Origin of the sequence: Paenibacillus sp. UNC499MF (assembly GCF_900107975.1) — a bacterium.
Lineage (GTDB): Bacteria > Bacillota > Bacilli > Paenibacillales > NBRC-103111 > Paenibacillus_F.
Genome location: NZ_FNVF01000001.1, coordinates 294,323 through 525,008 on the forward strand (window position 1 = coordinate 294,323; position 230,686 = coordinate 525,008).

General features: G+C 54.3%; 211 protein-coding genes, 4 tRNA genes, 1 other RNA gene and 2 other annotated features (1 of these 218 only partly in view). Of the genes, 177 read left to right on the forward strand and 39 right to left on the reverse strand.

The genetic code is table 11. The features are described 5' to 3' along the window. Positions 1-306 precede the first annotated feature (306 nt). The 19 genes from yqfC to rnpB all read left to right on the forward strand — a co-directional run bounded on the left by yqfC (position 307) and on the right by rnpB (position 17,696). Entirely contained in the window at positions 307-585 is a 279-nt protein-coding gene (gene yqfC, locus C4S74_RS01260; RefSeq protein ID WP_042230050.1) for a sporulation protein YqfC, read from the forward strand. 25 nt (positions 586-610) lie between these two features. Beyond that, positions 611-1,801, forward strand: a complete 1,191-nt coding sequence (gene yqfD, locus C4S74_RS01265; protein ID WP_103993560.1) for a sporulation protein YqfD — start codon at positions 611-613, stop codon at positions 1,799-1,801. 6 nt (positions 1,802-1,807) lie between these two features. Then, positions 1,808-2,779, forward strand: a complete 972-nt coding sequence (locus C4S74_RS01270) for a PhoH family protein (protein ID WP_042230044.1) — start codon at positions 1,808-1,810, stop codon at positions 2,777-2,779. Between the two features lie 42 nt (positions 2,780-2,821). Next, positions 2,822-5,038, forward strand: coding sequence for an HD family phosphohydrolase (locus C4S74_RS01275; protein WP_103993561.1), 2,217 nt, complete (start codon positions 2,822-2,824; stop codon positions 5,036-5,038). A gap of 33 nt (positions 5,039-5,071) precedes the next feature. After that, positions 5,072-5,602, forward strand: coding sequence for an rRNA maturation RNase YbeY (gene ybeY / locus C4S74_RS01280; protein WP_103993562.1), 531 nt, complete (start codon positions 5,072-5,074; stop codon positions 5,600-5,602). Beyond that, positions 5,599-6,300, forward strand: a complete 702-nt coding sequence (locus C4S74_RS01285) for a diacylglycerol kinase family protein (protein WP_103993563.1) — start codon at positions 5,599-5,601, stop codon at positions 6,298-6,300. Before ybeY ends, C4S74_RS01285 begins: the two co-directional genes overlap by 4 nt. Positions 6,301-6,361: 61 nt before the next feature. Further along, complete coding sequence (locus tag C4S74_RS01290; RefSeq protein WP_103993564.1) at positions 6,362-6,766, forward strand: cytidine deaminase; 405 nt, start codon at positions 6,362-6,364, stop codon at positions 6,764-6,766. A gap of 17 nt (positions 6,767-6,783) precedes the next feature. Then, on the forward strand, positions 6,784-7,683 hold the full coding sequence (gene era, locus C4S74_RS01295) for a GTPase Era (protein WP_103993565.1): 900 nt from the start codon (positions 6,784-6,786) through the stop codon (positions 7,681-7,683). Between the two features lie 110 nt (positions 7,684-7,793). Continuing rightward, on the forward strand, positions 7,794-7,940 hold the full coding sequence (locus C4S74_RS01300; protein WP_103993566.1) for a YqzL family protein: 147 nt from the start codon (positions 7,794-7,796) through the stop codon (positions 7,938-7,940). Between the two features lie 49 nt (positions 7,941-7,989). Continuing rightward, positions 7,990-8,736 (forward strand): DNA repair protein RecO, encoded by a 747-nt coding sequence (recO, locus tag C4S74_RS01305; RefSeq protein ID WP_103993567.1) that lies wholly within the window; start codon positions 7,990-7,992, stop codon positions 8,734-8,736. Between the two features lie 227 nt (positions 8,737-8,963). Next, complete coding sequence (locus C4S74_RS01310) at positions 8,964-9,785, forward strand: pyruvate, water dikinase regulatory protein (RefSeq protein ID WP_103993568.1); 822 nt, start codon at positions 8,964-8,966, stop codon at positions 9,783-9,785. Between the two features lie 109 nt (positions 9,786-9,894). Then, positions 9,895-10,338, forward strand: a complete 444-nt coding sequence (locus C4S74_RS01315; RefSeq protein WP_103993569.1) for a YaiI/YqxD family protein — start codon at positions 9,895-9,897, stop codon at positions 10,336-10,338. 61 nt (positions 10,339-10,399) lie between these two features. Beyond that, positions 10,400-12,226, forward strand: coding sequence for a DNA primase (gene dnaG / locus C4S74_RS01320; RefSeq protein WP_103993570.1), 1,827 nt, complete (start codon positions 10,400-10,402; stop codon positions 12,224-12,226). Between the two features lie 39 nt (positions 12,227-12,265). Next, the gene (rpoD, locus tag C4S74_RS01325; RefSeq protein WP_009671652.1) at positions 12,266-13,390 is read left to right on the forward strand and encodes an RNA polymerase sigma factor RpoD; all 1,125 of its coding nucleotides are present in this window, start codon (positions 12,266-12,268) and stop codon (positions 13,388-13,390) included. A 59-nt stretch (positions 13,391-13,449) separates the two neighbouring features. Then, a complete protein-coding gene (locus tag C4S74_RS01330) occupies positions 13,450-14,436 on the forward strand; it encodes an alpha/beta hydrolase (RefSeq protein WP_103993571.1) in 987 nt (328 codons plus the stop codon). An 82-nt stretch (positions 14,437-14,518) separates the two neighbouring features. Then, positions 14,519-15,346, forward strand: coding sequence for a hypothetical protein (locus C4S74_RS01335; RefSeq protein WP_103993572.1), 828 nt, complete (start codon positions 14,519-14,521; stop codon positions 15,344-15,346). Between the two features lie 3 nt (positions 15,347-15,349). Next, a complete protein-coding gene (locus tag C4S74_RS01340; RefSeq protein WP_103993573.1) occupies positions 15,350-16,108 on the forward strand; it encodes a tRNA (adenine(22)-N(1))-methyltransferase TrmK in 759 nt (252 codons plus the stop codon). Continuing rightward, entirely contained in the window at positions 16,084-17,199 is a 1,116-nt protein-coding gene (locus tag C4S74_RS01345) for a Nif3-like dinuclear metal center hexameric protein (protein ID WP_103993574.1), read from the forward strand. The genes C4S74_RS01340 and C4S74_RS01345 overlap by 25 nt, the downstream gene beginning before the upstream one ends. A gap of 81 nt (positions 17,200-17,280) precedes the next feature. Continuing rightward, positions 17,281-17,696: RNase P RNA component class A (gene rnpB, locus C4S74_RS01350), an RNA gene on the forward strand. 534 nt (positions 17,697-18,230) lie between these two features. On the opposite strand, the gene C4S74_RS01355 is transcribed toward rnpB, so the two are convergent. Beyond that, on the reverse strand, positions 18,231-20,321 hold the full coding sequence (locus C4S74_RS01355; protein WP_258042349.1) for a S8 family peptidase: 2,091 nt from the start codon (positions 20,319-20,321) through the stop codon (positions 18,231-18,233). Positions 20,322-20,513: 192 nt separating this feature from the next. Between C4S74_RS01355 and C4S74_RS01360 the strand changes: the two genes are divergently transcribed. The 9 genes from C4S74_RS01360 (at position 20,514) to C4S74_RS01400 (ending at position 28,047) form a co-directional block, all read left to right on the forward strand. After that, complete coding sequence (locus C4S74_RS01360; protein WP_103993575.1) at positions 20,514-21,014, forward strand: YpuI family protein; 501 nt, start codon at positions 20,514-20,516, stop codon at positions 21,012-21,014. Positions 21,015-21,164: 150 nt separating this feature from the next. Further along, on the forward strand, positions 21,165-21,374 hold the full coding sequence (locus C4S74_RS01365) for a DUF1540 domain-containing protein (RefSeq protein ID WP_016423477.1): 210 nt from the start codon (positions 21,165-21,167) through the stop codon (positions 21,372-21,374). Positions 21,375-21,419: 45 nt separating this feature from the next. Then, positions 21,420-21,854 carry a hypothetical protein gene (locus C4S74_RS01370; RefSeq protein WP_103993576.1) on the forward strand — a complete coding sequence of 145 codons (435 nt, stop codon included), beginning with the start codon at positions 21,420-21,422 and terminating at the stop codon, positions 21,852-21,854. Between the two features lie 138 nt (positions 21,855-21,992). Further along, a complete protein-coding gene (locus C4S74_RS01375) occupies positions 21,993-22,916 on the forward strand; it encodes an ABC transporter ATP-binding protein (protein WP_103993577.1) in 924 nt (307 codons plus the stop codon). Continuing rightward, on the forward strand, positions 22,913-23,686 hold the full coding sequence (locus tag C4S74_RS01380) for an ABC transporter permease (protein ID WP_103993578.1): 774 nt from the start codon (positions 22,913-22,915) through the stop codon (positions 23,684-23,686). Before C4S74_RS01375 ends, C4S74_RS01380 begins: the two co-directional genes overlap by 4 nt. A gap of 125 nt (positions 23,687-23,811) precedes the next feature. After that, positions 23,812-24,597: a lytic transglycosylase domain-containing protein gene (locus tag C4S74_RS27180; RefSeq protein WP_103993579.1), complete on the forward strand. Its 786-nt coding sequence runs from the start codon at positions 23,812-23,814 to the stop codon at positions 24,595-24,597. Between the two features lie 233 nt (positions 24,598-24,830). Then, entirely contained in the window at positions 24,831-25,997 is a 1,167-nt protein-coding gene (locus tag C4S74_RS01390) for a cysteine desulfurase family protein (RefSeq protein WP_103993580.1), read from the forward strand. A 2-nt stretch (positions 25,998-25,999) separates the two neighbouring features. Then, on the forward strand, positions 26,000-27,217 hold the full coding sequence (gene thiI / locus C4S74_RS01395) for a tRNA uracil 4-sulfurtransferase ThiI (protein ID WP_103993581.1): 1,218 nt from the start codon (positions 26,000-26,002) through the stop codon (positions 27,215-27,217). A gap of 158 nt (positions 27,218-27,375) precedes the next feature. Beyond that, positions 27,376-28,047, forward strand: coding sequence for a TerC family protein (locus C4S74_RS01400; RefSeq protein ID WP_103993582.1), 672 nt, complete (start codon positions 27,376-27,378; stop codon positions 28,045-28,047). A 472-nt stretch (positions 28,048-28,519) separates the two neighbouring features. On the opposite strand, the gene C4S74_RS01405 is transcribed toward C4S74_RS01400, so the two are convergent. Beyond that, positions 28,520-29,725: an MFS transporter gene (locus C4S74_RS01405; protein WP_103993583.1), complete on the reverse strand. Its 1,206-nt coding sequence runs from the start codon at positions 29,723-29,725 to the stop codon at positions 28,520-28,522. A 162-nt stretch (positions 29,726-29,887) separates the two neighbouring features. Here C4S74_RS01405 and C4S74_RS01410 point away from each other — a divergent pair, with 162 nt between their 5' ends. The 10 genes from C4S74_RS01410 (at position 29,888) to C4S74_RS01455 (ending at position 40,599) form a co-directional block, all read left to right on the forward strand. Further along, complete coding sequence (locus C4S74_RS01410) at positions 29,888-31,621, forward strand: alkaline phosphatase (RefSeq protein WP_103993584.1); 1,734 nt, start codon at positions 29,888-29,890, stop codon at positions 31,619-31,621. A gap of 83 nt (positions 31,622-31,704) precedes the next feature. Then, positions 31,705-32,481 carry an ABC transporter ATP-binding protein gene (locus C4S74_RS01415; protein ID WP_103993585.1) on the forward strand — a complete coding sequence of 259 codons (777 nt, stop codon included), beginning with the start codon at positions 31,705-31,707 and terminating at the stop codon, positions 32,479-32,481. Next, positions 32,478-33,764 carry an ABC transporter permease gene (locus tag C4S74_RS01420; RefSeq protein ID WP_103993586.1) on the forward strand — a complete coding sequence of 429 codons (1,287 nt, stop codon included), beginning with the start codon at positions 32,478-32,480 and terminating at the stop codon, positions 33,762-33,764. The genes C4S74_RS01415 and C4S74_RS01420 overlap by 4 nt, the downstream gene beginning before the upstream one ends. Positions 33,765-33,913: 149 nt before the next feature. Beyond that, positions 33,914-34,759 carry a hypothetical protein gene (locus tag C4S74_RS01425; RefSeq protein WP_103993587.1) on the forward strand — a complete coding sequence of 282 codons (846 nt, stop codon included), beginning with the start codon at positions 33,914-33,916 and terminating at the stop codon, positions 34,757-34,759. A gap of 230 nt (positions 34,760-34,989) precedes the next feature. After that, positions 34,990-35,475: a hypothetical protein gene (locus C4S74_RS01430; RefSeq protein WP_103993588.1), complete on the forward strand. Its 486-nt coding sequence runs from the start codon at positions 34,990-34,992 to the stop codon at positions 35,473-35,475. Between the two features lie 353 nt (positions 35,476-35,828). Then, complete coding sequence (gene typA, locus C4S74_RS01435) at positions 35,829-37,670, forward strand: translational GTPase TypA (RefSeq protein ID WP_103993589.1); 1,842 nt, start codon at positions 35,829-35,831, stop codon at positions 37,668-37,670. Positions 37,671-37,776: 106 nt separating this feature from the next. Continuing rightward, positions 37,777-38,073 (forward strand): YlaH-like family protein, encoded by a 297-nt coding sequence (locus C4S74_RS01440; protein WP_103993590.1) that lies wholly within the window; start codon positions 37,777-37,779, stop codon positions 38,071-38,073. Positions 38,074-38,123: 50 nt separating this feature from the next. Further along, positions 38,124-38,399, forward strand: a complete 276-nt coding sequence (locus tag C4S74_RS01445) for a hypothetical protein (RefSeq protein WP_103993591.1) — start codon at positions 38,124-38,126, stop codon at positions 38,397-38,399. Positions 38,400-38,608: 209 nt separating this feature from the next. Then, positions 38,609-39,061 carry a pyridoxamine 5'-phosphate oxidase family protein gene (locus C4S74_RS01450; RefSeq protein WP_103993592.1) on the forward strand — a complete coding sequence of 151 codons (453 nt, stop codon included), beginning with the start codon at positions 38,609-38,611 and terminating at the stop codon, positions 39,059-39,061. Positions 39,062-39,267: 206 nt separating this feature from the next. Continuing rightward, positions 39,268-40,599 carry a PhoH family protein gene (locus tag C4S74_RS01455; protein WP_103993593.1) on the forward strand — a complete coding sequence of 444 codons (1,332 nt, stop codon included), beginning with the start codon at positions 39,268-39,270 and terminating at the stop codon, positions 40,597-40,599. A 79-nt stretch (positions 40,600-40,678) separates the two neighbouring features. On the opposite strand, the gene C4S74_RS01460 is transcribed toward C4S74_RS01455, so the two are convergent. The 3 genes from C4S74_RS01460 to C4S74_RS01470 form a co-directional block, all read right to left on the reverse strand. Next, positions 40,679-41,263, reverse strand: a complete 585-nt coding sequence (locus C4S74_RS01460) for a hypothetical protein (RefSeq protein WP_258042350.1) — start codon at positions 41,261-41,263, stop codon at positions 40,679-40,681. 75 nt (positions 41,264-41,338) lie between these two features. After that, positions 41,339-42,433: a hypothetical protein gene (locus C4S74_RS01465; RefSeq protein ID WP_103993594.1), complete on the reverse strand. Its 1,095-nt coding sequence runs from the start codon at positions 42,431-42,433 to the stop codon at positions 41,339-41,341. 94 nt (positions 42,434-42,527) lie between these two features. After that, a complete protein-coding gene (locus C4S74_RS01470; RefSeq protein ID WP_103993595.1) occupies positions 42,528-43,523 on the reverse strand; it encodes a hypothetical protein in 996 nt (331 codons plus the stop codon). 91 nt (positions 43,524-43,614) lie between these two features. Here C4S74_RS01470 and C4S74_RS01475 point away from each other — a divergent pair, with 91 nt between their 5' ends. After that, positions 43,615-44,781 (forward strand): class I SAM-dependent methyltransferase, encoded by a 1,167-nt coding sequence (locus C4S74_RS01475; protein WP_103993596.1) that lies wholly within the window; start codon positions 43,615-43,617, stop codon positions 44,779-44,781. Between the two features lie 186 nt (positions 44,782-44,967). Here C4S74_RS01475 and C4S74_RS01480 read toward each other — a convergent pair whose 3' ends face one another. Beyond that, positions 44,968-45,198 (reverse strand): DUF2626 domain-containing protein, encoded by a 231-nt coding sequence (locus tag C4S74_RS01480; protein ID WP_009671348.1) that lies wholly within the window; start codon positions 45,196-45,198, stop codon positions 44,968-44,970. Positions 45,199-45,576: 378 nt separating this feature from the next. On the opposite strand from C4S74_RS01480, the gene C4S74_RS01485 reads away from it, so the two are divergent. From C4S74_RS01485 to C4S74_RS01520, 8 genes are all read left to right on the forward strand, one after another. After that, the gene (locus C4S74_RS01485; protein ID WP_103993597.1) at positions 45,577-46,224 is read left to right on the forward strand and encodes an RsfA family transcriptional regulator; all 648 of its coding nucleotides are present in this window, start codon (positions 45,577-45,579) and stop codon (positions 46,222-46,224) included. 162 nt (positions 46,225-46,386) lie between these two features. Then, entirely contained in the window at positions 46,387-47,349 is a 963-nt protein-coding gene (locus tag C4S74_RS01490; RefSeq protein ID WP_103993598.1) for a ketopantoate reductase family protein, read from the forward strand. After that, on the forward strand, positions 47,349-47,750 hold the full coding sequence (locus tag C4S74_RS01495) for a DUF3397 domain-containing protein (protein WP_103993599.1): 402 nt from the start codon (positions 47,349-47,351) through the stop codon (positions 47,748-47,750). The genes C4S74_RS01490 and C4S74_RS01495 overlap by 1 nt, the downstream gene beginning before the upstream one ends. Before the next feature lie 419 nt (positions 47,751-48,169). Further along, on the forward strand, positions 48,170-49,846 hold the full coding sequence (locus C4S74_RS01500) for a peptide ABC transporter substrate-binding protein (protein WP_103993600.1): 1,677 nt from the start codon (positions 48,170-48,172) through the stop codon (positions 49,844-49,846). A 105-nt stretch (positions 49,847-49,951) separates the two neighbouring features. Further along, complete coding sequence (locus C4S74_RS01505; protein ID WP_103993601.1) at positions 49,952-50,884, forward strand: ABC transporter permease; 933 nt, start codon at positions 49,952-49,954, stop codon at positions 50,882-50,884. Positions 50,885-50,887: 3 nt separating this feature from the next. After that, entirely contained in the window at positions 50,888-51,823 is a 936-nt protein-coding gene (locus C4S74_RS01510) for an ABC transporter permease (protein ID WP_103993602.1), read from the forward strand. Between the two features lie 14 nt (positions 51,824-51,837). Next, positions 51,838-52,884, forward strand: a complete 1,047-nt coding sequence (locus C4S74_RS01515; RefSeq protein WP_103993603.1) for an ABC transporter ATP-binding protein — start codon at positions 51,838-51,840, stop codon at positions 52,882-52,884. Then, positions 52,877-53,833: an ABC transporter ATP-binding protein gene (locus tag C4S74_RS01520; protein WP_103993604.1), complete on the forward strand. Its 957-nt coding sequence runs from the start codon at positions 52,877-52,879 to the stop codon at positions 53,831-53,833. Before C4S74_RS01515 ends, C4S74_RS01520 begins: the two co-directional genes overlap by 8 nt. A gap of 238 nt (positions 53,834-54,071) precedes the next feature. Here C4S74_RS01520 and C4S74_RS01525 read toward each other — a convergent pair whose 3' ends face one another. Further along, positions 54,072-55,361: an MFS transporter gene (locus C4S74_RS01525; protein ID WP_103993605.1), complete on the reverse strand. Its 1,290-nt coding sequence runs from the start codon at positions 55,359-55,361 to the stop codon at positions 54,072-54,074. A 268-nt stretch (positions 55,362-55,629) separates the two neighbouring features. Here C4S74_RS01525 and bshC point away from each other — a divergent pair, with 268 nt between their 5' ends. The 3 genes from bshC (at position 55,630) to C4S74_RS01540 (ending at position 59,897) form a co-directional block, all read left to right on the forward strand. Then, complete coding sequence (gene bshC, locus C4S74_RS01530; RefSeq protein ID WP_103993606.1) at positions 55,630-57,264, forward strand: bacillithiol biosynthesis cysteine-adding enzyme BshC; 1,635 nt, start codon at positions 55,630-55,632, stop codon at positions 57,262-57,264. Positions 57,265-57,315: 51 nt separating this feature from the next. Further along, on the forward strand, positions 57,316-58,578 hold the full coding sequence (locus tag C4S74_RS01535; RefSeq protein ID WP_103993607.1) for an adenosylhomocysteinase: 1,263 nt from the start codon (positions 57,316-57,318) through the stop codon (positions 58,576-58,578). A 200-nt stretch (positions 58,579-58,778) separates the two neighbouring features. Further along, a complete protein-coding gene (locus tag C4S74_RS01540) occupies positions 58,779-59,897 on the forward strand; it encodes a DUF4349 domain-containing protein (protein WP_103993608.1) in 1,119 nt (372 codons plus the stop codon). A 160-nt stretch (positions 59,898-60,057) separates the two neighbouring features. Here C4S74_RS01540 and C4S74_RS01545 read toward each other — a convergent pair whose 3' ends face one another. Beyond that, entirely contained in the window at positions 60,058-60,573 is a 516-nt protein-coding gene (locus C4S74_RS01545; protein WP_103993609.1) for a hypothetical protein, read from the reverse strand. Positions 60,574-60,819: 246 nt separating this feature from the next. Here C4S74_RS01545 and mraZ point away from each other — a divergent pair, with 246 nt between their 5' ends. The 28 genes from mraZ (at position 60,820) to C4S74_RS01685 (ending at position 92,464) form a co-directional block, all read left to right on the forward strand. Next, positions 60,820-61,257 carry a division/cell wall cluster transcriptional repressor MraZ gene (mraZ, locus tag C4S74_RS01550; RefSeq protein ID WP_009671842.1) on the forward strand — a complete coding sequence of 146 codons (438 nt, stop codon included), beginning with the start codon at positions 60,820-60,822 and terminating at the stop codon, positions 61,255-61,257. 44 nt (positions 61,258-61,301) lie between these two features. Next, positions 61,302-62,252, forward strand: coding sequence for a 16S rRNA (cytosine(1402)-N(4))-methyltransferase RsmH (gene rsmH, locus C4S74_RS01555; RefSeq protein WP_103993610.1), 951 nt, complete (start codon positions 61,302-61,304; stop codon positions 62,250-62,252). Positions 62,253-62,265: 13 nt separating this feature from the next. After that, positions 62,266-62,688 (forward strand): cell division protein FtsL, encoded by a 423-nt coding sequence (ftsL, locus tag C4S74_RS01560; RefSeq protein ID WP_103993611.1) that lies wholly within the window; start codon positions 62,266-62,268, stop codon positions 62,686-62,688. A 131-nt stretch (positions 62,689-62,819) separates the two neighbouring features. Then, on the forward strand, positions 62,820-65,057 hold the full coding sequence (locus tag C4S74_RS01565) for a penicillin-binding transpeptidase domain-containing protein (protein WP_258042351.1): 2,238 nt from the start codon (positions 62,820-62,822) through the stop codon (positions 65,055-65,057). 85 nt (positions 65,058-65,142) lie between these two features. Further along, positions 65,143-67,095 carry a stage V sporulation protein D gene (locus C4S74_RS01570; protein ID WP_103993613.1) on the forward strand — a complete coding sequence of 651 codons (1,953 nt, stop codon included), beginning with the start codon at positions 65,143-65,145 and terminating at the stop codon, positions 67,093-67,095. Positions 67,096-67,195: 100 nt separating this feature from the next. Beyond that, positions 67,196-68,683 (forward strand): UDP-N-acetylmuramoyl-L-alanyl-D-glutamate--2,6-diaminopimelate ligase, encoded by a 1,488-nt coding sequence (locus tag C4S74_RS01575; RefSeq protein ID WP_103993614.1) that lies wholly within the window; start codon positions 67,196-67,198, stop codon positions 68,681-68,683. Positions 68,684-68,733: 50 nt separating this feature from the next. Further along, positions 68,734-70,104 (forward strand): UDP-N-acetylmuramoyl-tripeptide--D-alanyl-D-alanine ligase, encoded by a 1,371-nt coding sequence (gene murF / locus C4S74_RS01580; protein WP_374755389.1) that lies wholly within the window; start codon positions 68,734-68,736, stop codon positions 70,102-70,104. A gap of 175 nt (positions 70,105-70,279) precedes the next feature. Further along, positions 70,280-71,242 carry a phospho-N-acetylmuramoyl-pentapeptide-transferase gene (gene mraY, locus C4S74_RS01585; protein WP_103993616.1) on the forward strand — a complete coding sequence of 321 codons (963 nt, stop codon included), beginning with the start codon at positions 70,280-70,282 and terminating at the stop codon, positions 71,240-71,242. A gap of 3 nt (positions 71,243-71,245) precedes the next feature. Further along, complete coding sequence (gene murD / locus C4S74_RS01590) at positions 71,246-72,634, forward strand: UDP-N-acetylmuramoyl-L-alanine--D-glutamate ligase (protein ID WP_103993617.1); 1,389 nt, start codon at positions 71,246-71,248, stop codon at positions 72,632-72,634. 108 nt (positions 72,635-72,742) lie between these two features. Next, a complete protein-coding gene (gene spoVE / locus C4S74_RS01595; protein WP_103993618.1) occupies positions 72,743-73,840 on the forward strand; it encodes a stage V sporulation protein E in 1,098 nt (365 codons plus the stop codon). Between the two features lie 5 nt (positions 73,841-73,845). After that, positions 73,846-74,976, forward strand: coding sequence for an undecaprenyldiphospho-muramoylpentapeptide beta-N-acetylglucosaminyltransferase (murG, locus tag C4S74_RS01600; RefSeq protein ID WP_103993619.1), 1,131 nt, complete (start codon positions 73,846-73,848; stop codon positions 74,974-74,976). Between the two features lie 213 nt (positions 74,977-75,189). Further along, entirely contained in the window at positions 75,190-76,095 is a 906-nt protein-coding gene (gene murB / locus C4S74_RS01605) for a UDP-N-acetylmuramate dehydrogenase (RefSeq protein WP_103993620.1), read from the forward strand. A 15-nt stretch (positions 76,096-76,110) separates the two neighbouring features. After that, positions 76,111-77,397, forward strand: coding sequence for a UDP-N-acetylglucosamine 1-carboxyvinyltransferase (gene murA, locus C4S74_RS01610; RefSeq protein ID WP_103993621.1), 1,287 nt, complete (start codon positions 76,111-76,113; stop codon positions 77,395-77,397). Positions 77,398-77,481: 84 nt separating this feature from the next. Next, complete coding sequence (locus tag C4S74_RS01615) at positions 77,482-78,426, forward strand: cell division protein FtsQ/DivIB (protein WP_103993622.1); 945 nt, start codon at positions 77,482-77,484, stop codon at positions 78,424-78,426. A 383-nt stretch (positions 78,427-78,809) separates the two neighbouring features. Next, entirely contained in the window at positions 78,810-80,063 is a 1,254-nt protein-coding gene (gene ftsA / locus C4S74_RS01620; RefSeq protein WP_009671845.1) for a cell division protein FtsA, read from the forward strand. A 227-nt stretch (positions 80,064-80,290) separates the two neighbouring features. Beyond that, positions 80,291-81,433, forward strand: a complete 1,143-nt coding sequence (gene ftsZ, locus C4S74_RS01625) for a cell division protein FtsZ (RefSeq protein WP_103993623.1) — start codon at positions 80,291-80,293, stop codon at positions 81,431-81,433. Between the two features lie 204 nt (positions 81,434-81,637). After that, the gene (spoIIGA, locus tag C4S74_RS01630) at positions 81,638-82,561 is read left to right on the forward strand and encodes a sigma-E processing peptidase SpoIIGA (protein ID WP_103993624.1); all 924 of its coding nucleotides are present in this window, start codon (positions 81,638-81,640) and stop codon (positions 82,559-82,561) included. Positions 82,562-82,590: 29 nt separating this feature from the next. Continuing rightward, positions 82,591-83,313, forward strand: coding sequence for an RNA polymerase sporulation sigma factor SigE (gene sigE / locus C4S74_RS01635; protein ID WP_009671796.1), 723 nt, complete (start codon positions 82,591-82,593; stop codon positions 83,311-83,313). Positions 83,314-83,583: 270 nt separating this feature from the next. Beyond that, the gene (sigG, locus tag C4S74_RS01640; protein WP_103993625.1) at positions 83,584-84,366 is read left to right on the forward strand and encodes an RNA polymerase sporulation sigma factor SigG; all 783 of its coding nucleotides are present in this window, start codon (positions 83,584-83,586) and stop codon (positions 84,364-84,366) included. A gap of 189 nt (positions 84,367-84,555) precedes the next feature. After that, positions 84,556-84,852: a YlmC/YmxH family sporulation protein gene (locus tag C4S74_RS01645; protein ID WP_103993626.1), complete on the forward strand. Its 297-nt coding sequence runs from the start codon at positions 84,556-84,558 to the stop codon at positions 84,850-84,852. 188 nt (positions 84,853-85,040) lie between these two features. Next, the gene (pgeF, locus tag C4S74_RS01650; RefSeq protein WP_103993627.1) at positions 85,041-85,895 is read left to right on the forward strand and encodes a peptidoglycan editing factor PgeF; all 855 of its coding nucleotides are present in this window, start codon (positions 85,041-85,043) and stop codon (positions 85,893-85,895) included. Between the two features lie 49 nt (positions 85,896-85,944). Next, positions 85,945-86,628 (forward strand): YggS family pyridoxal phosphate-dependent enzyme, encoded by a 684-nt coding sequence (locus tag C4S74_RS01655; RefSeq protein ID WP_103993628.1) that lies wholly within the window; start codon positions 85,945-85,947, stop codon positions 86,626-86,628. A gap of 36 nt (positions 86,629-86,664) precedes the next feature. Continuing rightward, positions 86,665-87,090 (forward strand): cell division protein SepF, encoded by a 426-nt coding sequence (locus C4S74_RS01660; protein WP_009671786.1) that lies wholly within the window; start codon positions 86,665-86,667, stop codon positions 87,088-87,090. 30 nt (positions 87,091-87,120) lie between these two features. Next, positions 87,121-87,396, forward strand: a complete 276-nt coding sequence (locus C4S74_RS01665) for a YggT family protein (RefSeq protein WP_042232483.1) — start codon at positions 87,121-87,123, stop codon at positions 87,394-87,396. Further along, complete coding sequence (locus C4S74_RS01670) at positions 87,396-88,175, forward strand: RNA-binding protein (protein ID WP_103993629.1); 780 nt, start codon at positions 87,396-87,398, stop codon at positions 88,173-88,175. The genes C4S74_RS01665 and C4S74_RS01670 overlap by 1 nt, the downstream gene beginning before the upstream one ends. Positions 88,176-88,284: 109 nt before the next feature. Then, a complete protein-coding gene (locus C4S74_RS01675) occupies positions 88,285-88,770 on the forward strand; it encodes a DivIVA domain-containing protein (RefSeq protein ID WP_103993630.1) in 486 nt (161 codons plus the stop codon). A gap of 70 nt (positions 88,771-88,840) precedes the next feature. After that, positions 88,841-89,120: a binding site (T-box leader), on the forward strand. Positions 89,121-89,207: 87 nt separating this feature from the next. Then, entirely contained in the window at positions 89,208-91,970 is a 2,763-nt protein-coding gene (gene ileS, locus C4S74_RS01680; RefSeq protein ID WP_103993631.1) for an isoleucine--tRNA ligase, read from the forward strand. Between the two features lie 68 nt (positions 91,971-92,038). Continuing rightward, positions 92,039-92,464 carry a DUF5665 domain-containing protein gene (locus C4S74_RS01685; protein ID WP_103993632.1) on the forward strand — a complete coding sequence of 142 codons (426 nt, stop codon included), beginning with the start codon at positions 92,039-92,041 and terminating at the stop codon, positions 92,462-92,464. Between the two features lie 89 nt (positions 92,465-92,553). Here the strand turns inward: C4S74_RS01685 and C4S74_RS01690 are convergent, their stop codons facing one another. Beyond that, positions 92,554-93,291, reverse strand: a complete 738-nt coding sequence (locus C4S74_RS01690) for a TraR/DksA C4-type zinc finger protein (protein WP_103993633.1) — start codon at positions 93,289-93,291, stop codon at positions 92,554-92,556. A gap of 143 nt (positions 93,292-93,434) precedes the next feature. On the opposite strand from C4S74_RS01690, the gene lspA reads away from it, so the two are divergent. From lspA to C4S74_RS01705, 3 genes are all read left to right on the forward strand, one after another. After that, positions 93,435-93,932: a signal peptidase II gene (gene lspA / locus C4S74_RS01695; protein ID WP_103993634.1), complete on the forward strand. Its 498-nt coding sequence runs from the start codon at positions 93,435-93,437 to the stop codon at positions 93,930-93,932. Then, positions 93,929-94,894 carry an RluA family pseudouridine synthase gene (locus C4S74_RS01700; protein ID WP_103993635.1) on the forward strand — a complete coding sequence of 322 codons (966 nt, stop codon included), beginning with the start codon at positions 93,929-93,931 and terminating at the stop codon, positions 94,892-94,894. Before lspA ends, C4S74_RS01700 begins: the two co-directional genes overlap by 4 nt. Before the next feature lie 75 nt (positions 94,895-94,969). Then, complete coding sequence (locus tag C4S74_RS01705) at positions 94,970-96,133, forward strand: aminotransferase A (protein ID WP_103993636.1); 1,164 nt, start codon at positions 94,970-94,972, stop codon at positions 96,131-96,133. Positions 96,134-96,212: 79 nt separating this feature from the next. On the opposite strand, the gene C4S74_RS01710 is transcribed toward C4S74_RS01705, so the two are convergent. Beyond that, positions 96,213-97,469, reverse strand: coding sequence for an N-acetyldiaminopimelate deacetylase (locus C4S74_RS01710; protein ID WP_103993637.1), 1,257 nt, complete (start codon positions 97,467-97,469; stop codon positions 96,213-96,215). 178 nt (positions 97,470-97,647) lie between these two features. Next, a complete protein-coding gene (gene dapD, locus C4S74_RS01715) occupies positions 97,648-98,358 on the reverse strand; it encodes a 2,3,4,5-tetrahydropyridine-2,6-dicarboxylate N-acetyltransferase (RefSeq protein ID WP_103993638.1) in 711 nt (236 codons plus the stop codon). Positions 98,359-98,780: 422 nt separating this feature from the next. Between dapD and pyrR the strand changes: the two genes are divergently transcribed. The 7 genes from pyrR to pyrE all read left to right on the forward strand — a co-directional run bounded on the left by pyrR (position 98,781) and on the right by pyrE (position 107,619). After that, the gene (gene pyrR, locus C4S74_RS01720) at positions 98,781-99,332 is read left to right on the forward strand and encodes a bifunctional pyr operon transcriptional regulator/uracil phosphoribosyltransferase PyrR (RefSeq protein WP_103993639.1); all 552 of its coding nucleotides are present in this window, start codon (positions 98,781-98,783) and stop codon (positions 99,330-99,332) included. Next, complete coding sequence (locus C4S74_RS01725) at positions 99,329-100,240, forward strand: aspartate carbamoyltransferase catalytic subunit (protein ID WP_103993640.1); 912 nt, start codon at positions 99,329-99,331, stop codon at positions 100,238-100,240. Before pyrR ends, C4S74_RS01725 begins: the two co-directional genes overlap by 4 nt. A gap of 126 nt (positions 100,241-100,366) precedes the next feature. Further along, a complete protein-coding gene (locus C4S74_RS01730; protein WP_103993641.1) occupies positions 100,367-101,659 on the forward strand; it encodes a dihydroorotase in 1,293 nt (430 codons plus the stop codon). A 35-nt stretch (positions 101,660-101,694) separates the two neighbouring features. Beyond that, the gene (carA, locus tag C4S74_RS01735; RefSeq protein WP_103993642.1) at positions 101,695-102,873 is read left to right on the forward strand and encodes a glutamine-hydrolyzing carbamoyl-phosphate synthase small subunit; all 1,179 of its coding nucleotides are present in this window, start codon (positions 101,695-101,697) and stop codon (positions 102,871-102,873) included. Then, entirely contained in the window at positions 102,860-106,069 is a 3,210-nt protein-coding gene (gene carB, locus C4S74_RS01740) for a carbamoyl-phosphate synthase large subunit (RefSeq protein WP_103993643.1), read from the forward strand. Before carA ends, carB begins: the two co-directional genes overlap by 14 nt. A gap of 158 nt (positions 106,070-106,227) precedes the next feature. Next, positions 106,228-106,926, forward strand: a complete 699-nt coding sequence (pyrF, locus tag C4S74_RS01745; RefSeq protein ID WP_181024306.1) for an orotidine-5'-phosphate decarboxylase — start codon at positions 106,228-106,230, stop codon at positions 106,924-106,926. A gap of 51 nt (positions 106,927-106,977) precedes the next feature. Then, positions 106,978-107,619, forward strand: coding sequence for an orotate phosphoribosyltransferase (gene pyrE / locus C4S74_RS01750; RefSeq protein WP_103993645.1), 642 nt, complete (start codon positions 106,978-106,980; stop codon positions 107,617-107,619). A 480-nt stretch (positions 107,620-108,099) separates the two neighbouring features. Here pyrE and C4S74_RS01755 read toward each other — a convergent pair whose 3' ends face one another. Then, entirely contained in the window at positions 108,100-108,606 is a 507-nt protein-coding gene (locus C4S74_RS01755) for a GNAT family N-acetyltransferase (protein WP_103993646.1), read from the reverse strand. A gap of 67 nt (positions 108,607-108,673) precedes the next feature. Continuing rightward, positions 108,674-110,044 (reverse strand): dipeptidase, encoded by a 1,371-nt coding sequence (locus tag C4S74_RS01760; protein ID WP_103993647.1) that lies wholly within the window; start codon positions 110,042-110,044, stop codon positions 108,674-108,676. A 260-nt stretch (positions 110,045-110,304) separates the two neighbouring features. Here C4S74_RS01760 and C4S74_RS01765 point away from each other — a divergent pair, with 260 nt between their 5' ends. The 4 genes from C4S74_RS01765 to C4S74_RS01780 all read left to right on the forward strand — a co-directional run bounded on the left by C4S74_RS01765 (position 110,305) and on the right by C4S74_RS01780 (position 118,975). Beyond that, the gene (locus C4S74_RS01765; RefSeq protein WP_103993648.1) at positions 110,305-112,437 is read left to right on the forward strand and encodes a hypothetical protein; all 2,133 of its coding nucleotides are present in this window, start codon (positions 110,305-110,307) and stop codon (positions 112,435-112,437) included. A 271-nt stretch (positions 112,438-112,708) separates the two neighbouring features. Beyond that, complete coding sequence (locus tag C4S74_RS01770) at positions 112,709-115,816, forward strand: efflux RND transporter permease subunit (RefSeq protein WP_103993649.1); 3,108 nt, start codon at positions 112,709-112,711, stop codon at positions 115,814-115,816. 31 nt (positions 115,817-115,847) lie between these two features. Continuing rightward, a complete protein-coding gene (locus tag C4S74_RS01775; protein ID WP_103993650.1) occupies positions 115,848-117,116 on the forward strand; it encodes an efflux RND transporter periplasmic adaptor subunit in 1,269 nt (422 codons plus the stop codon). A gap of 26 nt (positions 117,117-117,142) precedes the next feature. Further along, a complete protein-coding gene (locus C4S74_RS01780) occupies positions 117,143-118,975 on the forward strand; it encodes a hypothetical protein (protein WP_103993651.1) in 1,833 nt (610 codons plus the stop codon). A 117-nt stretch (positions 118,976-119,092) separates the two neighbouring features. Here the strand turns inward: C4S74_RS01780 and C4S74_RS01785 are convergent, their stop codons facing one another. After that, positions 119,093-119,605, reverse strand: coding sequence for a 2'-5' RNA ligase family protein (locus C4S74_RS01785; RefSeq protein ID WP_103993652.1), 513 nt, complete (start codon positions 119,603-119,605; stop codon positions 119,093-119,095). Positions 119,606-119,769: 164 nt separating this feature from the next. Here C4S74_RS01785 and C4S74_RS01790 point away from each other — a divergent pair, with 164 nt between their 5' ends. The 6 genes from C4S74_RS01790 (at position 119,770) to C4S74_RS01815 (ending at position 122,154) form a co-directional block, all read left to right on the forward strand. After that, positions 119,770-120,300: a phosphatidylglycerophosphatase A gene (locus tag C4S74_RS01790; protein WP_103993653.1), complete on the forward strand. Its 531-nt coding sequence runs from the start codon at positions 119,770-119,772 to the stop codon at positions 120,298-120,300. Between the two features lie 128 nt (positions 120,301-120,428). After that, positions 120,429-120,596 (forward strand): hypothetical protein, encoded by a 168-nt coding sequence (locus tag C4S74_RS26350; RefSeq protein ID WP_009671780.1) that lies wholly within the window; start codon positions 120,429-120,431, stop codon positions 120,594-120,596. Between the two features lie 73 nt (positions 120,597-120,669). Then, a tRNA-Met gene (locus C4S74_RS01795) sits at positions 120,670-120,746 on the forward strand. Positions 120,747-120,877: 131 nt separating this feature from the next. Beyond that, positions 120,878-120,951 (forward strand) — tRNA-Ile (locus C4S74_RS01805). Between the two features lie 6 nt (positions 120,952-120,957). Continuing rightward, positions 120,958-121,043 (forward strand) — tRNA-Leu (locus tag C4S74_RS01810). 169 nt (positions 121,044-121,212) lie between these two features. Further along, complete coding sequence (locus tag C4S74_RS01815; RefSeq protein WP_103993654.1) at positions 121,213-122,154, forward strand: alpha/beta hydrolase; 942 nt, start codon at positions 121,213-121,215, stop codon at positions 122,152-122,154. Positions 122,155-122,258: 104 nt separating this feature from the next. Here the strand turns inward: C4S74_RS01815 and C4S74_RS01820 are convergent. Then, positions 122,259-122,331, reverse strand: a tRNA-Val gene (locus tag C4S74_RS01820). 213 nt (positions 122,332-122,544) lie between these two features. Next, positions 122,545-122,724, reverse strand: a complete 180-nt coding sequence (locus tag C4S74_RS01825; RefSeq protein ID WP_103993655.1) for a hypothetical protein — start codon at positions 122,722-122,724, stop codon at positions 122,545-122,547. Positions 122,725-123,926: 1,202 nt separating this feature from the next. Between C4S74_RS01825 and C4S74_RS01840 the strand changes: the two genes are divergently transcribed. Beyond that, positions 123,927-124,127: a DUF4177 domain-containing protein gene (locus C4S74_RS01840; protein ID WP_103993657.1), complete on the forward strand. Its 201-nt coding sequence runs from the start codon at positions 123,927-123,929 to the stop codon at positions 124,125-124,127. Between the two features lie 105 nt (positions 124,128-124,232). On the opposite strand, the gene C4S74_RS01845 is transcribed toward C4S74_RS01840, so the two are convergent. Continuing rightward, positions 124,233-124,424: a hypothetical protein gene (locus C4S74_RS01845; RefSeq protein ID WP_103993658.1), complete on the reverse strand. Its 192-nt coding sequence runs from the start codon at positions 124,422-124,424 to the stop codon at positions 124,233-124,235. A 211-nt stretch (positions 124,425-124,635) separates the two neighbouring features. On the opposite strand from C4S74_RS01845, the gene C4S74_RS01850 reads away from it, so the two are divergent. The 6 genes from C4S74_RS01850 to C4S74_RS01875 all read left to right on the forward strand — a co-directional run bounded on the left by C4S74_RS01850 (position 124,636) and on the right by C4S74_RS01875 (position 129,166). Continuing rightward, positions 124,636-124,872, forward strand: coding sequence for a hypothetical protein (locus tag C4S74_RS01850; protein WP_103993659.1), 237 nt, complete (start codon positions 124,636-124,638; stop codon positions 124,870-124,872). Positions 124,873-125,080: 208 nt separating this feature from the next. Further along, entirely contained in the window at positions 125,081-125,467 is a 387-nt protein-coding gene (locus C4S74_RS01855; RefSeq protein WP_103993660.1) for a VOC family protein, read from the forward strand. 281 nt (positions 125,468-125,748) lie between these two features. Then, positions 125,749-127,239: a glycerol kinase GlpK gene (glpK, locus tag C4S74_RS01860; protein WP_103993661.1), complete on the forward strand. Its 1,491-nt coding sequence runs from the start codon at positions 125,749-125,751 to the stop codon at positions 127,237-127,239. 243 nt (positions 127,240-127,482) lie between these two features. Next, positions 127,483-128,124 carry a superoxide dismutase family protein gene (locus C4S74_RS01865; protein ID WP_103993662.1) on the forward strand — a complete coding sequence of 214 codons (642 nt, stop codon included), beginning with the start codon at positions 127,483-127,485 and terminating at the stop codon, positions 128,122-128,124. Between the two features lie 29 nt (positions 128,125-128,153). Next, positions 128,154-128,792 carry a hypothetical protein gene (locus C4S74_RS01870; RefSeq protein WP_103993663.1) on the forward strand — a complete coding sequence of 213 codons (639 nt, stop codon included), beginning with the start codon at positions 128,154-128,156 and terminating at the stop codon, positions 128,790-128,792. Between the two features lie 191 nt (positions 128,793-128,983). Beyond that, complete coding sequence (locus tag C4S74_RS01875; protein ID WP_103993664.1) at positions 128,984-129,166, forward strand: hypothetical protein; 183 nt, start codon at positions 128,984-128,986, stop codon at positions 129,164-129,166. Between the two features lie 150 nt (positions 129,167-129,316). On the opposite strand, the gene C4S74_RS01880 is transcribed toward C4S74_RS01875, so the two are convergent. Continuing rightward, entirely contained in the window at positions 129,317-129,730 is a 414-nt protein-coding gene (locus tag C4S74_RS01880; RefSeq protein WP_009671848.1) for a CBS domain-containing protein, read from the reverse strand. Positions 129,731-129,953: 223 nt separating this feature from the next. Here C4S74_RS01880 and C4S74_RS01885 point away from each other — a divergent pair, with 223 nt between their 5' ends. Next, positions 129,954-130,391, forward strand: a complete 438-nt coding sequence (locus tag C4S74_RS01885; RefSeq protein ID WP_103993665.1) for a GNAT family N-acetyltransferase — start codon at positions 129,954-129,956, stop codon at positions 130,389-130,391. A gap of 3 nt (positions 130,392-130,394) precedes the next feature. On the opposite strand, the gene C4S74_RS01890 is transcribed toward C4S74_RS01885, so the two are convergent. Together C4S74_RS01890 and C4S74_RS01895 are read right to left on the reverse strand one after the other, a co-directional pair. Further along, positions 130,395-132,026 carry an ATP-binding protein gene (locus tag C4S74_RS01890; protein ID WP_103993666.1) on the reverse strand — a complete coding sequence of 544 codons (1,632 nt, stop codon included), beginning with the start codon at positions 132,024-132,026 and terminating at the stop codon, positions 130,395-130,397. A gap of 164 nt (positions 132,027-132,190) precedes the next feature. Further along, on the reverse strand, positions 132,191-132,934 hold the full coding sequence (locus C4S74_RS01895; RefSeq protein WP_103993667.1) for an MBL fold metallo-hydrolase: 744 nt from the start codon (positions 132,932-132,934) through the stop codon (positions 132,191-132,193). A 199-nt stretch (positions 132,935-133,133) separates the two neighbouring features. Here C4S74_RS01895 and C4S74_RS01900 point away from each other — a divergent pair, with 199 nt between their 5' ends. Then, entirely contained in the window at positions 133,134-133,601 is a 468-nt protein-coding gene (locus tag C4S74_RS01900; protein WP_103993668.1) for a CcdC family protein, read from the forward strand. Positions 133,602-133,632: 31 nt separating this feature from the next. Here C4S74_RS01900 and C4S74_RS01905 read toward each other — a convergent pair whose 3' ends face one another. Next, on the reverse strand, positions 133,633-133,806 hold the full coding sequence (locus tag C4S74_RS01905; protein ID WP_103993669.1) for an aspartyl-phosphate phosphatase Spo0E family protein: 174 nt from the start codon (positions 133,804-133,806) through the stop codon (positions 133,633-133,635). A gap of 74 nt (positions 133,807-133,880) precedes the next feature. Here C4S74_RS01905 and C4S74_RS01910 point away from each other — a divergent pair, with 74 nt between their 5' ends. Further along, positions 133,881-134,846, forward strand: coding sequence for an alpha/beta hydrolase (locus tag C4S74_RS01910; RefSeq protein WP_258042352.1), 966 nt, complete (start codon positions 133,881-133,883; stop codon positions 134,844-134,846). Between the two features lie 155 nt (positions 134,847-135,001). After that, complete coding sequence (locus C4S74_RS01915; RefSeq protein WP_103993671.1) at positions 135,002-135,319, forward strand: DUF1292 domain-containing protein; 318 nt, start codon at positions 135,002-135,004, stop codon at positions 135,317-135,319. Between the two features lie 101 nt (positions 135,320-135,420). Here the strand turns inward: C4S74_RS01915 and C4S74_RS01920 are convergent, their stop codons facing one another. Further along, positions 135,421-135,840: a DUF1885 family protein gene (locus C4S74_RS01920; protein WP_103993672.1), complete on the reverse strand. Its 420-nt coding sequence runs from the start codon at positions 135,838-135,840 to the stop codon at positions 135,421-135,423. 83 nt (positions 135,841-135,923) lie between these two features. Beyond that, positions 135,924-137,393: an aminotransferase class I/II-fold pyridoxal phosphate-dependent enzyme gene (locus C4S74_RS01925; RefSeq protein ID WP_103993673.1), complete on the reverse strand. Its 1,470-nt coding sequence runs from the start codon at positions 137,391-137,393 to the stop codon at positions 135,924-135,926. A gap of 182 nt (positions 137,394-137,575) precedes the next feature. On the opposite strand from C4S74_RS01925, the gene C4S74_RS01930 reads away from it, so the two are divergent. Further along, positions 137,576-138,934, forward strand: a complete 1,359-nt coding sequence (locus C4S74_RS01930) for an MFS transporter (RefSeq protein ID WP_103993674.1) — start codon at positions 137,576-137,578, stop codon at positions 138,932-138,934. A 343-nt stretch (positions 138,935-139,277) separates the two neighbouring features. Then, positions 139,278-140,330 carry a right-handed parallel beta-helix repeat-containing protein gene (locus tag C4S74_RS01935; RefSeq protein ID WP_103993675.1) on the forward strand — a complete coding sequence of 351 codons (1,053 nt, stop codon included), beginning with the start codon at positions 139,278-139,280 and terminating at the stop codon, positions 140,328-140,330. A gap of 100 nt (positions 140,331-140,430) precedes the next feature. Here the strand turns inward: C4S74_RS01935 and C4S74_RS01940 are convergent, their stop codons facing one another. Together C4S74_RS01940 and C4S74_RS01945 are read right to left on the reverse strand one after the other, a co-directional pair. After that, the gene (locus C4S74_RS01940; protein ID WP_103993676.1) at positions 140,431-141,156 is read right to left on the reverse strand and encodes a hypothetical protein; all 726 of its coding nucleotides are present in this window, start codon (positions 141,154-141,156) and stop codon (positions 140,431-140,433) included. Between the two features lie 152 nt (positions 141,157-141,308). Beyond that, on the reverse strand, positions 141,309-141,959 hold the full coding sequence (locus C4S74_RS01945; protein WP_103993677.1) for a YktB family protein: 651 nt from the start codon (positions 141,957-141,959) through the stop codon (positions 141,309-141,311). Positions 141,960-142,115: 156 nt separating this feature from the next. Here C4S74_RS01945 and C4S74_RS01950 point away from each other — a divergent pair, with 156 nt between their 5' ends. After that, positions 142,116-142,955: a stalk domain-containing protein gene (locus tag C4S74_RS01950; protein ID WP_103993678.1), complete on the forward strand. Its 840-nt coding sequence runs from the start codon at positions 142,116-142,118 to the stop codon at positions 142,953-142,955. 31 nt (positions 142,956-142,986) lie between these two features. Here C4S74_RS01950 and C4S74_RS01955 read toward each other — a convergent pair whose 3' ends face one another. Next, positions 142,987-143,646: a response regulator transcription factor gene (locus tag C4S74_RS01955; protein WP_103993679.1), complete on the reverse strand. Its 660-nt coding sequence runs from the start codon at positions 143,644-143,646 to the stop codon at positions 142,987-142,989. Positions 143,647-143,665: 19 nt separating this feature from the next. Next, on the reverse strand, positions 143,666-144,913 hold the full coding sequence (locus C4S74_RS01960; RefSeq protein ID WP_146065471.1) for a sensor histidine kinase: 1,248 nt from the start codon (positions 144,911-144,913) through the stop codon (positions 143,666-143,668). 97 nt (positions 144,914-145,010) lie between these two features. On the opposite strand from C4S74_RS01960, the gene C4S74_RS01965 reads away from it, so the two are divergent. The 15 genes from C4S74_RS01965 (at position 145,011) to gndA (ending at position 161,876) form a co-directional block, all read left to right on the forward strand. Beyond that, positions 145,011-145,946, forward strand: a complete 936-nt coding sequence (locus tag C4S74_RS01965; RefSeq protein WP_103993681.1) for an ABC transporter ATP-binding protein — start codon at positions 145,011-145,013, stop codon at positions 145,944-145,946. Between the two features lie 12 nt (positions 145,947-145,958). Further along, a complete protein-coding gene (locus C4S74_RS26905) occupies positions 145,959-147,137 on the forward strand; it encodes an ABC transporter permease (protein WP_103993682.1) in 1,179 nt (392 codons plus the stop codon). Further along, on the forward strand, positions 147,130-148,284 hold the full coding sequence (locus tag C4S74_RS01975; RefSeq protein ID WP_103993683.1) for an ABC transporter permease: 1,155 nt from the start codon (positions 147,130-147,132) through the stop codon (positions 148,282-148,284). The genes C4S74_RS26905 and C4S74_RS01975 overlap by 8 nt, the downstream gene beginning before the upstream one ends. A gap of 237 nt (positions 148,285-148,521) precedes the next feature. Continuing rightward, positions 148,522-149,118, forward strand: a complete 597-nt coding sequence (locus tag C4S74_RS01980; RefSeq protein ID WP_103993684.1) for a hypothetical protein — start codon at positions 148,522-148,524, stop codon at positions 149,116-149,118. Between the two features lie 194 nt (positions 149,119-149,312). Then, entirely contained in the window at positions 149,313-150,812 is a 1,500-nt protein-coding gene (locus C4S74_RS01985; RefSeq protein ID WP_103994251.1) for a serine/threonine-protein kinase, read from the forward strand. Between the two features lie 16 nt (positions 150,813-150,828). Next, entirely contained in the window at positions 150,829-151,914 is a 1,086-nt protein-coding gene (locus tag C4S74_RS01990; RefSeq protein WP_103993685.1) for an SAF domain-containing protein, read from the forward strand. Between the two features lie 31 nt (positions 151,915-151,945). Further along, entirely contained in the window at positions 151,946-152,653 is a 708-nt protein-coding gene (locus C4S74_RS01995; RefSeq protein ID WP_103993686.1) for a hypothetical protein, read from the forward strand. Further along, a complete protein-coding gene (locus C4S74_RS02000) occupies positions 152,650-153,483 on the forward strand; it encodes a hypothetical protein (RefSeq protein WP_103993687.1) in 834 nt (277 codons plus the stop codon). The genes C4S74_RS01995 and C4S74_RS02000 overlap by 4 nt, the downstream gene beginning before the upstream one ends. 6 nt (positions 153,484-153,489) lie before the next feature. Beyond that, complete coding sequence (locus C4S74_RS02005; protein WP_103993688.1) at positions 153,490-155,400, forward strand: ATPase, T2SS/T4P/T4SS family; 1,911 nt, start codon at positions 153,490-153,492, stop codon at positions 155,398-155,400. Then, positions 155,387-157,468, forward strand: coding sequence for a hypothetical protein (locus C4S74_RS02010; RefSeq protein ID WP_103993689.1), 2,082 nt, complete (start codon positions 155,387-155,389; stop codon positions 157,466-157,468). Before C4S74_RS02005 ends, C4S74_RS02010 begins: the two co-directional genes overlap by 14 nt. A 21-nt stretch (positions 157,469-157,489) precedes the next feature. Then, complete coding sequence (locus C4S74_RS02015) at positions 157,490-157,969, forward strand: ABC transporter permease (protein WP_103993690.1); 480 nt, start codon at positions 157,490-157,492, stop codon at positions 157,967-157,969. Positions 157,970-157,977: 8 nt separating this feature from the next. Further along, positions 157,978-158,364 (forward strand): hypothetical protein, encoded by a 387-nt coding sequence (locus C4S74_RS02020; RefSeq protein ID WP_103993691.1) that lies wholly within the window; start codon positions 157,978-157,980, stop codon positions 158,362-158,364. A 28-nt stretch (positions 158,365-158,392) separates the two neighbouring features. Further along, a complete protein-coding gene (locus tag C4S74_RS02025) occupies positions 158,393-158,932 on the forward strand; it encodes a hypothetical protein (RefSeq protein WP_103993692.1) in 540 nt (179 codons plus the stop codon). Continuing rightward, positions 158,919-159,902 carry a hypothetical protein gene (locus C4S74_RS02030; protein WP_103993693.1) on the forward strand — a complete coding sequence of 328 codons (984 nt, stop codon included), beginning with the start codon at positions 158,919-158,921 and terminating at the stop codon, positions 159,900-159,902. The genes C4S74_RS02025 and C4S74_RS02030 overlap by 14 nt, the downstream gene beginning before the upstream one ends. Before the next feature lie 561 nt (positions 159,903-160,463). Beyond that, positions 160,464-161,876, forward strand: a complete 1,413-nt coding sequence (gene gndA / locus C4S74_RS02035; RefSeq protein ID WP_103993694.1) for an NADP-dependent phosphogluconate dehydrogenase — start codon at positions 160,464-160,466, stop codon at positions 161,874-161,876. 94 nt (positions 161,877-161,970) lie between these two features. Here gndA and C4S74_RS02040 read toward each other — a convergent pair whose 3' ends face one another. Continuing rightward, positions 161,971-162,312 (reverse strand): hypothetical protein, encoded by a 342-nt coding sequence (locus C4S74_RS02040; RefSeq protein WP_308458001.1) that lies wholly within the window; start codon positions 162,310-162,312, stop codon positions 161,971-161,973. Between the two features lie 186 nt (positions 162,313-162,498). Between C4S74_RS02040 and C4S74_RS02045 the strand changes: the two genes are divergently transcribed. Continuing rightward, positions 162,499-163,047, forward strand: a complete 549-nt coding sequence (locus tag C4S74_RS02045; RefSeq protein ID WP_103993696.1) for a shikimate kinase — start codon at positions 162,499-162,501, stop codon at positions 163,045-163,047. Positions 163,048-163,071: 24 nt separating this feature from the next. Here the strand turns inward: C4S74_RS02045 and C4S74_RS02050 are convergent, their stop codons facing one another. Continuing rightward, complete coding sequence (locus tag C4S74_RS02050; RefSeq protein ID WP_103993697.1) at positions 163,072-163,365, reverse strand: rhodanese-like domain-containing protein; 294 nt, start codon at positions 163,363-163,365, stop codon at positions 163,072-163,074. A gap of 131 nt (positions 163,366-163,496) precedes the next feature. On the opposite strand from C4S74_RS02050, the gene crcB reads away from it, so the two are divergent. The 12 genes from crcB (at position 163,497) to C4S74_RS02110 (ending at position 174,782) form a co-directional block, all read left to right on the forward strand. Further along, on the forward strand, positions 163,497-163,874 hold the full coding sequence (gene crcB / locus C4S74_RS02055) for a fluoride efflux transporter CrcB (protein WP_103993698.1): 378 nt from the start codon (positions 163,497-163,499) through the stop codon (positions 163,872-163,874). After that, positions 163,871-164,230 (forward strand): CrcB family protein, encoded by a 360-nt coding sequence (locus C4S74_RS02060; RefSeq protein WP_103993699.1) that lies wholly within the window; start codon positions 163,871-163,873, stop codon positions 164,228-164,230. Before crcB ends, C4S74_RS02060 begins: the two co-directional genes overlap by 4 nt. 64 nt (positions 164,231-164,294) lie before the next feature. Next, entirely contained in the window at positions 164,295-165,593 is a 1,299-nt protein-coding gene (gene aroA, locus C4S74_RS02065) for a 3-phosphoshikimate 1-carboxyvinyltransferase (protein WP_181024307.1), read from the forward strand. 34 nt (positions 165,594-165,627) lie between these two features. Beyond that, on the forward strand, positions 165,628-166,419 hold the full coding sequence (locus tag C4S74_RS02070) for a C39 family peptidase (RefSeq protein ID WP_103993701.1): 792 nt from the start codon (positions 165,628-165,630) through the stop codon (positions 166,417-166,419). A 51-nt stretch (positions 166,420-166,470) separates the two neighbouring features. Next, positions 166,471-166,896: a CoA-binding protein gene (locus C4S74_RS02075; protein ID WP_103993702.1), complete on the forward strand. Its 426-nt coding sequence runs from the start codon at positions 166,471-166,473 to the stop codon at positions 166,894-166,896. Positions 166,897-167,089: 193 nt separating this feature from the next. After that, positions 167,090-167,845, forward strand: a complete 756-nt coding sequence (locus tag C4S74_RS02080) for a hypothetical protein (protein ID WP_103993703.1) — start codon at positions 167,090-167,092, stop codon at positions 167,843-167,845. 134 nt (positions 167,846-167,979) lie between these two features. Further along, on the forward strand, positions 167,980-169,872 hold the full coding sequence (locus C4S74_RS02085; protein ID WP_103993704.1) for a glucose PTS transporter subunit IIA: 1,893 nt from the start codon (positions 167,980-167,982) through the stop codon (positions 169,870-169,872). Further along, positions 169,865-171,595, forward strand: coding sequence for a phosphoenolpyruvate--protein phosphotransferase (gene ptsP, locus C4S74_RS02090; RefSeq protein ID WP_103993705.1), 1,731 nt, complete (start codon positions 169,865-169,867; stop codon positions 171,593-171,595). Before C4S74_RS02085 ends, ptsP begins: the two co-directional genes overlap by 8 nt. 31 nt (positions 171,596-171,626) lie before the next feature. Further along, positions 171,627-172,172, forward strand: a complete 546-nt coding sequence (locus C4S74_RS02095; protein WP_103993706.1) for a type 1 glutamine amidotransferase domain-containing protein — start codon at positions 171,627-171,629, stop codon at positions 172,170-172,172. A 166-nt stretch (positions 172,173-172,338) separates the two neighbouring features. Further along, positions 172,339-172,785 carry a hypothetical protein gene (locus tag C4S74_RS02100; protein ID WP_103993707.1) on the forward strand — a complete coding sequence of 149 codons (447 nt, stop codon included), beginning with the start codon at positions 172,339-172,341 and terminating at the stop codon, positions 172,783-172,785. A 239-nt stretch (positions 172,786-173,024) separates the two neighbouring features. After that, positions 173,025-174,044, forward strand: coding sequence for a catabolite control protein A (gene ccpA / locus C4S74_RS02105; protein WP_103993708.1), 1,020 nt, complete (start codon positions 173,025-173,027; stop codon positions 174,042-174,044). A 39-nt stretch (positions 174,045-174,083) separates the two neighbouring features. Next, positions 174,084-174,782, forward strand: a complete 699-nt coding sequence (locus C4S74_RS02110) for a 5'-methylthioadenosine/adenosylhomocysteine nucleosidase (RefSeq protein WP_103993709.1) — start codon at positions 174,084-174,086, stop codon at positions 174,780-174,782. Between the two features lie 223 nt (positions 174,783-175,005). On the opposite strand, the gene C4S74_RS02115 is transcribed toward C4S74_RS02110, so the two are convergent. Then, entirely contained in the window at positions 175,006-176,184 is a 1,179-nt protein-coding gene (locus C4S74_RS02115; RefSeq protein WP_103993710.1) for an acetoin utilization protein AcuC, read from the reverse strand. A gap of 36 nt (positions 176,185-176,220) precedes the next feature. Continuing rightward, entirely contained in the window at positions 176,221-176,859 is a 639-nt protein-coding gene (locus tag C4S74_RS02120) for a GNAT family N-acetyltransferase (protein WP_103993711.1), read from the reverse strand. A gap of 206 nt (positions 176,860-177,065) precedes the next feature. Here C4S74_RS02120 and acsA point away from each other — a divergent pair, with 206 nt between their 5' ends. Beyond that, a complete protein-coding gene (gene acsA, locus C4S74_RS02125) occupies positions 177,066-178,790 on the forward strand; it encodes an acetate--CoA ligase (protein WP_103993712.1) in 1,725 nt (574 codons plus the stop codon). 190 nt (positions 178,791-178,980) lie between these two features. Here acsA and C4S74_RS02130 read toward each other — a convergent pair whose 3' ends face one another. Next, on the reverse strand, positions 178,981-182,073 hold the full coding sequence (locus tag C4S74_RS02130) for a transglycosylase domain-containing protein (protein ID WP_103993713.1): 3,093 nt from the start codon (positions 182,071-182,073) through the stop codon (positions 178,981-178,983). Between the two features lie 145 nt (positions 182,074-182,218). Continuing rightward, positions 182,219-182,534 (forward strand) — a binding site (T-box leader). Between the two features lie 60 nt (positions 182,535-182,594). Here C4S74_RS02130 and tyrS point away from each other — a divergent pair. Next, a complete protein-coding gene (gene tyrS, locus C4S74_RS02135) occupies positions 182,595-183,860 on the forward strand; it encodes a tyrosine--tRNA ligase (RefSeq protein WP_374755383.1) in 1,266 nt (421 codons plus the stop codon). Between the two features lie 94 nt (positions 183,861-183,954). Here tyrS and rpsD read toward each other — a convergent pair whose 3' ends face one another. Continuing rightward, positions 183,955-184,560 (reverse strand): 30S ribosomal protein S4, encoded by a 606-nt coding sequence (gene rpsD / locus C4S74_RS02140; protein ID WP_103993715.1) that lies wholly within the window; start codon positions 184,558-184,560, stop codon positions 183,955-183,957. 317 nt (positions 184,561-184,877) lie between these two features. Between rpsD and C4S74_RS02145 the strand changes: the two genes are divergently transcribed. The 5 genes from C4S74_RS02145 (at position 184,878) to C4S74_RS02165 (ending at position 189,736) form a co-directional block, all read left to right on the forward strand. Beyond that, positions 184,878-186,893 (forward strand): sensor domain-containing diguanylate cyclase, encoded by a 2,016-nt coding sequence (locus C4S74_RS02145; protein ID WP_103993716.1) that lies wholly within the window; start codon positions 184,878-184,880, stop codon positions 186,891-186,893. Positions 186,894-187,083: 190 nt separating this feature from the next. Beyond that, positions 187,084-187,788, forward strand: coding sequence for a TVP38/TMEM64 family protein (locus C4S74_RS02150; RefSeq protein ID WP_103993717.1), 705 nt, complete (start codon positions 187,084-187,086; stop codon positions 187,786-187,788). A 49-nt stretch (positions 187,789-187,837) separates the two neighbouring features. Beyond that, positions 187,838-188,953 (forward strand): aminopeptidase, encoded by a 1,116-nt coding sequence (locus C4S74_RS02155; protein WP_103993718.1) that lies wholly within the window; start codon positions 187,838-187,840, stop codon positions 188,951-188,953. A gap of 103 nt (positions 188,954-189,056) precedes the next feature. After that, the gene (locus C4S74_RS02160) at positions 189,057-189,305 is read left to right on the forward strand and encodes an HPr family phosphocarrier protein (protein WP_103993719.1); all 249 of its coding nucleotides are present in this window, start codon (positions 189,057-189,059) and stop codon (positions 189,303-189,305) included. Positions 189,306-189,451: 146 nt separating this feature from the next. Beyond that, on the forward strand, positions 189,452-189,736 hold the full coding sequence (locus C4S74_RS02165; RefSeq protein ID WP_042232658.1) for a YlaN family protein: 285 nt from the start codon (positions 189,452-189,454) through the stop codon (positions 189,734-189,736). 64 nt (positions 189,737-189,800) lie between these two features. On the opposite strand, the gene cax is transcribed toward C4S74_RS02165, so the two are convergent. Continuing rightward, positions 189,801-190,844 carry a calcium/proton exchanger gene (gene cax, locus C4S74_RS02170; RefSeq protein WP_103993720.1) on the reverse strand — a complete coding sequence of 348 codons (1,044 nt, stop codon included), beginning with the start codon at positions 190,842-190,844 and terminating at the stop codon, positions 189,801-189,803. Between the two features lie 197 nt (positions 190,845-191,041). Between cax and C4S74_RS02175 the strand changes: the two genes are divergently transcribed. Further along, positions 191,042-191,428 (forward strand): Asp23/Gls24 family envelope stress response protein, encoded by a 387-nt coding sequence (locus tag C4S74_RS02175; RefSeq protein WP_103993721.1) that lies wholly within the window; start codon positions 191,042-191,044, stop codon positions 191,426-191,428. Positions 191,429-191,532: 104 nt separating this feature from the next. Here C4S74_RS02175 and ftsW read toward each other — a convergent pair whose 3' ends face one another. Continuing rightward, positions 191,533-192,714, reverse strand: coding sequence for a putative lipid II flippase FtsW (ftsW, locus tag C4S74_RS02180; protein ID WP_103993722.1), 1,182 nt, complete (start codon positions 192,712-192,714; stop codon positions 191,533-191,535). A 12-nt stretch (positions 192,715-192,726) separates the two neighbouring features. Beyond that, on the reverse strand, positions 192,727-193,071 hold the full coding sequence (locus C4S74_RS02185) for a YugN family protein (RefSeq protein ID WP_103993723.1): 345 nt from the start codon (positions 193,069-193,071) through the stop codon (positions 192,727-192,729). 136 nt (positions 193,072-193,207) lie between these two features. On the opposite strand from C4S74_RS02185, the gene C4S74_RS02190 reads away from it, so the two are divergent. Further along, positions 193,208-194,446: a M20 family metallopeptidase gene (locus C4S74_RS02190; RefSeq protein WP_103993724.1), complete on the forward strand. Its 1,239-nt coding sequence runs from the start codon at positions 193,208-193,210 to the stop codon at positions 194,444-194,446. Between the two features lie 50 nt (positions 194,447-194,496). Further along, a complete protein-coding gene (locus C4S74_RS02195; protein WP_103993725.1) occupies positions 194,497-194,931 on the forward strand; it encodes a CBS domain-containing protein in 435 nt (144 codons plus the stop codon). Positions 194,932-195,001: 70 nt separating this feature from the next. On the opposite strand, the gene C4S74_RS02200 is transcribed toward C4S74_RS02195, so the two are convergent. Next, entirely contained in the window at positions 195,002-195,772 is a 771-nt protein-coding gene (locus C4S74_RS02200; RefSeq protein ID WP_103993726.1) for a thermonuclease family protein, read from the reverse strand. A 172-nt stretch (positions 195,773-195,944) separates the two neighbouring features. Here C4S74_RS02200 and C4S74_RS02205 point away from each other — a divergent pair, with 172 nt between their 5' ends. From C4S74_RS02205 to C4S74_RS02215, 3 genes are all read left to right on the forward strand, one after another. Beyond that, entirely contained in the window at positions 195,945-197,642 is a 1,698-nt protein-coding gene (locus C4S74_RS02205) for a DNA repair helicase XPB (RefSeq protein ID WP_103993727.1), read from the forward strand. After that, a complete protein-coding gene (locus tag C4S74_RS02210; RefSeq protein ID WP_103993728.1) occupies positions 197,617-199,656 on the forward strand; it encodes a helicase-associated domain-containing protein in 2,040 nt (679 codons plus the stop codon). Before C4S74_RS02205 ends, C4S74_RS02210 begins: the two co-directional genes overlap by 26 nt. 218 nt (positions 199,657-199,874) lie before the next feature. After that, positions 199,875-200,327: a YlbF family regulator gene (locus C4S74_RS02215; protein ID WP_103993729.1), complete on the forward strand. Its 453-nt coding sequence runs from the start codon at positions 199,875-199,877 to the stop codon at positions 200,325-200,327. Positions 200,328-200,487: 160 nt separating this feature from the next. Here C4S74_RS02215 and C4S74_RS02220 read toward each other — a convergent pair whose 3' ends face one another. Beyond that, on the reverse strand, positions 200,488-201,498 hold the full coding sequence (locus C4S74_RS02220) for an asparaginase (protein WP_103993730.1): 1,011 nt from the start codon (positions 201,496-201,498) through the stop codon (positions 200,488-200,490). 71 nt (positions 201,499-201,569) lie between these two features. On the opposite strand from C4S74_RS02220, the gene C4S74_RS02225 reads away from it, so the two are divergent. The 7 genes from C4S74_RS02225 to C4S74_RS02255 all read left to right on the forward strand — a co-directional run bounded on the left by C4S74_RS02225 (position 201,570) and on the right by C4S74_RS02255 (position 207,723). Beyond that, complete coding sequence (locus C4S74_RS02225) at positions 201,570-201,833, forward strand: YlbG family protein (RefSeq protein ID WP_103993731.1); 264 nt, start codon at positions 201,570-201,572, stop codon at positions 201,831-201,833. Between the two features lie 290 nt (positions 201,834-202,123). Beyond that, positions 202,124-202,561: a hypothetical protein gene (locus C4S74_RS02230; RefSeq protein ID WP_103993732.1), complete on the forward strand. Its 438-nt coding sequence runs from the start codon at positions 202,124-202,126 to the stop codon at positions 202,559-202,561. Between the two features lie 115 nt (positions 202,562-202,676). Beyond that, complete coding sequence (locus C4S74_RS02235) at positions 202,677-203,588, forward strand: selenium metabolism-associated LysR family transcriptional regulator (protein ID WP_103994252.1); 912 nt, start codon at positions 202,677-202,679, stop codon at positions 203,586-203,588. Positions 203,589-203,659: 71 nt separating this feature from the next. Further along, the gene (locus C4S74_RS02240) at positions 203,660-204,517 is read left to right on the forward strand and encodes a PHP domain-containing protein (protein WP_103993733.1); all 858 of its coding nucleotides are present in this window, start codon (positions 203,660-203,662) and stop codon (positions 204,515-204,517) included. Further along, positions 204,504-205,385: a UTP--glucose-1-phosphate uridylyltransferase GalU gene (gene galU, locus C4S74_RS02245; protein ID WP_103993734.1), complete on the forward strand. Its 882-nt coding sequence runs from the start codon at positions 204,504-204,506 to the stop codon at positions 205,383-205,385. Before C4S74_RS02240 ends, galU begins: the two co-directional genes overlap by 14 nt. Positions 205,386-205,400: 15 nt before the next feature. After that, positions 205,401-206,717, forward strand: a complete 1,317-nt coding sequence (locus C4S74_RS02250; protein WP_103993735.1) for a UDP-glucose/GDP-mannose dehydrogenase family protein — start codon at positions 205,401-205,403, stop codon at positions 206,715-206,717. A gap of 73 nt (positions 206,718-206,790) precedes the next feature. Next, positions 206,791-207,723, forward strand: coding sequence for a B12-binding domain-containing protein (locus C4S74_RS02255; protein ID WP_103993736.1), 933 nt, complete (start codon positions 206,791-206,793; stop codon positions 207,721-207,723). A 153-nt stretch (positions 207,724-207,876) separates the two neighbouring features. Here the strand turns inward: C4S74_RS02255 and C4S74_RS02260 are convergent, their stop codons facing one another. Then, on the reverse strand, positions 207,877-209,634 hold the full coding sequence (locus C4S74_RS02260; RefSeq protein WP_103993737.1) for an NFACT family protein: 1,758 nt from the start codon (positions 209,632-209,634) through the stop codon (positions 207,877-207,879). A gap of 174 nt (positions 209,635-209,808) precedes the next feature. On the opposite strand from C4S74_RS02260, the gene C4S74_RS02265 reads away from it, so the two are divergent. From C4S74_RS02265 to rpe, 17 genes are all read left to right on the forward strand, one after another. Beyond that, positions 209,809-212,589, forward strand: a complete 2,781-nt coding sequence (locus C4S74_RS02265; protein ID WP_103993738.1) for a calcium-translocating P-type ATPase, SERCA-type — start codon at positions 209,809-209,811, stop codon at positions 212,587-212,589. Positions 212,590-212,750: 161 nt separating this feature from the next. Continuing rightward, entirely contained in the window at positions 212,751-213,587 is an 837-nt protein-coding gene (gene dapF / locus C4S74_RS02270) for a diaminopimelate epimerase (RefSeq protein WP_103993739.1), read from the forward strand. Positions 213,588-213,696: 109 nt separating this feature from the next. Then, positions 213,697-215,589: a bifunctional homocysteine S-methyltransferase/methylenetetrahydrofolate reductase gene (locus C4S74_RS02275; RefSeq protein ID WP_103993740.1), complete on the forward strand. Its 1,893-nt coding sequence runs from the start codon at positions 213,697-213,699 to the stop codon at positions 215,587-215,589. Positions 215,590-215,621: 32 nt separating this feature from the next. Next, positions 215,622-216,506: a YicC/YloC family endoribonuclease gene (locus tag C4S74_RS02280; RefSeq protein WP_103993741.1), complete on the forward strand. Its 885-nt coding sequence runs from the start codon at positions 215,622-215,624 to the stop codon at positions 216,504-216,506. Between the two features lie 31 nt (positions 216,507-216,537). Continuing rightward, positions 216,538-216,798, forward strand: coding sequence for an extracellular matrix/biofilm regulator RemA (gene remA, locus C4S74_RS02285; RefSeq protein ID WP_009672664.1), 261 nt, complete (start codon positions 216,538-216,540; stop codon positions 216,796-216,798). Continuing rightward, positions 216,788-217,420, forward strand: a complete 633-nt coding sequence (gmk, locus tag C4S74_RS02290; protein WP_103994253.1) for a guanylate kinase — start codon at positions 216,788-216,790, stop codon at positions 217,418-217,420. The genes remA and gmk overlap by 11 nt, the downstream gene beginning before the upstream one ends. 9 nt (positions 217,421-217,429) lie before the next feature. Continuing rightward, entirely contained in the window at positions 217,430-217,645 is a 216-nt protein-coding gene (gene rpoZ / locus C4S74_RS02295; RefSeq protein ID WP_103993742.1) for a DNA-directed RNA polymerase subunit omega, read from the forward strand. A 163-nt stretch (positions 217,646-217,808) separates the two neighbouring features. Then, positions 217,809-219,086, forward strand: coding sequence for a bifunctional phosphopantothenoylcysteine decarboxylase/phosphopantothenate--cysteine ligase CoaBC (gene coaBC, locus C4S74_RS02300; protein ID WP_103993743.1), 1,278 nt, complete (start codon positions 217,809-217,811; stop codon positions 219,084-219,086). After that, positions 219,071-221,662 (forward strand): primosomal protein N', encoded by a 2,592-nt coding sequence (priA, locus tag C4S74_RS02305; RefSeq protein ID WP_103993744.1) that lies wholly within the window; start codon positions 219,071-219,073, stop codon positions 221,660-221,662. The genes coaBC and priA overlap by 16 nt, the downstream gene beginning before the upstream one ends. A 165-nt stretch (positions 221,663-221,827) precedes the next feature. Beyond that, positions 221,828-222,310, forward strand: coding sequence for a peptide deformylase (def, locus tag C4S74_RS02310; RefSeq protein WP_103993745.1), 483 nt, complete (start codon positions 221,828-221,830; stop codon positions 222,308-222,310). A gap of 2 nt (positions 222,311-222,312) precedes the next feature. Continuing rightward, positions 222,313-223,272 (forward strand): methionyl-tRNA formyltransferase, encoded by a 960-nt coding sequence (gene fmt, locus C4S74_RS02315; protein WP_103993746.1) that lies wholly within the window; start codon positions 222,313-222,315, stop codon positions 223,270-223,272. A gap of 141 nt (positions 223,273-223,413) precedes the next feature. Next, positions 223,414-224,898 carry a 16S rRNA (cytosine(967)-C(5))-methyltransferase RsmB gene (gene rsmB / locus C4S74_RS02320; protein ID WP_103993747.1) on the forward strand — a complete coding sequence of 495 codons (1,485 nt, stop codon included), beginning with the start codon at positions 223,414-223,416 and terminating at the stop codon, positions 224,896-224,898. Between the two features lie 259 nt (positions 224,899-225,157). Beyond that, positions 225,158-226,225 carry a 23S rRNA (adenine(2503)-C(2))-methyltransferase RlmN gene (gene rlmN / locus C4S74_RS02325; protein ID WP_103993748.1) on the forward strand — a complete coding sequence of 356 codons (1,068 nt, stop codon included), beginning with the start codon at positions 225,158-225,160 and terminating at the stop codon, positions 226,223-226,225. 15 nt (positions 226,226-226,240) lie between these two features. After that, positions 226,241-227,002 (forward strand): Stp1/IreP family PP2C-type Ser/Thr phosphatase, encoded by a 762-nt coding sequence (locus C4S74_RS02330; protein WP_103993749.1) that lies wholly within the window; start codon positions 226,241-226,243, stop codon positions 227,000-227,002. Beyond that, positions 226,999-229,146, forward strand: a complete 2,148-nt coding sequence (gene pknB / locus C4S74_RS02335) for a Stk1 family PASTA domain-containing Ser/Thr kinase (RefSeq protein WP_103993750.1) — start codon at positions 226,999-227,001, stop codon at positions 229,144-229,146. The genes C4S74_RS02330 and pknB overlap by 4 nt, the downstream gene beginning before the upstream one ends. A 39-nt stretch (positions 229,147-229,185) precedes the next feature. After that, positions 229,186-230,175, forward strand: a complete 990-nt coding sequence (gene rsgA, locus C4S74_RS02340) for a ribosome small subunit-dependent GTPase A (RefSeq protein WP_103993751.1) — start codon at positions 229,186-229,188, stop codon at positions 230,173-230,175. Position 230,176: 1 nt separating this feature from the next. Next, positions 230,177-230,686: the 5' portion of a ribulose-phosphate 3-epimerase gene (gene rpe / locus C4S74_RS02345; RefSeq protein ID WP_103993752.1), read on the forward strand. The gene runs 153 nt beyond the window's last position; the window shows 510 of its 663 coding nt (coding positions 1-510); it begins with the start codon at positions 230,177-230,179; the stop codon falls past the right edge of the window.

Consider the following 230,686-nt stretch of genomic DNA (forward strand, 5'->3'; position numbering starts at 1 on the left):
CGCAAAGCCCGTAGAATGCCTGCAGAGGCGTTTTGCGGGCTTTTCCAATATTATACTCACGGCAAGGGTCGGCGCCTCCCGGAGGCATTTGGGAGCGTCCTGCGCTTGTGGTCGCTTTTGGGCCCCCTTTTATTGAATCTCCGCTACGCAATAACTCCGCCGCTCCGCTTTGACAGGGACGAATCTCCGCTCATAAACCCGGTTCGGCCTGCATAGATTGGAAAAAGCAGCGTCTGAAACAAGAAGCGCCTGAATTTCGCCTGCGTGCTGAAAGCATGGGGCAAAGGCTGGGAGGGACGAGAGAGAATGCGCCGGCTCACGCAAAAGTGGAAGCAAATGACTGCTAATATGCTCGACCTTCCGCAGGATGTCGTACAAGATATTCCCCGGATCACGATGATCGGCAACGTCCAGCTTTACGTGGAGAATCACTGCGGCGTTTTGCATTTTTCCAGTGAGATGCTGCGGCTGCAGCTTACACGGGGGAAGCTTGAGGTAAGCGGTAAGGAATTGGTGATCCGCGCCATTTTAACGGAAGAAGTGCTTATCGAAGGAATTATCGCGGATATCAGATATATGCCATAACGGGTCCGGAAAGGGGAGTTTCGGCATGCAATCGGCGGTGTTAAAGTGGATACAGGGATATGTGAAGATCGAAGTGAAGGGCGAGAGGGCGGCAGAGTTTATCAACCGTGCACTTTCCAAAGGGTTTTCGTTATGGGACATACGGGTGTCGGGAGACAGGCTGGTCGAGCTCTGCCTGCCTTGCCGGGATGCGCTGCGTCTCCGGCCGCTCTTGAAAGAGACAGGCTGCCGCATGCACCCGTTGAAGCGCGAAGGGCTCCCTTTCGCAGTCCGGAAAGTGGCCAAGCGTAAAACTTTTTTGGCCGGCGGCGTTGTTTTTATCGCTTCCCTGTTCATTTTGTCTTCTTTCGTATGGTCGATCAAAGTGGAAGGCAACGTGAAAATCGGGACCCAGGCTATTCTGGATGCGGCCCGTAAAGAAGGTTTGTATCTTCATCAATGGAAATACCGGATGGGCGACTCCGAAAAGCTTTCGTTCGGCCTGCAGACTCATCTGCCCGGCACATCTTGGGTCGGAGTGGAGATTAAGGGAACTCAGGTGACGATCAAAATCGTCGAAGCGGACAAGCCGGAAGAAAAACCGCTCGTCAGCCCCCGTAATCTTGTGGCGTCCAAACACGCCGTCGTGACGGAGATCCAGGCGAAAAGAGGCCGTCCGCTTGTCCAGCCCAATGCCTATGTCCGCAAAGGGGACGTGCTTATTTCGGGTACGCTCGGCGATGAGGCGAATCAGAAAATTGTCGTAGCGGACGGATATGTGAAAGGTATGGTCTGGTACACCTCGAAAATCGAGGTGCCGATGACCCAGACGTACGAGACGTATACGGGTGATTCGAAAACGCGGAATTATATCGTGTTCGGCTCCAAAGGAGTCCAGGTAAGCGGCTACGGGAAGCTTCCGTTCGAGCATTATCAGACGATTCCGGAACAGAAAACGCTCCAGTGGCGTTCTTTTAAGCTGCCGGTGAGCTGGCTCAGCGAGAAGCTGATGGCCTCGGAAACGGTCGAGCGGAAACTGGACCCCGCCGAAGCGAAAGCCGTAGGTTTGGAGCGGGCCCGGGCCGATCTTATAAGCGAAGCGGGGAAGGATGCGCGCATCGTAACCGAAAAAATTTTGCATGAAAAATCAGAGAATGGTAAAGTTTATATGGAAGTGCATTTTGAAGTGGAAGAATTTATCATGGAAGAGCAACCTATCGTACAGCAAGGAGAATGAGGCCTTTTGGGAGAAAACGCTAAAACTATTAAAGTAGCACTTGCAGATACTTCGGTAGCGCAGGCCGTATTCGGTCCGCAGGACCGCTTTCTGCATCTGATCGAGCAGGAAACGAACGCGCGTATTTTTACCCGGGACGCGGAGCTTACGATTCAGGGAGATGCGGAGGAAGTCCGCAAGCTGGAACATTTATTCGAGGTACTGCTGGAGCTGGTCCGCAACCAGTATCCGCTTTCGGAACGCGATGTGCTGTATGCCGTCGAGCTTGCCAAGCAAATGAAAGCGGATCAACTGCTGGAGCTTTTCAAAGGGGAGATTACGACTACCCACAAAGGAAAGCCCATCCGCGTTAAAACGATCGGACAAAAACAGTACGTCTCCACCATACAGAAGAAAGACATCGTGTTTGGAATCGGACCGGCAGGTACGGGAAAAACGTACTTGGCGGTTGTTCTTGCCGTTACGGCTTTGAAGGAAGGCAAGGTCAAGCGGATCGTGCTGACCCGGCCCGCGGTGGAAGCGGGAGAAAGCCTGGGCTTCCTGCCGGGAGACCTCCAGGAAAAGGTTGACCCCTATTTACGTCCGTTGTATGATGCTCTTAACGATGTTCTGGGGCCCGAGCAGGTCGTGAAATCGCTGGAGCGGGGGCTTATCGAGATCGCTCCGCTCGCCTATATGCGCGGCCGTACGCTCGACGATTCTTTCATCATTTTGGATGAAGCGCAGAATACGACCCCGGAACAAATGAAAATGTTTCTGACCCGTCTCGGATTCGGTTCCAAAATGGTTGTAACGGGTGACGTGACGCAGATCGACCTTCCCCGCGGCAAAACTTCGGGCCTGATCGAGGCGCAGCGCATTCTGAACGGCATTGAAGAAATCGGGTTCATTACTTTTGCGGAGCAGGATGTCGTCCGTCATTCCTTAGTTCAAAGAATCATCGTCGCTTATAATGAGGACTCGCTAATATCGGGTTGAGTTACGGGGAACGAAGAGGCAAGAGAGGGATGACCTTCCATCATGAAAAAAGAAATTGCCGTACAAGACAGGCAAGCCAATACGAAGCTAAGCGGCTGGAAAACGAGTTTTCCGGTTCGCTTGCTTCTGCTTTTCGCACTTATGCTCATTTTCTATGTCGCGTTGTTTTCCAGGCTGATTCCCCAGACGTTCGACATCAAACTGGGCGCGGTTGCGGAAAAGAACATTTACGCCCCTTTTCAGATTGAAAACTCGGTGGCGACCGAGAAGGCGAAGGAAGATGCGGCCAAGAAACTGCAGCCTGTCTATAAGATCGCCAATTTGCGGAACGAAACCATGATCGATGCGATTTACGACCGGATTCTGCAGATCAATGCGGATCCCGACGTAAAGTTCGAAGATAAGGTAAGCGTCTATCGGACCGTGATTCCGGCTATTATTGCGGATACGGAGAAGATGGCGATCCGTACGATAGCCGAAAGCAATTTCGGCAACGAAGCGCTAACCGACGAAATCAATTCGAAAGTCAGCGACCAGAAGTACCGGATTCCGGAAGAAATCTACTACAAATTTCCGCGTTTAACCAAGGAAGATGTAGCTGCGATGGCCCCCATTACCCGGGAAATTGTTTCCAAGCTGATGAATGACCAAATCTCGGACGCCCAAACGGCCCGCGCGAAAGTGGCGGAGCTTGTCAATTCATCCGATCTGTCCAAAAATACGCTGCGCGAACTCGTTCAGGAGATTGCCCGGGTCGTTATTACGCCGAACAAATTTTTGGATCAGAAAGCGACGGACGATGCGAGAGGCGAAGTCCGCGAGAACGTCAAACCCGTTTACATCAATCAAGGGGATATTATCGTCAGCGAAGGCGATGTCATTACCGATGAAATTTATAAACGCTTGAAAGCGGCCGAACTCCTTAAAGAGAAAGCGAACTATTGGCCGCACTTCGGCCTCGTGCTGCTTGTGCTGCTGTTCGTTGCGATGATCTATCTGTTCGTGCGGCAGAGTACGCTTCCGATTAGGACGAACAACTCTCAGCTTCTGATGTTCGTGCTTATTATCGCGATCAACATGATCGGCATGAAAGTGGTGGCGCTTGGGCAAAATCCGGAATATCCGTTCATCGGATATCTGGCTCCGGCGGCTGTGGGCAGCATGCTGATCACGATCCTGCTGAATTCCCAGCTCGCTTTTATCGCCAGCGTCCTGTTCAGCATTATGTCCAGCATTATTTTCAACATGCACGGGACTCAGCTTTTCGATTACCGGTACGGGCTCGTTACACTTGTTACGTGTTTCGCTTCGGTTTTCGTTATCCAGAAGGCCAGCCAGCGCTCGTCCATTCTGAAAGCGGGCATTCTTATCTCGTTTATCGGAATGATTACGATCGTTTCGGTGATGCTTCTCGATAACTTGACCCGCCAGGATATGCTTTATTCGCTGTCTTTTTCAGCGGCCAGCGGTATTTTGACCGCCGTGTTTGTAATCGGGCTCCTGCCCTTTTTCGAGACGGCGTTCGGGATCTTATCCCCGCTCAAGCTCGTGGAGCTTTCGAATCCGAACCATCCGCTGCTTCGCAAGCTGCTGACGGAGACACCCGGGACGTACCACCACAGCATTATGGTTGGCAATCTCGCGGAATCCGCGGCCGAATCCATCGGAGCGGACGGTCTGCTGTGCCGGGTCGGTTCTTACTACCATGACATCGGAAAAACGAAGCGGCCGAGCTATTTTATCGAAAATCAGACGAATATCGAAAATCCGCACGACCGGATCGATCCCGCGCTGAGCAAAAGCATTATTACCGCCCATGCCCGCGACGGGGTAGAGATGCTGAGAGAATATAACATTCCGAAGCCGATCCGCGATATCGCGGAGCAGCACCACGGAACGACGCTGCTCACGTTCTTTTATCACAAAGCGAGGAAGCTGGCCGAGGAAGAAGGCCGTGAAGTGCGCGAGGAAGATTTCCGTTACGAAGGACCCAAAGCGCAGTGCAAGGAAACGGCGGTTGTCGGAATTGCCGATTGCGTGGAAGCGGCGGTCCGGTCCCTGCGCAATCCGACCATAGAGCAGATCGATACGATGGTCCGCAAAATCATCAAATCCCGTCTGGATGACGGCCAATTTAACGATTGCGATCTGACGCTGAAAGAGCTGGACACCATCGCGAAGACGCTGAACGAATCTCTGCTGGGCATTTTTCACTCCCGGATCGAATATCCGAGCGAGCTTCCCGCCAAAGCGAAATAACCATATGACCTATACATCTAGGAGGAATTAAACGTGGCCCTGATTTTAGCCTGGAACGATGAGCAGGACATCCTGCCGATCTCTCCCAAATTCGCCGAGAAGCTGGAAGAACTGCTGAAGCTTGCGGGGGAAGAGGAAGGCGTCGAGGACGGGGAAGTCGCCCTGACGTTTGTAGACGACGAGACGATTCACGAGCTGAATCGTACGTACCGGAACATCGACCGTCCTACGGACGTACTGTCTTTTGCGATGCTGGAGCAGGGAGAGGACGAGCCCGCTATTCTCTACGGCGAGGAAGAGCCGGATGAAGATACGGCCGGGGACGATGCCGGCGCCGACGAAGAAGAAGGCTTTGAGGAGCCGCTCGGCGACATCGTCATCTCGGTTCCGCGGGCCGCTGCGCAGGCCGAAGAATACGGCCATTCCGTGGAGCGGGAGCTCGGATTTTTATTCGTTCACGGCTTCCTGCATCTGATCGGATACGATCACGACAACGAGGAGGCCGAACGGGAGATGTTCGCGAAGCAGGAAAAGATCCTGCAGAAAGCGGGGCTTACCCGTTGAGTTCCTTTCAGCGTTTTTTGCGGGGCTTCCGCTTCGCATATGAAGGAATTAAATATGCTTTTGATACTCAGCGCAACATGAAATTTCATTTCGTTGTTGCCTTTCTTGTATTTCTGGCCGCCGTAATTTTGGGACTGCCGCACTGGGACGTTCTTTTCCTGCTGCTGGCAGTCGTTCTTGTCATCATGACCGAACTCATTAACACGGCGGTGGAAAAGGCAGTGGATCTGGCGATGCCCGATCTGCACCCGCTGGCGAAAATCGCGAAGGACACGGCGGCCGGGGCCGTTCTCGTGGCTGCCCTCTTCGCGGTCGTCGTCGGCATGGTGGTGTTTTACGGCCCTGTGGACCGTATGCTCCGCAAGGCGCAGGAGGCGGCATCCGCGAACATGCCGGGCATGATCTGGACGCTTATCGCGCTCGTCGCTCTTGTCACGATCGTAATCGAGACAAGGTTCAGCGACCGCGGCAAGTTGGTCCGGCCCAGCCTGCTTTCGGCGGTTCTGACGGCTCTTGCGACGCTGATCGCCGTGATCGCCGGCCAGACGATCGTGACGCTGCTCTCCGGCACGCTTGCCGCGCTTGCCCTGATGGTTCTGGCCGAGCGGAAGCACCGGGCGCTGCCGTCCCTGCTGCTCGGTTCCGTTATCGGGGTCGCCGTCACTCTTCTGGCCTGGCTCTGGAGAGGCTGGGGGTAGATGCTTGGCCAGCCTGTATGAATACTTTTTTTGAGGGTAAACCGAAAGGAAGAGATGCCTTATGAAACCGGAAGAACTGCTGGAACATGCGCGGCAGGCACGCCTGAAAGCGTATATCCCCTACTCGCATTTCGGGGTGGGAGCCGCTCTGCTGGATCAAGACGGTCACGTCCATCACGGCTGCAATATCGAAAATGCGGCTTACGGGCCGACGAACTGCGCCGAACGCACCGCGGTTTTCCGTGCCGTCGCCGACGGGCACAAACCGGGCTCCTTCCAATCGATGGCGGTTATCGGCGATACGGAAGGTCCGATTTCACCATGCGGGGTATGCAGGCAGGTTCTGATCGAACTTTGCGGACCGGACATGCCCGTTATTTTAGGTAACTTAAACGGTGACTATACGATAACGACCACGGGTGAACTGCTGCCCGGAGCATTTACGTCAAAAGATTTGCAGTCTTAGGAGGAACTAATTACAGCATGAACAAAGAAAAATTCAAATCCGGATTCGTTTCGATTATCGGACGGCCGAACGTAGGGAAATCCACCCTGATGAACCAGGTTATCGGGCAGAAGATCGCGATTATGTCCGATAAGCCGCAGACCACGCGCAACAAAATTCACGGCGTTTATACGACCGACAATTCTCAGATTGTTTTCCTGGACACGCCGGGTATTCATAAACCGTCATCCAAGCTGGGCGATTATATGATGAAAGTCGCGCACAGCACTTTAGGCGAAGTGGATGCCATTCTTTTTCTTGCCGACGTATCGGAAGGAATCGGCGGCGGAGACCGCTATATCATCGAACAGCTGAAGAACGTTAAAACGCCGGTCATTCTCGTTTTGAACAAAATCGATCAGGTGCATCCGGAACAATTGTTCCCGATCATTACAACCTATAAAGATTTGTACGAATTCGCGGAAATCGTTCCGGTCTCGGCTCTGCTCGGCAACAACGTAAATACGATGCTGGAGCAGGTTGTAAAATATTTGCCGGAAGGTCCGCAGTACTATCCCGCGGATCAAATCACCGATCATCCCGAACAGTTCGTTTGCGCGGAGCTTGTCCGCGAGAAAATCCTTCATATGACAAGGGAAGAAATTCCTCACTCCATCGCGGTAGCGATCGAGGATATGAAGGTTGAAAAAAACGGGGTGGTTCATATTTCAGCCGTTATTTACGTAGAGCGCGATTCGCAGAAAGGCATTATTATCGGCAAGCAAGGCTCGCTGCTGAAAGAAATCGGCAAGCAGGCAAGACATGATATCGAAGCGCTGCTCGGCTCCAAAACGTTTCTCGAATTGTGGGTAAAAGTCAAAAAGGACTGGCGCAATCAGGAACGCGTACTGCGGGACCTGGGCTTCCGAAACGAGTAACCGCGGGGCTTTCCCCACCGTTCCATTAATTGCCTGACATAGTCTGCTTCAACGGGTACATCCTAAGGGTAATCATCAACACGAACATCTTACGGAGAGGATGATCCAGAGTGAGAGATTTTACCTGGCACTATTTTTGGTCGACGGGGGAAGTGGACGCTTACCTGCTGTACAAAGATTTGGCGTCTGATCCCGAACTTGCAGGAGAAGAGCTGATGGAGCAAGAGCAGGAGGCCGTGCATTCGTTTGAAGCCTGAGAACGCCTGGAGACTGATCCGGCGTTTCCGGAAAGGAAGCGCATGAGAGATGCTGCACCGGGTGCAAGGGATTGTTCTCCGTAGCGTCGATTACGGGGAAGGGAACAAAATCATTACGATTTATACCCGTGAACTGGGCAAAGTGGGGGTGATCGCGCGCGGAGTGAAGAAGGTGAAAAGCCGGCTCGGCGCCGTCACCCAGTTGTTCACGTACGGGGACTACGTTTTTTATAGACAGGGAAAGCTCGGAACGTTGAATCACGGGGAGATCATAGAGCCCCATCACAAATTGAGAGAAGATCTTTATAAATCTGCGTACGCCTCTTACCTGGTTGAAATGGTTGACCGGATGCTGGGAGAGGAGGATCGCAGTTTATTCTTGTTCGATCAATTGGAAGCGGGACTCATGGCCATCGAGCAGGAGAAGGACATGCAGATCGTCGCGCACGTTTTCGAGCTCAAGATGCTTGCGGCCGCCGGGTATACGCCTATTCTCGATAAATGCGCCTCGTGCGGGCGGACGGAGGAACTTTCCGCTTTCAGCGCTGCCGCGGGAGGCGCAATGTGCAGCCGCTGCAAGCATCTCGATCCTTATGCGGCCGCCGTGACGGAAAGCACGCTGAAGCTTATGCGGCTGCTGCAGCAGGTTGATCTTGCCCGGATCGGCAATGTTAACGTAAAGCCTTCTACCAAATCCCAGCTGAAGCACAGCATGAGGCTGTATATGGATGCCCACGTGGATGTCCGCTGGAAAGCCAGAAGCTTTTTGGATCAGATGGATAAGTACAATATTTAACCCGTCACGTTTGACAAATGTAAGCGGGTTCCTTATAGTAAGTGATTGGAAGCAGTACTGGTACGGATAATGGAAGAACAGAGTACAACATTTGTTGCCGTGGTGATAAACCGCCTGGGACCTTAGGGTCTTACGTGCGGCCGCTTTGATTTTCGAAGCTACCACGGTCCTTTTGTCTTCGTTTCCGCTTAGATATTCCCGAAAAGGTACAGGGAGGAACAACATTTATGAATCCTTCAAACAATCCGGTTATCGTGTACGTGGTATCGGATGCGATCGGAGAGACGGGAGAATCGGTCGTCAATGCCGTCGCGCTTCAGTTTTACCCTGCCCCGATTGTGATCGAACGGGTTCCTTTCGTGCATGATACGGAGGAGATCGACCGCCTGCTCGCCAAAGTCGCCCGTCAGCAGGGGATCATCGCCTTTACCCTGGTCATTCCCGAGCTTCGCGATTATTTGACCCAGAAAGCGGAACAAGCCGGATTCGCTTACGTCGATCTGCTGGGACCGCTCATTCAGACTTTCGAAAAAGCGTTTAACCGCAAGGCCCGTCATCAGCCGGGCGGCAACCATCCTCTGGATGAAGATTATTTTAAAAAGATGGAGGCCATCGAATTCGCAGTCAAATACGACGACGGTCGCGATTTCAGCGGGATCGTCAAGGCGGATATCGTTCTCGTCGGCGTGTCACGAACATCGAAAACTCCGCTTTCCATGTATCTGGCGCACAAAAAATACAAAGTCGCCAACGTTCCCCTCGTACCGGAAATGCAGCCGCCCGACGTTCTTTTCAAAGTGCCCAAAAACAAGGTGATCGGCCTGCTCATAGACCCGGATAAGCTCAACGCGATCCGCCGGGAAAGGCTGCGCACTCTCGGACTCGCGTCCAATGCAACTTATGCCAAAACGGAACGTATTAAACAAGAGCTGGAGTTCGCGGGAACCGTGCTTTCCAGGATCGGATGCCACGTCATCGACGTATCCAACCGTGCCGTCGAAGAAACGGCCAGCCTGGTTCTCGAACAAATCCGGCGTAATCCTCATTAATCCTGATCATGCAGGATTTTTCGCGTGATGAGCGTATATACTAGTACAGCAGGACTATTAGCAGGTATCGGGGGCTTTATTCATCCAACATTCATCCTTTCAAATTGTTGTGGATGCGGATGCGTGCCCGGTTAAGCCCGAGATCATCCGGGCGGCCGCACAATATTCGGTCCACGTGCTGATGGTGGCTTCGTTCGACCACCGGCTGAAGGAGCAGGAAGGGATCGAGGTGATCCAAGTCGACCGTTCGGACCAGTCCGTCGATTTGTTTATCGCCAATCATATCCGGCGCGGAGATATCCTGGTTACGCAGGATTTCGGTCTGGCCGCCATCGGTTTGGGCAAAGGGGCGGTGTGCCTCTCGAACCGCGGGCAGGAATACACCGACCGGACGATTGATTTTCTTCTTGACCGGCGTCATACACAAGGCAAGCTGCGCCGTGGAGGCAAGCATTCCAAAGGACCGAAGCCCTTCACGGACGAGGACCGCGAATTTTTTCTACACGGTTTGACAAAAGTTTTACTTCGTTTGCAGGAGAATAGGCCTGTTTAGCGAATACGTATAGTTGTTTACCGCACAAGAAGCTTTTTTATAAGGATTGAAGGTGGGGGAAATGGGTTACGGACGCATTCCGGATGAAGTGATCGAAGCTGTTCTGCAGCGTCATGACATTGCCGATGTGATAGGAAAGTACGTCCATTTGACCAAACAGGGCCACTACCTGAAGGGGCTTTGTCCGTTTCACTCGGAAAAATCGCCTTCGTTTACGGTTACGCCCGAGAAACAGATTTATCACTGCTTCGGATGCGGAGCGGGGGGCAACATGTTCCAGTTTCTCCGGGAAATCGAAGGCTACACGTTTGCTGAAGCCGTCCGGCATCTGGCGGAGGAAGCGGATATTCCCGTTACTTGGGAAGAGTCTTTATCCGCGGACAATCCGCAGCAGAAGGACCGGTCCAAAATGCTGGAGGCCAATGAGAAAGCGGCCAAACTGTACTGTTATATTCTAATGAATACCGATCAAGGCAAAAACGCACTCGATTATGTGCGCAACCGGCAGATGTCGGATAAATTGATCGACGCTTTTCAGATCGGATATGCTCCCGCCATGTGGGATACGCTTGTACAGCAGCTTCAGAAGGCGGGCTACGATCTTCCGCTGATGGAACGGGGAGGGCTTGTATCGGCCCGTTCCGAGGGAGACGGTTATATCGACAAGTTCAGGGACAGAGTGATTTTCCCGATCTGGGACGCGCAGGGCAAAGTTATTGCCTTCGGTGGCCGGGCACTCGGGGATGTGCAGCCTAAGTACTTGAACAGTCCTGAAACGATGCTCTTCAACAAAAGCCGTGTGCTGTATAATTTTCACCAGGCACGTCCGCAAATCCGGAAAACGAATACCATGGTATTGTTTGAAGGCTATATGGATGTGGTAAAAGCTTGGGAAGCCGGGGTGAGAAACGGTGTCGGTACGATGGGTACCGCGCTGACCCCCGAGCATGCGGAACTGATCCGGCGCAACGCCGGACGGGTCGTGATCTGTTACGACGGAGATTCGGCCGGACAGAATGCGGCTTACAAGGCAATCCCCCTGCTTGAACAGGCAGGCTGCGAAGTGAAAGTAGCCATGCTTCCGGATGCCAAAGATCCGGATGAATACATTACCGCATACGGCTCCGAGAGATTTGTACGGGAGATCATTGATTACGCCGTACCCTCGATCAAATACAGGCTGCACTACATTCGCCGGCATTTCCGTTTGCAGGAGGAAGGCGATCGGATACGCTACCAGCAAACGGCTTTGAAGATGATTGCGGACTTGAGCTCGATCGAACGAGAGCATTATTTGAAACAGCTCTCCAGTGAGTTTGAGACCTCTTACGAGTCGCTCAAACAAGATCTGGCCAACCTCCGGATGAAATCGGAAAAAAACCGGACACTCAGGGATAATATCGACGTTCCGTGGAATAATGGTAGGCATAATAGGAAAGAAACGCCAAAAGCGCCGCTTTATCCGGCTTATCATAACGCGGAACGGCAGCTTCTAGCCGTCATGATGCACGATCGGGATGTCACCGCCTACGTAGAAGAACGGTTAGGCGACGAATTTAACGTGGATGCTCATGCCGTTCTGGCGGCTTATTTATATGCTTTTTATGCCCAAAACTCCACACCGAGCGTGAGCCGTTACATGGCAATGATTCAGGACGACAAACTGGAAAATCTGGCGAGTTCCATCGCAATGATGGGAGCGCACCACGGTGTGAACGAAGTCGTCATCGACGACTACATCAAAGAAATCAAAAAATATCCGAAGCAGCAGGAAATATCGAGAAAAAAAGAAGAAATGATCCGCGCGGAACGCTCAGGAGATCCTTTGCGGGCTGCGCAAATTCTTAGTGAAATTATTGCCCTAGAGAAACAGCTTAAACTTTCGTAACGCAGGTTCCGGATAATCTAGGGAGGAGGGAGTTGGATTATGGCGAACGATCAACATACTGAGATCGAAACCGAGTTGACCCTTGAGCAGGTAAAGGAGCAGCTTATCGAGTTAGGCAAGAAGCGTTCCTCGCTCACTTATAAAGACATCACAGAACGGCTGGCTCCTTATGATCAAGATCCGGAACAGATTGACGAGTTTTTCGAACAATTGTCCGAAATGGGAATTGACGTGGGGAACGAGTCCGATGAGGACGAGGGAAGAATGCGTCCGGAGGGCGACCAGGAGAACGATGAATTCAGCTTTGAAGATGATCTGACTCTCCCGCCGGGCATTAAGATCAATGACCCGGTGCGGATGTACCTGAAAGAGATCGGCCGTGTTCCGCTTCTTTCGGCAGAGAACGAAGTGGATTTGGCGAAAAGAATCGAGCAGGGCGACGAGGAAGCGAAACGCCGTCTGGCCGAAGCGAACCTCCGTCTCGTGGTCAGCATCGCCAAACGCTACGTCGGACGGGGCATGCTGTTCCTGGATCTGATCCAGGAAGGCAACATGGGTCTGATCAAAGCGGTGGAGAAATTCGATCACACCAAAGGGTATAAGTTCAGTACGTACGCTACCTGGTGGATTCGCCAAGCCATTACGCGCGCTATTGCCGACCAGGCGAGAACGATCCGTATCCCGGTTCATATGGTGGAAACCATCAACAAGCTGATCCGGGTATCCCGCCAGCTGCTGCAGGAACTGGGACGCGAACCGACGCCGGAAGAGATCGCGAAGGAAATGGAACTGAGCACGGATAAAGTCCGCGAAATCATGAAGATCGCGCAGGAACCGGTATCCCTGGAAACTCCGATCGGTGAAGAAGACGATTCCCATCTGGGCGACTTTATTGAAGATCAGGAAGCGCTGGCACCGGCGGATGCGGCGGCTTACGAGCTTCTTAAAGAACAGCTTGAAGATGTTCTAGATACGCTGACCGAGCGTGAAGAAAACGTGCTTCGTCTTCGCTTCGGTCTGGATGACGGGCGTACCCGGACTCTCGAAGAAGTGGGCAAAGTTTTCGGGGTTACCCGTGAACGGATTCGTCAGATCGAAGCCAAAGCGCTTCGTAAGCTGAGGCACCCGAGCCGCAGCAAACGTTTAAAAGATTTTCTTGAATAGAATCCGAATGCCCGCCTCCGGCGGGTTTCTTTTTTTCAAAAGGAAGGAGGAAGGTTGAGATGTCAAAGACCCTGTTGATCAGTTTGTGCATACTTGCGGTTCTTGCTGTGGCTTTGACAGCGGCAGCCTTCTATATGTTCGGGCTGGGGATACGCCGGAGCAGCAAGGAATTTCTGCAGAACAGTCCCGACCTCGCGGGTCATATGGAAGAAATCGCCGTAGACCCTTCGCCGGCTTCGGCGGATAACTGGCTTGCCGGCCAGACGCTGGAGCAGGTATCCATTCAATCGGCGGACGGCCTGCGTCTGAACGGCTGGTACCTGGAGGCCGGGCGGCCTTCCCGCGTTACGGCTCTGCTGGCGCACGGATATTCCGGCCAGGGCAGGGACATGGCCAGCTTCGCTCAAATTCACCACGAGCTCGGCTACAACGTGCTGATGCCGGACAACCGGGGGCACGGACAGAGCGAAGGGGAGTATATCGGCTTCGGCTGGACGGACCGGCTGGATTATGTCAACTGGGTGCGCTATATTCTTCAGCGGAGCGGCGAGGATGCCCGGATTCTTCTCCACGGCGTATCCATGGGCGGCGCGACAGTTCTCATGGCAGGCGGCGAAAGACTGCCGGAACAGGTGAAAGGAATCATCGCGGATTGCTCCTATACGTCCGTCAAAGACATTCTGAGCTATCAGCTCAAAAGAATGTTCAAGCTTCCCGCGTTTCCGCTGATTCCCCTGACCAGCCTGATCTGCAAAATAAAGGCGGGCTATTTCTTCGGAGAAGCTTCGGCGCTTAAGCAGGTCAAGCGTACGGAAAAGCCGATTCTTTTTATTCATGGAGAAGCGGATACGTTCGTTCCGTTTTTTATGGTTCACGGCTTATACAAGGCGGCTCCCGCGGGCAAAGATTTGTTCATGGTGCCCCGGGCGGGACACGGGCTCGCTTTTATGACGGACAAGGACGGCTACCGGAGCAGGGTGACCGAATTCGCCAAGCAATGCCTGGAAGAAAAGCAAAAGGTCCTGCAGACACGGTCTGAAGCTTAAATCCGCAAATGCAGGAACATCGGATTTCCTTCTCAAATTCGGAAGGCCGCGAACCGATAAAGTTGTTGGGAAGGTGAAGCTCATGGATGACGAGAAACGAACGGCTATTATTAAAGAAATCGAGCACTGGCGGAGATCTAAGCTTCTACCCGCACAGTACTGCGACTTTCTGCTCAATTTGTATATGGAAACGGGTGCGGACCATTCCAGAAGGGTTTTGGGCATATCGACCAAATCCATCCGGGGAAGCCACTGGAAATTCTGGGCCGCAGCCGTCGTGCTCATCATTGTTTTATCATTAACTCTACTTAATTTTAACTCTTTTGGAATTTCTTTGCAAATTGGCGTTTCCGCCGTATTTGTTGTATCTTGGTATATAATCGGCTTCCGGCAAAAAGAAGAGCAGCCATTCAGGGCGCAGCTTTCAACGGGCATCGCTTCGGCGTCCCTGATCGGTTTCGGTGTCTGGATTCTTTACGGAAACGGCCTCACTTCGCAGTTGTATTTGGGGTCCTTCGTGGCACTCTGCGGCCTCATTTGGCTGGTTGTCGGCCTTCTGGGGCGCACACCGCTGCTTCAATACTGCGGATGGCTGGCGCTGCTTATCACTTACGGGTTCGTATTAAGCCAGCGTCTGGAGCCCGCTACCTGGTACAAGCTCCAGCTTGCCTGGCTCCCGCTTTCTTTTATCCTCATGTGGATCGGCTGGCTGATTCAGCACCGCTGGAAGAAACCCGGACTGGTTCTTCTGCTTGCGGGTGCGACCGTATGGATCGCGCCGGAGCTGTTCGGATTGGCCTGGGGCACCTCGGCCCAGCAGATGCTCCAGCTTTCGCTGGCCGGCAAGGTGGCGGCGGCGGGAATCGCGCTGTTTGCCTATCGTAAAAATTGGACGGAATGGGTTGCATAAAATATGGTGAAATTGTCTCAACGTTTATTGGAAATTGCGAAAAAAGTCCCTCAAGGGGCAAAACTTGCGGATATCGGATCCGATCATGCCCTGCTGCCGACCTATCTGGTGCAGCAGGGTACTGTTCCGTCTGCGGTCGCAGGCGAAGTCAACCGCGGTCCGGCGGAAGCGGCGCAGCGGCAGGTCCGCGACGCCAACCTGAGCGGGCGGATCGAGGTACGTCTCGGAGACGGACTCTCCGTGCTGCAGCCGGGCGAGGTTGATGCGGTGACCATCGCCGGGATGGGCGGAGCTTTGATCGCGTCCATTCTCGATGCGGGCGAAGACAAGCTTGCTGGCGTATCCACGCTGATTCTGCAGCCGAACGTAGGCGAGGATATTGTGCGCTGGTGGCTGCGCAGTCACGGCTGGCACCTGGCCGGCGAGACCATCCTGGAGGAGGACGGCAAAATTTATGAAATTTTGACGGCCGTCCGGATGAAGCCGGAGGATGAGGGCGATGCCGCGTTATATGCGGACCGCATTGTTCACGGACTCACGCTGTCCGGAGACAAACTCTTGCAGATGGGGCCCTACTTGGTTCAAGATCCCCCGGCGGTCTGGTTTGCGAAGTGGGAATACGAACTCGATAAACTGGCTATGATCCGCAGACAGCTCGACCGTTCGGTTACCGGAAACGTGGAAGAAAAACGGGCCGCGCTGGAGACGGAAATCTCGCGCATCAAGGAGGTTCTGGAATGTTTGCGAAAGGACAAACCGTAATTCAATTGTTCGAAAAGCTGGCGCCGAAGCACTACGCGGTGCCTGACGATAAAATCGGCCTGCAGCTCGGTACGCTGCAGAAGGAAATCAAGAAGATCCTCGTCGCGCTGGACGTGACCGATGAGGTTGTGGAGGAAGCGGTCCGGACGGGCGCGGATCTGATCATCGCGCATCATGCGATCATTTTCAGACCTTTGGCCCACCTGCAGACGGATACACCGGCCGGCCGGCTGTACGAGAAGCTCATCAAGAACGATATCGCGGTCTACATCGCGCATACGAATCTGGATGTGGCGGAAGGAGGCATCAACGACCTGATGGCCGAAGCTCTCGGCTTGAAGGACTTGGTGCCTCTGGACGAGGTTCATACGGAGAAGCTCAGCAAGCTGGTCGTCTTCGTGCCGGAAAGCCATCACGAGAAGGTGCTGCAGGCGCTGTTCCAGGCCGGAGCGGGCTGGATCGGGGACTACAGCCACTGCTCGTTCAACATTCCCGGCACAGGGACGTTTATGCCCCGCGAGGGCACGAAGCCCTTCCTGGGCGAGCAGGGCAAGCTGGAGCGCGCGGATGAGGTGCGCGTGGAGACGATTGTGCCCGCAAGCATTCAGCGGGCGGTTGTACAGGCGCTGCTGAAGGCGCATCCGTACGAAGAGGTCGCTTACGACCTCTACCCGATGGACCTTAAAGGCCGCACGTTCGGCCTTGGACGCGCCGGCAAGCTGCCGGTGCCTCTTACGCTGCGCGAGCTTGTCGCGGCCGCGAAGGAAGCCTTCGACGTGCCGATGGTGCGGGTCGTCGGCGATCTAGACCGCACCGTCCGGAAGGCGGCGGTGCTTGGAGGCTCCGGCGGCCGGTATGTGCGGGGCGCGATGTTTGCGGGAGCCGATGTCCTCGTGACCGGGGACATCGACTACCACACCGCGCACGACGCGCTGGCCGCCGGCATGTGCCTGATCGACGTGGGGCACAATGTCGAGAAAATCATGAAGCGCGCGGTGGCGGATTACATGAACCGCGCGCTTGCCGAAAAGAAATACGAAACGGTTGCCGCGGCATCGGAACCGAGTACGGAACCGTTCCAGTTTGTCTAAAAAAACGTGAATTGGCTGCTTTCCCAGTCATTCGTTGTTGAATTCGGCGCCGATAACCTGTATACTAGCAAATGTTCTCGGAAAGTTTGACAGACAATCGCTGGCGGTGCTTGCATCGCGAGAGGAAAGTCCGGGCTCCATAGGGCAGGGTGCTGGATAACGTCCAGTCAGCGCGAGCTGAAGGATAGTGCCACAGAAATGGACCGCCGATGGCGTCGCAAGACGCACAGGCAAGGGTGGAACCGTGGTGTAAGAGACCACGAGGGGTACTGGTGACTTTACCCCTGGTAAACCCCACTTGGAGCAAGACCTAATGGGACGCGGTCTGCAGGCTTTGCCTGACAGACAGCCTTAGCCCGAGGCGCGTCCGGGTTGGTCGCTTGAGCTGTATAGCAATGTATGGCCTAGATAGATGATTGTCACTTCAATGGTGGGAGGGTATCGTAGCCCGCTGCACCACCGGAAGTACAGAACCCGGCTTACGGCAAGCTTTCCATCCTTACGACATCGAAAAACCGCCCGTTATCTTCGGATAACGAGGCGGTTTTTGAGTTGTGCGCAGAGGCGCGTATTTATTTGAAACTCCGCCGTACGTTAAAAGACGGCGGAGTTTTTTTATTTCCGAACGTTTGTTATCCTTGTGCCGCTGCCTGCATCCGGGCTGAATGTATTCGTTTCGAGCTGCCGGCTGGAGGGTACGGGTACAGTTGCGGTAGTCGGGGTGTGTGAGGGGCCGTTTGTTAGCTTTGTGCTGGCTGCCTGCATCCGGGCTGAATGTATTCGTTTCGAACTGCCGGCAGCGAAGCTGAGAGTACAGTTGCGGTAGCCCGAATATGTGTGGGGCCGTTTGTTATCCCCGAGCTGGCTGGCTGCCCCTGGTCGAATGTCCCGAGTGGAGATGCCAGCTGCAAATGTTGCGGATGCCGTTCGCATGTGGTCGTTAAACCGCCGTCATCGGGCGCCTGACACCGCAAGCTGGAAGCTGCGCGTGATGCGAAGTCAAATCCGGATTGAATGTACCCGCTGAATGGTTAAGGGGCTGCGGGCACCGGTGCCGCCCCCGGAAGGCCGGCCTGTGCGGGTCCGCGGCCAAGTGCAGCCTCAACCGCTTTGTCCACATTGATAAGGCCGAACCCGAAGAAAGTGTCGCGGCCCTTGTCGCCGATATCCGAGGCCGTCTGGCGCATCAGTTCCATCACCTCAGTATTCTTGAGGGACGGATTCGCAGAACGGAGCAGGGCCGCCAGCGCCGTCACGTGCGGACAGGCCATGGAAGTGCCCGAAAGCGCCGCATATTGATTCTGCGGATAAGTGCTGGCGATGCTGACACCCGGAGCGGCCACGTCGATATAATCGCCGTAGTTTGAGAAAGAGGCGCGCTCGTTGCCGGAATCCGTGGCGGCGACCGCAAACACTTCGGGATAAGCCGCCGGATAGCCCGGACGTTCGGTGTTGTCGTTGCCGCTGGCGGCGATCAGCACCACGTCGCGGTCGTAGGCGTATTTGATGGCATCGTGCAGGAAATCCGAACTGGCGTAGTTGCCCAGACTGAGGTTAATCACCTTGGCGCCGTGGTCGGTGGCCCAGATGATTCCCTGCGCGACGGCATACGTGCTGCCCACTCCGCTGCTGTCGAGAGCTTTGACCGGCATAATTTTGTTATACCAGGTCATACCGGCTACTCCCAATCCGTTGTTAACCTGCGCGCCGATAATTCCGGCTACGTGGGTGCCGTGGCCGACATCGTCCATCGGCTGCGCGGCGGGATCGAGCACGTTGTAGCCCTCCACGAGCTGGCCCTTAAGGTCCTCGTGATTGACGTCGGCTCCCGTATCCACAATCGCGACCGTAACATCTTGAGTGCCCTTGTTAAAATTCCAGCCCCTCAGCGTATTCGTGATCGGAAGATTCCATTGATATTTGTTGAAAAGGACGTCGTTGGGAATGACGTCCGGCTGCGCGGCCGCCTGCTCTTCTGCTTCTGAACGCTGCGTTCCGGAATTGCCGCTGCGGCTGCCGGGCCACCAGTCAAAAAACCAGTTTAGCGGTTTGACGCCGCGGGACAGGTCATTCGTTTCATAAATATAATGCGGCTCCACAAAGCGCACATCCTGACGCTTACGGAAATAATCCATGAGCTGCCGGGCTTCAAGGCTCCGGGCGGTGATGATATACGTATTGCCGATGAGCTTTACCTTGGTGGCGCCGATCTCGGTCCGGATCCGGGAGAGCTCGGCATCACGCAGAGGGCGGTTAAACTGGACGACAACGTCGTGACGTTCGTAATGACTGGTGCCTTCATGATCCTCGGGGTGGGTAACGCGCTTGCTGCGGAGCGTGCCGGTATCCACACTTTCGATTTTCCAGCGGTTTTTATCGGAATGGAAAGACTGCAGGCGGAGATTTTTACGCTGATGATTGGAAACCTCCTGCAAAATATGCTGGCGTACGACGGCGACGACGGAGCTTTTCTTGTCGGGAGCGGGCACGTTCAGCACAAAATAGGGCTTATCGGCTGCCGTGAAATTAGGCGACTGATAAGCGTTTCCTTGCGCGGCCGCCTTTTTTGCCTCTTCGATAAAAGGCTGCGCGATCTTGGCAAGCTCTCGGGATAGCTTGCCGGAGACGATTTCCCCGGATGAAGCGGAACCGGGAGTCTCAAGGGCGCCGGTAGTACCGCTGCCGCCGGATGTACCCGAACCGGTCTTGGTGGAGCTGCCGGAACTTCCTGCGGCACCCGCACTATGACCGGACGGAACCGATGTCGCTCCGGGGGAGGCAGGTGTGCCGGCAGAAGAGGAAATGCCGCTGCCGGCTTTTGCGGGAACCCAATTCAGCATAATGATATGCTCGTGCTTACTCTGCATCTCACGCATCGTTTCTTTGATCTTCTTGGGATCGGCTTGGTTCAGGGAGGCGTACATCCGGTTAACATGGAGAAGACACTGGTTCCGGCACAATTGGTCGGTCACGGCGACATCCTGCTCCACAACCGCTTGTTTATATTTCAACTCGGCTTCCGGCTGTACGTGACGGGCTTCGGGTTTCGTCTGGCAGGCGCTCGTTACGACAAGCAGGCTGCCGAGGATCATGCCGCCTAAGGCGGCAGTAGGGCGTCGCATGGGTCGGAGGCCTCCTTTCCTTCGTCTGGACTACATAAAAGTAGGGTGGGAAAGGGGCGCTTTTTTTATACCGGAGCCGGACATTTCCCCTCAAGAATCGGGTACCTTTTCCAGAGAAAGTGTGATACTATATGGATGGGCTGAGCCGGGTGCGAGTTCCCGCTCTGTTAACTAGAGGAGGTCATAACCGTAATGGCAATGGATAATGTTAAGAAGGCGTGCGAGACAACGAGAAAGAAACTGAAGGAAGCGGCGGACCGTATCGAGTCGTTTCTGAACACCTACTCTCTTCCGCAGTTGAATGCAGAGTCCGATTCCGAAATGGAAGAGTTTTACCGCGGCTATTTGCAGGATACTCGTCACCTGCTTGTTTTCTGCGAAGTGGGTTACGAGAAGCTGGGAGTCAGCTTGCGCAGACCGACCTTCAATGTGGACTTTACCGAAAAAGTGCTGTATGAAGTGTACCACAATTGTATCAGCCCTTTCTTTTACCCGAAGAACGAGTGCTACTCCGAAGACGGCCGTTACGCCTATACCGGACAGGATGCCATTCGTTTCCGCAAAAAACCGAATCGTGAAGTGCGCGATCTGACGATTGAATTGTCCAAAATTTTCGAAGAGCTCCGCGAAGAACTGTCCTACTATGAAAATGACTACATTACCCAGCGCCGCATGCAGGGCGAACGGGTTTAAAATAAGAGAAATGAAGCCTCCGTACGCGGGGGCTTTTTTGTTTGCGTCTTGATTGAAGCCAAAGTCCGGCTCCAGCTGTCAGGTTGTGACAGGACTCCCCGCGGATATCCGCACAGCCTTCGTGAGACCCTATGCTTGGGGGTGATCGATATGCCAGAAGTCAAATGCGCCGTTTCGAACTGTGCCTACTGGGGACAAGGGAACAACTGCCGCGCGGACATCATTATGATCGAAGTGGACGAGCATGCGAATGCCGATCTGTCTTCCGAATTTGCCGGTGAAGAATTTGATACGCGTCATAAGGACCAAGCTGCGGACCGTGCCAATACGTGCTGCCATACGTTCAAAGAGAAGAAGTAACCCGCACCCGGAATTCCTCAGCACAACAAGAGGAGGTCTTCACGTATGACCCACCACAAGAGCCACAAGAGCCACAAGAGCCATAAGAAGCACGAGCACACGCAGGAACATTCTCAAAAACTTGACGAGGCCGAAGCGAACTCAGCTGCGGTTCCGGAGCAAGCCGGTGGCTCGGACCGTGAGGAATATGCGGGCGAGCTGGCTCCCGGGCTGGGGGGGCGTTCTGTAGAAGACGCAGGCGCCCGCAGCAGGGAGGAAGCCGACTCGGATTCGTGGGTAAGCGCCCGTACGCTCGGAATGATGGCGCTCGTGTCATCCGTTCTTTCTTTTTTCCTGCTGCCGTTTGTGCTGGGACCCCTCGGGGCGATTCTCGGTTACATGGCGTTTGCCGACGGAAGCAGGAAGGCCGGGGGCTGGGCGATGGCGATCGGACTGATCAGTTTTTTCTCCAATTTATTTTTCGTGCCGTTTGTGATCTAGGAAACGGCGAGAAAGGGCCTCCGGGCCCTTTTTCCGTGCGGTCATATAAATGAAAGGGCGGACCCAATTAGACGAAACCCCTTTAAACCGTTATAATTTGCTCAGACATGTTAGTACTGGATAGGATTGGAGGAGCAAATGGAAACCGAACAAGCTATGGAACTGGTAGGCGTATCGAAAACGATAGGCGGAAAGCCGATTATCAAGGACTTGTCCTTCTCCGTCCGTCGGGGGGAGATCTGCGGATTTCTGGGACCGAACGGCTCCGGCAAAACGACGACGATCCGCATGATGGTCGGCTTGATGTCGATGACCGCGGGTGAAATCCGGATAGCGGGATTTCCCGTCAAAACGCAGCGTTCCGAGGCGCTTGCCCATGTGGGCGCCATTGTCGAAAATCCCGAGCTGTACCCGTATATGTCCGGCTATAAAAATCTCGTCCACTTTGCCCGGATGGCGGCTGAACGCATACCGGCGGGACGGATGGAGGAAATCGTAGAGCTGGTCGGGCTAACCGATGCGATTCACGACAAAGTCAAAACGTACTCGCTCGGCATGAGGCAGAGGCTTGGAATCGCCCAGGCCCTTCTTCACCGGCCGACGGTGCTTATTCTGGACGAACCGACCAACGGTCTCGATCCCGCCGGTATACGGGAGCTGCGCGACTATTTGCGGAACCTGGCCAAGACGGAATCGATTGCGATTCTCATCTCTTCCCATCTTCTGGCCGAGGTCGAGCTGATCTGCGACCGCGCCCTGATCATTCAGGAGGGACGCCTTGTCGGCGAGCGCATCGTTCGGGGCGGTACGACCTCGGAGGACGAGCTGGTGCTGGTCGAATTCGAACTGAAGGGAATCGAGGCCGGCGAGCATACGGCGGGGGAATACGGGCTGCTGAGGCGCGAAAACGGACTGTATACCGCCAATTTGTCCAAATCGGCGATTCCGCAGGTCGTGGCACGGCTTGTCGCGCAGGGGATAGACGTGTACCAGGTGGCCATCCGCAAGCCGACGCTTGAAGATACCTTCCTCCAGCTGACGAAAGGAGAGGACACCCGATGAAATTCCTTTCGCTCGTACAAAATGAAATCATGAAAATCACAAGCAAAAAATCGACTTGGATTTTCTATATTTTTCTGCTGCTCCTCAGTCTGTTTGTCGGTCTTCCCATTAAGCTGTGGATTACCGGCTATTCGGAAGGCCACAATTACATAAGCTTTGCCGGCACCGTTTTTATGGTCTGCTCGCTGTTTGTTACCTTGTTTGCCCTCGTACTCGGGGCGCAGACGGTGACGGAAGAGTATAAGGACGGAACGATCAAGCAGCTCCTGATTCGCCCCGCGAGCAGGACGGCCGTTCTGCTGTCGAAGTATACGGCCTGTGTGATTATGGTGCTTATCGCTTACGCGGTTCTTTTTGTGAGCTCCGTAGCGGTCGGGGCCGCCTTGTTCGGGACGGCCGAGCTGCCTAACGAGCATTTTGTCGTACTGTCCAGCTCGTACTGGTATTCGCTGCCGGACATGCTCTTTATGTTCACGCTCGCTTTCTTTATCGCGACGGTGTTCCGCAGCAGCGCGCTGGCGATTACGGTGGCCATTGTCATGAATCTGGCGGGTTCGGCTTTTGCGGCCCTGCAGTACAATTGGGCCCGGTATTTGATTTTCAACAATACGAACTGGAAAATCTATGATCCGAATCCCCTTGTCAACCAAGGTACGCCGCCACCTTTCCCCGGAATGACCTTCGGATTTTCGCTGACGATCTATGTACTGCATCTGGTCGTTCTCCTGGGCATTACGATCCTGGTGTTCCGGAAAAGAGACGTGGCCTGAGGGAATAATCCCGGTTGCTGGAGCAGGATTTTTGGTGAATTTGGCAAAAAGGGTTCAAAACGGGCTCTTTTGTGCCGATATAAGGTTTATAATTTGCTTATGGGCTTACAAACGGGGATGAGAATATGGCATCAATTGATCCGCGATTAATGAAAGAGCTTTTAAAACTGGAGATGCTGAACAAATCGACGCTGTTTTCCGGCGCCGGCGGAGGAGTGTCCGGTGCCTCCGAACCGGGCGAGGAGTTCAGCTCGCTGCTCAACACGCTTCTCATGGAGCAAAGCGGCCTGTCCGCAGAGCCGTCCGGGGAGGACGGCCTCGGCATTCTGCCGCTGGAGGCGCTGCAGGGCGCGTGGACGGGCTCCGCAGGCGCGGTTCCCGCTGCCGCCGGCACGGGCTTAAGCGTTCAGCGGCAGACGAAGGCGCTCCGTTCCTATGAAACGGCCGCTGGAGCCGTACAAGCTTCCCTGCCCGCTTCCGCGCGCGAAGCGGCTTATGACGCTTACATCGTCCAAGCAAGCGAGCGTACGGGCGTAGATCCCGCCCTGATTAAAGCGGTGATCCGCCAGGAGTCTTCTTTTAACCCGAACACGGTTTCGAGAGCGGGAGCCAAGGGGCTTATGCAGTTAATGGACGGTACGGCAAACGGGCTGGGCGTCACGAACGCTTTCGATCCGCAGCAGAATATCCAGGGCGGAGCGCAGTACTTGTCCTACCAGCTTAAGCGTTTCGACGGAAATGTCGGCGTCGCTCTGGCGGCGTACAACGCGGGACCCGGACGGGTCAACAAGCTGGGCATCAAAAACGATTTCGATTTACTAGAGAAAATGCATCTGCTGCCGAACGAAACCCAGCAGTATGTGAAAAAGGTTATGAATGCCAAGGAACGGTACGACCGGGAGTTCACTTAAGTCTGAATAAACAATTGCAAAGAAGCGGTTTCTCCGGCGTGGAGATGCCGCTTCTTTCGTTTTTCGGCAGGTTAGGGTAGGTGCGGAAGCGATCTTGCAAAAGGCAGCCGGCTTGCTTTGAAGATAGAGGCGGCTTGTGTTCGGGATAGTTTTGCGATTTAATGAGGAATATGCACGTGACAGGCACAGTACTTTAACGCGATCTTTTTTTCAATAAGAAAGGACAGAGATACATGCTTTATTTGGATAACGCGGCAACGACCCAGCCTTACAAGGAAGTGGCACAGACGGTTGCGGACGTCATGCTCCAGCATTTCGGTAACCCGTCTTCGATTCATAAATTCGGCCTGGACGCCGAGAAACTGGTTAGAAAGAGCCGTGAGGTGATTGCTTCCGTTCTTAAGGCGCGTCCGGAAGAAATCATTTTTACGTCGGGCGGTACGGAGAGCAGCAATCTGGCCATCAAAGGTGCGGCATACCGCTACCGCAGCCGGGGCCGTCATCTGATCACGACGGCGGTCGAACACGCTTCCGTGAAGGAGGCTTTCCGTCAACTGCAGGCGGAGGGCTTTGAAGTGACGATTCTTCCCGTAGACGAAACGGGTCAAGTCCGTGTGGATGACGTTAAAGCTGCCGTCACCGGGGAAACCATTCTCGTCAGCGTGATGCATGTGAACAACGAGATGGGACGGATACAGCCCATCGGAGAGATCGGCAAGTGGCTGCGCGAGAAGCAGACCGTGCTGTTCCATGTGGACGCCGTACAGGGAGTGGGCAAACTGCCTTTTTCTCCGGATGAGCTGGGCATCGACCTGATGAGCGCTTCGGCTCATAAGTTCAAAGGCCCCAAAGGGGCCGGCTTCCTCTATAAGCGGACGGGCATCGACCTTCAGGCGCAGCTTGCCGGCGGAGGCCAGGAGCAGGGAATGCGCTCAGGCACCGAGAACGTGCCCCTAATCGTCGGAATGGCCAAAGCGCTTCGGATGGCTACCGATAATCTGGAAGAAGACATCCGGCGTAAGCGGGCCTTTCGCGCCATTGCGGTCGAAGGCATTATCGGGCTTCCCGAGCTGGCTCTGACAGGCTCCCGCGATGAGGAAGACATGGCGCCTCATATCGTTCATTTTTGTTACCCGGGCATGAATTCCGAAGTTGTCGTACATGCTTTGGAGCAGCGCGGCATATATATATCAACGAAGTCGGCTTGTTCTTCGGGAGAGCCTGAACCGAGCAAAGTGCTGCTTTCCATGGGGCTTGACCGGGCGCATGCTTCAAGCGGCCTGCGGGTGAGCTGGACCGAAGAGCATACGGAAGCGGATGCCCGCCGGTTCGTGGAAGCGCTCCGCGGCGTAATCGCAGATCTCGTTCCGGTGTCCGTGCGGACGAAAGGGGGACGCTGATTATGATGTCCCCTTTGAAGCCCGATCTGCTGCTTGTCCGTTTCGGGGAAATGATGCTGAAAGGTAAAAACCGCTCGCGGTTTGAAAAAAAGGTCGTGAGCCAGCTCCGCGGCGTTCTTGCACCTTTTACGCAGGTCAAGCTGGTCACCGAATACGGCCGGGTGTATATCCGGCTCTCCGATGCGTCCGCCGAAGATGTCGGCAAAGCCGTCTCGAAAGTGTTCGGTATTGAAACGTACAGTCCCGTGTACACGGCTCCATCCGACAGCGAAGCGATTCAGGCGGTGGCGGTCGCGCTCATGAAGAAAGTCGTGAAGCGTCCCCAGACGTTTAAAGTGGAAGTAAAGCGCGTGGATAAAAGCTTTCCGTTCGATACCCCGGAAATGAACCGGATCGTCGGCGGCGCCGTGCTCCGGGCTTGTCCGGAGCTCAGCGTAGATGTGCGCAGCCCCGAAACGACTCTCCGGGTGGAGCTTCGGGAGAAAGGGGCGCTGCTGTTCGTGGAGACCTTCGAGGGAGCGGGCGGTTACCCGCTCGGCACGAACGGCAAAGCCGTGCTCCTGCTCTCCGGCGGGATCGACAGCCCGGTCGCGGGCTGGCAGGCGATGCGCCGGGGGCTTGAGCTGGAAGCTGTGCATTTCCACAGCTTCCCGTACACGAGCGAGCGGGCCAAGGAGAAGGTGATCCAGCTGGCCCGCAAGCTGTCCGCGTACAGCGGCGGAAGCATCAAGCTGCACCTCGTGTCTTTCACCGAGGTGCAGACGTCGATTTATGCCGCGTACAAGGACAATCTGCTCGTCACCATTCTCCGCCGCGCCATGTACCGCATCGCGGAGACGATTGCGGAGCGGGAGAAGGCGCTGGCGCTGGTGACGGGAGAAAGCCTCGGGCAGGTGGCGAGCCAGACGCTGCCGAGCTTGAACGCGATCGGCCGGGCCGTATCGCTTCCTGTCCTGCAGCCTTTGATTGCCACGGACAAGAAGGATATTATCCGCATGGCCGAGCAGATCGATACGTATACGTTATCGATTCAGCCTTATGAAGACTGCTGCACGCTGTTCCTTCCGCCGTCGCCGAGCACAAACCCGAACCTCCGGGTCATCGAGGCGATCGAAAGAGGCTTTCCGCAGCTGGATGAATGGATTCTGCGGGCTGCGCTGGAGGCGGAAACCGTCATCGTGACTCCCGAGGATGGAGCGGAGGAAGACGCCTACTTCTGACTCTTTCTTCCGCGGTCGGGAGATGAGAAGGCGGGCGGGGCCGGCACAGTGAGGCGCGGGGGCTGAAGGCAATGGGAAACGGCCGGGCAGCTTTAGGTTCTAAGCTTCAGCGGCTTTGACCGTACGAATGGAGCCGGAAGCGGAAGGAGAGAAGCGGTGTGCTCGAACAGCTTGGACTGTTTCTGCAAATCATGCTGATCAACATCGTACTCAGCGGAGACAATGCCGTCGTCATCGCGATGGCTAGCAAAAACCTGCCGGCCGCGCAGCGCCGACAGGCCGTATGGTGGGGGGCTTTCGGGGCGATCGCCTTGCGGCTGATACTGACCATTATTGCCGTAGGCGTCCTGAAAATCCCCTTTATCCAGGCGGCAGGCTCGGTATTCCTGCTCTGGATAGCGGTGAAGCTGCTGCTGGACAACAACGCCGATTCATCCGTCCAGCAGGCAGGCACGCTGTCAAAGGCGGTATGGACGATCATCGCGGCCGATTTTGTTATGAGTCTGGATAACGTTCTGGCGATAGCCGCCGCTGCCGGTAACAACTTGACTATCCTGATTCTGGGGATCGGCCTGAGCATTCCCATCATCATTTGGGGAAGCGCCGTCGTCGTCGAGCTGCTGGAGAAAATGCCGGTGCTCATTTATATGGGAGCCGCCGTTCTGGGCTTTACCGCAGGAGAAATGTTTCTCAGCGATGCGAAGCTGAGCGGCTGGCTTCTCGGAGAATGGCCGCATTGGCCGGTTCCGTGGCTGGGGGCCGTTCTGGTCGTTGCCGCCGGTCTGGTGAAAAAATGGCTCTTTCCGCCGAAAAGAAAAACGGTGTTCTGACGGGGGTTTCGCGTTCCGGCTTGCTGTACAGGCGTGTAGACGGAATCTGATTATTCAAAAGGCCGGTCCTTCGGGGCCGGTCTTTTCATGCGGGATGCGATAAGGTAAGAAATACACAGTTGATAATGGTTCATATTTCATGCTTACAAGGACATGCATATATAAGCCGGATGTCTTCGCTCAATAGGCGCCACGCTATATAGCTGCAAGAGCCTGATACCGGCCGTTTAAACCGACTCGCGCAATAAAAACCGCCGTTACTCCGGGAGTAATGGCGGTTTTTATTTGGGTCAGATTTATTTGGCACACCCGCCGCCTGCATCTGCTGCGGCGTCAGCTTGCGGCGGATATAGTGCATGGGAGCGCATGGGTTTGATGCACGGCATGTGAATCCGCATTGTTCGCCGGAAGTCCGCACCGGATTGCAAGGTTTTCCGCTGCACGTCGTGCGCCCGGTTTGCCGGGGCCACGGCTAAGCTGCGTTAAGCTGCGCGCTTTTGCGCCGGTTTTGCAGCAGATAGGCGCTGTAAATGACGAGCAGCAGCACGATGAGCAGCACGGACCAGCGGTATGCGGCCCCGTAGCTGCCGACCAGGGAAGCGAAGGCGCCGAGCAGCATCGAGCCGGTCCCGATGCCCAGATCGTTGGCGGAGTAGAAGGTCCCGTTGGCCGCTCCCCTTCTGGACGGCTCCGTCCGGTCGATCGTCCACGCGAGCAGCGCCGGCTGGACGGAGCCGAAGCCCGCTCCGAAAACAGCGGCGGCCGCAGCCAGAGACGCGGCGGAATGAGCGTAGGAGAGCAGCCATAATCCCGCGCCGGTAAAGAAGGCGCCCGGATACAGCACCCACGCCGGCCCTTTGCGGTCATAGACGAGCCCCGTCAGCGGACGGGTGATGAGCAGCATGACCGCATTGCAGACGAAGAACCAGCCGACGTTGCCGATCCCGGCTTCCTTCCCGAACAGGGTAAGAAACGTGACGATGCCGCCGTAGCAGACGGCCGTGAAAAACAGCAGAAGGGACGGAAGCAGCGCCCCCGGCTCGATCAGCCCCTTGCGAAACTCGCGCCATGAAAAGGGGACGGAAGCGGATCGGTTGTTCCGCCCCGGACGAATCAGCAAGGAGAGCAGCAAAGCCGAGAAAGCGAGGACGGTGGAGAAAATAAACAAGGGGTGAAAGCCATACTCCGCGGCGATCCACAAGCCTGTCAATGGGGCAAGGGCCATCGCCATCGTATTGGATAGGCCGTATATGCCCATTCCTTCACCCCGGCGCTCGGAAGGGATAATATCCGAAATCACCGTCCCGAGCGAAGTGGTCGAAATTCCCCAGCCGATTCCGTGAATAAACCGGAGTGCCAGCAGCATGGCTACAACGGCGGCCGCCGAATAGCCGAGCACGGCAAGCCCGCACAAAGCGAGCCCCGCCGAGAGCACATGCTTTCTGCCGATGGTATCCAGCGCTTTTCCCGCAAACGGGCGTGTCAGCAGTGAGGCGACGGTGAAGGTACCCATAGCCAATCCGATCTGGGTTTGTCCGCCGCCGATTCCCGCCGCATACAGCGGAATGGTCGGTATAAGCAGCTGAAAACTGAAAAATAAAAGCAGGTTCGAAAGGGAGGTTACCGCAAAGTCTCGGGTCCAGAGCGGTTTTTTCCCGGTATTTCTTTTCGCAGTCATCTCCGTTCTCCTGTCCTACTGGTTACCGGTAGTATCCCCTTTTTACATCGGCTTAATAGTATCTCCTTAATTTAACAAACTTGCGCGCTTTCTTTTAACTGTCCGAAATAGTAAAGCCGTACGATAAAACTTGTTGGGAACTTAAAGTCGGAGGGGATTCTTTTGAAAAAGATCATTCATCGTTCCGTTATTGCCGGAACGGCAATCGCACTTCTTCCACTCACGCTGGCAAGCGGTGCTCTGGCTGCAGGCACACCGGATGCCTCGAAAGATCAGAAGGCGTTATCCAAGAACGTGATCGTGCTGATCGGCGACGGAATGGGACCGGCCCAGGTGTCGGCCGGACGTACGTTTTCCAAACATAAGCTGGGCAAAGATCATCTGGAGCTCGACTCCTACTACGTCGGACAAGCCACTACATATGCGGACCGCGGGGAAGACGGCGGAACCATCGTGTCCGGTGAAGTGACCGATTCGGCTTCGGCCGGAACGGCTTTCGCAACGGGCAACAAAACATACAACGCCGCGATCAGCGTCTCGAACGAAGACGTGTCCAAGCCGTTCGCTTCCGTAATCGAAGCCTCCGAGCTCGCCGGCAAAGCGACGGGACTCGTCACGACGGCCCGTATCACTCACGCCACACCGGCCGTGTACGCTTCGCACGTGCGCAACCGCGACAACGAGAGCGCCATCGCGTCCCAGTATTTGAACGACGGCGATGTGGACGTGCTTTTCGGCGGCGGCAAGCAATTTTTCCTGAGCAAGGACGAGAAAGGCAAACGGACGGATAAAACGATCATTCCTGATTTCGAAAAGGAAGGCTACAAAGTCGTGTACGACAAGCAGGGGCTGGCATCGCTGGACGGCAAAACCGGCAAGGCGCTCGGCCTGTTCGGAAGCTCCCACGTGGATTATGTGCTTGACCGTACGAATACCGTGCCTAATCTCGCGGAAATGACCAGTAAAGCGATTGACATTCTTTCCTCAAACCCGAAGGGCTTTACGATGATGGTAGAGGGCGGACGCATCGACCATGCGGGACATGCGAACGATCTGCCGTCCGTTGTGCAGGAGATGCTGGATTTCGACGCAGCCGTTAAAGTCGCCGTGGAATTTGCGAAAAAAGACGGCAACACGTCCGTCGTCGTTACGGCGGATCACGAAACCGGTGGCCTGTCGCTTTCCCGCGACAATATTTACGAGATCAACGTGGACGCTTGGGACGATCAGCAAAAATCGTCGGAACTGATCGGCGGAGAACTCAAAAACGCCAAAACCGTCGAAGACGTAAAAGCGCTCGTAGCCAAATATACCGGCCACACGGATCTGACCGACGACGAAGCGAAATTCATTCTCGCCGGAGACGGCTCTTCATACAAACAGGAAGGCGCATTTAACGCCGTCATGTCCAAGCGCTACCTTGTAGGCTGGTCCGGACACGGTCACTCCGCCGTCGACGTAGGCGTATGGGCTTACGGACCGATCGCCGAGAAGGTAAAAGGCCAGATCGACAACACCGACATCGCGCGTGCCGTGGCTTCCGTGGCGGGCATCGATCTTAAAGCGGCGACAGACAAGCTGCAAAGCGAATACGCCTATCCGAAATTCAAGGTGACCCGCGAGGGCGCGGTTCTTTATCCGGCGAGAGCGCTGGCTGAAACGCTGGGTGCCGAAGTGAAATGGAACGGGGATGCGCGCGAAGTCGTCCTGAGCGCGGGGGGCACCAGCCTTTCCGTAAATATCGATACGCAGGCAGCGGCCTTGAACGGCCAGGCAAGCGGCTTTAAAGCGAACATCGATAACAATGTCCTGTATCTCCCGCTGGAAGCATTCAACAAGCTTACGGGCAAAAACTTGACATGGGACGCGCTCTCCGAGCGGATCAAGCTGAAATAATCGGCCGGACGGAGCAGTACCGGCAACATCCGACGGACAGGGGCATGAGGCTCCTGTCCGTTTTCATTGGAGGCTGACACGAGATGATTAAGCTTACAGGCGTTAAAAAATCGTTCCGGCTGCCCGGTGAAGGCAAGCTTCCCATCCTATCCGTTCCGGAATGGGAGGTCGGTGAAGGCGGGCAGCTTGCTTTGACCGGTCCGAGCGGCAGCGGCAAAAGTACCCTGCTCCATCTGCTTTGCGGCGTACTCGCCCCGGACGAGGGAGAGATAACCGTCGATGGTGTGCCGCTGCATGCCCAATCCCAGGCCCAGCGCGACAGATTCCGTTCCGAGAAGGTGGGGATCATCTTTCAGGACTTCCACCTCATGGCCTCGCTGACGGCCAGGCAGAACGTGGAGCTGGCCCTGCCGGTGAGCATGGCGAAATCGCGCAGGCGGGAACTCGCGGCGCAGTGGTTTGAACGCGTCGGACTGGCCGACCGGATGAACCATCTTCCCGGCCAGTTGTCCCGCGGGCAGCAGCAAAGGGTCGCGATGATCCGGGCCTTGATCCGCAGTCCGAAAATCGTGCTGGCCGATGAGCCAACGGGAAGTCTGGACCGGGAAACGGCCGAGGACGTGATGCGGCTGCTCCTTGAGCTCACCGCGTCCGAAAACGCGACGCTGCTGGTCGTGACGCATGATCTGGAACTGGCGGCCGGCTTTCGGACAAGGACGCACATCGGGGAGCTCAACGAGTGGTACGCGCCGAAGGAAGCGGTCCGTCCGGCAGACGGGCCCGGACGGAATCCCGCTTTGCCGGCTGAAACGGCCGAAGCGAGGCAGGTTCCCGGCTGGAAAGGGGAAAAGCTGGGATGAGTGTTTTTCAGGTTATTTGGCGCAATGCGCTTCACCGTAAAACGTTGTCGGTCCTGACGATGCTTTCCGTCGCCCTGACGGCCGCTTTGCTGCTCTTCGTACTGATGTGGAACGAGGGCGTGGAGAAAGGCGCCGAGAAAGGATATGGTCCTTTCGAGCTTACGATGGGTGCGGAGGGGAGCAAGACCCAGCTTGCGATGAGCACCTATTATCACATCGGGGCGCCAACAGGGAATATTCCGAATGCCTTGTACGAAGAGGTGAAAAAAGAACCCGAAGCGGAAGAAGTGTTCGCCGTAACGACGGGCGATAATTTGAACGGTTATCCCATCGTCGGCGTTGATGCGAGGTATTTCGCCGTCCGCTACGGCGATAAACAGCTCGCTTCGGGAAGCTTGTACGGCGGGCTCGGCGAAGCGGTTATCGGCTCGCATGCGGCCCGTACGCTCGGCCTGAAAGTGGGAGACACCTTTAAGGGCGGGCACGGCCTCGTCCATTCCGCCGAAGAAGCGGGAGAGCATGCGGGAGAGCACCATGAGGAAGAGAGCGGCTCGCATGCGGACGAAAGCCATGAAGGCGAACATGCGGGCGGGCAAGGAGGACATGACGAGCATGAAGGGCATGAAGCTTTCATGTACAAAGTTGTCGGCATCCTGCCGCCTCTGCATTCGCCCGATGACCGTGCCGTGTTCACGACATTGGACTACGCCTGGGCGGTCCACGGGGAAGCGGCGCAGCAGGATCGCGAAGTGACGGCGCTTATGGTGAAGCCGAAGTCGCTTCTCGGCGCCCAGTCGCTCAAAAATAAATACGACGCGATGACCGGCCTTCAGGCCATGTATACCGGAAAGGCTGTCGCGGATGTCGTGAATGTCGTGGATAAAGGCACCCAGGTCGTCCAGATCGTTACGTACCTGTGCGTTCTTCTGGCCGCCTTGACCCTGCTATTGTCTTTGCTGGCAGCCGCAAGTGAACGCCGCAAAGATGTCGCTCTGCTGCGTCTGATCGGGAAGCCGGGACGCTATGTGTGGACGGCGCTTGTCGGCGAAGGCGTTTTTCTGACCGCGGGAGGTCTGCTTGCCGGCCTTTTGCTCGGTCACAGCGCAGGGGCGGCAGGGAGCTCCCTGCTGTTCGATTTCGCCGGCATTCAGATCGATCCGTGGTCGCTTGCACCCGGGGAGCTCATTCTGGCGGGAGGAGCCGTCCTGCTCGGCATAGGAGCGTCCGCGATTCCGGCCTGGCAGGTTTACCGGGTGGACCCGTTGCATTTGTTCCGTTCCTGATTCGAGCAAGCGACCGCAGGCGATCCTGATCGTAAAACCGTAAAACCGTAAAACCGTAAAGCCGTAAAGCCGTAAATCCATAAATTCATAAATCTAAATCCATAAATCCGGACAGCAATCCCATTCATTTATGTAGGAGGAGATTCATAGTGAACTATACCCGCACGCTCTTGACGATTCTCGCCGCCGCGCTCCTGACATCCGCCTGCGGCAAGGAAGAGGCGTCCAAGTCTGCCGCGCAGACGTTCGGCTCCGCTTCGGCCGCGCAGACGCCGGCCCCGTCCGCCACGGCTTCTCCCGCCGCAGCCGCGGGAAGCGCCGCACCGGACGCGACGCCCGCTCCGGGCGGCGCAGGCGCTCCGGGCGGACTGCCGCCTTCCGCCGGCAATGCCGGCGTAGGGCCCGCGGCGTCCGTAGCGCCCGCCACGGCGCCGCGGCAGAGCCCCGCGCCGGGCGCGGCAGCCCCGTCCGGCGCCGTACCGCCGTCCGCGGCCCCTTCCGGCGGAGCGTCCGCCGGAACCGCTCCTGCGGCAAGCGCGCCGCCGCAGAAGAACGCTTCCGCCGGTACCGGCGCCGCGGACAAGACCCCGGCCGCAGCGAAGCCGTCGGCGGCTCCGGCCAAATCTTCGTCCCCCGTGCTGAAGTGGACGGAGTTCTTCGACGACGAGAAGCAGGCGACGCCGTCGGATAAATTTTGGGATCTCAACGGCAAAAACGTGGAGATCCGGGGATTTATGGGTGAAGTCCTGTCCTTCGACAAGCACTGGTTCCTGCTTATTCCGGCTCCGGGAGCGGAATGTCCTTTTGACAACGGCGACGAGACTTACTGGAACAAGATTATGATCGTATTCGTGCCGAAGGAGACGAAGCTGCGCTACACGTCAGGGCCCCTCAAAATCAAGGGAAGACTCGACGTCGGCATCAAAGTCGACGAGTCCGGCTACAAGACGATGTTCCGTCTCTACGACGCTTCTTTCGAATCGATAAAAGAATAGCTTATCTCTATTTTCTCCGCGAGGATTGGCTCTAGCCAGCATTACCCGTTTGCGATAAACTGGAAATAAAAAGCGTGTCGATACCGGGCGGAATTGCCGCTCCACGCGGCGCTGCGGGGCCGGATGCCGCACTTTCCGGAACGGAGACGGCGGACGAAGGCCTCTCCGGGCCGGGCATTCCGCAGCTTCGTTATCCGCCAAGGTGTCGTCCGAATACAGGGGGATCGCAGATGTCGAACAAACCGTTATCTATGGGAATCATTCTTGTCGGGGTAGCTTTGGTGCTGCTGCTCGGAAAAATCGGCGTTTTCACGTTCATCGGGGCGCTCCTGTGGCCGCTTGTGGTTCTTGTGCTGCCCGGACTCGTGCTGCACGCCCTCGTCTTCAATCGGACACTGCCGCCCGCTGCGGTCTTTCCTGGCGGCGTTCTCGTTACGTACGGCATTCTCTTTTTCTTGTGCAGCCTGTTCGGCTGGGGGCTTATGTCTATCCTGTGGCCGGGTTTTATTTTCGGCATCGCGGTGGGGCTTTATGAACTCGTTTATTTCGAAAAAGGCCGGGATAACGGGTTGCGGACGATTGCCGTCGGGCTGGCGCTCGTCTCCGTTGTGCTGCTGCTCTTCAACCTGGTGTTTACGGTGAGCATCTACGTGTTTATCGTGCTCCTGCTGGCGGCCGGCGCCGTACTGATCATATCGGGCAAAAGAATCTGGTAACGTGTAAAAAGTGTGGAAACCGGAGGAGAAATACCTCTTTTACTGCCGAAAAACCTTGCTTTTACAAGTTCTATCGCGTATAATCGGAACGTTGTAGCGTCGGAATGCATCCGGCGCTTATTTTGAAGCAGAACCCGGTCAGGCGTCTCTACGGTTTTCGCAGCCGTCCCGGCAGACCGTCCGGTTTACAAAGCTGTCAAAGCAGTCCAAGACAGGCATGTTCCCCGGAACGGCCGAAGCTTCGGCTTACGGCTTTCCGCGTCACATACGGTACCACAACGTTTATGTCAAGCATCATGGCTTTGCCCATTCAATAAAAGCGCGCTGCGCCCAAGGAGAGAGGACCTACCTTTATGTTTCCCAGAGAGAAAATCCGCAACATCGCGATCATTGCCCACGTTGACCACGGTAAAACCACGCTAGTCGATAAGCTGCTCCAGCAATCCGGTACATTCCGCGAGAACGAAGCCGTTCAGGAACGCGCCATGGACTCCGGCGATTTGGAACGGGAACGCGGCATCACCATTCTTGCCAAAAACACGGCCATTAACTATAAAGACCACTTGATCAACATCATGGATACTCCAGGACACGCCGATTTCGGCGGCGAAGTGGAACGGATTATGAAAATGGTTGACGGTGTGCTTCTGGTCGTCGACGCTTTCGAAGGAACGATGCCGCAGACGAAGTTCGTGCTCCGCAAAGCACTTGAGCAGAACCTGACTCCTGTTGTCGTCGTGAACAAAATCGACCGTCCGAACGCTCGTCCGCTCGAAGTTATCGATGAAGTGCTGGATCTGTTCATCGAACTCGGGGCCAATGACGATCAGCTGGAATTCCCGGTTGTTTACGCATCCGCCCTTCAGGGCACGTCCAGCCTTGAGGCAGACTCTCAAGGCGAGAACATGCTGGCTCTGTACGAAACGATCGTCAGCCACATCCCGCATCCGACCGAAAGCGTGGACGAGCCTCTTCAATTCCTCGTCACCCTGATGGACTTCAACGAATATCTGGGCAGAATCGGGATCGGCCGTGTGAACCGCGGTATTATCAAGCAGGGTCAGTCCGTAGCCGTTATGACCCGCGAAGGCGGCATGAAGCAGGCTCGTATCGAGAAGCTGTTCGGTTTCCAAGGCTTGAAGCGTGTGGAAATCGAGCAGGCCGGCGCCGGCGACATTATCGCGATCTCCGGTATTAAGGACATCAACATCGGCGAGACGATTGCCGATCCGGCCAACCCGGAAGCACTGCCGGTTCTGAAAATCGACGAGCCTACGCTGCAGATGACGTTCATCGTCAACAACAGTCCTTTCGCGGGCCGCGAAGGCAAATGGGTGACATCCCGCAAGCTTCGCGAGCGTCTGTTCAACGAGCTGGAAACGGACGTTTCCCTGCGCGTGGAAGAAACCGACAGCCCGGATATGTTTATCGTATCGGGACGCGGCGAGCTTCACCTCGGTATTCTTATCGAGAATATGCGCCGTGAAGGCTTCGAGCTTCAAGTTTCCAAGCCGGAAGTCATCATCCGTCAAATCGACGGCCAGAAAATGGAGCCGATCGAGCGTCTTCTGATCGACGTGCCGGAAGACAGCATGGGCGCCGTTATGGAAAGCCTCGGAACGCGCAAAGCCGAAATGGTGAACATGGTGAACCACGGCAACGGCAACGTCCGTCTGGAGTTCCTGATCCCGGCCCGCGGCCTGATCGGTTACCGGACGAACTTCCTGACCTTGACACGCGGCTACGGCATCATGAACCATGCTTTCGACAGCTACGGCCCTTATGCCGGCGCAGGTGTCGGCGGCCGTCACGAAGGCGTACTCGTTTCCATGGAGAACGGTGTGGCCACCACTTACGGCCTGATGTCGATCGAAGACCGCGGTACGCTTTTCGTAACGCCGGCTACCGAAGTGTACGAAGGCATGATCGTCGGCGAGCATACGCGCGATAACGATATCGTCGTTAACATTTGTAAAGAAAAGCAGCTTAACAACATCCGTTCCGCAGGGAAAGACGATACCGTTAAGCTGAAAGTTCCGAGAATTTATTCTTTGGAGCAGGCTCTCGAATATTTGAACGATGATGAGTATTGCGAAATCACTCCGAAATCGATCCGTCTTCGCAAGAAGATTTTGAACAAGAACGAGCGTGAACGCGCGGAGAAGCAGCGCAAAACCGCTGACGCCAACGCGTAAACCAACTGAATCCATCTTTTCACCCACGAAGGGAAATAAGCGGGAATTTGTGTTCCTTCGCCTTATTTCCCTTCTTTTTTAACTATACAAAGGGGGTTGCAGCGTAATGTACCAATGGTTTGCCGAAAATTTTTGGCTGACGTGCCTCATTATTTTCATCATGATGTCCTTCGTGTATAACAAGGTTTTCCGTACACGCAGGCTGCCGGTTTTGAAAGCGCTGATCGTTTACGTCTTGCTTGCGCTGGGTTCGTTTATGCTTACGTTTTTTCAGGTGCTCGGACCGCAAATTCCGATTGTTCCTTCGCTCGCCGTAGCGATTTTACTTATGGTGATTCTGAGGATCCGTTATTTTGTCGAAGGACGGCGTAAAAAGAAAGACTCCGGACAAACGGGCCGGTAACGGGGACAAGGGAATCCAAAATATGAATCTAAACCGGGGGGCCGAGAACGATGACGCTTCAGGACGCTCTGTTCAACTGGCTGCAGATCCGCATTGTGGCCGAGGCGAGACCTCTTGACGAGGCGGCGCGCAAAACAGCCGACTTTTTCGAAGAGATTTTGCGGGAAGATCATGGTGTAAGCGAATTTGAGAAAACGGAGGCGGATGAGTTTCGTCTTCGGATCGATTATGTGCGGGAGGGTGAGAAGCAGTCTGCCTTCTTCGACCGTGAGCATGCCCGGCGCCTGTTGGCCGATATCGATTCCAACCCCAAGTATAACGAATAGCGGTATTTTCGCGTCCGGATAGACAAGGGTGACATATCTTCCTTGTGAAGACGAATACAATGGTTGTATCTGTCGCTAAAGGAGTGTGAATCCGTATCTGACCGCTGCTGTACATAGCGTGAAGCTTTTTCCATGTGATATACTGAAATCAGGCGGGCCTTGGTTCGCTAACAGCACTTATTTAAAATGATGCAGGAGGCGCTGCAGACATGGCGGAAGAAATTACAGCTCTCTCGGAACAACTGATTGCGGAATTTCAAAAGGAAAAGCTCGTCCTGCTGCATACGATCGACTCGGAAACGGGAGCGCCTACGGCCAATGCCATTTCGTGGGTATATGCGCCGGATTCGGGGAGAATACGCTTTGCTGTTGACAAGCGTTCCCGTCTGATTGCCAACTTGGAGAAAAACCCGTCGGCTACCGTTACGATGATTGCCGCGGGAACCGTACACGCTATTTACGCGGAAGCCGCGCCTGTGGCCGAAGTTCTTGAAGGGGTTCCTTTCAAGCTGGCCTGCTATGATCTGAATATCCGCGCCGTCCGCGACGCGATGTTCTACGGTGCCCGTATTTCCGTAGACCCTGAATTCGAGAAAACTTATGACAAACGCGCAGCCGACAAGCTGGACGGACAAGTATTTGAAGCGATGAAAAAAGCCTAGGCACTTTTGTGCCCGGGCTTTTTGTCACTTTGGCGCTTTGTCTGAAAATGCCGCTTTCTGTGGAATCGGGGAATGCGGTGAGCTGAACAAGAACCGGAAGCCGCCCGGAATCGATCCGCGGAAAGGGAGTACACCTGTAGCTTTTCCCCCGGGGCCGTATCGTGGCAACCCCGTAAACATTACAGATTCGGGAGGGAATTTCGGGAATGAAAAAAATTTTCGTGCTCGATACCAACGTACTGCTGCAGGATCCGAACGCGATGTTTTCTTTTGAAGATAACGAGGTTATCATTCCGGCCGTCGTGCTGGAAGAAATCGATTCCAAGAAGCGCAATGCCGACGAAATCGGGCGCAACGCCCGGATGGTCTCGAGACTGCTGGACGCGATGCGGGCACGGGGGCGGCTGCATGACGGAATTACGCTCGACAGCGGAGGCAGCCTGAAAGTGGAGCTGAATCATAAGAGCTTCAATAAAATGCAGGAAGTCTTCGCCGAGGTGACGAACGATAACCGGATTATAGCGGTGGCGCTTAATTACCGGACGGAGGAACAGACGAAATCCGAGCCGCGGCCCATCATTCTGGTCAGCAAGGATACGCTTGTCCGTATCAAGGCGGATGTGCTCGGTTTGACCGCGCAGGACTACTTGAGCGACCGTGTCGTGTCCGACCACGAAATGTATGCGGGCGCCACGACGCTTCATGTTCATCCGTCCGTCATTGACGAGTTTTACTCGTTCCGGTTTCTGAGCGTGCCCGCACTTAATCTGGGCTACCGGCTGAACCCGCACGAATTCGTCATTCTCCGGGACGAACTGGGCACGTCGAAATCAGCGCTGCTCAAAACGTCGTCCGACGGCAAAAAGCTGGAGCCGCTTTTCTTATCCAACGAGCCGGTATGGGGAATCGCCGCACGCAACGCTCAGCAGCGGATGGCCCTGGAGCTGCTTCTGAACGACGACATATCTTTCGTCACTCTTTCGGGGAAGGCCGGCACCGGCAAAACGCTGCTGACGCTGGCGGCTGGACTGCTCAAAGTGGAAGACGAGCGTAAATACAAAAAATTGACGATCGCGCGTCCGGTTGTTCCCATGGGGAAAGACATCGGCTACCTGCCGGGTGAGAAAGACGAGAAACTCCGGCCCTGGATGCAGCCGATTTACGACAACCTGGAATTTCTCTTCGATACGAAAAAAGCGGGCGATATCGAGAAAATACTCGCCGGGCTAGGCAGTATTCAGGTAGAAGCTTTGACGTATATCCGCGGACGCTCGATTCCCGGACAGTTCATTATTATCGATGAGGCGCAGAATCTTTCGAAGCACGAAGTGAAAACGATCGTATCGCGGGTGGGAGAAGGCAGCAAAATCGTTCTGCTGGGAGATCCCGGTCAGATCGATCATCCTTACCTGGACGCGGCAAGCAACGGTTTGACCTACGCGGTCGAGAGGTTCAAGCAGGAAGAAATCAGCGGACACGTGACACTGGAAAAAGGCGAGCGCTCCCATCTCGCCCAACTGGCGGCGGATCTGCTGTAGCGCGCGAAAAGCGGCGGGCATAGAGCCCTGCCGCTTTTTTGCTGTGCCTGCCGGAAGTTTCGGGTACGGCATTCATTATTCAAGAGATGATAAAATCTACCGTACAGCCGTAAGCGCGGGCGGTCCGGTCCATCAGTTCGTCATGCTGGCGGTCGACCGCGAAGTGAAGACCGTCCGCTTCGTGAAACCGGGCGATCACGTATTCGTCCATCTGCCGCTGAGCCGGCTCCGGTTCCGCTTCGGATGCGGTTTTCATGGGAGAATCCGGATCTTGTACAGCGCCTGTTCCAAGGCGGAAGACAGCGATGCCGGGTTCGTATAAGTAAAGGTGCCCGGCTCCGCTTTCAAAACCGTAATCCGAAAAATGCCCCGTCCGTTCCGTATGGGGAGGAAGCAGCACGAGATTCATCGGCTCGGCTTCATAACCGTGCCGGCTGACGAGCTCCTGCGCTTGTTTTAGCTCCTCCTCGCGGTTAAAAATAAAGATTTCTTTATCCTGATCGAACAGTTCGACAGTTTCCTTAAGCTCGGGATAAAACGGAGCGGAGACGGCCGCTGATCCGTCTTGGCCGAGATCCACGATAAGAGCAGGCTTAAGCTGCATAATCAATTCCTCGCTTTCGTATCCGGCGTATTTACATTCACCCCATGAAGACCCCTTCATCACACGCACCTCATCAGCCTTAAGGGACTAAATACTTGCCCTGCAAAGCGGGCTGTCACGCCGGACGGGACCGGCTTACCAGTTCAGCCCGAGCTTAATGGCCAAAAGCCCGTCCTCCAGCGTGATATGCTCCACGGAGACGAAGGAGAATAGCTTCTTGGGATAAATACGCAGATTAAATTCCTTTTCCAGTGACTTACCCGTTGTATCGGGCAGTTTAAACCCGTTAAACACTAATTCCTGCACGCGGAAGGCGATGACGGGCTGATCGCCGTCTTTTTCCATTTCGTAGGTACCTTTGATGGAGACATCCATATCGTCCTTGGTGCCGAAGGCCATAATACCGTCCGGCTTGAACTGGAACGTAAGGTCGTCGAACTTGCCGTCTTTGCTGCGCAGGAATGCGTTAAGCTGATGATCGGTCATCTGAAATTTGCCGCCGCCTTGTTCCAGGGTTAGATGGCTGTCTTTGCCCCCGGGTGTGAGCAGTTCCGGGAAATAATCCATCACGCCGGCCAGTGAACGGAAATAAGTACGGAACAAAGGCAGTCCTTCCTGTTCCCAGCGCCCGTTGAGCTCCTGGATCAGAGCGAGTATAAGTTCGCTTCTTCCGCTGGCGTCAAGTTCCCGGTTCAGTTCGGACTGGAGCGCGAGAATCCGCTCTTTTTGCTTGAGGTAATTTTCTTTGGTTTTCTGCAGATCGGTGCGTTGATTCGCCAGTTTCGTTTTCATGGTGCCCAGCTCGCGGTAGGCATCCTGATGAGCCGTGAGCGAACGGTGATCATGATCGAGAATGATGTCCAGATACTCGTACGTTTTGAGGAGATCCGGCAGCGAACGGACCGACAGCAGGACCGACCAGAGCGATTCGCGCTCTCCGGCATAGTAGGAGCGGATGACCTTGCCCGCTCTTTTTTTCGCATCTTTCACGACGACTTCCTGGGCGGCGATCTTTTTCTCTGTTTCGGTCAGCTGATCGCCGAGCGTTACGTCTTCCTCCGCAAGGCGGGCGATTTCACGGTCGATTTCATGGACCGTCAGCCCTTTCTGCAAGAGCGCTTCGGTCTCTTTCTTTTCCGCTTCCGTATATTCCGCACGCACCGGATGATAGAGAAGACTTGTCCCGAGCAGAAGGGTACAGATGGTGAGGGAAAATTTTTTCAAAATCATGTGCCGACCCCTTTAGTTCCGAAATTATCCCATTTTATGAGGATGGGTTCAAAAAAATACTTACCTCCCGCTGGCGGAAAGTAAGCAGCATGCTCTATTGTTCGCCGCCGCTGACAAGACGCTTCAGAACTTCATCGACAGACTTTGTCTGCCGGGGCAGGGGCTTGCGGAATTCGGGCACCCGGTTCACGGCGTCGAAAGTCTGATGGAAAGAGAAAGTCTGGGCGGATGCGGAGGATTTATTCCCTTTGGGACCGGTAAACTTAAAGTCCATTTCGAGCTTGCGCAGAAATCCTTCCTTGTCGACAACGACCGTCCATTTTCCGGGAGCGGACAATTTAAACGAGCTTGCCGAGCGCCGGAATTGTGCGGCCTGAGTTTCGGTAATCAGTCCGTTTGATTTCAGAACTTCCAGCATGCGGGGCAGCTTCTCCTGAAGCTTCTTGTTCCAGGCGCCGGCGCTCATGCGGGTCACGGAGGCGGTATACGACCGGGCATCCGAACCGTCTGCCAGCCTGACTTCCCCGTCAGTTTCAAACCAGGCTTCGTCGGCCCCTTCCTGCAGGAGCTTGGACAAATCGGAAGAAAGCCGGGAAAGGCGTTCCGGCACGGGAGGAGCCGAAGGTTTCGAATCCGGGCCGGATTTGTTCCCTGCGGAAGCCGGAGATTCGGGCGGCAGCCCCAGAGTGGTCACGAAATATTCGTTCTCCGGGTTGAGAAGTGGCATATGAAAAAACAATTTGTTATCTTGGAAAAGAAGAGGAACGGTAAGTTCGGCCGAACCGCTGCGTGAAGCTGCTTTGAGATCGGATTCCCACCGGATCGGATTCAGGGAAGCGGCGCCTTTCCATTCCAGCCTGCTGTCTTTGAGAAAAGAGAAAAGCTGCCCGGACAGAGTGGACGAATCCCCTTCCGCAAGCCCGTCCAGGTGAAGATCGGCCCCGCCTTCGAAAGCGAAGGCGTTCATCTCCGCCTGCTTGTGCAGGGCGCCTTTGACGGCAGCCTTGGCGGCTTCGCGGTCCGAACAGCCGGAAATGAGAACGGCGGGAATGGCGGCGGCTATAGAAAGTGAAATGAGTGCTTTGAACATGCAGGAAATCCCCTTCCTTTTCTACCTTTTCTATTATATCTATTCAGGTTCTATTTGTCTTTATCCCTACAATTTTCCTGGAGGCGAGAAAATGAGCGGATTTAGCGGGCATAGGGGCATTCCTTCGGGAACCGGAGAAACTGCGGGGGATGCCGGACATCCGGAAATCGTCGCGATGTTGAAAAGAAAAATAGAAGAAGAGGGACCTCTTCCTTTTCGGGACTATATGACGATCTGTCTGTATCACCCGGAATTCGGCTATTACCGCCGCGAAGAGCCCAAAATCGGACGCGAGGGCGATTTTTACACGAGCTCCAACCTGGGGAGCTTCATGGGCGAGATCATCGCCAGCGAGCTCCTGGCTTATGCCGGGGACAGGCCGTCCGGCGGGTCCGTCGAATTCGTCGAATTCGGCGGAGGCACGGGCCGTCTAGCCCGGCACGTGCTGGACGCGCTGCGCAGCCGCAGCCCGGAGCGCTACGCGTCCGTTTCGATCACGTCGATCGAATCGAGCGCGTACCACCGCGCTCTGCAGCGGGAGACGCTGCGGGAGCATGCGGACCGCCTCCGGTTCCTGACGGAGGCGGAGTGGCTTGCCGAGCCGGCCGGGGGCGGCGTGTTCGCCGTCGCCAACGAGCTGGCGGACGCGATGCCGGTGCACCGCGTCCGCTGCCGGGCCGGCCGGCTCGAGCTCGGTGCGGTCGGATGGGACGACCGCACCGGCTTTACCGAGCGGTGGCTGCCGCTCGGAGAAGACCACCCGGCCGCGCTGCATCTCGGCCGCGAGGGCATCCGCCTGGCCGGCGGGCAGCAGGCGGAAGTGAATCCGGGTGCGGGGGAGTGGATCACCCGCGCCGCGGGGCGCATCGGCAGCGGACGGCTGCTGATGATAGACTACGGCGATACCGCCGGAGAACTCTATGCGTCCCACCGGATGAACGGGACGCTGATGTGCTACCGGCGGCATATCGCCGATGACAATCCTTACGCCGCCGCGGGGCGCAAGGATATAACCGCGCACGTCGATTTCACGGCGTGCATGCGTGCGGCCCGGGCGGCGGGATGGACCGTCGCCCGGTACGAGACGCAGCGCGAGTTCCTCGTGCGCGGCGGCATTCTCGGCCGGCTCGTGGAACATGCCGGCCGGGATCCGTTCAGCCCGGAAGCGAGGGCGAACCGGGCGATCCGGCAGCTGCTCGTCAGCGACGGGATGAGTGAGCTGTTCAAGGTGCTGACGCTCCGGCGTGAAGAAGGCTGAATCCGCGCTTGATGTCCGCGGATGCCGGTTCTTAAGCAGAGGCCCGTAATGTACGCACAAACAAGCTTAGTTCAGGAAGCGGGAAACGGTCAGCGGAATGGACGACATGCCTCCGTGTCCAACGAAAAAAAGGTGATCCGCGAGTTCAATCGCGAATCACCTTTTTTGCTCAAGCGCCGTATGTAATTAGAGCGGCATTTTGAACACGGACCAGTACGTGAATCCGGTAAACGAAATAACCATATAGCCCCAGAACAATACAATGTATGTACGTTCCGACAGCTTCAGATAGCCAAGTAGTACGAATACGACGGTTTGAAAAAAGAACAGCATGGACATGGGATACATTTCTCCCGCCAGACTCATCAGGGCGATCACCAGAGTCCAGAAACCCAGAACTCGGAACATGCGATCCATGAAAAACTTCCCCCTCTCCTACCACGATGCGAAATAATCTAATCTTCATTATACCCAGCAGACCCTATAGTGTAAACATCCAATCGTCCACCTTTGTTAAAAAGTTGTGACAAGCATTGCCAGTTCGGGAGAAATCTCCCGTGGTTGTCTCTTAACCGGTCTTCTTTTTAGGTATGAGTGTCATAAAAAATGGAAATACCAAATAGTATCAAATAGATTCTATGAAATCTGCCAGGGGCATAGAGATATTACGAGCGGAGCCGTTCACGGATAAATCTCCTGCCCGGCTTATGAACGGTCCGGCCGATTGGGCATGGAAGTCGAATGCGCGGTAGGACGTGATCTATTTTGGACAATAGGTTAGGAGGATTGTAAAACATGACGGCAATCAGGCAGGATGCTTGGAGCGATGAAGATGATTTGATGCTCGCGGAGGTAACGCTGCGCCATATCCGGGAGGGCAGCACTCAACTGGCCGCGTTTGAAGAAGTGGGGGAGCGTATCGGGCGGACGGCCGCGGCATGCGGGTTCCGGTGGAACAGCTTCGTACGCAAAAAATACGAGGCCGCCATTTCCATTGCGAAATCCCAGCGGCAGAAAAGAGCGCAGCAGAAAAAGCATGCGGCCGTTTCTACTATTTCCGGGGGAGCTTCGCTGGCCGTTCTGGACGTTCTGGACCCGTCGGGCCGCGAAGTAACGGAAGAGGCTCTTTCCATTGATGCGGTAATCCGGTTCCTGCGGCAGTGGAAGCAGACCTATCAGGATCTGATGCGCCATATCAAACAGATGGAGCGCTCTTTGAACGACAAGGAAGAGGAGCTCTCCAAATACCGCAGAGAGAACGAGCAGCTCAATAAGCAGGTCAATGAAGTTGAAACCGATTACCGGGTTGTCAACGATGATTATAAGGCACTTATCCAAATTATGGACCGTGCCCGGAAAATGGCTTTTTTAGTAGAAGAAGAGGAAGAGAGCAAGCCGAGGTTCAAGATGGACGCAAACGGCAATTTAGAAAGAATAGATTAAAAATCTTCCTGGGAATCCTTCCGGTTTACTGCCCGGGGGGATTATTTTTTTTGAAGCGCCAAGAAGGATTCCGCCGCCCTTGCGGTGAATGGCTGAAAAACGGCGAATCATGCAGACAGGAATAAGGAGCGGAATGCAAAATAAGATGAAGGAGTGGGAGCCATGCGGATAGAAGTCATCGGAGGCGGCTCGCTGGGACTGCTGTTTGCGGCCAAACTGGCGGCAGCCGGCTGCCGGGTGAAGCTGGTTACGAGGAGCAGGGAACAGGCGGAAGCCGTGAACAAGAAAGGAATCCGTGTGGAAGGCCGGACGGAGTTGACGGCTGAAGTTCCCGCAATCGCTTTTGGCGATGCCGTGAACGGTCTGGATTCCGCGGTTGAATCCCAGGCGCGGCTTATTCTCCTCGCGGTAAAACAGACGGCTTTGACGGAAGAATTGGCTTCTTATCTGATCTCTTCCATGGAGAATGGCGCGGCGCTTGTTTCGCTGCAGAACGGGATCGGCCACTGGGAGAAGCTCGACAGCGAGAAAGCCCGTCCCTTCATGATCCAGGCTGTGACCACGGAGGGGGCAAGACGTTTGTCGCATTCGGAAGTGGCGCATACGGGCCGCGGCTGGATACGGATCGGGCGTATTCATGCGGAGGATACGGAACCGTATACGGAGAAGACTCCGCAGCTGGATTTAAAAACGGTTGGAGATTGTTTGAAGCAAGCAGGATTTGACGTTTGTGTGTCGAAGAGTATAGAGCGCCATATATGGAGCAAGCTTTTGATCAATGCGGTGATCAATCCGCTGACGGCTCTGCTCCGGATTCCTAACGGGAAGCTGCCTGAGACTTCGGACTCACTGCTGCTGATGAGGAGGCTCTTCGAGGAAGGAAGGGATCTGGCGCTTACACAGCACGTAACGGTTGAAGAATCTTTATGGGACGAAATCCTGGAAGTTTGCCGGAAGACAGCTGTCAACCGATCTTCGATGCTGCAGGATATTGCGGCGGGCAGGACGACGGAAATTGAGGCGATCACGGGTAGTCTGCTTGGTATAGCCGGGCGGACCGGGATGCTCATGCCCACTCATGAAACCGTATACCGGCTGATTAAAGCTGCGGAGCAAAGTGGGTGATGATGGGATTGGATTCATTCATAGACGGATTGTCCAGCGTATATGCGGTACTCGCTATGCTCCCTTTTCTTTCCTTTGTACTGATATGGATAATCGTATATATTGTAACCAAAGAAAAGAAAAAATCCACCCGGATTACTATGGATCTCACGACCTTCCTGCTGCTGGGCTCCGTCGCATCGTTGTGGAATTCTTTGTTCTCCAGCTCGTTCGGATTATGGTTTCTTCTGCTGGTCATTCTCATCGTTTTCGGACTTATAGGCGGATACCAGAATGACAGGAAAGGGAAGCTGGAACTGGGGAAATCGCTGCGCGTCGTGTGGCGGCTCAGTTTTATGGGACTTTCTCTTCTGTATGTCATGTTTATGGTGGTACGCATGGGGACGGCTGTTCTCGGATAGCGGTCTCCCTTTTGCCGACATGAATTGACCGCAGTTCAACTAATTGCCGAATTAACGCTCTAAAGCAGTGCTGGCGCAGGTTAGGCGCGGTTCTGAAGTCTCAAATACTCGAACCTATGTAGAAAATTACAAGTAGATTTTATTGACCTTTGGTTGTATAATAGGTAATTAGTAACAGTTTAGCCTTTACAGCATTTTAACATTTTTGCAAGAGAAAGTTCTTTTTCATAAAAAGATTCTGGACTTCCTGACAAACTGTGTTATAAAATGTAACATGTAAGGGCGAAAGGCCGATATTGTCGCTTTAGCTCGGAGAAGTGCCTTAATTAGGGGAAGCGGTGTCATTGGAAAATTCAAAATTTTCCGTCAAACACCTTTAACCATAAGATTTATTATTCAAAGGGAGGAATAATTACCGTATGAAAGCTAAAAAGTGGGTTTCCACTGCGGTTGCACTGACGCTGGTCGGCAGCATCGCAGCAGGTTGTGGCAGTGACGACAAGGCAGCAACGGGGGATAACGGCGGTACAGACAAAGCAAATGCCGCTAAGCAAGAACTTCGCATTAACTTCAATGCTGAGCCACCGGTTCTCGACAGCTCCAAAGGTACTACAAATGCAGCGTTTACAATGCTGAACGCACTCAATGAAGGTCTCTACCGTCTCGATAAAGACGGCAAACCGCAGCCTGGACTTGCAGCTGCCAAACCGGAAATTTCCAAAGACGGCCTCGTTTACACCATTAAGCTTCGTGATGCGAAATGGGCCGACGGCCAGCCGGTTAAAGCAAGCGACTTTGTTTATTCCTTCCAACGTACTCTCGATCCGAGCACTAAAGCGCAATACAACTTCATGACTGCCTGGATTAAAGGCGGAAACGACGTCATTAAAGCTAAGCCTGAAGAAGTTGAAGCTAAGAAAAAAGCTCTGGGCGTAAAAGCGGTTGACGAGAAAACACTTGAAATTACACTGGAAAAGCCGGTTACCTTCTTCGAAGATCTCCTTGCTTTCCCGATCTTCTTCCCGCAACGTGAAGATCTCGTTACCAAAAACGGTGAAAAATACGGCGGCGACGCTGACAAAATTATCGGTGCAGGTCCGTTCGTTCTTAAACAATGGAACCACGACCAAAACCTCGTGTTCGAGAAAAACCCGAACTACTGGGATGCTGCCAACGTAAAACTGGAGAAACTGACGGTTAACATCGTAACGGACTCCAACAGCTCCTTGAACCTGTATGAAACCGAAGAAACAGACGTAACGAACTTGAGCAGCGACCAGTTCAAAGCGAAATCCGAGACAGACAAAGAAAACATCAAAGTGAAGAACGAATTGACTTCGATGTACTTTATGTACAATCAGAAGAACAAAGTTCTGGCCAACAAAAACATCCGTAAAGCTCTGACGCTTGCTGTTGACCGTGACGCTTACGTTAAGACGCTGGCCAACAACGGTACTGCAGCGGCAAGAGGTCTTGTAGCCGACGGTACTCAAGACGGCAACAAGAACGAATTCCGTAAAACAGCCGGCGACACGCTTCCGAAAGCAGATCCGGCCAAAGCGAAAGAATACCTGGCAGCAGGTCTGAAAGAGCTCGGCATCGACAAACTGCCTGAACTGAAGCTTCTCGGCGACGAGCAGGGCTCCGGTAAGAAATCCATCGAATTCCTGATGGGCGAGTGGGAGAAAAACCTCGGCTACAAAGCAGTCGGCGAGCCTGTTCCGCACAAACTGCGTGTAGAACGTCAAAACAAAGGCGATTACGATATCGTTCTTGCACTTTGGGGCGCTGATTACAACGATCCGATGACTTTCCTCGACATGTGGGTAACGGGCAGCGAGTTCAACAACGTTTACTACAGCAACCCTGCCTATGACGAGAAAATCAAAGCCGCTGACAAAGAAGCAGATCCGGCTAAACGTTCTCAGTTGCTGGTAGACGCAGAGAAAATCCTGATGGAAGATATGGCTGTAGGTCCTGTCTATTCCCGTAAAGTTCCTTACCTCGTGCGCAACACGGTACAAGGTCTGATCCTGCCGAACTACGGTATGGAGTGGGATGTTAAAGGGGTAACAATCACGGAAGCGAAGAAGTAATTCTTCACCTTCCTCAGCTAGCTTAATAAGCAGCTAAAGTCAGAAGGGGACGCACCTCGCGGGACGTCCCCTTCCGGCTTCATTTTTCCAAAAGGAGGACCCTATGTGTTCAGATATATCCTACAGCGGCTGTTCTATGCCATCATTACACTTTGGCTCGTCATCACGGTCACCTTCGTTCTGATGAAGCTGCTTCCGGGCGATCCGTTCGGAGAAGCTGTACTGAAGATGTCCAAAGAAAACTATCAGATTCTGCTAGCACAATACGGGCTCGATAAGCCGCAATGGCAGCAGTACCTGCTTTACCTGAAACATGTTATACAAGGCGATTTGGGGGTATCCTTCCAATTCCCGGCGCGTGATGTGACAAGCATGATCAGTTCGGGTTTCAAACCGTCTTTTGAGCTGGGCATTTACTCCATTTGTGTCGCACTCGTGTTCGGTTTGCTGCTCGGTATTATCGCCGCGCTCAACCATAACAAATGGCAGGACCGCACGGCTATCTTCATCGCTGTTGTCGGTGTGTCCATTCCATCGTTCGTTCTTGGACCGCTTCTTGCTTACTATGTCGGCAACAAGCTGGGCTGGCTGCCCGCTGCATTGTGGAAAGGTCCTTCCTACAAAGTTTTACCGACCCTGGCGCTATCGTTCGGTACGCTTGCCAACGTGGCCAGAATGATGCGTACGTCCATGCTGGACGTATTGAATCAGGATTATATCAAAACTGCGAAAGCAAAAGGTTTGGCGAGTCACACGGTTGTATGGCGTCACACGATTCGTAATGCCATCATGCCGGTTGTCACCATTATCGGACCGGTTTTTGCGGGATTGATTACCGGTACGCTTGTTGTGGAACAGGTTTTCTCCGTTCCGGGATTAGGTAAGCAATTGGTTAATGCGATCTACTCTAATGACTATACCGTTATTTCCGGTATGACCATTTTCTACTCTGCGATTCTAATTATCGTAATTCTTATTACCGACATCCTCTACGGTTACATTGACCCGAGAATTCGTCTGGGGAAAGGCGGGAAGTAAACTATGCAAAATCCAGGACAATCGACTGTAAACGCATCCGGTAAATTTGCGCCCTTGATTAAGGACGAACATTTACAGGAGCAAATCGTCCGCCCGTCGCTGACCTACTGGAAGGATGCTTGGCGTCGACTCAAGAAAAATCGACTGGCTATGGCCGGCTTGTTCATACTCATTCTTCTGACTCTCGTTTCGATCGTGGCTCCATTCCTGTCGCAATTTGAGTATAGTGCGACGAATCCGTCCATCGCCAACCAGAAGCCGAATTCCGTACACTGGTTCGGTACCGACGATCTGGGCCGCGATTTGTGGACACGCGTATGGTGGGGAACCCGTATTTCCCTGTTTATCGGAATTGTGGCGGCTGTCATTGACTTGATCGTCGGTGTTATCTACGGCGGTATTTCCGGTTACTATGGCGGCAAAGTCGATTCCGTTATGCAGCGCTTTATCGAAATTATTTATTCCATTCCGTTCCTGCTGATCGCCATTCTGCTTATGATGGTGCTTAAGCCGGGCATTACGTCCATTATTATCGCTTATTCGATTACGGGCTGGGTACCGATGGCGCGGCTTGTCCGCGGTCAAGTTCTTCAGCTCAAGGAACAGGAATACGTTCTGGCTTCCCGCACACTGGGCGCCAACACGGGCCGGATTATTCTGCGCCACCTGATTCCGAATGCGCTTGGTATTATCGTGGTTCAAATCACGTTCGTAGTTCCTTCGGCGATATTCGCGGAAGCCTTCCTGGGCTTCATCGGTATCGGTATCCGTCCGCCGCTCGCGTCGCTCGGATCCCTTCTGTCGGACGGAGCGGCTTCCATGCGTTACTATCCGTTCCGCCTGCTGTTCCCGACAGCTGTATTCAGTCTTATTCTGCTAAGCTTCAACGTGCTCGGTGACGGTCTTCGTGACGCGCTCGATCCGAAGATGCGTAAGTAAAGGGAGGGAGTACCTTGAGTAAGCCCAAAGAAAATATTTTGGAAGTAAAGGATTTGAAGGTCTCCTTTAACACCTACGCAGGTGAAGTTCAGGCGGTTCGCGGTGTCACATTCGATCTTAGAAAAGGCGAAGTGCTTGCAATCGTAGGGGAATCCGGCTGCGGTAAATCCGTGACCTCCCAAACGCTCATGCGTCTGATTCCTTCACCTCCCGGCGTTATTAAAGGAGGCTCCATCCTTTTTGACGGTAAAAAAGGCAAGGTGGATATCACCAAGCTTTCCAATAAACAAATGGAATCCGTTCGCGGTTCCGAAATGGGTATGATTTTCCAGGATCCGATGACGTCGCTCAACCCGACCATGACCGTGGGCAGACAGATCAGCGAAAGCTTGATCAAGCACCAGGGCATGACCAAAGAGCAGGCGCGTCAGCGTTCGATGGAACTTCTCCGCCTCGTCGGTCTCTCCAACGTGGAAGGCCGTATCAAGCAGTACCCGCACGAATTTTCGGGCGGTATGCGTCAGCGGGTTATGATCGCCATCGCGCTGGCCTGCAACCCGAAACTACTTATCGCGGATGAGCCTACAACGGCTCTGGACGTTACCGTCCAGGCCCAGATCATCGATCTGATGAGAGAATTGTCCATCAAAACAGGTTCCTCCATCATCCTGATTACGCATGACCTCGGGGTCGTGGCCGAAATGGCTGAACGCGTGGTCGTAATGTACGCGGGTAAAATCGTGGAAAAAGGAACCGTAGACGAGATTTTCTACGATCCGAGACATCCTTACACATGGGGACTTCTGAAATCCGTTCCTCGTCTCGATACACGGGCGGATGAAGAATTGGTCCCGATTCCGGGAACCCCGCCGGACTTGTTCGCTCCGCCGAAAGGCTGTGCGTTCGCGGCACGCTGTCCTTACGCGATGAAAGTATGCGTGGAGGAAGATCCGGAACATACCCAGCTTTCGGCCGAGCACAGCGCAGCCTGCTGGCTGCTCCATCCGGATGCGCCTAAAGTCGAGCGTCCCGTTGAAGTAGGAGGGAAGCAGCATGTCTGATCAAACGATCTTATCCATACGTAATATGAAGAAGCACTTCGATCTCGGCCAGGGCAAAATCCTGAAAGCGGTCGATAACTTCTCAATCGATATCAATCGCGGCGAAACTTTCGGTCTGGTCGGTGAATCCGGCTGCGGTAAATCCACGGCAGGACGCACCATTATCCGCCTTTACGAGGCGACGGACGGTGAAGTTATTTTTAACGGCGAGAACGTTCATAAACTGAGCGGCCGTAAAATGCGCGATTTTCACCGGAACATGCAAATGGTGTTCCAGGATCCGTATGCCTCGCTTAACCCGAGAATGACGGTCGGCAACATCATCGCGGAAGGCCTCGACATCCACGGTGTCGCTTCCGGCAGCAAACGCCGCGAGCGCGTAATCGAGCTGCTGGATGCGGTAGGTCTCAACGCGGAGCACGCCAGCCGCTTCCCGCACGAATTTTCAGGCGGTCAGCGTCAGCGTATCGGGATTGCCCGCGCGCTGGCAATCGAACCGCAGTTCATTATTGCGGACGAGCCGATTTCCGCACTCGACGTATCGGTGCAGGCTCAAGTCGTCAACCTGTTCAAGAAGCTGCAAAAGGACCGGGGACTGACTTACCTGTTCATCGCGCATGACCTTGCGATGGTGAAGCATATTTCCGATCGTATCGGCGTTATGTACCTGGGGAATCTGGTGGAAGTCACCACTTCCAAAGAGCTTTATGCGAACCCGCTTCACCCGTACACCGAATCTCTGCTCTCCGCGATTCCGATTCCGGATCCGGAAATCGAGCGCAGGCGCGAACGCATCATCCTGAAAGGCGAGGTTCCGAGCCCGTTGAATCCGCCTAGCGGTTGTCCTTTCCGGACCCGCTGCCCTAAAGCGATGGATCAATGCGCAGTCACGATGCCTCCGATGAAAGAAGTGGAACCTGGGCATTTCGTGGCCTGCCACTTGTACTAACCGTTAATCGCTGCAGCATAGAACCGCCCGTCCGCTCTCCAATCCAGGAGAGGCCGACGGGCGGTTTTTTGTGCTGCGTTGTGCTTAAAGTTAGCAAGAACGGAGTTACTTATGGTGCTGCGACGTGTCCTTGGCAAACGAGATGGTCGGTTTTTGTTATGCTGCTGCCTTACCTATGGGCCAGCACGCCGGGCTTTCTTGACGTGCTGCAGCCTCTGCCAATGGTTAACGTAAAACCTTAACCCGATACGGACGCCGCCTCGCGTACAGCTTTTTCTTGTGTTTCTTTCGAAAGTGTCTCTTCTTCGGCAGCCTGCTTCGGAAGCATGATGGTGTAGAAGGCGGCCACGACCAGCATAATAAGACCCAGTACAATATAAATCCAGTCCAGCGAAACGAACCTCGGGTAGAACAAGGCGATAAGTCCGAGCGCCAGAGACTGTGCTCCCATCATCAGCGGATCGATCCACGCGTTCACCCTTCCCATCATTTTGCCGTCCACAATTTGCGGCATCCAGCCGCCGATCGCTATATTGGCAGGTGCAATTAAAATTCCCATAAGGAGGAAGCCGAGTATAAACAGCCAGACGTCAGTGATATAATTGCCTACGATCACCATAAGTCCGCTGGAGACGACGCTGCCTATGATCATGACGTGCGGCTTTATTTTTTTGGCCAAAATCGCCCCGAGCGCGCTGCCGGCCAGCACCCCGACGCCCAGGCAAATGGAATAGAGCGAAGCGAATTTTTCATACTCGCCGGTTGCGAGTTTATATTTCAGTGTGAACAAGGGAAGGACGGCAAAGCCTCCGTTAACGAAACCGAAAAGAATAAATCCGGTAATCATGGACAGTAGAAGAGGCTTTCTCCAGATGTACCGCATGCCTTCGGCAAAATCTACCCAAACGGTTTTAACGCTCATATCCCGCCATTTTCCCGGTCCGTTAGGCTGCTCTACCTTCTCTTCAAAGCTGCAGGAACGGATAAGGAGAGCCGAGAGGATAAAACCCAATCCGTCGATTACGACGGCCCCTTCTACTCCGATCCAGTGATACGCCAAAGCGCCGAGGGCCGTTCCGAAGAGCATGAACAAGCCGAACACCGTCTGGTTGAGACCGGCAGCCTGCATATACTGGTCCTTGGATAAGATGCCCTGCACAAGGCCGATTTCGGCCGGGGCGAAAAATTTCGCGACCGCGCCGCGAAGGAACAGGATCAGGAACGTGAGCGGCAAAACTTCCAAAAAAAGCGACAGGAAGAGAAGGGCGGTCAGTCCGATTCGGATATAATTGGAATATAAGCAAATGGACTTCCGGTTCATCCGGTCGGCCGCGACTCCGACGATAAAGAACACGAACAAGGTCGGCAGGGAATACATCATCTCCGCCAGCGTCATATAGAAGGGCTGGGAGCTGAAGCGGTCGAGCAGGAAGAAGGCAAACGCCATATTTCCGATCATGGTGCCGAGCTGCGAGAAAAAGCTGGCGGTGAACAGTTTGACAAACATACGGTTTTGGAACACGTTCATAAGTATCGATCCTTTCTTTTTCGCGCGCTATGTTCTTTATTCATAATAGAAGATATTGGAAGATTAGAAAAGAGGCGCGCGAATGAACCTTTGCTGCAGCCTGAGTCGGTAAGGTTTGTAGGTCCGCAGACCGAGAAGAGGGACAGCCTTTTTAGTACCTGATATAAAAAAATTAGCAACTTCCATTTTGACGTCAAGGTCATTGCCGTGTACAATCAATTAAGAGTAAAAATCCGACAGTGGTTACGGGGGAGGCGGCTGCAGAGAGATGCCGTGGAAAGCTTATCAATGGAAGAAGAGCCAACCTTTAACCGAGGATTACATCCATCATTTCGACCGTGTGTCGGCATTGTTTGATTATAATCCATGGGACAAAGGAAGTTTGCGCCGCCGCGCCGAAGCTGTCCGCCATACGGAAGCGAACCGGGCGGACCGGAAGCGTCTGGCAGAGGTGCTGATTGAATATAACCGCCGCATCGGCAACCGGGAGAAGGCGCTGAATGCGGCTGCAGGTCTGGCCGAGGAAAATTCACTTGCCGTAGTGGGGGGCCAGCAGGCCGGCTTGTTCGGAGGGCCGCTGCTTGTCATCTACAAAGCGGTCACCGTTCTTATCGCCGCCAGGCAAGCTCAGGCGGAACTGGGCACGCCGGTCGTACCGGTATTCTGGATTGCCGGAGAGGATCACGACTTCGACGAGGTCGACCACATCCAGGTGCAGCGTCCCGAACTGGACGTACATAAACTATCGATCCGCCGTCCGTGGAATCTCCGCACATCCGTCAGCCGCTGGCAGGCGGATGAGCAGACATGGGCGGAAGCGCTCCGCGCGCTGGATGTGTCGCTGCCGGACAGCCCGCACAAGACGGAGCTGCTGAGCCGGCTGCGCTCGTCTATGAACGGCCTGAGCACGCTCAGCGACACGTTCGCCGGCTGGATGGCCGCCCTGTTCGGCGACAGCGGGCTTGTCCTCCTCGATGCGGACGATCCCGCCCTGCGCAAGCTTGAGGCGCCGATGTTCACGCGTCTCGTCGGCGGCAACGAGCATCTCGCGGCCGCCCTGATGCGCGGCCGCCGGGAGCTTGAGGCGCTCGGCTATACGCCTCAAGTAGACGTGACCGACGAACAGTCGCATCTGTTCGTCATCGATCCGAGCGGCGAGCGGATCCTGCTGCAGCGCAGCGGGGAAGGCTTCGCCGACAAGAAAGACCTGCGCGCCTACAGCAGGGAAGAGCTGCTGGCCCTCGCGGAGACGGAGCCGGAACGCCTCAGCAACGGCGTTCTTTCCCGCCCGCTCATGCAGGAGTTCCTGCTTCCGGTGCTGGGCACCGTGCTCGGTCCCGCGGAGGTGGCCTACTGGGCGATGACGCGGGAAGCGTTCGCGCTGCACGGCATGACGATGCCGATCGTCCTGCCGCGGCTGGAGTTCACGCTCGTCGAGGATGCCGTCACGAAATGGATGGACCGGTACGACCTGTCCATGGATGACGTTACGGCGGGTATAGACGAGCGCAGAGAGGCCTGGCTTCGCGCGCAGAGTCCGTTCCCTGTCCGGGAACGCTTCGAAGAAGCGCGCGGGCGCGTGAAAGAGGTTTACACTCCTCTCGTGGACTCGCTTGCCGCAATCGAAGCGGGAATGCCGGAGCTGGGGCATACCAACCTCGATAAAATTGTTCGTCAGATCGATTATCTGGAACGCAAGGCGGAACAGGCGCTTGCCCGCCGGCACGATACGGCTTTATCCCAGTGGAAACGCATTGAGCTTGCTCTGATGCCGCTGGGTAAACCGCAGGAGCGGGTATATAACGTATGCGCTTATTTGAACCGGTACGGGGACACATGGCTCCAGGAGCTGCTTGAAGCGGATTTGCCGATGGACGGGGGCCACTACCTGGTTTATATTTAACTAGACAGCCTATATAATAGAAGATTTTAGCAATCGAGGAGGAATAGTTGGATGAACGCAGTAGAACGCAGCATCGTGGCGGATCAATCCCTGGCGCCCGAAGGGCATTTAAAAATCGATTGGGTTAAGGCGCATATGCCGGTACTAAACCGTATCCGCGAGCAGTTCGAGAAAGAACAGCCGTTTCGCGGCCTTAAAGTAGCCATTTCTCTTCACCTGGAAGCTAAAACCGCTTATCTGGCGAAAGTCGTTCAAGCGGGTGGAGCGGAAGTGACGATTACGGGAAGTAACCCGCTATCCACGCAGGACGACGTCTGCGCTGCTTTGGCGGAAGACGGCATTACCGTATTCGCCAAGTATAATCCGGACCCGCAGGAATACAAAGAGCTCATGATCAAAACGCTCGAAACGAAGCCGGACCTGATCATTGACGACGGCGGCGATCTGGTGACCATCCTTCACTCGGAGCGCAGAGACTTGCTTGAAGGGGTACGCGGCGGGGCCGAAGAAACGACGACCGGCATTCTGCGTCTGAAGGCGCTCGACAAGGAAGGCCGTCTGGAGTTCCCGATGGTGGCCGTTAACGATGCGTTCTGCAAGTACTTGTTCGACAACCGTTACGGAACCGGACAGTCCGTTTTCGACGGAATCAACCGCACGACCAACCTGGTAGTCGCCGGCAAAACCGTGGTCGTGGTCGGCTACGGCTGGTGCGGCAAAGGCGTCGCGATGCGCGCCAAAGGTCTGGGCGCTCAAGTGGTCGTTACCGAGATTGACGCGATTAAAGCGGTTGAGGCCTATATGGACGGATTTACGGTTCTTCCGATGTCCGAAGCGGCTAAAATCGGAGACTATTTCGTGACGGTAACGGGCAACCGCGATGTGATCCGAGGCGAACATTTCGAAGTGATGAAGGACGGGGCGATTTTGTCCAACGCCGGTCATTTCGATGTGGAGGTCAACAAACCCGAGCTGGCCGCCCAGTCTTCTTCCGTGCGTACGGTACGCCGTAACATCGAAGAATACCAGCTCAAAGACGGACGCAAAATCTACCTCCTGGCGGAAGGACGTCTCGTTAACCTAGCGGCGGGAGACGGTCATCCGGCGGAAATTATGGATATGACCTTCGCGCTTCAGGCGTTGTCGCTCAAGTACGTGAACGACCGTTACGGAGCGATCGGCAAAACTGTCGTGAATGTGCCTTATGAGCTTGACGAGCAGGTTGCTCGTTATAAGCTTGAGTCGCTCGGCATTTCCATCGACCGCCTTTCCGACGAGCAGAAGGCTTATCTGCAAAGCTGGCAGGAGCATTGATCTCTTGAATTGTTATGAAAAGCTTCTTGTTACCGGTACCTTAACCGGAAGCAAGAGGCTTTTTTTGTGGATTTTGTGCGGCAAACGGCTGAAAATGCAGCAAAACAAATACAAAATTTACCTTTCTGTTTGCAACATCCCGGATCAGAATGCGTCAAAAGAAATGAAATAGAAAAATATGGATAACCATAGGGGGTCTTATGACAAATAATTATCCGGCAGGTGGAAGGAAGCGGAACAGGGTCAGGGACGGCAAAACGGACAGCTTTAGGGTAGCGAGGGGATTGATCGCGGCACTGCTCATAGGTGCGAGCTTGACGGGATGCAGCTCTGCGGATAAGTTGGTTTCGACGGCCGATCAGAAATCGGGAGCCTCTGCAGCAACTTCCGCGAACACGGAATTAATGAAGAAAGAAGGCACGGCCAAGCAAGCCGACGGAAATACCGTTTCCCCGGCACCAGCCGCCGTTAATCCATCCATAACTCCGGCAGCCGCGGACGGATTTGACCGCAAGGTAATCTACAAGGGAAATCTCACAGCCGAAGTAGAGGACTACTCCAAAGCGCAGAAGGCTCTGCGTGAGCTGGTCACTGCGAGCGGCGCGTATATCCTGCAGTTCACCGAAGACAATACGTCTTCCGAAATAGGGGGTACGTTTACCATCAAAGTGGCGGCGGGAGGTTTCTCTTCCCTTCTCGACGGAATCGAGAAAATCAGCCCTACCCGGCAGAGAAACATAACGGGTCAGGACGTGACGGAGGAGTACGTGGACCTGACTTCCCGGCTTAAAGCGAAAAAGGTCGTGGAGTCCCGGCTGCTGGCTTTTATGGAGAAGGCGACGAAGTCCGACGAGCTGCTCGCCTTTTCGGCGGAGCTTGGCAAAGTCCAGGAAGAGATTGAACGGATCCAGGGGCGGATGCGTTTTCTGGATCAGAACGTGGAATATTCGACTGTAGAGCTGAAGCTGGTTCAGCCGAAAGAAGGCTCTCTTTTAAAAGGGAGCGGAACGCCTTTCGGAAAGCAGATCGGAAGTACATTTATGAATAGCAGTAAAATAATGTTTACTGTATTGAAAGCATCTCTTATTTTTCTCGCTGCACTCTTGCCTGTTGCTGTTGTGGCTTTACTTTTGGGATTGCCAGTTTATAAAATAATATTGAAAAGAAAAAAGCGAACTGGTTTCTTCAAACAGAAGAATCTATCTATAGAACTTGACGATAAGCAGACGGATAAAGCTATAAATTCGGAACAACAATCAGACAAAGTTAACAGTAGTCCATTAACAAATGAAAACGATGAAGCCATAGAAGAAAAGTGAAATTCAGGAGCATACGAAGACAGTTATGGCGAGCATTAAATATTTACAATTGCTTTTTGATTAAATAATTAAAAGTGGTTGTACAGGTAAACTTCCTGCACAACCACTTTTAATTATTTAATTCATATTAACGAAAGATATTGTTGGATGGTAGATATTATTAATTTAAAACAACAAATTCCTCCGTTTCCCAGTCCCCAAGCCAAGTATCCCAGTCGCCGTAGGCATATATTTTTAAACGAACCATAAATGTACCCTGGCTGTATTTGCTAACGATATTATCAATATCAACTTTATATTGACCGGTGGAGGAAGAAGCAAAGGTTCCGCTAGTTGACCAAACTTGTACCCAACTATCTGAACCAGTTTTCTTGCCAAGCACTAGCTCGTAGTATGTTGCTCCTGGACTTGATTTTTCAGCAGTAATTCCTATGTACGAATCACTTGCGGGATAAGTAGCGGTTCGATCTGTATAAACCCTTGCAGTAACCCCATTCTTTGTCTGCCAACCGGAACTTGCAGTGGGTGTAACTAAGTCAGCATTGATTTTACTCACTTCTGAATTGCTAGTAGCTATGTTTACTTCGTATGGTATTTTTTCGTCGCTATGAGCTGAAACGAGTGAGGGTATGGCTAATGTCACAATACTGCTTGCTAGAATGATGAATGATTTCAATTTTTACTTACCTCCCAATATTTACTAAATAAAACATAATATTATAGTTGATTCTTGTCAATGTTTTTCTTACCGGTGATTTAAATTATGCTTGATATTGTTTTTACAGCCGACTTATCCACAAAATGAGAAAAATTAATTTTAACCGATTTATGCTTCTGAGAAGGATTTTACGTGTAAATGAAGAAGTAAACATACTGAAGTGGAGAAAAGTGGTGCAAAGTGGGGCGAAAGGGGTGAGGGTCAATGTTTATGGGGGAATACCAGCATAACATTGACGAGAAGGGCCGGCTTATTATACCGGCTAAATTTCGCGAAGCCCTCGGAGTATCCTTTGTCGTCACCCGCGGTTTGGACCAATGTTTGTTTGTGTACCCTAAGTCTGAGTGGAGCGTTCTTGAACAGAAGCTGAAAGCACTGCCGCTTATGAAAGCCGATGCGCGCGCTTTTACGCGTTTTTTCTTTTCGGGGGCCACGGAAAGCGAGCTGGACAAGCAGGGAAGGGTCAATATTCCGAACAACCTGGTGGAGCATGCCAAACTCGAGAAAGACTGCGTGGTGCTCGGCGTTTCCAATCGAGTCGAGATTTGGAGCAAGTCGGTTTGGGAAAGCTATTTTGAGCAGTCGGAACAGTCTTTTAACGAAATTGCCGAGAAACTGGTTGATTTCGATTTTGACTTATAACATCACGAGTAAGCTCTGCGAGTTACTTAGGGAGGGAATTGGGTTTGTTTCATCACATCACCGTTTTGAAAGAAGAAGCAGTAGACGGTCTACACATACAACCTGACGGCGTATACGTGGATTGTACGCTGGGAGGGGCGGGGCACAGTTCCTTAATCGCCTCCAGACTGGGACCCGATGGTCTTCTGATAGCTCTGGATCAGGACGATGCGGCACTTGCGAACGCCGAGCATACACTCGCGCCCTACCGGGACCGGGTCAAAATTGTCAAAACGAATTTTCGCCGGATTGAAGAAGTGCTCCGGGATGAGCCGAGAGCATTCCGTGACGGGGCTCCGCAGGTGAACGGAATTTTGTTTGACCTTGGAGTCTCCTCGCCTCAGCTCGATGAGGCGGAAAGAGGGTTCAGTTACCACCAGGAAGCCGAATTGGATATGCGCATGGACCGCAGTTCGGAGCTTACCGCCAAGATCATCGTCAACGAGTGGCCGGAAGCTGAGATCGCCCGCATCTTGTTCGTATACGGGGAAGAGAAATTTTCCCGCCGTATAGCGGGCGCGATTGTACGAGCCAGGGCCGCCGGCCCGATCGAAACGACAAGCCAGCTCGTCGAGCTCATCAAGGAAGGCATCCCCGCAGCCGCGCGGAGAACCGGCGGGCACCCCGCCAAACGAAGCTTCCAGGCTTTGCGGATTGCCGTCAACGACGAGCTGGGGGCTTTCGAGGACGCGCTGCATCAGTCGGTGCGCTGCCTGGCTCCCGGCGGACGGATATCCGTCATTACGTTCCATTCGCTTGAGGATCGTATATGTAAACAAATTTTTAGCAGCTATGTGGGTCGGTGCACCTGCCCTCCGGATTTCCCTATGTGCGTATGCGGAAACACCGGCGTGGTGAAGCTTGTGAACCGGAAGCCGATTACAGCAGGTTCTGCTGAACTCGAACACAATACCAGAGCCAGATCAGCCAAATTACGAATCGCAGAAAAGCTGTAATCAGGAGGAATTTATGCCGGGATATATCCAAGGAAATTTAGCCGAAAAGTCGACAGCAACCAGTCAACGCGTGACCGTACGGGAAACGAAGAAAGTGATTGTCAAAAACAAGCCGCTGCCTGTTGGAGAGAAGCTCCTGTATTTGCTTCTGGTTATAGTCTGTGTGCTCGTTGCGACGGGCATCGTATGGCGCTACACAACCATCTATCAGATCAACAGCGAAATTAAGACGGCGAAGACAGATATCACAACGCTCAAAGCGGAGAACGATGCCAACCAGCAGGAAGTTCAGAAGCTGAAGGACCCGGAAAGACTTGAAGCCATCGCGAAAGAAAAAGGGCTCAAGCCTGCCGGTGACGATCAGGTCAGACAGGTGACGCCTGGCTCGGGTCAAGCCTCCATAGATAAGAAAAGTTCCGTCGCGGCGGGTCGCTAGCGGACAGGTAATTTCGATTTGAGGTGGGGACGTACATGGTCAAGAAAATGAAAATGCGCTCACTACTAATTGGAGGGGTTTTTACCCTTCTTTTTATTGTTTTTTTAGGCCGGATTTTATGGATCCAGGGAGTGAGCGCGAGCAAACTTCTTAACGAAGCGGAGAAAAGGTGGGAAACGGACAGAGTCGTACCGGCCGAGAGGGGCAAGATTCTTGACCGGGAAGGCCGGATTCTGGCCGAGGAGGTTCCGGCCTATTCGGTTTCGCTGAATCCGAAAGTAATCTACCTGACAGGTCTCGCGGACGATATAACGGCCGGACTGACGGAAATTTTGAAAGACAACTCGGATTCTCCCGACCTGTCCGACAAAATCAAAGGCTTGGCTACGAAAAAAAGAGCGGTAGACCCCGCGGCTGCTCAATCAAGTACAACGAATGCGGCCGGGGATGACAAGAAAGACAACAAGAAAGACGCGAAAAAAGAGCCGAAGCCCGAGGATGCGTATCTTGTTAATGTCGAGGTCAATAACGAAGGCAAAAACATCGACAAAGCGAAGGCCGATCAGGTGCAGCAACTCGTCAAGACGCTCCAGCAGAAACTGAATGATAAAGATAAAAAGAAATACGGGACGCAGGCCGATGTGGGGATTTATCTGACGACCGGGAAGAAGCGTTATTACCCGGGCAATTCTTTGGCCGCGCACATCCTCGGGTATACAAACCGTGAAGGCAAAGCGAGCATGGGCATCGAAGCGCAGCTGGACGACCAGCTCAAAGGAACACCGGGCTCGCTCAGCTACAACAGCGATAAGAACGGTGTCGAGCTCGTTCAAAGCAAATCCGTTTATGTGCCTCCCGTTAACGGGAATCACGTTAAGCTGACGATCGACAAAAACATCCAATATTATATGGAGAACGCTCTCTCTAAAGTTATGGATCAATGGCATCCGAAAGGCCTGATGGCGATTGCGGCCGATCCGAAGACGATGGAAATTTTGGGGATGGCCAGTTACCCGAATTACAACCCGAATGAATTTTGGAAGGGCGGAGACCAGACCAATCACAACGTTCAGTCCCAGTACGAGCCGGGTTCCACGTTTAAGCTGGTAACACTGGCGGCTACGGTGGAGGAGGGGATTTTTGATCCGGAAGCTAAATTTAAATCGGGATCCGTACAAGTTCCCGGCCGAAAACCGGTTTATGATCACAACAGAATCGGATGGGGGCCTATTAAGTACATAGAGGGGCTGAAAAGGTCCAGTAACGTTGCTTTTGTCAATTTGGGCTATAAAATGCTTGGCGTCGAGCGTTTGAAGGATTATATAGACCGGTTCGGTTTCGGCAAAAAAACAAATATCGATTTGTACGGCGAAGTTGCCGGACAGACGAACCTTGCCTATGAAGTCGACTATGCGGCGGCCACGTACGGACAAGCATTGACGGCAACGGCCATTCAGGAAGCGGCCGCGTATGGAGCGATCGCAAACGGCGGCAAGCTGATGTGGCCGCATGTCGTGAAGGAAATTATCGACCCGAAGACCCAGCAGCCTATCCAGAAAATAGAGCCTAAAGTCGTCGGGCAGCCGGTCAGCGCAGCGACGGCTAAAAAAGTGGGCGAATATCTGGAACAGGTCGTAGCGGATCAGGTTGTGGGGACCGGTAAAGACGCCTACATCGAAGGCTACCGGATCGCAGGGAAAACCGGTACCGCCAATAAGGTTATCCCCGGGCAGAAAGGCTATGCGGCCAACAAGTGGGTCATTTCCTTTGCCGGCTTTGCGCCGGTCGAAGATCCGCAGTTCGTTCTTATCATTATCGCCGACGAGCCGGAGCTTGGAAATAACTACCTGCTCGGCCACTATGTGGCGGCTCCGGCTTTCAAAGAAATCATGCAGAACTCGCTCCGCTACTTGCGGATCCCGTCCAGCAAGCAGCAGGCGCAGGTCACGCCGGTTCAAACGTCCACGCAGAAGGCGCTGGACTTCGGCAATATGACGGCCGCCCAGGCGAAAGCCGCGGCGGAACGCGCCGGAGTGGACATCGAAACCGTAGGCCAGGGGGCCAAGGTTGTAGCCCAGTACCCGAAAGCCGGCACCGAGATCGGTCCTTACCAGCGGGTATACCTTGCCATGCAGGCGCCCGCGGAGATCGCGGTACCGGATATGAAGGGCAAGGCGCTGCGGGACGCGCTCGAGCTTTGCGCGCTGCTCGGCATCCGCACCGCCAGCACCGGCGAAGGCTACGTAGTCTCCCAGGCTTTGCAGGGCGAGGGCACGGAACGCGTGCTTACGCTGCAGCTTCAGCCTCTGGGGGGAGAAGTCCTAACGCCGCCGGAAGAGAAGCAGGCCGTCCCGGAAAAGTCCGAATAAGTCGGACGTGCCTGTTCTATCCCCTGCTTGTTCGGAATAGTCATGAGAAGAACGGTCATGACTTGTCTGGAAGGGGAGCGTATCCATGCGAGTGTCCAGCTTTACCGTGCGGCGCCGGTTGTTCGCCGCACTCATTTTGGGAACGGTCTTGTTCGCCGCTCTGATCATCCGGCTGGCGTACGTACAGCTGTGGCTCGGCCCCGGCTTGTCGGCCAAAGCGGAGGATTCCTGGCGGAGGGAGATTCCCTTTGCGGCCAACCGCGGCGAGATATGGGACCGAAACGGGGAGAAACTGGCGTATAACATCAGCACGCCGTCCGTAATGGCCATCCCGGTCCAGCTTAAAGATCCGAATGCAACGGCGGCCAAGCTTGCGGAAGTTTTACAGGCACCCGTCGATTCGATTTACAAGCAGATTACGAAGCGGGAGCGCATCAACGAGATCAAGCCCGCCGGACGGAAAATTACGCTGGAGAAAGCGCAGGAGATTAAAGCGCTGAACCTGCCCGGTATCGTGGTAGCGGGGGATAACCGCCGTTATTATCCGTTCGGCAGTCTCGCGGCGCATATTCTCGGTTTCACGGGAACGTACAATCAGGGACTGACGGGTGTGGAGAGCAAGTATGATAAGCTTCTCACCGGTATCAAAGGCAATGTTTCTTATCTGGCAGATGCTGCCAATCGCAAAATGCCGGGTTCCACCGAACAGTATAGTGAGCCGAAAGACGGTCTGAACCTGCAGTTGACGATCGACCAGCATTTGCAGGCGGTGCTTGAGCGGGAGCTGGACCAGGCTATGGTGAAATACCAGCCGAAGCATGCCATCGCCATCATGATGGATCCGAACAACGGCGAGATTCTCGCGATGGGCAGCCGGCCGACTTACGAGCCCGGAAACTTCGCGGAATACCCGGTCGAGACATATAACCGGAATCTTCCGATCTGGATGACGTACGAGCCCGGCTCGACTTTCAAAATCATTACGCTGGCCGCCGCGCTGGAGGAGAAGAAAGTCGATCTGAAAAACGAAAGATTCCATGATCCGGGCGCCATCGAAGTCGGCGGAGCGCGGCTGCGCTGCTGGAAACGGGGCGGACACGGAAGCGAATCGTTCCTGGAAGTTGTGGAAAATTCCTGCAACCCCGGTTTTGTCGTGCTGGGACAGCGCCTGGGAAAAGAAACACTGTTCGACTATATCAAGCGTTTCGGCTTCGGAAGAAAAACCGGAATCGACCTCGGCGGAGAAGAGAACGGAATTATGTTCAGACCTTCTCAGGTGGGGCCGGTCGAGCTTGCGACGACAGCTTTCGGACAGGGCGTCTCCGTAACGCCGATTCAGCAGATTTCAGCCGTTTCGGCGGCGATTAACGGGGGTAAGTTATTCAAGCCGCATGTCGCCAAATCATGGATCGAGCCCGAAACGGGGCGTGTGATAGAAACGGTCAAACCGGAGCTGGTGGATACCGTAATCTCGGAAGCGACGTCGAAGCAGGTCCGCGAGGCGCTGGAAAGCGTCGTGGCGAAAGGAACCGGCGGCAATGCGTTCATCGACGGCTACCGGGTCGGCGGCAAAACAGGGACGGCCCAGAAAGTCGTGAACGGCCGCTATTCGCCGAATGAGCATATCGTGTCTTTTATCGGATTCGCTCCGGCCGACAACCCGAAGGTGGTTGTTTATGCCGCTGTCGACGATCCCCAGGGCATCCAGTTCGGCGGCCTGATCGCAGCGCCGCTGGTCAAAAGCATCATGCAGGATGCGCTCCGGTATATGAAAGTGGAGCCGGACAAAAACCAGCTGGCCAAAAAATATAAATATGGCGAAACGCCGATTGTAGAAGTGCCCGATCTGGTGGGAGCCACCGTTCAGGATATCTACGAAGACCTGAATTCCGACTTCCTGATTGCCAAGTCCGGCACGGGAAATACGGTGATCAGCCAGGCGCCGAAGCCGGGGACGAGAGTAGACCGGGGTTCAACAATTCGTGTATACTTATCTAATCCGCCGGAAGGCGCTATGGACAAAAAAGAGGGGCGCTGATTGTTTCGGCGCTTCTTTCTTGTCAGGCTTTTGTCCATACTGATAGAAAGAACACATAGAATAGCAAATGAAACGTGCCAATGGTGGGAGGCGATTTGACATGAAGCTGAAGGAATTGGCTTCTCAGCTTTTAATTTGTCAACTCATAGGTGAAGAGACAACAGAAATATCAGGCATCGCTACCGATTCCCGTCAAGTACGCCCCGGTGATTTATTCGTCTGTGTGCCCGGATTCGTATCCGACGGCCACGACTTCGCTCCGAAGGCGGTAGATCTCGGGGCGTCAGCGCTTGTGACGGAACGGAAACTGGACCTTGATGTTCCGCAGTTGATCGTTAAGGATGCCAGATACGCGATGTCGGTTTTGTCGGCCTGCGTGTACGGGTATCCGAGCCGGAAGATGAAAGTGATCGGCATCACGGGGACGAACGGCAAAACGACGACAAGTTTTCTGGTCGAGCATATATTACGGGACCAGGGCTTCCGGACGGGGCTCATGGGAACGATTTCCGCCAAGATCGGTTCGGAGTTTATCCCGATGGAACGCACGACGATGGAAGCTTCCGATCTGCAGCGCACCTTCGGGCTTATGGCGGACGAAGGCACCGACTACTGTGTCATGGAAGTGTCTTCCCATGCGCTTGATCTGGGCCGGGTCAAAGGCGTCCGTTTCCGCGGAGCCGTTTTTACAAATTTGACGCAGGATCATCTGGATTATCACGAAACGATGGATAAATATGAGGCGGCCAAAGGACTTCTGTTCTCACGCATGGGGAACGAGTTTACAGGGGACGCCGGAGATAAACAGTATGCGGTGTTAAACGCGGATGACCCTTCGGCGGAGCGTCTGGCCAAGTTGACCGCGGCCGAAGTCATTACATACGGAGTTAACCGGGATTGCGACGTCAGAGCATCCAACATACGCATTACGGCCAAAGGAACGGAATTCGATGTGGTTTCCTTTGCGGGAACGGAGCCGATGCGCATGAAGCTCGTAGGCTTGTTTAACGTCTATAATGCGCTGGCAGCCATTTCCGTATCCCTTGCCGAAGGACTTTCTCTGTCCCAAATCCGGGAAAGCCTCGGCACGATGCCGGGAGTGGACGGGCGCATGGAGATTGTCGATGAAGGCCAGGAGTTTCTCGTCCTGGTGGATTACGCGCACACGCCCGACGGTCTCCGGAACGCGCTCGGTTCCATACGCGAATTCGCCCAGGGGCGGATCAGATGCGTATTCGGATGCGGGGGTGACCGTGACCGGACGAAGCGTCCTCTCATGGGAAAAGTGACGGGGGAACTTAGCGACGACGTGTATGTCACCTCGGACAATCCGCGGACGGAAGATCCCGGCGCGATCCTGCTCGACATCGTTCCCGGGCTGGTCGAAGCGGGCCTGGACGAGAGCCGTTACAAGCTTCTTGTCGACAGACCGGAAGCGATCCAAAAGGCTATTGAAGAGGCAGGCCCTCACGATGTAGTATTGATAGCGGGAAAAGGACATGAAACCTACCAGGATATCGCCGGGGTCAAGCACGATTTCGATGACAGGCTGATAGCCCGTGCCGCCTTAAGGAGGTTACATTCATGAAAAAGCTTCCTTTAACGGCTATAGCCGAGCTGGCAGGCGCGAAGCTTCTGATGCCGCGGGGTACGGAGAACGGCGCCGGCGGGATCTTGATTGACGCGGTATCCACAGATACGCGTACGATCGCGCCCGGAAGCCTGTTCGTTCCGCTCGTCGGAGAACGCTTCGACGGGCACGAATTCGCGACGGATGCCGCCGCCAAAGGCGCTTCGGCCGCATTGTGGCTGGAAAGCCGGCAGGAAGGCCGCCCCGAAGGACTGCCGCTTCTTCTGGTAGACGATACGCTTTCCGCCCTGCAGAAGCTTGCGCACGCGTACCGGAAAACCTTGAACGTTAAAGTGGTCGGCATTACCGGCAGCAACGGCAAAACAACGACGAAAGATATGATGGGGGCTGTCCTCGGTACGGTATACAACGTACACAGAACCAAAGGCAACTTGAACAATCACATCGGACTGCCGCTGACGCTTCTCCAGCTTGACGGCACGACGGAAGTGGCCGTGGTCGAAATGGGCATGAGCGGGCGCGGAGAAATCGAGCTGCTCTCCGAAATCGCCGAGCCGGATATCGCGGTCATTACGATGATCGGGGACGCTCATCTGCTGCAGCTCGGGTCCCGCGAGGAGATTGCCCGCGCCAAGACGGAAATTCTCAGCGGCCTCAAAGACGGCGGCACCTATGTGTTCCACGGGGATGAGCCGCTTCTGCCGCTCGTGCTTCCGGAAATGAAGCAGCCCGCACGTTTAAGCCAGATCCGTTTCGGACGCGGTCATACGAACGATTTGTACCCGACTTTTATCCAAATGGACGGGGAGGGCACCCATTTCTCGATCAATCCGCGCGGTTCGGAAAGCGACAAGGATGCGCAGAAGTACTATATTCCGCTTCTTGGCGAACATAATGTCGACAACGCGCTGGCGGCTATCGCCGTCGGCACCGTACTGGGAGTTCCCGATGCGGACATACGCAGAGGGCTGGCCGGCATGCAGATGACCGGCATGAGAATCGAGAAACTTCTTACCCCCGGCGGAGTGACCGTACTCAATGATGCTTACAACGCTTCCCCAAGCTCCATGAAGGCGTCCATCCGGCTCGTCGAGCAGTTGGAAGGATATCCGCGCAAGTATGTGGTCCTTGCCGATATGCTGGAGCTGGGCGAGGATGAGGTCCGGTATCACCGGGAGATCGGCTCCCTTTTGTCGCCCGGCGCTTTGGCAGGCGTATATGCTTACGGGCCGCTCGGCAGGCAGATCGCGGAAGCCGCGCAAGAATCGTTCGGCCCGGATCGTGTCCGCTGGTTTGAAGATAAAGCGGAATTAATCGCCGAGCTCCAGGCCGCATTAATACCGGGGGATCTTCTTCTCATTAAAGGGTCCCGCGGGATGAAGCTGGAGGAAGTGGCGGAGGCGCTTCTCGCAAAATAGGCGGAGGCGCCGCAACCTGGCGGCGTCTGCCGCCGTCAGAGAAGCAGAAGAGCAAACTCATCCGGCATGGACCGGCAGCTGCTGAATCGGCAGGCTTAACCGCTTGCCGTCTCTATACCCGAATCGAAACACGGAGCAGCTTTCCGGCAGGAGAGCTTGTAGGAGGATATCAAACGTGGAGTTAAAAGTGATCTTATTCACGATGGGAGTCGCATTTCTGCTCGCTCTTATCATGGGCCCTCTGTTCATTCCGCTTCTTCGGAGACTGAAGTTCGGACAGACCATTCGTACGGAAGGCCCGCAAAGCCATCAGAAAAAACAAGGAACGCCGACCATGGGGGGCATTATCATCCTGATCGCGCTCGCGATTGCGGCGCTCCGGTTTGCCGACAGCAACACCGAGCTTTGGATTTTGCTGATCGCCTCGCTTGGATACGGACTCGTCGGTTTTCTCGATGACTATATCAAAATTGTGTTCAAGCGCTCTCTCGGCCTTACGGCCAAGCAGAAGCTCATCGGCCAGCTGGTCGTATCCGCGGTCGTCTGCGTGCTGCTTGTTACGTCCGGTCACAGCACATCTTTGTTCGTACCCGTGCTGGACGTCTCCTTCGACACTGGCTGGCTGTATTTCCCTCTGATGACGATCCTGATGCTCGGAGCATCCAATGCGGTCAATTTTACGGACGGCCTTGACGGGCTGCTTGCGGGTACGAGCGCGATTGCGTTCGGCGCTTTTACGATCATCGCGATGAACAATACTCAACCGGAAGCGGCTATCTTTTCCGCGGCCATGGTGGGCGGCGTTCTCGGATTTCTTGTGTTCAATGCGCACCCGGCAAAAGTATTTATGGGCGATACCGGTTCGCTGGGAATCGGCGGGGGGCTGGTAGCCGTAGCGATCATGACCAAAGCGGAGCTTCTGCTTGCGGTTATCGGCGGCGTTTTTCTGATTGAGATCTTATCGGTTGTCATCCAGGTTATTTCCTTTAAAACGACAGGCAAACGCGTCTTTAGAATGAGCCCGATTCACCATCACTTTGAACTGGTCGGCTGGTCCGAGTGGCGGGTTGTCACCACTTTCTGGGCAGCAGGTCTTGTTTTGGCGGCACTGGGACTATACATGAATGAGGTGTTGTAGCAAATGAAGCATCCGAGTGAGTACCGGGGGAAGAAAGTGGTCGTACTCGGCCTGGCCCGCAGCGGGGTTGCGGCGGCCAAGTTTTTTCATGAAATGGGAGCGGACGTAACGGTCAATGACCGGAAAACGCGTGATACGAGTCCCGAGGCCGACGAACTGGAAGCCTTGGGAATTTCTGTTGTCTGCGGGGGGCATCCGCCTGAACTGGTGGGAGAGGACACGGCCCTTATCGTCAAAAATCCCGGCATTCCTTACGGGGCGCCGCCGGTCGTCCAGGCTGCCGAGCACGGAATCGAAGTGGTAACGGAAGTGGAAGTGGCCTACCATATCTGCTCGGCGCCGATGATCGGGATTACGGGGAGCAACGGCAAAACCACCACCACGACGATGGTCGGCCTGATGCTGGAGCGGGGGAAGCTGAACCCTATCGTAGCGGGTAACATCGGCCGGGCTTTGACGGAAGCGGCGGCGGAAGCGAAACCGTCCGATTGGATGGTCGTGGAGCTGAGCAGCTTCCAGCTTAAAGGCACGCGGGAGTTCCGGCCGAAAATCGCCTGCCTGCTCAATATATACGAAACTCATCTGGACTATCACGGCTCCATGGAAGACTATGTAGCCTCGAAAGCCAAGCTGTTTGCGAATCAGAAGCAGGATGATGTTGCGGTGCTGAACGCCGATGTCGAGGTATGCAGGAAGCTGGCCGGTGAAGTATCTTCGAAAGTCCTTTTGTTTTCCACGCAGCGCGAGCTGGACAAAGGGGTTTACCTTTCCGGGGACGGCGTGCTGACTTACCGGGATGCAGAGGGCGGTACATACCCGATTTTACCTGCCAAAGAGCTGGGCATTCGCGGTTCTCACAACATCGAGAATGCCCTTGCGGCATCCGCCGTCGCTTTAAGCGTAGGGGCGCCGGTCGAGGCGATCGCCGATGTCCTGCGGACTTTCCGCGGCGTGGAACACCGCCTCGAATTCGTTGGAGAATTCGGCGGCGCCGCCTACTACAACGATTCGAAGGCGACGAATCCCGCCGCTACGACGAAAACCGTCGAATCGTTCGACCGGAGCGTCATACTGATCGCCGGCGGTTTGGACCGCGGATCGGACTACAAAGAAATGATTCCGCTGCTGGCATCGCGCGTGAAAGCCGTCGTAACCCTCGGCGAAACGCGCGAGAAAATAAACCGTGCTGCCCGAGAAGCCGGATTGACCGCCATCGAAACGGTCGATACTGCTAACAGCACGGAAGCGATGGACGAAGCCGTTCGGGCGGCGAGCAAGCTGGCAGGGGAGGGAGACATCGTTCTGCTCTCTCCGGCATGCGCCAGCTGGGATATGTTTGCTTCTTACGAAGAACGGGGACGCATGTTTAAGGAGTCCGTGCATAATCTGTAAGGAACGGGTAGTCAAGCCTTCTTCGTCCGCTTCCGGATTGCGGCAGCGTCAGTCAGCCTAGTTTCAGGCTACAGGCACCCGATATTCTTATTCGTAAGAGGTGTCTCTATGGCTAAAGCGCGTTCCGCTCCGGATGTATGGATTCTGGTTTCGACTCTGCTGATTTTGACGATCGGCGTAATTATGGTGTACAGTGCCAGCGGAGTGCTGGCCTTCCGTGAATTTGGCGACTGGTTTTATTATTTGAAAAGGCAGCTGCTGTTCGCCGTGCTCGGTATCGTGGCCATGTTTTTTACGATGAACACGGACTACTGGGTCTGGAAAAAGTACGCGAAGGTCGGCCTGCTCATTTGTTTCGGCCTTCTGCTGGCGGTTCTGATTCCGGGAATAGGCGTGGTCCGCGGCGGCGCCCGGAGCTGGCTCGGAATCGGGTCGTTCGGGATTCAGCCTTCCGAATTTATGAAAATCGGCATGATTGTTTTTCTGGCCAAGCTGTTGTCCGACAGACAGTCCCAGATCACCCTGTTTACGAAAGGGCTGCTTCCGCCTCTGGGGCTGGTGGGACTTGCCTTCGGATTGATCATGCTGCAGCCGGATCTTGGCACCGGGGCGGTTCTGGTCGGCGCTTCCCTGCTGGTGATCTATACGGCAGGGGCCCGTATTCTTCATTTATCTTATCTTGCCATGGCTGGCGTCGCGGGCTTCGTCGGTCTGATTATCGCGGCCCCTTACCGGCTGCAGCGGATCACGGCCTTTATGGACCCGTGGTCCGATCCGCTGGGAGCGGGCTATCAGTCCATCCAGTCGCTATACGCGATCGGACCGGGCGGGCTGGCCGGACTGGGGCTCGGAATGAGCAGGCAGAAGTACAGCTACCTGCCCGAGCCCCAGACGGACTTTATTTTCTCGATCATCGCCGAGGAACTCGGTTTTATCGGCGGTGCGGCCGTCCTGATCCTGTTCACGATTCTCGTGTGGAGAGGCATGCGTACGGCTATTACAGCACCCGACACGTTCGGCAGTCTTGTTGCCGTCGGCATTGTGGGTATGATCGCCGTGCAGGTGATTATCAATATCGGCGTCGTGATCGGAATGTTTCCCGTTACGGGGATAACCCTGCCGCTTATCAGCGCCGGGGGCTCGTCTCTTACTCTGATGCTGACGTCGATCGGCGTGCTGCTCAACATATCCCGCTATTCGAGGTGAAACGAATGCGTATCGTATTCAGCGGGGGAGGAACCGGCGGTCATGTTTACCCGGCTTTGGCCATTGGGGAACAATGCCTGCAGGACCACCCCGATTCGAAATTTTTATACATCGGCACAAGCTCCGGCCTGGAGCGCGACATTGTCGCGCGTTCCGGGCTGGATATGCCTTTTGAAGCCGTAGAAATTACAGGGTTCCGTCGCAAGCTGGCGTCTCTGGACAACGTTAAAACCGTGCTGCGCTTTCTGCGCGGTGTGGGCCGTGCCAAAAGCCTGCTCCGGGAATTCAAACCCGATGCGGTGGTAGGCACGGGCGGATATGTTTGCGGTCCGGTACTCTATGCGGCCGCCAAGCTGGGCATTCCTACGCTCGTGCATGAGCAGAATGCCATCGCTGGACTTACGAACCGCTTTCTGAGCCGCTACGTGTCGACGGTAGCCGTCAGCTTCCGGGGGACGGAAGGAATCTTCCCCCAGGCCAAAAGAGTCGTCTACACGGGCAATCCGCGCGCCACGTCCATGGTGAATGCGGACGCGGCCCGGGGCTTCTCCTCGCTCGGATTGCCGCCGGACGCCAGGCTCGTTGTCGTTGTGGGAGGGAGCCGGGGAGCCAAAGCCATTAACGACGCGATGGTCGAACTGGCTCCGCTCGTCCATGAACTGCCCGGTGTGCGGTTCGTATTCGGAACGGGTCAGCCTTATTTCGAATCGACCGCACAGCGGATTCAGGAAGCGGCAGGTTCGATTCCGGACAATCTTCAAGTGCTGCCGTACATTCATAACATGCCGGAGGTTTTGGCGGCGTCCAAGCTTGTCGTAAACCGTGCCGGAGCGTCTACTATGGCGGAGATTACCGCCCTTGGGATTCCTTCCATATTAATTCCGTCGCCGAACGTGACGAACAATCATCAGGAGCACAATGCCCGTTCTCTTTCCGACGAGGGAGGCTCCGTAACGCTGCTTGAGAAAGATTTAAGCGGCAGGGTCCTTTTCGATCAAATTAACAAAATTATGGAAGATTCCGTCCGTTGGGAACATATGGCGAAGCAGTCGGCAAGGATGGGCCAGCGGGATTCCGCCGCGCTTGTCTTCCGGGAGCTTGAACGTATTGCATCCGCTGGTCAACGGCGGCCCTAGAAGGCTGCACGATCAAGCTTTTGCAGCGAACCGGATGGGCCATTGTCACACTCTATCCGATTTAACATAAACTACACTATAACCGTGGCAGACACCTAAGGCAAAGCCGCCCGAACCGACTCCCGCTCTTGCCGGTAACGTACGTATAACCGGGAACCGAAGAATCCGGGTAAGGGGCTTTACAACCTTGAGTTCTGTGAAGGAGGTTTTCCCATGCACCAGTTAATTTCAGACTTGCAAGCGGCTCAGGTGGGTGAGGTCCTGAAGAACGAGAAGCTGGCACCGTACACAACCTGGAAAATCGGCGGTCCTGCCGATCTGCTCGTTATTCCGCAGGATAAACAGAAGCTGGTTGAGACGATCCGGCTGCTCGGGCAGCACAAAGTTCCCTGGACTGTAATCGGACGCGGCTCCAACCTGCTCGTGGGGGATAAGGGGATCCGGGGCGTTGTTATCAAATTAAGCCGGGCTCTGGAGACGCTGCGTTTCGACGGCAGCACCGTCTATGCGGGAGGAGCCTACTCGTTTATCAAGTTATCCGTCATGACCGGCAAGGAAGGGTTAACGGGACTCGAATTCGCCGGAGGTATTCCGGGATCGGTGGGAGGCGCCGTTTACATGAACGCGGGGGCTCATGGTTCTGATGTGTCACGCATTCTTAAACAGGCCGAAGTGCTGCTGGACACAGGGGAGTTGATCACCATGCAGAACAGCGATCTGCAGTTTGCTTACCGGCATTCGGTGCTGCATACACTGCCAGGCATCGTAACGGAAGCGGTCTTCGAACTGCAGCCGGGCGACCGGAAGGAGATCGCGGGCGCGATGGCGGCGTACAAGGACCGCCGGCTCAGAACGCAGCCGCTGCAACTTGCCGTCGCAGGCAGCGTGTTCCGCAATCCGCCGGGCAATCATGCCGCCAGGCTGATCGAAGAGGCGGGCTTGAAGGGCACGCGGGTGGGCGGTGCGGAGATTTCTCCGCTGCATGCCAATTTCATTGTGAATACCGGAAATGCATCGGCCGAGGATGTTCTGGCCCTCATTGCTTTGGCGCAGAAGACCGTGCGGGAGAAATCCGGTGTGGAGCTGCAGCCTGAGGTACTGGTGATGGGCGAGAGGTAATTCGGAGGTGAGACATTGGAGAAGTTGGTAATCGAAGGTGGCATTCCCCTCTCGGGAGCCGTACGGATCCAAGGTGCCAAAAATGCGGCGCTTCCTATTCTTGCAGCCAGCATAATGGCGTCTGGAACCCACACGCTGCGCAATGTCCCGAAGCTGCTCGACATTGAAGTCATGCTCGGCATACTCCGTTCCCTGGGGTGCAGCGCCGAGCATAAAGAAGACACGGTTGTGGTGGACACAACCAGTTTGAACAGCACGCACGTTCCGGAAGAACTGATGAAGCAGATGCGTTCGTCCATCTTTCTGATGGGTCCGCTGCTTTCGCGCTTCGGAACCGTCCAGGTTTATCAGCCCGGCGGCTGTGCGATCGGCGAACGCAAAATCGATCTCCATCTGAGAGGATTGCAGGCGCTCGGGGTTACGATCGAGGAATCCGGCAGCACGATTATTTGCACTGCCGAGGATCTGAAAGGCGCCGATATCACGCTTGATTTTCCGAGCGTGGGGGCCACCGAGAACATCATGATGGCGGCCGTTCTGGCCGACGGGATTACAACCATCTCCAACGCCGCACGGGAGCCTGAAATCCAGGATCTCCAAAACTTCCTGAATGAGATGGGGGCGGACATTATCGGTGCGGGGACCGATACTATAACTATACGTGGCGTCCGCTCTTTACATGCCTGCACGTACCGGATCATACCGGACCGGATCGTCGCCGGTACCTTCATGGTGGCGGCCGCCGCCACGAAGGGAAGCGTAACGCTGGAAGGAGTATGCCCCCAGCATCTGAATGCCGCCATTCACGTGCTGAGACGCGCAGGTGTTCAAATTACGGTGCACGATGATATAATAAACGTGCACGCTCCGGCTCGGCCGCGTGCGGTCGAGCGTATCGTAACCGCGCCGCATCCGTCTTTTCCGACAGACTTGCAGTCGCAGGTTATGGTACTCCTTTCCCTAGCAGATGGAATCAGTATAATGAAAGAAACCATTTTCGAGAGCCGGTTCAAGCATGTGGATGAACTCACCCGGATGGGAGCGGACATTCGCGTGGATTTCAACTCGGCGTTTATACGCGGTGTACCGAGGCTCTACGGGGCTACGGTCGAGGCTACCGATCTCCGGGCCGGTGCCGCCCTTGTCATAGCGGGGCTTGCCGCGCACGGCACTACCGTCGTGGAGCAAATCCACCATGTCGACAGAGGGTACGACCGGATCGAAGAAATGCTCACCCGGCTGGGTGCCCGCATTCGGCGACTGGCGCCCGTACCGGACGAAGCGCCGGTTACCGGTGAATAATGCAGTGCCTCTAGTCCCTTCCTGCCAACAGGAGGGGATAAGAGGATTTTACACGTTCACAAGGCTATGCAATAGGAAGCGGGGGTGTCAGGCTTGCCAGAAGAGAATAAAGTTCCGGTGCTGCCGAACCCTAAACCGAGAAGGACACGCGCCAACCGGAAGCTGCTTACGCTCTTGTTTCTGTTTTTCGTAACGATTCTCGCCGTACTCTTTTTTCGTTCGTCCTTAAGCCGGGTCAGTGAAATCAAGATCCAAGGCAACGAGCTGCTTTCTTCCGAGGAAATCGGACAAGCCGCCGCCGTCCGGAACGGCGATCATTTTTTTGCGGTCGGGTCAGAGAGCGTACGCGCGAGGGTTGCCGCACTCCGTATGGTTCAGTCCGTTGAAGTTTCCAAGCGTTTTCCCGGACAAATTAACATCGTGGTGCATGAGTATCCGCGCGTAGCGTTCCAGTTCGGCGCGGACGGCGTGAAGCAGGCGGTACTCGCCGACGGCTCCGCCGTGCCCGTCGCCAAAGAGGATATGCCGGTGGACAAGCCCATTTTGACCGGCTGGACTGAGAACGATCCTAACCGGATCGCTCTTTGCAAAGCCCTGGCATCCATTCCTTCCGGGTATTTATCGGACATTTCGGAGATACGCCCCGACCCGTCGGAAGCCTACAAGGACAAGATCAAGATGTATACCCGTACCAAGTTCGAAGTCGTGACGACGGTCGGTTATCTTCCGAACAAAATTATGAACTTGTCCGCTTACATCACGAGCATGCAGGGAAGCGAAGTGAATTCCGGTATTCTGGTGCTGCTGGAAACAGACGATCACATGCCGCTGGATACGGGTTCCGCCGGTAACAAGGGCAAGACCGGTACGGCCTCGACCAAAAAGCCCGAACCCACTATGAAGCCGGACGGAAGCGTAAAACCGACTTCCACGCCCAAGAAGAATACGTCCGGGAAGACCGACACGGGCGGCAAGGGGGACGGCAGCGACGCCGTAAACACCCCGAAGGGATCGCCTGCTCCCGAGTAGGTGAATCCCGCCTGACAGACCTTCTTATTTAAAGGAAGGGATTGGTAACAGGCATCCTTGCGCCCTGCAATCTATGAATTTTTTAAGGGAGGAATCGATAGGGTAGCGCACTGCTTTTCAAACGGCCCAAAACCGAACGAAAGGCGCGTCATTCATGAATTTTTCAGGGATTTCTCAGGAAAATATTACTATCCAGCCTATTAAATTAGTGTTAGAATTGATTTTATGGTATTCTATTTTTACCCGGTCTAGAACCAAAAATAGAGGAATTACAGCATTCACAAAAAAAATGTAGAAATAAAGAGGGAAACCAGCCGTCATGTTGAATAAGTAGAAAGCAGACGGGCTGTGCCCTGATTTCATTTAACAGGAGGTGCCAAAGCTTGAGCAACAATGACATCATTGTTAGTTTAGACATCGGTACATCCAAAGTTCGTGCTATTATTGGGGAAGTCGTAAACGGAACCATTAATATAATAGGGGTAGGATCAGCCGACTCGGAAGGCATCCGCAAAGGTGCCATCGTTGATATCGACCAGACCGTTCAATCGATCCGATCCGCGATCGATCATGCCGAACGCATGGTGGGCATACAAATTTCTGATGTTTACGTCGGGATAACGGGAAACCATATCGCTCTTCAGGACAGCCACGGGGTTGTGGCGGTATCCAATGAAGACCGCGAAATCGGCGAAGAAGATATCGAACGGGTTATACAAGCGGCTAGAGTCATAGCGCTGCCTCCTGAGCGCGAAATTATCGGAGTAGTACCTAACCAATACTTAGTGGACGGCCAGGAAGGCATACACGAACCAAGAGGGATGATCGGGGTCAGGCTTGAAGTCGAATCCACGATTATTACCGGAGCCAAAACAGGCATACATAACCTGCTTCGCGTTGTTGAGAAATCCGGACTGAAGGTGGCAGGACTTATATTAATGTCACTGGCCTCCGGACAGCTTGCGCTTTCCAAGGACGAGAAATCGATAGGAACCGTATTGGTCGATATCGGAGCAGGTTCGACTACGATTGCCGTTTTCGATCAAGGCAATCTTGTCGCAACATCGACGCTGCCTATCGGCGGCGATTTCATTACCAACGACATATCCATCGGGCTCCGCACCCAAATGGACATTGCGGAAAAAATCAAGCTTAAATACGGCTGCGCGACGATTCAAGATTCCGCGCCGGATCAGGTGTTTAAAGTGAACCGGATCGGCAGCCAGGTGGACAAGGAATTTTCCCAGGTCGATCTGGCGAATATCATTGAACCCCGTGTTCAGGAAATTTTCCATCTGATCCGCGCAGAAGCCAGCCGGTTAGGATACAGCGACCCCGCCGGAGGTTACGTCCTCACGGGAGGCACCGTGTCCCTGCCGGGGACTCTTGTCATTGCACAGGAAGAGCTGGCTGCTCCCGTACGTATCGCAGTGCCCGATTATATCGGAGTACGCGACCCGGCTTACACAAGCGGAGTGGGGATCATCCAGTTTGTTTGCAAGTTTTTGCGTAACCGTCCGGTTACGGCGCCCAAGAAGCAAACGGCCAACAAACCTGCCAGTGTCAAAACACCCCAGACTGAAGCGAGCCCTGGCTGGTTCGATAAAGTCAAAAATTTCCTTAAGGAATTTATCTGACGGGAAAAGCTCTGCTGTTTCTGAAAGCATCTTTCCCGGTTATGGATACAAGTGTCCCGCCGCCGGCTCTGCAATCCGCAGCCGGTGGAGGGGGCACACGCACAGACACGCTTCGAAAACGCGTTTCATGCTTTGTGCGAGATCTTACGATTACCGTGCCGACAGGCACGTTACCCATTTTGAGCGTACAGCTCACGGAAAGTTAAGTTAGGGGGACATTGACTGCTATGTTTGAATTTGATCTGGATATGGAACAATTGGCCCAGATAAAAGTCATCGGTGTGGGCGGCGGCGGCAGTAATGCAGTTAACCGGATGATCGAGAATGGAGTGCAGGGTGTCGAATTCATTACGGTGAACACCGATGCACAGGCACTTCATCTGGCCAAATCGGAGCATAAGCTCCAAATCGGTGATAAATTAACGCGCGGCTTGGGAGCCGGCGCCAACCCCGATGTGGGGAAGAAAGCCGCTGAAGAATCACGCGATTTAATTATGAACACGCTCAAAGGCGCCGATATGGTCTTCGTAACGGCAGGCATGGGCGGCGGAACCGGCACGGGCGCCGCTCCCGTAATCGCGGAAATCGCGAAAGAATGCGGCGCGCTGACGGTAGGTGTCGTCACCCGCCCGTTCACATTCGAAGGCCGCAAACGTGCCGCTCAGGCTGAGCAGGGCATCGCGGCGCTCAAAGAAAAAGTGGACACGCTTATCGTTATTCCGAACGACCGTCTCCTTGAGATCGTAGACAAGAAGACGCCTATGTTGGAAGCGTTCCGCGAAGCGGATAACGTTCTTCGTCAAGGGGTGCAGGGGATTTCCGACCTGATCGCCGTACCGGGTCTTATCAACCTGGACTTTGCCGACGTAAAAACCATTATGACCGAGCGTGGTTCGGCTCTTATGGGTATCGGTATCGCGACAGGCGAGAATCGTGCCGCCGAAGCCGCCAAGAAGGCCATCATGAGCCCACTGCTTGAAACCTCTATCGAGGGTGCTCGCGGCGTTTTGATGAACATCACGGGCGGTACAAATCTTAGCCTCTATGAAGTGAACGAAGCCGCAGATATCGTGGCATCGGCCTCCGACATTGAGGTGAACATGATTTTCGGTGCGGTAATCAACGAGAATCTCAAAGAAGAGATTATGGTAACCGTTATTGCTACCGGGTTCCAGGACAAGCCGCAGCAGCAGCAGCCTCCTCAACCGCAGAACCGCCGTCAAGGCGGCGTACAACCGCCGCCGCAGCAGGAGACTCCGGCTGAAACTCAGCAGCGCGTGAACAATCTGCGGCCGTTCGGCGGACAACCGGGAGACCTGGAAGTACCGACGTTCCTGCGCAACCGCGGGCGTAACAATCTCGACAAATAATTCCCTTACGGGAATGGCATAGGTGGAGAGCAGCAAGCCGAGCCCTCCCGGAAAAGCCGTCACAACTGACCTAAGGTCAGTTGTGACGGCTTTTTCTTTTCCCCCACTATGCGACAAAAATAGTTGGCGGACTCCGGCACGTTTAGACAGACTTTGAATTCGTCTTTTAATATACTAATCTCATCCGCTTGGGGGTGAGGAAAATTGGTCGTATACGCGGATCTGATTTTCCTGATGAACGTCGTCATGGATGCCGCCGTTTTACTGGTAACCGCGCGGACGCGGCGATTGCCCTTTAAACCTTGGAAACTGGCGATATCCTCTGTGCTGGGCGGATCTTATGTGCTGCTCATGTTCATACCTTCCTTGTCGTTCTTGTTTACTTTTGCGGCGAAGATCCTTATGTCACTTTGTATGGTATGGCTGGCTTTCGGTTACGGCAGTTTGCAGCGCTTTATGCGCAACGCGGGAACCTTCTATGTGGTGAACTTTGTGGCGGCGGGAGGCGTTTTCGGCCTGAATTACGTGTTTCAAACATCGGGAGATGTGATGAACGGGATTTCGTTCAGCCAGACGGGTGCGGCAAGGTTCAGTATCCGGATCGAGACTTGGGCGGTTATCGTGGTGGGAGCCGGATCTATGGTGCTGCACAGACTGGTAATGGCGGGAGTAAAGAAGAAGGAAGAGCTGGCCGTACATTTGGCGGAAGTAAGCGTAATTGTGGACGGTACGGATTTCCGGTGTACAGGCTTGATCGATACGGGCAATCAGCTCTACGATCCCCTGACGCGGACCCCGGTGATGGTCATGGAGGCTTCGCAGCTCTCGAGTATGCTGCCGGAATCGTGGCTCAAACGAATCCGTGCAGCCGAGGTGGAACAAATTATTACGGCGATAGGAACGGAAGAAGACTTTGTATGGCAGGACCGTCTGCGGCTGGTGCCTTATCGGGGAGTAAACCGGAATACACAGTTCATGCTGGCGATAAAACCCGACAAGGTAATCATCACGTACAGCAGCGGTCAAGTGGAAACGACGAAAGTACTGGTTGGACTGGACGGAGGACAACTCTCCGGAGACGGGGCATATCATGCCATTATTCATCCGACGCTGGTTGCTGCCGGCTAAAGAAAGGTTATGAGTGGGAGGAAGCGGTTATGCGGGTCAAATGGAAATTGCAGATGCTAATTTTTTATTACAAGATTCTTATCTTTTTCGGACTGAAAGGCGAAGAAATTTATTACATAGGAGGAAGTGAAGCACTGCCTCCTCCGCTGACGCGGGAAGAAGAAGAATATTTGCTTGGAAAACTGCCCTCGGGGGACGCGGCTATCCGTGCCATGCTGATTGAACGCAACCTCCGGCTGGTTGTCTATATAGCCCGCAAATTTGAAAATACGGGCATCAACATCGAGGATCTGGTTTCCATAGGAGCGATCGGTCTCATTAAAGCGGTGAATACGTTCGATCCCGAGAAAAAAATCAAGCTGGCGACCTATGCGTCACGCTGTATCGAGAACGAAATTTTGATGTATCTGCGCCGGAACAGCAAAATACGGACGGAAGTATCGTTCGACGAACCGCTGAATATCGATTGGGACGGAAACGAGCTGCTGCTGTCCGACGTGCTGGGTACCGAGAACGATACCATCTACCGCAACATCGAGGAGCAGGTGGACCGCAAGCTGCTGCATAAAGCGCTCGATAAGCTGACGGAGCGGGAGCGGACGATCATGGAACTCCGTTTCGGTCTCCAGGACGGCGAAGAGAAGACGCAGAAGGACGTCGCGGATCAGCTAGGCATTTCCCAGTCTTATATTTCCCGGCTGGAAAAGCGGATCATCAAGCGGCTGCGTAAAGAATTTAACAAAATGGTTTAAGTCAAAGCCTATCACACGTGTGGTAGGCTTTTTTTGTGCGGATCTTTCGTGAAAAATTAAGGTGCCACGGATAATCGCGGCGATTGGAAGACGAATCTGTCCTTTTTAAAAAAAATATCGGAAATTGAAAGCGAATACGAGCCAACAGCGGCAGGAGAGAGCAAGCACCCGGGCACTTGTCAAGAGGAGGAGAGCGCTCTTCAAGGCGCATAAAAACACCGGTCGCGGAGATAATTAACAGTAATGTTTCTCCTTGGGAGGTAAATCACCGTGACCCGAAATAAAGTCGAAATTTGTGGTGTCGATACCGCCAAACTTCCTGTTCTGACGAATGTGGAAATGCGTGAACTGTTCACCAATCTGCAGACCAAGAACGACCGATCCGCAAGAGAGAAACTGGTCAATGGCAACCTGAGACTGGTACTCAGCGTGATTCAGCGTTTCAACAACCGCGGCGAGTTCGTCGACGACCTTTTTCAAGTAGGCTGCATCGGCCTGATGAAAGCGATCGATAACTTCGATCTGGGCCAGAACGTGAAGTTTTCAACATATGCGGTGCCGATGATCATCGGAGAAATACGCAGATACCTGCGGGATAACAATCCGATTCGAGTCTCCCGCTCTTTACGGGATATTGCTTACAAAGCGCTTCAGGTCCGCGACAGCTTAACGAACAAAAATTCACGCGAGCCGACGATTTACGAAATTTCCGAAGTGCTTAACGTGCCCAAAGAAGATGTTGTATTCGCGCTTGACGCGATTCAGGATCCCGTTTCCCTGTTTGAACCGATTTATCATGACGGCGGGGACCCGATCTATGTAATGGATCAGATCAGCGATGAACGCAACAAAGACATGTCATGGATTGAAGGAATCGCTTTGCGGGAAGCGATGAGAAAACTCGGCACCCGTGAAAAGATGATTTTGTCCATGCGCTTTTTCGAAGGGAAAACCCAGATGGAAGTCGCCGATGAAATCGGAATTTCTCAGGCGCAGGTTTCAAGGCTGGAAAAATCGGCAATCACCCAGATGCAGAAACATGTCAAAAGCTGAATAGTTTCCCGCCCGCCGCATTTATTTGCACGCACATCAATCGAAAGCCCGGATTCCGGGCTTTTTGTTATGCCTTCATTCCCGCTTAGACCACATAAGGGGCTTTTCTTGGTTTAGCAGGACATTTTGGCCCGGACCCTCATATACTAGAATAAACGGGCGAATAACCTGAAAGCGTGGGGTAAGCAGATGAAAATATCCGACTTTCAAACGAAAGACGTTATCAATATTGTGGACGGCAAAAAACTGGGTCAGATCAGCGACTTGGAGCTTGAGCTCCGCCAGGGCAGGATCGATTCCATTGTCGTTCCGAACAGCAGCAAATTTTTCGGTTTGTTCGGAGGAGGAACGGACCTTATTATTCCCTGGAAAAATATCGTCAAAATCGGGGCCGATGTCGTTCTGGTCAAACTGGATGAAGCCAAAACCTACCGGGCCGTTGAAGAGAGCGATTCCGTTGATTACAACCGCAGCTCCCGCGGGTAATAAAAGAAGATCTGAAGAAGCATAGACACGCGTTGGAGCGCTTCGTTAGACGAAGCAGAAGCTGGAAAACGAAGCGTCCCTTACGTGTGAGCACGGAACCGCCAATTTTTGTCGTCTTATGTCCGGTATGGTAAACTTGAACAAGCATAAAAGGCCGCTGTAGGCCGGGGATACGGAGGGGACAAGCAGTGGAACCGTTTGTACACGAGAAATCAAATTCCGGTGAACCGGAGCTTTTTATATTGGAAAGGCTTCAGAAACGTTTTCCGTTCGTTCAGGCCGGATTTACATCGCGACACGGGGGAGTGAGCTCGGCTCCGTTCGATTCGCTTAATCTGGGCCTGCACGTGAACGATGCGGACGAAGATGTGATCGAGAACCGGAGGAGACTGGCCGCAGCGCTCGGAGTCCCCTTTGAAGCGCTCACGTTTGGTGAGCAGGTGCACGGCAAAGAGGCGGCGGTCATCGGGAAGGGGCAGAGGGGAAGCGGACGAATGTCTCGCGCCGAAGCGATTCAGCACAGGGACGCCTTCATAACCGCCGAGAAGGGGATTATGCTCTGCGCTCTGTACGCGGACTGCGTTCCGCTTTATTTGATCGATCCGGTGAACCGGGTCGTAGCAATCGCTCACGCCGGCTGGAAGGGAACGGTCCTCAATATCGGCGCGGCCGCACTCGCTTCCATGGTCCGTTCCTTCGGAAGCAGGCCGGAAGACGTCCATGCCGTTATCGGCCCATCCATCGGCGTCTGCTGTTATGAAGTGGACAATTATGTCGCGGGCCGTGTTTACGAGAGTCATTTGGATACCGGTATTTCCAAAAAACAGACGGAAAGTGTCGTTATCCCTCGTAAAGAGGGCAAATATCAGTTGAATTTGCGGGAATGCAACCGACAATTTCTAGAGAAAGCAGGAATTTTGTCGTCGCATATAGAAGTAACTGAGTTATGTACGAGCTGTTCGACCGATTTATTCTTTTCCCATCGTAAAGAAGGGGGCTCAACCGGTCGTATGGCAGCCTGGATCGGTCTCAGAAACGACTGATCGGGCTTCGTCCACATATAGACAGCATGGAGGGAGTGAACCGCTGCTGATGAATTTGCAGGCGCGTATTGAAGATGTGCACCACCGCATTGAGGCGGCTTGCCGGCGGTCCGGCCGCAGCCCTGAAGACATAAACGTGATCGCGGTTACGAAATATGTATCTCTGGAAGCCACGCGCGAAGCTCTTGACCATGGGTTAACACAAGTGGGAGAGAACCGCTGGCAGGATGCCAAAGAGAAATGGGAAGCTCTCGGAGAACGGGGAGACTGGCATTTTATCGGGCATTTGCAAACGAACAAGGTGAAGGACATCATAGGTAAATTCGCGTATATCCATTCTCTGGATCGAGTCTCGCTTGCCAAAGAGCTGGAAAAAGAGGCCGCCAAGCGGGATCTTTCCGTCAAATGTTTTATACAAGTGAACGTTTCCGGTGAAGAATCCAAATACGGACTGCCTCCGGAAGAACTGGAATCATTCGCGAAAGCTTTAGGTCAATACCCGCATCTTGAGATCGTCGGTTTGATGACGATGGCCCCGCTGGAAGCCGAAGCGGAAGCGACCCGGCCCGTATTCAGGAAGCTTCGCGAGCTGAGGGACGAGCTCAACGCGAAGCATATTCTGCCGGAACCCGTGCGGCATTTGTCCATGGGCATGTCGGGAGATTTTGAAGTGGCGATCGAAGAGGGCGCAACTTGGGTGCGTTTAGGTACCGTACTTGTCGGAAAGTCTTGAATCAATACCATCTTTTCCACAGAGGAGGAGCGTCGGATGGGCGTTATGAATAAATTCATGAATTTTATCGGACTGCAGGAAGAAGAAGAGGTTGTAGAACGGGAAAGAATTGTGGAAACTCCGGAAGAACCTGAAACCCCGGTGCAGGAACAACGTACGAAACAGAGTAAAAATAACATTGTGAGCATTCATTCGCAGAAAAACAGCCGCGTTGTGCTTCATGAGCCTCATTCTTTCGACGATTCCCAGGAGATTGCGGATCATCTGCGTTCCCGCAGAACCGTCGTCGTAAATTTGCAGCGGGTTCGTCCCGAACAAGCGGTAAGAATTTTCGATTTCCTGAACGGGACCGTTTACGCGCTGAACGGATCGATCTCCAAGATCGGGCCGAATATTTTCTTGTGCGCCCCGGATTCCGTAGAAATTCAGGGATCGATCTCGGATTTTCTGCATGAAGCTTAGCATTGGACAAAAAGGTTGAGGTGAAAGCGGTTGGTCATGAACATTTACGGGTTAATCGATACATTGGCCCAAATTTACTTTTATATGATTTTCGGTTACGTGCTGCTTTCCTGGTTTCCGAATGCACGTGAGAGCTTTATCGGCGAACTGCTGGCGAAACTCGTTGAGCCATATCTGAGCGCATTCCGCCGCTTTATCCCGCCGATCGGCCCGCTTGATATTTCTCCGATCGTTGCCATGGGGGTATTCTGGCTCGTCGTCGCAGGCCTCAAGGTTGTGGTCGGCTACATTGTGGGGATATTCTAGTGGCTAAAGAAATCTACGGGCATTTCCATCCCGATGAACATGCTTTCGTGGACCGGGCCCAAGAATGGGTCGAGAACGCCGCTCATCACAAAGTGAAACGGACGGACTTTCTCGATCCCCGGCAAGCTTTTATCCTTCGTACGCTGGTCAACCGCAACCCCGACGTAAACTGCCGCCTGGATGGCGGGTACCCGGAGGCCGAACGGCAGAGGGCGATTCTGGGACCGGACTACCTCGATCTTACCGGCGAAGACATGGGACTGAGAGTGCTGTCCGTAGAATCCGGCGACAGCAAGTTCCAGTCGCTTAGTCACGGCGATTATATGGGAGCGATTCTGGGGCTCGGCATGAAAAGGGACAAGGTGGGGGATATTAACGTATCCGGACAGGGCTGCCATTTCGTCGTGGCGGAAGAAGCGGCCGACTACCTTCATCTCAATCTCAGCCAAGTGCATCGCGTCCATGTGACGACGGAAATTTTACCGATCGACCGGCTGAGGCCGTCTGCAGTCAAACTGGAGGAAATGACGCTTTCCGTGGCTTCCCTCCGTCTGGACGGAATTGTAAGCGATGTATTCAAATTAAGCCGGGCCAAGGCTCTCATTCCGATCGGAGCCGGCAAATGCAAAGTGAACTGGAAGCCCGAAGAGAATCCGAGCGTCCCCCTGCAGGAAGGCGACGTCGTTTCTTTGCAGGGCTTCGGGCGTTTTCGTGTCCTGGAAATAGAAGGAGTGACGAAGAAAGGCAGAACGCGCATGAAAGTGGGCAAATACGTTTAACCTATTTTTAAGTGCGAGGAATAAAGGATTTTTCGCTTTTCTGTCGAAATTCTATTTCTTAACGGAACCGTACAAACTCTCCACCGGTTAACATTCTAGGAGGTGCACCATGCCCTTAACACCACTCGATATACATAACAAAGAATTTGCGCGCTCTTTCCGGGGCTATGACGAAGATGACGTGAACGAGTTTCTGGACCAGGTCATCAAAGACTATGAGGCCGTTATCCGTGAAAACAAAGAGCTGCAAAACCAAATTCTGGCGCTCCAGGAACGGCTGGATCACTTTTCCAATATTGAAGAAACGTTGAGCAAAACGATTATTGTCGCGCAGGAAGCCGCCGACGATGTGAAGAACAACGCGAAGAAAGAAGCGCAGCTCGTCCTCAAAGAAGCCGAGAAGAACGCCGACCGGATCATTAACGAGTCGTTGACGCGTTCCCGCAAAATTTCGATGGAGACCGAAGAGCTCAAAAAGCAGGCCAGCATTTACCGGACACGCTTCCGCACTCTGCTTGAAGCGCAGCTGGAGCTTCTTCAGGACGAAGCCTGGAAGACGCTCGATCACGATAAGGTGCTTGAACTCGAGAAGTAGACGTTCAACACGGCCGGGCTTCATTGACTACCGGACCCGGATTCGATATACTTCGGGTAACTGAATCTTTCGTAAAGCGATGACTGGGCCAAGTAGTCCGTACAGCAGTGTCAGCGAGTTAGGGTGGGTGTGAGCCTAATCTCTGCAGCGGACGAAAATCCCCCAGGAGCGTCTCTTGAAAAGCGAAGTAGGGAGCATCGGGTAATTCCGTTATCGATTCGTCGAGTGAGACTGACAACCGGTCGTCATTTCTTCCATGCGGAAACTTTGTCTCTGCAGGCGGGCGATGACAACGGGGCCGGAACGGTCTAACAAGGGTGGTACCGCGAGCTTAACTTCTCGTCCCTTTTGGGATGGAGAAGTTTTTTTGCATTTTAGAGAGCAAGGGAATTTGTCCCGGAAGGGATCAGCGTACTAAGACTAGGGAGTGAATGGATTTGGATTACGGAAAAACATTGCAGCTGCTCAAAACTGAATTTCCGATGAGAGGCAACCTGCCCCAGGCGGAGCCTAAAATGCAGGCGCATTGGGAAGAAAACGACATTTATGCGAAAGTACAGGAAAGCCGCAAAGGGCGGGAGAAATTCATTTTGCACGACGGTCCTCCGTATGCCAACGGGGACATTCATATCGGTCATGCGCTGAACAAGATTCTGAAGGATATTATCGTCCGTTTCAAAACAATGCAGGGCTATGACGCGCCGTATGTCCCGGGCTGGGACACGCACGGACTGCCGATCGAGCAGGCTATCGCCAACGGCGGCAAAGTGGACCGCAAGAAAATGTCCGTTGCCGAATTCCGCAAATATTGCGAAGAATACGCGCTTCAGTGGGTAGAGCGGCAGAAGGAACAGTTCAAACGTCTCGGAATCCGCGGAGACTGGGACCATCCGTACATTACGCTGCAGCCGGAATATGAGGCGGAGCAGATCCGTCTTTTTGGTGAGATGGTGAAAAAAGGATATATCTACAAAGGCTTGAAGCCGGTATATTGGTCCCCGTCTTCGGAGAGCGCTCTGGCGGAAGCGGAGATCGAGTACAAAGAAAAAACGTCCCCGTCCATTTATGTCGCTTTCGATGTAGCGGACGGCAAAGGCAAGCTTCCGCAGGATGCCGCCTTCGTCATTTGGACGACGACACCTTGGACGCTTCCGGCAAATCTCGGTATTTCCGTTCATCCGGACTTCACGTATGCGGTCGTGCAGGTAAACGGCAAGAAGTACGTGCTGGCCGAAGGACTCCTCGAATCGGCCGCGAAAGCAATCGGGTGGACGGACTACAGCATCGTATCCACGGTTAAAGGCAGCGAGCTGGAGAACGTGACCTGCAAGCATCCGTTCTACGATCGCGAGTCGCTTGTCATGCTGGGCGAGCACGTTACGCTGGAAGCCGGTACAGGCTGCGTTCATACCGCTCCCGGCCACGGTGAGGACGACTTTATCGTCGGGCAGAAATACAAGATCGGCGTTCTTTGTCCGGTGGACGATCAAGGACATTTCACGGCGGAAGCGCCGGGGCTGGAAGGCGTTTTTTACGAAAAAGGCAACAAAATGATTCTGGAATGGCTGGAAAACAGCGGGCATCTGCTCCACGCTTCCTCCATTAATCACCAATACGCGCATGACTGGCGTACGAAAAAGCCGGTTATTTACCGGGCGACGGAGCAGTGGTTTGCGTCTATCGATAAATTCCGCAGTGAAATGCTGGAAGAGATCAAAAAAATCAAATGGACGCCGGCTTGGGGTGAGATTCGTCTTCACAACATGATCGCGGACCGTGGAGACTGGTGTATTTCCCGCCAGCGCGTGTGGGGCGTACCGATTCCGATTTTCTACTGCCGCAGCTGCAATCATCCAATCGTGAACGATGAGACTATCGAGCATGTGGCGAACCTCTTTGAAAAAGAAGGCTCCAACGCGTGGTTCACACTGACGGAGAAAGAGCTTCTGCCGGAAGGGCTTTCCTGCCCGGAATGCGGCCAGGGCGATTTCCGCAAAGAAACGGACATCATGGACGTCTGGTTCGATTCGGGTTCTTCCCATGCCGGCGTGCTGGCCAAGCGTCCCGAACTGCAGTGGCCGGCGGATTTGTACCTGGAAGGCTCCGACCAGTACCGCGGCTGGTACAACTCTTCCCTGATCACGGGAGTGGCGGTCAAAGGACAGTCCCCGTACAAGGGAATTCTCAGCCACGGCTTTACTCTGGACGGAGAAGGGCGCAAAATGTCCAAATCGCTCGGCAACACCGTCGATCCGAGCCAAGTGTGCAACAAACTTGGCGCCGATATTTTGCGTCTGTGGGTTTCTTCGGTGGATTATCAGTCCGACGTTCGGATTTCGGACAACATTCTGAACCAGATCACGGAAGTGTACCGCAAAATCCGCAACACGCTCCGCTTCCTGCTGGGCAATTTGAGCCACTTCGATCCCGTTAAGGACCGGGTGGATTTCGCCCGAATGAGCGAGCTGGATCAATATGCGGTTATCCGCCTCAACCGGATGACGGAAAAAGTGATCAAAGCCTACGACGCGTATGAGTTCCACGTTGTCTATCAAGCGGTCCATCATTTCTGCGCCGTGGAGATGAGCTCGTTTTATCTCGATATCATCAAAGACCGCCTGTACGCGGACGCGGCCGACGATTCCGCCCGCAAAGCCTCGCAGACGGTCCTCTACGACGCCCTGCTTGCTATCACAAAGCTCATTGCGCCGATTCTGCCGCATACCGCCGACGAGGTGTGGAAGTACATTCCGGGCGTGGAGCTGGACAGCGTGCAGATCAGCGAACTGCCGGAAGTCCGTACGGATGTGTATAACCGGGAGCTGGAGCAGAAGTGGGACGGCTTCCTGAACATCCGCGACGAAGTACTGAAAGCGCTGGAAGAAGCGCGCAAGAACAAAACGATCGGCAACTCCTTGAGCGCGGCGGTTGATTTGTATCCGAGCGATGCGGCTTTCAAGCTGCTTAGCGGTTTTGACAAGCTGGATACGCTCTTCATCGTATCGGCCGCAAACCTGCATGATCCGTCCGAGAAAGCGCCCGAAGGAAGCTACGAGGCCCCGGATCTTGCCGTGCAGGTATCCGTTGCCGAGGGCGAGAAATGCGAACGCTGCTGGATAGTCACACCGGAAGTTGGGCAGAACAAAGAACACCCGACTCTGTGCGCCAGATGTGCGGAAGTGGTTTCCCACCTCGAATAACGCAGTCCAGGTAACGGAATTCGCCGCCGTGTGGTGATAGGGAATACCAGATCTGCAGGAGCGATTTCATGGATAACCTGAACGAAGAACGGAACGACCGGAACAATCCCGCTAAACTCGGACTTCCTCCGGATTCACAAGCAGAGCTTGCGGATTCGGATTTGCCGGTCCAGGACACTCTTACGGTCGACGAGGAAAATCGGCTCATTCATCATATCCATGAGAAAGTGACCGAAATCGCGGCCCATATCGAACGGACGCAGATTGCCGATTATGTGGCGCTGATGAATAGGCCGCGCAAGCTGATCGTCGGGAACCTTATAGCGGGAATTTCCCGGGGAGTCGGACTCGGTCTCGGCATTACCGTTTTCGCGGGTACTATTCTTTATGCCCTGAAAGCATTGGGCGCTCTGAACCTGCCCATTATCGGCGAGTACATTGCGGATCTCGTGGAGTACGTCCAGTTTCAGCTGGAAGGGCGCCGGTTTTATTGAGCCGGTTAGGCGGAAAATCGGAAAACCGCGAGCCGGGAGCCGGCCCGTCCGGCCCCGCCCCTTACAAAGGAAAACGCAGAGCCGCTAGTTCAGCTCTGCGTTTCTTCCGATGTATAATCGGGCTCAAGGAGTGGATCGCCTTCTTGGTTATCCATATAGGACCGATACGCCTTGTTACGAATAACGGATACATGATTGCCGTAAATATCGGTGGCAAGGAAGCTTTCGAAAGGCTCGACATAGCCTTCAAGCTCGTCTGCCTCGACATACATGGCGTTATAGTCGCCGATGTTCGGATCTTCCGCCAGGGCGGGAGAGTCGGAATTGCCCCAGCTTTCTACGATCTGCCAGGCATCTTCGCCGTCAAACTGGTTCTGGTCGGAGCGTTCGTCCAGACTGGTCCGTCCGAAAGGCGGGGCGAGAAATTCTTCTTCGACCGGTCTTCTGTCGGAAGCATGCCGGTTCGGCACATGTTCCAGGCAGTATTGGGTTGTCGGAATCGCACTAAGCCGCTCGTAAGGAATGGTCCGGCCGCACTCGATGCAAATCCCGTAAGTGCCGGCAGCTAACCTTTCCAGCGCGAGATTGACCTGATCGAGGTGGCGTTCGGCATTTTCCAGCAGAGCGATGTCTTTTTCCCGCTCGAACATTTCCGTACCTATATCGGCAGGATGATTGTCGTACGTGGACAGCTCTCCGGTGTTTTCGCCCATGGCCTGGGACATTCCGAAGTGTTCGTCTAGCTCTAACTGCTCTTTAAGTTCCTTTTTCTCGATAAGAAGCTGCTGTCTGAGCCGATCCGTTTGATCGGATGTCAGTATATGCATAGGGGTACATCTCCCTTCGGAAGGTGGCCTGCAGCAATAGGGTTTACGAAGGCTCTCTTTTTTAGTGTGGAAAATGAAAGCACCTCAGCCAAACGTTTAACGGGCGACACGCGACAAGCCGTCGTCAGAGGAGGAATCCCGTTTTGTATTATTATTTACTTGCACTTATCGTGTTTTTGATTGATCAGGGTACCAAATGGCTCGTGGTTAAAAACATTCCGCTTCATGACTCCATTCCGGTGATCGGCGAGTTTTTCCAGCTCACCTCGCACCGTAACCGCGGCGCAGCCTTCGGAATTTTGCAGGACCAGCGCTGGTTTTTCATTCTGATCACCTTGGTGATCGTAGCCGGAGTGGTTTTGTATCTCAACAGAACCCGTAAAGCCGGGCAAAAGCTGATGTCGCTAGCGCTCGCTCTGCTTTTGGGAGGCGCGGTCGGGAATTTTCTGGACCGTCTTCTTTTCGGCGAGGTTGTCGATTTCCTTCAGCTGCATTTTCAGTTTTCCTTTTTCGGCAAAGCGGTCGACTACATTTATCCGATCTTTAACATTGCGGACTCCGCTATCGTCATCGGCGTTATTCTGATTTTTATCGATTCGATCATCAGCTGGAAAAATGAAAAAAGAGGGACGGCATCATGAGCGAACAAAACAACTATGATTTGGAACCAAACGGAATGGATGAAACGGAAAGCGAACCGACGCGTTGGCAGGTTGAAGCGGAGCAGAACGGCGAAAGAATCGACAAGCTTCTGTCCGATGCTTTGGACGGAGTGTCGCGTACGCAAATCCAGCAGTGGATTAAAGACGGCCATGCCCTGGTGGACGGCCGGAGCGTAAAGCCTAACTACAAGCTGTCCGAAGGGCAGGTCATCGATCTGGCGATTCCTGATCCCGAGCCGCTGGATATTGCCGCGGAGAACATTCCGCTGGACGTCGTTTACGAAGACGGGGACGTCATCGTCATCAACAAGCCGCGCGGGCTGGTTGTGCATCCGGCTCCCGGCCACTACAGCGGTACGCTGGTGAATGCGCTGATGCATCACTGCAAAGATTTGTCGGGCATCAACGGCGTTATGAGACCCGGGATCGTCCACCGCATCGACAAGGACACTTCCGGACTGCTGATGATCGCGAAAAACGACCAGGCCCACGCAAGTCTGGCCGAGCAGCTTAAGGAGCACAGCGTGACGCGCAAATATGTCGCGCTTGTCCACGGGAACCTGCAGCACGACCACGGGACGATCGATGCTCCGATCGGCCGCGACAGCTACGACCGCAAGCTGTACACCGTAACGGACAAAAACTCCAAGCATGCGGTGACGCATTTTGCCGTACTGGAGCGGTTTGACGGCTATACGCTGGTGGAGCTTAAGCTTGAAACGGGCCGGACTCATCAGATCCGGGTCCATCTCAAGTTTATCGGACACCCGCTCGTCGGAGACCCGTCTTACGGCCGCAGCAAGGGGATGACCATGGACGGTCAGGCGCTTCATGCGCAGATTCTCGGATTTACTCATCCGCGGACAGGGGAGCGGCTCGAATTCGAGGCGCCGATTCCGGAGGATATGGCGGATCTTCTTCACCGCCTGCGCAATCTGTAAGAAAGATCAGGGACAGGCGGAAGCCGGTCCCTCTTTTTTAAAATAAGCGAACCTTGGAGAGGGGAAGCATTCCGCATGGAACCAATCATTAATCCGCAGGTAAAAGAAATTCAAATTTCGGGTATCCGTAAAATTGCGAATAAAGTCGCGGCGATGCCGGATGCGCTGGCTTTGACGATGGGGCAGCCGGATTTTCCGACGCCCGCCCACATTGCGGAAGCCGCGCAGAAAGCCATCCAGGCAGGCAGGACGGTGTATACGCCAAATGCCGGGCTTCCGGAGCTCAGGAAAGCCGCGGCCGACTTTGTCGGTTCCAAATACGGGCTGTCCTATGACGGAGGCAGCGAAGTCATCGTAACGACGGGGGCAAGCGAGGCGCTCGACATTACGCTGCGGACTATTCTGACACCGGGGGCGGAGGTTATTTTGCCGGGCCCGATTTATCCCGGTTACGAACCGCTGATCCGTCTTTGCGGCGGAGTGCCCGTATATGTGGACACGCGGCCGTACGAGTTCAAGATGACCGCGGCCGCTCTGGAGCCTCATTTGACGGAGCGGACGCGCTGCGTCGTGCTCGGCTATCCGAGCAATCCGACGGGTCAGATCATGACGGAGGCGGAACTGAGTGAGCTTGCGGCTCTGCTGGAAAGCCGGAACCTCTATATCATTTCCGACGAGATATACAGCGAGCTGGTCTACGGAGCCGAGCATGCTTCCATAGCGGCTCTGCCGGGCATGAGAGAGAAGACGATCGTGATCAACGGGCTGTCGAAATCCCACTCCATGACCGGCTGGCGGATCGGCTTTACGTTTGCCCCGGAAGCTTTGACCCGGCACATGGTCAAGGTGCACCAGTACAACGTCACCTGCGCGAGCTCTATCTCGCAGTATGCGGCAATCGCGGCACTCACCGCGGGCCGTGACGATGCTCTTCCGATGCGCCAGGCTTACGAGAAAAGACTGGAACATGTGTATGGCCGGCTGCAGGCGATGGGGCTGGAAGCGGTCAAACCGCAGGGCGCTTTCTACCTGTTCCCGTCGATTGCCCGGTTCGGGCTCGGCTCGGAACAGTTCGCTTACAGACTGCTTGAAGAGCAGCGGGTGGCCGTCGTTCCGGGCGATGCGTTTTCGCCGCTGGGCGAAGGCTACATCCGGCTGTCGTACGCATACTCGATGGAAGTGCTGGACGGGGCGCTGGACCGGCTGGAAGCCTTCGTCCGCAAACTCGACCGGAGCTGACGCCGTTCCGAGTGCCGCCAACAAAAAATCCCCTTTATCACACCCGCCGCAAGGCAGAGGGAAGATAAAGGGGATTTTTTTAAACGGACTGTGCGGATTTCCAGCGGAGGTAGCTGTCCACCGTCCGGATGGCTATACCGATGGCTCTTTCATCGGGTTCTATGCGGGCGTGGTGCAGGCCGTAAGGCGTTTCGGCTCCGAGCCAGAACATAAAGCCCGGGATTTTCTCCAGAAAATAGCCGAAATCCTCTCCGGTCATCGCCTCGGTACATTCGTACAGGCGAACGGGGATTTGCGGCTCCGACCAGGAAGAAGAGTCTAACGTCGGTTCCAGCACGGTAGCGGCGGCGGCTTGGACGCCGGCGGTGCCGGTCACGGATTCGTCAGCAGGGGAGCCGCCGGCTCCGGCGGCTGTATCCGATTTTTGCAGCCAGTCCATAAATTCCAGCGTCAGCTCTTCATTGTTATACACTTGAAGGTAATTGGAGCCCCAATCAATGGACGCCGTGCAGTCGAATGAAGATTCGATACCGCGGACGATTCCTTCGATTCTCGATTTAATCAGCTGCATGGATCCGGCGGAGAGAGTGCGGATCGTGCCTTCCAGCCGGGCGTTCTCGGCGATGATGTTCTGCTTGGTACCCGCACTCATTTTGCCGACCGTGACAACGGCCGAGTCGAGAGGGTTGATGTTGCGGGACACGATAGAGTGAAGCTGTCCGACGAGCTGGGAGGCTGCGACGACCATGTCGTTGGAGAGATGAGGATATGCCGCGTGGCCTCCTTTGCCCTTAAGGTCGATAAACAGCTCGGACGTGTTGGCGAACAAGATGCCGGGCTTGACCGCGATAGTGCCGACGGGATATTCCGGCGCGATATGAAGGCCGACCATCTGCTCCGGCATCCAGTCCTTTAGCTCGGCGGACGCCAGCATCGGGAGCGCACCTCCAGGGCCTTCTTCCGCAGGCTGGAACACGACGACGAGATCGTCTTTCATCGGACGCTGCGCAAACTGAGTCACCAGGCCGGCGCCGATGGACATATGCACATCATGCCCGCAGGCATGCATATATCCGGGATGTTCGGATTGAAACGCATAGCTCGTTTCTTCCGGAATCGGAAGACCGTCCATATCGGCCCGGTACCCGAACCGTTTCGTAGGGTTCGTCCCTTTGAGATACACGAGGATACCGGTTCGCCACGTGCGGATTTCCATCCGTTCCTGTGGAAGAGTTTCCAAATAATCGAGGAGCTTGCGCTGGGTTTTAAATTCCTGGAACCCCGGTTCGGGAATCCGGTGAAGCTCGCGCCGCAGTTCAATAAACGGGCTGGTCACAGTGGTTCTCTCCTTCTTTCGTTTAAAAGTAAGTCCGCAGGATTGAAAAAGGGCCCGGCGCCGGAAGCGCTGGGCCAAAACAGCAGCGGCATTCCGCCTGCCTTCAGGAAGGATGCGCGCGTGCCGGTGTTGTTCTTTTTATGTACAAGCGGAACGTGAACGTAATACCTGCTGAGTCCTACAACTCGCGGAGCTCTTTCAGAATTTCCGTTTTGGATTTCGTTTTGTCGTCGACTTTCTTGATGACACGGGCAGGCGTACCGGCTACAACCGTAAACTCCGGAACGTCTTCCACCACGACGGCACCCGCGGCTACAACGGAACCTTGACCGATGCGCACGCCTTCGAGGATAACGGCGTTTGCTCCGATCAGCACATCGTCTTCAACCACGCAAGGCTGTGCGGATGGAGGCTCGATCACTCCGGCTACAACCGCTCCGGCACCGATATGGCACATGCTGCCGATTTGAGCGCGTCCGCCGAGGATGGCGTTCATGTCGATCATCGTGCCTTCGCCGATGGAAGCGCCGATATTGATTACCGCGCCCATCATAATAACGGCGTTGTTGCCGATGGAGACTTTGTCACGGATGATGGAGCCGGGCTCGATACGCGCGTTAATGCCTTTCAGGTCTAGCAGAGGAATGGCGGAGTTGCGGCGGTCGGACTCGACCACATAATCTTCTATGTTCTGCTGATTGGATTCGATAATGGCCTGGATGTCCGTCCATTCGCCGAAAAGGACGCCGCTTTTACCGGAGATGAAGGATTGGATGCCCGTTCCGAAATCAACGGCTTCCAGGTTTCCTTTTACATATACTTTCACGGGTGTCTTCTTTTGGCTGGTCTTAATAAACTGGATAATTTCTTCGGTATTCATCTGTGTCATACTTCCACTCCTCCTGGGGTACTTTATCTTTATCATCATAGCAGATGAAAAGCGCTTACGCGATAGATTGTCCGAAAAAACGACAGGATACGCAGGACCACCTCAAAATAATGGGGTCAAACACCCGGAGACGTATGCAAAAGAATGTTTTTTACGGTTGACTTCTTTTGTCGAAAGTGGGATAATGGGCTTCAAGTGAATAGGGTACCTTTAAAATCAGTCCAGAGAGGCTGGCAAGGTCAACGTTTAAGCAGGAGCAGACTCCGGGGGAGAGCGAATTGCGGCGATTAGCTGTAACTTCCTCCGGTTCCAAGCACCCGTCTGTTTCTGCACATGCGCTAACCTTCTTGCCTTCGGAGCAAGGAGGTTTTTTTATGGCCGAAATTCGAGAAACACGTACCCGACAGAAGGAGGCAGTCGACATGAGCGAACACATGCATGTGCTGCTGGATGAAATGGCAGTAAGAAGGGCTTTGACCCGGATTGCCCACGAAATACTGGAGAAGAACAAAGGAGTCGGCAACTGTATGCTGATCGGAATCCGTACACGGGGCATCTATCTCGCCCAGAGGGTGGCGGAAAGAATTCAGGAAATCGAAGGCGTCCCGGTTCCGGTCGGGGAGATCGATATTACTTCCTACCGCGACGACCGGGTGAAGGTACGGTCCGTGGAGACGGTGGCCGGCGGAGATAACCTGAACATTCAGAGTAAGAAGGTCATCCTGTTCGACGATGTGCTCTTTACGGGCCGTACGGTGCGGGCCGCGCTGGACGCTCTGATCGACCTGGGAAGACCCGAGATGATCCAGCTTGCGGTACTCGTGGACCGGGGACACCGGGAGCTGCCGATCCGGCCCGATTATGTGGGCAAGAACGTGCCGACCTCTAAGCTTGAGAAAATCGAAGTTCACCTGACAGAAGTAGACGAGCATGACCGGGTGGTCATTATACAGCAGCAGAGGGGGAACGAATGATGGGAGCCGTCAAAACACGCACAGCGAATCACTTCATCGGACTGAAAGGGGTCAGCGCTCCTGAAATCAAAGGAATCTTGGATCGCGCGGATTTCTGGGAAAATCATCCCGATAAAGTAACGAACCGGTTGAAGGGAACTTTTGTTTCGAATCTTTTTTTTGAAAACAGCACGCGGACCCGATTCTCCTTTGAAATGGCGGAGAAGAGACTGGGAGCGGAGGTGCTGAATTTCTCCGCGGCGGAATCGAGCGTACAGAAAGGCGAGTCGATCTACGACACGGTCCGGACCCTCGAGTCGATGGGAATCGACGCGGGCGTGATCCGGCTGAAGCCGGTCGGTCTGCTGGCCGAGCTCGCGGAGAAAATCAGCGTCCCCTTGATCAACGCCGGGGACGGCAACAACGAGCATCCGACGCAGGCGCTGCTCGACCTGTACACCATGCGCCGCCACTTCGGCGAACTGCGGGGTCTTACGGTCTCCATCGTCGGAGACATTCTGCACAGCCGGGTGGCCCGCTCCAACTTGTGGGCGCTCCGCGAAATGGGAGCGAACGTGAAGTTCTGCGCACCAGCCAACATGCAGGCGCCCGAGTTTGCCGCTTACGCTCCTTACGTATCGATGGAAGAAGCGCTGCAGGCGGACGTGGTCATGATGCTCCGGGTCCAGCTGGAACGGCACGAGAAGGGCATGATCTCTTCCGCGGAAGAATACCGCGCCCAATACGGCCTTACGATGGAGCGGCTGCAGCAGATGCCGGCGCACGCGATTATCATGCACCCGGCTCCGGTCAACCGGAACGTGGAGCTTGACGACGAGCTGGTGGAACACGCCCGTTCCAAAATTTTCACCCAGATTCATAACGGCGTACCCGTCCGCATGGCCGTAATCGAACGGACACTCAGCTAAAGCGGTTCGTGAGGGAAGCATAAAAACGGCCGCAAAGTGAAAACGGCGTGGACGAATGGAACAAAATCAGAAGCGGCAAACGGCGAGAGCAGCTACCCGCTTTTCTATAGAGGAGAGGAAAACGGCATGGGAATGTGGATTTTAAACGGAAAAATGCTGGACGCCTCCGGTAAGGAAACGACCGGTCATGTGCTGGTGGACAACGGCAAAATCGCGGCGATCACAAACGGGGAGGAGCTCCCCGACACTACCGGACATGAGGTTATAGAAGCGGGAGGCAAGCTTGTATCTCCGGGCTTTATCGATATGCACGTGCATTTGCGCGAACCGGGCTTCGAACACAAAGAAACGATCGCCAGCGGCACCCGCTCCGCGGCACGGGGCGGTTACACCACGATCGCCTGCATGCCGAATACGAAGCCGGTAATCGATACCGTCGAAACGGTTAAGCTCATTCAGGGGAAAGCGGAAAACGAAGGGAACGGCGTGAAAGTTCTTCCTTACGGATGCATCAGCCGCAACCAGCTAGGACGCGAACTCACCGATTTCGAAGCTTTGAAAGACGCTGGAGTCGTGGCGTTTACGGATGACGGAGTCGGGGTGCAGAGCGCCCGGATGATGAAAGACGCGATGAAGCGGGCGGCTGAACTCGGCATGCCGATCGTCGCCCACTGCGAGGACGAGACGCTGGTAGCCGGTGCTCCGGTTTCCGAAGGAACGTTCGCCGACAAGAACGGGCTGAAGGGGATTCCGAACGAGTCGGAGGCGATCCACGTAGGCCGCGATATCCTGCTGGCGGAAGCGACGGGCGTACACTATCACGTCTGCCATGTAAGCACGGAGCAATCCGTACGGCTGATCCGGCTGGGCAAGCAGATCGGCGTGAAGGTAACGGCCGAAGTTTGCCCGCATCACCTGCTCCTTTCCGAAGAAGATATCCCCGGGATGGATGCCAACTGGAAAATGAACCCGCCCCTGCGCTCCAAACGGGACGTGGATGCGGTGATCGAAGCGCTGGAAGACGGCACCATCGACATCATTGTGACCGATCACGCGCCGCACAGCGACGAAGAGAAGGCCAAAGGCATGCAGCTTGCGCCTTTCGGAATCGTAGGATTTGAAACGGCCTTCCCGCTGCTGTATACAAAGTTTGTCGCGACAGGCAAATGGTCGCTGGGCTTCCTGATCGAACGGATGACGTCCAAGCCGGCCGAAGTGTTCGGACTGGAAACCGGACGCTTGCAGGTCGGAAGCGACGCGGACCTTACGCTGGTCGATCTGGAAACCGAAAAAGAAGTGGATCCGGCGGCATTTTTATCCAAGAGCCGCAACACGCCGTTCACGGGCTGGAAGCTGAAAGGCTGGCCGGTGCTGACCATGGTCGGAGGCAAAATCGCCTGGACGGAAACAAACGAATAGACAACACGAAACATATAGAGAAGGAGCTGAGGGGCATGAAGGCAAAGGCAAGACTGCTGCTGGAAGACGGAACGCTTTTTACGGGTAAATCGTTCGGAGCCGAAGGGGATTCGGTCGGCGAAGTAGTATTCAATACGGGAATTACGGGTTACCAGGAGGTACTTTCCGACCCGTCCTACTGCGGGCAAATCGTGACAATGACCTATCCGCTGATCGGAAACTACGGCATCTCGCGGGATGATTTCGAGTCCGTGAGACCGTTTGTCCACGGGTTTGTCGTACGCCGGCACGAAGAGGCGCCAAGCAACTGGCGCGCGCAGTATACACTGGGTAACCTGCTCAAAGAATACGGCATTATCGGTATCAGCGATATCGACACGCGCATGCTGACCCGTAAAATCCGCCATCACGGCGTTATGAAAGGTCTGCTGACCACTTCTGACCGCTCGGTTGAAGAATTAAAGGAAATGCTGCAGACGACTCCGCTTATGACCACGCAAGTATCGACGGTATCGACGCCGCATGTTTTCAGCGCGCCGGGCAACCGCGAGCGTGTAGTTCTTGTGGACTATGGAGCGAAAAGCGGAATCGTCCGCGACCTCACGAAGCGCGGCTGCGACGTGGTCGTTGTACCTCAGGACACGACGGCGGAGCAAATTATGCGCCTGGCGCCGGACGGCGTCCTGCTTTCGAACGGCCCCGGGGACCCGAAGGACGTCCCGCATGCGGTAGAGACTGTCCGCCAGCTTCTGGGACAAGTGCCTGTATTCGGAATCTGCCTCGGCCATCAACTGTTTGCCCTGGCCTGCGGAGCGGACACCGAGAAGCTGAAGTTCGGCCATCGCGGCGGCAACCACCCGGTGAAGGATCTCATTTCCGGACGCTGCTACATCACTTCCCAGAACCACGGCTATACCGTTAAAGAAGAATCCATCGCCGGTACGGAGTTGACCGTGACTCACATCAACAACAACGACCGTACGATCGAAGGACTTAAACATAACCAATATCCGGCATTTTCGGTCCAGTATCACCCCGAAGCGGCTCCGGGACCTTTCGATTCGAGCTACCTGTTCGACGATTTCCTGACGATGATCCGCTCGCATCATACCGACAACCCGCAGGCTCCGCGTCAAGCGCAAATGCTTGCCGCCTGGAAAGCCGAGCAGACTGACAGCACGTCGAAAGGAGAACTTCACTATGCCCAAAAATGAGAAGCTCAAAAAAATTCTGGTGATTGGATCCGGACCGATTGTCATCGGCCAGGCTGCGGAGTTTGACTACGCCGGCACACAAGCGTGCCAGGCTCTTAAAGAAGAAGGCTTTGAAGTTGTCTTGATCAACAGCAACCCGGCAACGATCATGACCGATACAAACATGGCCGACAAAGTATACATCGAGCCGATCACGCTTGATTTCGTTACCCAGATCATCCGCCAGGAGCGTCCGGACGGACTTCTTCCGACACTCGGAGGACAAACGGGACTGAACATGGCGGTGGAGCTTGCACGCGCAGGCGTTCTGGAACAGGAGAACGTGAAACTGCTGGGCACTCAGCTCACCGCTATCGAGAAAGCCGAAGACCGCGACTTGTTCCGCGATTTGATGCGCGAGCTGGAACAGCCTGTACCGGACAGCACCATCGTAACGACTGTGCCGGAAGCCGTTGACTTCGCCAACGAAATCGGCTATCCGATCATCGTTCGTCCGGCTTATACACTCGGAGGTACGGGCGGCGGAATCTGCCACAGCGAGGAAGAACTCGTGGAAACCGTATCATCGGGTATCCGCTACAGCCCGATTTCCCAGTGTCTCGTTGAGAAAAGCATCGCGGGCATGAAAGAAGTCGAGTACGAAGTCATGCGCGACGCCAACGATAACTGTATCGTCGTCTGCAACATGGAAAACTTCGACCCGGTCGGCGTTCACACGGGAGACAGCATCGTCGTGGCTCCGAGCCAGACGCTTTCGGACCGCGAGTACCAGATGCTCCGCTCGGCATCTCTGAAAATTATCCGCGCGCTGAACATCGAAGGCGGATGTAACGTCCAGTTCGCCCTGGATCCGTTCAGCTTCCAATATTACGTCATCGAAGTAAATCCGCGCGTAAGCCGCTCTTCGGCGCTTGCATCCAAAGCGACGGGCTACCCGATCGCCAAGATGGCGGCCAAAATCGCAATCGGCTACACGCTGGATGAGCTCGTAAACCCGGTTACCGGCCAAACGTACGCCTGCTTTGAGCCGACGCTCGATTACATCGTGTCCAAAATCCCGCGCTGGCCGTTCGATAAATTCATCAACGCCAACCGAAAGCTGGGCACGCAGATGAAAGCGACGGGCGAAGTGATGGCCATCGGCCGTACTTTCGAAGAATCGATTCACAAAGCGATCCGCTCCCTGGAAATCGGTGTACACCGCCTATTCCTTAAAGAAACCGATCTGCTTGATCAGGAAACTCTTGAGCTGCGCCTGCAGAAGCCGGACGACGAGCGTCTCTTCCTGCTGGCCGAAGCTTTCCGCCGCGGCTACACCATCGAGCAGCTTCAAGACTTGACCAAAATCGACTGGTGGTTCCTGCACAAGCTGGACGGCATGATCCGGTACGAACAGGAAATCGCTTCGGAAGAGTTTGATAACGAAGTGCTTTACGACGCCAAACGGATGGGCTTTACGGATCGTGCCATCGCCGAAATCCGCAGTCTCGCCGGCCGCAGCACATTCGCCAAGGAAGCGGAAATCCGCGAATACCGTCTGAACCAGAACATCAAACCGGTTTATAAAATGGTTGATACCTGCGCCGCGGAGTTCGAAGCGACTACACCGTACTACTATTCCACCTATGAGATGGAAGACGAAGTACTGGAAACCGAGAAACAAAAGGTTGTCGTTCTTGGCTCCGGACCTATCCGGATCGGTCAAGGGATCGAATTCGATTACTCCACCGTTCATGCGGTATGGGCCATCCAGGCTGCCGGATACGAAGCGGTTATTATCAATAACAACCCGGAGACGGTTTCCACCGACTTCAACACGTCGGATCGTCTGTACTTCGAGCCGCTCTTCTTCGAAGATGTGATGAACGTTATCGAACGCGAGAAGCCGATCGGTGTTATCGTTCAATTCGGCGGTCAGACGGCGATCAACCTGGCTGCACCGCTCTCCAAAGCGGGCGTGCGCATTCTGGGCAGTGACCTGGAAAGCATCGATAAAGCCGAGGACCGCAAAAAGTTCGAAGCTCTGCTCCGCAAGCTCGATATCGCACAGCCTCCGGGCGGCACGGTTACTTCCGTGGACCAAGCGGTAGGAACGGCTGCTCAGTTCGGTTACCCGGTGCTTGTCCGCCCTTCCTACGTGTTAGGCGGCCGCGCCATGGAAATCGTCTACTCCGACGAAGAACTTCTTAGCTACATGGAATACGCGGTTAAAATCAACCCGGAACACCCGGTACTGATCGACCGCTACATGCTCGGCAAAGAAGTGGAAGTCGATGCGATCTGCGATAAAGAAACGGTGCTCATTCCGGGCATTATGGAACATGTAGAGCGTGCGGGGGTTCACTCCGGCGATTCTATCGCGGTGTACCCGCCGCAGTCGCTTTCGGATGCGATCAAAAACCAGATTATCGAAATCACGACTAAAATCGGTCTGGAACTCCAAGTGGTCGGTCTGGTTAACATCCAGTTCGTGATCCACAACGAGCAGGTATACGTGATCGAAGTAAATCCTCGCTCCTCGCGTACGGTTCCGTTCCTGAGCAAAGTGACGAACATTCCGATGGCCAATGTGGCTACACGGGTAATCATGGGCCAGAAACTTACCGAAATGGGCTACCAGGGCGGTCTTTGGCCGGAAGACAGCTTCGTATCGGTTAAAGTGCCGGTGTTCTCCTTCGCCAAACTGCGCCGCGTAGACACGACGCTCGGACCGGAGATGAAATCGACGGGCGAAGTTATGGGACGCGACGTCAACTTTGCGAAGGCACTTTACAAGGGCCTGATCGGCGCGGGAATGAAAATTCCGGCCGCCGGAGCCATCATCGCTACCGTAGCGGACAAAGACAAGGAAGAGGCCGTGGAAATTTTCGGCGGATTCCAGCGTCTCGGTTACAAAATCATCGCGACAGGCGGTACGGCTCAAGTACTTCAAGCCGCCGGCGTTCCGGTCACAACGGTGAACAAGCTGAGCGAAGGCTCGCCGAATATTCTGGATCTGATCCGCAGCGGAGAAGCTCACTTTGTCGTCAACACCTTGACGAAGGGCAAAACGCCTCAGCGCGACGGATTCCGCATCCGCCGCGAAGCGGTAGAAAACGGTGTTGTCTGCATGACCTCGCTCGACACGGTCCGTGCCCTGCTTCATATGCTTGAAGCGATCAACTTCTCGTCGCGCTCTATGCCGGTATACGCGTAAGCGGACGAGGTTCAAACCAATCAGGGGATGTGCGCATAACCGGCCTGCAAAGGCCGGAAGCGTAACATCCCCTCCTTATGAACACCTGCAAGGGAACCGCCATTTGAGAGGAGAATGCTGAAGTGGAAACCGCAAGAGCGCAGTCTGCCGGACGGATTATGGTAGCATTGGATTTCGCGTCAGCAGCCGAGGCTGACACGCTCATTCAGGAACTTCGGGGAATTCCGTGTTACATGAAGGTGGGAATGCAGCTGTTTTACGCTGCGGGACCCCATTTCGTAGCTCGTTTGAAGGACGAGGGCTACAACGTATTTCTGGATGTAAAGATGCATGATATTCCGAATACGGTCAAAGGCGGCTCCGAAAGCGTGACGCGCCTTGGAGTGGACATGTTCAACGTTCATGCGGCCGGAGGCATCAAGATGATGGAAGGCGCGCTGGAAGGTGTGGACAAAGCCCTTGGCGGAGGCGCGGCGAAACGTCCGCAAGTCATTGCGGTTACACAGCTGACAAGCACCAGCCAAGCGATGCTGAATGACGAAATCGGCATTGCCGGCCGGGTCGAGGAAGCGGTTGTCCGTTATGCGCGTTTGACTCATCAGGCGGGACTACAGGGTGTCGTCGCGTCACCGCTGGAAGTGTCTGCCGTCAAAGAAGCCTGCGGCGCCGGTTTTATTACGGTAACCCCGGGAATCCGGCCTGCGGGGGCTGCATTGGGTGACCAGACCCGGGTTATGACGCCTGCCGAAGCTTTCGCGGCCGGAACGGATTATGTGGTAATCGGCCGCCCGATAACGGCTGCACCGGATCCGCGCCAGGCGCTGGAACAGATTTTGGATTCCCTGGAGTTAAAATAAGCCTCACCCTATAAACGCAAAACCTTAACCACAGGAACGGAGTGATTGGACATGAATACAGCGCAATCGACAGAACGTGAAATAGCGGCTTCCCTGCTTGAGATCGGGGCGGTAGCTTTGCGTCCGCACGAGCCTTTTACCTGGACATCGGGAATCAAATCGCCGATCTACTGCGATAACCGTCTGACGATGTCGCACCCGGAAATCCGCGATGCGATCGCAGAAGCGTTTGCGGCTAAAATCCGCTCGGAATATCCGCAGGCCGAAGTAGTCGCGGGTACGGCGACGGCCGGAATACCGCATGCGGCATGGGTTGCCCAGAAGCTCGGGCTTCCGATGATTTACGTGCGGGACAAGGCCAAGGGCCACGGCAAGCAAAATCAGATCGAAGGCGCACTGGCTGAAGGGCAGAAGGTCATCGTCATCGAAGATCTGATTTCGACGGGCGGCAGCTCCCTTAAGGCGGCGCTGGCCGTTAACGAAGCCGGCGGTCAGGCGCTGGGGGTTCTGGCCATTTTCTCTTATCAGCTCGACAAAGGCATTCAGGCGTTTGCCGAAGCAGGTATTCCGCTGGATACGCTGACCAACTACTCCAAGCTTCTTGAAGTAGCCGTGGAACAAGGGGCCATCGCCCAGAATGATCTGGAGCTGCTCCGCTCCTGGCGTCAAGATCCCGCTTCTTACGGCGTTTAATGCGGTAAGGCAAGCAGAAACGAGAGCCGGTAAGACGGGACTGCGGATAAGGCTGAACTGCGGTCCGTTGGCACCCGGCGGCATAAAGCCGGAACATCGCCGGCATAGGCCGCATCACTGGCGGGTTCTGAGAGCAGGTCTCTCTGCAGCGCAAACGGGCTACCCTTTGCCGGCCGGATTATCGGATGTTTTGCGGAAAAGCAAAGCAGCGGAATTTCCGGCGGCGCTTAGCTTTTAATGAAAGAACGTCACGCGACGATACCGTGCAACGGGAGCTGTGCGTGACGTGAAATCCGTTCCCAGCCAAAAAAAAGACCTCTATCCGTCATATGCGGCGTTGGAGGTCTTTTTTTGGTTTTGTGCGGATAAGGTACCCGTGGTTGTGTCCTTTGTTACCGCAAAAGCTTAGCCGGTTTCGCGGTTAACAGCCGTCATGGGAGACAGCACTGGTGCCGGGGCACACCAATTTCGCTGTCGGACTCAGCCTACGCGCTTGCCCATAATAATCAGATCCCGCTCGATTCCGTCCAGTTCCGCGATCCGCGGCAGCTCGGCCCATTTGGCAAAGCCGTAACGGTCGAATAAAGCAAGGCTGTGCGCGTTATGCCCGAAAATAAAACCGAGCACGGTTTTGATGCCGAGCTCCGGACAGGCGGCGATGGCTTTTTCCAGAAGATAACGTCCCAGACCGCGGCCGCGGCATTCCTCGTCGAGGTAAATGCTCACTTCTGCGGTGCCGTTGTAGGCGGGCCGCCCGTAAAAAGACTGGAAGCTAAGCCAGCCCCAGATTTTACCGTCTTTTTCAAGCACCCAGATCGGGCGGGTTTCCGGATTGTGCTCGGCAAACCAGTTTTCCCGGCTCTGAACAGTCACCGGTTCAAGGTCGGCCGTAACCATTCTTCCCGGAATAGTCAAATTGTAAATGTGTACGATGGCGGGAAGATCCGCCGGTACGGCGTCTCTAAGCTTGTAAGTATCCTGCAGCATACCTGTTCCTCCGTTTTCGTGTGCGATCCCTACATTTTATCACGGTTATCAGGGCTAAGCCGCATTTTTATTGGTCTGCCAATTTTCCCCAGAAGCCGCAAACGGCCTGCAGGCCCTTATCGAAGTTATCCAGATCGAAATGCTCGTTGGGGGCATGGAGATTTTCATCCGGAAGCCCGAAGCCCATCATAACGACGGGAGCGTGAAGCAGACGCTCGAAAACGTCTACGATCGGGATAGAGCCGCCGCCCCGTGTGAGCGCCGTTTTCTCTCCGTAAGCCTCTTCGAGCGCCGCAGCCGCAGCTACCATAACCGGATGATCGGCTGGCGTCAGGAAAGGGTTGCCCTGCAGCACTCTTTTGACCGAAGCCTTCAAACCGGCTGGCGTGCGGGCCGCCACATGACGCTCGATCAGCTCGAAAATCTCCTCGGGGCGCTGATCCGCAACGAGCCGGCAGGCAATTTTGGCCGACGCGCGCGCCGGAACGATCGGTTTAATGCCTTCGCCGGCAAAACCCCCGCTTATACCCGTTATTTCCAAAGTCGGCCGTGCCGTCGTGCGTTCGGTGAACGTATACCCTTTCTCGCCGTAAAGCTCGGATAGACCCAAATCCTCCAGGATTTTGCGCTCATCCTGCGAGACGCGAGCCAGCTCGCTGCGCTCCTGCTCCGTCAGATGGATAACACGGTCGTAAAAGCCTTCCACCGTGACACGGCCTTCTTCGTCATGGAAGGAATCCAGCAGACTTGCGAGCGCATGAACGGCATTCGGCACGCCGCCGCCGTACAAACCGGAGTGAAGATCGTTTCTGGCCGCGAGAACTTCAATCTCGACGCCGGCGACGCCGCGAAGCCCGTAAAGCAAGGCGGGCTTGCCTCTTTCCAGCATCGGGCTGTCCGAAATGACGATGGCGTCCGCTTTAAGCATCTCCGCATGCTCTTCTACGAACGGGGCGAGGGAAGGACTCGTAATTTCTTCTTCCCCTTCGAAAAGAAACTTGATGTTGAGCGGCAGACTGCCGACGGCTTTGAGGACCGTTTCCGCCGCTTTGACGTGAATCCAGAGCTGGGCTTTATCGTCGGTCGCTCCGCGCGCGTAAATTCTGCCGTCCCGGATGACGGGCTCGAACGGTTCCGATTGCCATTCGTTCAAGGGATCGGCAGGCTGGACATCGTAATGGCCGTAAACGAGGATGGTCGGTTTTCCGGGTGCATGCAGCCAGTCTCCGTATACGATAGGATGTCCTGCCGTCGGCATGATCTCTACATGCTCCAGACCCGCATGGGTCAAGGCGCCGGACAGCCATTCCGCACAGCGGTGAACGTCTTTCCTGTGCTCGGACAATGTGCTGATGCTCGGAATTCGGAGCAGTTCTTTCAGTTCTTCAAGATGGCGTTCTCTATGCTGGGACGCATAAGATTCGGTTTTGGCTTTCATGATGGCAGGACTCCTTTTTTGACAATGGGTTAAAAAAGCTATCCTCAATAATTTCCCCATTTTCGTTTAAAATCCTGCAAATTCTTTCAATAAGGAAAGGTACCGCCGGAACTGAGGGAGGAAAAATAATTTTTGCCTAAAAAGAAACTTCCCGGAGATTCAATCGTCTTACTAAGTGGAAACAGGATGGAAATCTTTTCATCCGGACTCCGGCAACAGGCTTGCCGGCCGTATTTAAATCATGGGTTGAGGTGGAAAATATGCGTAACAAAATGGCAGCTCGTGCGACCGCATTGGCGCTGATTCTGACATTAAGCACCGGAGGAGTACTTGCGGCAACCCCTGCTGCGGCAGCTTCCGGACAAGCGGCTCTCGGTTCTGTGGCGGCAGGCGGTTCGGCCTCGTTCGAGCTTCAGAATATCCAGCTGCTGCCGGATCAGAACGGCAATATCGTCACGTTCACGGTCGGCGTTTATAACAAAGGCGCTGCGGATTTACCCCTTGTGGACTATTGGGTCCGGCTCAAAAGCAAAACGGGCCATACATACACGGTGCGCTTGATGCCCCAAGACAAAGAAACGAACAAAATCGGCGCCCGTTCTTCGGGGCAGGTGTCTTATTACGCCAAAGTAGGGAGCGGAGAAAAGCTTCAGGATCTGCAGGTTCAGTTTATCAAGTGGGATTTCAGCCAGCCGAATTCCGAGCGCGTTCTCGGACAAGTTTCCGTGCCGGCTTCCTACACGGGTGTAACACCGACAGGGCAGAATGCCGACTTCCAGGTGGGCAGCAGCGAACTGCGCGCATCGACGGAGAAGTTTACAAACGGGAAGAACGAGAAATATTACTTGCCCGCGATAAGCCTACAATTGGAGAACATCGGGGGCGCGGCGCTTACGCTGCCGGAAGTCCAGTTTTCGGTTCGTACGCCCGAAGGACTTTTGTATCCGCTGGATGCGAAGAACGCCAAGGATTTGAAAATCAGCCCGAAGGAAACGAAAACCGTCCAGCTGTCGGGGGCTATTCCGCTTAAAGCCGGAGAGAAGGGCTGGGAGCTTGTCATTACCCGGATTCATCCCGAGCTGAAGTTCAACACGCTGCTGGCGGCTTACCAGCTTCCCGCCGTCAGTAAACCTGCCGGCGGTGAGGCCGGCAGGGAAACGCAGTTTATGAACAAGTCGGGACTTTACACGGCCAAGCTGGGAGGCATCTACCGTCTTCCGTGGGAAGACCAGGATATTTTGACCGCTAACGTTACGCTGTCGAACAAAGGGGAGCAGTCGCTTCCGATTCCCGATATGACGGCTTACTTCCTGCTGGATAATGCCGTGAAAGTGGAGGCCAAGCTGGTCCGCACGGGCAAAGTGATCGGTATCGATCCGGGCGCCTCCCTTTCCGTCGAAGCGCTCGGTAAAATCCCGTATACGTATGCGTTTAAGGAAGTCAAGCTGGTCATCCAGGAGAAAGAAAGCGACACGCAGGTAAACGATCTGCTGGAGCTGACCGCCAAGCCCGATCTGCAGCAGCTGCCGTTTGTGGGACTAGGCGAGAAATACGCCCGGGAAGAAATCGGCCGCAAAGCGCAGTATACGGTTGCGGAGATCAATTCCTACGAGGGCCTGAGCGGAAGCATCGTTTCGGCCGAGCTGGAGATTGAAAATGCGGAGAAACGGTTTGCGCCGGTCACCGGCTTAGCTGCTCATTTTCAGCTGAAAGACGGCACCGTATTCCCGGCTTCCGTATCCGAGATCAAGAAAACGGTAGCGCCCGGAGGCAAGGCGAGACTAAACGTGTGGGCCGCACTGCCCAAAGGCACGGATATGGAGAATGTCCGTCTGCTCATCGGTGATTCCGTGACCCTGGAGACCGGAAACGGCAAGCAGGAAGAAAACCAGCAGAACGTTAAAACGGATGCTTACGTAAGACCCGTGACGTTCGCGCTGCCCAAAGAGAAGAAGGATGTGAAGGACAAGCTGAAAGACATCACTTTATTCCCGTACACGGTGTCCATGAGTCGGATCAATACGTCCATCAACAACGACGTGCTCACCCTTAAATTTGATTATGACATCCGCAAGCAGCTTTTGACCGAAACCGCGCCCGAAGGGCATAGGCTCGTTCTCGTGTTTGAAGATTATAAAGGCAGCAAATCGTTTGAGAAAGCGTATGAGCTTAAAAATTGGGAGCCGCACGACGGCAAATCGGCCGAACAGGTAACCGACAACGAACTTCGAATCGGCAAGAAAGAAAACTTCACTATCCAGATTCAGGACGCGGACCTGATTTACAAGCAGCGGTTCCTCGATAAATTCCATCTGAGCGTCTATCATGAATTCCAGGGACAGCGGAAGCTGCTGGCCAAACAAAGCTTTACTTGGTTTACATATTCGGACTAATTTTATCGAGAATAGCAGGTATTACAGGAAAAGTTCCATCACCCGATGGAACTTTTTTTATGTTTTTCCGTATCTGTTGAAGTGGACACCTCTTTTTCGTCGTCAAAACGGTAGGAGGCAGTGAGGCAGGAAAGAGCAGGAGAGAAAAATCATTGCAAAAAAATAAGCCAGTTTATATTTTTTTAACCTTTACCGTTTATGATGGGAAAAGAATGGGTATGGCTGCCAATTTCAAGAGAGATTGTTCAATCGGTGCGGAGGAGTAGAGTGGATGAACAAAATGACTAGTTTTTCAATGAAAAACGTGGCGGCGCTTTTTATTATTATGCTGCTGGTATTTGCAGGCGGCATTTTCGCCACGACTAAACTAAAGGTGGAAAGCATGCCGGATATTTCGTTTCCGATGGTGGTCATTTCCACCCAGTACACGGCACCGCCGAAAGATGTGCTGGACCAGATTACAAAGCCGCTGGAGAAAGCGGTCGCCGGTTTTGACGGCATCAAAAACATATCGTCTACGTCGAGCGATAATTATTCGCAAATTACGATCGAACTCGACCAGGACATCAAGCCTAAGAGTGCCAAGCAGGATCTTGAGGCGCTGGTTTCGAACGTCAAGCTCCCGCAGCAGGCTGAGAAGCCTAAGGTGCTGACGGAAGGATTCTCATCCCAGCCGGTTTATTACCTGGCGGTATACGGCAATGACGGCATGAATCAGACGGAGCTTGATAAAATTTACAAAGACACGATTTTACCGGGCTTTAATACAATCAAAGGCATCGACCATGTCGACTCCGTCGGCAACCAGGAAGCGACTCTTTCCATTAAGCTTAATGAAAACACGATCAACAGCTATGGATTGACCCCGACGGATGTCTCGAACAGCATTCGGGCCGCCTTGTCGGCAAGTCCTGCAGGAACCGTTGAATTCAACGGTACGACCCAGATGGTGCGGGTGACGGGCCAGATCGACACGATTTACAGCCTTGACAACCTGACGCTCACGACGCCGAATGGCAGCGTGCTCCAGCTTAAGGATCTCGGCAAAATCGAAGCCATCAGCGAATCCCAGTTTATCACCCGTCTGGACGGCAAACCGGCGATCGGCGTTCAGCTGTACAAAACGAAGTCGGCCAACGCGGTAAACTTCGCGGACGAAGCCGACGCTTTGATGGCAAAATGGGAACAAACTCTGCCGGGCGTAAAATTCAAATCCGTTTATAATTCAGCGGTGGAAATCAAAAAATCGATTCACGGGATGGTGCAGGAAGGCGGCATGGGCGCCCTGCTTGCCTCGGTCATGATCTTGCTCTTCCTTAGAAATATTCGGATGACCCTCATCGTTTTGGTCTCGATTCCATTATCCATTCTAATTACGCTCTTGATGATGGTGCCGCTTAATATTTCACTCAACATCATGACACTTGGCGGTATGGCCATTGCGGTCGGACGCGTCGTGGATGACAGTATCGTCGTTATCGAAAATATTTACAGCCAGCTTCAAAAAGCTCAGGAGCGCGGAGAATCCGTCATCAAGCTGGCTACCGCTCAAGTAGCCTCGGCGATTACGTCTTCGACGATCACGACGGTCGGCGTTTTCGGTCCGATCGCATTCGTAAGCGGGGTTATCGGCGAAGTATTCCGTCCCTTCGCGCTTACGCTGGTCGTCGCGCTCCTGTCCTCGCTTCTCGTGGCGCTGACGGTCATTCCGATGCTAGCTAAACTGCTGGTGCTGAAAAGTAAAAAACTCGGCAACCACGACGAAAATCATGTCGGCAAATTTGCGATGGTTTACAAAAGAGCGTTGGAATGGTCCCTGAACAACCGGATCAAGACACTTTTGTTCTCGGGAATTCTATTCGTTGCCTCGCTGGTGCTGATCATACCGCAGCTTGCCGTATCGTTCATGCCGGAAGATCAGTCCGCAAGGCAGATGATTTTCCAGATTAAGATGCCGAACGACACGTCAATCGAGACGATGGATGAAAAGTCCAAACAGCTCGAGCAGATGATGAGGGAAGCGAAAGACGCTTCGGGCAATCCGCAGTTTACATACAATGAGTCAATGGTGGGCTACGCGTTCAGCAGCGATGTATCGCCGTACCGGACGATGATGTTTACCGAAGCGAACGAAAACAGCAACGCCGAGCAGGTCTTCAATGCTTACAAAGAGAAAATCTTATATGAACTTCCCAAAGGCTCCGAGGTCGACGGTGCGCTGATTGCCGCGGGCGCCGGCGGAAGCAGCACGGATTTCTCATACGCCCTGAAAGGCGAAGATATGCTGTATCTGAAGCAGGCAGCCGCCCAGGTTAAAGAGAAAATGAAAGAATTCCCCGAGCTGTATGAAGTGAAGGACAGTCTCAGCGATTCCAAAACGGAAGTCGAAGTCACGGTCGACCAGAACAAAGCGCGTTTGTACGGACTGAGCTCCGCCCAGGTGCTTGAAATGGTCAACTCTTGGATCGGAGTGAGCAAACTCGGCGACTTGAAGTTTGACAATGTTACTTATGAGACCAAAGTGGAGCTTGATCCCCAGTACAAAAATTCGGTGAGTAAAATCGGCACGTTTCTGCTGAAAACACCGACGGGTCAGACGGTTCAACTGAATGAAATCGCCAAGATCACGCAGATTGATGCTCCTACAGCCATCACCCGTGAAAATCAGACCCAAACGCTGAAAGTAACGGCCAAGATCAAAAGTGCGGATAAAGGCGGAGTCAGCGGTAAGGTGGCTGAAACATTAAACGCGCTGGAGCTTCCTTCCGGCGTAAGCCGTGAAGTGAAAGGGGTATCCGACGATATCGCTTCCGGGTTCTCGGAAATGTTCGCTGCCATGGGCGCGTCCATCTTTATCGTTTATCTGGTCATGGTTCTCGCATTCGGGAACGCAAGCGCTCCTTTTGCCATTCTGTTCTCATTACCGCTGGCGGTGATTGGCGGATTGTTCGGCCTCCTGATCACGGGAGAATCGCTTAACATCACTTCTCTCATCGGATTCCTTATGCTGATCGGAATCGTCGTGACGAATGCGATCGTTCTGATCGACCGGGTACAGCAGCTTCGCGAGCAGGGAATCGGGGTCAGGGAATCCCTTATCAGTGCGGGGATGACTCGTCTTCGTCCCATCATTATGACCGCGGGAGCGACTGTGTTTGCGCTCATGCCGCTTGCACTCGGAATGTCCAAGGGGACCATTATTTCCAAAGGGTTGGCGGTCGTCGTTATCGGCGGGCTTGTCACTTCCACAGTGCTTACACTCGTTGTCGTACCTATCATTTATGAATTGATCGAATCCTTTAAACGCAGAAGCTCGAACGCGTTCCACCGTAAACCAAAGAAAAATAAGGTGGATGCGGTCCCTGCGGCAAAATCCTGAGTCAAGCAAAGAGAAGAGGAGAGTACAACTGATGAAACGTCCTTTAGCTACGATCGTAAAGCAGAGCACGAAACTGGTAGGCATTGTCGCCCTTACTACGGCCTTGGCCGTCGGCTGTTCGAACAAACCGCTGGCTGGTCCTCAGGACAGCACACAGGGCCAGGAATCTCAGATTAAGACGGTAAAAACCGTCAAAGTGACGAAAGAAAAAATATCGGACCCGCTTGAGCAGGTTGCCAATGTCATCTCTTCCGTCCAGTTGGATGTTATTTCGAAAACAGGCGGAGATGTCCAGCAGGTATACAAAAAAAGAGGCGACATGGTTAAGAAAGGCGAGCTTCTGTTCCGCATAGACCCTTCCGATCTGCAGCTGCAGAAGGAACAGGGACAGCTTGGCATCAAGAGCGCCCAGGCTCAGCTTAAGCAGGCTAAAGAAGAACTGGCCAACGCGAAGACCGACCTTGACAACAATATCGTCAAAGCCGAGCAGGGGATCAGGGATGCCGAGAAGAATTTTAATAAAATGCGCAACGATTACGATGAAGGAACGATCACGAAGATCCAGCTGGAGCAGGAGGAAACGAAGCTCAACAGCCTTAAGCTTGATTTGAGTACCCTGAAACAGAAGCGTAAAACGCTGGACAACACGGATTCGCTGGCCGCTGCCCAAGTCGCGATCGAAACGTCCGGTCTGAGTGTCAAGAAAGCGGAACGCGACCTGGAAAATACGGTAGTGAAGGCACCCGTGAGCGGGGTGCTTACGGATTTTCCAGTTGAATCGGGGATGACGGTTGTGCAGGGGTTCAAAGCCGGAGTCATCCAGCAGCTGAATCCGATTCTCATCAAAGCCGATTTGACGGAAGAAGCCGTTAATCTGGTGCGCGACAAAAAAGAACTGAATTTCTATGTGCCGGGTACGACGGAATTGACGAAAGCACCGATTAAGTATATTTCGGATGTGCTCGATTCACAGACGAAAGCTTATACGCTGGAGCTGGAAGTTCCAAACGCCGACCAGAAGCTGAAGCCCGGACAGAAAGTCCAGGTTCAGCTGACCGACGAGGCGGAGCAGACGGTGACGGCTATCCCGACGCTCAGTATCGTGAGGGAAGGAAGCGAGTCCTTCGTATTCGTCTTGAACGGAGACACCGTCGAAAAGCGCAAAATCCAGCTCGGCCGTTTGAAGGAAACGATGCAGGAAGTGATTTCCGGCGTAAACGAAAACGATCAGATCGTCATTTCCGGCCAGCATCAGCTGAAAGATAAAGAAAAAGTCACGACAGCAGCCGCAGCTAACTAACAAAGGTACACATGGAGGAGAATACCGTGAAGAGCCAATGGAAAACTACCGTATCGTCCGTCTTTCTGTCCGCCGCTCTGCTCGCAAGCGCCGTTCCGGCACTTGCGGCAGAAGCGGGAAAGCCAGCACCCGCACAAGCACCGGCTTCAGCGCCGACCGCTTATAAGTTAACGAACGATCTGCAGGTTGAAATGAAAAGCGTCTTAAACGAAAAAACAGCGGACGGGACCCGTCTGGGTGCCGTTGTCCGCATGAAAAACACAAGCTCGAAAGTCGTGCGCGTACCCGAGTATGAAGTGCGCATGAAGACGAAGGACGGCGTTGAATTCCGTCTTCAGGCAAGTCTGGGAAGTTCCCGCTCCATTCAACCCAAATCGCAGGTTGAGCTCAGCTACCTGGCCACGGTTGACAGCGGAGAAGGCGTAGAACTTAGCGAGCTTCGCTGGGTAGATATCGATGTTTACGTGTATCCGAAAAAAGAAACGCTTCAGCTCAGCGTTCCCGTAAGCGATCTTGTATGGAACGGAACGGAAACGTCCGAAATTCCTTCCGCTTCCGTGAAGAAATGGGGAGAAGCCTTCACCATTCCTACTTTGCAGACGCCGTTGGAATTCAAAACCACGAATATTAGCCGTGACACGGTCGGTACGAAAACGAACTCGGTCGTTCAGGTGCTCGTAACGAACCCGTCGACCAAACGTCAGACCCTTCCGGACATCGCCTTGGAAGGCAAAAGCGGGCTGCAGACGTATGACAGCAACCGGGCAGAATCGACGCTTTCGCTTGAGCCGGGCGAAAAGAAATATATTCATTTTGTCATCCCTACCGAACTGAATACAGAGCTGGAAGCTCTTAATGTGGTCACCGCGGAGAAATATATTGACGCGCAGGAGAAGCCGGTCACGTACAACGTGGGCCGCGTTCATATCATGCTGCCGGCCAAGCAGGCCGATGCCCTGCCGGTACAGGGGGCTTACGCTTTCGGTGACGCCATGAAGATGGACCCGCTTAACGGGCTGATTCACCCGAATATGGATGTTTCCCTTGTGGAGCTTCACATGGAGCAAAATGAGGATGACGGCTTTAATACCGCTATCGCCAAGTTTAAGCTGACGAATAAATCCGGCGGTCCGCTTAACGTTCCTGCGTTTGCGACAGACCTCATCAGCAGCGACGGCTATACGTACAACGGAAACAGACAGGGAACGACGACTCTGCGCGTGCTTCCAAACGCCTCCTATGTCGTAACTTACTCGTATGTGGTTCCGGCTTCCGAATCGGGAGAAGGACTGAAGCTTGCCTTGTATGAAACTCACGGAACAGCCGCCGCTGCAGGAGCGGCACAAGCTGCCGGCGCCAAGTCGCAAGATTCGAAGGCGCAAGACACGAAAGCACAAGATGCGCAGGGTAGTGCGGCGGAAGCGGGGGCTTCGTATAAATCTCTTCTGACGGCCTACAATGTAAAACTACAGCCACAGCCGGAATCCAAGGATGTGCTCAAGCTGTATCCTTTGACCGTGAAAGTGAACAACTGGGAAATTTCCGCGATGTTCAACCAGCAGCAAAACTACAATTATCGCCTGAAGCTTCTATTGGATATCGAACAAGAGAAGGACGTCCTGCTTGATCGTACATTCTCCCAGCTGCAATTCGATATGTATGATAACGGCGGTACCCTCATTAATTCGGTCAAGAGCCCGTTTGTAGGAGAAAACAAGCTGCAAAAAGGCGCTAATGTCATTAATTTTAATGCGGATTCCATGCAGTTGGATTTCCCTGTTACCGTTAAAGTGTATGAATCCTTCGTGAACGATAAAGGGGAGACGGCGAAGCGTCTTCTGACCACCTTTAAACAGTAGCCGGAAGCTCGGCGGCTGTGGCGACGGGCCGTACAAGTAGGGCGGTCCTTCCGCTTCCCATAACCTAAAAAAGGCCTTTCCGGTTTAGCCGGAAGGCCTTTTTCTATTAAGCGTTCGTTACCCTTGAAGAGGGAATGAGCGGATTACGGTCCACTCACCGTTCTCCTGTTTGCCTAGCAAATCAATGCTTTCCACGTTGAACGAAAAATCCACAGGCGTGTTTTTTACGCTGGCCAGTACGTCGTGCAGCTCATCGGCTCCCAGTTTCTGTCCGATGGTCAGGTGAGGATGGTAGCTGTAAGCCTTTTCCGTTTCCAAGAGAGGGCCCGTACAAAGCTTGTCGTGAAGATCGATGACCGGCTCCACTTGTTCCAGCGCCAGGTAGATGACATTATTGACCGGAAAATATGAACTGAACCGGTTAAATGTAAGCTGGAAAGGAGACACGGTGCGGCTCAAATCTTCCAGATGACTGACGGCAGTCTGCAGCTGCTCTTCGGTCCAATCTTCTTTCTCACGAACCGTAATGTGGGGCGAAATCACCCTATAATAAGGATCGAACCTTTTTCTGTAACTGTTGGCAAACTCCTTAATCTCTGCGGATGGAAGAATGGCGATGCCGTACATCATATGGAATCCCTCCCTAAATTATGGTCGACTAGTTCTTATTATACCGTGTTTGCAGGCTCCTAACAATTTCATTTTAAGGCGATACATTGTCCGCGCAAGCCCATACCCCGCCATATGTAAAGTCATATACTGAACATATCGTGAAAGTTTAAGGGGAGAAGACCGTGAGACGACAAGTTCACAGCCGGGAAATTAAAAAAGTCGTAATGCAAAGGCTGGCCGACCGGGGAGCGGACCTGGAAGACATTGCAGAGATCGTATACGCCATGCAGGCGCCCTATCATCCCGGTTTATCGATGGATACGTGCATGCAGTCCATTCAGGCCGTACTGGGCAAAAGAGAGCTTCAGCACGCGATTCTGGTCGGAACCGAACTTGATATGCTGGCCGAGCAGAAAAAGCTCACAGAACCGCTTCAATCCATCCTGGTAGCGGATGAGAGTTTATTCGGGTGCGACGAAACGCTCGCAATCGGTTCCGTTTTCGGCTATGGCAGCATTGCCATCACGACTTTCGGCTACCTGGACAAAGAAAAGACGGGGTTGATCAAACGGCTGGATACGAAGAGCGGCGGTGCCGTGCATACCTTTCTCGATGATCTGGTAGCCGCTATTGCCTCGGCCGCTTCGGGAAGAATTGCCCATAGGAGCAGGGATGAAAACGAACGGGAAGAACCCGATGAAGACAACGAGTAGGTGTAAATTGCGCACCTTGCTTCTTTTTTTATGAAAAATTACGCTGACGGTGTTGGCCTTCAAATAAGCGAATGCCTTTTTGGATATGCTATTTCTAGGCCAATAACATCATCAACGGAGTGAGGACCATGCAGTGGGTATATTGGGTAAAGCTGTACGACAGTAAGTTTCAGGCAGGTGTCCTTGCCAAACGGATGGAGGAAGACTGGTGGATTTACGGCTATGAATGCCCGTCCGAAGTCGAAGTTTTCAAATCCAAAAAAGGGCGTTTCGGTGTCAGGTACTCGGTTTATTAAAAAAAGTGTTGACTTAACCATACTTTGTGTTGTATATTTATTTTTGTCGCTATACGACATTGCTAATTACTGACGCGGGGTGGAGCAGCCCGGTAGCTCGTCGGGCTCATAACCCGAAGGCCGCAGGTTCAAATCCTGCCCCCGCAACCAATTCATAGGTAAGGACAGTGGAGCAGCCCGGTAGCTCGTCGGGCTCATAACCCGAAGGCCGCAGGTTCAAATCCTGCCCCCGCAATATATCAAATTTTTTTTGCCTGTTTTCAGCCATACATTACATATCCGGGCCCTTAGCTCAGTTGGTTAGAGCGGTCGGCTCATAACCGATTGGTCGGGGGTTCGAGTCCCTCAGGGCCCATTATAAGCCGGAGTGGCGGAATTGGCAGACGCACAGGACTTAAAATCCTGCGGTAGGTGACTATCGTACCGGTTCGAGTCCGGTCTTCGGCATCTTGGCAACAACGATGAAACTAACAGAAAACTCCCTTCTTTCACTTATGCACACCGCAGAATGAGACAAGGGAGTTTTTTGCAGTTTATTTTTCCTGTTAACAAATGGCTGTATAACGGGTAAGGGTATTAAGTAGACAAATAAGTGAATAAGCGGGGAGGCGTTACCATGGCGATACCGTTTGAGATCGTAATGGATCAGAGCAATGTCATTCGCGGAGATTTTTATCCGGCGTCTTCTATAGCAAGGGGCATTCTCATTGTCTCGCACGGTTTTAAGGGATTTAAGAACTGGGGGATGTTCCCTTACGCGGCGGCGAAACTGGCCCAGGATGTGGATGTCATTACCTTCGATTTTACACATAACGGAGTGGGAGAGGACGGGCAGTCGTTCAGTGAACTGGAAAAATTCGCGAAAAACACGTACAGTCGTGAGCTGGACGACTTGTCGACTCTCATTTCCGTCTTGACGGACGAATGGGATTTTAAAAACAAGCTGCTGAAATCCGATCGGGAGAAGCCTGTAGTTTTTTACCCTCACCACAGCAGGGGAATTAATCTTTCCAGCGAGGAGCATCAGCATAGAGGCTCGGCCAATCCGGTCAACAAGCTTCCGGTCTTCCTGCTCGGTCACAGCCGCGGAGCGGGCGTAAGCTTGATCTATGCGCTGGATCATCCCACGGAGATCGCCGGAGTTATCAGCTGGAACGGAATAACGCAGGTGGATATTTTCGACGAAGCCGCTAAGGAGCAGCTGCACAGGGAAGGGCGCACTTATATCGCCAACGTGAGGACCAAGCAGCAGATGCCGCTCGATAAGGTCATCCTGGACGATATAGAGGCCCGCAAGGAGGAGTTTAACATTCTGGAACGGATGCGGGGAGCAGCTTTTCCGGTAGTGCTCATACAGGGTGAAGAAGATCACGCGAATCTGAGAGCAGGGTCGGAAAAGCTTGTCGAGAACCAGCCGAAAGTCCAGTGGATTCAAATTCCCGGCGCCAATCATTCGTTCAATACCGTTCACCCGTTTGCGGGCACTTCCGCGGAGCTGGAGCAGGCTATCGAGCATACGCTGCAGTTTCTGAAAAGCAGAGTGGTACCGACGGAGTAAACAATTAGGGGTCCCGGGAGGGACCTTTTTTGAGGTAATGGGGCGGATCGTTAAAGACCCTATAAACGGCGAAAAACCCTTACAGAGTAAGGGTTTTTCTAGTATGACCTGAGCCGGGCTCGAACCGACGACCCCCACCCTGTCAAGATGGTGCTCTCCCAGCTGAGCTATCAAGTCATGTTTGTAAAATCTTCAGTTGTCTTAGTGACAAGTAGTATAATACCAAGAATTCTCGACACTGTCAACACTTTTTCATAAAACATTTACATCTTACAAAATAAACATCCGGAATTTGAATTTGATATGAATTAGGTATGGATACGAATTTTCGTATCAGTCTTGGGCGACGACTGTTTCACCGGCGATCATGGGATGACAGACTGAGTTTCCTCAGTCCATCGTATCAAAGACGGCATTCATAAAATAGGCAACCTCTAGCTCTGCCTCGGCAGGATCAAAACCAATAAAAATTAAAAATTGTTTGTAACGGTTATAAATATCCGGGTCATAGTCCGTACCACGGTGCTCGCGGTCATAGATCAAAAAATTATCAGTCATATTGCTATACATGGTTATCACCTCCGGTTTTATTATATAAAACAGATTTTGGTATGTATAGATAATTTAAGTTGTATTAATAGAATAATTACAGAAATACATGAGAAGGATCATGCGGATAAAATTATGTACTGCTTATGCGAGAAGCTTGGCGGTTTGACGAGGGTATGGCTTACATGCTGTCAGTAAAACGAGGACGAAACGACCGCAATATGAATCTCCTTTTTACTCGGATGCTGGTGTTTAGAAGTTGGTAGGAGGAGACGAGTGCAAACGTAGCTGACGAAAATAAAAAGCAGGGGAGCGCAGTCCCTGCTTTTTATTATTTGTTGAGGTTATTAAATGCTAATTTCTGCGAACCTTCGATTTCGGCGAAATAGCTAAACTTGTTTTAAAGTTTACATCAATTGTTATTGTCTGATTACCAAAATATCGCGAGGAGGAATACCGGTAATTTGAATCTGTTGAATCTGCGAGTTAGTGAGGTTGCGTCCTACTAAAATCAGAGAAGAAGTCAGATTGTCGAAGCTTCCCAAATTGGACACACTTTGACTTCCGCGAAATACGCGGACGGATCCTTGGAAGTTAATCCGTGAAAATAGAACAAGTGTCACTGAATCTGTAGTTGAAACATTTCTGAGACGTAGACTGGAAAGGATGTTATCGAAACGGAACGCACCTAAATCCCGAATCGCTACACCTCCACGTCTAAAAACAATCCGCCGATTAGTAAAATTAATGCCGGAGAATAATTGAAGCCTTACGTCTTTGTTGGCCAAATCTATCACCCTTCCTTTTGAGATGATATATTCTATGTTGTTTATGAGGAAAGGTGTGGACGAGACGAAAGGCGAAGTCATCATTTATGAAGAACCCCTGAATCAATCGCCACTGGCACAACCGTTCTATAGGTTTGCGAGCTTTTGACAGGCAAGAATAATAGGATTGATTATGGTGAGTAGGTGATTTAAGCTGACAATAGGGATTCGGCTGATTATTTAGCATTAGCATTTGGACGAGAGCGGAAGGGTGTGGGTGCTGTTCGCTTTCATGCTGCTGAACACGGCCGGTAATCTGACCTCGATCTCAGGTCCGGAAAAGCTGTTTATGACGCCGCTGACCGTCGTGCTTGCCCTTTTATCGCTTAGACTGGCGGTGGAGAAAATAGGCGGCCGGAAAGCGGCCACATTTATAAAGAGAAAGGAAGAAAGAAGATGGAACGCTGGGAATATCAGACGTTGAAATTTTTTACAAAAGGGTTTTTTGTAGGCGGGAAATTGGATCTTGACGAGTTTGATCAAGACCTCAACGAAATGGGAGCGCAAGGCTGGGAGCTGATCTCCTGCTTTGATACAAGCCAGCATCAAGGATCTTCCAAAGAAGTCATTTGTGTATTTAAAAGAAAGCTGTATTAGCATAGACGTCCTGTGCTTCTCGTAAAAAGCCCTCCTGCCGCTTAAAAACGGTTTGGAGGGCTTTTTATCAAAACGGGAAAAGTCCGCTGTTCGGTCAATTAGCGCTTATTTTGACGGTTTTTCGGAAGAAGGCCCGGTCGGATGCTCGCCTGAAATATTGTCCATAATTTCCTCGACGACATCGCTCACGGGATCGGTTGCGGCTTTGTCCTCGCGGTCAGGAGGAGTATTGATCCCGCCCGCTGTATTTGAAGTTTCATTATAGATGCCGACATCATCGTTCGATCGCTTGTCCATGTAGAAAACTCCCTTCGAAATAAAGTAAAGGCACGGTTCTGAGCCGTGACAAATCCGGTAACCGGTTTCGTCTCTTTAAGTTAACCGTTACGGAGCTAATTTAAACCGTCCCGGTATAATTATCTAAATTTTCAGATAATTATGTTGCAATGAGCAGAAAGATATTTTATAATGAAAACAGAAGGAAGAACAAGAGAAAGGGTGAAAAATTATGATAATGATAGTCTGGACCGCCGTAATCGTCTTTATTGTCCTTAGATTGGTCACAAGCGTGTATAATCCGCCCAAAAGGAACAAAAACAAGTATCATTCTTCCGATTCCGGCAGCAGCGGTTCTACGGATTCCGGCTGGAGCTTCTGGGGCGGTGGTTCGGATTGTGACAGCGGCAGCGGAGGAGGCAGCGATTGTTCCGGAGGCGGAGACGGGGGAGGCGGCGGTGGCGATTGAAGCGCACCGGGCGCTTTTTTTAATGTGTACGGTCTTTTTTTATTTGAGTGGATATCAAAAACTTCCGAAGAAACCGCTATGAAGAGAAGCGGCTTTTTTGTGCTGCCCAAAATAACGAAAAACTTGAGGAGGAAAACTTGCTTCGTGCTTTGTTTTGTCCCAAAATAAGGACAGAAAGAAGCTTGTCATACCGAGAGGAGCAGAACAAATGGCGGTTACAAAATTGGAGCATGTAGGCGTTATGGTTACGAGTATGGAAAAATCGGTTTCATTTTATGAATCCGTGGTGGGTTTAAAGCTGAAAGATACCGTGACCAACGGAGCGCTGAAGCTTGCGTTTCTTGGCTTTGACGCCAAGGGTGAAACGGAAGTCGAGTTAATCGAAGGATACGGCGGAAAATTAACCGAAGAGGGCCGGGTCCATCATCTGGCTTTTACGGTTGACGACATCGAAGCGGAATTTGAACGGATCCGGAAGACGGATGTCGTCATGATCGATACGGAAATCACAACGCTCCCTAACGGATCGCGTTATTTCTTTTTTCACGGGCCGGACGGGGAATGGGTGGAATTTTTCCAAAGCACGCGGGCTTGATTTGTCCAAGCCTGTTCTAATTCAGTCACGGCAGTCTGCGAAAACCGGAAGGCTGACCGGATGTTGACAGCGTTTTTATTCCGCGTTATGCTACAAGAAAGTTAATAACTGTGACGGAGACTATGGAGATTCATACGAAGCATCGGATTTTGCAATCCGGTTGGTTTGTCGTGGATCTCTTTTTTTGCGGCGTGAGCCGGAGGTCTCCGAAGCTTTGCGCAAGCGTTGCGGCCCCTGGCCGGCGAAGACTATTCTCACAGCAGGCAGGAAGGAGCGGACTCATGTCATCCTATATTATGTCCATCGATCAGGGGACCACCAGTTCACGGGCGATTCTGTTTAATCACGAAGGTCAAATCGTTCATACCGCCCAGCAGGAATTTACCCAGTATTTTCCGCAGCCGGGTTGGGTCGAGCATAACGCCAACGAGATTTGGGCGTCGGTTCTGGCTGTCGTTGCAACCTGTCTGATCGAATCCGGGGTCAAACCGGAGCAGGTGGCGGGCATCGGAATCACCAATCAACGGGAAACCGCTGTCGTCTGGGATAAAAGTACGGGCGAGCCCGTGTACAATGCTATCGTCTGGCAGTCCAGACAAACCCAGCAAATTTGCGACGAGCTCAAGCAGCGGGGACTGGAGCAGAAATTCCGCGATAAAACGGGGCTATTGCTGGACGCTTATTTTTCCGGAACCAAGGTAAAATGGATTCTCGACCATGTGGAGGGCGCCAGAGAAAAGGCGGAACGCGGAGAGCTGCTTTTCGGCACGATCGATACGTGGCTCATCTGGAGGCTGACCGTGGGGGAAGCCCACGTAACGGACTATACCAACGCATCGCGTACTCTGATGTACAACATCCACGAACTTCGCTGGGACGAAGAACTGCTGGAGCTGCTGACGATTCCGGCGGGCATGCTGCCCGAGGTCCGTTCTTCCTCCGAGGTTTACGCATATACGAGCGAGTCCCACTTCTTCGGTGCGAAAGTGCCCGTTGCGGGCGTTGCGGGAGACCAGCAGGCGGCTCTGTTCGGGCAGGCCTGCTTCGACAAGGGCATGGCTAAAAATACATACGGCACCGGCTGCTTTATGCTCATGAATACAGGAGAGCAGGCCGTTGTATCCAGCCACGGGCTGCTGACGACGATTGCCTGGGGTCTGGACGGCAAAGTGCAATATGCTCTGGAAGGGAGCATCTTCGTTGCCGGCTCGGCCATCCAGTGGCTTCGTGACGGGCTGCGGATGATCAAATCGGCCAAGGATACGGAAACCTATGCGGCGCGCGTAGAATCGACGGACGGCGTATACGTGGTCCCCGCTTTTGTGGGACTGGGAACTCCCTACTGGGACAGCGACGTGAAGGGAGCCGTTTTCGGGCTGACGCGCGGAACGACCAAAGAGCACTTTATCCGCGCCACTCTGGAAGCGCTCGCCTATCAGACGAAGGACGTGCTCGCGGCGATGGAGGCGGACGCTCATACGAAGCTGAAGAAGCTGCGCGTGGACGGCGGGGCCGTGTCCAACGATTTCCTGCTTCAGTTCCAGAGCGATATGCTCGGCGTGCCTGTCGAGCGGCCGCTCATCAATGAAACGACCGCGCTCGGAGCCGCTTATCTGGCGGGGCTGGCCGTCGGGTACTGGAAAGATTGCGCCGAAATCGCCGCGCAGTGGTCAGTCGGCGGCACATTCGAACCGGGTATGCCTGCGCAGCGCAGCGATCAGCTGTACGAAGGCTGGCAGAAAGCGGTGCATGCCGCTATGGCTTTTAAATAAAGACCCCTTATCTTATTCGCTTTAATAGGTCCTCCGGAGGCAATTTAACAGATTGCGACACCGGAGAGACCTATTTGTGCTGCAGCGGAACGTCGGCCGGACTCCGGTAACAAGGACAAATTTCCCGGTTTTTGCCAAAATCGTTTGATCCGGGGGACAATCCGGGTAAGAAAAAAGGAAATTGCCGCGTTTAGGCAGCGGCTTGTTGGCATATCCTAAATTATCGGATCAGGAGGTTTCATAATGCGAAAACCGATTCTGTCCCTGCTGCTTTCTACGGCCGCCCTAGTGGCGATCACCGGCTGCGGCAGCGGCAACAACAAAAACGCGGACCCGAACTCCACGATTACCCCGGAGGCGTTACCTACCGCCGCAACGGCCCCCTCCGCTTCGCCGGGCGCAACACCGTCCTCTTCGCCGTCGTCCTCGTCCGGAGTCGAGATTGAGCTTAAAGACGGGAAAGGAAGCGTGGTCGGCACGGCTAAGTTTACCCAAGAGAACAAAGGGGTCCGAATCCAGGTTCAGGCTACGAAACTTGCTCCCGGAGAACATGGGATCCACGTTCATGAAAGCGGCGTGTGCGCCGGACCGGATTTCAAGACGGCCGGGGGGCATTTTAACCCCGATTCCAAAATGCATGGAATGGAAAATCCCCAGGGGCCTCACGTGGGAGACCTGCCGAATCTGAAAGCGGAGGCAAACGGGGAAGCCAAGCTGGATACCGTCTCGGAAGCCTTTACTCTGGAGAAGGACAAGCCGAATTCGTTGTTGAAGCAGGGAGGAACATCGCTGGTCATCCATGAAAAGCAGGATGATATGAAGTCCGATCCGGCCGGAAATTCGGGTAACCGCATCGCATGCGGCGCGATATCCGAAGGCAAATAGGCGATTAAGCTGGATGGAGGCAAGCAAGCATGATCAAGACCCAGGAACTCAAGCAGCAGATGGACGATCTGTCCAAGCAGAACGATATGCTTCTTGTGGAATTCGAACAATTAAAAAAAATGATAATGAACGGCGGATCTCAAAATTCCGGCGATAGCTCCGGCGGTTCGGACGGCGGCCAGCAGGAATCGGGCCAAAGTGCGGACGACGGGCAGAAACACAGTCAGCAGCAAGATGAGAATCAGGATCAAGGGGGAGCCGGCGGCAGCCAGTCATCCAGACGCAGCGCTTCTTCGGGTAAAAGACAGCAGGCGCAGGACGGCCAAGGCCAGCAATCCCAAGACGGTCAAAGCCGGCAGGATTCTTCGTCAGGCGGCGAAAATCAGCAGGCTCAAAGCTCATCCCGGCAGCAAAACGGCAATTCCGGCAATAACGGAAGCTCTGCCGCCGTATCGGAAATGGCGGACGATCTTTATGTCATCAAAAACATGGTCGAACAGCTCGAGAGAAAAACGTCCCAGTATGTATCCGAGCAGACGAACCAGTCCTTGACGGAGAAGGATGTCGTGAATCTGATCTTATATCTGATGAACGGAATGATCGACTGGACCAGTGAATTTGTGGGAAAAAACCAGTCCTCATCGGGTTCTTCGGGACCGGTGCAATAGCGTGAAAGCCGTGAGAACGGCTTTTTTTCTTGTTTGAAAACAGGGAGGGCCATTGATTCATTCTTTAGAGAATTCGACAAGATACACTTATTTACAGTTCCCGGAAGTCCATATAAAGTAATGATAGTGTTGTTTACTCACAGAGGCTTGACCCGCAACAACCGGACTATTAGAGAGGATGAGCAGGGAGTATGAGAAACATCGATATTCGAGTCATGAGCAAGCAGCTTGGATTTGGTACCGGATCCTTGGAGTCTTGGCTGGCCAAAGAGCGGCAGCAGGAACCGGAAAAACAGCCGGCTTACCATCTGGAAAGCCTTCGTCCTTGTTACGAGAACAGGCCGACGGATGAGTTTGTCTCTCTTTCCGTTTAACACGGATGTCAGCAGGATTCGGACCTCAACCTTCTTACTCTGCCACCTTCCTTCCTACAAACTCCCCCCGTCTTAGTACATATCCGACTCCATACAAAAAGCCTCTCCGGGTAGGAGAGGCCGCGAACATCTTCAACCCGCAGCTTGCCGCTAAACGGGTGCCTGAAACATTTGTTTGGCACAGTATTCGATAATGTCACTGCGGCGCACAATTCCGATGAAATTACCTGCGTCATCCACGACCGGTACAAAGTTCTGCACCTTGGCAAGATCAATAAGATCTTCCATGTTTGCATGAATGTGTACCGGTTTATTTCTCATCCGGAGGGGAACTTCCTCCAGCGTATGCCGATGGGCGTTATCGAAGGTAATGCCCGGAGAGTTTTTCAAAAACCAGAGCAGATCGCCCTCGGTTACCGTTCCCATATATTTGCCATCCTCCGTAAGAATGGGTACCGCCGTATAGCGGTGATATTCCATTCTTTCCAGGGTTTGTCTTAGTGTGGCATCAATCGTCGTAGTAATCACTTCGAGTTTGGGCAGAAGAAAAAAGGCAATATTCATGAATAATACTCCTTTGCGTAATAAGCGCAATTTATCATTTCTCACGATCTATTATACTATATCGGGGAGTCAGAAACGAATCCGCGGAAGCGAAAGTTTGGGGAGGCGCCGGATGAGCCGAGCGGAGAAACCGGCCGGACGCCGGGGATGTTCCTTCTGGACAAGGATGCGCGGATAAGCTATCATATCTCGTATCGTTTGAACGAAAGGGGAACCATGGCAGATGGAAATTATTCGCGTTACGACGGACGAACAGCTTAAAGAATGCCTGAGCGTCCGCAAAGAAGTCTTCGTTGACGAGCAGAACGTGCCGCTGGATATTGAAATAGACGAGCTGGACGCGTCTCACCAAAGCGGGCATCATTTTCTCATCCGGGAAGGGGGAAAAGCGATCGCCGCCGCCAGGTGGAAGCCTTATGAAGAGAACCGGGCGAAACTGCAGCGCATCGCCGTTCTCAAGGCGAACCGGGGTACCGGCCTCGGATCCGTTCTCGTGAAAGCGATGGAAGCCCACGCCAAAGAACTCGGCTATAAGGGAGCGGTTCTGGATGCGCAGTGCCAAGCCGAGCCTTTTTACAAAAAAATAGGGTACGAAACGATTCCCGGGGAGCCGTTCGATGACGCCGGTATTCCTCACGTAAGAATGGTCAAATCTTTATAAGCATCACACCGCGTCCTTGCGGCAATTAAGCGGATAGCAGGAGGACGAATCGGACTCGGCGAGGGGGAAGGTCATAATAAATGTCGTGCCTTTGCCGATCAGGCTTTCCACTTCGATCGTACCGTTGTGATCCTGGACAATTTTGTGACAGATGGACAGGCCGAGCCCGGTTCCGCTGTCTTTGGTCGTGAAAAACGGATTGAAAATCTGGCCCAGCTGTTCCACGGGAATCCCGCTGCCCTGATCTTCGATTTCGAGCACAGCATGGTGATCTCGCTCATAAAGGCGGATCGCCATTTTTTTATTGTCCTCCATAGATTCATACGCGTTTTTGAAGAGATTAATGAGCAGCTGCACCATTTTATCCTGGTCCATCCGAATATTCAGCGGTTTTTCCGGGGGATGATACACGATTTCATGACCCAGCCTGGACGTCTCGGATAAGGTCAGCGAAATTACGCGCTGAATGCACGCTTGCATCGACTGCACCCTGAACTGTACGGCGTGGGGTTTGGAAAACTGCAGGAATTCGGCGGTCAATTCGCTCATTCTGCTGATTTCGTCCATAATCAGGGGATACCAGGTTTCGATGTTGTAGCCATTCGATTTCGAGATTTGCAGAAAACCTTTGATGGTCGTCAAAGGATTCCGGATTTCATGCGCCATGCCGGAAGCGAGTTCGCCGACGATTCTGAGCTTTTCCGAGCGGAGCATATGCTCTTCGCGCTTCAGCCACATTTCCCGCTTCATGCTGAACAGGCTGTTTTCCGCGAGAAGCACGAGATCGTCCTTCGAAGCTCCGCCTTCGGGCAGCACCGCAATTCCGTAGGTGATTTGGATCCCCGTCAATTGGGGGAGCTCCGAGCCGAGCTGCTGATCGACATAGGCGAGCATCGTTTCTTTGTCTTCGTAGGTGACGGCTACGGCGAATTCGTCTCCCCCGTAACGGGAAATAAAGGCGGCTTGGGAAAATTTGATTTTCAGCAGCACCGTAATCTGCTTCAGGATCTGGTTGCCTGCGTGAAAGCCCTGCGTTTTGTTCATTGCCTTCAGGTCCGTGCAGTCAATCAGGATAAACAGCAGCCGGCTTTCCTTGTCAACCAGATTATGAAGCATCGCGTGGCACGCTTCGAAATTGGGCAGGCCGGTCAGGGAGTCGTGGGTCATCAGCTGCCTTCGTTCCCCGGCCAGCTTGTCTCTTTGTCTGAAGGTGTTGAATACGATCAAAGCGAGCCCCATAAAGATGGAGAAGTTGCTCAAGTAGAGCAGAACCATCCAGAATGGCGGATACATGGAAAAAGCGGGTGCGGTAATCAGCGCGATAACCGGAAAGGTGACGAGATTGAGCGTAACGAGCATCCAGACGGTTTTGCGCGACTTGGACTGGTGCACTTCGGAAGCGAGCAGGAGCAAATAAAGGGTGAAGCACCAATCGGTCTGGCTGCTCCAGTGAAACAGCGTAAGCAGTAGCAGTTTGACGGCTGAGAAGGTGACGGAGGATCTTTTAAGGCCGAGGACGGCGGCAGCGAGGAACAGCAGGCTTAGCGGGAGCCATCCGGCAACGGATAAACCGAGGCTCCACGATGCGATGCTGATAACCGAGGCATAGAAGATAACGAACCATTTGTAAATCACACAATCCACCCCACTTGAAAAAGGCCGTGCCGCGCAGCGGGGCCAGCGAACGGGCCGGGCTCACAAACGCGAAAGGCCAAAGTTTTTGGATTAGTACTTTAGTCCCGTCTTCATAAAAAACACGAAAACCAGGCAGGTCACCTGGTTTCTAAAGCGGATACGGCTTATAACGTATAAATTTGATGCTGCTTGATAAACGACATTTTTCCCGTTTTGCCGACATAAGCGGGCATACTGTCTCCATAATGCATAAGCCGGATCCTCGACTGGACCGACTCGGGCAGCGTGAGCAGCTCTTCAAGCGCAGCGTGAACGACGCCGGGCCCTTCCAGCTGGCAGTCGTGGAAAATATGGCGGCAGTCTCTTTTCCCGACGACTTCGTTCAAAAGCAGTTCGGGCTGGAAGATCATATCCGCACTGTAGAAAATGGAGTCGTTAACGAACAGGGAAAAGCTGGGCTTGCCGACGATATGAGGCGTCCGGATAATTTCGATCGAGAAGCCCGGATGAATTTCCACGGGCCGCCCTTCTTCAAGAAGTTCGACATCGAAATAATCGGCCAGACGGTTTAAATTTTCTCCGGTGTTTTCCATTCCGCCCTTCAGGGTGTGCTCCCAGATAGGAGCCTCCAGCGCCGCGGGCAGCAGCAGTCTGAGCTTGCGCCCGTATACGTAACGCATTTGCAGGGCCAGCTCTTCAAGCCCGCCGACGTGATCGGAGTGAAGATGTGTAATCAGGACAGCGTCCAGTTCATCCGGCTTCATATTCAGCTCGTGCAGAGCGCGCGGCGCCGTATTCCCGGCATCGACCAGGAGAGTAAAACCGCCGCAGGTCCAAAGTGCATTGTTGTTGAAATATTTCTTGGCGAACGCACTGCCGGTTCCGATCATTTGCAGCTGCAAGCTCACAGAATAAGCCTCCGATCTGTAGAGTAACGTACTACCCACACTCTAGCACGGAAAAAGTTGGATTTCAACCGCTTTCATCCTCGGAATCCATGTGAGTTTGGAGTAAAACGGCTTCTTCCCGAAGCCAAGGAGTGATATAATAAAGGATGAAAGAATGCAGTGATGTGAGGAAAGGAAGGGGAAGGAGTTGGCTTTCTCAGTGGGTTCGAATTTACAAGCGATTTCCCTGTTCGGAACGCTAGGCATGGCGCTTCTCGTAATTGCCATCCGGATGAAAGCTTCCAAACGGCCGGTAAACGCGATGAAAATATTAATGCCGCCAATCGGCATGAGCACGGGATTTCTTATGTTTGTCGCTCCGCTGACGCGGATACCGGTCTCGTGGGGGTTACTCGCTTTCGCGGTGGGAGCGGTTGTGTTCGCCTTTCCGTTAATCCGGACTTCCGGATTTTCCAAGCAGGGCGATCATGTGTATCTTCATCGTTCCAAGGCGTTTTTGATCATCCTGATCGTCCTGCTCGCCATCCGTTTGTTTCTGCATTCGTACGTGGAGGAGTACATAACGGTGTACCAGACGGCCTCCGTATTCTTTATTCTCGCGTTCGGAATGCTGCTTCCTTGGCGGGTGGCCATGTACGTGCAGTACCGCAAACTGATGAACAGCTGAGTCGGCGAGCCGCTTCACGGCCTGAATAAGGTTAGGAGGCGGCCCGTTTTTTCATTTGTTCCACGATGAGGCCGTCGAGCTGCTGGCTGACTTCGACGACACGCGGATGATTCAATTCGTATTTGTATTGCGCGGCCATATAAGTCAGGACGCTTTTGAGGTATTCGATTTCCAGGTCAAGTGATCGGTTCATGGATATGAGCATGGGATCTCCTCCTGCATGATCGGAATTTTTGTATAGCCGGACAACAGCGGCTGCAAACTAGATACGTACGGAGAGTGAAAGCATTGATATGGATTGTGTGGAGCGTCCTCTTGCTCCTTTTAGCCGGGTTTCTTGCTTCGGTCGGCATTGCCGCTTATGTGGGCTGGCAGCTGACTCATCCGAAAAGACAGCCTGTCGACGACTCGCCGCGGAATTACGGGCTTGTTTTCGAGGAGGTGGAAATAGCGAGCCGGACGGGCGGCATTCTGCTCAGCGGCTGGCATCTTCCTCCTCCGGATAAGGCAGTCAGGAGGAATCCGATGACTGTCATTATGTCTCACGGATACGCCGGAAACCGGCTCGAACGCGGCCTGCCGGCACTCGCGTTAGCGCGGGATCTCGTTACAGCGGGCTTTCGCGTGGTGATGTTCGACTTCCGGAATTCCGGCAATTCCCAGGGAAGCATGACCTCCGTGGGCTATTATGAAAAGCACGATCTGCTGGGCGTCATCGACTGGGTAACGGAAACGTATTCCGGTGAAACCATAGGTTTGATCGGGTTTTCGATGGGAGCGACGACCTCTCTTCTGGCGGCTGCCGAGCATGAGAAGGTTGCCGCGGTAGTGGCGGACAGTCCGTTTCATCATCTCAAAAAATATTTGAAAACCAATTTGCCGGTATGGTCGGGTCTTCCGAACATTCCGTTTACTCCGCTTATCCTGCTTCTTTTTCCGCCTCTGCTCAAAATCGATCCCGAGGGAGTCGATGCGGTCAAAGCGGTTGAAGCGATCTACCCGAGGCCCGTTCTCTTCATACACAGCAGCGACGACCGGGCTATTCCCCAAGCTTCTTCCGAAGAGATGTGGAGATGCCATCCCGATGCGTTCGATTTCTGGCGGACGGCCGGCGCGCCTCACGTGGGCTCTTACCATTTAGAATCGGCAGAATATGCGCGGCGTGTTATAGCGTTTCTAGAGAAAACGGTTTCCGAAGAGCCGACATTTTCTTTTGAACCGGTTTTATCCTGTAATTCCCATTAACCTCAATTGATTCCTTTTGAATCGGCCTCCCGGCAATTTTGCAAAGCTTGGATTTATAAGGAAAAATCGGCTGGGGACGGGCGTTTGACCTGCTCCGGTTTCCGTGATACGATACCATCGAAAGATGCAAATTTAAAACGAAACGAGGTTCTACAATGAGCGATCACAAACACGATCATGATCAGGATTGCGGCTGCGGACACGATCACGACCATGAGCATGAAGAAAGCGTGTTTATTGTAACGGACGAAGAAGGCAAAGAGCATGAAATGGTCATGGTGTACACGTTTGACTCTCAGGATCAGCTGTATGCGGTACTGCTGGACAGAAACGATCCCGAAGCAGACGGTGTTATCTTCCGTATAGAAGAAGAAAACGATGACGCCTACCTGGTGAACATCGAAGATGAAGCTGAATGGGAGCGCGTCGTAGCGGTCTACAATCAGATTATCGAGGAAGAAAACCGCGAATAGGTTCGTATTGGGCATACATACGTACGGCATGCGTGCGAACGATAAAAAATCCCTTTTCCTGTATAAGGAGAAGGGATTTCTGCATTTCTTTTTAAGTTTCGTTATTTGCGGGGATTAAAGTACATGGTGCGGCCGTTGAACAGGTCCAGTTGGGCTTTCCACTGGCGGGCCAGATATTTCCCGAGTTCGTTGGCTTTGGATTTGTCCCCGTGGGTAGCGGTATCCGGAAGAACGATCTGGACGTAATGCTGAAGAGTGTCTTCCCGCGTTTCGCTTCCGACACCGAGAACAATGCTGCGGTAACGAGGTGTGGTTCCTTTCAAGTAGAACCACTTGCCTTCCCCTTCGGGTTTCGTTTCCATGGTGTAGGGGAAGCCCGCCGAATCGTATTCCCAGCTCAACTGGGCACCGGTTCTGGAAAGCTGCTCGCGGTAATGCTCGAGCTGGCCTTTCAATTCGTCCAAGGTGGGGGAAGTCATTGTGGAGCCTGTGACAAAACGGATAAATGCGCTTTGACTCATTGCTTGGCACCTCCAAAACTGCAATCCCCCACATCATAGCATCCGTGGACAATTTTGACAATCTTGCGTTGTGTGGAGCAAAATTAGAAAATCGGCTGCGTTTCCACGATGACTTTGACGAATTGGCAGCTGCGGTCTTCGGGTCCTTTTACCGGAAGCCCGACTTCCACGTGTTCCACGATATAATCGATGTTTTCCTGGGAGATGACTTCACCCGGCAGCAGAATCGGAATACCCGGCGGGTACACGTAAATGAACTCGGCAATGATTCTTCCCGCCGACTCTTTGAACGGAACAACCTCCGTATCGCCGTAGAAGGCGTCGCGGGGGATCAGGGAGAGCTGGGGAATTTCCGGGATGATCACGATCAAATCGTCCTCGGCATTGCCGGTATAGTGCTCGGCGGACAATTCGCGCAGCGCCTGGAGGAGCATGTCGATGTTATCGGCGGTGTCGCCCGGCGTGACCAGACACAGGATATTGTACATGTCGCTCATCTCGACCTCGATGTTATAGCGATCTCTGAGCCAGTTCTCGACATCGTAGCCCGTCAGTCCGAGATGACGGATATGGATCGTCACCTTGGTTGCATCGTAAGCGTACGTGGCTTCCGTGCCGAGAATTTCTTCCCCGAACGAATAAAGGCCGGGGATCTTGTTGATTTCGCTCCGCGCATATTCCGCGAGCCCGATTGCCCGCTCGGCCAGTTCATGGCCGTTCAGAGCGAGATGACGGCGTGCGGTATCCAGCGAAGCGAGCAGAATATAAGACGTCGAAGTCGTCGTCATCATACTCATGATCGTTTGAATGCGTTTCGGGTTGGCGCGGCTTCCCTGCACATTGAGCACGGAGCTTTGCGTAAGGGAGCCGCCGAGCTTATGTACGCTCGTAGCCGCCATATCCGCGCCGGCTTCCATTGCGGACATCGGAAGTTTATCATGGAAGTGGATAAGCACTCCATGCGCCTCGTCGACCAGAACAGGGATGTCATAGCTGTGAACGAGGTCGACGATCTCCTTCAAGTGCGTGCATACGCCGTAGTAGGTCGGGTTGATCACGAGAACCCCTTTGGCGTCCGGATGCTTCTCCAGCGCGCGGCGTACGGACTTGGTCGTAATTCCGTGGTCGATCCCGAGGTTGGCGTCACGGGCGGGCGAGATGAAGACCGGTTTGATTCCGGCGAAAATGATAGCGGCCATTACGGATTTATGCACATTCCGCGGTACGATGATTTTATCTCCCTGACCGGCTACCGACATGATCATGGTCATGATGGCGCCGCTCGTGCCCTGGACGGAGAAGAAGGTGTGCTCCGCGCCGAAAGCCTGCGCAGCGAGTTTCTGGGCTTCTTCGATTACGCCTGTGGGCTGGTGAAGGTCATCCAGCGGTGCGATATTGATCAAATCGATGGACAGTGCGTTTTCGCCGAGAAATTCCCGGTACTCAGGGTCCATCCCGACTCCTTTTTTGTGGCCTGGAATATGGAACTGGATCGGATTTTTCTCCGCATGCGTGCGCAAGGCCGAGAATAGGGGTGTGCGATGTTGATCCATCCGGCAACCCTTCCCTTCTGCGTGGAATTTCTGCGAATCGCTGATACGAATCACGAGATTGAACAAACAAAGTAGAGTATAACAAAAACGGACGGGCATGCAAGTATATTTTTTGAAAATAGTTTGTCCATCCCGGGGAAAACCTAATAAAAGAACGCTGCAAGAGAGGGGCGAGAGATAGCATGATGAATCTGGCCGGTTGGAAAAACAAGACGGGGGCGGCCGCGCCCTTTGTCGTACAGCTGCTAATGATAATGTTTGTGGTGGAATTCGTGAAAGGGGCGCTCCTTCTGACGATTCTGCCCGTTTACATGAAAACGGTCCTGGGTGCCACGGCGTTCGTCGTAGGCTGGTCCCTGGCCGCCCAATATATCGGGGATAACGTGTTCCGCACGCCGGTCGGATGGCTGATCGACAAAGCCGGCTACCGGCTGTCCATGCTGATCGGCATTCTGCTTTCGGGGGGCTCCGTACTGATCATGGCGACCTTTACGCACCACGCCTGGATGGTGGCGGCATGCGCCATGCTGGGCGTCGGTACGGCTCCGCTGTGGCCGGCCGTCATAGCGGGAACGACCGAGGTCGCGGGAGACAAGGCGAAAGGAACGATCATGAGCGTGGTCTACATGGCATGGCTCAGCGGTACGGGCCTTGGGCCTGTCGTGATCAATTTCTTTATTCACGGGTCGAATTACGGACCGGCGTACCGGCTGCTGCTCATTTCCATGGGCGTTGTGCTGCTGATCGCCCTGTTTCTGCCGCGCAAACCGCTGCTTCGCGAAAGCGGGGAAGAGAACCGGCGAGCTTCGGCCGCTGGAGCTTTTCCCGCAGGCGCGGCGGCGATGGAAGCGGGCGCCGATCCCCTCGGAGAGGCCGTCACCGCGGCCGGGGGTGGCGCGGCTGCCGCAGCTGCGGTGGCGGCCGATAAGAAGCCGCTGGGGGAGCGCATGCGTCTATACATGATGGAGGCCCGCGCCTCGCTAAGGGAGATGAACGTCAGCCGGCTGCTGTTTCCGGCCATGTTCATCCAGACGTTTGCGCTCGGAGTGCTGACTCCCATCCTTACGCTCTATGCCCGTGAGGTCCTGCATCTTTCGCCCGGACAATACAGCATGCTGCTCATTCTAGGAGGAGGGGCGGCCGTGGCGCTGCTCGTGCCGGTCGGAAAGCTTGTGGACCGCAAGGGCATCAAAGGACTGCTGACCGCAGGGCTTATTTTCAGCTCGGTCTCTCTGCTGGCGCTCGGGTTTATCCGGCAGCTTGCGGTCGTTTACGCCGTCGTCGGACTGCTTGGAATCGGCTACGCGCTAATCATTCCGTCCTGGAACGCGCTTATCGCGTCCTGTGTGCCCAAGGAGAAGAGAGGCGCCGTCTGGGGTTTTTTCCTGACCATTGAGGGGCTCGGCATGATTGTGGGTCCCATCGTTTCGGGCAAGCTGTGGGATGCGTTCGGTCCGTCCGTGCCCTTTACGGTAAGCGGATCGGTACTGCTACTCCTGCTCGTGCTACAGTGGAGAATTTTGGCCAAGAGCCGCGGGTGAGCGGGTAAAAAAGCTGCTGCATCCGCGTGTATTTGCCTGGCTGAATCTATTAGAGCCTGCATGCCTGCCGGTCAAAGACCATTCGCGAAAGTCCCGCCTAAGCTGCGGGGCTTTTTTTTAATAAAGGTAAATCCCACTTGCGCCTATCTTCCCGCCATGCACCGCCTTGCAAGGGAGCAAATAAATTTGAATATCGTAAGAAAACCCATCCGGTGCCCCTAAGGCGGTGTGCTATACTGAAAGCATTGGAAGACGAGGGAGGTGAATTAAAAGGAGTTTTTCGATCTGCAAAATGAAAGCGCTTAAACTTTCAGGTGTATTCATTTTAAAGGAGGCTGTTGTAATGAAAACTTTATTCACCCGGCAAAAATTGCTGCGTAAAAGCTTGCTGTCCGCCGTCCTGCTCGGCTCCGTATTCGCACCCGCCATGTATGCCGCCGTGCCGCATGAAACCGGGTTATCCGCGGATCAAGCAGCCGCCGGCATAGAAGAGCAGGCCGCAGCCGCGCTCCGTACCGTTTCGTGCTCGACCGTCTCGTGCCTTCAGAGCGCCTTGAAAAACGCGCAGCCGGGGGACCGCATCGTGCTTGCGCCGGGTACGTACAAGGGAACGTTCTCCTCGGCCGTCAACGGAAGTAAAGCGAACCCGATTACGATTGAAAGCCGGGATCCGGCCAATCAGGCGGTGGTATCGGGCACTTCGGCGGGAGGCGGTTACTGCCTGAAAATTACGGGCGACAACTGGGTGATCCGGAATCTCAAGTTTACGAACGCACAGAAAGGCATCATACTGGATAATTCGAACGATACGCTAATTTCGGGAGTCGAGGTGTACGGTATCGGCTACGAAGGCGTACACTTCCGCGACGGCAGCTCGCGGGGAATTCTGGAAAATTCGTATATTCACGATACGGGCACCGTTAACAAAGGATTCGGGGAAGGCGTCTATGTGGGGTCCGCCGAAGGAGCCAGCTACAATCAGACCGTAAACGATACGATTATCCGGGGCGTACGAATCGGCCCAAATGTCACGGCCGAGCATATCGACATTAAAGAAAGAACGAGCGGAACACTGGTCGAGAACTGTGTGTTCAACGGTACGGGCATCAGCGGCGAAAACTATGCGGACAGCTTCATCGACGTTAAAGGCAACAACGCCGTAATCCGCAATAATACGGGATCGAGGAACGGGAACAGTATAATCGTCGACGCTTTTCAGCTTCACCAGATTGTGGCGGGCTGGGGCGTAAACAATGACTTTTCGGGCAATACGGTCAACCTGGATCAGTCCTCCGCCTATGTGATTAACGCTTCTCAAGGGACGCAGGCCAAGGCTCACGGCAATGTGAGGAATCCGTCCGGAAACATGTACAAGGGCAATGTGACGACCTATTAAGAAAATGCGAAACGGCAAAAAGGGAGTGCCTCCTGAGGGCACTCCCTTTATCGTATGGACTGAAGCGGCGGGACATTTCACCTGCGAGGCGGGCAGAAAGTCACGAGTCCCGCGCCGGAACGCGCTGCTCGACGTATTTTTCCAGATCGGGAGCGAGAAGGGCCTGGATGCGGCTGATGAGCTGGCTTTTCGTAATGCCCTTGCTTTCGGCAATCTGCTGGAGCGATTTGCCCTGCCGGAGTTCTCGGTGGAGCTCTTCTTTGCTGATGCCGATGGCCTGGGCGAGCTTTTCCTGATCGGGCTTGAGGCCATGACGCGTTTTCCCGTGCTGATGACGGTTATGATGATCAAGCAGCGCCTTATCCTGCATCATCCGTTTAAGATGCTCGGCCATTCTCTGCTTCAGGGCCGCTGCCCGCTCCGCATCGAGCCGTCCTTCTTTAACGGCCTGATCGATCTTCGAATCGCGGATCGCAAGCAGCTTAGCCGCCAGCTCCTTCTCGCCGATTCCTTTCTCTTTGGCCACGTCGGAGAGGCTTCTGCCTTTCTCCAGCGATTCTTTCAAAGAAGTGACGGTAGTGCCGAGAATAGAAGCGGCTTCCTCAAGAATCGGAAGACCGGGGACGCTGCTGTCTTTCGCGTTATGTGAGTCCTGGCGTCCGGGCACGTCCGCGGATGGAGCCGGCTGACCGAGAACGGCTTCGTCGGGCAGTTCCTCCGGAGAGCCGAAGGCGGCGGCCTGTCTGGCGCCGAGAGATACCGAACCGAGCAGAAAAGCAAGTGCCAGCGTACCGGCCCATTTTTTCTTGGATGCTTGTAAAAACATAGGAAGAACCTCCTTCAGATCGGATGTCCTTCCTAGTATTTCCCAAACGGGAGCGGATTATTTGCGGGCCGCGTTTCTTTTTGAAATGCCCGGCGGGTTCACACTTCGTGCGGAATTGCCGATATAGGGGATAGGAACGTCCAGCCGGCGGCTTATCCCCGGGCCGTCAGGTAGAAAGGCATCAGGGACTCGAACGTTTCCTTCGCCATTTGGATGAATGCGTCGCCCTTTTGCAAAAGCGGGTCCTGCTGGTCAAAATGCCGTCCGACGAGAAACTCGGCTTTTTTCACATCCCGGAAACGGAGAAGAGCATCGCCGAACGTTTCGGTCGTCAGGTCGCCGGCGGGCACGCTGCGTTTTTGCATATGATCGAACGATAATACATAATGCTCCGGGATGCTCCGGTACAGCTCGTCTTGGTTCGCGAGAAGCCGTCCGGCGATCGCCTTCTTGTCCGGCACCTCGTAAATCAGGGCGAACCAGAGGAAAACATGATCGTCGAACAAACCGATCTGGAAGTGAGGGTGCTGCTTGTATCCGCGTTTATTGGCGGCGATAGCCAGCCAGGTGTCTTTGGGCGGGTTTACGGTGCGCCGGGCGTGCCTCGCGATATGCAGGTGCATTTCGGTTCCGGCATGCAGGGCGATATCTTCGCACAGGATTTCGCCGAGAATTTTGAATTTCGGCTGAATTCGTTCTTGGATCGCTTTCATTCGCTCGTCCAGACCGTCAATCGCAAACGTTTCGAAATCGGATGAACCAAACCCCATGAAGTCGGGGCGGATGGTTGTGGAGTTGGACATGGGACCTCCCTGGCATGAATGCTCGTTAAAATTTAAGTAAGGCAGATGAAGCGTGCTTACGTAGTTTACTATACCATAAACGCCTGACGACGCCATAACGGGGAAGACGCGGCCCGGCAGCAGCCGCCATATTCAATCGAAAAGGAGATAGGACACATGCATATGTCGAGCAAAAAAATGATAGCCGCGGCAGCCGGAGTGCTGATGAGCGTTTCGTTCGCGGCAGGCGTTTACGCCGATGACTGGATTCAGAAGGTGACGGCTTATGTCCGCAGCGATTTCAAGGTAGTCGTGAACGGGGCGCCGGCCAATTTGAGCAGCCCGGTTCTTATTTACGACAACAACAGCTATTTGCCGCTCAAGGAGATCGCTTCCCGCCTCAACGCGAACGTAAACTGGCAGGATTCCAACCAGACGATTTACGTGAACACCCGGCTGTATCCGCAGCAGCCCGAAACGGGCGACGTCGTATACGACGAGATTGTGCTGGAAAATCCGACCGCGTACATGATGAAATATTTAGGCGGTGATTACCCGGTGCTCGTGACGCTCAGCAAAGGGATGTATTACCGGCAGAGTGACGTGCAGAAAATGGGGATGGATACGAAGGGCCTCCGGAAAGCCAAAGAAAAGTACACGGGGGAAATCTACATCAACGAGACGGAACTCCGGAAGATTTGGAAGGAAAATCCGATCCTCACGTACGGGGAGGAAATGCCTCCGATTATCGCGGGAGAGAAGGATGATTTCAAAATCCGCGCGCTGCGGGGATATGTCAAAGACATGTCGAATTACAAAATCGGCGATACGTACTTTTTCCACAATCCGATTTTTATCGAGAAGCTTGAAGAGGCCAACACGTACCGGTATCTGCTTACAGAAAACGGCCAGTATTATCAGGTTATCCTCAAACTGACCGAAATGCAGAAGGACCTCTATATCGTGGGCAGCTCTTCCAAGCAGCTGCTGGGTAAAACCGCCGTCGACCCGTATTGACGAGAGCGGAAACGCCCGGCGGAGCCCAAGCTTAAGAGCGCGCCTCTTTCCAGTAAAAGATGGCGATTTGCGTCCGGTCTCTAAGCGCAAGTTTGCCTAAAATTTCAGAAATATAATTTTTAATCGTCCCTTCGCTCAGGAATAATTCCTGGGCGATTTCTTTGTTTGAGAGCCCGTCCGCGATTTTGGCCACGATCGTCTGCTCGGTCTGAGTAAGTCCGTGAGCCGACAATACCGGACCGGGGGAAGCGGAAGCCGGGGAAACGGGCGCGGCGTGAATAAACCCCGTCAGCTTGCGGGCGATATCCGGATGGATCAGCATGTTGCCGTCTTTAACGGTTTTGATGCCCTGGATGATGCGGTCGGGGGGAATATTTTTGAGCAAATAGCCGCTCGCGCCGTTCTTAAGCGCTTCGATGATGAAGTCGTCGTCGTCAAATGTCGTGAGCACCAGAATTTGAACGGACGGGGCAAGCCGCTTCAGGCTCTTCGTGGCCTCGACGCCCCCGCAGCCCGGCATCCGGATATCCATGAGCATCACATCGGGCAGACTGCCTTCCCGGACCGCTTCCAGCGCTTCCTCTCCGCTTCCGCTCGTGCCCGCCACTTCGATATCCGGGTCCATGGCCATCAGCAGTTTCAGACTTTCCCGGATGAAGGGATCGTCATCGGTAATCCATAATTTGATCATCACGCATTCTCCTGATTCTTCAGATGATTTGTTTCTTCCGGTAAGCCGGCAGCAGGGTGGTTACCGTAAAAGGAGCTTCCCCGCGGACGGACAGCGTACCGCCTACGAGCCGCGTTCGCTCCTGCATCCCGCTCAATCCGAGCCCCGAAACGGGCGGCGGATGACCTCCGGCAGGGAGAGCGGCTCCGTTGTTGCTCACCGTCATGCGGACCTGCTCGCTTTCGTACTCCAGCTTGATCGCGACTTCCGTCGCATTCCCGTGCCGGACGGCATTGGTCACCGCTTCACGGGCGTTTTTGTACAAAATGATCTCCAGGCTCGGGTACAAAGGATATGGAAGTCCCTCGATATCAAGCGTAATCCCGATGCCCGTTTCGCGGCCGATATCATGGATCAGCCGGTCCAGGCTGTAAGAACGCTCGCCCGTCCCGGGCTTCATTCTTTTGACCGTAGCGCGCATTTGCTCCATGCTCTCCGCCAGCTGATCCCGGACGGCCGTCAGCAGCTTCATGCCTTGTTCGGGGCTGCCGGGCAGCGTCTGAATAGCCGCTTCCATCATCATTTTGCTGCGGATCAGGCGGTGGCCCAGATCGTCGTGCAGCTCGTGCGAGATGCGGCTGCGTTCCTCGGCTTGTGCGGCGTTCTCCACCTTGCGGGCGTAATCGAGCAGCTGGTTCTTGGCTTCGTCGAGTTCGAAATGTTTCTTCCGCAGCTCGTCGTACAAATGGACGGCGGTTTGCTGATCGGCTGCGGCCGCGTTCAACCTGCTCAGCAGAACCGCCGTAAGAAGAAGAGTGCCGTTTGCGGCGATCAGCAGCCTCGGGTCCAGCCCGTACAGCGCCGTATTCAAGGCAAGCAGATGAATCCCGAGGAAGAGGGCGCGCACTCTAGGCACGGAAAAGGAAGCGTACGAAAATACGGCCGAGAGCGTGCTGAAATACAGAATGCCTCCGTAGTGACCGCAGAGCCAGGCCCCATACCCGATTTCGGCGAGCAGAAGAAGTCCCTGCAAAGGCTGCGGTCCGGCGAACGGTCTCAGCACGACGAGCAGGAACAGCACAAGCTCCAGCAGGGTGTAGATTCCGTAAGCGGTAAATTTTTCGAGATACATGGAAGCGACTGCCGGAACGAAGATAAGGGTATACCGGACTTTATTGAGCGACAGATGCAGCACGATAACCGTCCTTTTCGGGATAGGATTTTCCCACAGTATAGCACAGAGGAGGAAGGCCGGATTCCCCATCATCGAGAAAATGACTTTCGTCACCCCGGATTGGTGACTCGGTATACCTTTCAGCCGTCCGTCCTTCCTCTACAATAGGAGTATCGAAACCAAAACTGGAACAGAAACAGGGGAGAAGACGATGAATCTCATTGAAATTAAGGATGTCGTCAAAAGATACGGGGCGAACTTGTCGGTCGATCATTTGACCTTGTCCGTCCGCGAAGGCGAAATCTTCGGCCTGCTCGGTCCTAACGGAGCCGGCAAGAGCACAACGATCAAAATGATAAGCGGCCTGCTGAAGATGGACCGGGGGGAAATTACCGTAGACGGGATTTCCGTCGCCTCCAGACCGCTTGAGGTCAAAAAGCGGATCGGGCTTGTTCCGCAGGACCTTGCCCTCTACGAAACGTTGTCGGCTGCGGACAATGTCACATTTTTCGCGCGGCTGTACGGGTTAAGGGGCAAGCTGCTGAAGGAGCGGGTGCAGGAGGCGCTGGAGTTCGTCGGATTGCAGGACCGCGCAAAGGAAGAACCCCGCACATTTTCCGGAGGAATGAAACGGCGGCTGAATATCGCCTGCGCCATCATGCATCGCCCGAAAGTGATTATTCTGGACGAACCTACGGTCGGGATCGATCCGCAGTCGCGCAACCATATTCTCGAATCCGTGCGCACGCTGAACAAAATGGGCTCCACGATCATCTATACGAGCCATTACATGGAAGAGGTGGCGGCCATCAGCGACCGCGTCGCCATCGTGGACAAAGGCCATGTGATCGTTTGCGGAACCCAGGAGGAGCTGCGGGAGAAAGTGACCCAGGAGGAAGTGATCCGCATCCGGGTGCACGCAGTCGTGGACAGCGCGGTCGAAGAGCTGAAACGGCATCCCCGGATCGGCCGGCTGACCGTGGAAGGGACGCAGCTTGATCTTCATGTGCCCTCTTCCCAGACCGATTTGCAGGATATTTTATTCGTCTGCGCCAAGCACAATATGGGTATTCATTCGCTAACGATCGAAGAGCCCGATCTGGAGACGCTTTTCCTGAATCTGACCGGCCGCACGCTGAGAGATTAGGGGGAAGATGCCATGAACAGCTTGGTCATTGCCGTATACGAAGTCCGGAGGCTGATCCGGAGCCGGGGCGTGCTGCTGAACTTGTTTCTGCTGCCTCTGGTGCTTATTTTTTTGCTGGGCTCGGCATTATCGGGGATTTTTAATGCGACGGAGCTGCCTGGCGGGACCGTCAAGGTTGCCGTCGTTGGCGAACGCGCGGAACCTGCACTCAAGATGCTGGAGACTTACGTTTCCGAACCTGAAGTCGCCAAGCGGATCCGCACGGAAGAAGCCGCCTCCCGGCAGGAAGCGGAAGAGATGCTCCGCAGCGGATCGGCGGATTACGCGCTCCTCTTTCCGGACGGCTTCGGTTCCGCCGTGCAGCGCGGAGAGGAGGCGCGCGTGACGCTGCTGCCCGGCAAAGACCGGTCGCGCAACTTGACCGCCGGACTTGTGCTCGGCTCCTTCGTCGACGAGATCAATTACCGGCAGGCGGCGGCAATCGTGGGAGGCCCCGAAGCGGCTGTCCCGGCTGCCGCGCCGTCGGGGGCAGACGCTGCTTCGGCGCCGCGTTCCTATGTGCAGCCCGGCCGTCTGGGCACGGGGATAGAAACTTACTCCGCGTCCCAGTACTACGCGGCGGCCATGCTGATCATGTTTCTGTTTTATTCGGGGATGGCCGTCAACACAAGCCTCAACCTGGAAAAAAGCGGACACACTCTCCAGAGGCTGCATTCGCTACCCGTTGCTTACTCGTCTGTTTTTGCCGGTAAATTGCTGGGGAACGGATTCGTCGCGGTCATACAGGCGCTCGTTATCATCGGGTTTTCCCGCTTTGCGTACGGGGTGGATTGGGGAAACCGTCTGCCGCTCGTTCTTCTGATTGCCGGCCTGGTGATTCTGGTCTCGATGTCGCTGTCCGTCATGCTGTCTCTTCTTTTTCCACGCGGTGCCACGGCGAAAGCCCTGCTTCAGGTGCTCATTATCGTGATGACGTTTTTGAGCGGCGGGTTCTCGCCCATGCCCGGAGAGGTTATGCGCCAGTTGAGTCTGTTTACCGTTAATCACTGGGCGTTCCAGGGACTCCTGCGGATTATGCTGGCCGGGGAACTGAACGGGATTATGTCCAGTATAGTGCCTTTGTTATGGATTACGGCGGCGTGCCTGCTGCTGATGGTGGTCGTTTATCGGAAGGTGGGGTACCGTGAATAGCTTTTATATCGCCTGGAATATGGTAAAGCGGACGCTGGGGAGCAAAAAAGGATTTATGGCGTTCCTGCTCATTCCTTCTCTGGTCGTATCCGCTGCGATCGGCTTTATCGGGAGAGAGGAAGGGCGCGTAAGCGTTCTGGTCGTTAATGAAGATCAGGGAAGTTTTGGCGGACATGTGTTGAAAGAAATGGGGGCCCGGCCGGAGTATTCGATCGAGGTGCTGGACAATACCGGAGAGCTTAAGGAAGCGATTATCGAAAAACGGGGACAGGCCGGATTTGTTCTCCCCGCCGGCTTCAGCCGGGAACTGCTTGACGGAGGCAGCCCCGTCATTCAAACGTACGAACTTAACGTGAATGAAGCGACGGCCGTCATGAACGTTCATCTGAATGAAATTACGGGAAGGATGGTGTCCGCGGCGGCAGCGGCGAAAGCTTCCGCGGGCAGCACGGAAGACCGCGGTAAAGCGCTCGCAAACATCCTTGCCGAGGCCGGCAAGCATACGGTAGGTGCGGAGACCGGCGATCTGAAACTGGCCCCGAAGCCGGGTCTTAACAATATTACGGGCTTTACGCTGATGTTTCTGATGAGTCTCGTGCTCAGCACGGTGTCTCTGGTCATAGAGGACCGTGCGAAAATGACGATGGCCCGCATGTATACGGCTCCGGTCAAGGCTGCCGAAATCGCGGCCGGGAATTTTTTGGGCAGCTTTGTCGTGGGAAGTCTTCAAATCCTGTTTGTGCTCGTGATCACCCGTTTGGTGATCGGCTACGATTACGGCGTGCCTTTCCTTTCCCAGTTCGTGGTGCTTGCCGCATTTGTACTCGTCAGCCTCGGACTGGCAAGCACGGTAGCCGGCATTATCAAAAACCCGGGCAACGCGAGCATGATCAACTCGATGGTCGTGACGCCGACCTCTATGCTGGGCGGGTGCTTCTGGCCGATATCCATTATGCCGGATTACCTTCAGAAGCTGTCTAACTTCATGCCGCAGACGTGGACTATCCAGGCCATCGAAAAAATGGCGGCCGGAGCTTCTTTGACGGATGTGCGCCTGCCTCTTGCGATTTTGGGTCTTATGGCGGTTGTGCTGCTCGCCGTCGGTTCGGCCATCTTACGGCCGAGTGAAAACAAGGTGAGAATGTAGGCCGCGTCAGGGCCCGATCCGGTTTAAACGTGCTGCGCGGCATGCCTGAAAAAGGCGCTCTTTTTCCAGCGATAAAATTCGTTGGGGAAGGAGCGTTATTTTTGTTCGGAATTCGGGTAAAAAATTGTCAATATCCAAGTTGCGAAAACATATGAATCATAATAAGATAAAGTAAACTTAAAGTTGTCTGAAATTTCTGTCAAAGCAGCTAATCGAAGCCTTCGGGAGGGGATTGCCGTGAGCAAAAATCACGAAGTCGAATACTGCAATCTGGAACTGAGATTCGACCGCCGGCTCATCCGGCAGTTTATTAAAGCCTTGATTCAAGAGGGGTATTCCCTTTATTGGAATGAAAACGACCACCAGTTTGTGATTTCGATCCGCTCCGGAAGAAAATTAGTCAAGCTGAAATTCGAACGCATAGGCGAACGGTATAAAATTGTCGGCAACTACTCTTTTAAAGATGAGAAGCTTGCCGAGATGATGGAAAAACTGATTGGAGACACGCGGGGGCATGCAGTCGTCAAGCGTTTTAAAGACCGTCAGATCCTGATCGAAAATATCATGTTCGGTGAAATCATCCGCATGGTCGAGATTTCGGGGATCGAACATAAAGTGCTGTTTCAGAAAGAACCCGTCGTCACATTCGAGGAAATTCTCCAGGCTTTCCGGTCCAGACGGACCGAGGAGCGGATTCCCGTCCTGCGGCTTGAGCTTGATTATGAGCTGGCCGTGCTCAACGAGGCGATTCAGAAGGGCGATGTCCAGGCTGTGGTCGATTCCAAAGAGAAGCTGACGGAACTGCGCCAGGAGATGCTCCTGCTTGAAGTGTAACTCTCCGGAAAGACATTTTAGCCCAAATCTAGACATAATGGAAAATATTGTTGTCAAGCTGTGCCAGGTGTGCTATCTTAAAAAAGAACTGAATGAACCGGTGCGGAAGAACCGCCCATGAGTATGCTTATTTGCATACCGTGGGCGGTTTTTTGTGCTGCCGCCGGGAAACAGCAAAAGGGGAGAAGGCAGCGGTGAAAACCGAACCTTGCCGGCTGTATGCGGGAGATATCCTCGGCAGCCGCTACAGAATCGTTTCAGTCGCCGGAAGAGGCGGCATGGGAACCGTGTATCTGGCCGAAGATTTGAAGCTGAAAGGAAAGCGGTGGGCGGTCAAAGAGACTCTTCGGCACGCGCGGGATTATCAGCGGTTCGTAGATGAAGCGGAAATGCTGATCCGCCTTCAACACGTTCATCTGCCGGGCATTGTGGATTACTTTCCTCCGGACGATGAGGGCTTCAGCTATCTGGTGATGGATTATATCGAAGGGGAAACGCTGGCCGGGCGATTTAACCGCACGGGAGGCCAAGTGGGGGTTGCGGCTGCCGTGAATTACGCGCTGCAGCTCTGCGATCTGTTCCACTATCTCCATGACGAGCTGCCGGTACCGATGATTTATCGCGATCTGAAGCCTTCCAACATAATGATCGACGGACAGGAGCAAGTCAGACTGATCGATTTCGGCATTGCCCGCCACTTCAAAAGCGGCAGCCCTGCCGATACGGTCCAGGTAGGCACGATCGGTTTTGCCGCTCCGGAGCAGTTTCAGCAGCTTCAAACCGACCGCAGGACCGATTTGTATTCATTGGGCGCAGTCCTGTATTACCTTCTTAGCGGGGGCAAGTATCCGTATTCCTCGGGGGTCCCGCTTGCACGCTTGAATAAAGAGGTGCCGGAAGGCTTGTCCGCCGTCGTCGGGAAGCTGCTGGAGCCAGACCCGGACAACCGCTATCCGAACGCCGGAAAACTGCGGGCGGATCTGGTCGCAGTTTACGCGGAATTGTGCGGCGGCGAGGGGCAGCCTGCCCTTTCCGGCGGGTTTCTGGGCCCGGTTGTGATCGCGGTCTGCGGGACGGGACGCGGCGTAGGCTGTACGCATACGGCCGTTCTGCTGGCCCATTTCCTTGCGCGTAAACGGCGGAGCGTCGTGCTGGCCGAGGCGAACGCGTCGGGCCATTTCGGCCGCATCGAAGCCGTATACGAAGGTGCGGACGAGCCCTTCCGGGGAAGCGCCGCATTTGATTTGCGGGGAGTGCGGTATGTCAAGGCGGGCGACGGGCTGGACATGATCGGGACTTTGTCCGGATCGTACGAGTTCGTCGTTCTGGATCTCGGAAGCTACGAAGAAACGGAGTGGTTCGGGGAATTTATGCGCGCCGCCGTCCAGGTCGTCGTAGGTACGGGATGCGAATGGAAGCGCCGGGACATCGCGAAGTTCTTCCGCAGCCATCCCGTACCGGATCCCGCCAAGTGCAGCTTGTTCGTGCCGCTGGCGTCCGCACAAATGGCGAGGGATATCCGCCGCATGATGCCGGACGTGCGGCTTGTCGCCCTTCCGGCGCATTCTGACCCGTTCTGCCATCAGCAGGAAACGTCCGAACTGCTCGACGGGTGGCTGGGATTTCCCGAACCGCTTAATCGGGGCGCGGGCTCGTTCATGCGGAGATGGTTCCGTGCGCAAGCGCCGAAATAACGAAAGGAGTGAGAACGTGTCCATTATCCGCCAGCGAACGAAACATCTGATCTACTCGGGTCTGATAGGAGCCTTGACCACTGGCCTGCTTGCTTCGGGAGGATTTGTTTATACGGCTTTTCAGCATCGGAATAAGCTTGCCGAGCTTGAGTATCGTTATCAAGCCGACCTGTCGGAAGCTAAGTCCTCGGCGGCTAAGACCGAGAGGAGGAAGGTGGTTGTTCTGACCCGGGATATCGAAGCGGGAACAAGACTGGGAGACGAAGACATTAAGTATCTGGAAATGAATGCGGCGGATGCGCCTCAAGGAACGGACCTTGATCTGCGGCAGGTAGCCGGCAGAACCTTCAAGCTGGCCGGCGTTAAAAACACGCCAGTACTTTCTTCCATGCTGTATGAGGAAGGCGTGCTGCCCAAGGATGTCCGTCAGGAGGAATTCAGCGTAATCAGGCTTCCGAGTCTGCTGAAGAAGGACGATTTCGTCGATGTGCGCATCAGCTTTCCGACCGGCCAGGATTACATCGTACTGGCCAAAAAAAGAGTGGACAACGTCTCGGAAGATACGGTGTGGCTTAAGCTCGGCGAGAAGGAAATTCTCGATATGTCGAGCGCCGTCGTGGATGCTTACTTACACGGAGCGAAGCTCTATTCGCTCCCATACGTCGACCCCCAGATGCAGGACAAAGCCGAGCCTACCTACCCGGTCAACGCCAAGGTGCTTGAGTTGATCCGCACAGATCCGAATGTGCTGGAGACGGCTAAGCTTGAACTGATGAGAAGTATGAGGCATCTGCTGGATAAGGATCTGCAAAATATGGACGAAGCATCGAAGCAGAAAATAACGGCCGGTATTGGTTCGGGACGAACAGAAGATAACCTTACCGGAATCGGCCCCGTTCAGCGAGAGGAGCCTCCTTCGGTCGCCGGGCCTACAATCCGGCCGCCGGTCAAACCTGAGGCGGGCGCTGAGCCCGGCGGCTTCTCGGCCGGGTTAACCGGATCGTCCGGGAAAAATCCGGCGGTTAGCGCCGGGCCCGAAACGCCTCCTTCTGAAATCAGAGAGAGGCAGGAAGATATTTTCCGGGAAGCGGTACAGCCATGACCCGCCCGGCTCATAGAGGAGAGATTTCCATATGAAACTGCTTTGTGTTGGAGCGAAGGAACACAGCGACCTGCTTCTCGGCATTTGCCGGGTGGCGGCGGTTGCGGGAAGACGCGTACTGCTTATAGACGGAACGGCATCCCGCAGGCTGAGCTGCCTCGTCGCCCCCGGCCCTGAACCCGAATTGGTTCAGTATGACGAAATTGATGTGGCCTGTTATTTCAGCCGCATGTGTGAAGCTTTGGAACACGCATCTGCAAGCGGAGCGGTTTTGCAGGATTACGATCTCGTGATGGTCGATACGGACAGAGCCGACTTTCTGGGAAAGGAATGCACGTATCCGTTCGAAGGTTTCTTTCTGACAACGGCCTATGATAAGTACACGATGCGAAGAACGGAGGAACTGATTCGCTCACTGAATGAGGCCTGCCAGATAAACACCCTTACAAGTACGGTAATTATACGGGATGCGGTGGAATGCGGCATTGATGAGGAATATGTGGATAAAGTGCTGGCTCCTCTGCCGCTCATAACGCCTGACGAATATTACAAACTGCCTTTTGACGAAGTGGACCTTGCTGTGCGCATCGAAAGTGAGTACCAGGGAAAAATCGGAATCAGGCGCATGTCCAGAACGTACAGGAATGTGCTGCTGGCTATTACGAACGAAATAACGGGAGAGGACAAAGTCGTTCTCAAACGGACGATCAAACAAGCCATGAGGAGGAAAACGGGATGAGTCAGGTAGCGTTTTGGGCCCCGGTCAGGGGACACGGAGCCGCAACATCGAATGTGCTCGCTGTCTCTACGATGCTTGCGCTCGATTATTACGCACGGATTATGATTACGCATACGAAAAAAACGAGAACGGCGCTGGAGAACGCCTTCGGGAAGCCCTCTTCCCCGGGCAACAACCTGTTGTCGTTTAGCGAGTACGGGCTGGATGCTCTGGAGAGGCTGCTGCAAAGCGATAAGCTGACGCCCGAGTCAATCCAGGATTACACCAAACCGATCGTCAAGGACCGGCTGGACCTGCTTCCCGGATCGAGAAAGCCGCTCTCAGACCCGGATTGTTTCCGGGAAGAGACTCTGCCGTATATCGTAAACAGTGCCAGCCGTTACTATGATCTTACCTTTGTTGACGTCGGGGACGGATATAAGGAAGGCAGCTCCGAGGCCATTCTGCGCAACTCGGATCTGATTGTCGTCAATCTCAGTCAAAACCTTGAGCTGCTGGAGCGCTATTTTAACAAGGAGCTATGGACGGAAGCTCTGCAAAATAAACCTCTTCTGCTCGTTCTGGGCGATTATGACGGAAACTCCCGCTTCAATGCGGTTAACCTGGCCCGGAAATTCAAATGGAAGCAGCCGTTCTATACAGTACCGCACTGCACGGGTTATTTGGATGCCTGCGGGGATAAAAACCTGCTTGAGTTTTTTCTGCGGAATCGAAATGCGGGCCCGGGTCATTCCTCTTATGTGTTCATTACGGAGGTCAGGAAGCTGATCAAAGCTCTTCTCAACCGGTTGGGCCTCGATTCGAAGCTAATGCAGGAAAGGGGAGCCTAGCCATTTATGCCGACAGACAGATTAAATCTCACTTTGATCGCCATAGCGGTTGTTTTTGCGGCAGTATGGCTTTTTACTAAAACGGGAGGCTGGCGCGGCAGAAAATCTTCGGGTTCAACAACCGGGAAAAGTTACTCCATAGAAGCAATGACAGTATTTATTAAAGAAGCTTTTGCCGAGATGACGGCGGGTGAGGCAAAGGAACTCCGAATGTCCGAGGAGGAATACCGGCGCAGCCGGAATAAAAGGCTTCAGCTGAAGCGAGCCTTGAAGGGGTGCGGACACGGTGATCTGCAGGACAAAAGATTTGTGAAATCGGTCATCACAGATCTGCTGACAGGAGTTTACGGACTCAGCGAAACGACTGTTCACCTCTCTCTGCCTTTTCACGAGCCCGGGCAGTTCACGGCGCAGGACCGGTTTGATATTCTGCTTCATCTTTATGGTAAAAAATACGGATACGACGGTCTTCACGAGCTGATCCGGAAGCATAAGCTGGATGCCGTTAAGCAGGTGATCGAAGACGGCCGAACGCCTTCCTACATCGTCACGGCGGAAGATGTCGGGCATGTATTTCGCAAGGAAGCGGGGCTGCTGTCGTTTCAGGATAAGCTGGAAATTGTAGTCCAGCGGATTTATCAGCATTACAAGGGTTTCGGCGTGATCGATGCCATTCGCGAGATGCACATCGACGGTGTTTCGGGAGGCGTTTCGGGAGCGCTCCCGGACAGTGCGGGGTATTATGGGGGCCCCCTTGCGGAGCGATTGGCTGAAGGGATTCACGGGCATAGGAAAGAGTACATTACGGCGTACGATAGCGTGTGGATTTTTTACCGGGGAAAATCCATTCACCTTCCGTTTCTCAGTTTCGGTACTCTTGAAGAGCTGCGGCGGGTCTGTCAAAACATCTACAAATATAATTATCCGGGTCAGCTTTCCGAAACGAACGGATACAAAGTGAACGATATGAAGGACGGCTCCCGTGTCGTAGTGGTCCGGCCTCCCTTTTCGGAATCATGGGCGTTTTTCGTCCGCAAGTTCGATCTGCCGAACGCCTCGCTTGACCAGCTTGTTCAAGGCGGCAATGCCGGACTGGCAGTCGGGCTCATCCGCCACCTTGTCAAAGGGTGCCGGATCACGGCTGTGACGGGGGCTCAGGGCAGCGGGAAAACAACCCTGCTGATGGCTATGGTGCAGTCCGTCTCGGCGACATTGACGCTTCGCGTACAAGAGATGGCGTACGAACTTCATCTGAGAAACTTATACCCGCAGCGCAATATTTTAAGTTTCCGGGAAACGGAGCACATTACGGGGCAGCAGGGGCTCGACGTGCAGAAAAAAACGGACGGTGCCGTCCATATTTTGGGGGAAGTGGCGACCGACACGGTAGCCGCCTGGATGATTCAAATGGCTCAGGTAGCGAGTTTGTTCACGCTTTTTACCCATCATGCCAAAACCTTCGCCAGCCTTATCGATTCGCTCCGCAACTCTCTGCTCAAAACGGGAATGTTCCAAGATGAAGTCATGGCCGAAAAGCAGGTCATCCGCGTGATTCATTTTGACATCCATCTGCGTAAAAATGCCGACGGAACGCGTTTTATAGAACGCATAACCGAATGCGTTCCGCTCGAAAGCGGTTTGTATCCGAGTGAAAAGATGGACTTGACCGGCAAAGATGCTCTGGATCTTCCGGGTTTTCTTCAGGATGCCTCCGAATTTTTCCGGCGGACAACGGACCGCAAGCTTTACGAACAGCGAAACATTGTGGAGTACCGGGATGGTGCCTACCGGGCCTGCGCTCCAATCAGTCTCCGTAATACCGGGGAAATGCTGGACCATATGACGCCTGCGGATGCCCGGGCATTCGAAAGGTTTTTGGAAACGCACTGGGGAGGCGATTTGGTTGCCGCTTCGTGACTGGCTGCTCGGGATCGCTTTAACCAGCGCCTGTGCCGCATGCTTTATCTGGCTTCTATACATATACACGGTAAAAAGACGGTCTAAGCTGAGCGGTTACGGGGAAGACGACCTTCAAAAGCTGCTCTCCCCTGTAAAAGGGGACGGAAGAAAACGGATCGGGCTGCTGTACGGGAACTTATACGACTTTGCGATCAAAGCTCCTGTAATTTCCCGCTATACGCAGCGTGTACGCCGGAGGATCGCTCCTTTATACTCGTACGACGAGAGCATGATTCGGACGGAAGCCGGACGGATTACGCTGTTTGCTCTCCTTATCGCCTGGTTCACCGCGGGACTAATTTTTCTTTTCTATCCGGATGTTTCGTATATGCTCATGATATTGCTCGGCAGTCTTGTTCTCCACGGTATTCTTACGGATACGCTTGTTCACAGGTCCGAAGACCGGCTGCTCCGGCAAATGACTGAATTTTTAACGGATGTCCGGCACTATTATCACCAGCACGGGATGGTGGATGAGGCGGTTTATGACGCCGCCCAGATCGCGCCGAAACAGATGTCTTCCCATGGGGAAGCGTTGTACGGCACTTTGACCTCCGACCATCCCGAGCGAAGCCTGGAAATATACTACGAGCATGCGCCGAACCGGTTTTTGAAAAGCTTTGCGGGCGTTTCTTTTCTAGTCAGGGAATTTGGAGACAAGCTGCTTCCGCACGGTTCCATGTATTTGCATGCCCTCAGTAAAATCACTTCCGAAATCCGCCTCGAAATACTTCGTAAAGAGAAACTCCATTACCTCTTAAAAGGACTTTCCGTTATTGCAATCTCCCCCATTATGGCTGCCAAACCCATTGAAATGTGGGCGCGGCATAACTTCCCGGCGATGGATGAATTTTATACGGGGGCCGCGGGATTTGCGGTCAAAACAGGCATCTTCGTACTGATCATCGTCTGTTTTATCCTTCTCAGAAAGCTTCAGGACACAGCAGATGAAACAGGAAACCGAAGATCAGAGCGGAAACCGCCAGAGCGAAAATGGCTAAATAACCGGCTGGTGAACGCAGCTACGCAGAGATTCATCCCCGATATCCGTTCCGTTGAACGTGTAAGGATGCAAAAACTGCTTAAGGAAGCCGGTTCCCCCCTGCTGCTTGAATGGCTTACACTCCGCCGTCTCGTTACGGGACTCGCTTGCTTTCTTCTCATGCTTGCCGTGTTTCTTGTTATGCAGAAACTGACTCTTCAGCAGGTTTATTTTTCGCCGGCCCCGAATCAGGCGATGTTCGGCAGCCTGTCTCCGCTGGAAACACGGAAAGCGCTGGAAACGGCGGCCTTTGACCGGAACGTCATTCAGAACTTGAAGCGGCCCGGCAGAGAGCTTCGTGAAACGATAGCTGAGGAGATGCGGCGGCAGGGACTTCAGCCGGATCCGGCCGCCCTTAACAAAGCGGAAGAACGGATTAAAGACAAGCTGGAGCGGATTTCGGGAGCCTACTTAAACTGGAGGCAGCTTATATTCTCTTTTATTGCCGGATGGGCGGGCTATAACAGCCCGGTTTGGCTACTGCATATGCAGAAACGAATGAGGAGAATGGAAATGAAAAACGAGGTGGACCAGTTTTATACCCTTCTGACCATCCTGGCTCATTTCGAACGAATGTCGGTTGAGCAAATACTGGAATGGCTGGAGCGTTTTGCCGTCCAGTTTCAATCTCCGCTCTCCGCATGTCTGCTCGATTACGAAGCGGGGGCGGATGAAGCGCTCGAAAAGCTGAAGGAGGAAGCTCCCTTTACTCCGTTTGTTCGTCTGGTTGAACGGCTTCAGGCTGCGGCTAACCATATTCCGGTCAAACAGGCGTTTGACGATCTGGAAGCGGAGCAGCAGTATCACTTCGAACAGCGAAAGCAGGATTATGAACGGTTAATCGAAACCAAAGCCGGCTGGGGACGCTGGATCGGTTTTGCTCCCATGTATGCGCTTGTTTTCCTGTACTTGGTCATTCCGCTCGTGTATATGAGCATGCAGCAGATGAATTTGTATTATCAGCAGATCGGTAAAATTTCTTAATAACAAAGGAGCCGGATTACAATGGGGAACGCACAGAAAGCACTGATAATGGCGGCAGGTTTTTTCCTGGCCATCGCGCTTATTACGATTGCCGTGGTGATGTTTATTTCAGCCCAGGATGCCACGAAAGCGGCACAAAATAATTTTTCAGATATTCAGACGGAGCTTTCCCAAACGGCTTTTACCGTATACGACAATACCGTGGTTTCGGGCAGTCAGGTTGTCAACGCGCTGCGCAAATTTGCCGATAAAGAGCAGTTCGGCATTCAGGTACAAACCGGCAAAAATCCGGTAGGTTCCTGGTATACGAACAAAATCGATACCGCGTCACCGTCAAGCAGCAATTACGGTACGGTAATTTCCCCGATATCCAGGGATGCCGTTACGAACGCCACTCTGGAGTCCCATGTCGATTACGTGAATCCCAGCGGTAAATTCAAAGCGCGCATTATTAAGGACAAAAGCAATGTGATCCGCGCGCTTGAATTTATGCAGCAGTAGGCGAAGCGGTGAACAGTGCAGTTCGCTCCATGCTATTCGCCGGTGTTTCAGTGTGCATGTTCCTCTCGGCTGTAGTCTCGGGGATGATGCTGCTTCAAGAAGTACGGGGAGCCGCTGCGCATACTTATTTATCCCGGAAGCTGCTCGATTATAACCAGCAGCCCGCTACCGCCGGACTTGAAGAGTCTGTGGTAAAAGGGACGGATCTGATTATGGCCCTTTACTTGAATGCCGGGGAACCTTACGACATCGAGGTAAACGGCAAACGGTACCCGGGCGGGCGGCAAAAAGACGAAACGGATCCGACCGGAATAGATCCCGCTGCGGCTTACCGTTCGTATGTGATCCGTGATGCCGCCGGAACGCTGAAACGAATCGTGTATACGTCGCCTTGATCGCTAGAACTAGAGGGGGAGGGAAAGGGTGGATACGATCAGCAAAGCCTTTGTACTGATTTTAGCGATTCTGCTGCTGTACATTTATCCGTTGTCGGATTCGGCCGCCAGAGAGGACGATCTGACACGTGTGATCGCATTCGAGACGATCACACGTTTTGTCGACAACGTGCGTGATAAAGGAGTCCTGACACCGGTCATGTACGAACAACTGCAAAAGGAGCTGGCCGCTTCCGGTCAGGAGTTTGATGTCCGCATGGAACATAAGCACAAGCGGTACGTGCCCGTGTATGATGACCAAGGCCGGTTCGGAGAGAAATACACGGTGGAAGACGAAATCTTTTACAACGCGCAGATTTTTCCCGTGCTGTTTCCTGAAAACCCGCCACCGCCTGACCATAGGGACCGTAGTTACAGACTTGGCGCGGGAGACTTTTTCGCCGTGTCCGTACAGAGTCTGAACCGTACTCCGGCAGGGGTCTGGCAGGACGCCTTAAACGGGACGAACACGCCCGGCGGACAGCTTTTTATGCCGTACGGGGGAATGGTCCGCAATGAAGACAGCTAAACTGGTCATTTTCTTTGTCCTCATTTATGTGCCCTTCGCCTGGACGAACAAATTTGACACACATGCCCAGTTCCAAATGCTTTTTTTGGAGACGAAATACGATGCCGCTGTAAACGCGGCCGTCCAGGACGGCGCCGCAGCCCTAACCGTTAATGAGAAACAGAAGGACGAGGCTCGGTATGAATCCATGAAGAAAGTTCGGGTAAACCGGAAAGCGGCGGTTGACAGTTTTTATAAAACCCTGTATTCGAATTTCGGTGTGTCGGAAGATGCGGTAGGCCGGCAGGTACTCGATTCCTATCTCTCGGCGCTCCTCATTGTCGGCTATGACGGCTGTTACTCCTACACCTTCGAAACCTACACGGGAGAGGACGGTCTCGCGAGGAGCCGAAGGCTGGAGGGACCGAAACGTCCGTACACCTACAGGGACGCGACGGGAGAAATTATCGCCTTTACGCTGGATGAATACGTAACCGTAAAAAGCGCCTCCGGAACGGGCTGGACAGAAGGCTTCCGGAACGAGATCGGGTCTCAAACGCAAGCGGCGGTTTTAAAGCCGGGGGGACGCTTTGACGAGGTCAGAAGAGGCGCGATTATAGATACGATCCGGAGCGAACTCGAAAACGCGATCCGGGAACACAATGTTCAATCGCGCGGGTTGGGGGCAGCCTATACGTTTACGCTCCCCCTTCTGTCGGGCGAAGAATGGAGCAACACGATCGACGATGTGGGGATGCTCGCTTTTGTGCAAGGCATTCCGGTGGGATACCGGACCTATAACAATTATGCGCTGGGAGGGGCAAAAATTGTGAAGCGGCCCGTATATTACGGCTACCGCCAGGATAACATTCCTTATTTCACGGGCAGCGGGTGCCCGCGTTCCGCAGAGATTTTGGAAACCTTCGCAAGTCCCAAAACCGCTGCCGCAGCCGGTTATTATCCGAAGGAATGTAACAACGGACGGAAGTAAACCCCACTTTTTCCGCACGGAACAAAGAAAGCGCTCTACCGAAAAAGATTGTCCGATAAAATTGACATCCGCTCCGTGGAACGTTTATCATCAAGTCAACGATGAGTTCGATGCGGCTTCCGCACATTTTGTGATGCCACGTTTCATTTATAACTGTAGTGGTTTGACGTCATAATGCGGTTCGCGGGCGGAATCAGCCTGTCGGGCGGTTTGGCCGGTCTGTACTATCGGGGCACGGGTACATGAAAGAACTGGAACATGCGGCATGCGGAATCAGGCGCAGATGCTTGGGGAAATCTATGGGAATGTGGAAAACACCGGGCAATGTGCTTTTTTTCACACAAGTTTTTGTCTGGTCTTAAACGTGTGCCGCTCCGATTCCTGCCGGCAAACGCAAGCCCGGAAGCTTTGCCTCGAGCCGGGAGCAGCGGTCCCTGCATGGTCCTTTAACGGAGAATGCCGCCGTTTATCCCGAGCGGGTCGAATCCATCCTTCGGCAGCCGTTCTGACACCAAGTGGGAGCGGTGACGATCTAATACGAGAGGAAAGGGTGTTTGATTCATGTCCAAACAGCAAATTGGTGTAATCGGTCTTGCGGTCATGGGTAAAAACCTGGCGCTTAACATCGAGAGCCGCGGCTTTACCGTTTCCGTTTTTAACCGCTCGCCTGAGAAAACGAAAGAACTTCTTGAAGAGGCGGCCGGACGAAACCTGGTCGGCACTTTCAGCATGGAGGAATTCGTGCAGTCGCTCGAAACTCCGCGCAAAATCTTAATTATGGTCAAAGCAGGCCAAGCGACCGATGCGACCATTGAGCAGCTCGTTCCGCTTTTGTCCGAAGGAGATATCCTGATCGACGGCGGCAACGCCTACTTCCCGGATACCCAGCGCCGCAACAAAGAACTTGAAGCACGCGGTATCCGCTTTATCGGCACGGGCGTTTCCGGCGGCGAAGAGGGCGCGCTCAAAGGCCCGTCCATCATGCCTGGGGGACAGAAAGACGCCTACAAGCTCGTAGAACCGATCCTGACGGCCATCTCGGCCAAAGTGAACGGCGACCCTTGTTGTACGTATATCGGTCCTGACGGAGCCGGTCATTACGTTAAAATGGTACATAACGGCATCGAATACGGCGACATGCAGCTGATCTGCGAAGCTTATCAACTGCTTAAAGACGTGCTGAATGTCAGCACGGAAGAGCTTCATGAAATTTTCACGGAATGGAATAAAGGGGAGCTGGACAGCTACCTGATTGAAATTACCCGTGATATTTTCACGAAGTACGACGAAGAAACCGGCAAGCCGATGGTCGACGTTATCCTCGACTCGGCCGGACAAAAAGGCACGGGCAAGTGGACCAGCCAAAGCTCCCTGGATCTGGGCGTGCCGCTTTCCATCATTACGGAATCCGTATTCTCCCGCTTCCTGTCCGCCATGAAAGAAGAGCGGGTAGCCGCAAGCAAAGTGCTGAACGGTCCGTCCGTGAAGCCGTTTGAAGGCAGCCGCGAGGAGTTCATCGAAGCGGTCCGCAAAGCTCTGTACGCGAGCAAAATCGCTTCGTATGCACAAGGCTTCGCTCAAATGCGCGCAGCTTCCGAAGAATACAACTGGAATTTGAGCTACGGCGAAATCGCCATGATCTTCCGCGGCGGCTGCATTATCCGCGCCCGCTTTCTGCAAAACATCAAGGATGCGTACGACCGCGATCCGGAACTCCGCAACCTGCTTCTGGACGAATATTTCAAAAACATCGTGGAAAATTACCAGGATGCTTGGAGAAACGTCGTTTCCGTAGCCGTAACGCGCGGGATTCCCGCACCGGCTTTCGCTTCCGCGCTGGCTTATTACGACAGCTACCGCACCGAGCGCCTGCCGGCCAACCTTCTTCAAGCACAGCGCGATTATTTCGGCGCGCATACGTTCCAGCGTGTGGATAAAGAAGGCTCCTTCCACTATAACTGGCTCGATAACTAAAAACGGAACCCGAACCGAGCTCCGTTTCGCTTCTCCGGACACTGCATCCGATTTTGCGGCCTACAGACGGGAAAACGGCAGCATCCGTGCTTCCCTAATCTTTTGCCGGTGAGGAATCCCGCTTCACGGGGGATTCATTTTCGAAGAGACCGTACGAAGCCTCTTTCAGACAGCTTTTGATACGGTCGGCTTCCTGATCGAAGGCGCTTCTGCGATGGACAAGCATCATGGACACTTCGGCGAAAGATTCAAAGTTTTTCAAAAGACGCGGCTGAGTAAGTTCCTTTAACCGGGGATCCTGCTCAGCCATTTTTTTACGTATAAACTCTAGCGCCCAGACTACGTCGTCTCTGCAGAGCATGTACGAGGGCTGAAGCATCTGATTCAACCGGCAGGAAGCGTTCCGGCCGGGATTGGGGATTCCGGGATGAGGCATCAATCTGACATCGCTCCTTGTAATCTACTGATCCTTCTACGGATTACGTACGCACTTTCATTTTTGCTGTCTTTGAAAAGGTTTATTCACTATACCATATGAAATTGATGCAATTTGTATTCATCCGGGGCTTTTGCTGTGATATGATAGTGGAAAGTTTAAACCGAGAGAGGATCGACGGGCACGATGAGCACACAACCGAGATCAAATATAGTGCTGATTGGGTTTATGGGCACTGGTAAAACGACTGTCGGGTTAAAGTTGGCTGATCGGCTGGGTTGGCCTATGATAGATACCGATGAGGAAATTGTAAAAAAAGCCGGAATGTCGATTCCCGAGCTGTTCGCCGCGCACGGGGAAGCGCATTTCCGTACTTTGGAGCGTGAGGTGATCCGGGAGACACTGGCCGGCAGCCATCGCGTGATTTCAACCGGAGGCGGTGCCGTATTGGCTGAGGAGAACCGGGCGCGCATGAGCGAGCGGGGCTTTGTCGCGGCTTTGTCCGCAAGTTTGGAAACCATCGTGGAACGGGTTAAAAACGACTCCAACCGGCCTTTGCTGCAGGGGAGCGGACTGGAAGAAAAGGTCCGTACGATGCTCCAGGAACGTCAAGATGCGTACAGGTTTGCCGACCTTACAATCGATACGTCACCGCTTGCCGCGGACGACATTGCCGAACACATCTTTAACGCCTGGACAAAAGAACGGCTGAATCGGGAAGAGCTTTCAGGCTGACCGGGCCGCTTGCCCGGCAACGGCTTAAAGCTGTTCCCAGGCGAGCATTCCGCCTTCCATGTTTTTCAAATTCGCGAAGCCTTGGGACTCCAAGAAATCGTATGCTTTCCCGCTCCGGTTGCCGCTGCGGCAAACCAGGACGACTTCGCCTTCTTTAGGGATTTCGTGAAGACGGGTGTGAATTTCCATCAAGGGAATCGATTTGGCACCGGCAATTTGGCCGGCCGCGACTTCTTCGGGCTCGCGTACGTCGATAACGCACAGAGGCTCACCCGCCGCAAGCCGGGCTTTCAATTCCGAGGGTTGAATCTTATTCATATTAAGCGCACCTCCTATGTTCTCGTTTTCCCTGTAACTATACAAAACCCGGAAGCACGGAGTCAAACCGCTCCGGACTTCCCCAGCATCTTCTTTAAAGCAAAATGCGGGACAGAATGGGTGGTTTGCTCATGAAAAGTTGGATTATTGGAGCGGCCGGCGTGTTCGGAGCCCTGTCCCGGTACGGGTTATCCGTTCTCTGGAACGAAGGGGACGGATCCTTCCCGTGGGGCACGCTGGCCTGCAATATGATCGGCTGCCTGCTGATCGGTTATTTCAGCGAAGCTCTGCTGCCGAAATGGCCGCAGGAACTGCGGGCGGCGGTTACGACAGGCTTTATCGGCGCTTTCACGACGTTTTCCACCTTTAGTGTGGAAACGGTCCGGATGCTGCAGGATCAACGAGTGTTCCTAGCCCTGCTGTACATTGGAGTCAGTCTGTTCGGAGGACTCATTGCCGTCAATCTGGGCACGGCAGCCGCGCACCGCGGGAAGAGGAGAGCCTTATGAACGCGGGCTGGATGAATGTGCTGCTCGTAGGGGCCGGAGGATTCGTCGGCTCCATTGCCAGATACAAGCTGGCGGGCTGGGTCCAGAGCCGGAGCGCTTCCCCGTTCCCTTTCGGTACGCTGGCCGTTAATCTGACCGGCTGTTTTTTTCTGGGCTGGCTGCTCGGGCATGTATCGGACGCTGCCTTGTTAATCGGACTGGGCACGGGCTTTACCGGCGCCTTCACGACGTTTTCCACTTTAAAGCTGGACAGCTGGAAGCTGAGAAAGAATAAACGGTTTAATCTGGAGCTGATCTACCTGGCCGTGAGTTATTTGGCCGGAATCGGGTTGGCTTTTGCCGGCTTTTACATATAAACAGAAGACAGTACACAGTACACAGACCATCATCGATCAAAAGGAGAGAACAATCATGAATTCCATGAAAGCCATTGTAAAAGCGACACCGAGCCTGCAGGGAGAAATCCAGGCGCTGTCTTCCAAAAATTACACGACCCGCTACCTTCTAATTGCCGCGCTGGCCGAAGGTACGAGCACCATTCATTATCCGGCCCACAGTGAAGACAGTGACGCCATGCGCCGCTGCATCCGCGATTTGGGAGCGGTTATCGAAGAAGACGAGCATAAGATGGTCATTAAGGGATTCGGCAAAAACCCTCTCCCGGTCAAAGAACTAAACGTCGGCAACGCGGGAGCGGTTCTCCGTTTTCTGATGTCTACCGCAGCCCTTTGCCAAAGCGAAGTGACTTTCATTAATCAATATCCGGAATCGCTCGGCAAGCGGCCCCATCTGGATCTCATTCATACGCTGAAACAAATGAACGTCGAAGTCGAACATAATGAAGGCCGTCTGCCGATAACTATTAAAGGGGGACAGCCCCGCGGAGGCAAAATTACCGTGTCGGGCAGCGTAAGCTCGCAGTTTTTGAGCTCTCTGCTGTTTTTGACTCCTCTGCTTCAAGAAGACAGCGAAATCGAAGTGCTTCACGATCTGAAGTCCAAAGTCATTGTCGGACAAACGCTGGAAGTGCTCGAACAAGCAGGGATTCGCGTGGAAGCCAGCGAAGATCTTATGCATTACCGGATTCCCGGCAATCAGTCCTACCGTGCGCAGGAGTATGTCGTACAAGGGGATTATCCGGGGTCTGCTGCGATTCTGGCGGCGGCCGCGGTTACCGAGTCGGATGTAACCGTGCACCGGCTGGACGAAAACAGCCGTCAGGGCGAGAAAGCCTGCGTGGACGTGCTTCGTGCCATGGGCGTCTCGCTGACTCATAAGGATGGAATCGTGCGCGTACAAGGTACGGGCCGGCTTAAAGCCGGTGAATTCGACGGCGATCATTTCACCGATGCGGTGCTTGCTATGGTAGCGGCCGCGGTGTTCGCGGAAGGCACCTCGCGTTTTTACAACGTGGAGAATCTCCGCTACAAAGAGTGCGACCGGATCACGGATTTCCTGAACGAACTGCGCAAAGCGGGAGCCGACGTGGAAGAGCGTCAAAGCGAAATCATTGTCCACGGCCGGCCGGAAGGTCTTGAAGGCGGCGTGGAAATTAACGCGCATTACGACCACCGCGTCATTATGGCTCTGTCCGTGGCAGGACTGCGGAGCAAGCAGGGGCTTGTTATCCGTGACGCCCACCATGTGGCCAAATCTTATCCGCAGTTTTTCGATCATATGATTTCACTCGGAGCGCACATCGAATTAACGAACGAATGAATGGGTGAATAGGATGCGCATTATTTGGAGGGGCATGAAAGTAACATTCGGTTTCTTTCTGATCCTCGGATTATTGTTCTCAGGCGGTTTTATGTCTGTGATGCTATATGCCAAAATAAGCGGGCAGGACGTTCAGACCGTCATGGCCATGGACGCCAAGCTGGAAAAACAGCCGGGACCGGAACCGGAGCAGCAGCCGGCGGAGCAGGTTCAAGAGCCGCCGAAAACGAAGGCCATGATCGATGCCCCCGTTATCGCGCAGAAACCCGAGCTGCCGTCCGGCTGTGAAATTACGTCGATCGCGATGATGCTTCATTATAAAGGCATCAAGCTGGACAAAATGCAGCTGTACGACGAAATGCCGAAGGACCCGACTCCGATCGTCTGGAACAAAGACGGGACCATCGCCTCCTGGGGACATCCGAACATCGGCTACGTGGGAGACGGTACCGGTAAGTCCAAAGGCTTCGGAATTTACCACAAGGCGCTGTTTCCGCTGTTAAAGTCGTATATTCCTTCCGCCGTAGATTTAACGGGCGAATCCTTCGACGTGTACGAAAAACAGATCGCGAACGGCCATCCGGTCGTCGTTTGGACGACCATTGGCTTCGTAATGCCGACCCGCTGGTCCGAGTGGAATACATCCATCGGCCCGATCCGCGCGACATTTTCGGAGCATGCGGTTTTAATGGTCGGTTACGACGAGACGTCCGTATACGTGAACGATCCGTGGACGGGCAGCAAAAATGTCCGCCTGGATAAAAAGCTGTTCATCGGCATCTGGGAAGCGATGGGCAAGCAGGGCTTGTCCTATACGGCTGATTAAGTACAGACAGCGGCAGTGCCGGTTTTATATTAGCGAAAAGGAGTGTTTTTCATGCCTTTTGAAAACCCGTCCAGAGACGAAATCAAAACATTGCTGTCTTCCGCCGGCCCTATTGCCGTAGTCGGTTTGTCCGACAACCCGGAAAGGGTATCGCATATGGTATCGGCCGCGATGAAGTCCCGCGGATACGAAATTATTCCGGTCAATCCGAATGCGGAAGAGATTTTGGGCGGCACAAGCTATCCCAGTTTGTCCGATATTCCCGGAAACGTGGATATCGTCAACGTTTTCCGCAGAAGCGACCAGGTTGTGCCGATCGCGGAGGAAGCGGTCCGCAAGGGAGCCAAAGTTTTGTGGCTTCAGCAGGGCGTTTATAACGAAGAAGCGGCCGAAATTGCCAAGCGCGGCGGGTTGACCGTCGTTATGGACCGCTGCATCAAAGTCGAAGATGCGATTTTGAATCCGAGAGGCAACTGAACCGGCAAGGTTCCTGTTTAAAGTATGGAAACCCGACTAAAGCGCAAGCTGTAGTCGGGTTTTATTTTTCCCTCAAAAAATTTCTCGGGACGGTTCATAATTTTCGCGGGTCCTGCAAACAATAGGGGAGGCTCCAGAACAAGGAAAGACTTGTCTGGAAGACTCATTAATTTCCTTAAAGGAGGAACTCCGCATGTACAACCAGTATCAAAATCAAGCTGGTATCGGCTCCCAGTCCCAGTATCAAAACAAGTTCCAGCCGACCGGTTATGTTCAATCTTCGTACGGTCAAAACCAGTTCCAAAATTCCCAATACGGCAGCTACCAAAACCCGCAATCGTTCCACACGGCTAACTACCGCGGCAACCAACCGGGCCATGACAGCTACCTGCGTTCGGATTCCCAAACGCCAGCACAACAGCAAGGCTTCGGACAAGGCTCCTACGGCCTGAATCAATCTTTCGGTTCCCAAGCTTTCGGCAACCAAGGAAATCAATCCTACACGAGCCAGCAACAAGGCTACGGCCAATTCGCTTCCCCTCAGTCTTATCACACGGCTAACTACCGTGGCGATCAGCCGGGACACGACAGCTACCTGCGTTCGGATTCCCAGACTCCAGCACAGCAGCAAGGTTTCGGCCAAGCTTCTTTCGGTTTGAGCCAATCCACTGCAGGCCAAGGCTATGGCTCCCAAAACTTCGGTTCCCAGTCCTACGGTCAAGCCTACGGCCAAGGCTACGGCACGCAAAGCTATTCCCAAGCCGTGTCTCCGCAGTCTTACCACACGGCTAACTACCGCGGCGACCAGCCGGCTCATGACAGCTACCTGAACTCCGATTCCCAAACTCCTGCTCAGCAGCAGTTCGGCGGCGGTTTCTCCAGCAGCGTAGGTTCCGCTCAATCCGGCCGTATCAACTCCGGTCTTCCGTACACGACAGGTACGTTTTAATTAAAAGCTGACGATCGCTCACAGCATCGTTCGGCGCAAGCTGCCAGCAAGCGGGTCTTCGGACCCGCTTATTTGTTTTTGACAAAAAGTGCGGCAGCCATTAGGATCGAAATAGAGAGGAGGCAGGGCTTAAGTTGAACTGGATGGGAAATTTGCAGCAATTCGGGCGTTCTTTAATGCTTCCGATGATTACGCTCCCTGTTGCCGCAGTACTTATACGACTGGGAATCCTGCCATGGGACAGTATGGGGGCGGCATGGCTCGGCGACATGATGCTGCTTGCGGGTCATACTATTTTTACATATTTGCCGCTCGTATTTGCGGTTGGCGTTGCGCTCGGCTTGACGGAGAACGCGGGCATCACAGGGCTTTCCGCACTGATGAGCTACTTTTTATTCACCGTACTGACCCAGCATCAGCTGGGCGAAACGTTTCAACTGGGCGTCGCGGGAGGAATTCTGATCGGTCTGCTATCGGCGGTCGCGTACCACCGGTGCAAGCGAATCCAACTCCCCGAATACGTGCAGTTTTTCGGAGGGCCACGGATGGTCCCGCTTATTATGGGAGTCGTTACGCTCATTCTGTCCATTCTGATGATCAAGCTGGGCCCTCTCCTGGAGAACGGGATGGAGCAGCTGACGGCATGGGTTCTCAGCCTGGGCGGATTCGGCGCTTTCTTGTACGGCATCGCGCATCGTCTTCTTGTGCCTTCCGGACTTCATTATATCCTGAACAATTTCTTCTGGTTTCAGCTGGGTGCCTACAAAGAACCGAACGGAGACATGGTGTACGGCGATCTCCCCCGTTTCTTCGCGGGTGATCCTACGGCCGGAGCCTACATGGCCGGATTGTATCCGATTATGATGTTCGCGCTTCCCGCAATCGCCTTCGCCATTATTCACGAGGCGCGGGAAGATTTGAAGCCGCATGTACGGGTAACTTTTTTGACGGCGGCGCTGACATCTTTTCTGACCGGTGTCACGGAACCGATTGAATTCGCCTTTCTGTTCGTGGCTCCTTATTTGTTCGTGATTCATGCCATTTTATCCGGTTTCGCCATGTGGATCGCGTATGCGCTTAATATTTCGCATGGATTCTCTTATTCCGCCGGAGCTATCGATTTTGTCATTAACGAGCATTTGTCGCGCAACGGGTGGATGCTCATTCCCATCGGGCTTGTATTCGGAGCGGTCTATTATGTCATGTTCAGGTACGCCATCCGGCGTTACCGCATTCCGACCCCGGGACGGGAAGAAGGCTCATCCCTTGAAGAATGGGCGGGCGACATCCCTTACCGGGCGCCGCTTATCGTCCAAGCGCTCGGAGGCAAGGGGAATATCAAGAAAATCGAAGCCTGCATTACAAGGCTGCGGCTGACGCTTGAATCCGACCGTCTCATGGATATCGCGGCGCTGAAGCATTTGGGGGCGGCCGGGGTCATCCGTTTGGGCGGCGGCAACGTGCAGGTTGTTTTCGGCACATTCTCGGAATTGATCCGGGAAGAAATCATGAAGCTGCTGCGTAAAGACATCCAGCTCGTGCTTTTCAGCTCACCTATGACGGGGAGAATGATTCCCCTGGAAGAAGTTCCGGACCGCATCTTTGCCGCAAAAATTGTCGGCAGCGGGGTTGCTTTTATACCGGATAAAGGAGAGCTGCTGTCGCCGGTTGCCGGTAAAATCATGCACGTCTACCCGACGATGCATGCGCTCGGAATTCAGACAGAGGAAGGGCTTGAAGTTCTGCTGCACATCGGCATCGACACATCCACATTAACCGGAAATTTCTTCGAGGCCCAGGTAAAGCCCGGAGACGAGGTAGAAGCGGGGCAGCTGCTGATCCGTTTTAACTACAATCAGTTAAAGAAGCACGCCAAATCGCTGGCCACCCCTATGGTGATTACTAATTCGGACCGTGTCAAATCATGGAGCTTCGCCCCTTATAAATCCGTTAAAAAAGGGCAGGCGTCCGTGATGTCCGTTGTGCTGAAAAAACCGGAACAGAGCGGAGGGACTTCAAATGTTTAAAGGGATAGGAGCTTCATCGGGGATCGCCATGGGTCCCGCATACGTGATCCCCGCCTGGGACTGGGAGTTCCCGGATAAAATGGTGGACGCCACAGATTTGTCGTTTGAATTCGAACGGCTGTATGACGGGATTCGTTCGTCCAAAGACGAATTGGAACATATCAAGCAAGAGATCCGGGACGTCCTCGGCCAGGAGCAGTCGTATATTTTCGACGCCCACCTGGCGATTTTGGAAGATCCCGTGTTTATGAACGAAATTCAGGGCATCATCAGCCGGCAGTATAAAGCCGCGGAGGTGGCCGTCAAAGAAGTGATCGACAAATTCGTCGAAATGTTCGACGTGCTGGACGATGACTATATGAAAGAACGGGCCATGGACATCAAAGACGTAGGCAACCGTCTGCTAAAGCATCTGCTGGGCAGCGGCGACGACATCCCGCCTCCGGTGGATCACTCGTATGTTTTGGTGGCCAAAGAGCTCACCCCTTCTCAGCTCGTGCATCTGGACCCGGCCCGTGTTCTCGGTATCGTCACGATGATGGGCGGGCTCACTTCGCACACGTCGATTATGAGCCGGGCAATGGGAATCCCCTTCGTGCTGGGACTGGAGGGCAAGCTCATTCGGCCCATTCAGAACGGAGATTTGATGATCGTGGACGGCGAGGAAGGGATCGTCTATGTGAACCCGGACAGCGCCACCGTGGAGCTCTACGAGTCGCGTAAGACGGACTGGCTGATGCACCGGGAGCGCCTGCAGGAAATTGCTCATGTCCCGTCCATGACCCAGGATCATAAACAGGTCCGGCTGGCGGCGAACATCAGCTCGATCAAAGAAATCGATCAGGCGCTCAAAAACGGCGCCGTCGGGGTCGGCTTATTCCGTTCGGAATTCCTGTACATGGACCGCGACTCGCTTCCGGACGAAGAGGAGCAGACCGAGGTGTACAAACAGGCGGCGGTCAAGCTGGACGGCAGGCCGCTCATCATCCGCACGCTGGATATCGGCGGCGACAAGAAGCTGGATTATCTTCCGCTTCAGGTCGAGGAGAACCCGGCACTGGGATGCCGGGCTATCCGGATCTCGCTGGAGCGGCGCGAGCTGTTCAAAACCCAGCTCCGCGCGATTTTGCGGGCCTCGCACTTTGGTCAAGTAAAGCTTATGTACCCGATGATCTCTTCGCTCGGGGAGCTCAGGCAGGCCAACGCGCTGCTGGCCGAAGCCAAGCAGGAGCTGAGAAGCCGGGGCAAGCCTTTTAACCCGGATATCGAGGTCGGCTTGACCATCGAAGTGCCGGGCGCGGCCCTGATCGCCGACATTCTGGCGAAAGAAGTCGATTTCTTCAGCATCGGAACCAATGATCTCACTCAGTTCGTGCTGGCGGTCGACCGGATGAACGACAGCATCGCGCACTTGTATAACCCGTATCATCCCGCCGTTATCCGGCTGCTGAAGCTGACCATTGACGCGGCCAAGGCGGCCGGTATCCCCGTCGCCGTATGCGGCGAGTTCGCGGGGGACATCCGCGCGCTTCCTATATGGCTCGGTCTCGGCATCGAAGAGCTGAGCATGTCCATCCAGCTTATCCTTCCGATCAAGCACCGTCTGCTGACGAGCAATCACGCCGAGTGCGAACGCCTGCTTCAGGAAGTGCTGAAATGCGGATCCAGCGAGGAAATCGAGCAGGTGCTGCGGCAGGCGGATTCCAGATCGAGCGCTTCTTAACCCGTTTTCACTAAACAAGGAGGGATTTACTATGACCGTACAGGATTTGAAAGGCCAGCGCATACTGGCGTTTGTCGATGAGGAATTTGAGGATCTGGAAATGTGGTACCCCGTTCTGCGCCTTCGGGAAGCGGGGGCAGTCGTCGATATCGCGGGGCCTAAAGCGCGGGAAATCTATCACGGCAAATACGGCGTGCCGATTACGACGGATGTCGCCTTCGAAGACGTAAGCGCGGCCGATTATGACGGGCTGTACGTGCCTGGCGGCTGGGCGCCCGATAAACTGCGCAGATATGCCGATGTTCTGCGGTTTACCCGCGAGATTCACGAAGCGCAGAAACCGATTGCGCAGATTTGTCATGCGGGCTGGGTTTTGATTTCGGCCAAAATCGTGGAAGGCTATACGATGACCTCTACGCCCGGCATCAGGGACGATCTTGAAAATGCCGGAGCGATCTGGGTGGACGAGGAAGCCGTGGTCGACCGCAATATCGTTTCGGGACGGCGCCCCCCGGATCTGCCCGCTTTTATGAAAGCTTTTATCGAGGTGCTGATTCAGAAGAAAGCTTCCAATTAGCGTTTTGCGCCTAAGATTATGCCGTTTGCGGAATAAATTTAAATTTTCAAAAAAAGGGAATATGTGACAGTCTCCGAAAAGCAGGAATATCATTCACTCGGATAGAAGTAGCTTAAGTAAGACGAAGACAGCAAGTTTCTATCGGCTGCTAAAGGAGTGAGTGATTATGCAAAAAGGGTACTGCTGCGGACAACCGGTTCATCTATGTCTCAGGACCGTCGTATTTCAACAAAAGGTTGAGATTGAAAACGTACCCATCTACTCATGCGAAGCATGCGGGAAAAGCGTTGTTTATTCGAGCGTAAAGCCTAAAGTGACGGAATTGATCGATACGCTGGGCCCGGAGCCGGAAAAGCAGATCCTGCGGTTCGAGGACGTGTCCGAAGTGGCCTGTCTCATCGTCCGGCTTGCCTGTTCCTCCGAAGAAGGGTATGGGTTCAAGCAGGCGGTGGAGGAAAGGGTCAATGAGCTGCTGGATCTCTTGCTTCTGGCTGCCTCTGTCGGGGATACGGGCTGGACGGGGGAAATCCGCAGCAGACTCGCTCAAATCAGCGAGCATATGCTGACGGACGACCGGCTGCAGGAAGCTTTTGCGGATAAGACAAGGAGCTGACTGCAGGCGGCGACTTTCCTTACAAACCTGTCCGCCGGATGGGCTTGGACAAGATTTCAGCCGATTACTTAGCCAACTTGAACGATGAGATTCCTGCCGGAGCGGGTAAGATCATCGCCGGGTTGGCTTTCATGCGTATTTTTTGCTACTATTAGGTGTGAAAGTGTTTTAATTGCGAAAAGGGAAATAATGTCGTATGATAGTCTGTAATATGGCAAGGACGACGAATATTTGAATAAATGGAGAGAGTGACCGTGACCGTTACTATTTATGACGTAGCAAGAGAAGCAGGAGTATCGATGGCCACGGTTTCGCGTGTCGTCAACAATAACCCGAACGTGAAGCCGCAAACAAGGAAGAAAGTATTCGAAGCAATCGAACGGCTCGGTTACCGCCCCAATGCTGTTGCCCGGGGACTTGCATCGAAGAAAACAACGACAGTCGGCGTGGTTATCCCTGATATTTCAAACTCGATTTTCGCTGAAGTCGCGCGCGGAATCGAAGATATTGCGAACATGTACCATTACAATATTATTTTGAGCAACGCCGACAAGAAGAAGGAGAAAGAAATCCGCGTCATCAACACCCTGCTGGAGAAGCAGGTGGACGGGCTTCTCTTTATGGGCGGCGTGGTAACGGAAGACCACATCAACGCGTTCCGGACTTCCTCCGTTCCGGTTGTGCTCTGCGGCACGGCCGACGAGCAGAACGTAATGCCGTCCGTCGATATCGATCACGAGAAAGCGGCATACGATGCCGTGCAGCTTCTGATCGAGAGCGGCCACCGTACGATCGCTATGATCTCCGGGCCTCTTCAGGACCCGGCTAACGGCTTTGCCCGCTACCACGGCTACAAGAAGGCACTGGAGAACGCAGGCATCGAAGTGAACGAAGATTACGTAAGACTGGGCAACTACCGGTATGAATCGGGAATCGACGCGACGGATTATTTCCTGAAGCTGCCGACGCGCCCAACCGCTATTTTCTCGGCGACGGACGAAATGGCGATCGGCGCCATTCACAAAATCCAGGACGAAGGGCTTTCCGTACCGAAGGATATTTCCGTGATGAGTATCGATAATATCCGGATGGCTTCTATGGTGCGTCCTCAATTGACGACAGTGGCACAGCCTATGTACGATATCGGCGCCGTGTCCATGCGTCTGCTTACGAAATTGATGAACAAGGAAACGATGGAACTTACTCAAGTCGTTCTCCCGCATGAAATCATTAAGCGCAGCTCAGTGGCTCCTCGTTGAGCCGCTTTTTGTTGAGCGGAAAGTAGAGGATACACAAGAATGATAAATAAAATCGGTCTCATCGGTGCGATGAATGAAGAAATCGAGCTGCTTGTCGGCGGAATGAGCGGCGTAACCGAAACGACGAAAGCCGGCATTACATACAGGGAAGGCCAGTTTGAAGGCAAATCGGTTGTGGTTTGCAAATCGGGAGTAGGCAAGGTGAATGCGTCCGTCTGCACGCAAATTCTGATTGACGGCTTCGGCGTAGACGCCGTTCTGTTTACGGGCGTTGCCGGGGCGCTGGATCCCGAGCTGAACATCGGCGATATCGTGATCTCCACGTCCTGCATGCAGCATGACATGGATGTGACCCCACTTGGCTTCCCGCGCGGGGTAATCCCTTACGAGGAAATCTCGGTCTTCCAGGCGGACCCTGGGCTGGTTGAGCTGGCGGATGCGGCGAGCCGCGAGCTGTTCGAGGGAAGAACGAAGCAGGGACTCGTACTGTCCGGAGACCAGTTCGTCGCTTCGCGCGACAAAGTGGCGGAGCTTCACCAGGAGCTCGGCGGGACCTGTACGGAGATGGAAGGTGCGGCTGTGGCGCAGGTTTGTTCCATGAACAAAATACCGTTCGTCGTTATCCGGTCCATGTCCGATAAAGCGGACGGCTCGGCACACGTTAACTTTGCGGAGTTTACCAAGCAGGCTTCCGAAAATTCGCACCGGATCATTGAACATATAGTGCGCTCTTTATAACAGAGGCATATTAAAAAGGCTGACCGGGTTTCTCGACCGGTCAGCCTTTTTGATCAACGGTTTTGCATGCGGCCTTTACGACAGGCATCCGCGGGTGGTTGACCCAACCGTCATGTGACGCCGAGCACCACGCGTTGGGAGCTTCGCGCGAGGCGGAAGAAGAGCAGGCAAAATATAACGCAGGAATAAAAGCAAACTCAATAAAAAACCGCGGGGACCGCTCTTATTTTAAATAAAGCAGAGCGATCTCAACGGTTTTTTTGTTTTTCTCGGTAATAATTTCCCGGCGGGGGATCGGTTCCCAATCATCGACGGCATCGAGCCAGGTGGCAGGCAGCTTTACAGGGCTGCCCGGCTGATGCTCGGCAATCCAGGCAGAGGGCAGGGGAAGGAGCGGATTACTATCCAGCTCCTGAAGCAGAGGGTTGCCGGTCATGACGAGCCAGACCAGGCTCCAGGCACGCGGAACGACTCTGTAGATGTCGTATCCGCCGCCGCCGAGCGCAACCCAGCGGCCTTCGCACCACTTGTCTGCCAGCTCGCGGATAAGCTCGGGCATCCTTTTGTAGATCCGCATGGAACAGTGCACATGGGCCAGCGGATCAAGGGCATGCGCGTCGCAGCCGTGCTGCGACACGATGATATCGGGCTTGAAACGCTCAATCAGCGGCACCAGAACCGCTTCAAAGCTTTCAAGCCAGGAGTCGTCCTCGGTGTACGGCTCCACCGGAATATTCACGCAGGTGCCGAAAGCTTCGCCCTCGCCCCGCTCCGTCACATCGCCCGTCCCCGGAAATAAATACTTTCCGGTTTCATGGATAGAGAACGTGCATACGCGCGGATCGCTGTAGAAGCTCCATTGCACGCCGTCCCCGTGGTGGACATCGGTGTCGATATACAGCACCTTCGCGTTGTAATGCTCGGTCAGATGGGCGATGGCGGCTGAAGCGTCGTTATAGACGCAGAAGCCGGCTCCCTTGCTCTGCAGAGCGTGGTGCAGGCCCCCGCCCAGATGGAACGCGCGCTTTGCCCTGCCTGACATAACGGTATCTGCAGCTGTTATGGAACCGCCGACGACCATTGAGGTCACGTCGTGCATCCAGGCGAAATAGGGCGTGTCCTCGGTGTCCAGGCCGTACTTCGCGGCACTGTTTACCCATTCAAGCGAGGGAGAGAGCTCGCTAAGCGCTTTCACGGCGTCGATGTAAGCAGGCTGATGAACGCGGAGAAGCTCGTCATCCGTGGCTACACGTGGAGTGACGATTTCGGAGTCGTCCAGCGCTCCTGCTTTTCTGAGAAGGTCAATCGTGAGCAGCAGTCTTTTCGGATTAAACGGATGTTCCTCGTTGAACTTGTAGGTCGCTTCATGCTCGTTAAATACAAAAACCGATTCGTTCTTCATCTCGAGCTGTTCCTCCCGTAACCCAGGAAATGGTTCTTAATACATGAACCGTTGTTGAAAGCGGATGCGGTCGAACTGCTCGACGGAAGCGAGGGGAACTTTGCTTCCGATGCGAACCATCAGGCAGTTGGCCGGGTGCGAACATATTTCCGGATCGTCGGTGGCAAACCACACCATATCTACGCATTTCATCAGGTTTTCCATCATTTTGCGGTAATCCCACACACTGAGCCCGCTGCTTTCCAGGTCCCAGTGCCAATAATATTCGGTGGTGAACGTAATGACGTTTTCCAGCTGTCCGTCCGTAAACGCGAGCCGGATCATCTTCTTGCCGAGTCCGAGGTCCCGGTAGCTGTTAGCGACTTCGATGGCCCCGAGTTCAATCAGGTCGGGCATATTGCCTTGCGACCAGCGCTCGATTTCGTCCGGATAATGGAAGGTAACGTAGCCTACGATCCAGTCTCCGGTACGGGCGATAATAATGCGGCCTTCGGGCAATTCCGCGATTTCGACCAGAGCTTCGTGCTGGTCTCTCGGTTTTCGGAAAGCGTCAAGATCGGCATGCATTTGAAGGCTGCGCAGGTGATCGGGGGATACGGGTCCCTCCACGGTAATCTCTGCATCCAGGCCGGGCGGCACGAAAGAGTGCGAATGATAAATTTTTTTATGGTCCATGAGAGGGAGTCTCCTTAAAAGCGGCGTCGGTAACGCAGTTCTCTCTATACTCTCTTATATCACATTTATTGGCGAATTGAAAAGCAATAGGCAAACATATCCTGCTGTGATATAATATACATGGTGAAAAGCACGCTTTTCTTCCTGTCAGGCACATGGCATTCAAAAAAGATTGAAAGCGTTTCAATTGTCGGGAGGTAGGAGAAATGAACCAATTAAAAGGTGAAGTAGTAGATGCAGTTTCACAAAACGGCAACCTGGGTGATTACGAGAAAGCCCGGGAATCGTTCAATTGGGAAGCGATAGAATCCAATTTTTCCTGGTTTGATACGGGGAAAGTGAACATGGCTTACGAAGCGATCGACCGCCATGCGGAATCTTCCAGAAAAGATAAAGTTGCCCTCTATTATAGCGACCAGCAGAGAGACGAGTCCTATACCTTCTCTCAATTGAAAACGAAATCCAATCAATTCGGGAACGTGCTGCGCAAGCTTGGCGTGAATAAGGGAGACCGTTTCTTTATTTTCATGCCGCGTACTCCTGAACTGTATATGGCCCTTCTGGGAGCCATCAAGATCGGTGCGGTAGTCGGACCGCTTTTCGAAGCATTCATGGAAATGGCGGTACGCGACCGTCTGCAGGACAGCGAAGCTGTCGCCATCATTACGACACCCGCACTTGTGCACCGTATTCCGACGGCCGAGCTGCCTAATCTGAAGCATGTCATTGTCGTCGGTGAAGATCTCGATCTGCAGGAAGGCCAAGTGGATTTCCACAAGGAAATGGCGCAGGCGTCCGAAGAACTCGACATCCAGTGGGTAGACCGCGAAGACGGATTGATTCTGCACTACACATCCGGTTCGACAGGCAAACCTAAAGGCGTTTTCCATGTTCATAACGCCATGGTTCAGCATTACTATACGGGCAATATTGTCCTTGATCTTAAAGAAGACGATGTGTACTGGTGTACGGCCGATCCGGGCTGGGTTACCGGCACATCTTACGGTATTTTCGCTCCTTGGCTCAACGGAGCCACGAACGTAATCCGCGGAGGACGTTTCAGTCCGCAGGACTGGTACAATACGATTCAGAAGTACGGCGTGACCGTCTGGTACAGCGCTCCGACCGCTTTCCGCATGCTGATGGGTGCCGGGGACGATGTGGTCAGCCAGTTTGACCTGTCCTCGCTCCGCCATGTGCTGAGCGTAGGTGAGCCGCTGAATCCGGAAGTCGTCCGGTGGGGGATGAAAGTATACGGCCAGCGTATTCACGACACTTGGTGGATGACCGAAACGGGCGGCCAGCTCATCTGTAACTATCCGAGCATGCCGATCAAGCCGGGCTCCATGGGCCGTCCGATTCCGGGCGTGGAAGCCGCCATTATCGACGACAGCGGGAATGTTCTGCCGCCTAACCGGATGGGCAATCTCGCGGTCAAAACGCCTTGGCCGTCCATGATGCGCAAAATTTGGAACAACCCTGCGAAATACGAAGAGTATTTCAGAATAACCGGCTGGTACATATCCGGTGACTCCGCCTATATGGATGAGGACGGCTACTTCTGGTTCCAGGGCCGTATCGACGACGTGATTAACACGGCGGGCGAGCGTGTAGGTCCGTTTGAAGTGGAAAGCAAGCTGGTCGAGCATCCGGCCGTTGCCGAAGCGGGTGTTATCGGCAAGCCTGATCCGATGCGCGGCGAGATCATCAAAGCGTTCATCGCGCTTCGCGAAGGATTCGAGCCGTCCGATGAACTTAAAGCGGACATCGCCAAGTTTGTGAAAGAAGGTTTGTCCGCACATGCATCTCCTCGCGAGATCGAGTTTAAAGACAAACTTCCTAAAACGCGCAGCGGTAAAATTATGCGCCGCGTGCTCAAAGCATGGGAACTTAACCTGCCGACAGGCGACCTGTCGACGATTGAAGATTAATAGAGAAAGAGCGGCCTGCAGGCCGCTCTTTTTTAGGTTCATCCGTTTTTTCGTCAATCGGTTTCCGGTTTTAGCTGTTTCCCTCGGCACCCCGGATAAAAAACATAAGAAAAGCCCGGAGCTGCCAAGCAATCATGCTTAGCTCGCTCATGGGCTTTTCTTATGGTGTTATGCGGTGTGGCAGGCGGACTTAACGTGCCGCCGCATATTTGACTGCGGAAGATAACCGGGATTCGCCCGCATCGTTCACGGCCGACACTTTGTAGTACCCGTCGTGTTTTACGGCCGAGACCGCATATTCGCCGGAGAGGGCGGAATCGATCTTTTTGTAACTTCCGTCCGCCTTTTCGGCATAGTAGACGTTGTATCGCTTAACTTTATCTTTGGAAGAGTTTTCGTTCCATTTCAGTCTTAATCCGCTGCCGCTTCCTTTGGCGGTCAGTCCAGTAGGAGAGGAGGGCGTCTGCTTCGCTTCCGGATCCTGATCGGAGCCGCCGCTTTGACCGCCTCCGTCTGACCCGCCGCTTCCGCCTCCAGGCACCAGTCCGGAGTCAACGGAAGAGTCGGACCCTGTCGAGGAAGGCTTCCCGGGAGCGGATTCGCGTCCCGCAACGTCGACGGCCGTGACATAGTAAGATTGGGCGGAAGACGGGCTGACACTGTCCGTAAACTTGCGGTCGCTTCCGGTCATGACAACCTTTCCCGTCTGCCGGATATACGGACCGCCGTTGTCGGAACGGTAAAGCCGGTAGCCGACTACGTCGCTGTTTCCGCTCGGCTGGAACGTGATGACCACGGTGCCGCCCGATTTGGTTGCGGCCACTCTGGAAGGGGCGCCCGGATCGCTTCCGTCATCCTTGCGCGGGTCGATCTCGGAAGGCGCGTCCTCGTCGTAGTCTTTCGGTTTGTAGAAGCTGAGCGGACGGCGGTTTTTGGCCGGAAGTTTGTTAAGAACCGCGGAAAGTTCCTTCAGCAGGGAATTGACCGACTTCTCGCGGACAATGACAAACTTGGATTTGACCATATCGCCCGGAGTCTGATCCTGCGCGATATAGTTAATGCCGTTGTATTCGATGGTATTCATGGATTTCATTGAATTATCGACGGTTTTAGGAATAAATTTACGGTTAAACCAGTCCGTCACGACGTGTCCGGACTGCCGGTTGAGATCGCTCGGCAGCTTGCCGGACACGTCGGATACGGTCGCCTGAACGACCGTAGAAGGCCGCTTAAACGAGGTGTCCGGGAACAGCTCGGGTTTTTTCTCAACCGCGGCGTTCATGATGAGCGACCACATGTTCATGGCGCGCTGAGTCCCGGCTTTGCTGAGCTTATTCACCGGAAGCTCGTAACCCGCCCACACACCTACCGTAATGTTCGGGCTGTAACCCATGAACCAGGCATCGGCATCGTCCTGTGTAGAACCGGTTTTGCCGACTACTGGTATTTTACCGTAAAATTTAAAGCTTTTCTTGATACTTGTCGCCGTTCCTTCGGTTATAACGGTTCTCATCATATCCGTGATCAGGTAAGCTGTCTCCTCAGAGAAGACACGCGTCGGCTTCATTTCGTGCTCATAAATGACTTTGCCGGTCGAATCCGTAATTTTACGGATCATAAACGCTTCGTTGTATAGTCCTTTGTTGGACATGGCCGCATAAGCGCCGGTCATATCCTTAACGGTCACGCCGTATTTAAGACCGCCGATTACGCCCGTTTGAGCGTTATAATCGTCTTTTTCAATCGTGGTAATCCCCAGTTTCTTGGCGAATGTCCAGGCTTCCTTGATTCCGACGGTGTCCGTGAACAGCTTGATCGCCGGGATGTTGTAGGATTGGTTCAACGCCTTGCGGGCAGTGATCAGTCCGCTGTACTTGTGGTTCCAGTTCTCGGGAATGTGATAGCCTCTCGCTCCGTCTTTCAAAATTACGGGTGAATCGTCGATAACGCTGGCAGGCTGGATTTTGCCGGATTCCATGGCGGGAATGTATGCCGCAATCGGTTTCATCGTGGAACCCGGCTGCCTGACGGCCTGGACCGCGTTGTTCATCTGCGATTTGTTGAAATCGCGGCCTTCGATCATTCCGAGGACGGCGCCTGTTTTGCTGTCCATCATGACTGCTCCGACCTGTTCCTCGCCTTTCTTGGAATCGGTCGGGGAATAGTTCTTTGCTTCTTTGCCGATCGTCTGCATAGCATCGTAAATCGTTTTGTCGATGCTTGTGTAAAGTTGATAACCTCCGCGCAGAAGCTGGGTATGCATCGCCTTGTAGGCTTCGTTGTAGGCGGCCGCGTCTTTCTCCGGATCGAGTTCCGGATTTTGCTGCTTAAGAAGCAGATTGACGGCTTCCTTCTCGGCTTCAATCATGAGATAGGGATAGCTGGCGTAAGCTTTCTGCTGGCGTTTGGCAAGGGAAGCTTCAAGATCGAAGGCGAGTGCCTCGTTGTACTGCGCTTCGTTAATCTTGTTTTCCTCGCGCATCCGCTTCAGCACAAGCTTCTGGCGTGTGAGCGCGTTTTTGAATCCCGTCGGATTGGGCGCGCCGCTGCTCGTGTAAGCCGAGTAGTTGCTCGGCTGTTGGGGCAGGCCGGCCAGATAGGCCGCTTGGGCGACATTCAACTGATTCAGATCGTCGATGTTGAAAATGCCTTTGGCGGCGGCTTTGATGCCGAACAGGTTATAGCCCGTAGCCCCGTTTCCGTAAGGGATTTTATTTAAATAGGCCAGCAGAATCTCGTCTTTGGATAAAAGTCTTTCCATCCTTAGGGACAGCAGGATTTCTTTGGCTTTACGCCCCGTATCCCGGTCCAATGTCAGAAAAACGCGTCTGGTCAGCTGCTGGGTGATCGTACTTCCGCCGGTTTGTACGTCTTCGTTCAGCAGTTTCTGTGTTACGGCACGGGATAAGCCTTTTACGTCAACCCCGTTGTGTTTGTAGAAATCGTTATCTTCAATCGCGAGCACCGCATCAAGAACGACTTGAGGAATTTCCGCCAATTCGGCAAGCCGCCTGTCTTCTTCCGTACGAAGCTGTCCGATGACGGCATCGTCGTTAAAGTAGACAAAACCCGTGATGGCGTTCTCTTCGATTTTTTTGCGCATTTCCTCTTTATTCCGGACGGGTTCGTTTTTGACCAGAGCGCTTACGTAACCGAAAGCGGCGGCTCCCCCCATAATTCCGACAACAAGAAATGCCACAAACAACCACTTAACCGTATGAAAGGTAACTTTAAGCGTTTTTCGGACTCCCGGATTTTGTAAAAAAGAGAGTTTTTTTGCCATATTACCAGGATTCCTCCTTTAATAACCGCCTCAATTATAGCACAAAGCCAAAATCTTGAATACCGCCGTGACTTTGGTCCCGGTTGCCGCAGATTGACACCGTTTGTTTCTTTATGATATAAATTTAGGGAACTGGATATTAATCAAAAATGCGTCGATGGACTTCAGTAGCGGGAAGATGCAGGGAACAGAGAGCCGATGGCAGGTGTGAATCGGTGCCGGTCTCCTCAGCGAAATACCGTCCGGAGCAGGGATTGTGAACAGGAGAGAAAACCGTCCGTATTATCGGAACGGCTTGCGACCGCCGCCTGGACAGGATGGAGCGGAAGTTTCTTTCAGTAGCTTTCTTCCGGGATCTTTCCCGTTATCCGAATGGAGTGAAAGCGCCTGCCCGGCCTTATGCCGGTGAAGGTGCTTTAATTAGGGTGGTACCGCGAGTTTAAAGCCTTCTCGTCCCTTGTGGACAGGAAGGCTTTTTGTTATGCAGCGAAAACTTCAGCGATGAGAGGGATGGAAGCAAGATGACGATGAAAGACGTATGGGAAAAATTGACGGCCGAGCAGAAGGCCGAAGCGGAGCGCCAGGTTGAGATCCTGCGCCGCGGAGCGGTTGAAATTGTGCCGGAGGAAGAGCTGAAGGTGAAAATCGCCGAGTCCCTTGCGGACAACCGGCCGCTCAAAATCAAACTCGGTCTGGACCCTTCCGCGCCGGATATTCATGTGGGCCACACTGTTGTGCTTCACAAGCTTCGGCAGTTCCAGGAGCTGGGGCACCATGTGCAGCTTCTGATCGGGGACTTCACGGGCCGCATCGGGGATCCGACGGGAAAATCCGAGACGCGCAAGCAGCTCACGGAAGAAGACGTGAAGAGGAACGCAGAGACGTACAAAAAGCAGATCTTCAAGATTCTCGATCCGGAGCAGACGACCGTTTGTTACAACTCGGAATGGCTCAGCCCGCTGACTTTTGCCGACGTTGTGGAGCTGTCCGCCAAATTGACGGTTGCCCGCGTGCTGGAGCGCGACGATTTCTCCAAGCGTTACACGTCCGGTCAGCCTATTCACGTGCATGAGTTTTTCTACCCGCTTATGCAGGGCTACGATTCCGTTGCGCTGAAATGCGACGTGGAGCTTGGGGGCACCGACCAGAAATTCAACCTGCTGATGGGGCGCACCCTTCAGAAGGAGTACGGCGTACCGACCCAGGTGGCGATCATGATGCCGCTGCTTGAAGGGCTCGACGGCGTAAACAAGATGAGCAAGAGTCTAGGCAACTACATCGGGATCGATGAGGCGCCTAATGAAATTTACGGCAAAGCGATGTCCGTTCCGGACGAGCTTATGATGAAGTACTACGAGCTGGCGACGGATCTGAGCCACGACGAGCTCAGCGCTTTGCGTGCCGGAATCGAAGACGGAAGCGTTCATCCCCGCGACGCCAAAATGCGGCTGGCCGCCACGTTTGTGCGTATGTACCACGGCGAGGAAGCTGCGAGTGAAGCGGAGCGGCACTTCGTTACGGTATTTCAGCAGCGCGCGCTGCCGGACGATATCGAGGAAGTCGAGCTTGCGGCAGGTGAGCTTGAAGAGGGCGGTATCCGCCTGGTCAAGCTGCTCGTGACGCTGGGCCTGCAGGCGACCAACGGCGAAGCGAAACGCAGCATCCAGCAGGGCGGTGTCCGACTGAACGAAGAGAAAGTAACCGACCCGAATGCGTCCGTGGAAGTGAAGGACGGCGATATTCTTCAGGTAGGCAAGCGCAAGTTCGCGAAAATCAAACTAGCTTAGTGCGCGTGCAGCTTTCCCGGCCAGACCGGGAGAAGCACAAAAAAAGCCCCGATCCGGAGATCGGGGCTTTTTTGCAGTCGAACCTGACGGTTGACTAGGAAAGACGGTTGTAGAACTCGACAATTTGCTTCTCGTCGATCTCTTGCGGAAGCTCGGAACGCTCAGGCAGACGAACGTATTTACCTTCCATAGCAGCTTCGTTGAATTCAACGTAAGCCGGCAGGTAGTTACGGTTAGCCAGTGCTTCTTTGATTACGGAGAGAGCGCGGCTTCTTTCGCGAAGACCGATCACGTCGCCGGTTTTAACCGAGTAGGAAGCGATGTCGACTTTTTTGCCGTTTACAGTCACGTGACCGTGAGCGACTAGCTGACGCGCGCCTGCACGGGAGTTGGAGAAACCAAGACGGAACACGAGGTTGTCCAGACGGCTTTCAAGAAGCTGCATGAACGTTTCGCCCGTAATCCCTTTTTGCTTGGAAGCAAAGCTGTAAAGGTTGCGGAATTGCTTCTCGTGTACGCCGTACATGAGGCGAAGCTTTTGTTTCTCTTGAAGCTGCATGCCGTAGTTGCTCATTTTCTTGCGTTGTCCCGGGCCGTGTTGACCTGGAGGAAACGGACGCTTGAGTTCTTTGCCGCTGCCGCTCAGGGAAATACCGAGACGACGGCTGAGTTTAAATTTAGGACCTGTATAACGTGACATATGGATGTTACCCCTCTTCAAATGTTATTTTGGATAGATGGGCAGATCACGTGATAGTTTCGCCGGCGGACGCGAAGGGCGTCCTCTGAGAAGCTTGTTCAGCCGCAGGCTAATCAGCAGCGAAGCTATAGAGGGTGAGTCACGAAAATCTCCCGATAACCTTTTGTACTCGACTACTTATTTTATGCAAAATAAGAACGGATGTCAAGCGCAAACCTCTGCATAAACTCTTGGAAAAGATAGTGCATAACTACTAAAAATTTAGTATCATTAGGAGTATACTTCTTAATCATTCGGAAGTGGAAAAGGAGTTGTCTATGAGCGACAAACTTCACCACCCCTTACCTTACCATCCCGTCGAAAACGCGAAAAAGCTTGATGAATCAAGCCTTGAGCCCTATGTTCTCCATCTCGTCGGACAGGGCGGCGTTCTGTCGCAGCGCGACGAACTCTATCAGTTGTTCCAAGAATGGATAGGCCGGTCGACTCGGTCGCTGCGAAAAATTAATGGTTCTTTGGAACTATTCGATTCTTTCGGTCGAAAGCTCGGATTTTATGCCGCGGAACATTTTTTGCACCCTCTCTACCGGAATGGAACAGCATGGACGGATGAACTGCTTAAACAAACCGCTTTCTCGCGGTGTAAGCGCCACCAGAGCCTTGTTACCGTTGACGGTTCCGAATATAACGAAGGGGCGCTGCGCGGTTATGTGACCTGTGCGGCTCCGCTGTACAACTTGTCCGGCGATTGTATCGGGACGATCGGCATTCTTGCCGGTCCCGTCGAGGACAGCTGCCTGCTGGAGGCGCTGCTCGAATCTCACATCCTGTCCTTGCAGCAGTTCAGCATGAGCGGCCATTCCGCCCGTGCGGCGCTCTCCTTGTCGGGCCAGATTAACCGCAGCGAGCGGGAGCTCCGCAAATGGGAGATGCTGTTCGAAATGACGAACAAGCTGCATGCCCAGATCGACGTTAACGCCGTTCTTACGGTCGTGATCGATTGCATCCAGGAGCTGTACCCGTTTGTGATGCTCGACCTGCTGCTTTCTCAGGACCATCATAACGGAGCGCTGCCCTTCAAGCTTCTGCGCTATCAGCACGGGGAGAAGGACATCTGTGCCAAGGCGTTTCTGGAGGGCGAGTTGTTCGTCTACGAAGAAGAGCTGGGGGACGGAATCCGCCGCAGGGAAATTGCGGCTCCTCTATCGGGAAACCAGGGCGTATACGGAGTGCTTCATCTTAAGTATACGTGCGATACGGTCGATCCGGCTGAGCTGTCCTTTATAACTCTGCTCGCGGACGCCGCGGGCACGGCATTCGAGAATGCGAAGCTCTACGAGCATTCCAATCTGCTGGTCAACGAGCTGCGGCTTATCAACGATATGACCCAGAAGCTTACCCAAAGCTTGAGCCTCCACGAAATTTTCGATTTTGCCTGCGGAGAGCTTACGGATATTTTCAAAGGGGACTTCTGCTGCATTCTCCAGAAGGAAGATGAGAAGGAACGGCTTGCCGTCAAAGCGAGCAACTTCAATCCGCTGCACTACGAGCATCTGGAGATGGGGACAGGCTACTCGGGGCTCGTTTACGACAGGAAGGAAGCCGTTATCGTTTCCGATTACGACCCGCGATTCCACGTTTCATCGAAACTGATGGAATTGTCGAAATCGAAGTCGCTGATGGCGGCCCCGATCCTCGGAGGGGGAGAGGTGCTTGGCGTCATCCTGGTCGCTCACCGCGATCCCCACTATTTCTCCTACGATAACTTCAAGCTGCTTCAGGCGCTCTGCAGCCATATCGGTCTGGCTATCACAAACGCGACTCTGCATGCCGAGCTACAGCGTCTGGTCATCATGGATCAGCTGACGGGCTTGTATGCGCGCCATTATTTGAACAATCAGGTCAAGGAGATGCAGAAGAAAGACTTCTGCGGTTCCCTGATCGTAGTGGATATCGACTATTTTAAACAAGTGAACGACACGTACGGCCATCAGGTCGGCGATCAGATTCTTATGCAGGTCAGCGGTATTCTCGCTTCAAGCATACGCGACACGGACATTGCCGCCCGCTGGGGCGGCGAAGAGCTGGCCGTATATTTACCGAAGGTCGGCAAACAGCAGGCTCTCCGCGTCGCCGAAAGAATCCGCGAAAGGGTCATGAACGAGACGCGACCCGGAGTAACCGTGTCCTGCGGGGTTTCGGACTGGTTCTGGGAAGATGACAAGATCAGCGTGGAATCCCTGTTCTACAAAGCCGATATGGCCCTGTACCAGGCCAAGCATGATGGCCGGAATCAAATCGTTATGGATCAAAGCCGCTCCTTCACCTCGTAGGAGCGCTTTTTTGTGTCAAAAGGGCTGAATTCTGGAAGATGGGATTTGATCGGGTTTACATTCATTTCCAAAATAATGCTTCGTACGGCATGTCCGCCGGTTATAAGATAACATGCTTTGTTATAGTGGGCCTCACAGTTTACATCATCCCAGAAAATGTTACAATAAAAAAGTCAGGAGGATGGCGAGTTTGAAATGGCTTACATTTATTCGTACCAAACGGTTTATTTATGGGATGACGATAGTGCTGGTTATTATTGCCGTTCTTTCGATTCTATATAGAAAATCGGCCTGGAGGCATACGGGCGTGTCTATGGAGCAGCTGACTCCATGGCTTATTTCGCTTGGCATGCTGGGCAAAACTCTGGGTATAGCCTTGGTCTATCTTCAAACCCTGTTTCCGTTCGTGCCGTTCGTGCTCATAGCGGGCGCCAATGTTGCGCTGTTCGGAATCAAATGGGGTTTTGTGGTGAATTACGTGATGTCCGTGCTCGGGAGCGTGACGGCGTTTATTATCGCCCGTTATTTCGCCCATGACTGGGTTGAAAGAAAACTGAGCTCCAAGCCGCTTGTACAGCAGTTTAACAAGAAACTGGAGAATCACGGTTTTTTGTACATCCTAATGGGGAGGCTAATTCCCGTTATTCCTTCATCCGCCATCAGTTTTGGCGCCGGTGTCACTTCGGTAACGTTCCGCCAGTTTGTGCTGGGGACGACGATCGGCAAAATTCCGATGGTGCTGCTGGAATCCCTGATTGCCCATGATTTATTTCATTTTAAAGCCTATAAGGGCAGATTATTCGTTCTGCTTGCCATTTTTGTTATTCTGATGGTACTGGGCAGTCTATTCAAAAAGCGGCTGGATGCCCGGAAACAGGACAAACCGTCCCCGTAAGCCGGGGAACTAAGAACCAACCGCTCATTTCAAGGAGGAAACGACATTTATGCGCGACCCTAGAATTCAACAGCTTGCGGCCAATTTGGTCCAATATTCGCTTGATGTACAACCGGGAGAAAACGTGTGGATCGAGATGTACGGTTCCGAACGGGAACTCGTCCGCTGCTTGATCGAAGAAGTGTATGCCCGCGGCGGCAAGCCTTACGTGGATCTGATCGACCGGCGCGTACTCGGTTCCCTGATTAAATCCGCTACGAAGGAACAAATGCAGGAGTGGGGAGAAGCCGATCTTGCCCGTATGAAAAGAATGGACGGTTACATAGGAGTAAGAGCGGGAGAAAACGTGAACGAGTGGGCAGATGTGCCCGAGGAGCAGATGAAGCTCTACAGCCTCTACTATCAGAAGCCCGTTCATCTGGAACAGAGAATCAAGCATACCCGCTGGGTGGTGCTCCGCTATCCGAACGCTTCCATGGCCCAACTGGCCAGCATGAGCACGGATGCTTTCGAAGACTTCTATTTCGATGTCTGCAATCTCGACTACGGCAACATGGACGCGGCGATGGATCCGCTGAAAGCTTTGATGGAGCGGACCGATAAGGTGCGGCTTGTCGCGCCCGGTACCGATCTGACTTTTTCGATCAAAGGAATTCCGGCTATCAAGTGCTCCGGTCAAAATAACATTCCGGACGGGGAATGCTTCACGGCGCCTGTTCGCGATTCCGTAAACGGGACCATCACGTTCAATACGCCTTCGATTCAGTCGGGTGTTACGTTCGACAACATCTCCTTCCGCCTCGAGAACGGCAAAATCGTGGAAGCGACGAGCAGCGACACGGCGCGTATCAACGAAGTGCTCGATATGGATGAAGGCGCCCGTTATATCGGGGAGTTCAGTCTGGGCTTTAACCCTTATATCCAGCATCCGATGAAAGACATTCTTTTTGATGAGAAAATCGATGGAAGCTTGCACTTCACCCCCGGACAAGCCTACGAAGAAGCGGATAACGGCAACCGTTCCTCGCTGCACTGGGATCTTGTTCTGATTCAGCGTCCGGAGTACGGCGGCGGAGAAGTATGGTTTGACGACGTGCTTATCCGGAAAGACGGCCGTTTCGTGATTCCCGAGCTTCAGGGCCTGAATCCCGAAAATCTGAAATAAGCCCTTTTGGAATGCGCAATGGAAAAAGTTGTTGCGTGTAAGGGGTTTCATCGTGTAACATGGAACTATATGACGACGTTGAACCGTATAGGAGGAATGCTTCATGCCAAGTGCCAACAATGCAGCGATTGTGGAAATTTCCCAGACTGCCAATCAGTTCAGATCTTCCATCGTATTGCAATACGATAACAAGTATATTGATGTTAAAAGCATTCTGGGTCTATTCACGACACTTCTGAGCTCCGGCAACTATGAGCTTCATGTTCACGGACCGGATGCGGAAGAAGCCAAGAAAGCAATGGCCGAAGTATTTGCCAAGCATCAGCTGGCGATTCAAATCGTGGAAGACTAATCCGAGAAATAAGGGCGTCCCGGCTGCGGGGCGCTTTTTTTATAGGGCGGGAAAAGGAAGGCAAAGGCCCTTTCTCTTGTAACTTGGCTTATTTTCGTCTATATTAGACTTAAGGCGTAGGAATCTGTACAGGGGGGAAAAGAAGTATGTCTTCATCGGATTTGCTGGTGAGTTTGAACCAGAAAGCACTTAATCTTCTTGAAGAAGATGCATATAAAATCGAAAAGCTGATCGAAATTCAAATGGAAAACTTGACGACTCGTCAATGCCCTTTGTACGAAGAGGTGCTCGATACACAGATGTACGGGTATTCGCGGGAAATCGATTTCGCAATCCGTGCAGGACTTATTCCCGCCAATGTCGGCAAGGAACTGCTGAACAAGCTTGAGCGTAATTTGGCGAAATTGTATGAAGCCTTAAATAAAAAGTAACCCACACCAGGCGGGTTACTTTTTTTGTTGCTGTTATTTTGCTGCTTCTATAAGAGGCAGCTCGCTAGACGAGGAAGAAGACCACACCGAGGATCAGGTAAACCGCCAGCAGAAGGACCCCTTCATACCAGTTGGAGGAACCGTCCTGGGAAATCGATTTCGAGATAATAACGGCTACCCCGATGGCCACCAGCTCGTAAGTGGTGAAGACGATATCCATCGTGTTTCCCATGAAGAAGCTCGAGAAAATAAGAACCGGAGCTACGAATAAAGCAATCTGGAGCGAACTCCCGACCGCGATCTCAACGGCGGCTCCCATTTTATTTTTCAGAGCCATCATAACCGCCGCGCTGTGCTCGGCCGCATTCCCGATAATCGCAATGAGGAAAGCTCCGACGAACAGTTCGGACAGTCCGAATTGGGAAGTGAATTCCTCCAGCGTTCCGACCAGCCATTCACTTTCGAAGCCCACCATAACCGTAGCGAGAAGAAGAAAGAGAATCGACGTTTTCTTGGACCAGGCAGGCTCGCTGTGTTCGACCACTTGATCGGAGAGTTCTTTCTTATGCGTCACCATGGAGAAAATGAGCCACAAAACGTAAGCGACGATAAGGACGCCGGCGACGATCAAGCTCATTTGCGTCGTTTCTTTCTGGGTCAGACTTTTCGCAAACACCGCTGGAATGAACAGCGCGATTACGGCCAGCGTCATCAAGGAAGCGTTGTGCGAGGCCAGCTTGATGTTGAACTTTTGTTCCTTAAACTTTAGTCCGCCCGCCAGCACGCTCGCTCCAAGTACGAGCAGAAGATTCCCGATAATGGCTCCCGTTAAACTGGCTTTGACTACATCGAACAAGCCGTCTTTAACGAGAAAGAAGGCGATGATAAGCTCCGCCGCGTTACCGAAAGTCGCATTCAGGAATCCTCCCATCCGGTCACCGGCGTAGTGGGCGACGCTTTCGGTCGCTTTTCCCAGGAATCCGGCCACAAAGAGGATAGCCAGACACGAGATCGCGAACTGAATCGTCGTGCCCCAATGCATATAATGCGCAACGGCACTAAGTGCGAATGTCACAATTAAACCGATGTTGAACAGGTTTTTTCTCAAAAGCTATCCCTCCGCTTATGTAGTAGTTTCTTACAGGTATGTATGCTTTAAATAATATACCCACAAATGGCAATGTTGTAAAATAAGATTTTTGCGTGCAGGAATGAACTCGTTCCTTCCCCCTGTGAGGCGTTCGGTTGCTTTCTCAATTGCCAGCAATTACAATAAGGATAACGATTGCTGAAGGAGTGATTCGGATGGTCGAAGAAATTCAAACGGGTAACATACGCATTTCAGACGATGTTGTGGCTACGATTGCCGGCCTCGCTGCTTTGGAAACACCGGGCATCGCCGCCATGTCCGGCGGAATATCGGAAGGATTCGCCAAACGTCTGAGCGGTAAAAATGTTCAGCGCGGTGTCTCTGTCGAAGTCGGGCAAGTGGAAGCGGCCGTCGATCTCCGCGTCATCGTCCTTTACGGAAGCAAAATCCAGGACGTATGCAGAGAACTGCAGCTTAACGTGCGCGAAGCGGTGGAGAATATGACGGGACTCCGCATCGTGGAGGTTAATGTCAAAGTCGAAGGCGTTTCTTTCAAGGAAGACGAAGCCGCAGCGCTTGACGACCCAACGCGTGTGAAATAAACCGGTTCCGGCCCGGCTGCCGGGCAGCGTACATAAAAAAAAGGATGCCCTCGGGGCATCCTTTTTTTGTCGTACAAACTGCCGGATCGAAGGAGAAGAGACACTTAGCGGTAAACACGCGTAGTCTGCGTAACCTTCTCGACCTTCTCCTTCTTCTCCAGCCGGTTCTGCTCCCGGGAAAGGCTGAGCATGATTCCCATGCCGATCAGCGTGACCATCATGGAAGATCCCCCGTAAGAGATGAGGGGGAGCGTAACCCCGGTCATCGGCAGGGTTCCGGTAACACCGCCGATGTTAATAATGGCCGTGGTTCCGATCATGGTCATAATGCCGACACCGGTGAGCATCCCGAACCGGTCCGGACACCGGACGGCAATGACCAGTCCCCGCCACAGGAAGATAATGTAGACCAGCAGGAAAAGCATGCTGCCGATCATGCCGAGCTCTTCGCCGATAATGGCGAAAATAAAGTCCGTGTAGGGCTCGGGCAGGTAGAGCTTCTGAATGCTTTGTCCGAAACCGGCTCCGGTAATGCCGCCGTGTCCGAAAGCATACAGAGACTGCATAACCTGAAACCCGCTGTCCAGCACATCGTCCTTCGGATTCAGATAAGCACTGAAACGTTTCATCCTTAAACCGACATGATCGGAAGCGGATTTAAAATTAAACAGAAAATAGAAGCCCAGAAATACCACGGCGGCCAGGCCGCCCGCCACACCGATTGAAAACAGATGCTTCACCCGGGCGCCGCCCACGAAGATCACCACGCTGGCGCAAAGGATGAGAATAGCGGCGGAGCCGACATCCGGCTGCAGCAAAATCCAGAAGGCGATAAAGCCCGTAATGAGCACGGCCGGCAGAAGGCCTTTTTTCATATCCTGAATGCTGTCGCCCTTCTTGCTGATGAGCTGCGCCAGGTAAACGATTACAGCGAGCTTGGCAAACTCAGCGGGCTGGAGGCTGAACGTTCCGAGCGGAAGCCAGCTTCTTGAACCGTTAATTCCTTTGAAAAACAGGACGGCTACGAGCATGGCAATCACAACGAGAAAGCCGGGCTTGACCCAGTTTTTCAGTTTGCTATACCGGATATTCATACAGAACAGCATTAAGAACGTGCCGACTACGGCGAATAAAATTTGTCTGGTTGCAAAGTACCAAGGATTGTTGAATTTGGTCGATGCGTATACCGAGCTGGAACTGAAAACCATCACGAGGCCGAAGCAGACCAGTGCGAAGGTTAGGAAAAGAAGCAGGAAATCTGGCGTTCCTCTGCGCGGGGTACTCAAATGAGTCTCCTGTTACGCCAGCAGTTGTTGAAGCTGGGACAACTTCTGCTTCGCTTTATTCAAAATCGCGTCCGGAATCGGGGATTCATAGTCGAGACCGTGCGGGAAAGTAGCTCTTCCTATGTATGCTTCTTCAATGTACAAAATCGCGTATGGAGATTCCAGCTTGCCGGATTCGGCACGTGTGTTTACACGCAGATAGTAGTCGGATTTTGTCGTCGGATCTTCCATTTTCAAATCATAAGTCGCACGGGTATATTCCCACTGCCCACGTACAAAACCGAGTTTGGATGTTACTTCGTCGAGGTGGGCAAGATCGCTTTTCAGGCCTTTAAACCCTTTGGTTTCAATAATCAATTCAGACGCCTCCAATTTCTATACATTCTTTAACCATGATAGTATGTTTCCCTACGTCTTGCAAGTAAGAGCAAACCCGGAATCATGTAAAATTGTTGTCCGTTTGGCGGTGTAAGACGTGGGAGGATTTGGTACAATGAAAGGAAAGTTCGTATCAATTACGGGGGCGGGTGATACCTTGATCAGACAGGGTGAGGAACTGGACAAAGAATGGGAAGCGATGTACGAGACGATGGTATCCTGGAGAAGATATCTCCATCAGCATCCGGAGCTCTCTTATAAGGAAGTCAACACGGCGGCGTTCGTAGCGGAAAAGCTTACCGAATGGGGGCTTGAAGTCCGCACGGGCATGGGCGGGCACGGACTGGTAGCCGATCTTCAAGGGGACGCTCCCGGACCGACGGTCGCTCTCCGGGCCGATATGGACGCGCTGCCCATACAGGACGAAAAGCAGTGCGGCTACGCTTCGAAGGTTCCCGGCGTCATGCACGCTTGCGGACACGATGCGCACACGTCCACTCTGCTCGCCGCCGCCAAAATATGGAGTACAAAGAAAGAGCGGCTGAAGGGCAGAATCCGCTTTATTTTTCAACATGCGGAGGAAGTTACCCCCGGCGGAGCCGCTTCCATGATAGAAGCGGGGGCACTGGACGGCGTGGATGTTATATACGGCGTACATTTATGGACGCCTTTGGAAGTCGGGGTAGTGGGCTCGAATCCCGGGGCGATGATGGCCGCGGCCGACGAGTTTCATTTTGAAATCCGCGGGAAGGGCGGCCACGGAGGAATGCCTCACCAAGCGGTTGACAGCGTTGTCATCGGTTCGCACGCGGTCGTGAATTTGCAGACCATCGTCAGCCGGACGGTGAGTCCTATCGATTCCTGCGTGGTCACGATCGGTTCCATTAACGGCGGAACCAACTTCAATGTCATCGCGGAAACCTGCAAAATGAAAGGAACGACCCGGACGTTCGATTCAGTTCTGAGACTGCAGGTAAAAGAAAGGGTCGAAGAAATTGTGGCTTCGACCTGCAAGATGTACGGAGCCGAGTCGGTCATGGACTACCGGCTGGGGTACCCGCCGCTGATCAATCACCCCGGCGAGTTCGAGCGGTTCCGGCAAGTCGCTTCCGGCATGCTTCCGGATGACCGCGTGCTAACGATCGAGCCGGTAATGGCCGCGGAAGATTTCGCGTATTATCTTCAGCGGGTGCCGGGCTGCTTTATTTTCGTTGGTGCGGGTAACGCGCGGACGGGAGCGGATTATCCGCACCATCATCCGAAGTTCGATCTGGACGAGAGGGCGATGCTGACCGCCGGCAAGCTTCTGACGAGGATGGCTCTGCATGTTTTGGACGAAACGGGGACACGCTAATTCCAGCCTTAACAAAACTTGCCTTCGTGCAGGTGAAGGAGGAATTTTTCGTGCCTACAGTCCGACAGGTCATGTCGACCGACTGCGTAACCGTCACGCTGCAGGATAACGTGTACGAGATCGCGCTTAAGATGAAACAGCACGATATCGGCTTCATTCCCGTCGTGGAGGGCCGCAAGCTGATCGGCGTCGTAACGGACAGGGATCTTGTCGTCCGCGGCTATGCCGAGAAACACAGCGGTTCCACGGCCGTTAAGCAAGTCATTTCCGAAAATTTGACGACGATTTCGCCGGATACGGACGTACAGGAAGCGGCCAAAGTGATGGCTCAGCATCAGGTGCGCCGTCTCCCGGTCGTCGAGGACGGCAATCTGGTCGGCGTAATCGCGATCGGGGACCTTGCGGTCCGGGAAAAGCTGGAAGACGAGGCGGGAGAAGCGCTCAGCCGCATATCGGAAGGCCGGAGCACGTCTTCCAACAAATGAATGCCGCCCGGCAGCTTCAAAAAAAAGACGCACCGACAGCCGGTGCGTCTTTTTCAGCTTGCAAAGAAGGTTATCCGGCTTTGCGGTAGCCGGCCTTCTTGGCGTCGTTTTCCGTACAGAACATCGTTTCAGCGCGCGTCTGCTCATAGGATGAGCTCCCCGGAACGTGGTAAATTTTTTCTTTCTTCGAATTGATATTGCCTTTGATTTGAGGAGCCGCACAGGCTGCCGTTTGGTTGGCGTCTTCCTGATTTTTGCCGGAATCTTCATTATGGGAATCGCCGGTTTTGGCGGGGGATGGACTTTTTTTGATGCTCCACAAGCCCTTGTTTTCGGATCTGGCCTCCCGTTCCGCTTTTACAAAACGATCGGAGAACATCACATTGGGCTGGATGGTCATCACGTTGGCATACCCTTCCCGGAGGAGAAGTTCGTTGTACATGACGGGCTCCCCTTCAATAAAAACGTAGCGGAGCTGCCGGCCGTATTTATCGGTATCTCCGGCATCGTTGAACAGATAGACGGTTGCCCCGGTTAACCGTTTTTTCGTATAGTCCGACGCTTCCTTGCCATAGGCTTCGACCGGGCTGTCGGGTTTTACGGTTTCAGGCGTGTTGCAGCCGATCATCCGTACTTTATCCCCGTTTTCCAGCTGGAACGTATCTCCGTCCACTACTCTTTTGACCTTGGCTGTCGTCATTTTTTGCGTTTTCAGCTCGGGATAGCGGGCAAGGACGGTTTCTTTAAAAGACCCCGAATCCGTTTTGGGACTGGCGGAGCCGCAGGCGGCAAGAAAAAGTGCGGCAAGAATAAACAAGAGAAGTGCTTTTTTCGTGTTCATGGGATCCATTCCTTGTTGTCAGATTGAATGCTCCTTTTCGATAAAAGGAACCTAGCCATTATACAATGCTCCGAAATGGAGCACAAATGATGCGCCAGCGTTTATTTCGCGGGGGTTCCTTTCATACTAGGAATAGGTGAAGAGAGAATTCGGCTGTAAAGGAGGCCTCGCCGTGAATCCGGCATCTGACAATGCGCTTATCGTTCAGCAGGATCTCACCGTGCTGGCGGAAGCGGATCATGAACGTTTTGAGTCGATCCGTGCGGAGCTGGCGCTTTTCGCGGATCTGGTTAAAAGCCCAAAGCATCTGCATACCTACAAAATAACCCCCCTCACTTTGTGGAATGCGGCGGCTTCCGGTCTGCGGAGCGGCGATATTATCCGTTTTCTGAAGCAGGAATCCAAATACGGGATCTCCCGCCGCATGGAGGAAGAACTTATCTCGATTCTCGGCCGCTACGGACTTCTTCGGCTCGTTTCCGATAAGGGGAACCTGTATCTCCAATCACAAGAGGAGGGGTTACTGGCCAAACTGATCGGGTTAAAAGAATTCCGGCGCTTTTTCGCCGGGGAAGACGAAGCTCATCCGGAAGCCTTTCAAGTACCCTCGCTGGCAGTCCGCCCGGAAATGAGAGGCGTCATGAAGCAGGAGCTGACGCGGCTCGGGTATCCGGTCATGGATCTGGCGGGCTATCATGCGGGAGAAGAACTCCCGGCCGTGCTCAAAGGAGTAGAGCTGAGAGATTATCAGCGCCAGGCGGTAGAGTGCTTTCATCCGGCAGGCGGTTCGGACGGAGGCAGCGGAGTACTGGTCCTGCCCTGCGGCGCGGGAAAAACGGTCATCGGCATCGCCGCGATGGCAAAGCTCAGCTGCGCGGCTCTCATTCTGACCACGAATGTGACATCCGTCCGCCAATGGATCAAAGAGATTCTGGACAAGACCAGTCTGGATGGTTCGCTGGTAGGAGAATACAGCGGGGACGTTAAGCTCGTCAGACCCGTTACCATCGCGACGTATCAAATTCTTACCCACCGGCGGGAAAAAGGGGGCGAACAAGCTCATATGGAGCTGTTCAACAGCCGCGACTGGGGGCTTATCATCTACGACGAGGTGCATTTGCTGCCCGCTCCCGTTTTCAGGGCGACAGCGGATATCCAGGCGACCCGGCGGCTCGGGCTGACGGCAACCCTTGTGCGCGAGGACGGACGCGAGGAAGATGTTTTTTCACTGATCGGCCCCAAACTGTTCGATATGCCCTGGAAGCGGCTGGAGCGGGAAGGATGGATCGCCCGCGTAACCTGCACGGAGGTCGGAGTGGAGATGGAGGCCGGTGAGCTGCAGAACTATTACGAAGCGGACAAAAGAAGCCGTTTCCGCATAGCCGGGGAAAACTCCCGCAAATTTCTGGCGTTAACGCGTCTTCTGACCCGCCATGACGGAGAATCGATTCTCATTATCGGTCAATATTTGGACCAGCTGAAAGAGACGGCCCGGAAATTGAACGTTCCGCTTATTACCGGAGAAATGCCCCAGGAGGACCGGCAGCGGCTCTATGAAGCTTTTAACACGGGACTTGTCCGCATTCTGGCCGTTTCGAAAGTGGCTAATTTCGCCGTTGATCTCCCGGATGCTTCCGTTGCCATCCAGCTTTCGGGAAGCTACGGATCGAGGCAGGAAGAGGCTCAGCGCCTCGGACGCATACTCCGGCCCAAGAAGGGGAGAAACGAGGCTTTCTTCTACACGCTGGTCAGCAGAGGGACGAGCGAGCAGGAGTATGCGCTTAAACGCCGGATTTTTCTGCTTGAGCAGGGGTACGAGTACACGATAGAGGAGGACGGAAGCGATGAATTATGCGGGAGTGTTCGATAAAATGCCGCCGGCCGTTTCCAGGCAGCTCCTTGGTCAGGATTGGGTAAAAAGCGCGGCAGCGCACGGTATTGAGCCCCTCGAAGCTTTCGGGAACGAAGAAGTGCTGGGCAGACTCCGGAAAACACTCCATCCCGATGAAGAGAAGCTCCTGAGGCTGATCGTCGTCCGCTTCGGAAGCCGGCCTTTTACACCGGCCGAGCTTGAGAAGGAAACGGCGGGCCGGGCGTCGGCTCTCGTCAAAACGGCCATCACTGGCCTGCGAAGACGGGGGCTGGTCGCGGCCTTCCGCAAATCGTGGGGGGACCGGCTGTTTTTGCTTCCGCAGGATGGGCTGCGGGGCTGGCAGGCGGTGTTTTTTGACTCGGGTTTGGCGGATCTGCAGGCTCCTTCAATGGCGCCGCCCTATAGGCAAGGCGAAGGAACGGGCGGCTTCCGGAGTCCCGGCAGCGGCGGTGACGGCAGGCTGAAGGAGCTTTACGAACAGGGCGACAAGCCCCGGCAGGGACTGGCGCTGGATTTGTTTCTCCTGCTCAATTACGCGGAGCTGCACGAGCTGCCGCTTACACAGCGGGGAGCTTTGCACAAGCGCCACGTACAGAAAATGACGGCGCTTCTCGGCTTTGACGAAACCGACCTTGCCGGCTGCGGTCTCCAGTACGCGCATGCCGATACGTATCCGGTATCGCTGGCGGCAGCTTTGGATTTTTTGCAGCGGCTTGGGCTGCTGTACCGGAGCGGGGACCGGCTCCTTCTGCATAATGCCCGGCTCCGAGACTGGCTCGCCGCGGATGAGGCCACCCGAACGGAAAGGCTGTACCGGCTGTGGAGCGAACACCGTTTTCCCGAAGAAGTGGAGCTTCAGCATGCGGTCTGCCTGCTCGACAAGCTCGCAGTGGGCACAAAAATACGGCTCGGCAGTCTGGCGGCCGAGCTGAACAGGAGAGAAGCGCTGACCGGAAGCGAGGAGGAGAAGGCACGTTTTTACCTCCAGTTGATCCAGAAATGGCTTCAGCCTCTGCGGGCGTTCGGATGGCTCGACTGGGAGCCGGAAGACAGCGGGGATGTAACGGTTAGCTGGCTTTATCCCGTACGGGGCGATCAGAGAGTAAATGAGGAGCGCAAAACGGCGAATTCGCCCGGTTTTTTGTACGTACAGCCGGATTTCGAGGTGATGGTTGCGCCGGAATGCCCGTTCGCGGTACGCTGGGAAATCGCCCGGATCGCCGAACTTGTGAAAAGCGACCGGATGGCCATGTACCGGCTGACTAAAGAAAGCGTCCAAAGAGGGGCCGATCACGGAACTCCGGGGGAGAAGGCTCTGGAGCTTCTCGAAGCTCACTCCCGCCACGGTGTGCCGGAAACCCTCCGGCTTACGCTCGCCGGCTGGGCCGAGCAGTACGGCCGGGTCGTGCTGGGCGATGTGACTCTTCTGCGCTGTGCGGACGGAGGGCTGGCTGAACAAATTTCGCGTCATCCGAAAATCGGCAGGCTACTGCTCGAAAAAATCGGAGACGCGGATTTTATCGTTCCGGCAGGCAAAATGAACGAGCTGATGAAGCTGCTCGACGCAGCGGGCTTTTCTCCCCGGCAAGCGGCGGATTTTCAGGATGGAAAAGCTGCGCCCGGTCCGGATGGAGAAGCGGAACCGGAGACGCCGAAAGGCATCGTGTACGATCAGGACCCCGTCCAGTACCTGGAACCGGATACCCGTCTGCCTTCCGTGGAGGAAATGTATCCCGGATTGCGGGATATTCCCGCGGTTTGGCATCAGGAAAGCAGGGGTTACCACCCGTCGACCACGTTTAAAATCGTGCGGCAGGCGATTTCCTGGGGAGCTCCCGTGTTAGCCGGGGTCGAAGGCGGCCGGCCGGCGGTATGGATACCGCGCAAGGCTGTGGAGCAGGGAGAAGAGCTCAGTATCGAGCTGTCGGACGACACAGGACGAAGCAGGACGGTTCAAGCCGGCCGGATCAGCAGCATCCGCATCCTTTTGCCCGGAGTGTCCGAAGGTTAAATTTTGTTAAGCTTGATTTATGGAAATTTATGTAATATAATTCGTTTTGTGCGAATCATTTCTTTATTTTCAAACACCAGGAAGCCTGCAAACGATCTCTTTTTCTGAAAAATCTCCAATAAAAGTCACCCCGGTTCCTTTCAAAAAATGGAGAAAGTCCTAGGGAACTATGATATGATAGGGGAGTATGCAGGAAACACAAAAGGAAGTGATCGATTGTGAGTGTGGCGGAAGCCAAGACGATGGATATGTCGTCCATTCTTATGGGAGCGTATCAGGTGGGCGACCTCATTAACAACTCTGCCGAAGTGGCGGATTATCTATATTGGAAGCAGGCGGTGGAACAAGATTTCGAGGCGCAAAGGCTCGTAAGAGAGTTCAACAAAGCCAAAGATCTGTTCGAGGAATGCGAGCGTTTCGGCCATTTCCATCCGGATTACCATGCCGCGCTGGATAAAGTCCAGGCCGTACAATCCCGGCTTGAGCAGGTGCAGAGCATAAACAGGTTCAAGGAAGCGGAAGAGCGGCTGGACCAGCTGCTGTACACCATATCGAAGACTATCGCGACTGCCGTATCCGATACGATCAAAGTTCCCGGCGGACTCGATACCGGTTCCGGCGGAGGCTGCTCCAGCTGCGGATCGGGCGGGAGCTGCTCCAGCTGCGGTTAACCGGCGCAGGGAACCGGACAAGCGGAACCGGGGGGCCCAGCCCCCTCAAGGTTTCCGTGCAGCATCCTTTGACAATCACAACGTTTCTTGACGGAAGCGCTAATAAGCGATTTTAAAAAAAGCCGTGCCTGCGGATTATACCCGCGGACACGGCTGCTGTTTAAGTAAGCCTGAAGTCGGCTCTGATGGAGCCTACGACGGTACCCTGCCAATTCGTGACCTTCGGTTCACGAAATTCGGCAAGGGCTTCCATCTCGTCCGCATGCAGCAGACCGAGCTGCACCAGCGCTTCGAGCATCGCGCAGTAAAGCGCTCTCTGGGCGCCGTCCTCGATCTTGAGGACAAGGCCCAGCCCCTCATCGGGCACAGTGACGGCGAAAAGGCCTTCGGCGCCCATCTTCCCGATGATTCTGCCGCCGGTTGCCTCGGCCAGCCGCGTGTCGAAGCGGTCGCTTCCCGCGAGGTAGGACGGCTCGCGCCGGATGGCCGCAACGATGCGGCGGCACGCGTCAGCGCGCTCGGCGGATAGGCCGTCTGGCTTGCCGAGCCGGGCGTAAGCGAGCGCGAGGCGGTCGATGGGCAGCCCGAACACGGGCACGCCGCAGCCGTCAACGCCGAGAGGAATCTCATCGGGGGCAAGGCCCGCCATATCGGCGACGGCGCCGAGCATCTGGCGCTGCACGGGGTGCTCGGGCGACATGTACTGCCCGGTGCTCACACCGAGCTTGGCGGCGAGAGCAAGCATGCCCGAATGTTTGCCGGAGCAGTTGTTGTGCAGGGGAGTGGGGGCTTCCCCCTCCTGGCGCATCTGCCGCGAAGTCGGCTTGTGGAACGGGTAGTGCGAGCCGCACTGCAGATCGTCCGCTTCCGCGCCCGCTTTGTCCAGAATGGAGCGCGCCGTGCGGACATGCTGGTCTTCCCCGTTGTGGGAAGCGCAGATCAGGGCAATTTCGGCGTCCGTGAAGCCGAATTCGGAAGCCGCGCCCGATTCGAGAACGGGCAGCGCCTGGATCAGCTTGGCGGTGGAACGCGCGAATGTAACCGCATGGGGATCGCCCAGGCTGTGAAGCAGGCGGCCCTTATGATCGACGACAGCGATGTGGCCCCGGTGAATACTTTCAGTGATGGGCCCGCGGATTACACGGGCAATGACAGCCGAAGAAGCCGACATTTAGGATCATCTCCAACCGTAGAATAGAATCAGTTTATCAAAAGCGAAACCTGCTGAAGGAGTCAAACGACATGATAACGGAGCGAACCGGACTTATCATATGGGTGACTGATTTGAAAGCCGCCAAAAATTTGGAGCGCTTCGGATCTGTGCACTACATGTCCAAAAAAATGCACTATGTGGTGCTGTATATTCATGCCAGCCGGTATGACGAAACCGTACGCCAAGTTCAGAAACTGGCTTACGTACGCAAGGTGGAACGTTCCTACCGCGGTGAAATTAAAACCGAGTATGAAAGCCACGGACCCGACAAATCAAAATTTTACACACTGTAGAACAAAAGCGCAACCGGGTAGAACGGGTTATTTGACCGGCGGTCAACCCCTTTCCGCCGCAGCGGGCGGGACAAGTCTTCTGAAATCTTATTTCGCCGTCTCTGCAGTTTATGAGAAGATTGATTTTTTTGTTAATTTTGAATTTTCTACAGTTGTGTGACATTTTTTCTTGTGCCGCGCCATATTTATAAATTAAGTGAGTGTTTTATTTGGAAATATTTAAAAATTGAGTTACAATGGTGAAAACCGTAGGTATAAAGGCCTAAACGCTTGGAGAGGAGTTGTGATTCATGAGGGACAAAACAATGGACCGCTGGAGCACGTACGAACCTTTTTATGTTATCCTGAACGACAAAAAAATTGCGGACATTGTCATTACGAATCACGCTCGTCTCCGCTGGGCGGACCGGGTCGAAAGCGAGAAAACGGGCTTCGAGGACATTTGCGATTTTTTATGGGATAAACTGAAAGACGGACAAATCGCGTCGTATTACAAGAACGAACAGGACGTTTACCTTGTGGACGACGATCTGGTAATGGTGGCGGAATTTTCCGTCATCGAGAACGAAACCGATATTGCGGGCAATCCGCTGCATAAAATGATTATCGTGACCTTCCTCGGCAGAATGTCGGAAACCATCGAGCTGCGCGACTTGAAGTCGTACTATTCGTGGCTCCGCCACTCCCGCCGGATGACGCTGATCAAGAACAGCCGGAAGCGGCGTTAATTCCTGCGGCTACGGGATTTACGGCACGGCGAAGAGCATGTCTGCATTTTGCAGGCATGCTCTTTTTCCATCCTATAAATGTTATAATAAATGCGGAGAAAGGGCGGCGATGACGATGGCTCTGAATTTTCACCAGCTTCACATCTTTTATACGGTAGCCGAAAAAGGCAGCTTTTCGCACGCCGCGCAGGCGCTGCATATGACGCAGCCCGCGGTGACGATGCAGGTGCAGTCCCTGGAGGATCATTTCGGAATCAAGCTGTTCCATCGCTCCACCAAAAAAATCGAATTGACGGAAGCGGGAAGGACGCTGATTCCTTATGCCCGCAAATGCGTCGAGCTCATCCGGGAAACCGAGAATGCCATGACGGGCTTTACGGCCATGGCCGAAGGACGGCTGCAGCTCGGAGCCTCTTTGACGATGGGGGAGTATATCCTGCCCCGTCTGCTGGGACCTTTCCGCAAAGAATATCCGAATATTTCGGTTGCGATGAAAGTTATGAATACGACGCAAATTCTGGACGAAATTTTTGCCCATCAGCTGACGTTCGGCCTTGTCGAGGCTCCTATTCAGCATCCCGATGTCCATACGGAAGCCATTCTGAGCGATGAACTGAAGCTGATCGTTCCTGCGGAACATCCGCTGGCGGAGCTGGAGACGATCCGTATGGAAGATGTTTTCCGGTACCCGTTCGTGCTCAGGGAAGAGGGTTCGGGGACCCGGCGCGTCATGGAAGAGGAGCTGGAGCGGGCGGGCATTCCGTGCGGAGGCATGGACATTGTCATGGAGCTGGGCAGCACGGGGGCGATCAAATCGGCGGTAGAAGCCGGTCTCGGCGTGTCCATTTTATCGCAGTCGTCGGTTAAACATGAGGTCCGGCTTGGCATATTAAAGGTAAAGGAAATCGAAGGCGTGTCTTTTACCCGCAGCTTCTACGCGATATATTTGAATTCCACACTTCTGCCGCTCTCGGCCGTGAGCTTTTTGAATTTTATGCGCCGCGACGATCTGGTCAAATGGCTTTAGAATGGACGTTATTTTCCCAATAGAGATAAACGGCTGCAATTTGCAGGAGAAAAAAAGGAGGGACACCATCTATGACTCAATGGGCCGATTTACATACGCATACGACGGCATCGGACGGCACGCAGGCGCCGGAAGAGAATGTCCGGGTAGCTAAGGAAGCCGGGCTTGCCGCGGTAGGCATAACCGATCACGATACGGTGTCGGGCGTCCGGGCGGCGCAGCTTGAAGGCAGACGGATAGGCATCGAAGTCGTGCCGGGCGTCGAAATCAGCACAGTGGCCGGCGGGCAGGACATTCATGTGCTCGGTTACTTTATCGATACGGAGCGGAAAAGCTTTCTTGCGCGTCTCGAAGAGCTCCGGAATACGCGCGTTAGGCGCAATGAGATGATGCTTGCGCGTCTGAACGAGCTGGGCTTGGCCGTTTCGATGGAGGAAGTCGTCAAACACCTGGAGGCCCGCAAAAGCGAAGAGGACACGATCGGCCGCCCCCATATCGCAAACGTTCTGCTTGCGAAAGGCTATGTAAGCTCGATGAACGAAGCGTTCGAGAAATATTTGGGCAAAGGCGGAGCCGCCTATGTCAATCCGCCGCGTATACGCCCTGCCACGGCCGTCGACTGGATTAAGGAAGCCGGCGGAGCCGCCGTGCTTGCCCATCCGGGCCTTTACGGCGATGAAGACATTGTGCGGGAGCTCATCGCATATGGTTTAGATGGCATCGAAGTCAGCCACGCCGATCATACGCCGGAGCAGGAAGCATACTACGGGCGTCTCGCCCGGGAGCATGGGCTGATCGCAACGGCAGGCTCCGATTTCCACGGCGTTCGTGCCGGTCACGTATTTCACGCTCCGCTGGGTTCCAAGCGCACGTCGCTGGAAACCGTGCGGAAGCTTCAGGAACGGAGGAACAACCGTGAAAATTCGTAAAGCGATTATTCCCGCGGCGGGTCTCGGAACGCGGTTTCTGCCCGCGACCAAGGCGCAGCCCAAGGAAATGCTGCCGCTGGTGGATAAGCCGGCCATCCAATACATAGTCGAAGAAGCCATCGAATCCGGGATCGAGGATATTCTCATCGTCACGGGACGCAACAAGCGCGCGATCGAGGATCATTTCGACAAATCGGTCGAATTGGAAATGATGCTGGAGGAGAAGGGCAACGATGAACTTCTTTCCCTGGTCCGTACGGTCACCAACCTGGCCGATGTGCACTATATCCGACAAAAGCAGCCGCTCGGTCTGGGCCACGCGATTTACTGCGCCCGCAAATTCATCGGGAACGAACCGTTCGCCGTTCTTCTCGGTGACGACATTCTTCGTTCGTCCAAACCGGCTCTGCGCCAGATGATGGACGTATTCGAGGAAACTCAGACATCCGTCATCGGCGTCCGGGAAGTTCCCTGGGAAGATGTGAGCAAATACGGAATAGTCGCGCCGTCGGACGAAATCACCGCCTACAAGAAGATTGCGGATCTCGTGGAGAAACCGGACCGTGCCGACGCGCCTTCCAACCTGGCCGTTATCGGACGCTATCTGATTATGCCGGAGATTTTCGATATCCTGGAGAAATGCGAGCCCGGCCGCGGAGGCGAGATCCAACTGACGGACGCGCTGCGCATTTTGAACGAAAAGCAGCCGATGGTCGCCTATCCGATCGAGGGCAGAAGATACGACGTCGGCGATAAATTCGGCTATATCCAGGCCACTATCGAGATGGCTCTGGAACGGGAAGGGCTGCAGGAGGAACTGCGCTCGTATTTAACGAACCTCGTCCGTCACGAGTTTCATATCGGATAAGGAGGAGAATCTTGAATGGAGCGCATTGCCGTTATTGGGACGGGGTATGTCGGGCTCGTTACGGGATGCTGCTATGCCGAAATCGGGCATGAAGTGATCTGCGCGGATATCGACCCCGATAAAGTCCGCCGTCTCAGCCTTGGCGAAATTCCGATTTACGAACCGGGGTTGGGAGAGCTCTCGGCCGCGAACCGGGCCGCCGGCCGGTTGTCCTTCACGACTGACTTGGCAGGAGCGGTGCGGGCTTCGTCAATCGTTTTTATTGCGGTAGGAACGCCTACGCTGGAGAACGGGGAAGTCGACATGGAGCAAGTCCGGGGCGCGGTGGAGACATTGGCGCGGCATATGGACGATGACAAAATCATCGTGATGAAAAGTACGGTGCCCGTAGGAACATCCAGACGCGTCCGGCAGTGGATAGAAGAGGGGCAGGAGCGCCCCGTTCCTTTTTCCGTCGTGTCCAATCCGGAGTTTCTCAGAGAAGGGACGGCCATCCACGATACGTTTCATCCCGACCGGGTCGTGATCGGGTCCGACGATGCCGATGCCGCTCTCCGCGTAGAGAAGCTGCAGGCCCCGTTCGGAGGCGAAGTGGTGCGGACGGATCCCGAGAGTGCCGAACTGATTAAATACGCGTCCAATGCCTTTCTGGCCGCCAAAATTTCATTCATCAACGAAATGGCGAACGTATGCGAGAAAGTCGGCGCGGATGTCAGTCTCGTTGCCCGGGGAATGGGGCTGGATAACCGGATCGGGCCTAAATTTCTGCAGGCGGGAATCGGCTACGGCGGCTCCTGCTTTCCCAAAGATACGAGAGCCCAGCTCAAAATCGCCCAGAATGCCGATTATGATTTCCGCATCCTGCGGGCGGTCATCGAGGTCAATACGCTTCAGCGCGAACGGTTTGTCGAGAAGGTGACGGCCGCTTTGGGCGGAAACGCGTCAGGCCGCAGCATTGCGGTATGGGGGCTTGCGTTTAAGCCCAATACGGATGACCTTCGCGATGCCCCTGCGCTGGATATTATCCGTTCCCTGCAGGAGCGGGGAGCGGTCGTGACGGCGTACGATCCGGCCGCGGCTTCCAAGGCGGCCGCCCTGCTGCCCGGCGTACGCTGCCTGACCGATCCTTATGAGGCCGCGGAAAATGCGGAAGCCGTTGTGATTGCAACGGATTGGGAAGACCTGCGGCGTATCGATTTCGGCAGGCTCCGCAGCCTTGTCCGCCAGCCGCTGATTATCGACGGGCGCAACATGTTTGTTCCTGCCGAGATGGCGGAGAAAGGCTTTACTTATGTATCCGTCGGACGCCCCGCATTCCCCGGAACGGTTTAAACTGTTCATTGTATAAGCTTTGTAAATGGTTTATAATTGGGGCATGTTCAAGGCTAGCCGGGGGTACAAAGACATGAGCCGACTTTATACAATTAAGGAAGCCTCGATGCGTTCCGGGCTTTCCACCCAGTTGATCCGCAAATGGGAGGAGCGTTACGGCGCCGTTCAACCGGACCGTTTTCCGAACGGGTACAGAGGCTACACGAATCAAGATATAGAAACATTGATATGGCTGAAAAGCAAGGCGGACTCCGGTGTTCCCATCGGTCTCGCCGTTCAGGAACAACAGCTGGGGCTCGAAAGCTCGGCTTCGACCGAGATCGTTTATCCGGCCGAGGCCGAGCTTCCCTATATCCGCAGCGAACTGAAAGAGTACCAGGAGAAGCTGCTTGGTTTCTTTCTTCAGCTGGATCAGGCGGGCGCCCAGCGGTTTTTCGACCAGCTTGTTGCTCTGCACCAAATGGACTTTATTCTGCTTCAAGTTTTGCAGCCGACTCTGATCCGCGTCGGAGAGATGTGGGAGCGGGGAGAAATTTCCGAGTATCAGGAGCATTTCGGCAGTCATTTTATCCGGGAGCGTCTGCTGGCGTTAAAGAACTTGTTTTCCATTCCGCCGGGCGGTCCCAAACTGATTACCGCCTGTTCTCCATACGAGCGTCACGAGCTGGGGATTTTGTTTCTGGGTTATTTCGCGCTGCAAAGCGGCTTTCAGACGCTGTATCTCGGAGCCTCGCCTTCGGAGAAAGGCATTTTCGATTGTCTGGAGCAGAGCCGTCCCGCGGCGTTCGCGTTCGGTTCTTCCATGAAGTCAATGCTGGAAGAAGCTTATCCGTTCTATGCCAAGCTGGACCGGAGAATCGAAGAGCTCGGCTGCCGGACCAAAGTGTTCATCGGCGGAACTGCGGTCGAACGCGACGAGGTGCTTCACGGCACAAAACATGTTTATCTGCTTTCCGGCGATGCCCGGGATTGTGCGCAGAAATTGAAAAAGCTGACAGCCTATTGAGCTGTCAGCTTTTTTTGTCCGGTGTCCCGGCGGAATTTATGTCTGAGCGGCTGCACATCGCCGTGTGTTCTTCAGGGTATCGGCATACCAACGGTAAGGTCTCCAGGTCCGGCTGTGTGTTGAGGGACAGCAGGGTGCCGAGCGCCGCGTATTTTATGCTTTCACGGTCTGCGGCATCTGCTTGATCAACTGATCGTCCGGGGTCACAAACAGTGTTTTCTGCTGTTCGTAAATTACGAATCCCGGCTTGGCGCCGCTCGGCTTATGCACGTGACGGATAAGGGTGTAATCCACGGGAACCGAGCTCGATTCCTTAGCCTGGCTGAAATAAGCCGCAAGCTGGGCCGCCTCGTGCAGGGTGGCTTCGCCGAAAGACTGGCTGCGGATCACGACGTGCGAGCCCGGAATATCCTTCGTATGCAGCCAAGTATCTCCGGCGCTAGCAAGCCGGTTCGTCACATAGTCGTTCTGGGTATTGTTTTTGCCGACGTAGATCGGAACGCCTTCGCTCGAAGTGAAGCAGGCGACGGACGGCTTGTCGGATTTTTTCTTGCGCTTGCCTTTCGTATGACGCTCACGCACGTAACCTTGCTCCGCCAGCTCGTCCCGGATTTCCTCGATATCCCGCATGGATGCGGAACCGAGCTGCTGCAGCAGAGAGGAGAGATACTGGATCTCCATCTCGGTCTGGGCCATTTGCTCCTCCACGTAGGCCAGACTGTTTTTGGTCTTTGTATACCGTTTAAAATAGCGCTGCGCATTCTCCGACGGCGTAAGCAGGGGATCGAGCGCTATGTTTTGCTGCGGCTGGTCTTCCTCGTAATAATTGACCACGGCCGCTTCCTTATCCCCTTTACGGATTTGGTGCAGATGGGCCGTCAGCAGCTCTCCCATCACGCGGAAACGGTCCGCATCTTTCGCTTCTTCCTTCGTTTCCCGGAGCTTGTCCATCTTCTTGATGTTTTTGGCTTTCTCATTCTGCAAAAGCTTGAAGAGATCCGCGGCCCGTTGCTTGACGGTATCACGTTCCGCCTTGTCCCCGAAGTAACTTTCCAGGCACTCGCTGACGGTCGGGAATACACGGGACTCCCCTTCGATCTGGGTCAGTTCCATGACCGAGAAAAAAAGCTTGCCCGTCTTCGTCTCTTCAACGATGACGGGAGTATACCGCCGCTCGCGCACCGCGTCCGTCACGCTGCGGAAAGATTGCCAGAGCGAAGCGAGCGCGTCCTCGCCGTACGGCACGCCCAGCCGGGTACCGCTGCGGTAGACGATCTCACGCGCCGCAAGAGGGCTGAGGCCGCTGAAGGAAGCGAGCATCTGCTTCTCCGGCGCGGCTTCTTCGCCGATCCCGGCGCTCATGCTCCGGCGGAAGACGGCTTCGCTCGTATCGAGCGGATTCGCCTTATCCTGAGCAGGAGGCTCCACATAGGCGCTGCCCGGCATTACGATCCGGTAAGAGCTGATCGCCGGCGTCACGTGATGAATCCCGTCCAGGATGGTTCCCGTGGAAGGGTCCATGAGAATCAGGTTGCTGTGCCTGCCCATAATCTCCACGACGATGGTTTTCGTGCTCACATCCCCGAGCTCGTCGCGCTGGCGCACGCGGAAGTGAACGATCCGCTCCAGCCCGACCTGCTCGATGGAATCGATGATACCGCCCTCGCAGTGTTTGCGGAGCAGCATGCAGAACATCGGGGCTTCCTGGGGATTCAAATACTGCCCTTCCGTCACGTGCATGCGCGGATATGTAGGATTCGCGGAGAGAAGAAGTTTAAGCGACCGCCCGCGGGCGCGGATTTGCATAACCACGTCATTGCCCGTAGGCTGATGTATTTTATTAATCCGGCCTCCTACACATTCCTGCAGCTCGTGCACGATTGCATGGAGGACCAGTCCGTCTAATGCCATGATGAAAGTCTCCTATCCAAGTTCATTACATTCTATCATGCCATAAATGCGAGGAAATTTTAAGTTCTTTCTTTGGAAGCGTCGTCCAAGCTGGGATATTTTGCTGCTTGTCTGAATACATTTAGCAAGAGAAGCGGGTCTTGTACCTCAAAGTAACCGGGAGGGGAAACGGTGATGAGTCAGAAAGAATGGTTCCAGATGACGGCGGATGAAGTCCTGCTAACGCAGAGCGTTCATCCGTCCGAAGGTCTGTCATCGGCAGAGGCGGACAACAGGCGGACCGAAGCGGGCAGCAATGAACTGTCCGAAGGGAAAAGGGTCTCGCCGGTCACGTTGTTTTTAAATCAGTTCAAGGACTTCATGGTTCTCGTATTAATGGGAGCCACACTCGTATCGGGGCTGCTCGGCGAATATTTGGACGCGATCACGATCGTCGCCATTATCATCATGAACGGAATTCTCGGGTTTATACAGGAATTCCGCGCCGAGCGTTCGCTCCGCGCTTTGAAAGAGCTTTCGGCACCGGGAGCCAAAGTGATACGCGGAGGAGAACTGCAGATGATTCCGGCCCGCGACCTGGTTCCCGGGGATATCATCCTTCTCGAGAGCGGAGACCGGGTGCCCGCGGATATCCGGATTATCGAAGCGAACAGCTTCTATGTGGAGGAATCCGCCTTGACGGGCGAATCCGTTCCGGTCGGAAAAACCGTCGATCCGCTGGACTCCGGCACCGTGACGATCGGAGACCAGCGGAATCTCGGATTTATGGGCACGATGGTCACGCGGGGCACGGGCAAAGGCACGGTCGTGCGTATCGGCATGGAGACCGAGATGGGCAAAATCGCCGATCTGATCCAGAATACGGAGACGCTTGAAACCCCGCTGCAGCACAGGCTGGAACAGCTCGGCAAGATCCTGATCATCGTGGCGCTCTGCCTGACGGTTATGGTCGTTGTCGCCGGTATCGTGCACGGACAGCCTCCTTACGCGATGTTTCTCGCGGGAGTCAGCCTGGCCGTAGCGGCTATTCCGGAAGGACTGCCCGCGATCGTTACGATCGCTCTGGCCCTTGGCGTCCAGCGGATGATCAAGCGCAAGGCAATCGTCCGCAAGCTGCCTTCCGTCGAAACGCTCGGCTGCGCTTCCGTTATATGCTCGGACAAGACGGGGACGCTGACCCAGAACAAAATGACGGTGACTCATCTGTGGGTCGGCGGCAGCCTGCTGGAAGTGAGCGGAGACGGATACACGCCGGAAGGCGAGATCAGCAGCGACGGCACGAGAGTCAATCCCGCCAAAAATTCGATGCTGCGCCAGTTTTTGCAGGTATCGGCTTTATGCAGCAACGCCGTTCTTTATAAAGAGGAAACGGAACCGGCCAAGAAAAAGCGGGCCAAAGACGAGCCGCCTGAAACGGCATGGAACGTAAAAGGAGACCCGACGGAAGGCGCACTTGTCGTATTGGCCGCCAAGGCGGGCGTTACGCACGAAGCTTTGGATCCGCAGTTCAGCCGCCTGGCCGAGTTCCCTTTCGATTCCGAAAGAAAACGAATGTCGGTTATCGTCTCCAGCGGAGGGCGCAAGCTCGTGATGACCAAGGGAGCGCCGGATGTGCTTATGCAGCACTGCTCCTACATTTTATGGGACGACAAGGTGATTCCGTTCACATCCACGCTGAAAGCCAAAGTGATGGCCGCAAACGAAGAAATGGCGCGTTCGGCTCTCCGCGTGCTGGGAACGGCTTACCGGGAGCTGAAGCCGACGGAGTCGTGCGGGGATCACGAGGACGCCGAGCGCGGACTCATCTTCGTAGGCCTGGCCGGCATGATCGATCCGCCGCGCCGCGAAGTCCGCGAAGCCATGGCCAAGTGCCGCAAGGCAGGTATCAAAACGGTGATGATCACCGGGGATCACCTGACGACGGCGGAAGCCATCGCCAAGCAGCTCGGGATGCTCCCGGCCGGCGGCTTGTGCATCAGCGGCCACCAGCTGGCTGCCATGGACGACGAGGCGCTCGAAAGCAAAGTGGACGATATTTACGTCTACGCCCGCGTTTCGCCGGAGCATAAGCTCCGCATCGTCAAAGCGCTCCAGGCCAAAGGCCATGTCGTCGCGATGACGGGCGACGGAGTCAACGACGCGCCGGCCATCAAGGCGGCGGATATCGGCATCGCCATGGGAATCAGCGGCACGGATGTGACGAAGGAAGCGTCGTCCCTGGTGCTCAGCGACGATAACTTCGCTACCATCGTGGCGGCTATCGAGGAAGGCCGGGGAATCTACGAGAATATCCGGAAGTTCATCCGCTATCTGCTCGCTTCCAACGTCGGCGAAATCCTGACGATGTTCCTTGCCATGATGGCGGGCCTTCCGCTGCCGCTTATCCCGATTCAGATATTGTGGGTCAATCTGGTGACGGACGGTCTTCCGGCGATGGCCCTGGGCGTCGATCAGGCGGAAAAAGATCTTATGCAGCACAAGCCCCGCTCGGCCAAAGAAAATATTTTCGCGCGCCGTCTTGGGTGGAAAATCATTTCCAGAGGCTTCCTTATCGGGATCTGCACGCTGGGCGCTTTCTGGCTCGTGCTGCGGGAGAACCCGGGAGATGCCCGGCATCTCGTCCTGGCGCAAAGCGTCGCGTTCGCGACACTCGTTATGGCGCAGCTTATCCATGTGTTCGACTGCCGCAGCTCGCGCTCCATTTTTCACCGCAATCCCCTTCAGAACAAGTATCTTGTCCTGGCCGTCCTGTCTTCGCTCGTTCTGATGCTTGGCGTCATGTATACTCCGCAGCTGCAGCCTATTTTCAAAACCGTTCCGCTCGGCTTCAAAGAATGGATCATCGTGCTGATTGCGGCAGGTATTCCAACCTTCCTGATGGGACTGGGAAGTGTCATGCAGAATCCGTCCAAGAAAAAAACGGCAAAGTACAGCTCCAAGCCGAGTTTCCGGTAATCGCATACTGACCGGATCACCAGTGAAACGTTCATAACCCGTTAACGGCGTAAGCCGCAGCGGGTTTTTCTTTTTTCGGTAAACTGGCGATAGCCACAGATATTCTTTTACGCTATGATAAAGGGAATGACATTATATCGATCTAGCGAGAGGGTATCCTGATGGAATTTACAAAAATGAACGGTCTGGGCAACGATTTTATCGTGCTGTCCGGCTATAAAGAACTTCCTGAGAACGTGGCGGAACTCGCTGTCCGCTGGTGCAACCGCTTTTTCGGCATCGGCGCCGACGGGCTGGTGTTCATTTTGCCCTCCGACAAGGCCGACGTGCAGATGCGCATTATCAATTCGGACGGAAGCGAACCGGAGCAGTGCGGCAACGCCATCCGCTGCGTCGCCAAATATGTGTACGACCGGGATCCCGGCAAAAGAGAAGCCATCACCGTCGAAACGCGCGGAGCCGGCGTGCAGCAGGTACACGTGACGGCGGAGAACGGTCTCGCCAAAGCGATCCGCGTCGATATGGGAGAGCCTGTCCTGCAGGGGCTCCGGATCCCGACGACGATCGATGCCCGGCAGGTGATCGACCAGCCGATCGAAGCGGGAGGGCGGACCTTCACGTTTACGGCGGTTTCGATGGGCAATCCGCACTGTGTCATCGACGTGGAAGACGCGCCGAGCTTCGATCTGGCCGCCTGGGGGCCGCTGCTGGAGAAGCATCCGCTGTTCCCCAACAAGACCAACGTCGAGTTTGTGACGGTCCGCTCCAGAGATTACGCGGATATGCGCGTATGGGAAAGGGGAGCGGGACCGACGCTGGCCTGCGGAACCGGAGCGTGCGCCACGCTCGTCGCTCTCGTTTTGACGGGCAAAACGGACCGCACCGCCACGATTTCGCTTAAAGGCGGCGATCTGCTTATCGAATGGAACGAGGCGGACAACCGGGTCTATATGACCGGACCGGCCGCGGAGGTTTATAAAGGAAAAGTCGAAGAGTAACGGCCGGCGGCGCGAAGCCGCCGGTTTTACTTTAGAACGTAAAAAGCCTTTAAGTTTGCCGGTCGTTTGTGTTAAAGTAAATGTACTATTTTGATGGGGTGGGAAGAACATGAAACCGGAACTCCGCCAGGTGCTTGCGCAGAAAATCCTTATCGGGGACGGAGCGATGGGGACCTACTTATACCAGCAGGGCTTTCCCGTCGGAATTTCCTACGAGGAGCTTAACCTGATTCAGTCCGAAGTGGTTGCCGACGTTCACCGTCGCTATTATGAAGCCGGTGCCCGGCTTATTGAAACGAATACTTTTTCCGCAAATAGGGAAAAATTATCCAAATACGGCCTTGAGCAGGAAGTCGAGGCCATTAACAGAGCGGGGGTCGAGCTTGCCCGCAGCTCGGTCGGCGAGGATGCGTACGTGGTCGGAGCGATCGGCCCGATCCGGGCGGGCATGCGCAAGAACGTCCGCACGGCGGATGTCGAGGATGCGCTGCGCGAACAAATTCTCGTGCTGCTCGATACCAGGGTGGACGGGCTGCTTCTGGAGACGTTCTACGATCTCGAAGAGATGCTCATCGCGCTGCGCCTGATCCGCCAGCTTAGCTCGATTCCCGTCATCTGCCAGTTCGCTACCGAAGGAATCAACACGACCCATGACGGCATTTCCCTGCAGGATGCGTTTCTCCGCCTGAAGGAGGAAGGGGCCGACGTGATCGGATTCAACTGCCGTACGGGTCCCAACGGCATTCTGCGTTCCCTGCAGGGAGTCGCCCAACTGAGAGATATCCCGTTCTCGGTGTTCCCGAACGCGGGAATTCCGGACTACGTGGACGGCCGTTACTCGTATGCCGCGACGCCGGAATACTTCGCCGAAAGCGCACTTCGCTTTGCCGACTTAGGGGCCAGAATTATCGGCGGCTGCTGCGGAACGACTCCGGAGCATATCGCGGCTATGGTCAAGGCCCTTCAGGGCTACGAGCCGAAACGAAGCGAAATGTATGCGGCGGAATCCGTTTCCGCAGCGGAGCGGGCCGTCGTTACCGAAGCGGCTCCGCAGACATCCGCCCTGGAGGCGGATGCCGAGCCTACTCTGGTCGACCTGGCGAAGCGGCGTCATACGGTGATCGTGGAACTGGACCCTCCGCGCGATCTGGATATCGGCAAGTTCATGGAAGGAACGAAAGCCCTCCAGGACGTGCACGTGGACGCCATTACGATGGCCGACAATTCGCTGGCCGTGACGCGGATGAGCAATCTCGCGCTCGGCATGCTCGTGAAAGAACAGCACGGGGCGCGTCCGCTCATTCACATCGCCTGCCGCGACCGCAACAGCATCGGCACGCAGTCCCATCTGATGGGCCTGCACGCGCTGGGGATCGATCACGTGCTCGCCGTTACGGGAGATCCCGCGAGATTCGGGGACTTGCCGGGCGCAAGCTCCGTCTACGACATGACTTCGTTCGAGATGATCCGCATGATCAAACAGCTCAACGAGGGCATCGCTTTTTCGGGCAAGCCGCTCAAAAAGAAAGCGAATTTCATCGTGGGCGCGGCTTTTAATCCCAACGTGAAATATTTGGACAAGGCGGTCCAAAGGCTGGAACGGAAGATCGAGTCCGGCGCCGATTACATCATGACCCAGCCCGTTTACGATCCGAAGCTGATCGAACGGATGCACGAGGCGACCAAGCATCTGGATGTTCCCGTTTTCATAGGCATTATGCCTTTGGCCAGCGGCCGTAACGCGGAGTATCTGCACAACGAGGTCCCGGGTATCCAGCTATCGGACGAAGTGCGCGCCAGAATGGCGGGGCTGGAAGGGGAAGCGGGACGCAAGGAAGGCGTGGCTATCGCCAAAGAACTGCTTGATGCCGCGATGCCGCTGTTCAATGGCATTTATTTCATGACACCGTTCCTGTTTTATGACATGAGCGTGCAGCTTACCCGGTACGTTTGGCAAAAAGCCGAGCGCCGTGAATTTCTCTTGTCCCCCCTTTTAAAATGAATTACAATAGGTTAATGGATGTGAGCCCCTATATGATACGAAGTATGACCGGATTCGGACATGCCTCGCTTTCTTCGCAAGGCTACCGGGTGTCGATGGATATCAAAACCGTGAATCACCGCTATTGCGACATCTCTGTGCGTATGCCGAAAGAATGGATGGCCTACGAAGACACCATTAAGAAAACGGTGCTCCGCTTCATTAAACGCGGCCGTGCCGATTGCTTTGTGACGATTGAGCGGGATTCCGCTTCTAATAAATCGGTAACAGTCGACTGGGCGCTCGTGGACGGGTATATGCAGGCTGCCGAACAGCTTCGCCAGAAGCATGGCTTAACCGGGGAGCTGCATTTGTCGGATCTCCTCAAACTGCCGGATTTGCTTGCCATTTCCGAGCAGCGCGAGGGGGGCGACGATGCGCTCGCCGATCTTTTGGTTGCCTGCACGGAAGGAGCGCTGGCCGAGCTGAACGGCATGAGGGAGAAAGAAGGCTCTCACCTGTCGGAAGATTTGACCGTCCGGCTGACGATGATTGAAGATCTTAACGCCGAAATGAAACGTTACGCCCCTGAAGTCGTCCGGGAATACGCAGCAAAGCTGCGCCAACGGATTCAGGACCTGTTGACGGATCAGGTTCCGGTGGATGAACAGCGGCTCGCAGCCGAGATTGCCTTGTTTGCGGACCGCTCCAATGTGGACGAAGAGATGACCCGGCTGCACAGCCACATCAGCCAATTTAGGCAGCTGCTCGGTTCCCGGGAACCTGTCGGTCGCAAGCTCGATTTTCTCATTCAAGAAATGAACCGCGAAGCAAATACCATCGGCTCCAAAGCGGGACACATTGAAGTGTCAGGCAGGGTCATTGAGCTGAAAGCCGAATTGGAGAAAATGAGAGAACAAATACAGAATATCGAGTGAACCGCTGACGGTGTCACGAGGAGGAAACTCAATGGCCATCAAATTGATCAACATCGGGTTCGGTAATATTGTTTCGGCTAACCGTATCATTTCGATCGTAAGCCCCGAATCCGCTCCGATTAAAAGGATCATTCAGGAGGCGCGCGACCGCCATATGCTGATTGACGCGACTTACGGGAGAAGAACCCGTGCCGTCATCATTACGGACAGCGACCATGTGATCCTATCCGCGGTTCAACCGGAGACCGTTGCTCACCGACTTTCTAACAAGGACGATGATCATGACGAGTAATACAAATACACTGGAACGGGACAGAGGAATTCTGATCGTGCTTTCAGGCCCTTCGGGCGTCGGCAAAGGAACCGTATGTTCCGCGCTTCGCAAGATGTCGCCGGAGCTGGTCTATTCTGTTTCCGCCACGACCCGCAAGCCTAGAGAAGGCGAAGTGGAAGGGGTCAATTATTTTTTCAAATCGAAAGACCAGTTCGAACAATTAATCGCTTCCGATGAGATGCTGGAATATGCCGAGTATGTGGGCAATTATTACGGTACCCCTCGCCGATTTGTGGAAGAAACGCTCGCCTCCGGCAAGGACGTTATCCTGGAAATCGAAGTGCAGGGCGCTTTGAAGGTCAAGGAGAAGTTTCCTGAGGCGACTTTTATCTTCCTGATTCCGCCTTCTCTGGCCGAGCTGGAGAACCGTATCGTGACTCGCGGTACGGAAACGAACGACATTATCCGCAGCCGTATGTCCATGGCTGTCGACGAGATTCGTTTGATGCGGCATTACGATTATGGTATCGTCAATGACGAGGTGCACAAGGCTTGCTACAAAATCCAGTCCATTCTTATGGCTGAACACTGTAAGTGCGACCGGATTTTACCCAGATTGGAACAATGGATCGGAGAGTGAACGACAAGTATGCTGTATCCTTCAATTGATAAACTGCTCGACAAAGTGGATAGCAAGTATTCGCTCGTAGTTGCCGCCGCCAAGCGCGCGCGTGCTCTTAGAGACGGTACGAATACGCACCTGCAGGATATTAAATCCCACAAGCAGGTCGGAGTGGCTCTGGAAGAATTGTACGGAGATCTCGTGAAGTACGAGAAGATCGAAACCAAAGAAGACGCCGAATAAGACCCAAGCGGTCGGTTCGGCCCAAAGCGGCAGTCCCTGTGACTGCCGTTCTATGTATACAACCGGATACTGCGATCCTGAATAATAACGGGATGAGAGTAGACCGGATATCAGGACAACCCATTGAGGTTGTTATTTTTTTCTTGCCGGGAGGGAACTGCCGATGTTATCAGGTAAAACGATCGTAGTCGGCGTATGCGGAGGAATCGCCGCTTATAAGGCGGCTGCGCTTTGCAGCAAGCTGAGTCAGGCAGGAGCGGACGTGCGGGTGATCATGACGAAATCCGCGGTCCAGTTTATTACACCGCTGACTTTTCAGTCGCTGACCCGCAAGCCGGTAGCTGTCGATACGTTCGATGAGAAAGAAGCGGCCGTCATTTCCCATATTGACTTGGCCGACCGTGCGGACTTGGTTGTGGTTGCTCCGGCGACGGCAAACATGATCGGGAAAATGGCCCACGGGCTGGCGGACGATATGCTCAGCACGACGCTTCTCGCCACAACGGCCCCGGTCATGGTAGCTCCTGCCATGAACGTGCATATGTACACGCACCCGGCGGTCGCGGACAACATGAGAGTGCTGCAGGAGAGAGGCATCCTGTTTGTGGAGCCCGGAACCGGTCAGCTGGCATGCGGTTATGTCGGGCAAGGGCGCCTCGCTGAGCCCGAAGAAATTTTCGGGCGGATCGCCGCGTTTTTTCAGCAGGACACGCCGCTTCAAGGCCGGAACGTGCTGGTGACGGCGGGAGGAACAGTAGAACGGATCGATCCCGTACGTTACATTACCAACGATTCTTCCGGCAAAATGGGTTACGCTATTGCGGATGCGGCCAAACGGCTCGGGGCGAACGTTACGCTTGTCAGCGGACCTTCCGCCCTTCCCGTGCCCGCAGGCGTCGAGAAAATATCCGTCACATCCGCTCTGGATATGTACGATAAGGTTATGGCCCGTTTTGAGAAGACGGATCTTGTTTTCAAAGCGGCTGCGGTCGCCGATTACCGCCCTTCGGAACAGCGGGGGCAGAAAATGAAAAAATCCGGGGAAACCCTTACGATCGAGCTGGTTAAAAATCCGGACATTCTCCAAGCTCTCGGAGAAGCCAAAACCCATCAGTTCGTGGTAGGCTTTGCGGCGGAAACCGAGCGGGTGGACGAGTATGCGCAGGGCAAGCTTTTGCGTAAAAAATGCGACCTGCTCGTCGCCAACGATGTCTCTATGCAGGGAGCCGGTTTCGGAACGGACACCAATGTGGTGCGCATCTTCGATGCCGGCGGTCTTGTTGAAGCGCCGCCCATGATGACCAAGGCGGCCCTGGCCGAGCATATCGTCCGGCTGGCGGCCGACCGTCAACGAATGCGTCAGCAGGGAGCGGAGACCCCGGAACCGGACGACGGGAAGCCCGGGGCAGATAAAGGGGAAACGCCATGTTCGCCAAAGTGATAGTCGACGTACCCGCCAAGCAGACGAACCGGGCTTTCGATTATTCGGTGCCCTCTTCCCTGCAGGGCTGGGTGGAAGTCGGAAGCCGTGTCGGCGTTCCTTTCGGTCCCCGTGTACTCCAGGGATTCGTGGTAGAGCTTCATGAAACGACAACGGTCGATCCCAAAAGACTGAAAGCGATCCGTCATGTGCTGGACGCCGCTCCTCCTTTAACGGAGGAACTGGTACAGCTTGGACATTGGATGAGCAGCACCTATTTGTGCCACGAAGTAACCGCTCTGCAAGCCATGCTTCCCGGGGCGCTGAAAGCCAAGTATGAACGCTTCGTTCAAGCCGCGGAAGCAGGAAGCGCGGGCGGAACGGAGCTTCTGCTTTTGCTGCCGGCCCAGGAGAACATTTTGACTTATTTGCGCTCAAAAGGAAAAGCGAAGATGGAAGATCTTCTGGATGCCTTTCCGGAGGACGGCGGGCTGATCCGTCAAATGCTCGACGAGGGTCAGCTTGTCGAAACGCAGGGGATGAAGGACAGACTTGCGACGAAGAAAGCTCTGACGGTATTTCCGCCCGGAGCCCGCGAAATCTCTGAAGCCGCCAAGGACGCCCAAGACTCCGCTTCATCCGGCAACGGCTCCGCATCGGACGGTTCCGCACCAGGCGGTTCCGTTGACCTGCTCGCCATCGCGGAAGAACTTCCCGCCCGCTCCCATAAGCAGAAAGAAGTTCTGCGCTATCTGCACGAGAATCCCCGGCCGATCCGTCTGACGGAGCTGATGGACAAGCTCCAGGTCGGTGCCGGCACGGTAAAAGGGCTGGCGGACAAAGGCTGGATCGGCATGCGCGAAGTGGAAGTGATGCGGGATCCTTATGCGAATCGTCATTTTGAAGAAACGAAGCCGCTTCCTCTGACGCGGGAGCAGCAGTCCGTTTATGACGACATTGCCGCCACGCTGGACAGCCGCAGCCACCAGGTGTATCTGCTCCAGGGCGTGACGGGCAGCGGGAAGACGGAAGTGTACCTGCAGGCCATCAGCCGCTGTCTGGAACAAGGACGGGAAGCGATTGTGCTCGTGCCGGAGATTTCACTGACTCCCCAGATGGTGGAGCGGTTTAAAGGCCGCTTCGGAAACGAAGTAGCCGTAATGCACAGCCGGCTTTCGCTGGGAGAGCGCTACGACGAATGGCGCAAAATTATGAGACGCCAGGTCCGGGTTGTCATCGGGGCCCGTTCGGCCGTGTTCGTCCCGTTCCGGAAGCTGGGTCTGGTTATTATCGATGAAGAACATGAATCTTCGTACAAGCAGGAAGAGAGCCCGAAGTATCACGCCCGGGATATCGCCGCCTGGAGAGCCCGTTACAACGGAGCGGCCGTGGTGCTGGGATCGGCGACGCCTTCGCTTGAGAGCATTCAGAAAACGAAGGCGACCCCCGGTGTCAAGCCCGAATACAAGCTGCTCAAAATGAAGTCCCGGGTCGCCGGACGCCCTCTTCCGCCCGTGCATATCGTCGATATGCGGGAGGAACTCCGCAGCGGAAACCGGTCCATGTTCAGCCGGCTTCTTCACCGCGGGCTGGAGGAACGGCTCCTAAAGGGTGAGCAGACCGTTCTCCTGCTAAACCGCCGGGGCTACGCGACATTCGTCATGTGCCGGACGTGCGGCTATGTGGCAGGCTGTCCGCACTGTGACATCTCCTTGACGTATCATCAGGTGTCACGGACGCTGCGCTGCCATTACTGCGGCTATGCCGAAAGGCAGATGGAGCTGTGTCCCGATTGCGGCTCGGAGCATATCCGGCATTTCGGGACCGGAACCCAGCGGGTCGAGGAAGAGCTGGTGAAGCTCTTTCCCGGCATCCGGGTCATCCGGATGGATGTGGACACGACGACCGAGAAAGGCTCTCACGAGAAGTGGTTGACGATGTTCCGCAACAAACAGGCGGACGTCCTGCTGGGCACCCAGATGGTCGCCAAAGGTCTGGACTTCCCCGATGTTACCCTTGTCGGCGTTATCGCGGCGGACACGGTGCTGAACCTGCCCGACTTCCGTTCCGCCGAGCGGACCTTCCAGCTGCTTACCCAGGTGGCGGGACGGGCGGGGCGCCATCAGCTTCCCGGCGAAGTGTTCGTGCAGACGTATACGCCGGAGCACTACAGCGTCATTACGGCAAGCCGCCACGATTACGAAGGCTTCGTGGAGGAGGAGCTTCCGCATCGCCGGAAGCTCGGTTATCCGCCCTACTGCCGGCTTATTCTCATTACCTTGACCCACGAGCAGATTCCCCTCCTGGTCCGGACCGCGGAAGCGGTGGCCCAGCGTCTCCGGGAGCTTGGGGCCGCCGAGCAGGAGAACGTTTTTGCGTCCGGTACGGGAGAGGACTTTTTTATGAATGTGCTGGGTCCGGTAGCCTCCCCGATTCCGAAGATCAAGGATAGATATCGGTTCCAATGCGTGGTAAAATATCGTGGGGAGGCGTCAGCTTCCCGTATTGTGGCAAAGGTTCTGGATGAATTTGCCGAGCGGACGACGAAGGATAAGCTGACGATCAGCGTGGACGTCGATCCTCAAATGCTTATGTAAACCGCCTGTTCCGGAACGGAAAGCCCGGTGTAAGACCGAACCGGATAGAGGCCCGTGCGATTGACGAATATAAACGGCGGGCTGCTCATACGGATCTCTTAAACCCATTCAAGGGCTCAGGCCCTTGCCCTCATAGAACGACTTTAAAGAAAGCAGGTGGATGGAATGGCCATTCGCATGATTGTTAAAGAAGGAGACTCTGTTCTGCGGGAAACCGCCAAACAGGTAACGAAATTTAATTCCAACCTCCATAAGCTGCTCGACGATATGGCGGATACGATGTACGATGCGCCGGGCGTAGGTCTGGCCGCTCCGCAGGTGGGCATTCTCAAGCGCGTCATCGTGATGGACGTGGGAGACGAGAACGGACTGATCGAGATTGTCAACCCGGTCGTTGTCGAACAAAGCGGCGAGCAGATCGGCCCGGAAGGCTGCCTGAGCATTCCGGGCCTCGAAGGAGAAGTCAAGCGCCCCTTCAAAGTGAAGGTGAAAGGCCAGGACCGCAACGGCGAAGAGTTCGAGCTTGAAGGCGAAGAGCTGCTGGCCCGCTGCATCATGCACGAAGTGGACCACCTGAACGGTGTCCTGTTCACGGATTTGGCCATCCGTGTGTACCGCCCTGAACTCGAAGAGAAAGAGGACCGCTGACCGTGAAGCTGATTTTCATGGGCACTCCGGACTTCGCCGTTCCTTCCCTAAGGGCGCTGATCGAAGGCGGCTATGAAGTGGCTGCCGTCGTTACGCAGCCGGACCGTCTGAAAGGGCGCAAGCGCGTGCTGACACCGCCTCCCGTCAAAGTGGAGGCCGAGAAGCACGGCATCCCGGTGTTTCAGCCGGAAAAGCTGCGCACGTCCGACACGGTCGATGAAATCCGGAGAATCGCTCCGGATCTTATCGTGACGGCGGCATACGGCCAAATCCTGCCCAAGGCGGTGCTAGACATTCCCCGTCTTGGCTGCATCAATATCCATGCTTCCCTTCTGCCGAAATACAGAGGGGGCGCTCCGATTCACCATGCGATCATACAGGGCGAGCAGGTGACGGGCGTTACCATCATGTACATGGCGGTAGGGCTGGATACGGGAGACATGATTAGCAAGGTTGAAGTTCCGATCGGGGACGACGATACGACCGGCACGATGTTCGACAAACTCAGCCTGGCGGGTGCGGAGCTGCTTAAGCGCACGCTGCCCGAACTGATCGCGGGAACGGCCCGGGCCGTTCCGCAGGATGATTCCCAAGCGATCTATTCGCCGAATATTAACCGGGAAGACGAGAAAATCGACTGGAGCCGGTCTTCCAAAGATATATGGAATCTGGTCCGCGGATTAAATCCTTTTCCGGGCGCTTATACAACCTGGAACGGGGAAATCCTGAAAGTATGGGTGTGCAAAAAGCCCGGCGGCCCCGAGCAGGGAGCGACAGGGTCGCAGGCTGCCGGACTTAAGCCCGGCACGGTTATCGAAGCGGGGGACGACGGAATCGAAGTGGCTACGGGCGACGGAAGCTTGAAGCTGCTGAATGTCCAGCCTGCCGGCAAGAAGGCCATGGATGCGGCTCAGCTTGCACGGGGCGGCGCCATGAAGCAAGGTACCGTATTGGGCGAATAGCAAACGCGTGGCACGAGATGCGCAGGAATTTTCGGTAAACGGCCGACGGTTCCTGCGTTTTTCCGTAAACGATGCATAAGTCGCCGGCGGGCGACGATTCTAAAGCGGGAGCTGCATACGTACGATTTTAATAAGCAAAGGATGTGTGGGAGTCCCGTGAAAAACAACGAGCCGGAGAACCGGAAGGGACAAGCCGGAGGCGACAGCGGTCCGGCAAGCCGTAACCGGAACGACCGGAGAAACAGCCAGACGGTCAAACCGAAAAGAGAGCATGTGAAAAAATCCGCGCGCGACGCCGCGCTCAGCGTATTGACAGGCGTAGAGGAAGCGGGTTCGTACAGCAACCTCAAGCTGAACCAGATTTTGCGCGAAGCGGATCTTCCGCGGCCTGACGCCGCTCTGGCCACGGAAATTGTGTACGGAACGATCCAGAGACGGAATACAATCGACTATTATTTGGCGAAACTGGTGACCAAGGGGCTCGGTAAGCTTCAGCCCTGGGTACGCAGTCTGCTGCGGATGAGCTTGTATCAACTCCTGTATCTGGAGCGGGTGCCTGATCACGCCGTTGTGAGCGAGGCCGTTAACATCGCGAAGCGCCGGGGCCATCAGGGCATCTCCGGCATGGTCAACGGCGTGCTGCGCAGCGCGATCCGCCAGCGTGCGGAGCTTACGCTGCCGCAGGGGCTGACGGACGCCGAACGCATCTCGCTGGAGCATTCCCATCCCGAATGGCTGGTCCGGCGCTGGATCGGGCAGTACGGCGCCGAAGCCTGCGAGCGCATCTGCAGGGCGAACAACGAGCCGCCGCACGTCAGCATCCGCGCGAACGCGCGCTCCCGGAGTATCGAGGCGCTGCTGGAAGAGCTGCGGCTCGACGGGGCTGCCGCCGAGCCTTCTGCGCTGGCGCCGGCCGGCATAGTCGTCTCCTCCGGCGGAAACATGGCGCTGGCGCCCGGCTTTGGCCGGGGCGACTATTCCATCCAGGACGAAAGCTCCATGCTCGTTGCCGAAGCGCTTCAGCCTGAGGCGGGCATGACCGTCCTGGACTGCTGCGCCGCCCCGGGCGGCAAAACGGCCCACATCGCGGAAAAGATGGACGACACCGGCACGGTGTGGGCCTGCGACCTGCATCCTCACAAAAAGCGGCTGATCGAAGAACAGGCCCAGAGGCTGGGCCTGAAATCGGTCCGCACTTTGGTGATGGATGCCAGGGAGCTCTCCGGGGAGTTCGAGCCGGCCTCGTTTGACCGCATCCTGCTTGACGCTCCCTGTTCGGGATTCGGCGTTATCCGCCGGAAGCCCGACCTGAAATGGGGCAAGCGGGAGGAAGACATCGCCGGGATCGCGGCCGTCCAGCAGAGCATCCTGGAGGCTGTGCACGGCCTGCTGAAGCCGGGCGGTGTGCTCGTCTACAGCACATGTACGATCGAGCGGACGGAGAACGAGGATGCGGTGTCCTGCTTCCTGGAGGCTCATCCCGAGTTTGTCCTCGATCCGATACCGACGGCCGGCTGGCCGGAATCCGCGCCTCTTGAGCAGGCGGCATCGGGCATGATCTCTATCCTGCCGGACCAGTACGGAACGGACGGCTTCTTTATCGCCCGGATGCGCCGCAAGGCTTAAGTCCGGGCAAAAGGACCCGCCATCCGGGGGGAGCGGCCCTTCCTTCCGGTATTGCGGATGATCTCGATTCATTGGGTGGAACGCCGAGCTCCGGCCCGGCTCCATACAGGGCTTCTTCTTAACGGCCGTCTCTGCGCAATGCTTGAGTCCGCCTGCGCTGCGCATTCTAGTGTGTTCGGCTGCCTTTTATGATAAAATAGGAAGGATTCGGCTGAACATCCCATTTTTTATTTGGAAAATTAAGTTAGGTGTGATTACTGTGAAAAATAAAACCTTGCAAGTAGATAAACCCTTTGTGTACGACTACAGTCTGGAAGACTGGAAGCAGTGGACCGAGGAGAACAACGAGCCGGCCTTCCGTGCCGGACAAATTTTCGATTGGCTGTATGTGAAACGTGTCACGGACTTCGAGGAAATGACGAACTTGTCGAAAGCGCTCCGCGAGAAGCTGAAAGCCGGCTTTTCTTTCGTCACGCTGACCGAAATCGCCAAACAGCAGTCGAAGGACGGAACGGTGAAGTTCCTGTTCGAACTGGCGGACAAGAACGCGATCGAGACCGTGATCATGAAGCACAGCTACGGCAACAGCGTATGTGTGACGACTCAGGTCGGCTGCCGGATCGGCTGCACGTTCTGCGCCTCCACGCTCGGCGGATTGAAGCGTGATTTGCGTGCGGGCGAAATCGTCGCCCAGATTGTCAAAGCGCAGCAGCTGCTTGATGCGACGGGAGAGCGCGTGAGTTCCATCGTCATTATGGGAATCGGCGAACCGTTCGAGAATTACGACGCGATGATGAAGTTTTTGAACATTATGATTCATCCGAAGGGTCTGAATATCGGCCAGCGTCACATCACCGTATCGACCAGCGGTATCGTGCCGAACATTTACCGGTTTGCGGACGAGGATACGCAGATCAATTTGGCGATTTCCATCCATGCGCCCAATGATGCGCTCCGTTCCAAACTAATGCCGGTGAACCGCCGTTTCCCGTTCGCCGATCTAATCGAGTCGTGCAAATATTACATGGCCAAAACGGGCCGCCGCATCACGTTCGAGTACGCTTTGATGGGCAACGTGAACGACCAGGCCGAGCATGCCGAGGAACTCGCCGAAGTTCTGAAAGAGCTGCCGATGTGCCACGTCAATCTGATTCCGGTCAATTACGTACAGGAGCGGGATTATGTGCGGACGACGCGCGACGATATTTTTAACTTCCAGCGCATTCTGGAACGCAACAAAATCAACGCGACCATACGCCGTGAGCAGGGCAGCGACATTGCCGCCGCCTGCGGACAGCTGCGGGCCAAGCATATGGAAGCGAAGTAACGGAGTGAAATGCGGATGAAAATGGTGAGTGTGACAGATACCGGCCGAGTCCGGTCCGTAAATGAAGACAGAGCCGTTATTCAGCATGACGTCGGAGGATATTCGCTGGCCATTGTGGCCGACGGAATGGGCGGTCATCAGGCGGGCGACGTCGCCAGTCAGATGACCATCGATATCATCCGGGAAGAGCTCAAATCCCTGAGTTCCGCGATGACGGTCGAAGAGTGCGAGCTTGCCGTGAAGGAAGCGATCCGCTCGACCAACCGCAAGGTGTTCGAATACGCCTCCGCCAGGGAAGAGCTTCAGGGAATGGGCACGACGGTCGTCGTTCTCCTCGCATCGGGCCAACTGGCCATCCTCGGGCATATCGGAGACAGCCGCGCCTATAAAATCAACGGGCCGTCCATTCTCCGTTTGACGGAGGACCATTCCCTGGTAAACGAACTTTTGAAAAACGGCCAGCTGACGCCCGACGAAGCGGAACGCCATCCGCGCCGCAACGTGCTTACCCGGGCGCTGGGAACGGAACCCGACGCGCAGCCTGACGTTCAGCATTTGAGTCTGGAAAGCGGCGATATCCTGCTTCTGTGCAGCGACGGACTGAGCGGAATGGTCGACGACCAGACCATCCTGTCGATCGTGCGCGGGGAAACGGAATTGGAAGCCATCGCGCAGAGCTTGCTGCAGGCTGCCCTGGATGCGGGCGGAGACGACAACATCACGATCATTCTTGCATCGGGAGATCCCGGGCCCGCTTCGGGAGGGGGTCCCGCATGATCGGAACGAAGCTGGGTGGCCGCTACGAAATTTTGGAACGCATTGGCGGCGGAGGAATGGCTCTTGTTTACAAAGGGCTGGATATCCTGCTTCACCGCAAGGTCGCCGTCAAGATGCTCCGCCAGCAGTATGTGAACGACGAAGAGTTTATCCGCCGTTTCCGCCGGGAAGCCCAGGCGGCGGCATCGCTTTCCCATCCTAACGTGGTCAGCATCTACGACGTGGGGCAGGAAGGCGAACTCCATTACATCGTGATGGAGTATATCGAGGGAAAAACGCTGAACGAGATTATCAAGGAGCGGGCCCCGCTGCCCGTCGAGGAAGCCGTTCATTACGCGGCCCAAATCTGCGATGCTCTGGAGCATGCGCATCATAACGGCATCATACATCGGGACATCAAACCTCATAATATTCTGATCGGAAAAAACGGCCGCGTTAAAGTGACGGATTTCGGAATTGCCCGCGCGGCCACTTCTTCGACGATCACCCAGACGGGTTCCGTCGTCGGCTCGGTTCATTATTTCTCGCCGGAGCATGCGAAAGGAACCAATACGGGAGAAAAATCCGATCTGTATTCGCTTGGGATCGTGATGTATCAAATGCTGACGGGCGAGCTTCCGTTTCACGGCGAAAGCCCGATCAGTGTGGCTTTGAAGCATCTGCAGGAAGACGTGGAGGATCCGAGGCGGATTAATCCAATGATTCCGCAAAGTCTGGAGAACATCATCCTCAAAGCGGTGCGCAAAAAGCCCGATGAACGGTACCAGTCCGCCCGTGCCATGATGGAAGATCTGGAAACCTGCCTGCAGCCCGAACGCCGCAACGAGCCGAGAATAAGCTTCCATCACGATGATCATGACGATGATGAAAATACGCTTGTTCTGCCCGCCATCCGTCCCAATCAGCAGGTGCAAATATTCGATGATGAGGAGGATGAGGAGGAAGCGGTGGTCCCCGGCAAAACGGAAACCGCTCCGTCCAAGCCGTCTCAGCCGCCGAAGAAGAAGAAAAAGACGGGACTGTGGATCACGCTGCTCGTCCTGATCGCCCTGCTGCTGGCCGGCGCCATTTATTACGTGCAGGGGAAAGTCGTCGTTGCGGAAGTTCCGGTGCCTAACGTCAAAACGGATACCCTGCAGAAGGCTCAAGAGAAGCTTACCGCTGCCAAGCTCGGCTACGAAGTGGAAGAGGTCTCCGATCCGCAGCCCGCGGGAATCGTCATTGACCAGAATCCGCAGGCGGGAATGAAAGCCAAAGAGCAGACGAAAGTCAAACTCAAGGTGAGCAAAGGGCCCGAGTTGAAGAAAATGATTTCGGTGGTCAATCACAGTGTGGATGACGCCAAAGCTCAGCTGGTGCAGGGGCTCGGTCTCAAAGAGGATCAGATATCGGTTACGTTCCGGTACTCCGAAGACCAGGAAGCGAACACGGTACTGGAGCAAACCCCTCGCGAAGGTGAGGAACTGGATCCGGCCGGGGCTTCGGTCAAGCTGATCGCGAGCAAAGGTAAAGAAACGGTCAAGATGCCTCCTCTTGTCGGCTTGTCCAAGGAAGAAGCCATCAGCCGTATTACAGTGAGCAAGTTAAAACTCGGAGCCGTCACGGAAGAGCCCAGCTATAAAGTGGCCAAAGGCAAAGTCATCAAACAGTTTCCTTACGAGCCGGATAACGACGTCCCGGTCGGCCAGGCCATCGGCTTGATCGTAAGCTCCGGCATGCCGCAGGAAGCGGGCCAAATGATCGTCAACGTGCCGCTCGTTCCTTCGCAGGAAGGCAAGAAATCCACGTTCAAGGTGCTTGTGAGCGACGCCCAGGGCGATACCCGCGAATACCGGACCGAGACGATTTCGACGCCGTCGGCAGTCGATGTCAAAGTGATCGTGGCACCGGATAAAAACGCCGTCATCACCGTCAAGGAAGATGACAAGGTCGTCAACGTGACGACTCGGACTTACCAGGATTTCTTGAATCAGCAGTCGGGCAGCCCTTCGCCTACGCCGACTCCCCAGCAGACCGGATCACAGACTTCGATGCAGCAGCACGGGGGCTCCAAGCTTGTTTCCGGCGGCGGAGAAGATAAAGGCAAGGGCAAGGATAAGGACAAAGACAAGGATAAGGATAGAAACAAAGATAAAGATGACTAGAACCGAAATCGGAATTCAAAAAGGAGGACGAGATCCGCAATGGCCCAAGGTTTGATCGTAAAAGCGCTCAGCGGGTACTACTATGTCCTTCCGGAGGGAAGCCGGCTCGGCTCCGATTCTCTCGTACAGTGCAGAGCCAGAGGCGTTTTTAAGAAAAGAGGGATTTCACCCCTGGTCGGCGACCGGGTGAAGTATGAAACGACGGAGAACGGCGAAGGAACGGTAACGGAGATCGATCCGCGGACATCCGAAATGATTCGTCCTCCCATCGCGAACGTGGACACGGCTATGCTCGTCTTCTCGGTTGTGGAGCCCGATCTGAACCTGAATTTGCTGGATAAGTTTCTCGTCCACATTGAGAATACGGGACTGCACGCGGCTATTTGTCTGACCAAAGCGGACCTGATTGATCTTCCGGAGGGCTCTTCCGACAAGAGTGCGGCTGAAAGTGTGGAAGAAGGCGAAGCGCTTCCGTCCGCACCGGAAGATACCGGACATCAGGTGATGCCCGGCTGGCTGACCGAGGCGGTCGAGCTGTACCGCAGGATCGGTTACCCCGTCATGCTGACGAGTTCCCGGCAGGGCGAAGGCGTCACCCAGGTGGCCGAATATCTGGACGGTAAAATCAGCGTATTCGCCGGTCAGTCCGGCGTGGGCAAATCGTCCATGCTGAACGCGATCGTGGCGGGCCTGGAGCTTCAGACCAACGAGATCAGCCACCGGCTGGGCCGGGGGAAGCATACGACGCGGCATGTGGAACTGATTCCGCTTGCCAAAGGCGGCTATGTCGCGGACACGCCGGGCTTTAGTCAGCTTGACTTTGTCGAACTGGAAGCGGAAGATCTCGGGTCCTGCTTCCGCGAATTCCAGTCTTATGCCGAAACGTGCAAGTTCCGGGGCTGTCTGCATCTCCACGAGCCGGACTGCAAAGTCCGCGACGCCGTGGAGCGGGGAGAAGTCGCCGCCAGCCGCTACAAGCACTATTTGCAGTTTTTGCAGGAAATGAAAGAGAAGAAGAGGAGGTACTAACATGCTGCGCATAGCTCCATCCATTCTGTCCGCCGACTTCGCCAAGCTTGGCGAAGAAATTCGCGAGGTAGAGAAAGCGGGCGCCGACTGGATACATGTCGACGTCATGGACGGTCACTTCGTACCGAATATCACGCTGGGGCCTCCCATCGTATCCGCGATCCGGCCGCATACGTCCCTGCCGCTCGATGTACACCTGATGATCGAGCAGCCTGAAAGATATATCACAGACTTCGCGAAAGCGGGCGCAGATTTGATTTCCGTGCATGTGGAGACGTGTCCTCATCTTCACCGCACCCTTCATCAGATCAAGGAGCAGGGAGTAAAGGCGGGAGTCGTCCTGAATCCCGCGACGCCTTTGTCCGCGATCGAACACGTGCTGGAGGACTATCTGGATCTGGTCCTTATCATGACCGTTAACCCGGGCTTCGGAGGGCAGTCGTTTATTCCCGGCATGCTTTCGAAAATCCGCGACCTTCGCGGCAAACTCCAAGAGCGGGGACTGAGCGGC

What these genes read in the sequence shown, in the direction of transcription:
- murD (WP_103993617.1), top strand. Translation starts at nt 71,246, where the DNA reads ATGAAGCATCCGAGTGAGTACCGGGGGAAGAAAGTGGTCGTACTCGGC.
- C4S74_RS26350 (WP_009671780.1), top strand. Translation starts at nt 120,429, where the DNA reads ATGCAGTGGGTATATTGGGTAAAGCTGTACGACAGTAAGTTTCAGGCA.
- C4S74_RS01370 (WP_103993576.1), top strand. Translation starts at nt 21,420, where the DNA reads ATGACCCACCACAAGAGCCACAAGAGCCACAAGAGCCATAAGAAGCAC.
- C4S74_RS01510 (WP_103993602.1), top strand. Translation starts at nt 50,888, where the DNA reads ATGCAAAATCCAGGACAATCGACTGTAAACGCATCCGGTAAATTTGCG.
- C4S74_RS02160 (WP_103993719.1), top strand. Translation starts at nt 189,057, where the DNA reads ATGCCAAGTGCCAACAATGCAGCGATTGTGGAAATTTCCCAGACTGCC.
- C4S74_RS02255 (WP_103993736.1), top strand. Translation starts at nt 206,791, where the DNA reads ATGAGCCGACTTTATACAATTAAGGAAGCCTCGATGCGTTCCGGGCTT.
- C4S74_RS01685 (WP_103993632.1), top strand. Translation starts at nt 92,039, where the DNA reads ATGGATAACCTGAACGAAGAACGGAACGACCGGAACAATCCCGCTAAA.
- C4S74_RS01875 (WP_103993664.1), top strand. Translation starts at nt 128,984, where the DNA reads ATGAGAAACATCGATATTCGAGTCATGAGCAAGCAGCTTGGATTTGGT.
- C4S74_RS01915 (WP_103993671.1), top strand. Translation starts at nt 135,002, where the DNA reads ATGAGCGATCACAAACACGATCATGATCAGGATTGCGGCTGCGGACAC.
- C4S74_RS02155 (WP_103993718.1), top strand. Translation starts at nt 187,838, where the DNA reads ATGCGCGACCCTAGAATTCAACAGCTTGCGGCCAATTTGGTCCAATAT.
- C4S74_RS02330 (WP_103993749.1), top strand. Translation starts at nt 226,241, where the DNA reads ATGAAAATGGTGAGTGTGACAGATACCGGCCGAGTCCGGTCCGTAAAT.
- rsgA (WP_103993751.1), top strand. Translation starts at nt 229,186, where the DNA reads ATGGCCCAAGGTTTGATCGTAAAAGCGCTCAGCGGGTACTACTATGTC.
- C4S74_RS01430 (WP_103993588.1), top strand. Translation starts at nt 34,990, where the DNA reads ATGTCGAACAAACCGTTATCTATGGGAATCATTCTTGTCGGGGTAGCT.
- yqfD (WP_103993560.1), top strand. Translation starts at nt 611, where the DNA reads ATGCAATCGGCGGTGTTAAAGTGGATACAGGGATATGTGAAGATCGAA.
- murG (WP_103993619.1), top strand. Translation starts at nt 73,846, where the DNA reads ATGCGTATCGTATTCAGCGGGGGAGGAACCGGCGGTCATGTTTACCCG.
- C4S74_RS01310 (WP_103993568.1), top strand. Translation starts at nt 8,964, where the DNA reads ATGAATCCTTCAAACAATCCGGTTATCGTGTACGTGGTATCGGATGCG.
- C4S74_RS01445 (WP_103993591.1), top strand. Translation starts at nt 38,124, where the DNA reads ATGACGCTTCAGGACGCTCTGTTCAACTGGCTGCAGATCCGCATTGTG.
- C4S74_RS02045 (WP_103993696.1), top strand. Translation starts at nt 162,499, where the DNA reads ATGAGCACACAACCGAGATCAAATATAGTGCTGATTGGGTTTATGGGC.
- yqfC (WP_042230050.1), top strand. Translation starts at nt 307, where the DNA reads ATGCGCCGGCTCACGCAAAAGTGGAAGCAAATGACTGCTAATATGCTC.
- C4S74_RS01845 (WP_103993658.1), bottom strand. Translation starts at nt 124,424, where the DNA reads ATGGACAAGCGATCGAACGATGATGTCGGCATCTATAATGAAACTTCA.
- C4S74_RS01345 (WP_103993574.1), top strand. Translation starts at nt 16,084, where the DNA reads ATGTTTGCGAAAGGACAAACCGTAATTCAATTGTTCGAAAAGCTGGCG.
- C4S74_RS01405 (WP_103993583.1), bottom strand. Translation starts at nt 29,725, where the DNA reads ATGACTGCGAAAAGAAATACCGGGAAAAAACCGCTCTGGACCCGAGAC.
- glpK (WP_103993661.1), top strand. Translation starts at nt 125,749, where the DNA reads ATGTCATCCTATATTATGTCCATCGATCAGGGGACCACCAGTTCACGG.
- C4S74_RS01840 (WP_103993657.1), top strand. Translation starts at nt 123,927, where the DNA reads ATGGAACGCTGGGAATATCAGACGTTGAAATTTTTTACAAAAGGGTTT.
- C4S74_RS01880 (WP_009671848.1), bottom strand. Translation starts at nt 129,730, where the DNA reads ATGAATATTGCCTTTTTTCTTCTGCCCAAACTCGAAGTGATTACTACG.
- C4S74_RS01275 (WP_103993561.1), top strand. Translation starts at nt 2,822, where the DNA reads ATGAAAAAAGAAATTGCCGTACAAGACAGGCAAGCCAATACGAAGCTA.
- C4S74_RS01570 (WP_103993613.1), top strand. Translation starts at nt 65,143, where the DNA reads ATGCGAGTGTCCAGCTTTACCGTGCGGCGCCGGTTGTTCGCCGCACTC.
- C4S74_RS01870 (WP_103993663.1), top strand. Translation starts at nt 128,154, where the DNA reads ATGATCAAGACCCAGGAACTCAAGCAGCAGATGGACGATCTGTCCAAG.
- C4S74_RS01755 (WP_103993646.1), bottom strand. Translation starts at nt 108,606, where the DNA reads ATGCTGCAGGATACTTACAAGCTTAGAGACGCCGTACCGGCGGATCTT.
- C4S74_RS02145 (WP_103993716.1), top strand. Translation starts at nt 184,878, where the DNA reads ATGAGCGACAAACTTCACCACCCCTTACCTTACCATCCCGTCGAAAAC.
- C4S74_RS02040 (WP_308458001.1), bottom strand. Translation starts at nt 162,312, where the DNA reads ATGCCTCATCCCGGAATCCCCAATCCCGGCCGGAACGCTTCCTGCCGG.
- era (WP_103993565.1), top strand. Translation starts at nt 6,784, where the DNA reads ATGAACAAAGAAAAATTCAAATCCGGATTCGTTTCGATTATCGGACGG.
- C4S74_RS01500 (WP_103993600.1), top strand. Translation starts at nt 48,170, where the DNA reads ATGAAAGCTAAAAAGTGGGTTTCCACTGCGGTTGCACTGACGCTGGTC.
- C4S74_RS01950 (WP_103993678.1), top strand. Translation starts at nt 142,116, where the DNA reads ATGCATATGTCGAGCAAAAAAATGATAGCCGCGGCAGCCGGAGTGCTG.
- C4S74_RS02200 (WP_103993726.1), bottom strand. Translation starts at nt 195,772, where the DNA reads ATGAACACGAAAAAAGCACTTCTCTTGTTTATTCTTGCCGCACTTTTT.
- C4S74_RS01765 (WP_103993648.1), top strand. Translation starts at nt 110,305, where the DNA reads ATGCGTAACAAAATGGCAGCTCGTGCGACCGCATTGGCGCTGATTCTG.
- C4S74_RS01725 (WP_103993640.1), top strand. Translation starts at nt 99,329, where the DNA reads ATGATGGGAGCCGTCAAAACACGCACAGCGAATCACTTCATCGGACTG.
- C4S74_RS01850 (WP_103993659.1), top strand. Translation starts at nt 124,636, where the DNA reads ATGATAATGATAGTCTGGACCGCCGTAATCGTCTTTATTGTCCTTAGA.
- C4S74_RS02225 (WP_103993731.1), top strand. Translation starts at nt 201,570, where the DNA reads ATGATAACGGAGCGAACCGGACTTATCATATGGGTGACTGATTTGAAA.
- C4S74_RS27180 (WP_103993579.1), top strand. Translation starts at nt 23,812, where the DNA reads ATGGCATCAATTGATCCGCGATTAATGAAAGAGCTTTTAAAACTGGAG.
- C4S74_RS02235 (WP_103994252.1), top strand. Translation starts at nt 202,677, where the DNA reads ATGGCTCTGAATTTTCACCAGCTTCACATCTTTTATACGGTAGCCGAA.
- C4S74_RS01690 (WP_103993633.1), bottom strand. Translation starts at nt 93,291, where the DNA reads ATGCATATACTGACATCCGATCAAACGGATCGGCTCAGACAGCAGCTT.
- C4S74_RS02190 (WP_103993724.1), top strand. Translation starts at nt 193,208, where the DNA reads ATGAAAGGAAAGTTCGTATCAATTACGGGGGCGGGTGATACCTTGATC.
- C4S74_RS01815 (WP_103993654.1), top strand. Translation starts at nt 121,213, where the DNA reads ATGGCGATACCGTTTGAGATCGTAATGGATCAGAGCAATGTCATTCGC.
- mraZ (WP_009671842.1), top strand. Translation starts at nt 60,820, where the DNA reads ATGTTTATGGGGGAATACCAGCATAACATTGACGAGAAGGGCCGGCTT.
- C4S74_RS01465 (WP_103993594.1), bottom strand. Translation starts at nt 42,433, where the DNA reads ATGATTTTGAAAAAATTTTCCCTCACCATCTGTACCCTTCTGCTCGGG.
- ftsL (WP_103993611.1), top strand. Translation starts at nt 62,266, where the DNA reads ATGCCGGGATATATCCAAGGAAATTTAGCCGAAAAGTCGACAGCAACC.
- C4S74_RS01930 (WP_103993674.1), top strand. Translation starts at nt 137,576, where the DNA reads ATGATGAATCTGGCCGGTTGGAAAAACAAGACGGGGGCGGCCGCGCCC.
- C4S74_RS02080 (WP_103993703.1), top strand. Translation starts at nt 167,090, where the DNA reads ATGTACAACCAGTATCAAAATCAAGCTGGTATCGGCTCCCAGTCCCAG.
- gmk (WP_103994253.1), top strand. Translation starts at nt 216,788, where the DNA reads ATGACGAGTAATACAAATACACTGGAACGGGACAGAGGAATTCTGATC.
- C4S74_RS01660 (WP_009671786.1), top strand. Translation starts at nt 86,665, where the DNA reads ATGGGCGTTATGAATAAATTCATGAATTTTATCGGACTGCAGGAAGAA.
- rpsD (WP_103993715.1), bottom strand. Translation starts at nt 184,560, where the DNA reads ATGTCACGTTATACAGGTCCTAAATTTAAACTCAGCCGTCGTCTCGGT.
- C4S74_RS02175 (WP_103993721.1), top strand. Translation starts at nt 191,042, where the DNA reads ATGGTCGAAGAAATTCAAACGGGTAACATACGCATTTCAGACGATGTT.
- pyrF (WP_181024306.1), top strand. Translation starts at nt 106,228, where the DNA reads ATGGTAGCATTGGATTTCGCGTCAGCAGCCGAGGCTGACACGCTCATT.
- C4S74_RS01460 (WP_258042350.1), bottom strand. Translation starts at nt 41,263, where the DNA reads ATGAAGGGGTCTTCATGGGGTGAATGTAAATACGCCGGATACGAAAGC.
- C4S74_RS01855 (WP_103993660.1), top strand. Translation starts at nt 125,081, where the DNA reads ATGGCGGTTACAAAATTGGAGCATGTAGGCGTTATGGTTACGAGTATG.
- C4S74_RS01375 (WP_103993577.1), top strand. Translation starts at nt 21,993, where the DNA reads ATGGAAACCGAACAAGCTATGGAACTGGTAGGCGTATCGAAAACGATA.
- C4S74_RS02110 (WP_103993709.1), top strand. Translation starts at nt 174,084, where the DNA reads ATGATAAATAAAATCGGTCTCATCGGTGCGATGAATGAAGAAATCGAG.
- C4S74_RS02265 (WP_103993738.1), top strand. Translation starts at nt 209,809, where the DNA reads ATGAGTCAGAAAGAATGGTTCCAGATGACGGCGGATGAAGTCCTGCTA.
- bshC (WP_103993606.1), top strand. Translation starts at nt 55,630, where the DNA reads ATGCCGTGGAAAGCTTATCAATGGAAGAAGAGCCAACCTTTAACCGAG.
- C4S74_RS02100 (WP_103993707.1), top strand. Translation starts at nt 172,339, where the DNA reads ATGCAAAAAGGGTACTGCTGCGGACAACCGGTTCATCTATGTCTCAGG.
- rpoZ (WP_103993742.1), top strand. Translation starts at nt 217,430, where the DNA reads ATGCTGTATCCTTCAATTGATAAACTGCTCGACAAAGTGGATAGCAAG.
- C4S74_RS01390 (WP_103993580.1), top strand. Translation starts at nt 24,831, where the DNA reads ATGCTTTATTTGGATAACGCGGCAACGACCCAGCCTTACAAGGAAGTG.
- C4S74_RS01925 (WP_103993673.1), bottom strand. Translation starts at nt 137,393, where the DNA reads ATGGATCAACATCGCACACCCCTATTCTCGGCCTTGCGCACGCATGCG.
- C4S74_RS01450 (WP_103993592.1), top strand. Translation starts at nt 38,609, where the DNA reads ATGGCGGAAGAAATTACAGCTCTCTCGGAACAACTGATTGCGGAATTT.
- C4S74_RS01365 (WP_016423477.1), top strand. Translation starts at nt 21,165, where the DNA reads ATGCCAGAAGTCAAATGCGCCGTTTCGAACTGTGCCTACTGGGGACAA.
- C4S74_RS01475 (WP_103993596.1), top strand. Translation starts at nt 43,615, where the DNA reads ATGAGCGGATTTAGCGGGCATAGGGGCATTCCTTCGGGAACCGGAGAA.
- C4S74_RS01540 (WP_103993608.1), top strand. Translation starts at nt 58,779, where the DNA reads ATGACAAATAATTATCCGGCAGGTGGAAGGAAGCGGAACAGGGTCAGG.
- pyrR (WP_103993639.1), top strand. Translation starts at nt 98,781, where the DNA reads ATGAGCGAACACATGCATGTGCTGCTGGATGAAATGGCAGTAAGAAGG.
- aroA (WP_181024307.1), top strand. Translation starts at nt 164,295, where the DNA reads ATGAAAGCCATTGTAAAAGCGACACCGAGCCTGCAGGGAGAAATCCAG.
- C4S74_RS01455 (WP_103993593.1), top strand. Translation starts at nt 39,268, where the DNA reads ATGAAAAAAATTTTCGTGCTCGATACCAACGTACTGCTGCAGGATCCG.
- C4S74_RS01730 (WP_103993641.1), top strand. Translation starts at nt 100,367, where the DNA reads ATGGGAATGTGGATTTTAAACGGAAAAATGCTGGACGCCTCCGGTAAG.
- C4S74_RS01655 (WP_103993628.1), top strand. Translation starts at nt 85,945, where the DNA reads ATGAATTTGCAGGCGCGTATTGAAGATGTGCACCACCGCATTGAGGCG.
- C4S74_RS01380 (WP_103993578.1), top strand. Translation starts at nt 22,913, where the DNA reads ATGAAATTCCTTTCGCTCGTACAAAATGAAATCATGAAAATCACAAGC.
- gndA (WP_103993694.1), top strand. Translation starts at nt 160,464, where the DNA reads ATGTCCAAACAGCAAATTGGTGTAATCGGTCTTGCGGTCATGGGTAAA.
- pknB (WP_103993750.1), top strand. Translation starts at nt 226,999, where the DNA reads ATGATCGGAACGAAGCTGGGTGGCCGCTACGAAATTTTGGAACGCATT.
- crcB (WP_103993698.1), top strand. Translation starts at nt 163,497, where the DNA reads ATGAAAAGTTGGATTATTGGAGCGGCCGGCGTGTTCGGAGCCCTGTCC.
- C4S74_RS02070 (WP_103993701.1), top strand. Translation starts at nt 165,628, where the DNA reads ATGAAAGTAACATTCGGTTTCTTTCTGATCCTCGGATTATTGTTCTCA.
- C4S74_RS02165 (WP_042232658.1), top strand. Translation starts at nt 189,452, where the DNA reads ATGTCTTCATCGGATTTGCTGGTGAGTTTGAACCAGAAAGCACTTAAT.
- C4S74_RS02130 (WP_103993713.1), bottom strand. Translation starts at nt 182,073, where the DNA reads ATGGCAAAAAAACTCTCTTTTTTACAAAATCCGGGAGTCCGAAAAACG.
- tyrS (WP_374755383.1), top strand. Translation starts at nt 182,595, where the DNA reads ATGACGATGAAAGACGTATGGGAAAAATTGACGGCCGAGCAGAAGGCC.
- C4S74_RS01865 (WP_103993662.1), top strand. Translation starts at nt 127,483, where the DNA reads ATGCGAAAACCGATTCTGTCCCTGCTGCTTTCTACGGCCGCCCTAGTG.
- C4S74_RS01575 (WP_103993614.1), top strand. Translation starts at nt 67,196, where the DNA reads ATGAAGCTGAAGGAATTGGCTTCTCAGCTTTTAATTTGTCAACTCATA.
- C4S74_RS02260 (WP_103993737.1), bottom strand. Translation starts at nt 209,634, where the DNA reads ATGGCATTAGACGGACTGGTCCTCCATGCAATCGTGCACGAGCTGCAG.
- C4S74_RS01920 (WP_103993672.1), bottom strand. Translation starts at nt 135,840, where the DNA reads ATGAGTCAAAGCGCATTTATCCGTTTTGTCACAGGCTCCACAATGACT.
- C4S74_RS02050 (WP_103993697.1), bottom strand. Translation starts at nt 163,365, where the DNA reads ATGAATAAGATTCAACCCTCGGAATTGAAAGCCCGGCTTGCGGCGGGT.
- C4S74_RS02210 (WP_103993728.1), top strand. Translation starts at nt 197,617, where the DNA reads ATGAATTATGCGGGAGTGTTCGATAAAATGCCGCCGGCCGTTTCCAGG.
- C4S74_RS01995 (WP_103993686.1), top strand. Translation starts at nt 151,946, where the DNA reads ATGAAACTGCTTTGTGTTGGAGCGAAGGAACACAGCGACCTGCTTCTC.
- C4S74_RS01645 (WP_103993626.1), top strand. Translation starts at nt 84,556, where the DNA reads ATGAAAATATCCGACTTTCAAACGAAAGACGTTATCAATATTGTGGAC.
- C4S74_RS01940 (WP_103993676.1), bottom strand. Translation starts at nt 141,156, where the DNA reads ATGTTTTTACAAGCATCCAAGAAAAAATGGGCCGGTACGCTGGCACTT.
- rpoD (WP_009671652.1), top strand. Translation starts at nt 12,266, where the DNA reads ATGGCGAACGATCAACATACTGAGATCGAAACCGAGTTGACCCTTGAG.
- thiI (WP_103993581.1), top strand. Translation starts at nt 26,000, where the DNA reads ATGATGTCCCCTTTGAAGCCCGATCTGCTGCTTGTCCGTTTCGGGGAA.
- C4S74_RS01290 (WP_103993564.1), top strand. Translation starts at nt 6,362, where the DNA reads ATGAAACCGGAAGAACTGCTGGAACATGCGCGGCAGGCACGCCTGAAA.
- C4S74_RS02120 (WP_103993711.1), bottom strand. Translation starts at nt 176,859, where the DNA reads ATGGACCATAAAAAAATTTATCATTCGCACTCTTTCGTGCCGCCCGGC.
- acsA (WP_103993712.1), top strand. Translation starts at nt 177,066, where the DNA reads ATGAACCAATTAAAAGGTGAAGTAGTAGATGCAGTTTCACAAAACGGC.
- C4S74_RS01700 (WP_103993635.1), top strand. Translation starts at nt 93,929, where the DNA reads ATGAGCGAACAAAACAACTATGATTTGGAACCAAACGGAATGGATGAA.
- C4S74_RS01335 (WP_103993572.1), top strand. Translation starts at nt 14,519, where the DNA reads ATGGATGACGAGAAACGAACGGCTATTATTAAAGAAATCGAGCACTGG.
- C4S74_RS01495 (WP_103993599.1), top strand. Translation starts at nt 47,349, where the DNA reads ATGATGGGATTGGATTCATTCATAGACGGATTGTCCAGCGTATATGCG.
- C4S74_RS01440 (WP_103993590.1), top strand. Translation starts at nt 37,777, where the DNA reads ATGTACCAATGGTTTGCCGAAAATTTTTGGCTGACGTGCCTCATTATT.
- C4S74_RS02075 (WP_103993702.1), top strand. Translation starts at nt 166,471, where the DNA reads ATGCCTTTTGAAAACCCGTCCAGAGACGAAATCAAAACATTGCTGTCT.
- C4S74_RS02280 (WP_103993741.1), top strand. Translation starts at nt 215,622, where the DNA reads ATGATACGAAGTATGACCGGATTCGGACATGCCTCGCTTTCTTCGCAA.
- priA (WP_103993744.1), top strand. Translation starts at nt 219,071, where the DNA reads ATGTTCGCCAAAGTGATAGTCGACGTACCCGCCAAGCAGACGAACCGG.
- C4S74_RS01885 (WP_103993665.1), top strand. Translation starts at nt 129,954, where the DNA reads ATGGAAATTATTCGCGTTACGACGGACGAACAGCTTAAAGAATGCCTG.
- C4S74_RS02095 (WP_103993706.1), top strand. Translation starts at nt 171,627, where the DNA reads ATGACCGTACAGGATTTGAAAGGCCAGCGCATACTGGCGTTTGTCGAT.
- C4S74_RS01945 (WP_103993677.1), bottom strand. Translation starts at nt 141,959, where the DNA reads ATGTCCAACTCCACAACCATCCGCCCCGACTTCATGGGGTTTGGTTCA.
- murF (WP_374755389.1), top strand. Translation starts at nt 68,734, where the DNA reads ATGCCGCGGGGTACGGAGAACGGCGCCGGCGGGATCTTGATTGACGCG.
- C4S74_RS01785 (WP_103993652.1), bottom strand. Translation starts at nt 119,605, where the DNA reads ATGATGTACGGCATCGCCATTCTTCCATCCGCAGAGATTAAGGAGTTT.
- C4S74_RS01825 (WP_103993655.1), bottom strand. Translation starts at nt 122,724, where the DNA reads ATGTATAGCAATATGACTGATAATTTTTTGATCTATGACCGCGAGCAC.
- C4S74_RS01955 (WP_103993679.1), bottom strand. Translation starts at nt 143,646, where the DNA reads ATGATCAAATTATGGATTACCGATGACGATCCCTTCATCCGGGAAAGT.
- C4S74_RS02250 (WP_103993735.1), top strand. Translation starts at nt 205,401, where the DNA reads ATGGAGCGCATTGCCGTTATTGGGACGGGGTATGTCGGGCTCGTTACG.
- C4S74_RS02230 (WP_103993732.1), top strand. Translation starts at nt 202,124, where the DNA reads ATGAGGGACAAAACAATGGACCGCTGGAGCACGTACGAACCTTTTTAT.
- C4S74_RS01705 (WP_103993636.1), top strand. Translation starts at nt 94,970, where the DNA reads ATGGAACCAATCATTAATCCGCAGGTAAAAGAAATTCAAATTTCGGGT.
- C4S74_RS01535 (WP_103993607.1), top strand. Translation starts at nt 57,316, where the DNA reads ATGAACGCAGTAGAACGCAGCATCGTGGCGGATCAATCCCTGGCGCCC.
- ptsP (WP_103993705.1), top strand. Translation starts at nt 169,865, where the DNA reads ATGTTTAAAGGGATAGGAGCTTCATCGGGGATCGCCATGGGTCCCGCA.
- C4S74_RS01360 (WP_103993575.1), top strand. Translation starts at nt 20,514, where the DNA reads ATGGCAATGGATAATGTTAAGAAGGCGTGCGAGACAACGAGAAAGAAA.
- recO (WP_103993567.1), top strand. Translation starts at nt 7,990, where the DNA reads ATGCTGCACCGGGTGCAAGGGATTGTTCTCCGTAGCGTCGATTACGGG.
- spoVE (WP_103993618.1), top strand. Translation starts at nt 72,743, where the DNA reads ATGGCTAAAGCGCGTTCCGCTCCGGATGTATGGATTCTGGTTTCGACT.
- C4S74_RS02000 (WP_103993687.1), top strand. Translation starts at nt 152,650, where the DNA reads ATGAGTCAGGTAGCGTTTTGGGCCCCGGTCAGGGGACACGGAGCCGCA.
- C4S74_RS26905 (WP_103993682.1), top strand. Translation starts at nt 145,959, where the DNA reads ATGAACAGCTTGGTCATTGCCGTATACGAAGTCCGGAGGCTGATCCGG.
- C4S74_RS01965 (WP_103993681.1), top strand. Translation starts at nt 145,011, where the DNA reads ATGAATCTCATTGAAATTAAGGATGTCGTCAAAAGATACGGGGCGAAC.
- C4S74_RS01525 (WP_103993605.1), bottom strand. Translation starts at nt 55,361, where the DNA reads ATGAACGTGTTCCAAAACCGTATGTTTGTCAAACTGTTCACCGCCAGC.
- C4S74_RS01775 (WP_103993650.1), top strand. Translation starts at nt 115,848, where the DNA reads ATGAAACGTCCTTTAGCTACGATCGTAAAGCAGAGCACGAAACTGGTA.
- C4S74_RS01770 (WP_103993649.1), top strand. Translation starts at nt 112,709, where the DNA reads ATGAACAAAATGACTAGTTTTTCAATGAAAAACGTGGCGGCGCTTTTT.
- ftsZ (WP_103993623.1), top strand. Translation starts at nt 80,291, where the DNA reads ATGTTTGAATTTGATCTGGATATGGAACAATTGGCCCAGATAAAAGTC.
- pyrE (WP_103993645.1), top strand. Translation starts at nt 106,978, where the DNA reads ATGAATACAGCGCAATCGACAGAACGTGAAATAGCGGCTTCCCTGCTT.
- C4S74_RS01330 (WP_103993571.1), top strand. Translation starts at nt 13,450, where the DNA reads ATGTCAAAGACCCTGTTGATCAGTTTGTGCATACTTGCGGTTCTTGCT.
- C4S74_RS02115 (WP_103993710.1), bottom strand. Translation starts at nt 176,184, where the DNA reads ATGAAGAACGAATCGGTTTTTGTATTTAACGAGCATGAAGCGACCTAC.
- C4S74_RS01470 (WP_103993595.1), bottom strand. Translation starts at nt 43,523, where the DNA reads ATGTTCAAAGCACTCATTTCACTTTCTATAGCCGCCGCCATTCCCGCC.
- C4S74_RS01520 (WP_103993604.1), top strand. Translation starts at nt 52,877, where the DNA reads ATGTCTGATCAAACGATCTTATCCATACGTAATATGAAGAAGCACTTC.
- murB (WP_103993620.1), top strand. Translation starts at nt 75,190, where the DNA reads ATGCACCAGTTAATTTCAGACTTGCAAGCGGCTCAGGTGGGTGAGGTC.
- carA (WP_103993642.1), top strand. Translation starts at nt 101,695, where the DNA reads ATGAAGGCAAAGGCAAGACTGCTGCTGGAAGACGGAACGCTTTTTACG.
- C4S74_RS01340 (WP_103993573.1), top strand. Translation starts at nt 15,350, where the DNA reads ATGGTGAAATTGTCTCAACGTTTATTGGAAATTGCGAAAAAAGTCCCT.
- C4S74_RS02005 (WP_103993688.1), top strand. Translation starts at nt 153,490, where the DNA reads ATGCCGACAGACAGATTAAATCTCACTTTGATCGCCATAGCGGTTGTT.
- dnaG (WP_103993570.1), top strand. Translation starts at nt 10,400, where the DNA reads ATGGGTTACGGACGCATTCCGGATGAAGTGATCGAAGCTGTTCTGCAG.
- C4S74_RS01760 (WP_103993647.1), bottom strand. Translation starts at nt 110,044, where the DNA reads ATGAAAGCCAAAACCGAATCTTATGCGTCCCAGCATAGAGAACGCCAT.
- coaBC (WP_103993743.1), top strand. Translation starts at nt 217,809, where the DNA reads ATGTTATCAGGTAAAACGATCGTAGTCGGCGTATGCGGAGGAATCGCC.
- ccpA (WP_103993708.1), top strand. Translation starts at nt 173,025, where the DNA reads ATGGAGAGAGTGACCGTGACCGTTACTATTTATGACGTAGCAAGAGAA.
- C4S74_RS01415 (WP_103993585.1), top strand. Translation starts at nt 31,705, where the DNA reads ATGATTAAGCTTACAGGCGTTAAAAAATCGTTCCGGCTGCCCGGTGAA.
- C4S74_RS01355 (WP_258042349.1), bottom strand. Translation starts at nt 20,321, where the DNA reads ATGCGACGCCCTACTGCCGCCTTAGGCGGCATGATCCTCGGCAGCCTG.
- C4S74_RS02060 (WP_103993699.1), top strand. Translation starts at nt 163,871, where the DNA reads ATGAACGCGGGCTGGATGAATGTGCTGCTCGTAGGGGCCGGAGGATTC.
- C4S74_RS01480 (WP_009671348.1), bottom strand. Translation starts at nt 45,198, where the DNA reads ATGGATCGCATGTTCCGAGTTCTGGGTTTCTGGACTCTGGTGATCGCC.
- C4S74_RS01905 (WP_103993669.1), bottom strand. Translation starts at nt 133,806, where the DNA reads ATGCTCATATCCATGAACCGATCACTTGACCTGGAAATCGAATACCTC.
- C4S74_RS01675 (WP_103993630.1), top strand. Translation starts at nt 88,285, where the DNA reads ATGCCCTTAACACCACTCGATATACATAACAAAGAATTTGCGCGCTCT.
- C4S74_RS01485 (WP_103993597.1), top strand. Translation starts at nt 45,577, where the DNA reads ATGACGGCAATCAGGCAGGATGCTTGGAGCGATGAAGATGATTTGATG.
- remA (WP_009672664.1), top strand. Translation starts at nt 216,538, where the DNA reads ATGGCCATCAAATTGATCAACATCGGGTTCGGTAATATTGTTTCGGCT.
- C4S74_RS02275 (WP_103993740.1), top strand. Translation starts at nt 213,697, where the DNA reads ATGAAACCGGAACTCCGCCAGGTGCTTGCGCAGAAAATCCTTATCGGG.
- C4S74_RS01935 (WP_103993675.1), top strand. Translation starts at nt 139,278, where the DNA reads ATGAAAACTTTATTCACCCGGCAAAAATTGCTGCGTAAAAGCTTGCTG.
- rsmB (WP_103993747.1), top strand. Translation starts at nt 223,414, where the DNA reads ATGTGTGGGAGTCCCGTGAAAAACAACGAGCCGGAGAACCGGAAGGGA.
- typA (WP_103993589.1), top strand. Translation starts at nt 35,829, where the DNA reads ATGTTTCCCAGAGAGAAAATCCGCAACATCGCGATCATTGCCCACGTT.
- def (WP_103993745.1), top strand. Translation starts at nt 221,828, where the DNA reads ATGGCCATTCGCATGATTGTTAAAGAAGGAGACTCTGTTCTGCGGGAA.
- carB (WP_103993643.1), top strand. Translation starts at nt 102,860, where the DNA reads ATGCCCAAAAATGAGAAGCTCAAAAAAATTCTGGTGATTGGATCCGGA.
- C4S74_RS01420 (WP_103993586.1), top strand. Translation starts at nt 32,478, where the DNA reads ATGAGTGTTTTTCAGGTTATTTGGCGCAATGCGCTTCACCGTAAAACG.
- C4S74_RS02220 (WP_103993730.1), bottom strand. Translation starts at nt 201,498, where the DNA reads ATGTCGGCTTCTTCGGCTGTCATTGCCCGTGTAATCCGCGGGCCCATC.
- C4S74_RS02030 (WP_103993693.1), top strand. Translation starts at nt 158,919, where the DNA reads ATGAAGACAGCTAAACTGGTCATTTTCTTTGTCCTCATTTATGTGCCC.
- dapD (WP_103993638.1), bottom strand. Translation starts at nt 98,358, where the DNA reads ATGACACAGATGAATACCGAAGAAATTATCCAGTTTATTAAGACCAGC.
- sigE (WP_009671796.1), top strand. Translation starts at nt 82,591, where the DNA reads ATGCGGGTCAAATGGAAATTGCAGATGCTAATTTTTTATTACAAGATT.
- C4S74_RS02240 (WP_103993733.1), top strand. Translation starts at nt 203,660, where the DNA reads ATGACTCAATGGGCCGATTTACATACGCATACGACGGCATCGGACGGC.
- C4S74_RS01490 (WP_103993598.1), top strand. Translation starts at nt 46,387, where the DNA reads ATGCGGATAGAAGTCATCGGAGGCGGCTCGCTGGGACTGCTGTTTGCG.
- C4S74_RS02015 (WP_103993690.1), top strand. Translation starts at nt 157,490, where the DNA reads ATGGGGAACGCACAGAAAGCACTGATAATGGCGGCAGGTTTTTTCCTG.
- dapF (WP_103993739.1), top strand. Translation starts at nt 212,751, where the DNA reads ATGGAATTTACAAAAATGAACGGTCTGGGCAACGATTTTATCGTGCTG.